Here is a 222,028-nt window from a genome sequence, read left to right as displayed (position 1 = left end):
ACTGACCCTTGAACCGACGGAAGGCAGGGGGAGGACAGATGGACGGCGGACCGGCCATCCCGCACCAGCCGAGCGTCTCCGACGGTCCCGGAGCACCCGGAGCACCCGTCCCCGGAGACAACCGCTTCGCCGTGCTCGGACCCATCCGGGCCTGGCGCGGCGGCGAGACCCTGCCCTCCGGCAGCCCGCAGCAGCGCGCCCTGCTCGCCGCGCTGCTCCTGCGCGACGGCCGCACCGCCACCGCGCCCGAACTGATCGACGCCATCTGGGGCGAGGACCCCCCGCAGCAGGCCCTCGCCACCATCCGCACGTACGCCTCCCGGCTGCGCAAGGTCCTCGACCCCGAGCTGCTCGTCAGCGACGCCGGCGGCTACGCCATCCGGCTGCGCCACCAGGAGGCCCTCGACCTCGGCATCGCCCGCAGCCTCGCCGCCGACGCCGACCGGGCCCGCACCGCCGGGGACCGCGCCCTCGCCCGGACGCTGCTGGCCCGCGCCCTGGACCTGTGGGACGGCGAACCCCTCGCCGGGGTCCCCGGCCCGCACGCCGAGACCGAGCGCACCCGGCTCACCGAATGGCGCTTCCAGCTGCTGGAGACCCGCCTCGACCTGGACCTGGAGGTCGGCCACCACGCCGAGGCCGTCTCCGAGCTCACCGCCCTGACCGCCGCCCACCCGCTGCGCGAGCGGCTGCGCGAGCTGCTGATGCTCGCCCTCTACCGCAGCGGCCGCCAGGCCGAGGCCCTCGCCGTGTACGCGGACACCCGCCGCCTCCTCGCCGAGGAACTCGGCGTGGACCCGCGCCCCGAGCTCTCCGCCCTCCAGCAGCGCATCCTGAACGCGGACGCGGAACTGGCCCGCGCCGAGGACCCGGCCCCCACCGCCTCCGCCGTACCCGTACGGCCCGCCCAGCTGCCCGCCACCGTCCCGGACTTCACCGGCCGGGCCCCCTTCGTCAGCGAGCTCGGGGAGATCCTCTCGGGCTCCGACGGACAGGTCATGGCCGTCTCCGCCCTGGCCGGCATCGGCGGCGTCGGCAAGACCACCCTCGCCGTGCACGTCGCGCACGCCGCCCGCCCGCACTTCCCCGACGGCCAGCTCTACGTCGACCTCCAGGGAACCGAGCCCCGCCCCGTCCTGCCCGAGGCCGTCCTCGGCTCCTTCCTGCGCGCCCTCGGCACCCCCGACACCGCCATCCCCGACTCCCCCGCCGACCGGGCCGCCCTCTACCGCTCCACCCTCGACGGCCGCCGCGTCCTGGTCCTCCTCGACAACGCCCGCGACGCCGCCCAGGTCCGCCCGCTGCTGCCGGGCACCGCGGGCTGCGCCGCCCTGGTCACCAGCCGGGTCCGGATGTCGGGCCTCGCCGGCGCCCATCTCGTCGACCTCGACGTGATGAGCCCCGAGGAGGCCCTGCAGCTGTTCACCCGCATCGTCGGCGGCGAACGCGTCGGCGCCGAACGCCAGGCCGCCCTCGACGTCGTCGGCGCCTGCGGGTTCCTGCCGCTCGCGATCCGCATCGCCGCCTCCCGGCTCGCCTCCCGCCGCACCTGGACCGTCTCCGTCCTCGCCGCCAAGCTCGCCGACGAACGCCGCCGCCTGGACGAGCTCCAGTCCGGCGACCTGGCCGTCAAGGCCACCTTCGAGCTCGGCTACGGCCAGCTGGAGCCCGCCCAGCAGCGCGCCTTCCGCCTGCTGGGCCTCGCCGACGGCCCCGACATCTCGCTGGCCGCGGCGGCCGCCGTCCTCGACCTGCCCGAGCACGACACCGAGGACCTCATGGAGGCCTTAGTCGACTGCTCCCTCCTGGAATCCGCAGCACCCGGCCGCTACCGCTTCCACGACCTCGTACGCCTCTACGCGCGTGCGTGCGCCGAACGCGACGAGCAGCCCGCCGGCGGGCGCGAGGCCGCCCTCGACCGGCTCCTCGACTTCTACCTCGCCACCGCCTCCCGCGTGTACGCCCTGGAGCGGCCCGGCGACCGCCTCCCCGCCCACCTCTCCGGGACCCGCCACCCCGGACTCGTCCTCACCGAGCCCCGCGCCGCCCTGGACTGGCTGTTCGCCGAGGCCGACCCGCTGCTGGCCTGCGTACGGCAGTCCGCCGGGCGGCCGGACGCCCTGCGCCGGGCCGTGGACCTGCTGTGGGCCGCCAAGGACCTCGCCGAGTCCGGCGCCAACTCCAAGCAGTACGAGTCCGCGGCGGAGACCCTGTGCGAGGCCGCGCGCGCCGCCGGCGACCCGCGCGCGGAGGGCCGGGCGCGGACCACCCTCACCATGGTCCACCTCTTCGCGGGCCGGTTCGCCGAGGGCGACGACCAGGCCCGCCAGGCCATGGACCTGGCCCGGCTGGCCGGAGACCCGCTGCCCAGCTGCTGGGCGCCCAACGACCGCGGGATCATCGCCCTCTACCAGGGGCGGCACGCCGACGGCGAGCGCTTCCTGCTGGAGGCCATCGAGAACTTCCGGGCCGACGCCAACTTCATCGGCGAGGCCAGCGCCCTGTGCAACCTCTCCCGGATCCACGTCGTGCTCGGCCGGCTGTCCAGCGCCATCGACCTCGCCCAGCAGGGCATCGCCATATACGACCGGATGGGCCTCACCCTGCGCCTGGCCAACGGCCGCTACGCGCTGGGCATCGCGCTCACCCAGGCCGGCCGGCTCACGGAGGCGCTGGAGCAGCTCGGCGAGGCCCTGTCGCTGTTCCACGACAACCGGCAGCCGCTGTGGGAGGGCGTGACGCACTTCCGGCTCGCCGAGGCCCATCTGGCCGCCCTGCGGCCCACCCTGGCCGCCAAGCACGCCGAACAGGCCATCGCGCTGCGCGGGATCGGCGGGGAGTGGCGCCGGGCGACGGTGCTGACGGTGCTCGGCAAGGCGCTGCGGCGGCTGGGCCAGCCGGACCGGGCGCGGGCGTGCTGGCGGGACGCGGAGACGGTGTTCCGCCAGCTGGGGTCGGCGGAACTGGCCGAAGTGCAGGCGCTGCTGGCGTCGGAGCTGGCCGCCTGACCTGCGATGACCGCCGATGGACGAACACGTTCATCGTTCGTTTATCGCCGCGCGGCAGGATGAGTGCATCGACCCGGGGCGTCGGGGGGCACTCGGGCCGGCTGGTTGAACAACCCGTTCGGCGGTCCACGGGGGAATCGCCGAACGGGCCCGACCACCATCAGGCGCCACACACGATCAGGAGAGAGTCGATGGCGACGAACGAGAACATCCTGCCGCTCGACGGCGACATCAGACCGCTCGACAACCACGCTTCGGGCGCCGACATCAACCCGCTGGGAGACCCGGCGGCCGAACCGCCGGTCGTGGTCAAGCCCGGCGACAAGCCGCAGGACAACCACGCCTCGGACGTCGACATCGTGTCGATGGACAACCACGCGTCCGGTCCGCGCCCGTAAGGGCACGGACCGGCGTACGGGGGAAACGTACGGGGGGCCTTGAGCGGTCGTACGGGGGACGTACGGAGGGACCGCCCGAGGACGTACGGGAAAGACAGCGGGGGAACCACGGGGGAGCACCACGGGGGATGCACCACCGGTAGGGAACACGGGGGACCGTACGGGCGAGCCCACGGGGGATTCGGGGGAATCCGGGCGAGCCGGTACGGGAGAACGGCACGGGGGAGCGGCGGCCGCGGTGGCCGGAGGGGGACCACCGCGGCCGCCGCATGTCCGCATGTCCGCGGAGGGGTCCCGTCCGCTCCCCCGGTCACTAGGCTGGGCCCGTGTTCACCTCCCAGGGCCCGAGCCTGCGCGAACTGGCCGTCCAGGCCCTCTCCTCCGTCGAGCGGGGCTACGACCTCCTCGCGCCGAAGTTCGACCGGACGCCCTTCCGCACCCCGGACCGGATGCTCGACGCCGTCGAGGAGGCCCTGGCCCAGGAGGAGGGCTCCTTCGGCTCCGGGCTGGACGTCTGCTGCGGCACCGGCGCCGGGCTGGGCATGCTGCGCCGCCTCTGCCGCGACCGGGTCACCGGGGTCGACGTCAGCGCCGGCATGCTGGCGCAGGCCCGGCGCGCGCACCCCGAGGGCGTGGAGTTCGTCCGGGCCGACGTGCTGGCCCTGCCCGAAGGGCTCTGGAACGCGTACGACCTCGCCGTCAGCTTCGGCGCCTTCGGCCACTTCCTCCCGGCCGAGCGGCCCGCCCTCTTCGGCGCGGTCCACCGCGCGCTGCGCCCCGGCGGGGTGTTCGCCTTCCCGGTCGGCGCCCCGCTCCCCCCGGCCTCGCCCGTGTGGTGGGCGGCGGCCGGGTTCGACGCGGCGATGCGGGTGCGCAACGCGGTGTGGCGGCCCCCGTTCGTCATGTACTACCGCACCTTCCCCTTCGGCCCGGTCCGCGCGGACCTGAGGGCGGCCGGCTTCACCGTGGAGACGGTCCCGCTGGCCCCCTTCGGCCGGCGCGAGGACGGCAGCCCGCACTGGCGGCTGGTGCTGGCGCGCAAGCCGCGCTCCTAACCCGCGAGGCGGTCCCGGAGGGTGCGGCACAGGTGCTGGACCTCTTCGTCGTGGGCGATGCTCCCGAAGCGGCCGGTGCGGCGGGGCAGTGCCAGTTCCTCCTCGATGCGGGGCAGGGCCGGCGCGGCGGCCGGGCCCATCCGGGACAGGCAGGCCAGGACGTGGTTGGAGGTCGCGCCGTTGCCGGCCCAGGCGGCCAGCAGGACCGGCACGAGTGCCCCGGCCCCGGCCTCGCCGCCGATCTCCCACAGGGCGGCCGCCGCGTGGATGCGCGTCCAGTCGTACGAGGCGGTCAGCATCTCCCTCAGGCGCGGCGCCGCCGCCCCGGCGGGCGGGCCGACCAGGGCGAGCACCTCGGCCGCCTCGCGCAGCCGGTAGCCGTCGAGGAGCGCTACCAGCCTCGGGACGGCGTCGGCGGGGTCGCGCGCGAGCGCCCACAGGGCGGCGGTGGCGGCCGCGCGGAGGTCCACGTCCTGCGCGTCGGCCAGCGGGCGGACCACGTCCAGGGCGCAGGCGCCGGCGGTACCGAAGGAGGCGAGGGCCTCCAGGGCGGAGGCGGCGGGTCTCCACTGCTCGTGCCGCACCGCCGCTGCGACGGCCCGCGCGAGCGCGGGGACGGCGGCGGGGTCGCCCAGTTCGGCCAGGGCACCCACCAGGGCGCCCGCGCTCATGTCGGTCCACTCCTTGGCGAAGTCGACGGCGTCCAGGAGGCGGGTCAGCCGGGGTACCAGCTCACCGGCGGCGGCCGGGCCCAGGTCGCCCGCGACCTGCACCGCGCGCCAGGCGTCGGTGCCGCCGTCCAGGGCCGTGAGCAGGCTCGGCAGGGCGCGCGGGTCGCCGAGGCGGGCCAGGGCCATGACGGCTTCCTGGTGGGCGCGGCGCAGCTGCGGCCGCGGGGACGCCCAGACGTCCGGGCCGTGCGCGTCCCGGTGTCCGGCGACGCAGTCGGCCAGGGCTTCGCGGGCGGGTTCGGCGACGGGGCCCAGGGAGCCGAGGCACTCGGCCGCGGCGGCGGTGGTGTAGGGGTCGCGGGGCAGCAGGCACTGCGCGACGAGGGCGACCAGCGCGGTGTGGTCGCCGCGCCAGGAGCCGATCAGGTCCTTGGCCATGGCGATGGCGTCGTAGCGGGTGGCCGGGTCCGGGCTGCCCAGCTGGGCGGTGAGCAGGGCGGTGCGCTCGGCGACGCGGTCGTCGAGGACCGTGTGGAAGGTGCGCAGGAGGGTGGTGGTGGGGGCGTGGACGCGGCCGTGCCGGTCGAGGTCCTCGAAGGCGGCGGCTATCTGCGGGGGGACGTCCTGGGCCGGGGGCCCGTCGGCGGGGGCGGGCTCGGGGGCGGGGGCGTCCTGGGCCGGGGCGTGGTCGGCCGGGACGTCGCCGGCGGGGGCGTCCTCCTCCGGGGCGGGTGCGGCCTGGGCCTCGTCCGTGGTGGCGGCTTCGGGGGCGGGTGCGGCGCAGGCGCAGGTGGTGGGAGCGCAGCCCTGGGTGTCGGGGGTGTCCGGCGGGGGTGCGAGGGGGCCCAGGAGGGTGATCGCCGTCGGTACGGTGTCGGCCGCGATGTCCTGCGGGGCGCACCGGGCGCGGTGGACGAGGGCGCCGAGCCGGATGTCGGGGTCCGCCGCGGGGTCGTCGGCGAGGGCGGCGAGCCAGGCGGTGGCGGCGGGCCGGGCGGCGGGGAGGCGCAGGGCGAGGCTCGCCATGGTGCGGATGACCAGCAGTCGTTCCTCCGTGCCGGGTTCGGCGGGCAGCCGGTCGCGGAGGATCGCCACGGCCCGGTCGGCGTCGTCGAGGAAGAGGCCCACTCCGCAGATCCCCGCGTGCCGTACGCCCGGGTCCGGGTCTGCGGCGTGGCGGACGAAGGCTTCGGCGCGGGCCCGGAGCAGGGCCATGGCGTCGGCGGGGGCCGTGGACTCGGTGCCGTCCGGTGCGAAGCGGATGCAGTCGTCGTCCCGGTCGGCGGCTTCGCGGCCGATGCTGAGCACGAGTGCGGCGACGGCGGCCCGGTCGGGGGTGGCGGGGTCGTCGGCGAGGCCGAGGAGGAACGGCAGGCTGGCGACCGTACTGGGGTAGATGTCGCCCTGGTGGTGGACCGCGCCGTAGAAGCCGCCGAACGCGTCCCGCCGTACGTCGGGGTCGGGGTCGGCCATGCCCTTCAGCCATCCCGGAATGTCACCGCCGGGGCCGTACGCGTGGCCCATCGAGGTCCAGTCGATGCCGTCGATGCCGTCGAGGTCGTTGATCACGCACGCCACTATGGCAAGGGGTACTGACAACCCGGGGGCCGGTCACCGGATGCCGTCGAAGGGGAGGTGGACGCGTTCCTCGTCGGTGACGTCGTGGCCGTCGCGCAGGCGGGCGATGTCGTTGCGGGACAGGGCGCGGCCGTAGATCCGTACGTCGTCCAGGGCGCCCGCGTAGAAGGCCTTGTAGTCGGGCTGGGTGCCGAGGTGGATGGTGAAGGCGCCGGTGGGGCGGAGGTCGCCGGCCGGGCCGGTGGGAGCGGGGGCGGTCGCGGGCGCCCTGCCGTCCACGGAGAGTTCGAGGCGGCCGCCGCTGCGCTGGAGGACGACGTGGTGCCACTTGTCGTCGTCGGTGCGGGTCGGGGAGGTCACGGTGACGGGGCCGGTCCCGGCGTTGACGGTGGCTTCGAGGCGGCCGGTGGCGGGGTCGGCCTCGATGCGGAACTGCTTGGTCGCGGGGCCTTGTCCGTAGGCCCACAGGAGGGGCTGGCGCAGGCCGCTCTTGCGGTCCTGGCCGCGCGTCTTGTACTGGACCCAGGTGGTGACGGCGAAGTCGTCGGCGCCGACGCGCAGTTCGTCGGGGCAGTCGATCAGGCGGAGGAAGTCGTCCTTGCCGTCGAAGCGCATGCTCTTGCCGCCACCGGGGCGGTTGCCGAGGCGGGGGGCGCCGTGGACGACGGCGTCGTTGCGGTGGGGGGTGGTGTCGGTGGTGGTGCGGGGGGTGAGGTCCTCGGCGGCGGCGTGGAGTTCGCGGGGGCCGAAGGCGGTGAACTTGACGTAGCCGTGGGGGGTTCCGTTGGCGGTCTCGTAGACCAGGCCCACGCGTCCGCCGGGGAGGGCGGCCATGTCGGAGTAGCCGGCGCGTTCGCGCAGGACGACGGCGCCGTCCTCGGACCAGGTGCGGCCCTCGTCGCGGGAGGTGCGCACGGCGAGGGTCCAGCGGTCGTTGGACTCGGCGCCGGGGCGGCTGGGCGCGGACAGCAGCAGGGGGCCGCCGGGGAGCTGGAGGACGGATCCGGAGGCGGGCGGGGCGGGGAGGTGGGCGACGGGGACGAAGCCGGGGGCGGGGACCTCGGGGGCGGCGGCGTCGTCGATGATCGCGGACAGCCGGTGGTCGGTGGTGCCGCAGGCGGCGGTGGAGCGGGCGTTGACGTAGATCCGGCCGTCGGGGAGCTGGGTGAGGGCGGGTTCGCTGGGGGCGGGGGTGCCTTCGGGGGCGCCCCAGCGGGCGCCGGGCCGCCAGGTGAGGCCGGCGTCGTCGCTGTAGAGGAGCTGGGCGCCGGATTCGCCGGAGTCGGTGCGGTAGTCGGCGCCGACGACGAGGCGGCCGGGCCGGTCGGGGCGGGTGGGGGTGAGCTGGACGCCGTGGCCGGGGCCGACGGAGATCCAGGACCAGTCGGCGCGCCCCAGCTGCGGCTGCGGGGCGGGGTCGGTGGTCCAGTCGGCGCCGTCGTCGGTGCTGTGGGCCAGGCGCAGTTCGCGGGGGCCGCGGACGCGGTTGCCGTCGGCGTCGGTGGTCCAGGTGCTGTAGGCGTGGAGGAGGGTGATGCGGCCGGAGGCGGAGTCCACGACGGGGGCGGGGTTGCCGTAGGCGCCGGGGTCGCCGGCGCCGCGGATGACCTGCATCGGGCCCCAGGTGCGGCCCTCGTCGGTGGACCGCTTGAGGACCAGGTCGATGTCGCCGACGTCGCCGCAGCCGGAGGTGCGGGCCTCGGCGATGACCAGCAGGGTGCCGGACCTGGTGGTGGTGAGGGTGGGGGTGCGGTAGCAGTCGTAGCCCTCGGTGAAGGCGTTGAAGGGGGCCGAGACGGCGGCGGTCAGGCCGGGCTTGTGTACGGGTTCGGGGCCGTCGGCGTCCGCCTTGCCGCCGGGTGCGTCGGGCCGCAGGACGAAGGCGAGCGCGAGGGCCACGGCGAGGGTCAGCGCGAAGGCTGCGCCCGCGCGGGCCCCGGCCCGCGCCACCACGCTCTCCCGGCGGATTCGTTCGACTGTTTGACGCACGCTCATCGGTGCAGGCTAACGCGGCCGCCCCCGGCGCCGGTCAGGGGTGCGTCGGGGTCGTCTCGGGGTGTCGGTGGGGGTTGTGCCGGATCCCGCGCGGGGGGCGGGGCGGACAGGATCGGGGGCATGACCAACGAAGCTTCTGCGCAAGGGAATTCGGGTACCGCGGCCAGGGCCGGGCGGGTGCGGGCCGGCGGGCGGCCGTGGGGGCGGCGGCGGAGCGCCTTCGTGCGGGAGGCCTTCGTGGCGGGGCCGCTGTGCATGCTGGCGTACGGGGGGATCCGGCTGGCCGACCCGGGCCACGGGCCGGGCCCCGCCTGGACCGTCGGGCACCTGTTCCTGACCGCCGGGGTGCTCCTGTTCGGGGCGGTGTTCCTGGGGCTGCGGCGGCTGGTGGCACCGGCGGGGCGGGCGGGTCGGGTGGGGGCCTGGATGGCGACCGGGCTCGGGCTGGCCGGGGTGGCGGCCGTCGTGGCCCAGGCGGTGATCGACCTGGCCGTCGGCTTCCGGTCCGCCGACCGGGAGGGCATGAACCGGCTGTTCGAGCAGGTCCAGAGCCGGCCCGGGGTGGAGCCGGTGGTGTACTCGGTGGGGCCGATGCTCTTCTACGTGGGCCTGCTGTGGATCGTGACGCAGCTGGCCGTGCGGCGGCGGACCGGGGTGTGGCGTCCGGTGGCGGTGCTGGCGGGCACGGCGGTGATGGGCGTCAGCCTGGACCTGATCCCGCTCGGCGCGCTCCTGTTCTGCGCGGCCCTGGCCCCGCTGGGCCGCGACCTGGCCGCACGCGAGTGCGCCGCCCGCGCCGACCTGGCGCACTCGGGCGGCGCCCCGCACCCGGCCGGGCTGCGGGCGGTCGCGTGAGGGCGGTCAGCGGCGGGCGCGCAGTTCGGTCTTGAGGACCTTGCCGCTCGCGTTGCGGGGCAGGGAGGCGACGAACTCCACCTCGCGCGGGACCTTGTAGTTGGCCATCTCACGGCGGGACCAGGCGATCAGGTCGTCGGCGGTGAGGGTGGAGCCGGGGCGGCGGACGGCGTAGGCCTTTCCGACCTCGCCGAGCCGGGGGTCGGGGATGCCGACGACGGCGACGTCGGCGACGTCGGGGTGCAGGCCGAGGAGTTGCTCGATCTCGGCGGGGTAGGCGTTGAAGCCGCCGACGATGAACATGTCCTTGATCCGGTCGGTGATGCGCAGGTTGCCGTGCGCGTCGAGGACGCCGACGTCGCCGGTGCGCAGCCAGCCCTCGGGGGTGAGGGTGCGGGCGGTCTCCTCGGGGTCCTCGAAGTAGCCGCGCATCACGTGGTGGCCGCGGACCCAGACCTCGCCGGGGGTGCCGGGGTCCTGTGCGGTGCCGTCGGGGCCGGCGATCCGCAGCTCGGTGCCGGGGATGGCGCGGCCGGAGGTGGCGGCGATGACCTCGGCGGGGTCGCCGCGGCGGCACATGGTGACGATGCCGGCGGCCTCGGAGAGGCCGTAGGCGGTGAGGACGGTGGCGATGCGCAGTTCGGTGCGGAGCCGTTCGACGAGCTGGAGGGGGACGACGGCGGCGCCGGTGACGACCAGGCGCAGCGCGGAGAGGTCGTGGTGGTCGCGCTGGGGGTGGTCGAGGAGGGACTGGTGGAGGGTGGGCGGGCCGGGGAGCACGGAGATCCGCTCGGCGGCGATGTTGGCGAGGGCGGTGTCGACGTCGAAGACGGGCTGGGGGACCATCGTGGCCCCGCGCATCAGGCAGGCGATGATCCCGGCCTTGTAGCCGAAGGTGTGGAAGAAGGGGTTCACGATGAGGTAGCGGTCGCCCTCGCGGAGTCCGGCGAGCTCGCTCCAGACGGCGTAGCAGCGCAGGGTCTGGGCGTGGGTGATGACGGCGCCCTTCGGGCTGCCGGTGGTGCCGGAGGTGAAGACGATGTCGGAGGGGGCGTCGGGGGGTATCGCGTCGGCGCGCGTGCGGACGGCGGCGGCCGGGACCCGGTCGCCTCCGGCGAGGAAGTCCTTCCAGGTGCGGAAGTCGGCGGGGGCGTCGTCGGCGAGGACCACGACCTGTTCCAGGTGGGGCAGTCCGGGCAGCGGTCCGCTGCCGGGCCCTTCGGCGGCGGCGCGGCGCAGGGAGGCGACGTAGGAGGTGCCGAGGAAGGTGCCGGTGACGAAGAGCAGGCGGGCGCGGCTGCGCCGCAGGACGTAGGCGGCCTCGGCGCCCTTGAAGCGGGTGTTGAGGGGGACGAGCACCGCGCCGGCGGTGACGGCGCCGAGGGCGGAGACGATCCAGTCGGCGGTGTTGGGCGCCCAGACGGCGACGCGGTCTCCGGGTTCGACGCCGACGGCGAGGCAGGCGGCGGCGGCCCGTTCGACGCGGTCGCCGAGCTGTGCGTAGTCGAGGCGGGTGCGGCCGTCGACGACGGCCTCCCGGCCGGCGTGGCGGCGGGCGGCGTCCCGCACGAGGGCGGCGACGGTCCCCCACCGCAGGTCCCCGCGCGGGTCCCCCACCCGGCCCGTAACCGTGCCCGCGTCCGCCGCGTCCGCGTCCGGCGCGGCCGGGCCCACCGTGTCCGTTCCCGCTGGTCCGAGCCCGAACGCGCCGGTGCCGCCGTGGTCCTCGTGGTCGCCTCGGTCCATCGCCCGCCCCTCCCCCTGGAAACCAGTAGCTGACTATCCGTCAGATTAGCTGTAGCCTTCGCGGCTGTCAGCAGTACCGGCGCACTGCGGAGGTGGCGATGGCGGCAACGCTCAAGGACGCTACGGCAATCGTCGGCATCGGCCAGACCCCCTTTGCCAAGCGACTACCCGCGCCGGAGAAGGAACTGGCCTGCCGGGCGATCCTGGCGGCACTCGCCGACGCCGGCATCGACCCCGGCGAGGTGGACGCCTTCGCCTCCTACACGATGGAGGAGACCGACGAGGTCGAGGTCGCCAAGGCCATCGGCGCCGGCGACGTCACCTTCTTCTCCAAGGTCGGCTACGGCGGCGGCGGCTCCTGCGCCACCGTCGGACACCTCGCCGCCGCCATAGCCACCGGCCAGGCCACCGTCGGCGTCGCCTGGCGCTCCCGCAAGCGCGGTTCCGGCCCGCGGCCCTGGAAGAACACCGCCGTCCAGCTGCCCACCCCCGGCCAGTGGACCCGCCCCTTCGGGCTGCTGCGGCCCGCCGACGAGATCGGCATGCTGGCCCGCCGCTACATGCACGAGTACGGGGCCACCCGCGACCACCTCTTCAACGTCGCGATGGCCTGCCGCAACCGGGCCAACGAGAACCCCGCCGCGATGATGTACGAGCGGCCGCTGACCCGCGAGATGTACATGACCTCCCGCATGATCAGCGACCCGCTCTGCCTCTTCGACAACTGCCTGGAGACCGACGGCGCGCTGGCCTGCGTGATCGTCTCCGCCGAGCGCGCCCGCGACTGCCGCCAGAAGCCGGTCTACGTGCACTCCGCCGCCCAGGGCCTGCCCGCCCAGCACCACGGGATGGTCAACTACTGGAACGACGACCCGCTGTCGGGGCCGGCCTGGACCGCCGCCCGGCACCTGTGGAAGCAGGCCGACTTCGGACCCGCCGACGTGGACGTCGCCCAGATCTACGACGCCTTCACCCCCCTGATCCCGCTCTCCCTGGAGGGCTACGGCTTCTGCGGGCGCGGCGAGGGCGCCGCCTTCACCGAGGGCGGGGCGCTGGAGATCGGCGGCCGACTCCCGATCAACACCGGGGGCGGCGGGCTGAGCGAGGCGTACGTGCACGGCTTCAACCTGATCAACGAGGGCGTCAAGCAGCTGCGCGGCACCTCCACCGCCCAGGTGCCGGACGCCGCGACCTGCCTGGTGACGGCGGGCGAGGGCGTCCCGACGTCCGCGATCCTGCTGCGCGCCTGAGCCCCCTTCCCCGAGGAGCCGCACGATGACCACCGCCCCCGGCGCCGACGAACTCCAGCTCCTGCTCCCCGTCCCCGACGAGGACGGCGCCCCCTTCTGGGAGTACGCCGCGCGCGGCGAGCTCCGCGTCCAGGCCTGCGCCTCCTGCGGCAGGCTCCGCTTCCCGCCCCGGCCCTGCTGCCCGCACTGCCGGTCCTTCGACTCGCAGTGGCGCCTGATGAGCGGGCGGGGCCGGATCTGGTCCTACGTCCTGCCGCACCCCCCGCTGCTGCCGGCGTACGCGGCGCAGGCGCCGTACAACGTGGTCCTGGTGGAGCTCGCCGACGCCCCGCACATCCGGCTGGCCGGGAACCTGGTCGCCTCCGCCGGCGCCCGGCTCGACTCGGTGGACCCGTCCCGGCTGCGGATCGGCGCGCGGGTGCAGGTGGTGTTCGCCGAGACGGGCGGGACGGCCGTGCCGCGCTGGATCCTGGAGCGGCCGTGACCCTGCGGGTGGAGCGGGAGGAGGACAGCGGGGTCGCGGTCGTCACCCTGGACCGGGAGGCCCGGCACAACGCGGTCGATCTGGACACGGCGGCCGAACTGGCCGCGCTGTGGCGGGAGCTGCGCTTCGACGAGGAGGTGCGGGCGGTGGTGGTGACGGGCGCGGGCACGGCCGCGTTCTGCACCGGCATCGACCGCTCGGCGCAGGTGCCGCAGCCGGCCTCCCCGTACTCGGTGGACGACCCGCTGGTCGCCATCGGGCCGAAGGCGAACGACCTGTGGAAGCCGGTGGTCGCCGCCGTCAACGGCATGGCCTGCGGCGGGGCCTTCTACCTGCTGGGCGAGTCGGAGTTCGTCGTGTCGGCGACGACCGCCACCTACTTCGACCCGCACACCTCCTACGGGATGGTCAGCGCCTACGAGGCCGTGTACATGGCCCAGCGGATGCCCTTCGGGGAGGTCGCCCGGATGTCCCTGATGGGGACGGCGGAGCGGCTGTCGGCGCGGCGGGCGTACGAGATCGGCCTGGTGTCGGAGCTGGCCGAGCCCGGGGAACTGCTCGCGGCGGCGGTGCGGTCGGCGCGGACCCTGGCCTCGTTCCCGACCGAGGGGGTCCAGGGCACCGTACGGGCGCTGTGGTCGGCGAAGCAGGCCGCCCTGCAGCAGGCCCTCGCCCAGGCCCCGGCGCTGATCGCGCTGGGCAACCTGCCGCCCGGCCGCCAGGCGGAGCTGTTCGCGGGCCGCCGGCCGGGCACGGAGTTCCGGCTGCGCTGATCAGGGGGTGGGGGCGGGCGTCCCGGAGGGGCTCGGGGACGCGGTCCCGGTCGCGGTGGTGACGGCCCCGATCCGGCAGTCCTTGACGTCCCCCGCCCGGGCCGTGGCGCGCAAGGGGACCACCGCGGTACGGGTCCGGCGCGGCTCCAGGGTCACGAGGGCGGAGGCCGTCTCGATCAGGGTTCCGCCGACGCCCTCGCGGCGGAGGGTCACGGAGAAGGTGGCCGTGCGGTCGAGCCGCGAGGTGACCTCGACGGTGCTGGAGGGGCGGGAGGCGTCCGCGTCGACGCAGGACACCACGACGGCGGTGGCGGGCCCGGTGCTCGCGGTGGGCGAGGCGGAAGCGGCCGGGCCCGCGTCGGTGTGGATGCCGCTGCCGCGGCCCTTCTTCTTGCTCTTGCTCCTGGAGCCGGAGCAGCCGCCCCCGCCGCCGTCGCCCTTGCCGGTGCCCCCACCGCTCGTGGAGAAGCCGGTGAGCGAGAGCACCGCCGCCACCAGCACCGCGCCGAATCTGATCCGCCGTACCCGCCCAGCCAGCATGGCCCGAGTCCCTCCCCCTGAGACAAACGGCGGTCACGCTACCAGGAACCGGCCGATCCGTGGTTGCATCCCAGCACCGAACCCGGCGGCAGCCGCACACCCCCCGCGTCCCTTCGGTGAGCACCACGTCACCACGAGGAACACGGGCACATGCGACGCAACATCACCACCGAGATCACCATCGACGCGACCCCCGAGGAGGTCTGGGAGGTCCTGACCGACCTGCCCCGCTACTGCGTCTGGAACCCCTTCATCCGACAGGCCGACGGGGAGGTCGCCCCCGGCGAGCGCCTCCGGCTGACGATGTACGCCGAGTCGGGCAAGCCGACCACCTTCCACCCGACGGTACGGGTCTGCGTGCCCGCGGCCGAGCTCCGCTGGACGGGGCACTTCCTCGTCCGCGGGCTCTTCGACGGCGAGCACTTCGTCCGGCTGGCCGAGGGCCCGGGGCGCACCACCCGGGTGGAGCACGGCGAGCGCTTCCGGGGGCTGCTCGTCCCCTTCCTCGGCAGGCTGCTGGAGGGGACGGCCCGCAGCTTCACCGCGATGAACGAGGCCCTGCGCGCCCGCGTCGAATCGACCCGCTCCACCTCCTGACGCCACGGCCGGCGTGCGGGCCCGGGGGTGCCGGGCTAGCGTCGGGATCATGATCCCCACCCCGGAGGGCCGGGCATGATCCGCAACGCAATCGGCTCGCTCCTGGGCCTGGCCGGGGCGGCCGCCGCCGTGTGGAGCCCCTTCCGCGCCTGGTACGACGGCCGGCCCGGCCGCCACTACCGCGTCGAGGAGCTGTTCTCCGGCTCCGGCGTCACCACCGACCCGCCCGCGCTGCTGGGCTCGCTGCTCCTGCCGATGCTCTGCGCCGCGCTCCTCGCGCTCTGCGCGGTCCTGCGGCGGTCGCGGGCGCTCATGGGGCTGGCGGGCCTGGTGGTGCTGGGCGCGGCGGTGCTGTGGATGGTCCGCCAGGGCCAGGCGGCCGGGGGCCTCGCGCTCGGCGTCGACGGGGAGGGCCTGGGCGAGGGCCTCGCCTGCGCCGTCGGGGCGGGCGCGCTGCTGCTCCTGGCGGCCGTGGTCATGCGCGGCCGGCGCCGCCGGCCGCGCGGCCGCGACCTGGACCTCGAACCGCTGCCGCCCCGGCCGACCCCCGAACCCGAGCCGTGGGGGCCGGGCGGCCGGTACTAGGGGCTGTCAGACGATCCTGCCGACCTGGCAGCGCTGGACGTCGTTCACCTTCCCGGGGCTGGCCATGGGGACGGTGACCGTCTGGGTCTCGCGCGGCTTCAGCGTGACGCGGACGGAGGTCCGGTCGACGGTGCCCGCGTTGCCCTCGAAGGTGAGCGGCACCTCGACGGTGCGCTGGGTGTCCAGGTCCGACGTGACCTGGAGGACGGCCCTCGTGCGGCCGGGCGCGGCGCAGGAGACGACCGTGGCGTGCGCGGGCGCGTCGCTCTTCTTGCTCTTGCCGCTGCCGGTGCTGCCGCCGGTGCTGCTGCTGTTGTTGCTGTCGCTGGTGCTGCTGTGGCTGCTCTTGCCGGACGAGCAGCCGTGGCCGCCGCTGCCGCCGCCGTGCCTGCCGTGGGCGGAGAAGCCGGTGAGCGAGAGCACGACGCCCACGAGTACTGCCGTGAACCTGATATGACGACCGGCCACCATGGCCCGATTCCTTCCCCCGAGGACAACGGCCGGTCACGCTACCAGGAGCCACCGACAGCGCGGCCGCCGCGCGCGGCGGCCCGAACGGCGGCGGCCCCGCTCCCCGGGTAGGGGGGCGGGGCCGGCCGGTGTCCGTGGAGACGGATCAGGCGGCGTCGACGACGCCGGAGGCCGCGATCTCGACCTTGCCCTTCGGGGCACCGGACTGGGAGCCCAGGGCCTCGATCTGGTCGACCAGGGCCTGGCCCTCGACGACCTCGCCGAAGACGACGTGCTTGCCGTCGAGCCACGAGGTCACGACGGTGGTGATGAAGAACTGCGAGCCGTTGGTGTTGCGGCCGGCGTTCGCCATCGACAGGAGGTACGGGCGGTCGTGCTTCAGGTCGAAGTTCTCGTCCGCGAACTTCTCGCCGTAGATGCTCTTGCCGCCGGTGCCGTTGTGGTTGGTGAAGTCACCGCCCTGCAGCATGAACTGCGGGATGATGCGGTGGAAGCCGGAGCCGGCGTAGCCGAAGCCGTTCTGGCCGGTGGCCAGCTCGCGGAAGTTGCGCGCGGTCTGCGGGACGACGTCGTCGAAGAGGTTGAAGACGATGCGGCCGGCCGGGGCGCCGTTGATGTTGATGTCGAAGAATACGTTGCTCATGGGTCCCATCCTGTCACTCCCGGTGCGGAACGCGACCCGGCGGGGCCCTGGAGCACGTCGACACACCGCCCGTATGGGGCGTTCCGGGCATGCCTGAGCGGGGCCGGGACGCCGTGCGCCCCGGCCCCGGCCGGTCAGCCCCCCGTGCGGGTGCCCGTGCCCTTGGCGGCGTCCAGGGCGTACACGCAGCGGTCCTTGCTGCACGCGTACACCACGCCCGCCTCCGCCACCGGCGCGCCGGTGATCTCGCCGCCCGTGGCCAGCTTCCAGCGCAGCTGCCCGCCCGCCGCGTCCAGGGTGTACAGGCAGTGGTCGGCCGAGCCGAAGTGGACCCGGCCGTCCGCGACCACCGGGGGACCGGTGATCTCGCCGCCGGCCGCGAACCGCCACTTCGGGGTGCCGGTGACCGCGTCGAGCGTGTACAGGGCGCTGCCCGCGCCCAGGTGGACGTTGCCGCCCGCCACCAGCACCGGGTCCGCGGCCGGGCGCGGCTCGGTGGCGATGCGCCAGCGGTCCTTGCCGGTGGCCGCGTCCAGGGCGTAGACGGTGCCCAGGTAGTCCGCGAGGTACACCCCGCCGCCCGTGACCGCCGGGCCCGGCGCGAACGCGGGCGGGGCCAGGAAGACGGCGGGCGCCTCGAAGTGCCAGCGGACCCGGCCCGAGGCCCGGTCGACGGACAGCACCCGGGTGCCGGCGGCCACGTACACGTTGCCGTCGGGCGCCGGGGTGACGCGGACCGGGACGTTGCCGCAGGAGGCCGCGTCCCCGACCGGGTACGACCAGGCCTCCAGCCCGGAGCGGGCGTCGAGGGCCCGCAGCCGGGCGTCCTGCCAGACGTAGACCGTGCCGTCGTGGAGGACGGGGGCCGCCTCCGGCGTCTCGAAGTCGGACTGGGCGCCGGTCAGCTCCCACAGCCTCTGGCCGGTGGAGGCCTCCCAGCCCTGGACGCCGCCGCCGCGCGTGGCGGTGATGACGGTGCCCCGCTCGGCGCGCAGCGCGTACACCCACGCGTCGGCGTTCAGCCGCCACCGCTCGGAGCCGTCGGTGGCGTCGAGGGCGAAGAGGGAGGGCCCGTCGGAGGCGTGGATGCGGCCGTCGGCGACCGCCATGGACCAGGCGACGTCACGGGTCTTGAACTGGCGCCGCCCGCTGCCCACGTCCAGGGCGTGCACCTCGAAGGAGGTGACGTACAGCAGGTCGCCCGCGACGGTGGGGGTGCCCCAGACCTCGTTCGACATGCGGAAGCGCCACGGCCGCCAGCGGCCGCTGTCCGGGGACGGCCCGGGGGTCGGTACGGACGGGGTCGCCACCGGGGCCGCGGCGGACGCGGCGACTCCGGCCGGCGGGCGCACCCAGCCGGTCGCCGAGTCCGCGGAGGCGTGCCCGGACGGGGCCGAGGCCGTCGCCCGCGGGCCCGGCCCGATCGGCACCGGGGAGCCGCCGAGGCGCACCGGCGCGCCCGGCAGCGAGGACGCGGGGGCCATCGGCGGGCGGTCCGGGCGCGGCGGCAGGGCCTGCCCGGTGCGCGGGTCGGTGAACGGGTCGGCGGTGCCGCGCGGGGGCCTGCGGTGCGTGGCGGGGCCGGAGACGGGCGGCGCGGAGGCGGGCCCGGGGGCGTGCCCGGACGGCGCGGACGCCGATGCGCCCCGCGGGGCCTGGGAGGGGCCGCCCGGCGACGGGACGCCGGGGACGGGCGTGCGGTTGCCGGCGCGCCGGGCCTCGATCATCGCGACGGCCCGCGCCGGGAGCCACGCCGAGGCGGTGCCGCTGTCGTCGCCGCCGTCGAAGAGGTGCGGGGCGAGCTGCGCCTGGAGGTCGGCGGGGGTCGGGCGCTGGGTGGCGTCCATCTGCATGCAGGAGTCGATCAGCGGCCGCAGCTCGTCCGGGAGCCCGTCGAGGTTGGGTCCCTCGCGCAGCAGCATGAACACCGTCTCGACCGGGTTCGCCCCGTGGTACGGCGGGTGCCCGGTCGCGGCGAAGACGAGGGTGGAGCCGAGCGAGAACACGTCGCTGGCGCCCTTGACGCTGCGCGAGTCCTTCGCCTGCTCCGGCGACATGTAGGCGGGGGTGCCGACGGCCACGTTCGTCATCGTCAGCCGCGTGTTGGACACGCCGCTCGCGATGCCGAAGTCGATCACGCGCGGCCCGTCCTCGACGACCAGCACGTTGGACGGCTTCAGGTCGCGGTGGACCAGGCCCGCCCCGTGGATGGACTGCAGCGCCTCCGCGATGCCGGCCGCCAGCCACCGGACGGCCTGCACGGGCATCGGACCGCACTCGTTGACGATCTCCTCCAGCGAGGGCGCCGGCACGTAGGCGGTCGCCAGCCACGGCACGGCCGCGCGCGGGTCGGCGTCGACCACGGCCGCGGTGTAGAACCCGGACACCGCGCGCGCCGCCTCGACCTCGCGCGTGAACCGCACGCGGAACAGCTGGTCCTCCGCGAGCTCGGTGCGCACCGTCTTGATCGCGACCCGCCGACCGGACGCCGACCGCGCGAGATAGACCAGCCCCATGCCGCCGGCGCCGAGCCGTCCCAGCACCTCGAAGGGGCCGATCCGTCTCGGGTCGTGCTGCGTCAGCTGCTCCACCACTCGCCTCCACACCTCCCCGTACGGACCCTCTGCCCGGGCCCGCTCTTGCAAACAGCGCGTCCACCAGCGCGCACCGGCACCGCGGACGGCCGCCCGGCGTCCCGTACGGCACCGCGGGCGGGGACGGCACCCCGTCCCGCCGCGTGCGGCGTCCGACTCCGGGCCCGTGGCCAGGAGTCGCGCAATCCCGATTCTGTCAGGCCCGCGCCTGGTCCGGCCCCGGCTCCCGGTCCCCATTCCCGCGCGACTGCGACAGGAGGGCGAAGACGGCCCCCTGATTGTCGGCGACGACGGCGATCCGGCCGTACGGCGTGTCGAACGGATCGGCCGTGACGCGCCCGCCGAGGCGCCGCACCGTGGCCACGCTCGCGTCGCAGTCGGGGACGGCGAAGTAGGCCAGGAAGTGGGCGGGCATGATCTCCGGGAAGGCGTCGGTGATCAGGCTGCGGCCCAGGACCGCGGTGTCGGCGCCGGGCGCGCTGCCGGGCGGGGACCACAGGCGGTACTCGGCGTCGGAGGCGGCTCCGGTGGTTCCTGTGGTGCCGGTGGTGCTGGTGGTTCCTGTGGTGCCGGTGCCGTCTTCGGTGTCGTACTGGTCCTCGGGGACGTAGCCGAAGACGGTGGCGTAGAACACGTCGACCGCGTCGCGGGCGCGGGTGTAGAGCTCGGCCCAGCAGTACGTGTACGGCTCGTCCTGGGCCTCGAAGCCGTGGTGGGTGCCGGGCTGCCAGAGCCCGAAGACGGCCCCGCCGGGGTCGGCGGCCATGGCGGCGGTGCCGTAGGGGCCGACGGGCTGGGGGTCCATCACCATCTGCCCGCCCGCGGCGCGGATGCGGGCCGCGCAGGCGTAGGCGTCGACGGTGTACAGGTAGACGCCCCAGACCGTGGGCATGCGGCCGTCGGGCTTGGGGGCGAGGGCGGCGACGTTGCGGCCGCGGCTGTAGGCCTGGGTGTAGCCGCCGTACTCGGGTCCCGCGCTGTCCGCGAAGGTCCACCCGAAGAGCTCGCCGTAGAAGCGCTTTCCCGCCTCGACGTCGGGGAGCGAGGCGTCGACCCAGCAGGGGGAGCCTTCCGCGAATGCGACCATGGGGAGGTTCCTTCCGTTGCGCTGGGTCTGGCAGGGTTTTTCACGGACTCGCCGGAGATGGCGGGGGTGGTGGGGTTGGTCGCCCTTCTCGGTTTTCGCCCCTGGTGGACAGGATCCGCCCGAAAGGTTGTCCACACCCTGTTGATAAGACTATTCGGGGGATAAGCGGCGATACGGCGGGGGGTCTCCGCCGGCGCGCCCGCCCCGCGCCCGCGCCCCACCCGCCCTGCGACGGCCGTGCAATTCGGCTGAAATCCGCCGGCGCCCGATGCCCCGAGGCCGCTCCAGGGCTGGTCGGCGGGCCCGTAACCCCATTTGCAGGCGGCCGAATAGCGCGCCGGAGCCCCCTCGGTAAGCTGACGGCATGACAGGACAAGTACGCACCGTCGACGGGCGTGTCGCCGGCCGGCGCGGCCAGGCGACGCGGCAGAAGCTGCTCGACTGCCTCAGCGAGATGCTCAGCTCCTCGCCGTACCGCGACGTCAAGGTGATCGACGTCGCGCGCAAGGCCGGTACCTCCCCCGCGACCTTCTACCAGTACTTCCCGGACGTCGAGGGTGCCGTCCTGGAGATCGCCGAGCACATGGCCACGGAGGGCGCCCAGTTGACGGCGCTCGTCGAGGGCCGCAGCTGGGTCGGCAAGGCCGGCTGGGCCGCCGCCGAGGAACTCGTCGAGGGATTCCTGGACTTCTGGCGGCGCAACGACGCGATCCTGCGCGTCGTGGACCTCGGCGCGGCCGAGGGCGACAAGCGGTTCTACAAGATCCGCATGAAGATCCTGAACTCCGTCACCAACTCCCTTACGGAGTCGATGAAGGAGCTCCAGGCCAAGGGCAGGGTCGACAAGGACCTCAGCCCCGCCGCGATGGCGGGCTCCCTGGTGGCGATGCTGGCCGCGGTCGCCTCGCACCAGAAGGGCTTCCAGACCTGGGGCGTCAAGCAGGCGGAACTCAAGCCGAACCTGGCACTGCTCGTCCACCTGGGCATCACCGGCAAGAAGCCGACCAGGTGACGGCGGACCCCTGCGAGGGGTCCGCCGCCGGCGCTGGTTCCCGTACGCCTGCGGTCAGCGCCGCTCCAGGCGGAAGAGCCTGATCTCCCGCTCGATGCGCGCCTGGTACGTCGCGTAGGGCGGCCAGAACCGCAGGACCGCCTTCCACGCCTCGGCCCGTTCGGCCCCCTCCAGCAGGCGGGCCCGTACCGCGATGTCCCGCCCCCGCCAGTTCACGTCCGCGTCCGGGTTCTTGAGCAGGTTCCCGGTCCAGGCCGGATGGCCGGGGCGGCCGAAGTTGGACCCGATCAGCAGCCAGCTCGCGCCTCCGTCCTCCGGCATGCAGGCGAGCGGGGTGGTGCGCGGCTCGCCGCTCTTCGCCCCCCGGGCGGTGAGGATCACGCCCGGCAGCATCCGGGCGCTGAGCAGCACCTTTCCTCCGGTCAGGCGGTGCACCGCCTTGTCCATGGCGGGGATGAAGTGCGGCGCGATCTTGGCGAAGAGGAGGGTCGAGGAGACCTTCTGCATGAGTTTGACGGGGAGGGTCGCACCGGGAGCCATCAGACGGCCGCCTTCTGTGGAGTCGCGGAGGTGGGCGTGGGCGTAGGCGTGCGCGTGGCCGAGGGGGCGGCCGTGGCCGCGGGCGTCGCAGGGTGCGGGGCGTCGAAGAGGCCGGCCCGCTGCGCGGCGTGCGCGCGGAGCCGGTGGACCGGTCCGAAGAGCAGCTCGTCGGCGGCCGCCCGCTTGAAGTAGAGGTGCGCGTCGTGCTCCCAGGTGAAGCCGATGCCCCCGTGCAGCTGGATGGCCTCGCCCGCGGTGGTCCGCAGGGCCTCCAGGGCCTGGGCGAGGGCGAGGGCGCCCTGTTCGGGGTCCCAGGCGGCGTAGTAGGCGGCGGAGCGGGCCGCCTGGACCTGGACGTAGAGGTCGGCGAGGCGGTGCTTGACCGCCTGGAAGGAGCCGATGGGCCGACCGAACTGCTCGCGCCGGCGGACGTGCTCCACCGTGCGGTCCAGCGCCCGGCCCGCCGCGCCGACGGCCTCGGCGGCGAGGACGGTGGCGGCGTGGCGGCCGGTGGCGGCCAGGGCCGTGAGGGCGGCGGCCCCGCCGTCCGCAGGGTGGGGCTCCCCCAGCAGCCGGGCCTCCACGTTCCGCAGTTGGACGCGACCCTGGGGGCGGGTCTCGTCGAGGGTGGTCTGGCGGGTCCGCACGAGGCCGGGCGCGTCGCCCCGGACGAGGAACAGCAGGGTCCGGGCCCGGGCGAAGCCGCCGGTGTGCGCGGCGACCAGGAGCAGGTCGGCGCTGTGCCCGTCGAGGACCTGGGCCGCCTCCCCGTACAGCCGCCAGCCGTCGGCGTCGGCGCGCGCCTGCACCCCGCCCGCACGGCCCCCGCCGGCCCAGTCGCCGGGGGCGTTGTCGCCGGTCAGGGCGAGGGCGGTGGCGAGGGCGGGGCCGGGGACGGCGAGCGCGGCGGTCAGCTCCCCGGCCGCGAGCGCGGGCAGCAGCTCGGCGCGCTGGGCGGCGGTGCCGAGGGCGCCGATCAGCGGGGCGGCCAGGGCCGCGGTGGCCAGCAGCGGCGAGGGCAGCAGCACGCTCCCGGTCTCCTCGCAGGCCAGCGCCAGGTCGGCCGGGGTGCAGCCGACGCCGCCGTACTCCTCGGCGATGGCGATGCCGGGCAGGCCGAGCTGCCGGGAGAGCAGCTGCCACAGCTCGCGGTCGTGTCCGGCATCGGTCCGGACGGCGGTTTTGACCTCGTCCGGGCCGCAGTGTTTGCCCAGGATCTCGCGCAGGGTACGGCGCATCTCGTCCTGTTCCGCGGTGAAGGCGGCATCCATCGTCGGGCTCCTCCCCGTATCTGACGGGGCGTCATGTTAGGGCGGCGGGATCGAGATGCACAGGGGCGGGACGGGTGTCGTCGCGGGGGCCGGCGGCGTACGGGGGCTGGCATCTGACGCATCGTCAGCTGTACCGTCCCCCCATGCCTGGACCCATGCCTGGACCCCTGTCCGCACCGCCCCTGCCCCCCTCCCCCGCCGCCCCCCGCCGCCGGGTCGCGGTGGTCGGCGTCGCCCTGTCGGACTGCGGCCGGGTGGACGGCCCGACCCCCTACGCCCTGCACGCGCAGGCCGCCCGGCGGGCGCTGGCCGACTCCGGCCTGGACCGCTCCGTCATCGACGGCTTCGCCTCGGCCGGCCTCGGCGTCCTCGCGCCGGTGGAGGTGGCCGAGTACCTCGGGCTGCGGCCCGCCTGGGTCGACTCGACGTCCGTCGGCGGATCGACGTGGGAGGTGATGGCGGCCCACGCCGCCGACGCCGTCGCCGCCGGCCACGCCAACGCCGTCCTGCTCGTCTACGGCTCCACGGCCCGCGCCGACATCAAGGCCCGCCGGCGCACGTCGAACCTGTCGTTCGGCTCGCGGGGGCCGCTCCAGTTCGAGGTGCCGTACGGGCACACGCTGGTGTCGAAGTACGCGATGGCCGCGCGCCGGCACATGCACGCGTACGGGACGACGCTGGAGCAGCTCGCCTCGGTGGCCGTCCAGGCCCGGGCCAACGCGGCGGCCAACCCGGACGCGATGTTCCGCGACCCGATCACGGTCGAGGACGTCCTCGCCTCGGAGCCGATCGCCGACCCGTTCACCAAGCTGCACTGCTGCATCCGCTCCGACGGCGGCTGCGCGGTGCTCCTGGCGGCGGAGGACTACGTCCCGGACAGCGCCAAGGCGCCCGTCTGGATCCTGGGCACGGGTACGTCGGTGTCCCACACGACGATGTCGGAGTGGGAGGACTTCACCGTCTCCCCGGCCGCCGCCTCGGGCCGCCTGGCCTTCGCCCGCGCGGGCCTCACCCCGGCGGACGTGGACCTCGCCGAGATCTACGACGCCTTCACGTACATGACGCTCGTGACGCTGGAGGACCTCGGCTTCTGCGCCAAGGGGGAGGGCGGCGCCTTCGTGGAGAAGGGCCGCCTGCTGCGGGACGGCGAACTCCCGGTCAACACGGACGGCGGCGGCCTCTCGGCCTGCCACCCGGGCATGCGCGGCCTGTTCCTCCTGGTGGAGGCCGTGCGCCAACTCCGCGGCGAGGCGGGCCCCGGCCGGCAGGTCACGAGGCGCGACGGCACCCTCCCGGAGGTCGCCGTGGCCTCGGGCACCGGCGGCTGGTTCTGCTCGTCGGGGACGGTGCTGCTGGGGCGGGGGTGAGGCAGCGGCCGGCCGGCCGGGGCCGCCCGGCCCCGCTCTGCGATGCTGGGCTCCGGTCGACGAGGAGGTACGGGCATGCGGTGGACGGTTCACGGGGAACGGCCGGTCTACGAGAACCCCTGGCTGAACCTGTGGCTCGCCGACGTGCAGACGCCCGACGGCAGCCGGTTCGAGCACCACGTGGTCAAGCTGCGGAACCTGGCGGTGGCCGCCGTGGTCAACGAGCGGCGGGAGGTGCTGATGATGTGGCGGCACCGGTTCATCACGGACACCTGGGCCTGGGAGCTCCCGATGGGGCTGGTCGAGGCGGACGAGACCCCCGGGGAGGCGGCCGCGCGGGAGGTGCTGGAGGAGACCGGGTGGCGGGCGGGCGCGATGAAGCCCCTCGTCTACGCCGAACCGGCCGCCGGGATCACCGACTCGCAGCACCACCTGTTCCGGGCCGATGGCGCGACGTATGCGGGGCCGCCGACCGAGAAGAACGAGTCCGACCGCATCGAGTGGATTCCGCTGAACCGGATCCGGGGGATGATCGACCGCCGCGAGATCGTCAGCAGCGGGACGCTGGTACCCCTTCTGTACGTGTTGATGGACGAGGGGATCCGCTGATCCCGCTCATCCGCCCTGTTGTGCGAAGTGGTTCTCCAGCCAGGTGAGCAGGGCCGCGAACTCCTTCGTCATGGCGATGTCCGACTGCTTGAGGACCGTCGGGCCGCCGCCGTTCTCCACCGTGATCGCGTAGGTCATCGCGTCCGCCGCGCCGCCGGCCCGGTCCTCGTTCGGCGCCGCTCCGGCCGCCGCCACCAACCGGGTCAGCTCTGCCGCGGTGTCCGCGGACAGGGTCGCCGTGTCCACCGCCCGGGGCGGGCGGCGGAGGTCACTCGCCGCCGCCAGCCCGCCGTGTGTCTTCAGGGTCACCTTCACTGGACGCCCTTCAGGGTGGCGAGGTCCTTGGCGAGCCCCGTCACCTTGGTGCTCAGGTCCCCGATCTGCCGGGTCAGGGCCACCATGCCGTCCTCCCGGCCCGCGCGGCCGTTCCCGTTGACCGCGAAGCTCCGCGGGCGGGCGAGACCGACCGGGACACCGCTGATCTGGATCTCCACCTCCGCCCACGCCGCCAGCACGGCCGACTGTTCGGGGCCGCCGGCGCCGAACAGGTCCCCGGCCTTCCGGAAGGTCGTGTCCGCGAATTCCTGGAAGGTGGCGGTGGCACTCGACGCCTTGAGCGACTCGTACCAGATGGATCCCGCGCTCTCCCACGCGAATCCCCCGATGGCCGTGGCCGTCAGGAAGAACGCCTTGTTCGGGATGCCCGAGTTCTCGTGGACCCCGCCGCTGTCCCCTTCCTCGGTGTCGGGCAGGTGCATGAACCTGCTCATGCGGTCGGGCTGGGGGTCCTTCCCGAACGGCACGTTGTCGTAGGCGTGCCCGGGGGCCTTCATCGAACGCAGTGCGTCACCCGCGATCCCCGGGGTCCACACGTCGGCGCCGATGAGCCAGTCCGCCTCCTCGGCCGTCTGTTTCAGCGACCGCTGTTTGACGAGCGAGCCGAAGACGTCCGACATCGATTCGTTCAAGGCTCCGGACTGATTGCGGTATTCGAGTTTCGCGGTGTGGTCGGTGACTCCGTGCGCCAATTCGTGGGCGATCACCTCGAGCGATCCGGTGAGGTCGCTGAACTTCTTTCCGTCCCCGTCACCGAACACCATCTCCCGACCGTCCCAGAATGCGTTCTTGAACTTCACGCCGAAGTGGACGTACCCGTCCAGGCGCATCCCGTGGTCGTCGATCGAATTGCGGTTGAACACTTCCCTGTAGAAATCGCGCGTCAGGCCGAACGCGTCAAAGGCCCGGTTGACGGACGGGTCCGCGGATTCCGGGCCGTCCTCCGTCCGGGCCACGACGGCGAGCTCGGGGAAGCGCCCGTGCTCGCAGTCGAAGATGGTGCGCCGCCCGCTTCCCGGGGCGGCCGCGCCGGCGAAGTCGGCCCGGACCGAACGCTCACCCCGCAGGCGGGCCGTGGTCAGAAGGGTGTCCAGGGCACCCTGGCGCACCTCCCTGTCCTCGCTCTCGAGGAGCTTTTCCAGGATGTACGGGGGAATAATGCAGTGGACTGGTCGGCGGGTCCTGCTCATGAGGCACCTCCTGAGCGAGAGGACCTACGGTTAAGAATTCATCATTTGACGTTTCATCATTTGATGCGAGAATGTTCTCAGACCTGGATTTCAGCGGCCATTTCACGCTGATATCGCCAGTCTCGCAGCCGCCACTGGCGACTGGCAACCTTCCGGACAGCCGTTTGGCGCTGTGATTTCGGCAGTGTGCGGCGGCCTCCGGCGAGGGCATCGCGGACGTCGGGGCCGGCGCGGCGCGCGCCCCGCGTGCGCCGGGGGCGCGTCATGGGGCGCACGGGGGCGGGGAGGGGGCGCGGCCGGGCGTGTCGCGGCGGCGGCGGTCCGTTTCCGGGTCTGTCCCGTCATGGCCCGCCCCGTCGCACCTCGTGCATCATTGAGCCGGCTGGTTCTTCATCTGCGACCGAATTCCTTCTGCTTCAACACCCTTTCTGGCTGCGGAGGTTCGCGATGGCGGTACGGACACGCGTCCACCTCGTGCTGGTGCACGGCCTGTTCTCCTCCGCGAAGGTGTGGGACGCGTTCCACGGGCTCCTGGCCGACGACCCCGAACTCGGCGACTGGCTCAGCGTCCACCGCTTCCAGTACGACTCACCCCTCGTGCGCCTGCGGCCCGACCGGCGTGTCGCCGAGACCGACGACGTCGCCGACCAGTTCGGAACCTTCCTGGAGACCGGACTCGCCGACGCCGAGCGGATCGTCATCGTCACCCACAGCCAGGGCGGTCTGGTCGTCCAGCGGTTCCTCGCACGGAAGCTGTGGAACGGCGAGGGGCGCGACCTGCACCGCATCAGGCACTTCACGATGTTCGCCTGCCCCAACACCGGATCCGGCTTCTTCCTCACCGTCCGCAAGTGGCTCAAGGTGCTGTGGCACAACCCGCAGGAGCAGCAGTTGCGCCCCTTCGACCGGGCGGTGACCGAGGCCCAGCGGACCGTCCTGAGCGCCGTCGTGCACGCCCGCGCGTACGGGGACATGGAGTGCCCGATCCCCGTGCGCGCCTACGGCGGGTCGGCCGACGACGTCGTGCCGCCGGTCGTCGCGCGCGGCGTGTTCCCCAAGGGCGGGGTGGTCACCGCCGACCACTTCTCCATCGTCCAGCCCGCCGACCGCACCGCCGCCGCCTACATGGCCGTGCGCGGCGCCCTGCTGGAGGTGGCCCGGGGGGAGCCCGGGCGGGAGGAGTCCGAGGTGCCCGCGCCCGGCCCGTCCGTCAGCGCGGACGAGTGGGCCGTTCCGCCGGAGGGCCCCGGCGACGAGCTGGACCTGGCGCCGTTCCCGCCGCCGCCCTACGGGCGGCTGGAGGAGGGCCAGCTGAAGGGCCAGGAGCGGCTCGGGCTGGTGGCGCACCTGCTGTCGGAGCAGGCCCGCCAGCAGGTCCACGTGCTCACCGGGCTGGGCGGCTCCGGCAAGAGCCGGCTGGCCCTGGAGACGGCCGACCGCGCGCAGCGGGACGGGCGCCGGGTGTGGTGGGTGTCGATGCCGGAGCTGAGCCTGCGCATGCGGATGATCGCCCGCGACCTCGGGGCCCCGTCGATCACCGTGGAGCGGGCCTGGCTGCTGGGCACGGCCATGGACCTGGTGTGGACGCTGCTCAACGACTGCCCCGACCCCTGGCTGCTGGTCTTCGACAACGCGGACGACCCCGCGCGCCTCGGCCCCCGCGACGGCGACGTCTCCAGCGGGACGGGCTGGCTGCGCCGGCCGCAGAACGCCCGCGGCACGGTGCTGGTCACCAGCCGGGCGCGCCGGCCCCAGACCTGGGGCGACGGGCTGCGCATCCACCGGATACCGCTGCTCGACGAGAACGACGGCGCGTCCATGCTGCTGGAGCGCACCGGCGGCCTGGGCGGCACGAACGAGGACGCGCGCCGCCTCTCGCGGGAGCTGGGCGGGCTGCCGCTCGCGCTGCGCCACGCCGCCGACGTGATCAGGGCGGTCAGCGAGAGCCGGATCTCCCTGGACAGCGACATCCGCGACTTCGAGGCCTTCCGCAGTACGGTCGCCGCCCGCGTCGGCACCGCGGCGGGCCAGGACGGGCCGCACCTCAGCGAGCTGCTGGGGCGGGAGATCGTGGAGAAGTCCTGCGGGATCGCCCTGGACCTGCTGGGCCGGCGGGGGGTGGGGCAGGCGGCGACCCTGCTGAAGGTGTTCGCCTGCCTGAGCATCGCCCCGGTCCCCTACCGCTGCCTGCTCGCCGGTGCGGCCCTCGACCGCTCCCCCCTCTTCCCCGGTGCGAGCCCGGCGCGCACCGGCGCCGCCCTCGCGGGCCTGGAGGAGTTCGGCCTGGTGGACGCGTACGAGCGGGAGGGCGTCGGGGAGCGCGATCTGGCCCACGTCCTGGCCATGCACCCGGTGGTGCACGGGGTGCTGCGCGAGGACGAGGAGGTGCGCGACCGGGCCTCGGACTACTACGGGCTGGCCGTGCGGATGGTGTTGTCGGCCGCCCACCTGCGCAATCCCGACCACCCGGCCAACTGGCCGCTGTGGGCCGCGCTCGCCCCGCACGCGATGGAGGTCTCCCGGGCGTGCCTGCTCGGCGACCTGAAGCTGTCGGACCGCACCGTGCGCGCCGAGGCCCTGGAGCTGGCCCGGCTGACCTCCCGCTACCTGATCGCGACGGGGCTGCTGGGGCCGGCGTACGACCTGGTGCTGCCGATGGTGGAGCGCTGCGCCTCCTTCGGGTTCGACGTCGACGACCGGGAGATCCTGGGCCTGCGGCACGAGCAGGGCCGCATCCACCTGGACCGGGAGCAGCTGCCGCAGGCGGAGCGGGTGCTGGAGCGGGTGGTGGGGGCGCGCACCCGGGTCCTGGGGGAGAACCACGCCGACACCCTGGCCAGCCGGCACAAGCTGGCGCGGTCGATCGTGGAGCAGTCCGGGCGGGAGGAGGAGGCCGAGGCGATGCTGCGCTCGATCGTCGAGGCCGAGAACGAGGTGCGCGGCCGGGAGCACTACGACACGCTGGTGATGCGCAACACCCTGGCCCGGACGATGCTGGCCCTCGGCGCGCACGGGGAGGCGGAGGCGGAGGCCCGGCAGATCCTGGACATCAGCCGGCGCAACCACTGGCCGCCGTCGACGCCGGAGATCCTGCGGGCGCGGGAGACGCTGACGCACGCGCTGCTGGGCCTGGACCGGGCGCACGAGGCGGAGCAGGTGATCGGTGAGGCGCTGCGGGACGCGTCGCAGCCGTCGGACTCGAACATGGTGATGAGGTTCCGGTTCACGTTCGTACTCGTGCTGCTGGGGATCCGCGGGCGTACGAGCGAGGCGGTCGAGCGCCTGAAGGCGCTGGTGCGGGACCTGGACCGGGTGGTGGCCTCGGAGCATCCGCTGTCGGTGCAGGCCAGGGCGCTGCTGGAGAAGACGCTGCGCGAGATGCCCACGTGAGGGGCCGGTGGACGTCCGTCATCCACCCGGATTCGGGGCGAATTCCGGCGCCCGGTGCGGACTTGCGCGTAGCCTGACGGTGCCTCACTCTGTGTGACGCGTCCCACACCGAAATGCGCGGAGGTCCGCCGATGACTGCCGTCCCGGCCGATACGAACGACGACCGGTCCCTCAGGTGGGGTGCGCCGGGGAGCGCTCTGGAGGAGCTCCAGGCGGAGGTCGGCCGACGGATCGCGATGGAGGCGCTGGAGGCCGGACGACAGGCACTCGAACTCGACGCCAAGTCCGCCTTCCGTACGACCAGTGGGACGCATCCCGTGTGAGTGCCGTTGTTCCCTGTTGTCTTTCCGAGTGCCCGGGGGGCCGTCGAATGACGTCAGAACAGGCAGGACGATCCACGCAGAGCGTGTTACCGGCGCCTTCGGCGCCACCGACCCCGTCGCACGACCCGTTCTTCCGCGCCGTCACCGCGCCCGCGTTCACCCACGAGCTGCTCGCCGGCCTCGCCGCCGGCCGGTACGCGGCGGTGCGGGTGCCCGGCTTCCTCGCGCGGGAGCGGTGCGCGGAGGTGCTCGGCGCGCTGGAGGCGCGGCCGTTCGACTCGTACCAGCAGGACCGCATCGATCCGCCGGTGATGCGGTTCGGGGTCGGGGTCAGCGACCACATGGCGGACGGCGGGGTCGCCGACGGCTACTGGAAGGCGCTGGAGGGGCACCGCGAGGCCTGGCGGGGCCTCGGCCTGTCCTTCGACCCGTTCCGTACGAGCCGGGAGGCGCTCGCCGCGGCCTGGCCGGGCGGGGTGGCGGTCGGCCGCCGGGGCGGGCTGGAGATGGGCGACGGGGTGGCCAGGGAGCCGAACGGCGGGTTCCAGGTGCACTTCGACGACGCCCTGCGCGAGTACGCGGGGGACCTGCTGGACGTGCCGCTGATCGGGCAGTTCGCGTTCAACCTGTACCTGAGCGTGCCGCCCGAGGGCGGGGAGACGGTCATCTGGCGCCACCGCTGGCAGCCGGAGGACGAGGCGCACCGGCTGTCCGCGTACTACGGGTACGACGAGGCGGTGGTGCGGGGCGCCGAGTCGGTCGAGCTCGCCCCGCAGGTCGGCGAGGCGCTGCTGCTGGATCCGCGGTTCTTCCACGCGGTGCGGCCGAGCCGGGGGGCCCGGCGGATCGCGCTCGGGTTCGCGGTGGGTGTGGGGACGAACGGGCAGCTGCTCACCTGGGCGTGAACGGATGCACGTCCGTACGTCAACTTCCGCATGCCGTGCGGGTTTTGACGCTCCATGAGGACCCCCGCTACGTTCTGCCCATGGATCTTTTGCGCTACGTGGCCTTCAGCACCGATCCGCTCGGCGGGAACCCGGCGGGTGTGGTGCTGGACGCCACCGGCCTGGACGAGGCGACGATGGCCGCCACGGCGGCGGAAGTCGGCTACTCGGAGACGGCGTTCGCCGTTCCCCGGCGGGACGGGGAGCTCGACGTGCGCTACTTCAGCCCGCGCAACGAGGTGCCGTTCTGCGGGCACGCCACCATCGCCACCGCCGTCGCCCACGCCCAGCGGTACGGGGTGGGCGAACTGCTGCTGCACACCCAGGCCGGCCCGGTCCCGGTGACCACTTCGGCCGGGCCGGACGGGGCGGTGGTCGCCACGCTGGTGAGCGTCGCACCGCGTACGGAGGAGATCTCCGAGGCCGATCTGGCGGAGCTGCTGTCCGCCCTGCGGTGGTCGGCCGCCGACCTGGACCCGGCGCTGCCGCCCCGGGCGGCGTACGCGGGGGCCTGGCATCCGGTGATCGCGGCCGCGAGCCGGGAGCGGCTGGCGGACCTCGACTACGACATGGCGGCGCTGGGCGCGCTGATGGCGCGCCGCGGCTGGACGACGATCACCCTGGTCCGGCGCGAGTCGCCGACCGTCTTCCACACCCGCAACCCCTTCCCTCCGGGGGGCGTGGTGGAGGATCCTGCGACGGGCGCGGCGTCCGCGGCGCTGGGCGGGTACCTGCGGAGCCTGGGGCTGGTGGAGGTGCCGGCGGTCCTCACCGTCCACCAGGGCGTGGACATGGGGCGGCCGAGCCTGATCACGGTGGGCGTGCCGGCGGATCCGGCGGCGGGCATCGAGGTGACGGGGACGGCGGTCCCGATCGCCTGACCGCACGGGCGCGCGGGGCCGGGGCCCGCTACCAGTCCAGCGTGTCCAGGGGCCTGCCGTCCGGGGCGATGCGCAGGTCGTGGTGGATGTGGTCGAGGTCGACCAGGCGGATGTGGGACGGGTCCCGCCATTCGGCCTGGAGGACGCCCCTGGGGTACCGGGAGACGTACGAGGCCACCGGCCAGCGGCGCGCCGTGGGGAAGGAGCCGGCGTCGACGTGGATGCTCCAGACCGGGTCGGTCAGCCCCGGCCCCCGTTCCACCACCAGTCGGCGGGCCGAGCCGTCCGGGGCCCGGACGTCCCACTCAAGGTCGGGGAAGGGGTCGGCCATCACCGCGTACGCCGGAACGGCCAGCACCCCGGCCGCGCCGGCCCCGGCCAGGGCGAGGCCGGCGCCCTTGCGCACCGCCGGGCGGCGGGAGGCGAGCAGGGCGGCCGCGGTGAGGATGAGGACGGCCAGGGCGGCGAGGAGCACGGGGTGGTCGAGCTCGGCCGCGAGGGCCGGGCCGCCGGGCCGGTCGTAGGACGCGGCGACGGCCGCGGTCAGGACCGGCACCGCGGCGAGCGGGACCAGCGTGCGGGCGGCGGCTCTGGGGATGTCCATGGGGGCACCCTAGGGGCTGTCGTCGAACTCCCGTCGTCGCCCGTCGTCGCCCGTCGTCCCCGGCGGGGCGCACGGGCGTCCGACCGCGGCCCCCGGGGCCCGACACGCCGGCGGCCGGACCCGCGGACCGGGTCACTAGCCTGTCGCCATGACCGGTGATTCCGAGTTCCACGAGGTCCTGCACTCCCTGCGCGTCTGGGACACCGCCCTGCCCGCCTTCGACCCGGCATCGGCGCCCGGGCAGCCCCTGGAGCTGTTCCGGGAGTGGTTCGTGCACGCCGCCCGGGCGGGTCAGGCGGAGCCCCACACGATGAGCCTGGCGACGGTGGACGCCGACGGGCGGCCCGACGTGCGGATCCTGATGCTGCACGAGGCGGACGCGCGGGGCTGGCACTTCGCCTCGCACGCCACCAGCGCCAAGGGCCGCCAGCTGGCGGGGCGGCCGGAGGCGGCGCTGGCCTTCTACTGGCCCGCGGTGGGACGGCAGGTCCGCCTGCGGGGCCGGGTGACCGCGTGCGGGCCGCGGGAGAGCCGGGCGGACCTGGCGGTCCGCTCGCGCGGCGCCCTTGCGGCGGCGCTGACGGGCCGGCAGAGCGAGGTGCTGGGCTCCCCGCAGGAGCTGGCCGAGGCCTCGGCCGCCGCCTGGGAGCGGGCCGCGGCCGAGCCGGACGCCCCGGTCCCGACCTGGACCCGGTACGTACTGGACCCGTCGGAGGCGGAGTTCTTCCAGGGCGACGCCGCCCGCCGCCACGTCCGCCTGCGCTACCGCCGCGACGGGCAGGACGGCTGGACCCGCGAGCTCCTCTGGCCGTGAACGCGCGGCTCCCCCTGCGCGCAGACGACGGCGCCCCCCGCGGAGACCGCGGGGGGCGCCGTCGTGGGCCGGGGCCGGTCAGCCCTTGCCGAAGCCGCCGGCGATGCGGCTGGCCGCGCACTGGCGCCACTCGTTCTGGAAGGTGTTGCTCATCTTGCCGATGTTCCCGCCGTGCGAGCGCAGGTAGTCGAAGATGCCGGCGCAGTTCGACGCCGTCGGGACGAACCGCGAGGTGCAGCTGTCACCGGCGCCACCGCCGAAGTCGCAGCTGCCGGCCGCGGCCGGCGTGGCGGTGGCCAGGCCGAGGACCGGCAGGGCGATCGCGGCGGCGACGGTGACGGCGCCCGTCTTCAGCTTGCGCGAAATGCTCATCATTTCCTGAATTTCCCCTCATTGAGCACAAAGGCTTTCCCGCGCCCCGCGACACACCGCGCCGTTTCAGCCGGTGCGGTGGAACATCCCTGGTCAGAGGATGGGCGAGAGCGCTTCGCCTGGCTTGATCCTGTCCGCCGGGCCCTGCCGCGGACAAGAGAGTTGAGGGTTTTCAGAGGTCGACACGCGGACGAACGGCCCTTTCAGGGGCGGAACACCGCGACCCACACCCCTTCGGCCGCCTCCCGGAAGGCGACCCGCAGCGGCATGCCGATGCGCAGGTCCCCCTCCGCGCAGTCGACGACCTCGGTCATCATCCGGGGCCCCTCCTCCAGGTCGACCACGGCGGCCGTGTACGGGACCCGCCCGCCGAACGGCGGCAGGTCGTTGCGGTGGACCACCGACCAGGTGTAGAGGGTGGCGCGCCCGCTCGCCCCCTCCCAGGCCACCCGCTCCTCGCCGGCCCAGCAGAAGGGGCAGAACTCGCGCGGGTAGTGGTGGGCGCGCCCGCAGTCGGCGCAGCGCCGCAGGAGCAGCCTCCCCTCGGCGGCGGCGTCCCAGTAGGGGCGGGTGAACGCGTCGGCCTCGGGCAGGTCGTACCGCGCGGCGCTCACAGCAGGATCCCCGTCGCGGAGTCGAGGGACCAGGTCTGCCAGGAGACGCCGAAGAACGCGACGCCCGAGACGAGCGCCATCATCGAGTTCTGCCCCTGCTCGGCCCAGTCGTGGATCATCAGCACCAGGTAGAGCAGGTTCAGCAGCAGTCCGCCGACCAGCGCCACCGGGGTCAGGAACCCGAGCACCAGGCCCAGTCCCAGTGCGAGCTCCGCGTAGACGACGACGTACGCCATCAGCCGCGGGCGCGGCTCGACGACCGTCGCGAAGCCCGTCTTGACGAAGGACCAGCGGTGCCTGCCCGCCACGTCGGCGGCCCAGGCGATGCCGGTGCCGCGCTCGAACCAGCCCTTCTTGTCCTTGTGCCGCCAGCTCTCCAGCCACCACAGGCCGAGGCCTATGCGCAGCACGGCGAGCCATTCGGCCCCGCTGAGCCAGATGGTCTGCATGGACCGCCACCCTCCACTCGATCTGACGGTACGTCAGTTCAGCGGATCGGGGCGGATCCCGCAAGGCCTCAGACGACCTCCGTGAACAGCCGCCCGTACCCCTCGACCCCGTCCGCCCCCACGCCCGCCGCGCGCAGGGCGGACCACAGCAGGACCTGGTTCGCGGTCAGCACCGGGCGGCCCAGGGTGGCCTCCAGGGCCTCGATCGCACCGACCGCGCGAAAGCCGTTCCCCCCGACCACGACGGCCTCCGCCGCGTCGCCCACCCACCCCGCCACCCAGTCGTGCAGCCCCTGCGGGGTGACCTGCCCCTGCCCGCCGGGCAGGCCGCACGGGGCGGCGTACGGGACCTCGAAGCCGGCCTCCTCGTAGTAGCCGCGGCCCAGCTCGTTCAGGGTCTCGTCGAACCACGGCGGGTCGACGAGCGCGATCCGCCCGGCCCCCAGGGCGCGCAGCGCCTCGACGGCCGCCGCGCAGGTGGCGACCACCGGCAGACCGTGGGCGCGCTCGCGCAGCCGGGCCAGCATGTACGCCTCGCCGCGCGTCCCGATCACGTACGAGGAGCTGGTGAAGGCGTACGCGAGCACCGCCACCGGCGCGGCCGCCAGCAGCCCGGCCGCGTCGTCCACCTGCGGGGGCTCGGCGAAGGCCCGCACGGGGGCCAGCGGGATCGTCGCCTCCATCACGCCGCCGCGCCCCATCCCGCCGAACGGCACCCGGGCGTAGTGCAGGCCCACCCCGGCCGGGGCCATGGCGCGCAGCTCCGACTCGGGGCCGACGTCGGCGTGGGGGGTGAGGACACCGAGCCGGACGCGTACGTCCCACCCGTCGGGCTGCCACATCACGCGCTCCTCTCCACGGCCAGGACGCCCACTTTGTCAGGGTTCGATCCACTCTGCCGCCAGGCCGCGCCGGACCCGGACCGCCACCGCCCGCCCCCGTGACCGATCCGCAATCGATTCCCTCCTCGTCCGAGACCCAACAACGCTGTGTGTCGATACGCTCACTCCCCATGTCCGCGCCCGCACCCGATCTGACCAGCACCCAGCCGCGCCCCGTGTACGTGATCGGCGCGGGCCCCGGCGGCCTCGCCGTCGCCGCCGCGCTGCGCGCCCGCGGGGTGCGCGCCGTGGTCGTCGAGAAGTCGGACGCGGTCGGCGCCTCCTGGCGGAGCCACTACGAGCGGCTGCGGCTGCACACCACCCGGCGCCTGTCGGCCCTGCCCGGGCTGGCGATCCCGCGCCGCTTCGGGCGCTGGGTCGCGCGGGCCGACGTGGTCAGGTACCTGGAGAAGTACGCCGAGCACCACGGGCTGGAGCTGGTCACCGGCGTCGAGGTGACCCGGATCGAGCGCGCCGCCGACGGGGACGGCTGGACCCTGCACGCCTCCGGCGGGCGGCTGCTGGCGGCCCGGGCCGTGGTGGTGGCCACCGGCTTCAACCACACCCCGCACCTGCCGGACTGGCCGGGCGCGGACACGTACACCGGCCGGCTGCTGCACGCCTCCGCCTACCGCGAGCCCTCGCCGTACGCGGGGCGGGACGTGCTGGTCGTCGGCGTCGGCAACACCGGGGCCGAGATAGCCGTGGACCTCGCCGAGGGCGGCGCGGCCCGGGTGCGGCTCGCGGTGCGCACCGCCCCGCACCTGGTGCGCCGCTCGACGCTGGGCTGGCCGGCGCAGCGCACGGGGATCCTCGTCCGCAGGCTGCCGGTGCGGCTCGTGGACCGGCTCGGGGCGCTGGTGGCGAAGGCCTCGATCCCGGACCTGTCCGCACACGGGCTCCCCCGGCCCGCGCCGGGCCTGTACAGCAGGGCGCGGCAGGGGGCCATCCCGGTGCAGGACGTCGGCCTGATCGACGCGGTGCGCGAGGGGCGGGTCGAACCCGTGGCCGCCGTGGCCGCCTTCGACGGCGACCGGGTGGTCCTGGCCGACGGCACGGAGCTCACCCCGGACACGGTGATCGCCGCGACGGGCTACCGCCGGGGCCTCGAAGCCCTGGTCGGGCACCTGGACGTACTGGACGGCCGCGGCCGCCCCCGCGCGCACGGCTCCCGCACCGCCCCGCACGCCCCGGGCCTGCACTTCACCGGCTACACGAACCCGATCAGCGGCATGTTCCGCGAACTGGCCCGGGACGCACGGCGCGTGGCGAAGACCCTGTCCCGCTGATCCCCGCCCGCACGGCGGCCGGGGGCTCGGCCTCGGCCGGATCCGGTCTGGACGGCGCCCGAACACCTCTGCCACGGTTCAGGCACACCACCTCCACCACCTTTCCTGCGCATCCCTGTTCCTGACGGCGCGTCAGTTCAGTAATCTGACAACACGTCAGCTACCGACGACTCCATCGAGGTTCATCGAGCAGGGCGGGCGAAGCGATGCTTGGATCTACTCACGGCACCCTCACCACCGACTTCCGCGCACGGGTCGAGGCCTGCGGGGAGACCCCCAGGACGGCCGTCCACTCCACCGCGGCACCGGCCGCCGGGAGCGCGGCCGAACGGGACGTCAGCGGCCGGCCCCTGCACTCCGACGTACCCGACCTGGACCGGTTCTTCCGGCCGGAGTCCGTGGCCGTCATCGGCGCCTCCGACACCGAGGGCCGGCCCAACACCGGCATCACCCGGCAGCTGATCGCCTGGGCCGAACGCGTCGGCGCCCGCGTGCACCCCGTGCACCCCACCCGGACCTCCGTCTTCGGACTGCCGTGCCACGCCTCCGTGGCCGAGCTGCCCGACCGGGTCGACCTCGCCGTCCTGCTCGTCGCCGACCCCGTCCCGGTCATCGAGGAACTCGCCGACACGAAGATCAGGTTCGCGGTCGCCTTCGCCTCCGGCTTCGCCGAGACCGGCGAGAGCGGCGCCGCCGCCCAGGCCCGGCTGACCGCCGCCGTCCGGCGCTCGGGGCTGCGCCTGCTCGGCCCGAACACCAACCTCAACGCCTTCCAGGAGTTCCGCGAGGACCTCGACGGCCCGGCCATCGCCCTGATCACCCAGTCCGGCCACCAGGGACGGCCCGTCTACACCCTCCAGGAGCTGGGCATCCGCCTCTCCCACTGGGCCCCCACCGGCAACGAGGCCGACCTGGAGACCGCCGACTTCATCTCCTACTTCGCCGAGCGGCCCGAGGTCGGCGCCATCGCCTGCTACGTCGAGGGCCTCAAGGACGGCCGGTCCTTCCTCCTCGCCGCCGACCGGGCCGCCCGCAACGGGGTCCCCGTCGTCGCCGTCAAGGTCGGCCGCACCGAGACCGGCGCCCGCATGGCCGCCTCCCACACCGGCAAGCTGACCGGCGCCGACACCGTCGTGGACGCCGCGATGCGCCAGTTCGGCGTCATCCGCGTCGACGGCCTCGACGAACTCCAGGACACCGCCGCCCTCCTCGCCCGGGCCAGGCCCCCGCAGGCCGAGGGGGTCGTCGTCTACTCCATATCCGGCGGCACCGGCGCCCACTTCTCCGACCTGGCGACCGAGGCCGGCCTCACCCTCCCCACCCTCTCGGAGGCCAAACAGGCCGAGCTCCACCAGTGGATACCCCCCTACCTCAACGTCGCCAACCCCGTCGACAACGGCGGCCACCCGGTGGGCGACTGGCGCGGCCGCAAGATCATCGACGCGATCCTCGCCGACCCCTCCGTCGGCGTCCTGATCTGCCCGATCACCGGCCCCTTCCCCCCGATGAGCGACCGGCTCGCCCAGGACCTGGTCGACGCCGCCGAGGCCACCGACAAACTGGTCTGCGTCATCTGGGGCTCACCCGTCGGCACCGAGGAGGCGTACCGCTCCACCCTCCTCGGCTCCTCCCGCGTGGCCACGTTCCGCACCTTCGGCAACTGCATCACCGCCGTCCGCGCCTACCTCGGCCACCACCGCTTCACCGCCTCCTACCGCTCCCCCTTCGACGAGGCCCCCCGCACCCCCTCCCCCTCGTACCGCAAGGCGGCCGCCCTGATGCGCCCCGGCCAGCAGCTCAGCGAGCACGCGGCGAAGCAGCTGCTGCGGGCCTACGGGATCCGGGTGCCCCGCGAACAGCTGGTCACCAGCGCGGCGGCGGCCGTCCGCGCCGCCGGCCTGGTCGGCTACCCCGTCGTCATGAAGGCCTCGGGGCCGCAGCTCGCCCACAAGACGGAACTCGGCCTGGTCAAGGTGGGCCTCACCTCGGCGAGCCAGATCCGCGACGCCTACCGCGAGCTGACGGACATCGCCCGCTACGAGAACATCCCGCTGGACGGGATCCTGGTCTGCCAGATGGTCGAACGCGGCGTCGAGATGGTCGTCGGCGTCACCCGGGACCCCCTCTTCGGCCCGACCGTCACCGTGGGCCTGGGCGGCGTCCTGGTGGAGGTCCTCCACGACGCGGCGGTCCGCGTACCGCCCTTCGGGGAGGACCAGGCCCGCACGATGCTCCGCGAACTCCGCGGCGCCGCCCTGCTGGACGGCGTACGGGGGGCTCCGCCGGCGGACGTGGACGCGCTGGTGGAGGTGGTGCTGCGGGTCCAGCGGATGGCGCTGGAACTGGGTGACGAGCTGTCCGAGCTGGACATCAACCCGCTGATGGTGCTCCCCCGCGGCCAGGGGGCGGTGGCGCTGGACGCGCTGGCCGTCTGCCACTGACCGGGTGCCGCCGCGCGGGGCGGTGTCCCCTACCCGCCCTTCCCCCGTTCCCCGGGCTCTGCCCGGACCCGTACGGGCGCTGCGCGCCCGTCGCCTCGAACGCCGGCGGGGCTGTTCACCGCCCCGCCGGCGTTCGAGGCGCGGGGTCCGGGGCGGAGCCCCAGTGAGCGGGAGCGGGGCGGGTGGGGGAACTCCGCCCCGCGCAGCGGCACGCCACCCGCAGAGGACGACCCCACCGGACCTCCACTCGACCCCCTCTCCGAACGGAGCCCCCATGCCCCCCGAAACGCCCTCGGACGAGATCCGGCACCGCCTGGAGAACAACGTCTCCTGGATCACCCTCAACCGCCCCGCCGCCATGAACGCCCTCACCTGGGACCAGCGCGAGCGCGTCATCGCGCTGCTCGCCGACGCCTCCGCCGACCCCTCCGTCCGCGCCGTCGTCCTCACCGCGACCGGCAAGGGCTTCTGCGCCGGCGCCGACCTCCGAAGCAACGGCAGCGGCAGCGGCAGCGGCAGCGGCAGCGGCACAGCCGACCGCGTCGCCGGCGACGTGGCCCGCATGATCCGCCTCGGGGCGCAACGCCTCGTCACCGCGGTGCTCGACTGCGAGAAGCCCGTCATCGCCGCCGTCAACGGCACCGCCGCCGGCATCGGCGCCCACCTCGCCCTCGCCTGCGACCTCGTCATCGCCGCCGAAGGGGCCCGCTTCATCGAGGTGTTCGTCCGCCGCGGCCTCGTCCCCGACGGCGCCGGCGCGTACCTGCTGCCCCGCCTCATCGGCCCGCGGAAGGCCAAGGAGCTGATGTTCTTCGGCGACGCCGTGCCCGCCGGGGAGGCCGCCCGCCTCGGCCTCGTCAACAAGGTCGTGCCGGCCGACGTACTGGAGGCGGCCGCCCGGGAGTGGGCCGAGCGCCTCGCCCAGGGCCCCACCCGTGCGCTCGCGCTCACGAAGCAGCTGGTCAACGCCTCCCTGGACAGCGACCGCGCCGCCGCGCTGGCCGCCGAGGCCACCGCCCAGGAGCTCAACATGACCACCGCCGACGCGAACGAGGGCGTGGCCGCCTTCGTGGAGCGCCGCACCCCCAAGTACCTCGGACGGTGAGGGGCGGGGCCCGCCGCCCCGCCGCCCGGCTACATCCGCGGGTCCGGCCTCAGCACCGCGAACACCGCGCCCGCCGGGTCCGCCGCCCAGGCGATCCGCCCGACGTCCGGCACGTTCGCCGCCGGCATCAGCACCACGCCCCCGGCGCCCTCCACCGCCGCCACGGTCGCGTCCGCGTCCGCCACGTGGAAGTACGGCACCCAGCGCGGCAGGACGTTCGACGCCCCGCCCGCCCCCTCCCCCTGCGGCGCGACCCCGCCGAAGGAGGTGCCCTGCTGGTCGCCGTCGGCCGTGCTCAGCACCCGGTACGTCATCCCCGGCGTCTCCATCTCCGCCGACCGCCACCCGAACACCCGGCCGTAGAAGACGAGCGCCGCCGCCGGGTCCGGCACGTGCAGCTCCACCCACACCAGGCTGTTCTCGGCGGAGGCCACCTCCAGCCCGCCCGTCTTCCCGGGCTGCCAGCAGGCGAACCGCGCGCCCTGCGGGTCGGTGAACTGGGCCAGCCAGCCCTCGCCCATCACGTCCATCGGCGCCACCCGGATCTTCCCGCCCGCGCGCAGCACCGTGTCGGCGGTGGCCCGGACGTCGCCGCTCTGGAAGTACACGGTCCACGCCGGGTCCGCCCCCTCCTCCGTCAGGGGGCCGAGCGCGGCCACGGTCCTGCCGTTCTGCTGGAAGAACCCGTACCCGCCCGCCTCGGGACCGGCGGAGGCGAAGTCCCAGCCGAAGACCGCCCGGTAGAAGGCGGCGGCCGCGCCGGTGTCGGGGCTGCCGAGGTCGAGCCAGTTGGGCGATCCGGTACGGAAGTCGGTGCCGAGCATCAGGTCCTCCACAGGTAGGCGCCACGCAGTCGCTCGCCACCCTGCCCACCCCCCACCCGCCGAAGGGCGTACGGGCCGCCGCGGCCGGTCGGATTCACCCGTTCGGCGTCACCGCGCCCTCGGCCGCGCCCCGCCCCCACCCCGGGCTTCCCCGCCCCTTCTCATCTGACGATCCGTCAGGTTCAATCGGAGGGTGATGGGACACGCAGGGATGGCGGCCACCGTCGTCCGATACCTCAGGTCAGTCGGCTCCCCCACCTCCGCGGCCGGGGAGCCCGGTTCCGCGCACGCCGACGCCCTCCCGCGCCCCGACCTGCGGGCCGTCGGCGATGACGAGCGCGCGCCCGTCAGCCCCGCCGAGTTCCGGGCCGTCCTCGGCAACTTCGCCAGCGGGGTCACGGTCATCACCGCCCCGCCCGCCGACGGCGAGGAGGGTCCGGCGGGCTTCGCCTGCCAGTCCTTCGCCTCGCTCTCCCTCGACCCGCCCCTGGTCACCTTCATGGTGGCCCGTACGTCGACCACCTGGCCGCGCATCGCCCGCGCCGGGGTGTTCTGCGTCAACATCCTGGGCGCGGACCAGGGGGAGCTCTGCCGCGCCTTCGCCGTCAGCGGCGCCGACAAGTTCGCCGGCGTCTCCCACCGGCCGGCCCCGGCCACCGGGTCCCCGCAGCTCGACGACGTCCCCGCCTGGATCGACTGCCGGATCCACGCCGTCCACACCGGCGGGGACCACCTGATCGTCGTCGGCCGGGTCGAGGCCATGGGCGCGGAGGGCGAGGGCGATCCCCTCCTCTTCCACCAGGGCCGCTTCGGCCGCCTGGCCGACTGATCCAGGCCCCCGGCCCTCGCCCCGTCCCCAACGGCCCGGCGCGCAGGACGCGCGCCGGGCCGCCGGGCACCCGCCGGGCCCCGTTCAGAACGTGAGCACGCCCCGCGCCACCCGCCCGTGCTGCGCGTCGTCCACGGCCTTCGCGAAGTCCTCCACCGGGTAGACCTCCGTCACCAGCTCGTCCAGCAGCAGCCTCCCCTGCCGGTACAGCTCGGCGTACAGCGCGATGTCGCGCTGGGGGCGCGAGGACCCGTACCGGCACCCCATGATCGTCTTGTCCAGGTACATCGAGGAGACCAGGAACGACGCCTCCTCCTTGAACCCGGGCACGCCCAACAGCACCGCCTGCCCGTGCCGGTCCAGCAGGTCCACGGCCTGCCGGATCAGCTTCACGCTGCCCACGCACTCGAAGGCGTGGTCCGCACCGGTGGGCAGGACCTCCCGGACGGCCGCCGAGGTGTCGGCGGGGGACCCGGCCGCCGAGGCGTCCACGAAGTGCGTCGCGCCGAACCGCCGCGCCACCGCCTCCTTCGCCGGGTTCGCGTCCACGGCCACGATCACCGACGCGCCCGCGATCCGGGCCCCCTGGATGACGTTCAGGCCGATCCCGCCCGTCCCGATGACCACGACGGTCTCCCCGAGCCCCACCTTCGCCCGGTTCAGCACGGCCCCCACTCCGGTGAGCACCCCGCAGCCGATCAGCGCGGCCGAGGTCATCGGGATGTCCTCGGGGATCTTCACCGCCTGCACGGACTTGACCAGGGTCCGCTCCGCGAACGCCGAGTTCGACGCGAACTGGAACAGCGGCTGCCCGCCCCGCGAGAACGGCCGGTCCGGCATCCCGATCGCCCGGCGGCACATCGTCGGCCGGCCGCGGTCGCAGTCCGCGCAGGCCCCGCAGTTGGCGAGGGTCGACAGGGAGACGTGGTCGCCGGGCGCCACGTGCGTCACCCCCGGCCCCACCGCCTCGACCACCCCGGCCCCCTCGTGCCCGAGCACCACCGGCGGCGGGAAGGGGATCGTCCCGTCGATCACCGAAAGGTCGCTGTGGCACAGCCCGGCCGCGGTGATCGCGACCAGCACCTCCCCCGGCCCCGGGTCCCTTATCTCCAGGTCCCCGACCACCTGGGCCTGCTTGCCGTCGAACACGACGCCTCTCACCTGGGCTCCTTAGGCAGGCCGAGCACCCGCTCGGCGATGATGTTCCGCTGGATCTCGTCCGAGCCGCCGTAGATCGTGTCGGCCCGGGTGAACAGGAACAGGCGCTGCTCCTCGTCGAGTCCGAGCTCGTACGGGACCCCGCGCACCCAGGCCCCCGGCCCGGCGGTGGCCCGCGCGCCCCCGACCGCCACCGCCAGCTCGCCGAGCCGCCGGTGCCAGCCGCCCCACAGCAGCTTCGCGACGCTCGGCGCGCCGGCGTCCCCCACCCGTCCCAGGGTCCGCAGGGCGTTCCAGCGCATGGTGCGCAGCTCGGCCCACTGGCGTACGAGCCGCTCCCTCAGCACCGGATCGGGCGCACCCGAAGCCGCGTACGCCGTGACCACCCGCTCCAGTTCCGCCGCGAACCCGATCTGCTGGACCAGGGTGGAGACCCCGCGTTCCAGGGCGAGCAGTCCCATGGCCACGGTCCAGCCGTTGCCCTCGCCGCCGACGACCTCCTCCGCGACGGCCCCGTCGAAGAAGACCTCGTTGAACTCGGCCGTCCCCGACATCTGCCGGATGGGCCGGACCTCCACCCGCCCCGGCTGGTCCATCCGGACGAGGAGGAAGGACAGGCCGCGGTGGCGGCGCGAGCCGGGCTCGGTGCGGGCGAGGACGAAGCACCAGTCGGCCTCGCGGGCGAGGGAGGTCCAGATCTTCTGGCCGGTGACGCGCAGCAGCCCGTCCGCCGGGTCCCGGACGGCCGCGGTGCGCAGCCCGGCGAGGTCGGACCCGGCGTCGGGTTCGCTGTAGCCCTGGCACCACAGCTCCTCGCCGCGGGCGATGCCGGGCAGGAAGCGGGCCCGCTGCTCGGGGGTGCCGTGGGCGAGGAGGGTGGGGGCGAGGAGGTTCTCGCCGATGTGGCCGACCCGGCCGGGGGCGCGCTGCGCGGCGTACTCCTCCGCCCAGACCACCTGCCCGGTGAGGGAGAGCCGCTGCTGTCCGTAGGCGCCGGCCGGGGCGTCCCAGCCGGTGCCGATCCAGCCGCCGCGGCCGAGCTCCCGCTCCCATGCGCGGCGGGCGCCGACGCCCTCGTGCTCGCTGCCGGGCCCGCCGAGGCCGATGGCCTCCTCGTACGGGCCGACGAGGTGTCCGGCGAGCCAGGCGCGGGCGCGGGCGCGCAGTTCCCCGGCCTCCGGCCCGAAGCTGAAGTCCACGCTGCTTCCCCTTCTGCCTTCCCCCTCTCCACCGACCCTCAGGCGTTCGGGCGGTCCTTGGCGGCGGCCGCCTTGGCCATGGCCTCCAGCTGGGCGAGCATCGGCATCGGGTCGGTGCCGACGGTGCCGGGGAGGAAGTCGGCGATCTTCTCGGGGGTCCAGGCCCCTTCGGCGTACCCGGCGCGCAGTTCGCGGGGCTGGGCCCAGACGGCGATCTTCGGTCCGGCGACCGTGTAGACCTGCCCGGTGATCCCCTCGGCCTTGGCGCGGTCGCTGAGCAGGTACGTCACGAGCGCGGCGACGTCCTCGGGCTCGCCGATCTCCTTGAGCTCCATGGGCACGTTGGCGGACATCCGGGTCCGGGCGACGGGGGCGACGGCGTTGGCGGTGACCCCGTACTTGCTGAGCCCGAGGGCGGCGCTGCGGACGAGGGAGATGATCCCGCCCTTGGCGGCGCTGTAGTTGGCCTGGGCGACGGAGCCCTGGTGGTTGCCGCTGGTGAAGCCGATGAGCGTGCCGGAGCCCTGCCGGCGCATGACGGCGGAGGCGGCCCGGAAGACGGTGAAGGTACCTTTCAGATGCGTGGCGACGACGGGGTCCCACTCCTCCTCGGACATGTTGAAGAGCATCCGCTCGCGCAGGATGCCCGCGACGCACACCACCCCGTCGATGCGCCCGTACTCGGCGAGGGCGGTGTCGACGATGCGCTGGCCGCCGGCCATGGTGGAGATGTCGTCGGCGACGGCGACGGCCTGCCCGCCGGCCGCGAGGACCTCCTTGACGACGTCCTCCGCCACCTCGCTGGTGGGCGCGTTCCCCTCGATCCCGACGCCGTAGTCGTTGACGACGACCCTGGCGCCCTCGGCGGCGGCGGCGAGCGCCACGGCCCGGCCGATGCCCCGGCCCGCGCCGGTGACGGCGACGACCTTGCCTGCCAAGAAGTTCCCCACGTCCGGCCCCTTCCCGCTTTTTCTGACGGTCCGTTAGATTCTATGACCAGTCAGATCCCTTCCCACAAGCCCCTGTTCGTCCAAGGAGTGGATGGCGGCCATGACCTTGCCCCCCGAGTTCCACGAGATCGCCAAGCGCGTCAACAACTGGGGACGCTGGGGAGCCGACGACGAGATCGGCACCCTGAACCTGATCACCGAGGAGGTCGTCCGGGCGGCGGCCGCCGAGGTCCGCACGGGGCGCCGCGTCCCGCTGGCCCTCCCGCTGGAGGAGGACGGGGTGCAGGCCGGCCTGATCCCGGGGCGGATCAACCCGCTCCACACCATGGTCCAGATCAACCAGGAGCTCTTCGGCCCGGGCACCGTGGCCTGCAGCGACGACGCCGTGACGATGGGCCTCCAGGCGGCCACCCACTGGGACGCCCTGACCCACGTCTCCCACTCGGGCAGGATCTACAACGGCCGCCCCGCCTCCACGATCACCGCGCACGCCCGGGCCCAGTTCAGCGGCATCGACAAGGCCACGCCGATCGTCTCGCGCGGGGTCCTGCTGGACGTCGCCCGCGCCAAGGGCCTGGACCGGCTCCCGGGGGGCCACGCCGTCACCCCCGGGGACCTGGCCGAGGCGGAGGAGTTCGGCGGGGTCACCGTCCGCGCGGGGGACGTCGTCCTCGTCCGCACCGGCCAGATGCAGGTCTACCTGGCGGGCGACAAGCACGGCTACGGCTTCCCGTCACCGGGCCTCTCGGTCCGCACCCCGCAGTGGTTCCACGCCCGCGACGTGGCGGCCGTCGCGAACGACACCCTCACTTTCGAGATCTTCCCGCCGGAAATCGAGAACCTCTGGCTCCCGGTACACGCCCTCGACCTCGTCGAGATGGGCATGCACCAGGGCCAGAACTGGAACCTGGAGGCCCTGTCCACGGCCTGTGCGGAAGCGTCCCGCTACACCTTCCTCCTGTCCGCCATGCCGGAACCCTTCACGGGCGGCACGGGGACGCCGGTCGCGCCGGTGGCGGTCCTGTAGCCGGTCAGCCTCCTCCGCACTGCCAGGACGGCCTGTCGTCGTCGGCCCGGGCGACGGGCTCGCCGCGCATCCATGTGCCCCGGGCACGACCACGGAACACATGCCTCCGTCAGGGCGGCCGCGGCCGGGACCCGTTACTCCGAAGGCGGCATGTCCGCGCGTCGATCCGGGCCCGCACCGATGAGTTCCGTCCTCCCCGGCAGTCTCACCTCCATCGGCCGACGAAGACGGGAGCACCCCATGCCCACCCAGCAACTCCTCCGGGCCCACAACATCAACGTCACCCGGGACGGCTACGGCGCCGGCGAGAACCAATGCCTGGAACGCCCCTTCGGCGACGGGATCGACCCCGCGACCCTGTTCGCCTGGGCCGGCGCCACGGCGAGCTGGCCCAACCGCACCGAGCCGGGCGGCAGCCGCGGCCTGGACGACTACTTCACCCGCGACTGGGGGCGCAACATCGGGGCCGAGATCATGGGCGCCCACAAGTTCAGCCCCCACCGGGGCCCCTGGCAGGACCTCGACTGGCAGGGCTGGTGGGGCGACGAACCGCCGTTCCGCACGCCGGTGTTCGTGATGACCCACCACCTGCGCCCCTCCTTCACCCTCTCCGACACCAGCTTCCACTTCACCGACGCCGACCCGGCCACGGTCCTGGCCCGGGCCTTCGAGGCGGCCGCGGGCAAGGACGTCCGCCTCGGCGGCGGCCCGTCCACGATCCGCGAGTTCCTCGACGCTGACCTGGTCGACACCCTCCACGTCGCGGTCTCCCCGGTGGACCTCGGCGCGGGCTCCCGCCTGTGGAAGTCCCCGGACGAACTCCTCGACCGCTTCCACATGGACGTGGCCCCGAGCCCGAGCGGCGTCACCCACCACATCTTCTGGCGCCGCTGACCGCTCCGGAAGCCGCGGTTCGCCGGTCGCGGGGTAGGCGCAGCCAGTGATCACGTCCGACCCGGTGGGCGAATGGTTCCGGAAGCCTTCCCCCGTGTCCGGTCCCGTCGATTCCGCCGCCGTGGCGGAGGCCTTCCGCCTGCTGTCGGACGTCAGGAACGCCGCCTCCGCCCGCAGCCGGAGGGGGCCGCGGAGAACGCGCCGCGTCTCGCCGCCGCGCTGAAGCGGATCTCCGAACTGACGGGTTCGGTGGTCGACCCGGGAGACGCCGCCAAGCCCGCCCGACCGACCGCGGACGGCTTCGCCGACCTGCGGGTGGAGGGGGCGGAGCACGACGACTCGTGGGGCACGTTCGAGATCCCCGCACGCTGGAAGCGGCTCATGAAACCGGTCCCTGACGAGCCGGCGGGCGAGGACTACGAAAGCAGCACGGAACACCCGGTCCGGTACGCGCGCGTACTGCGCGGCGAGCAGGTCCTGGGCTTACTCTGCGCCTCGGCGGGCGACCCGGACGCCGGCTACGAGCCGCGCAACGCGGCGGGCGACGGGCCCTGCGGGGCGCACAGCGGGACGAACTGTTCGGCCGCGACCCGCGCCGGGAGCCGACGGACCCGATCCCGTCGGGCGGGACGGAGCTGAGGGAGGCGGGCCTGAGCCAACTCGACGAGCTCAAGGCGGCCGGACTCGTCGGCGCGATCGCGGCCCCCTCCCCCACCCCCGGAAACCGACCGCGACCACCGGCCCCGCACCGCCGCACCAAGACCCTGCTGGCCCCTCAGCCGACACCGACCCCGGCACCGGCCGCGTACGGGGCGAGGCCCTCCGCCGTCGGGCCGGCCCAGCCCACGTAGCCGTCGGGGCGGACGAGGAACACCCCGTCGCCGTAGGCCCCGTACGACGGGATCCGTACCGTCCGTACGCCCGGCAGCTGCGCCGCGGGGGCTTCTCCCACCACCAGCAGGGTCCAGTGCGGCCCCCGGAAGGCGTCGAAGAGCCGCGCTTCCCCCCACGCCCCGTCCGGGGCCCGGTCGCCGGCGCGCAGGGCCTCGGCGGGCAGGGCCGTGCGGGTCTCCACCGCCAGGGAGGAGCCGCGGTAGCCGAGGCCCAGCTGCCGCGTGGCCGCGCCGCGGCGGGCCTCGCCGCGGTGGATCCGGGTGGACAGGCCGAGCACCTCGGCGGCGACGGGACGCCGCTCCTCCTCGTACGTGCCGAGCAGCGCCTCCGGCGCGGCGCCGCTCAGCACCGCGGCCAGCTTCCAGCCCAGGTTGTACGCGTCCTGCACGCCGGTGTTGAGCCCCTGCCCGCCGGCGGGCGAGTGGACGTGCGCGGCGTCCCCGGCGATGAGGACCCGCCCCGCCCGGAACCGGTCGGCCAGCGCCGCCCGCGGCCGGAAGTCGGAGGCCCAGCGGACCTCCGTCAGATCACCCGGGTCCAGGTGCGACCGGGTGGCGATCAGGGACCGCAGCCCCTCCAGGGAGAGGTCGATCGCCGGGCCGCCCTGCGTCGTCTGGGCGCTGAGCTGGAAGTCCTCGGTCCCGGCGAGCGGGCAGAGGGCGAGGAAGCCCTCGCCGCCCGCGGGCGGGAAGACGTGCCAGTGGTCGCGGTCGAGGCCGGTGATGCGCACGTCGGCCACCAGGACCGGGTCCGGGTCGACGGTCTCGCCGGTCATCCCGATCCCGAGCAGCCGCCGCACCGTGGACCGCCCGCCGTCGGCGGCGACCGCGTACCGGGCCCGGACGGGGGCGCCGTCGGCGAACCCGGCCGTCACCCCCTCCCCGTCCTGCGTGATCCCGACCAGCTCCCGCCCGAAGGCGACCCGCCCGCCCAGCTCGGTGAGGCGGGCGAAGAGGACCTCCTGGGTCCGCCACTGCGGCACCATCCAGGGCTCGTGGAACGGCGAGCCCTCCTGCGGCCGCGTCTCGTCCCACATCGCCTGCTCGCCGAGCCGCTTCCCGTCCTGCCAGATCATCCGGGCCGGGTACGGGCCGCCCGCGGCCCGTACGGCCCCGGCGACGCCCAGATCGTCGAAGACCTCCATCGTCCGCGGCTGGATCCCCTTGCCGCGCGACCCGGGGAACAGCCCGTCGGCCCGCTCCACGACCAGGGCCCGTACGCCCCGCCGCGCGAGGTCGACCCCGAGCGCCAGCCCGGCGGCCCCGGCCCCGACGACCAGTACGTCGACGTCCACGTCCACGTTCGCTCCCATGACGGCCACTCTCCTTAACGGTGTTAAGTTCCGACTGCCGAACCATGCACTTAACGCTGTTAAACTGTCAAGCGTGGCTATGCGCAGATCTCCGAAACTGGACAAGGAGCAGGCGGTCGACACCTCCCTGCGCCTCCTGAACGAGGTCGGCCTCGACGGCCTGAGCCTGCGCGCGATCGCCAAGGAGCTGGACGTCCAGGCGCCCGCCCTCTACTGGCACTTCAAGAACAAGCAGGAACTGCTCGACGAGATGGCCACGGAGATGTACCGGCGGATGACGGCGGACTCCCCGCTCGCCCCCGGCCTCTCCTGGCAGGACCGCCTCCTGACCGCCAACCGCGGCCTGCGCGCCGCCCTGCTCCGCTACCGCGACGGCGCGAAGGTCTTCAGCGGCTCCCGCTTCACCGGCACCGAGCACGCGGCCGGGATGGAGGCGAACCTCCGCGCCCTCACCGAAGCCGGCTTCACGCTCCCGCAGGCCGTCCGCGCCACGACCACGGCGTACTTCTTCACCCTCGGCTTCGTCACGGAGGAACAGGGCGTCGAACCCCTCCCCGGCGAGCGCCGCGAAGGCTTCGACGTCGCCGAGCGGGCCGAACGCCTCGCCGACTACCCCCTCGCCGCCGGCGCCGGAGCCGACCTCTTCCAGGACTACGACGCGGGCTTCGAGGAGGGCCTCGCCCTGGTCGTCGCGGGCATCGAAAACCGGTACGGGCCGGCGCCCCGAGGCTGACACCCTGGACGGATGACGACGGAGCGGCGGCGATGAACGGGACGGCGTACGGGTTCCTCACGGCCGCGGCACCCGACGCGGACACCCTCACCCGGGCCCTCGCCCAGGGGTTCGGGGTGCCCGCGGCGCGGGTGGACGTGGCCCCGGACGGGACGGTCGACGGCCGGAACTGGGACACCGCCCTGGTCACCTGCGAGTACGAGATCCTCCGCGCCGGCGACCTGCGCGGGATGCTGAACGTCTACGCCACCCCGGCCGTCACCGCACCCCCCGCCCCCGAGGAGCTCGCCGCCGCCCTGGCACGGGAATCGGGGACGCCGGTGCTGGTCGAGTGGGGCAGGGAGCCGTGGATCCGCAAGGTGCTCCTTCCACAGGGCCGGGCCACCTACGCGGCCATCGAGGACCTCGACGTCGCGAAGGACCAGCCCTGGTTCCGCGTGTACGCCGTCCAGGCCGGGCTTCCCGCCTTCCCCGAGGCCGAGGTGGAAGGACTGCCCGCCGTCGTCCACGGCCTGCCGCCCCGCACCCCCCTCGCGGACGCCCTCGGCGCGCACCGCGCACTCCTGCACCCCTGGGAGGCGCTGGTCTCCCGCATGGCCGCCGGCTGGCCCCCCACACGCTGGTACGGCGCCGACATGTACCTCGAGGACCTGGAGGCCCGCGACCGCCTGGAAGCCGCCCTGCCCGCCCTCCCCGGACCCGTGCGCAGCGCCCTCGCCACCCTCGACGCCCGCTTCCGCGAGCTGACGGTCGACGACGCCGGCGAGGAACTCGGCGCCGACCCGTCGGCCACCTCCTGGTACCGCCACCGCCGCCCGGCCGTCCTGCCCTGGCGCGTACTGCTGCCCGTCGACCCGGAGGCGGCGCACTGGCTGTGGAAGTGGGTCGAGGAGGGCGCCGAGGGCAGGCCCGGCGGAGTCGACCTCTCCTCCCTCGACCTCAGCGGCGCCGACGTGGCCGGGGCGGACTTCTCCGGCTCCCTCTTCTGCGGCACCCGCCTGACCGGCGCCCGCCTCACCGGCACCGACTTCCACCGCAGCCACCTCCAGGGCGCCGACCTCACCGGCGCCGACGCCACGGGCGCCTGCTTCGTACGGGCCGACCTGGACGGGGCCGTCCTGCGCGGCACGGCCCTGGACGGCGCCGACTTCACCCGGGCGGACCTCTACGGCGCCGACGCACGCGGAGCCACCCTGCGCGGCGCCGGCCTCCTGGGCGCGACCCTCCTGCACGCCGACTTCCGCGGCGCGGACCTCACCGGCGCACGACTCGGCGAGAACACCTTCGAAGTGGCCCTGGACGACACCACGCTCGTCGCGGGCCTGACCGGCACCCTCACCGGCCCCGCCACCCTGACCACGCCCTCCGGCCCCCACCCCCTGTCCGGCGCCGCCCTGGAATCCTGGCTCCGCTCCCGCGGCGCCACCGTGCGCGTCATCGCACCGCGCCGGATCCGGTCGTCCCCCGCTTCCTGAGGACGCGCCCCCGCGCATGGCGCCGCGGGCGGGTTCCAGGGCCGGCAGGTCGGCCGTGGTGGTGATGTGGCGGACCGACCTGCGGGTGGCGGCATGCGGTCGTGCACGCCCCGAGCGCGGCACGGCAGCCGCCACCCCACGACCCGCACTCGTCAAGGCACAGGACCCTTGGCGTCCCCTCGCGACGAATCGCTCACCACCAGGGTGATCAACCCGTGACGAACCGTCAACACCTCGTTAGAGGTACACGCGTGGTTCCCGCTTCAGCACCACTTTTTTCGGAGAACCCGCCGGGGCCGCCGGATCCTGCTCCGCCGCGCGGTCGATCTCGCACCAGATGCGCTTGCCCGCTCCCTCGCGCTGCCAGCCCCACCGGTCCGCGAGGCCGTCCACCAGCTCCAGGCCGCGCCCGCCCGTGTCGTCGCCCCCGGCCTGCCGGCGGGCCGGGGCGCGGTCGCTCGCGTCGGCGACCTCCACCCGTACGCCCGGCCCCCCGAGGAGCATCCGCAGCACGGCCGGACAGCCCGTGTGCACGACCGCGTTCGTGACCAGCTCGGAGATCAGCAGGATCAGCGTCTCCGCGAGCGGTTCGTCGTCCCCTATCCCCGACCCCGCCAGCCGGGAACGCGCCCACCGGCGCGCCCGGCCGACCTCGGCGGGGTCCGGTCCTACCTCCAGCTGTACCTGAAGCACCTGCACCGCTCACACCATCCGAACCGGCGGACACTTCGCCTCGCGACAGGGCGGGATCACCGACCGTGATCCCCTTGTCGAGCAGCATGGTTGACATACAGTCACCACAACAAGCGCTTCGGGCATATTCCATCGCGAAGGAGTAGGCGTGGTGCATACTGTGCGACGCCCATGCCGCTCGTGCCGCTCAACCACTCGCATCGTGGGAGCGTACCGTGGCACGCCCCCGCCTCCGGGCCGTATCGGGGAGGGCGCAGGACACAAACCGATATCAACTCTCTGTAATCGGACATGAGTCCCGCGTCGTTCGTCCCGTGCCCCTTCCGTAACAGCCTGCTATGCCCTCGGCCCCCGGGGATCCTCCTCCGCCTCCTCCCCCAGGCGGGACGCCAGGAGCTCCTCGGCCTCCGCCGCCGTGCGCCACTGCTCCGCCCGCACCCAGGCCCGCTTCAGGTGCAGGTGCACGTCCGCCTCCCAGGTGAAGCCCATCCCGCCGTGGACCTGGAGGCAGTCCCGCGCGCCGCGCACCGCCGCCTCGTCGGCGAGGAGCTTCGCCGCCGCGATCTCGGCCGCGTCACCCGTCACCGCCGCCGCGTACACCGCCGTACGGGCCACCTCGGCGCGCACCAGCATCCCCGCGCACAGGTGCTTGACCGCCTGGAAGCCCCCGATCGGCCGCCCGAACTGCTCGCGCTCCCCGGCGTACCGCACCGCGAGCTCCACCGTCCGCAGCGCGCTGCCCAGTTGGAGCGCCGCCGTCAGCAGCGCCCCCTCCTCCCGGAACCCGGCGGGCGGCACCCCGGCGGACCGCCACAGCGGGGTCAGCGGGTCCACCGAGCGGACCGCCTCGCCGGCGGGCGGCGGCCCCTCCAGCCCGAGCACCGCGTCCGCCTCCCCCAGGTGCGCCACCAGCGGCCCGCCCAGGTCGAACGCCGTCACCACCGCCGAGCCCGAAGCCGCCCCCGGGACCGCGCCGGCCGCCAGGTGCGTCGCCACCAGCGGCCCGGGCAGCAGGGCCCGCCCGGCCTCCTCGAAGACGAGCACCGCCTCCGGCAGGCCCAGCCCGACCCCTCCCTCGGACTCGGGGAGCCGCAGCGCGAAGAACCCCGCCCCGCCCAGCTCCCGCCACAGCCCCCGGTCCACGGACGTGCCGCCGGACACCGACTCCCGCAGCGCCTCCCGGCCGTACCGCCCCGCGAGCAGGTCGCGGACGCCCGCCCGCAGGGCCCGCTGGTCCTCCGTCAGCCGGAAGTCCACGACCGCTCACCGCCCCTTCGGCAGGCCGAGGATCCGCTCGGCGACGATGTTCCGCTGGATCTGCGAGGTCCCCGCCGCGATCGTGTACGAGAGCGACGAGAGCCGCTCCGCCGTCCACTCCTCCTCCAGGGACAGGGCGCCGGCCCCCAGCACCTCCGCCGCCGCGTCGTACAGCTCCTGGCGCGCGTGCGAGTACGCCAGCTTGAAGACGCTGCCCCCGACGCCGGGGACCCCGCCCGGGCCCTGAGCCTCGCTGACGTTCCACTGCGTGAGCCGCCACAGCGCGCCGAACTCCCCGTGGAGGCGGCCCAGCCGGCGCCGCAGCACGGGGTCGTCCCAGCGGCCGTTGGCCTTCGCCGCCCGCGCCAGCGCGCGCAGCGTCCGCCGGCAGGCGACGACCTCGCCGACGAAGGCGGTGCCCCGCTCGAAGGAGAGGGTCACCATCGTGACCCGCCAGCCGTCGTTCTCGGCGCCGACCCGGTTCGCCACCGGAACCCGCACCTCGTCCAGGAACACCTCCGCGAACTCGGCCGATCCGGCGAGGGTGCGCAGCGGCCGGACCGTGACCCCGGGCGCGTCCATCGGCATGGCCAGCCAGGAGATCCCCCGGTGCCGGGGCGCGGCCGGGTCGGTGCGCACCAGCAGCTCGCACCAGTCGGCGACCTCCGCGTGCGAGGTCCAGATCTTGGAGCCGGTGACCACGTACGCGTCACCGTCGCGCACCGCCCGCGTGCGCAGCGCCGCCAGGTCGGAGCCGGCGCCGGGCTCGCTGAATCCCTGGCACCACACCTCGTCCCCGCGCAGCACGGGCGGCAGCCAGCGCGCCCGCTGCTCCGCGGTGCCTTCGGCGGCGATCGTCGGTCCGGCGTGCAGCAGGCCGACGAAGTTCGCGCCGACGTAAGGGGCGCCGGCGCGCTCGGTCTCCTCCAGGAAGACCAGGTGCTGGGTCGGGGTGGCGCCGCGCCCGCCGGCGTCCACGGGCCAGTGCAGGCCCGCGTACCCGGCGTCGTACAGCCGGCGCTGCCAGCCCAGGTCGTAGGCGCGGCGGCCGGGCCAGTCGTCCGGCGAGGGCCTGGGCGGCAGTTCGGGCAGCGCCTTGGCGAGCCATTCCCGCAGCCGGGCCCGGAACTCCCGTTCCTCCTCCGAGTGGGCCAGGTCCATCAGCGGGCCTCGTCGGGGGTCAGGCCGAGCATGCGGATGGCGTTGCCGCGCATCAGCTTGTACACGGTCTCGTCGTCCAGGCCCGCCACGTGGTCGAGGGCGACCTCCTTGGTGTGCGGGAAGGTCGAGTCCACGTGCGGGTAGTCGGTCTCGAAGGTGGCGTTGTCGCGGCCGACGACGTCCAGCGAGGCGATGCCGTGCTTGTCGCGGAAGAAGCAGCAGTAGATCTGCCGGTAGTAGTACGTGGACGGCGGCTCGGGGATCAGGCCGCGGACCCCGCCCCAGGCGCGGTGCTCCCGCCAGACGTCGTCGGCGCGTTCCAGGGCGTACGGGATCCAGCCCATCTGCCCCTCGCTGTAGGCGAGCTTCAGCGCCGGGAACCTCACCAGGACCCCGCTGAAGAGGAAGTCCATCATCGAGGCCATGGCGTTGTTGAAGCTCAGCGAGGCCTGGACGGCGGGCGGGGCGTCGGGGGAGGCGGCGGGCATCTGCGACGAGGACCCGATGTGCATGTTGACGACCGTGCCGGTCTCCTGGCAGACGGCGAAGAAGGGGTCCCAGTAGCCGGAGTGGATGGACGGCAGACCCAGGTGTGTGGGGATCTCGGAGAAGGTCACGGCGCGCACGCCGCGGGCGGCGTTGCGGCGGATCTCGGCGACGGCGAGGTCGATGTCCCACAGCGGGATGATGCACAGCGGGATCAGCCGGCCGCCGCTGTCGCCGCACCACTCCTCGACCATCCAGTCGTTGTAGGCGCGCACGCAGGCGAGGGCGACTTCCTTGTCGTGGGCCTCGGCGAAGGTCTGCCCGCAGAAGCGGGGGAAGGTGGGGAAGCAGAGGGAGGCCTCGACGTGGTTGAGGTCCATGTCGAGGAGCCGGGCCTTGGGGTCCCAGCAGCCGCGGCGCATCTCCTCGCGGGTGATGCCCTCCAGCGTCATGTCGTCGCGGTCGAAGCCGACGGCGGCGATGTTGCGCTTGTACGGGAACTTCAGGTCCTCGTAGATCCACCAGTCGGTCGGCGGGCCGTCGGGGTCCATGGAGATCACGTACTTGCCGCCGGTGTACTCCAGCTCGCCGATGCCGGCGGTGAGGGACTTGGGACCGCGGTCGCGGTACTTCGCGGGCAGCCACACGTCGAACAGGTGGGCGGGCTCGATCACGTGGTCGTCGACGCTGATGATCCGAGGCAGTTCCAGTGCCATGTGCGCGCTCCCCAATCTGATGGATCGTCAGAAACAAGCTAGCCCCGCCACCCCTGGACCGACAAGCGCCGGCGCCTTACGCTCTGCCCTTGATCTGACTAACCGTCAGCTGGCCTCGGGCCGGCACGCCCAGGGGAGGTCCGCGATGACGACGACGGACGGCACGGCGACGGACGGCACGGCGACGCACGACGCGGCGAAGGCGGCCGCCACCGCACTGGGCCGCTCCCGCACCCTCTGGGAGCTGATCGCCCGCCGCGCCGCCCTCACCCCCGACGCCCCGGTGCTCATCGAGGCCGCCGAGGACCCCGCCGCCGACCGCACCCTCACCTTCGGCGCCCTGCGCGACCGCGCCGAACGCGTCGCCGCCGGCCTGTACGGCAGGGGCGTGCGCCCCGGCACCGTCGTCGCCTGGCAGCTCCCGACCCGCATCGAGACCGTCCTGCTGTCGGCCGCCCTCGCCCGCCTCGGGGCCGTCCAGTCGCCCGTGATCCCCTTCTACCGCGACCGCGAGGTCGCCTTCGCCCTGCGCGAGTCCGGGGCCGAGCACTTCGCCGTCCCCGGCACCTGGCGCGGCTTCGACCACACCGCGATGGCCGCCCGCCTCGGCGCGCGCGGCGTGTTCGAGGCGTACGCGGACCTCCCCGACGGCGACCCGGCCGTCCTGCCCCCGCCGCCCTCCGACGGGACCTCCGTCCGCTGGATCTACTGGACCTCCGGCACCACCTCCGACCCCAAGGGCGTCCTGCACACCGACCGCTCCCTGATCGCGGGCGGCTCCTGCCTCGCCCACGCCCTGTGCCTGACCCCGTCCGACGTCGGCTCGATGGCCTTCCCGTACGCCCACATAGCCGGCCCCGACTACACGGTGATGCTGCTGCTGTACGGGTTCCCCGCCGTCCTCTTCGAGAAGTTCGCGATGCCCGGCGCCCTGGACGGCTACCGCCGCCACGGGGTCACCATCGCCGGCGGCTCCACCGCGTTCTACTCCATGTTCCTCGCCGAACAGCGCAAGGACCCCGCCGAGCCCCTCATCCCGAGCCTGCGCCTGCTCGCGGGCGGCGGCGCCCCCAAGCCGCCGGAGGTCTACCACGCGGTGGTGCGCGAGCTGGGCTGCCAGCTCACCCACGGGTACGGCATGACCGAGGTACCGATGATCACCATGGGCTCCCCGGACGACACCCCCGAGAACCTCGCCACCACCGAGGGCCGCCCCCCGCAGGGCATGTCCATCCGCATCACCGCCCCCGACGGCACCCCGCTGCCCGCCGGCACGGACGGCGAGGTCCGGCTGCGCGGCGAGGCGGTCTGCCAGGGCTACCTCGGCCGGAAGGACACCGCGGGGGTCTTCGACGCCGACGGCTACCTGATCACCGGCGACCTCGGCCACCTCACCCCCTCCGGCCACCTGGTCCTCACCGGACGCAGCAAGGACGTGATCATCCGCAAGGGGGAGAACATCTCGGCGAAGGAGATCGAGGACCTCCTCCACCAGCTCCCCGCGGTCGGCGACGTCGCCGTCATCGGCCTCCCGGACGAGGAGCGCGGCGAACGCGTCTGCGCCGTGGTCGAGCAGCCGGCGGGCGCGGCCCCGCTGACCCTCCCCCAGGTGACGGCCTACCTCCGCTCCCAGGGCCTGTCCCCGTACAAGCTCCCCGAACAGCTGGAGCTGGTCGACGCCCTGCCGCGCAACGACGCCCTGCGCAAGGTCCTCAAGTACCGCCTGCGCGAGCGCTATTCCTGACCCCGCGGGGCCGCTGTCACCAAGGTGACTGACCTCTTGGTGCCGGGCGGATCCCCTTCCGCGCGGCTTGCGCGGGCAGCAGGATGGTGATCACCGGAACGGCGGCGGGAAAGGAACCCGAAGCCGGGGCCGCAGGGGCGGGACTCGCCCCCGACGCCCGGACGTCCGTCTTCCGGGTCCACCAGCACCAGCCGTCAGGGGGCACCGCCATGCCGAAAACCGCTCCGCTCCACCGCATCCACGCCTGCGCCGCCCGCGCTGGCGTCATCAGCTGGGACTGACCGTCATGCTCCTCGTCCGGCTGCCCCTCCTCAGCCACACCGGGGCACCGGGTACGGAGAACGGGGCGAGCCTCCTCCAGGACGCCCTGTGGGCCCACGCGGGCCCGGAGCACGCCCTCGAACACGTCCGGGTGCGCCCGCTGCCCACGGGCCTGAGCGTGGCCCTCTTCGTCCGCGCCGAGAACGAGGACCGGGCCCACGAGAAGGCGTACGACCTCCTCGTCTCCGTGCTCGGCACCGGCGCGGGCCGCGCCTACCGCCTGAGCCCGCAACTCGCCGGCTGATCCACCGCACCACCCCTTCCGCCGCCGTCCGCCGACCGCTGTTCCTGCAGGGCAGCCGTCCCACCGGCACCACGGTGCGCAGCCCCACCCCTTCCGGCCCCCGAACGGGCCCGCCCGCGGCTCTCCGCGGCGCCACCACACGTCCGCGCGCCCGACGCCCCGGGCCACCGCGCCCTCCTGGAGATCCCGCATGTCCTCGCGCCGCAACTCCCGCCTGCTCGCTTCCGCCCTGACCGCCTCCGTCGCCGCGCCGCTGCTGGCCACGGCGCTGCCCGCGGTCACGGCGCACGCCGAGTCCCAGACCGTCGCCTCGATCGCCCGCGGCCAGGTCGGGGGCACCTGCGGCGACTACAACTGCCAGTACCCCGGCGCCTGGTGCGCCGAGTTCACCCGCTGGGTGTGGAACAAGGCCGGCGCGAACACCTCCGGCATCAGCGCGGCAGCCGTCAGCATCTACCAGTACGGCAAGAACAAGGGCACCCTGCACGGCACGCCGCAGGTCGGCGACGCGGTCCTCTACGACAGGGACGGCAGCCTGAACGACGGGGACGCCGACCACGTCAACATCGTCGTCGCGGTCAGCGGCGACAGCATCCAGACCGTCGGCGGCAACGAGAGCGGCGGCGTGCGCTTCCGCGAGTGGTTCAACTGGAAGACGAACTCCAGCCCCGTCGGCGCGGGCCGCGCCCTGGCCTTCGTCGGCCCGGCCGGTCTGAGCGAGACCCCCACCGTCCCTGTGAGCCAGGGCGGCGACCTGTACCACGCCATCCGTGACGCCTCCGGCGGCTGGGCCTCCTTCCAGCCCCTGAACGGCGCCGACGGCGCGGCCTTCTTCAACGCCTCCGAGGAGTCCATCACGTCCACGCCGGACGGCTCGACCCAGACGCTGGCCACCGGCAAGGACGGCAACCTGTACCACACGGCCCGCTACCCGGACGGCACCTGGCAGGGCTGGAACCGCGTGGACGGGGCCAACGGCGCGCCGGCCTTCGCCGCGCAGGGCATGTCGATCGCCGGCATGCCGAACGGCGACGCCCAGACCATGGCCATCGGCAACAACGGCGGGATCTACCACAACGTCCGCTTCAAGGACGGCAGCTGGCAGGGCTGGAGCCGGCTCGGGGACTGGCAGGCCAAGAAGGTCGCCGCGACCGGCATGCCCGACGGATCCGTGCAGTCGCTGATCGTCGGCATGGACGGGAACGTCTACCACAACGTCCGCAAGACCGACGGCACCTGGCAGGGCTGGTACGCCACGGACGGCGCGAACGGCGCGCCCACCTTCGCCGCGAGCAGCATCGCCATCGCCGCCCTGCCCAACGGCGACGCCCAGCTCCTGGCCGTCGGCACCGACGGCAACACCTGGCACAACATCCGCAAGGCCGACGGCACCTGGCAGGGCTGGAGCCGCATGGACGGGGCCAACGGCGCCCCGACCTTCTCCGCGAGCAGCCTCGCCATCACCGGTCTGCCCAACGGCGACGCCCAGCTCCTCGCGGTCGGCACCGACGGCAAGGCCTGGCACGACATCCGCAAGGCCGACGGCACCTGGCAGGGCTGGAGGTCCACCGGCCAGGGCGCCCGCAAGGTCAGCCTGACCGGCACGCCCGACGGTGCCGCCCAGATGCTGGTCACCCGCGACTGAGCGGCCCCCACGGCCCTCCCGCACCCGTGCGCGGCTCCGGACCCCCGGAGCCGCGCACGGGTGCGCGCGTCCCTACAGCCGGCTCAGCGAGGCCGCCGCGAACAGGACGTCGCGGATCGCCTCGCGGTCGCCGGTCTGGCCGACCGCCGCCTCCTCCGGGGAGATGTGGCCGGCGGCCAGCTGGCAGAACTCCAGGCCGTCCAGCGCGACCTCCGCCACCGTGTGCTCCCGCGAGGGTTTCGCCGCCGGGGAGTCCAGGGCGATGTCCCAGCCGCCCCCGCCCGCGCCCTCGATCTCCAGGTGCAGGGTGCGCCCCGGAGCCCCCGCCGCGACCAGCCCGCGGGCCGGGGCCGCCAGGCCCGCGCGGCGGCGGCCGGCCAGGGCTTCGGGCAGCAGCCGGGCCGCGAGGTCGATCATGCGGTGCAGGTGCGGGCCGGACGGCGGCTCGTACGGGTAGTCCACCGCCTCCGCGATGTCCCAGGCGTGCACCCAGCACTCGAAGGCCCGCTCCAGGAACGCGTCGCCGAGCGGCAGCGCGAAGCCCCCGTAGTCCACGGCCAGCTCGGCCACGCCCCGGCCCGCGAAGGAGACGGTGCGGACCAGGGTGTGCCCCTGCTCCCGCCAGGGTTCGCGGACCTTCCGGCCCGCCGGGGCGGCGGAGTTCCAGAAGTGCTCGGTGCGGCCCGTGGGACCGGCCGCCGGTGCCTGCGGGCCGAGCGGGTCGTCCAGGCCCAGCGCGGTGGCCACCAGCCCGTCGACCGTGAGCAGGTGTCCGATCACGCCCGCCACCGTGGTGCGGTGGCTGCGCCGGCGCTCCTCCTCGAACCACTTGAGCCGCACCGGGGTGTCCCACTCCGACTCCCCGAAGTCCCGCAGCAGGGCGTCGAGCCGTGCGGTCTCGGTGTCGTACGGGGTCGCCCACACGGGTACGGGGATGCGCGCCGGGCGCTTGCCCAGGCAGTCCTCCAGCACCCGCGAGCGCAGCAGCGGCTTGAGGTCGAGGCTCTCCTCCGGGTGCAGCAGCCCGACCGCGTCGCGCAGCCGCAGGGCCTCCTCGGCGCAGGGCGCGCACTCGGTGAGGTGGTCCTCGACGGCCTGGGTCTCCTCGGCGGAGCAGGCGGCCAGCGCCCAGGCCCCGAGCAGGGACTTCAGTACGGCGTGCGTGGGCGGCGCGGCCGGCAGGACTTCGGGCGGTTCGAGGTCGTCACCGGCCGCGCGGGGACCCGGTATCCGCGTGGAAGCGCCCGCCGGGGGCTCGTACGCGTCGTCGGGGGTGTCATCGGTGGGTCCGGTCATCGGGTGGTTCCGTATCCGCGTGGGCCGTATCCGGGCGGGGCGGTGTCCTCCCTCGGGAGGACGTTGGCGGTCGACAGCAGCTGGAGCCCGAGCCGCAGCCGGCGCCGCGCCTCGTCCTCGCTGATCTGCAGGTCGGCGGCGGCCTGCCGGTAGTCGCGGCGCTTGAAGTACGCGAGTTCCAGGGCGGCCCGCAGCGGCGCGGGCATGGAGGTGACGATGTAGTCGGCGCGGGCGGCGGCGTTGGCGCTGCGCACCTTCTGTTCGAGTTCCTCGCGCGAGCCCCGGCCCAGTTCGGCCTGGCGCAGCCGGGCGACGGCCTGGCCCTGGGTGATCCGGGCGACCCAGGAGCGCATGGAGCCCTGCTTGGGGTCGTAGGCGTCGGGGTTCTCCCAGATGTAGCCGAAGACCTCGCGGGTGATGCGGTCCGCGGCCTTCTCGTCCCCGAGCACCCGGTGGGCGAGGCTGTGCACGAGCGAGGCGAAACGGTCGTAGAGCTCGCCGAGGGCAGCGGCCTCACCGCGGGCGAGACGCTGCTGCATGCGGCGGTCCCAGCGCGGTGGAACGTCCTTCGCCATGGTGCCTCCAGCCGTGTGTCGACCCGTCAAATGTAGTCGCCACCGGCTGGAGCGCGCCTGTTTTGGGGGAACCTCCCCCGCGAGCGCGACCCGCGTGCTACCCGGATCCGCCGTCCCCGCTGCGCACACGCGTACGCGCCCCGCCGCGCTCCCCGTGCGCGGGTTCGATGCGGCCACCTCGTCGACCGCTCCGCTTAACGCGCAGGCCATCGAGGGCTTACGCTCCTGCCTGTCTTGATCTGCACCTCAAGTGCACCCCATCGCACATGTGAAGGCGGAACGCCGCATATGGACAGCGCAGAGTACGAGCGCAAGATCGCCTCCCGATTCGCCACCTTCGACCAGGACGGATCCGGCTACATCGATCGCGAGGACTTCAGTACGGCCGCCCGGGCCGTACTGGCCGAATTCGGTGTGACCGCACGCTCGGACCGCGGCCAGGCCCTGTTCGCCGGCGCCGAGGCCTTCTGGCAGGGCATGGCCGGCATCGCGGACGTGGACGGGGACCAGCGGGTGTCCCGCGAGGAGTTCGTCACCGGGGCGGCGAAGCGGCTGCGGGACAACCCGCAGCGGTTCGCGGAGATCGCCCGGCCGTTCCTGGCGGCGGTGGTCGCGGTGGCGGACGAGGACGGCTCGGGCGCGACCCCGCGGACGGCGGCCCGCGTCCTGCGCGTCCTGGGCACCGCCCCGGACCTGGCGGCCCAGGTGGCCGCGGCCCTGGACGCGGACGGCGACGGCCGCATCGAGGAGCCCGAGATCCTCACCGCCTTCGCCGCCTACTGCGGCGTCGACCCGGACGCGTAGCGCCCGTGCCGGAAGGGCGGGGCGGGGCCGTGCGGCGCCGCCCCGCCCGGCCCGGCTACGCGAAGACGACGGTGCGGGAGCCGTTCAGCAGCACCCGGTGCTCGCTGTGCCACTTCACGGCACGCGCCAGCGCCTGGCACTCCACGTCGCGCCCGACCGCGACGAGCTGGTCCGGCGTGACCTCGTGCCCGACGCGCTCGACCTCCTGCTCGATGATCGGCCCCTCGTCGAGGTCGGCCGTCACGTAGTGCGCGGTCGCGCCGATCAGCTTCACACCGCGCGCGTGGGCCTGGTGGTAGGGCTTCGCGCCCTTGAAGCTCGGCAGGAAGGAGTGGTGGATGTTGATGATGCGCCCGCTCAGCTCCTTGCACAGGGTGTCCGACAGCACCTGCATGTAGCGGGCCAGGACGACGAGCTCGACGTTCTCCGCGCGCACCAGCTCCAGCAGCTGCGCCTCGGCGGCCGCCTTGGTGTCCTTCGTCACCGGGATGTGCACGAAGGGGATGTCGTACGAGCCGACCAGCTCGGCGAAGTCGGTGTGGTTCGAGACCACGGCCGCGATCTCCACCGGCAGCGCGCCGATGCTCGCCCGGAACAGCAGGTCGTTCAGGCAGTGGCCGAACTTCGAGACCATCAGCACGATCCGCATGCGCTCGTCGGAGCGGTGGATCTGCCAGTCCATCCGGAAGCTGTCGCCGATCGCCGCGAAGCTGGCGCGCAGCTTGTCCAGCGTGACCTCCGGCTCCGCCTCGAAGTGCACCCGCATGAAGAAGAGCCCGGTCTCCCGGTCTCCGAACTGCTGGCTGTCCACGATGTTGCAGCCGGTCATGAAGAGGTAACTCGACACGGCGTGGACGATGCCCTGCTTGTCGGGGCAGGAGACGGTCAGGACGTACTGGGGCAGGGGCCGGGCCCCGGGCTGCGGGTCGCTCATGACCCCATAGCCTTTCACACCGCGCGCGTGAGGATTTTCAGCACTTCCACCGAGGTGGGCGGCTCGTCGGGGTCCTCCCCGTCGGCGGTCGACATCCGTACGTGCGCCTCGCGCGACGCCCGCACGGCTTCGGGCCAGGCGGGGTCGTGGAGGTAGGCGGTCACGGGGGCGTCGGGGCCGACCTGGTGCAGGATCCGCAGGACCCGCAGCACCGCGAGGTCGACCAGGGCGGCCTCCTGCGCGTCGCGGAAGATCGTGCCTATGTACTTGTCGGCGGACCAGCTGTCGAGCCAGGTGTCCTCGACGAGGCGGTACACGGCGTCGGTGACGTCCCCGTACCCTTCGACGCCGGCGAGCCAGACCTCCTCCTGGAACGCGGGGTCGGAGAGCATGTGCAGCGCGGAGCGCACGTTGCTGCGCCAGCGCCACCACGGCATGTCGTTGAGGGGCATGCCGCCCATGGTGGAGGAGCGGCCGCCGCGGCGGGAAGAGTTCTTCGAACCTTGGGCGAATGTCACGCTTTCGATCGTACGTTCCCCACAAATGCGATCTTGACGCACCTATCCCCACCCCGCCCCCGGGCGTTCACCCGGGCGTCACCGGATGTTGTGTACACCTCAGCACCCAGTTACCCCTGTGGCGGAATGGTCGTGGGACATGACCAAAAACCGACGCGCTACCGCCCTGTCCCGCCTGCTCCTTGCCGCAGCGACGGGTGCGTGTCTCACCACGGCGTGTGGGGTGATCCCCGGGAGCTCGGGGGGCTCCGGGGACACCCTCACGGTCATGACCTTCGCTCCCATGGGAACCAAGGCCACCAACATGCCCGGCATGCCCGGCATGGCCAAGGCGTACGAACGCTGGATCAACGCCAACGGTGGCATCAAGGGCCGCAAGCTGCGCGTCCTGACCTGCAACGAGAAGAACACCGCGACCGGCGCGGCCGACTGCGCCCGCGAGGCCATCACGAAGAAGGTGGTGGCCGTCGTCGGCTCGTACAGCCAGTACGGGCGCGCCTTCATGGCCCCGCTGGAGGCCGAGGGCATCCCCTTCATCGGCGGCTACGGGGTCTCCCCGGAGGAGTTCCAGAGCACCCTGTCCTATCCCGTCAACGGCGGCCAGCCCGCGCTGCTCGCCGGCGCCGGCCACCAGCTCGGCAAGGCCTGCTCCCAGGTGTCCCTGGTCCGCCCGGACACCCTCGCCGGGGACACCCTGCCGGTGCTGCTGAACGCGGGGCTGAAGGCCAGTGGCACGCCGGAGGCCTCCGACATCCGGGCCGCCGAGGACGCCGCGGACCTGATGCCCCAGGCCCGCGAGGCCCTGGCCGACGCCGGTCCGGGCGGGGGCGGCACGGGCGGGGGCGGCACGGGCGGGGGCGGTGGCGGTACGAAGGAGACGGCGAGCCCGGCGCCCGCCGCCAAGGGCGACGGCACGTCCAAGGCCACCGCGAGCCCCGGCACCCCGGCTGCCGCCGGCACCACCGCCGCCCGGGGTACGTCGTCCAAGAGCTGCGTCACGGCCGTGCTCGGCGAGCGCACCGAGACCTTCTTCGACGCCTTCCGCCGCGCCGACTCCACCCTCCACCGCAACCCGCAGATCTCCTCCGTCCTCGGCAGCGTCAGCCAGGCCCTGGTCGACCGCACCGGCGGCAAGGAGAGCCCCTTCGAGGGCGCCTACGTCACCAGCTGGTACCCGGTGTCGACGGACCCGCTGTGGGCGCCGATGCGCAAGGTGATCAGCGACCAGGCCTTCGGCGACGACACCGTCGAGGCCGACGACAGCGGGGCCCAGACCACCTGGATCGCGTACACGGTCCTCAACCAGGTCGTCCAGAAGTTCAAGGCCGACGAGGAGGTCACGCCCCGCAAGCTGGCCCGGATGCTCAACCAGACCTCGGGCATCTCGACCGGCAACCTCACCCCGGAACTGAGCTGGCGCTACCAGGACATGCGGGCGGTGGCCGGCTTCCCGCGGCTGGTGAACGGCCGGGTCAGCTTCCAGGTCGTCCAGCAGGGCCGACTCGTCGCACAGCTCGGCGAGCAGGACGTGGACATGACCGCGACCCTGGAATCGGCCCCGCGCTCGGCCTGACCCCGCTACAGCTGGGTCTTGTCGCGCCGGGTGAGCCCGTACTTGGCGGCGATCGTGTTCCACATGATCGCCGCCGACTCCTTCGCCTTGGTGGCCTCGGCGCTCGACTTGTTGCCGTCGGCGGCGTCGTCGGTCGGCTTGGCCTTGCCGTCCTTGCAGCCGCCCTTGTCGTGGCCCGCGTCGTCCGCCCAGGCCGCGTAGCTGTTGTCCGCGTCCCCCGAGGCCTTCCACGCCTTGGTGAGCGCGGCCGTGAGGCGGGCGTGGTTGGGGAGCAGGTCCGTCTTGAGGTCCTGGAGGCGGGTGACCAGCTCCTCGCGCTGCCGGGCCGCGTCGCGCAGGTCCTGGGCCGCCTGGCCGAGGTTCTTGCAGTCCTTGATGTCGTCCACGGCCTTGATCACCGCGGTGCGGCTGTCGTTGGCGTCGGCGAGCAGGTTGTCGAGCTGGACGGCCTGCGGGCGCGCCGGGTCCACCGGCGCGGACCCGCCCGGGGCGTCGGCGGCCGCGGAGCCGCCGGCCGCCGGGGGCACCGAGACGGGGTCGTTGTTCTGCGCCTTGCCGTCGCTGAGCAGGGCGCCCACCCCGAGCCCGGCCACGGCCAGCCCGAAGACCGCGGCGGCGATCACCGCGGGCGGGATCCGGCGCGCGGGCGCGGGCGCCGGCGGGGGTGGGGGCGGGGCCTGGAACTGCTGCTGCGGGGCGGCGGCCTGCGCCGGGGGCCGGCGCGGACCGCGCCGCTGCGGCGGCGCGGGCGGCGGCGTCCGCCGCGCCACCGGCTCCGCGACGGGCGGCAGCTGCTGGGTGTGCCCGGCCCCCGGGTCGGCGCCGCCGTCCCGGAAGAGCCCGTCGAACCCCTCGGCCCCGCCGGCCGGACCGGCCGGGCCGGGCCCCGCGGGGACGGGCGGTATGTACTGCGTCGCGGCCTCGTCCACACCCCCGGCCGGACCGGCCGGCACCGGCGGGATGTACTGCGTCGCCGCGTCCGCCACACCGCCCGCCGGAACGGGAGGGATGTACTGCGTGGCGTCCTCACCCGTCCCACCGCCCGGCACCGGCGGGACGTACTGCGCGGCCGCGTCCGCCGCGCCGCCCGCCGGAACGGGAGGGATGTACTGCGTCGCCGCATCCGCCGCACCACCGGCCGGCACCGGCGGGATGTACTGCGTCGCCGCATCCGCCGCACCACCCGCGGGAACGGGAGGGATGTACTGGGTGGCGGCATCGGTGCCCGGCGCGGGCGCCAGTGACGGGACGACCTGTGTCTCGGCCCCGGCCATCATCACGCCGGGCACGACGGCCGGGGCGAACGGAGCCGCGGGGCCGCCGGCGCCCACCTGCGGCACGTACTGCGTGGCCGCGTCCGCCATCTGCGCGGCCGGGCCCGCCTGCACCGGCGGCACGTACGGCGGCGCGCCGCCGCCCACCTGCGGCACGGCCTGCGTCTCGGCCCCGGCCATCATGGCGCCGGGCCCGCCCGGACCCCCCGGAACCGGAGGGGCGAACGGAGCCGCGGGACCGCCGCCGCCCACCTGCGGCATGTACTGGGTGGCCTCGTACGGCGCGGCCGCGTCCGCCGCCTGCCCCGCCGGAGCGCCCGGCAGCGGCGGGTAGCCGTAGCCGTGCGGGGCGCCCGGCCCCTCGTATCCGGGGCCGGCGACATGACCCGCCTGCGGGTAGCCGTACGCCGGGCCGCCGGGCTCCGGCGGCGGGACGTAGGCGGGCTGCACCGGCCCGCCCTGCTGCCCGTACACCTGCTGCTGCGCCGCGCCCTGCGGGTCCTGCGCGGGCGGGAACCCGTACGCGGGCGCGGCCCACGCCTGCCCGGCCTGCGGCGTCCCGGGCTGGGGGACGCCCCCTTGTCCGTTCTCCGTCACCGGGACTCCCTCTCGCCTTCTCCGACGTCCGCGCTCCGTGGGGGAACCCGCGCAGCCGTCGGGTCACGCTACCCGGTCCCGGCGTGTCGACGTCAGGCCACCTGGACCTCCAGCCTCGCTCCGAACTCCCTCACCGCCGCTTCGTCCCGGTACGGTTCCAGCCGCGTCCGGAAGTCCTCCAGGTACTCCGCGCCCCGCCGCGAGCGCAGGGATCCCAGCAGGTCAGCGGCCTTCGCGGCGGTCTGGCAGGCCTGCTCCACCTCCCGCTGCTGCACCTGCGCCGCGGCCAGCAGCAGCAGGCCGATCGCCCGTCGGCGGGCCTTCGTCACAGGGAGCCCCCGCAGCGCCTCCTCCGCCCGCCGGCCCGCCGCATCGGCCTGGCCGAGGTCGCGGTGGCAGTGCGCGAGCTCGTCCGCCAGGTAGGCCTGGTCGAAGTGGCGGATCCACACCGGGTCGTCGCCCGACTCCGGCTCGGCCCGCTCCAGCGCCGTGACCGCCCGGCCCGACAGCACCGCCGCGGAGCGGGCGTCGCCGAGCAGCGCGTGCCCGCGCGCCTCGGCCGCGTAGAACATCGCCTCGACCCTCGGGGTGACCTGTCCGCGCGTGCCCTCCTGCGCGGCCCGCGCCAGCTGCGCGATCTCTCTCGGGTTGCCCAGTTCGGCCGCGAGGTGGCTCATCGACGCGGCCAGGACGTAGCCCCCGTAGGCGCGGTCGCCCGCCGCCTGTGCCAGGCGCAGCGCCTGGATGTAGTAGCGCTGGGCGAGGCCCGGCTGGCCCGTGTCCACCGCCATGTACCCGGCGAGTTCGGTGAGCCGCGCCACCGCCGCGAACAGGGCCCGCCCGACCGGTTCCCGGTACGAGCCGCCGATCAGCCCGGAGACCACGGAGTTGAGGTAGTGCACGACGACGGGACGGACGTGCCCGCTGCCGAAGCGGTGGTCGAGGTCGGTCAGCGCCCCGGTGGTGGCCCGGACGGCCTCCACGTCGGACATCCCGACGCGCGAGCCGCCGTTGCGCGCCACCTGCGGGTCGGCCCCGGTGATCAGCCAGTCGCGGCTGGGCTCGACGAGCGCGGAGGCGGCCACGCTCGACCCGGAGAGGAAGTCGCGGCGGCCGACGTCGCTGCGCCACAGCTCGCAGACCTGCTCGATGGCGCCGACGACGGTCGGGGAGAACTGCAGGCCGACCCCGGAGGCGAGGTTCTTGCCGTTGGCCATGCCGATCTCGTCGATGGTGACGGTCCGGCCGAGTTTGCGCCCCAGCGCCTCGGCGATGATGCCGGGCGCCCGGCCGCGCGGCTGCTGGCCGCGCAGCCAGCGGGCCACGGAGGTCTTGTCGTAGCGGAGATCGAGGCCGTGCTCGGCCCCGCACATGTTGACGCGCCGGGCGAGCCCGGCATTGGAGCACCCGGCTTCCTGGATGAGCGCCTGCAGCCGTTCGTTGGGCTGGCGGGCGACGAGAGGCCTGGCTGCCATGAAAACCCCCTGAGACGCGGGTGATCGTTGGAATGATCACTTCCCGCCTGAAGTGCGGAGAATCTTCCTCTCTGCGACGTGTCGTTACCCATCGGCCGCGCCCCGGCCTCCCGCGCGCCCCCGCGCATGCACCCGTGCGCCCCGCGTGCAGGATCGATGCAGCGCCGACCGGCGCGTTTATCCCCGTAACCCCCTGTGACCCCGGGAGTTGTGCTGGGCGTGGAAGAGACCATCGGAGTCACGGAGACCGCACCCATCCCCCAGCAGCGCGGCGAGCTGCTGCTCGACCATGCCGTGCGGTACGTGGAAGAGCGGCACTGGGACGTCTTCGCCGGTACGTGGCTGGAGTTCGGCGACGGCCGGGAACTGTGCTCCTGCGGGGTCGCCGACTGCCCGGCGCCCGGGGCCCACCCGGCCGTGAAGGACTGGCGCTCCCTGGCCTCGGGCAGCGCCGTCGGTGTGCGGCGGATCTGGGGCAAGCACCCGGGCGCGTCGATCCTGTTGCCCACGGGCCGCACCTTCGACGTCCTGGACGTGCCGGACTCCGCCGGCTTCCTCGCGCTGGCCCGGCTGGAGCGGATGCAGCGCACGCTCGGCCCGGTCACCCTCACCCCCGACCACCGGATGCTGTTCTTCGTGCTGCCGGGTGCCGGCACGAAGGTCCCGGACCTGGTGCGCAAGCTCGGCTGGCTGCCGCACGCCATCGACCTGACCACGCGCGGCGAGGGCGAGTACGTGGCGGCGCCGCCGACCCGCTACGGCGGCAGGGGCCCGGTGCAGTGGGCCCGCAAGCCCACCCCGGCGAACCGGTGGCTGCCGGACGCCGAGGAGCTGATCGACGCCCTCGCCTACGCCTGCGGCAGCGAGGCGGCCGCGGCCCGGGGCCGCCGCCCGGCGTAGCGCGGACCCGCCCCTCTGATCTGACATACGTGTCCGGAGGTTCATGACATTCGTAACTGCTGCGGCCTCTCCCCTTCCTCCTATGGTGAGGAAAGTACGACCACGGGGATGAGAACGAGAGGCAGGCGCATGCCGGACCAGGGTTATGCGGCAGCAGGCGGTAGCGGTGACGGCGGGACGGGTGGCGCGCGACCCGCGTCGGCAGTGGCGGCCGTACGGATAGAAGGACTGTGGAAGCGCTTCGGCGACCAGGTGGCCGTCGGGGGGATCGACCTGGAGCTGCCGGCCGGCCGCTTCATCGGCCTCGTCGGCCCGAACGGCGCCGGCAAGACCACCACGCTGTCGATGGTGACCGGGCTGCTGCGCCCGGACATGGGCCGGGTCACGGTCGCCGGCCACGACGTGTGGGCCGACCCGGTCGAGGTGAAGAAGCGCATCGGCGTGCTGCCCGAGGGCCTGCGCATGTTCGAGCGCCTCTCGGGCCGTGAGCTCCTCGGGTACATGGGCCGCATGCGCGGGCTGCCGGGCGAGGAGACCGACAAGCGGGCCACGCAGCTGCTGGACGTCCTCGACCTCGCGGGCTCGCAGCACAAGCTGGTCGTCGACTACTCGACGGGCATGCGCAAGAAGATCGGCCTGGCGGCCGCGCTGCTGCACAACCCCGAGGTCCTCTTCCTGGACGAGCCGTTCGAGGGCGTCGACCCGGTGTCGGCGCAGACCATCCGCGGGGTGCTGGAACGTTACACCGCGTCCGGCGCCACCGTCGTCTTCTCCTCCCACGTGATGGAGCTCGTCGAGTCGCTGTGCGACTGGGTGGCCGTCATGGCGGGCGGGCAGATCCGCGCCGCCGGCCCGCTGGCCGCCGTACGGGGCTCCGCGCCCTCCCTGCAGAACGCCTTCCTCGAACTCGTCGGCGCCCGCGACCACGCCGCCGGCGACTCCCTCGACTGGCTCGGCGGCGCCCGATGAGCACCGCCACCGCACCCGGCACCGCGGCCGCAACCGGCACTACGGCCGCGCCCGCCGTACCGCTCGCCGCGCTCTTCGTCCGCCTCAAGCTCTCGCTGATGCGCAACGGCCTGAAGGGCTCCTCGAAGCGCAAGGCCGCCTGGATCTCCAGCCTGGTCCTCTCGCTGCTCGTCTCCGCCTTCGCCACCCTCGGCCTGGCGATGCTGCGCGGCCACACCCACGCGGGCACGGTCGTCGTCCTGATGGGCGCGATCCTCGCGCTGTCCTGGACCGTGATGCCGCTGTTCTTCCCCACCGGCGACGAGACCCTCGACCCGAGCCGGCTGGTGATGCTGCCGCTGCGCCCGCGTCCGCTCGTACGGGCCCTGCTGGCCTCCTCGCTGGTCGGCATGGGCCCGCTGTTCACGCTCTGCCTGGCCATCGGCTCGGTGGCCGCGGTGGCGCACGGCGCGGCGGGCGTCGTGGCGGCCGTACTGGGCGCCCCGCTGCTGCTCCTGGGCTGCGTGGCGCTCGCCCGGGCCGTGGCCACGGCGAACGTCCGGCTGCTGACCAGCCGCAAGGGCCGCGACCTCGCCGTCCTCAGCGGACTCCTGATCGCGATCGGCGCCCAGGTGGCCAACTTCGCCGGCCAGCGCCTGTTCCAGCAGGGCGGGCTGTCGGCGCTGGAGCCGGTCGAGGCCGTCGTGCGCTGGCTGCCGCCGGCGACGGCGGTCGGCATGGTGGACTCGGCGGGCAGGGGCGCCTACGCCGAGGCCGCGGCCCAGCTGGCCCTCACCCTGGCCGCCCTCGCCGGCGTCCTGTGGTTCTGGGAGCGCAGCCTGACCAAGCTGATGGTCAGCCCCGACGGCTCGACCCTCGCGGCCGCCGCGCCGGAGAAGGACCGCGGCACCGGCGGCGCCTGGTCCTTCCTCCCCGACGGCCGCACGGGCGCGGCGGTGCAGCGCGCCCTGCGCTACGCCGTGCGCGACCCGAAGACCAAGTCGGCCTGGGTGTCGGCGCTGGCGATCGGCCTGATCATCCCCGTCTTCAACGCCCTCCAGGGCTCGGGCTCCGTCTACCTCGCCTGCTTCGGCGCGGGCATGCTCGGCATGCAGACGTACAACCAGTTCGGGCAGGACACCTCCGCCTTCTGGATGGTCGCCCAGACCATCTCCTCCCCGCGCGACGCGTACGTGGAACTGCGCGCCCGTGCCGGTGCGCTGGCCCTGGTCACCGTCCCGTACACCGTGCTCGTCACGAGCGTGACGGCCGCGCTGGTCGGCGACTGGGCGCAGTTCCCGGCCGCCCTGGGCCTGGGTCTGGGCCTGCTGGGCGCGATGCTGTGCACGGGTGCGCTGGCCTCGGCGCGCTTCCCGTACTCCATCCCGACGGACGGCGCCTTCAAGAACGTGGCCCCGGGGCAGGCGGGCCTGGCCTGGATGGGCATCTTCGGCGGCATGTTCGCCTCGGCGGTGATCTCCGCCCCGGTGATCGTCATGGCGGTCTTCGTCAGCCTGTCGGACGACCCCGGCTCCCTGGCCTGGCTGACCCTGCCGGTCGGCGTCGTCTGGGGCGCCCTGGCCGCCTGGGCGGGGCTGCGCCTGGCGGCCCCGATGGTCTCCCGCAAGCTCCCGGAGATCCTGGCGGCGGTCAGCAAGGGCTGACCCCCGCCCCTCCTCCCGCAGGGGGCGGCAGGCCACCGGCCCGCCGCCCCCTGCGGCGTTCCCGGGCGGCCCCGGTGTCAGTGGGGGGCGTTAGCTTCGGGTCATGTCGATCAACGCACGACTGCGCGACTCGGCGTTCCTGCCGGGTGGGAACGCACTGGTCAACGGATTCGCCTTCGAGAGCCGCAGCGGCGGCGCGCGGCGGGCGCTAATGAGGAACGGGCAGGAGCTGGAGGTCTTCGACCTCGAAGAGCTGTTCGCCGGGGAGCGGGCGCCGGGCGCCGTCTTCCCGCTGCCGTGGCCGGGCTGGGAGTGGGGGGTCCATTCCGTGAGCCCCGACGGGTCGTTCGCGGTGTTCTCCGGGCAGCGCGCCGTCCGGGCCGTGGGCGCGGGCGGGGAGCCGCTCTGGGAGTACCGGCACGCCTGCTGGGGTCCGGAGCTGGGCCATCCGCACAGCGGGGACGAGCAGGAGGTGTGCCGGGGGTCGGAGCACGGTTCCTGCCGGGTCTCGGACGACGGCCGGCTGGTCTGGGCGCATGTGGTGACCGGGGACGGGGAGGACGACTGGCAGGAGCTCTGGGTCGTCCTGGACGCGAAGGACGGGCGGGAGCTGGCCCGGCTGCCGCTGGACAGCGCGGCGGAGGGCTCGCACCACCTCTCCCACCCGGACGGGATCCACATGGGCCTGTCGATCGGGATGGGCCAGGACGGCATCCTGCTGCACTGGGCGCGCTGGGACGGCGAGCGGCTGACCGAGTGGGACCTCAACGAGAACCTGGACCGGATCCTGATCGACGTCCACCCGGGGCACGCGGGCTACCTCACCGTCGAGCACTACGGATCGGACCTGGAGCTGCACGCCCTGGACGGCGACGTCCTCGCCTCGGCGGAACCGGAGGACGCCGCCGCCGAGGCTCCGGCGAGCTGGGACTACGGCTGCGGCTTCGTCGACGCCGGCACGGTCATCGCCTCGGTCCCGGACGACGAGGAGTTCCCCGACCTGGCCGGCCACTGGCTCCTCGACGCCCGGACCCTGCGGAAGCGGGGGCGCGTCTCCTATCCCGCCGGCGCCCCGGCCCCGCGGCACCTGCTGCCGCTCGGCGACGGCACCTGGCTGACCTGGGACGGCGGTGCGCAGACCCTCAACCGATGGGCCGAGTCCGCGGGTTGAGCGCGGGTGGGTAGGGTGGGGAGCTTCGGGCGGCGGTGGCCCCCGGAGTCCTGAAGGTGGGCGGCCGTGGCTGCTGCTGTTGAGCCGGACGTCGTGTGGACCCTGCCCGGCGAGGACGTACGGGCCGGGTGGCGGGCCCTGCTGTGGACCGCCCGGGCGGAGGGCGGGATCGCCGTCCTGCTGGTGCAGGAACGTTTCCTGGAGCGCTACTACGGCGTGTGGCGCGCGCGGGAGCGGTTCGACGGCGAGGTGGTGTTCGTGTCCGGGGACGGGCGGGTGCAGCGGCGGGTGCCGCTGTCCGGCGCGGACCCGGGGGCCGGCCACTTCGCCCTGCTGCCGGGCGACCGGTTCCTGCTGGTGCGCGGCCGCTCGCTGGAGGGCGCGGGAGGCCGCTGGGAGCCCAACGCGGTCGTCCACGACGCCGACGGCCAGGGCGTCGAGCGCGCGTTCTGCGTCGGGGACGACATCCCCGCGCTGGTCACGGACCGGCGCGGGGGCATCTGGGCCGCCTACGGCGACGAGGGGGTCCACGGGCACCACCCGCAGTCCACGGCCGGGCTGGCCGGCTGGAACACCAAGGGGGTGGCCACGTGGGGGCCGCAGCGGCGCCTCCCCTCCGACCCCCTCCAGGGCCTCACCGCCGCCACGGAACGGGACGCCGTGTGGCTGGCCTGGTACAGCCACGAGGGGAACTACCTGAGCCGCGTCACCCCGGCGACCGGGGAGGTCACCACCTTCCGCAGCCCCGAGAGGGGCGTCGACGGCCTCGCGGTGCGCGGCGGCCGGGCCGTCCTCAGCCGCCGCGACCACGGCAAGGCCTCCGCCACCCTGACCCGCGCCGAACTCGTCGACGGGACGTGGACCGCCGCCGCCGGAATCCGGCTGCGCCTGCCGGGGCCGGTCCGGATGCGGTGCGGCCAGGGCCGCGACGGAGTCCTGTGGCTGCGGGCCGGGGACTCCTGGGTGCGGATCGAGGCCTGAGGCGCGGCCGGGGCGGAGCAGTGGCCGGTCAGGGGCAGCTGATGCGGGTGTCGCCGGGGTCGGTGGTGCAGGTGTCGGTGTTGTAGCCGCCGTTGGCGGTGTCGTTGCCGGAGACCCCGTCGACGGTGTCGAGGCGGTCGCTGCCGTAGTTGCCGGTCAGGACGTCGTTGCCCGGGCCGCCGATGAGGGTGTCGTTGCCGAAGCCGCCGTCGACGTTGTCGTTGCCGGGGCCGGCGTAGACCGTGTCGTTGCCGTAGCCGGCCTGGACGGTGTCGTTGCCGCTGAGGGCGCAGATGACGTCGTTGCCGAAGCCGCCGTTGAGGGTGTCGGCGCCGCTGGTGCCGATGATCGTGCAGCCGTGGGCGTTGTTGACGGTGCCGGCGGCCGTCGCCGTGTTGTTGGCGGTCGCCGGGTCGCTCTGGGCGGCGGAGACGGTGGCCTTGTCGGAGAGGGCGCCGGTGGCGCGGGGTTCGGCGACGAGCCTGACCGTGGTCTGCGCACCGGGGGCGAGGGTGCCGAGGGCGCAGGTGGCCGTGGTGGCGGTGAGGGTGCAGGTGCCCTGGGCGGGGGTGGCGCTCAGGAGGGAGCCGGGGCCGGTGAGGGTGTCGGCCAGGGTGACGCCGGTGGCCGCGGTGGTGGTGCTCGTGTTGGTCACCGTCACGGTGTACGCGGCCTGGTCGCCGATGCTGACGGAGGCGGGGCCGGTCTTGGTGACGGCCAAATCCACGCCGGGCGGGGGCGGGGGCGTCGTCACCTGGTAGCGGACGAGGCCCCGGTCGTCGCCCGTGTTGCCGGAGACGACGATCTTCCCGTCGGACTGGAGGGCGACCGCGTAGGCGGTGTCGAAGTACCCGGAGGAGACGTCGGTGTGGACCTTGCCGCCGGTGCCGAACCCGGTGTCGAGGGAGCCGTTGGTGTTGTAGCGGGCCACCCCGAAGTCGGCCTGGCTGATGCCGGCGGCGACGATCCTTCCGTCGGACTGGAGGGCCAGGTCGGCTGCCCCGTCGAGGGTGTTGGTGCCGAAGTCGGTGGTCACCTTTCCGTCGCCGTCGAAGGTGGTGTCGAGGCTGCCGTCGGCGGGGTTGTAGCGGGCCAGGGCGACGTCGAAGCCGGCGCTGCCCGCCGTGACGATCTTCCCGTCGGCCTGGACCTTGACCCCGTTGGCCACGTCGGGCCCGGTGAAGCCGGTGGTGACCCTGCCGTCGCCGTCGAAGGTGGTGTCCAGGCTGCCGTCGGGGTTGTAGCGGGCGAGGGCGAAGTCGGAGTCGTTCGAGGGGTAGTTGTACCCGGAGCGGCCCGCGATGACGATCTTGTTGTCGGACTGGAGCGCCACGTCGTACGCGCTCGCGGAGCCCCCGGCGAAGGCGGTGGTCACCCTGCCGTCTCCGTCGAAGCTCGGGTCGAGGCTGCCGTCGGCGGCGTTGTAGCGGGCGACGGCGACGCTGGTGCCGCTCTCCCCCGCGGCCACGATGGCGCCGCCGGCCTGGATCACGACCCCGTAGGCCCCCTGGGGGCCCGTGGTGCCGAAGTCGGTGACGGTGAAGCCGTCGCCGTCGAAGGTGGTGTCGAGACTGCCGTCCGGATTGAAGCGGGCGACGGTGAACGACCCGTTGGCGTCCGGTTCCGAGCTGTAGCCGGCCACCACGAGCTTCCCGTCCGGCTGGACCGCCACCGCCTCGGCCGCGTCGTCGCCGCCGCGCAGGTCGGTCTGGATCCTGCCGTCGTTGTCACCGTCCCCGTTGAAGGTGGGGTCGAGGCTGCCGTCGGGGTTGTAGCGGGCCAGGGCGAAGTCGGAGTGGCCGCCGGCCGCGGGGACGGTGGAACCGACGGTGACGATCTTGCCGTCCGCCTGGATCACCATGCCGCGGCTCTCGTCGTAGCCGCCGCCGCCGAAGTCGGTGACGACCCTGCCGTCCCCGTCGAAGGTCGGATCGAGGTCCCCCGGTGCGCCGAGCGCGGTCGCCGGCAGGGCCAGGACGAGAGCCAGACCGGCGGCGACGGCCGCGGCCGCGTTGCGGCGCGGGGCTCTCCTGCGGCCGGAGGCCGACCCGGCGAGGAACGCGGCCAAAGGCGCGTAGAGGGAGGTGGAGGATGTGGACGGGGACGTGGACATGGAGACCCTTCGTCTGCTCGCCGCCGCCGCGCAGCGGTCCGGCGGCTCCCACGGGACAGGCCACAGACTGTTCGGGCCGTCGCGGCCCGGCACGTGCGGCGGGCCGCGCTGGGCCCACTGGAGGGCCGCGATCCACCCCATCGGGTGAGCGCCGCACCGGCGAAGGGTCCGCCGGGTCAGCGGGGCGCCAGGTCCGAGACCTCGTCGAGGAAGGGTTCCAGCGCCGCGCGCAGGGCGGCCGGCCGGTCGAAGTGGACGTAGTGGCCGGCGTCCGGGATCTCGGCGTACTGGCCGGCCGGGAGGACGCGGACCATCTCCTGCGCCTCCGCGCGGCCCAGTTCGCCGTCCAGCCCGCGGACGACGAGGGTGGGACAGCGGACCTGGGCCAGCTCCTCCCAGTGCGCGTCGTGCACCCAGGTCTCGCGGGCCGTCAGCATCTGGCGGCGGGAGAAGAGGGGGCGCCAGCCGTCCGGGGCCCGGTGCATCACCTCGGCGAAGAAGGCGCCGCGTCCGGGATCGGGGCGCTCCACCCGGGGATCGTCCTCGCCGAACCAGCGGCGGGCGGCGTCCTGGGTGGGGAAGGGCAGCGGCCAGCGGCGGAACCATTCCTCCCACTCCTGCTGCGAGGCCTCGCCGAGCGCGGAGGCCCGCATGTCGCAGATCACCAGGGCCTGGACGAGGTCGGGGCGGCGGGCGGCGAGCTGCCAGCCGGTCAGCGCTCCCATGGAGTGGCCGACGACGACGGCCGGGCCGAGGCCGAGCTGTTCGATGGCCGCCTCGGCGTCGGCCACGAAGGCCTCGCGCCCGAGGGAGGGGGCGGGGGCCCCGGGGGCGGGCGGAGGGGCGCCGAACCCGGTCGGGCCGCTCAGGCCCCTGAGTCCGCCCGGCCCGCCCGGCCCGTTGATCGCGGGGTGCTCGCTCTGGCCGTGCCCGCGCTGGTCCAGGGCGACCACGCGGCGGTGCTCGCCCAGCCAGCTCGCGGTGCCGGCCCAGTGGAGGGCCCGGCCCATGAGGCCGTGCAGTAACAGGACCGCCGGCTGCCGGGGCTCGGCGGGCGGATCGCGGAACTCCCAGGCGGCCAATCGGACGCCGTCGGCTGCAGTGACATCGATGCGCTGAACCACCGAGGATGCACCCCCTTCGCTCCCGGCCAGACTATCGAACCCGCATTCGAAAACGGGCGTCTCGCCGACAACACCGCTCTTTCGAGTGACCTTGCTCAAGGATTGGCGGCCCCTGCCGATGGAGATCCTTTGAACAGGGAGGCGGGCCGCTCGGGGAAGACGGTCCGAAGGGGATGACCTTGAGAGCTCGGGGCTCCAGGTCAGCCAGGGGAGGACGGGTCCCGGCGCCGCGAGGCGCCGGGACCGCTCGTCTTCACGGGGACTGCTTCAGCCGGATCGGGATGCGCGCCGCGGCGTCAACGGACGCCGCGGCCGCCGCGCGGGCTCCGTCCGCGTCAGCGCTTGGCGACGAACACGTGCGAGGCGATGTCCGCGTCCAGCTCGGCGGCCTCGCCGCCGCTGCCGACCAGCACCCCGCCCGGGGACTCGGTCACGCTCACGACCGAGCCGGGCTGCACGCCCGCGCGCCGCAGCGTGTACATCAGCTGGGCGTCGGTCTGGATCGGCTCGCCGATCCGGCGGACGACCACGGTCTTGCCCTCGCTGCCCGGGTCCAGGTCCGACAGGCTGACCATGCCGTCCTCGATGAACGGGTCGGCCTCGGCCTTCTCACCCAGCTCCTCCAGGCCCGGGATGGGGTTCCCGTACGGGGACTCGGTCGGGTGGCGCAGCAGTTCCAGCACGCGCCGCTCCACCGCCTCGCTCATCACGTGCTCCCAGCGGCAGGCCTCGGCGTGCACCTGCTCCCACTCCAGGCCGATGACGTCGACGAGCAGGCATTCCGCGAGGCGGTGCTTGCGCATCACGCGGGTCGCGAGCTTGCGGCCCTCGTCGGTCAGCTCCAGGTGCCGGTCGCTGGCGACCGCCACCAGCCCGTCGCGCTCCATGCGCGCCACCGTCTGGCTCACCGTCGGGCCGCTCTGGTCCAGCCGCTCGGCGATCCGGGCGCGCATGGGGACCACGCCTTCCTCTTCCAGCTCGAGGATGGTGCGGAGATACATCTCCGTGGTATCGATCAGTCCGGACATTCGTGCCCCTCGGATTGCGTGCGCTGGCCCTGCCCCCAATTCTGACGCATCGGGCCGACAACCGTCCCGCGCCTGACGTCAAGGCATGTACGGGACATCCGCCCTGAGCGCCGGGCCGGCGCCCGGGACGCGCGGTGGGCGGGGGTCCGGCCCCGGATTGACGCCCGTATTGACACGTCCTTGGTCCAGACCGCACGGTGAGCGGCGGACCATCGACGACGCATCCACCGCACCCCACCCTGGAAGGGCCTTCGGCGTATGAGCGAGAGCAAGCTGGCCGGGCAGTTCTTCGACGCGGCCATCGGCCTGCTGGAGCGGGTGCGCGACGAGGAGGGCGCGCGGATCGCCGAGGCCGGGACCGCCATCGCCGAGGCCGTCGCGGCGGGCAACCGGCTGTTCGCCTTCGGCGCCGGGCACTCCTCGCTGCCGGCCCAGGACGTGGTCTACCGGGCCGGCGGACTGGCCCTGATGAACTTCCTCGCGGTACCGGGCACGGCCGGGGTGGACGTCATGCCGGCCACGCTGGGCAGCGCGCTGGAGCGGGTCGACGGGCTCGCCGGGGCGGTCCTGGACAGCAGCCCTGCCTCCGCCGGGGACGTACTGGTGGTCATCTCGCTCTCCGGGCGCAATGCACTGCCGGTCGAGATGGCGATGAACGCGCGGGCGCTCGGGCTGAGGGTGATCGGCGTGACCTCGGTGGCGTACGCGACGGAGACGAAGTCGCGGCACGTGTCGGGCACCTTCCTGAAGGACCACTGCGACATCGTCCTGGACAGCAAGATCGCGGTCGGCGACGCGGAGCTGACGGCGGACGGCATCGACGCCCCGTTCGCCCCCGCGTCGACGGTGGTGACGAGCGCGATCATGCAGGCGGTGATGGCGGCCGCCGCCGGGGAGCTGGCCGCCCGCGGAGTGGAGCCGCCGCTGCTGCGCTCGGGGAACGTCGACGGCGGGCACGAGTGGAACGGCCGCGTGATGCGCGAGTACGGGGACCGGATCTTCTTCCGGCACTAGGCCGCCCGCGGGGCCCCTCAGCGGGCGGCGAGGTCCAGGTCGGCGGCCACCCGGGCGCCCACCTCCTCCGCGTACGCCGCGTCCGCCCGGTCGAAGGCCGGGCGGGAGGGGCCGCGGACGAAGGTCAGGACGCCCAGGGTTCGCCCGCGGCTGCGCAGCACCGTGCACAGGGCGTGGGCGGCGCCCGCCGGCCACTGGCGGGCCCGCGCCCACCCCTCCGCGGCCCCGCTGCCCGGGGCCCCGGGCGCGCTGGCGCGGACCGGGCCGATCCGGTCCAGCGCCTGGAGCGCCGGGTGCGCGGCCTCGTAGCGCACCGGGATGGCGCCCGGGCCCGGCAGGACGAGGGCCAGCCCCGACGGGGAGACCGCCGAGCGGACCAGCCGCCGCCCGTCCCCCGCCACCACGTCGACCAGGGCGTGCTCCGCGAACCCGGCCAGCGCGAAGTCCAGCCGTACCGCGGCCGCCTCCGCCGGGTCCGCGCACTCGGCGGCGGCCCGCCCCGCCCGGTACAGCTGGTTGGACCGGAACCGCACCTGCCCGGTGTCCAGCTCCGCCCGCCGGGCCTCGGTGACGTCCTGGAAGAGCCACCCCACCCCCAGCGGCACCGGCTCCTCCGCGAGCGGCGAGGCCAGCCGCAGGAACCCGCAGCGCCAGCAGCGCCGCCGCTCGCCCTCCGGGGTCCGCAGCGACACCCAGAGCTCCACCGGTCCCGGCGGCGCCCCCTCGGCCAGTACGTGCTGGAGCGCCCCCTCCAGCTCCTCGACGCCCTGGGACAGCAGCTCGCCGAGCGGCCGCCCGAGCAGCGTCGTGCGCCCGGACCCGAAGGCGCGCGCGGCGTGGGCGTTGACCACGGCCGGGCGCAGGTCCACGTCGACCAGGACGACCCCCCAGGAGGCGTCGTCCATCAGGGCCTCGCTGAGCGCGATGGAGCGCTCCAGGTCGATCTGGGCGTGGACCTCGCTGAAGGCGCAGTAGACCCCGGCGGGCTTCCCGTCGGCGCCCGGCACCGCGGCGGACTGGGTCCGTACGAGGATCCGGCCGCCCTCCTTGGTCAGTAAGGGGAACTCGTGCACCTGCCGGCCCGGCGCCTCCTGCACCGACATCAGCCGTTCCTGCACGTCGTCCGCGTCGGCGGCGCGCACCGCCCAGCCCGCGAAGCCGCGCCGGCCCACCGCCTCGGCGGCGCTCCAGCCGAGGATCCGCTCGGCCTCGCGGTTCCAGTGCGTGATCACGCCGTCGGAGTCGAACGCGCACAGGGCGGCGTCCATCCCGTCGAGCAGCGCTGCGAGCAGATCGTCGGTGGTCTCACCACGTCCGGAAGCCCTCACCTGGCACCCCCTGCAGGTGTTCGCGTGTGCGGCACGTCAGATCATTGAACTGGAACGTGACCCAGACCACACCCGCTTCCCGGAATCCTCCCGGAATGTCCGGTGCGGGGGTGGGCGGGAGGGGAAGCGCTCAGGTGCTCGCGACCATCACGATCATCGCGATGACGAAGAGCACGAAGAAGATCCCGCACCCCCAGAAGGCGGCCTTCAGCATCCGCCCCTCGCGCACCTCCTGCCGCTCCATGCGCGCGTGCGCCTGCGGGTTCGGCGCCCAGCCGGGACCCCGGAGCTCCTCCCAGGCGGCCCGCATCACGGCCACCTCGCGCGCGACGTCCACGTGGTTGTCGTCCACGTACATGAGCTGGACCCGGCGCCCCTCGCCGTCGTAGGCGTAGGAGATGAGGCCGGGCTGGTTCTGCCCCATGCCCGCGCTCGGGTTGCGGACGGCCCGGATCTCCTGGATGTCCTCCCAGGCCAGCCGCCTGCTCCCGGTGAACCGGCGGACCCGGATGCCCTTGAGGTCGGCGGAGGTCGCGCAACGCCTGGAGGCCCAGACCAGCCAGCCGAAGAGGACGAGGACGGCGGCCATGACCGCCAGCTTCACGGAGCCGGGGACGTCGTCCAGGTTCAGCACGGACAGGGCGATGCCCGGCAGACCGACGCCCACGGCGACGTAGACGGCGGTCATCTGCTGGGACCGGATCCGGTAGTCGCGCGGCAGCAGCTCGGCGCTCATGGCACCCCTCCCCCGATGGCGGAGGGCCAGTGTAGGGAGGAACGGCCTTACCCAGTAGGGAAGTTGCGGGCATCCGTGCGGAACCCGATAAATAAGTTGAGGCCCTCCGGGAGGGGGCCTAGGCTCAGCCGTACACGAGAAGGGAGGTGGTTCCCGAAATGTACGGAAACCGGACGCGTGAGGTGGCTGCGGGCTAAGGGCCCGTCGTCAGCAACGCACCCAGTGCGGTGCCCGGCGGATTCCGCCCGGTGCCAATCCCGAGCAGTCACCCGACCCGCGGGCTCGCCGGCACGTCCGGCCGGCTCCTCTCACTGCAGGAGAGGAACCCGAGCCCGCGGGTCGTCTGCGTTCTCCCCGCCCTCACGGGCAGGGGCGCCCTCACGGGCAGAGGCGCTCGATCCGCCACTTCCCCCCGTCGAGGACGTACCGCAGCCGGTCGTGCAGCCGGTTCTCGTGCCCCTGCCAGAACTCCAGCGCGTCGGGCACCACCCGCAGCCCGCCCCACTCCGGCGGCACCGGCACCCGCTCGCCCTCCGGGTAGCGCTCCGCGAGCTCCGCGTAGCGGCGGTCCAGCTCGGCCCGCGAGGCGATCACCCGGGACTGCTCGCTGGCCCACGCACCCAGCTGGGAGCCGTGCGGCCGGGACCGGAAGTAGGCGGCCGTCTCGTCGCGGCCGACCCGCGCCGCCCGGCCCGTCACGATCACCTGGCGGGCGATCGGATGCCAGGGGAAGAGCAGCGAGACGTACGGGTTCTCGTCGATCTCCCGCACCTTGCGGGAGCCGTAGTTGGTGAAGAAGACGAAGCCCCGCGTGTCGAACTGCTTCAGCAGCACGGTGCGGGAGCTGGGCCGGCCGTCGGCGGTCGCGGTCGAGACGACCATCGCGTTCGGCTCGAAGAGGTCCGAGTCGGCGGCCTGCTGGAACCACCGGGCGAACTGCGCCATCGGATCCCCGTCGAGACCCGCCTCCTCGACGATCTCGGAGCGGTACTGCGTGCGCATGGCGGCGGGGTCAATGTCCTGATCGGTCACACGGCCATCCTGCCGCAGCAACCCGACGGCGGGTGTGCCGTATGTCACGCTTCCGAAGGTCCGGTGGAACGGACAAAATCTTGGGGCCGGTCCGAGGGTCCCCGCACGGATGACCATCGGCCGTGCCGGGCATCAACGGTGATGACCGCGCCGGACCGCGAATCACGCCGGGAGCCGCGCGTGTTCGCACTATCTGAGGGAGCCGCCGCATGTCCGACTTCGTACCCGGACTCGAAGGGGTCGTCGCGTTCGAGACGGAGATCGCCGAGCCCGACAAGGAAGGCGGAGCGCTCCGCTACCGGGGGGTGGACATCGAAGACCTCGTCGGCCACGTCTCCTTCGGGAACGTCTGGGGCCTGCTGGTCGACGGTGCCTTCAACCCGGGCCTGCCGGCCGCCGAGCCCTTCCCGATCCCGGTCCACTCCGGTGACATCCGCGTCGACGTGCAGTCCGCGCTCGCCATGCTCGCGCCCGTGTGGGGCCTGAAACCGCTCCTCGACATCGACGAGCGGACCGCCCGCGACGACCTCGCGCGGGCCGCCGTCATGGCGCTCTCCTACGTCGCCCAGTCCGCCCGCGGCCAGGGCCTGCCCATGGTGCCGCAGCGGGAGATCGACAAGGCCGAGTCCGTGGTCGAGCGGTTCATGATCCGCTGGCGCGGCGAGCCCGACCCCAAGCACGTCAAGGCCGTCGACGCCTACTGGACCTCGGCCGCCGAGCACGGCATGAACGCCTCCACCTTCACGGCCCGCGTCATCGCCTCCACCGGTGCCGACGTGGCCGCGGCCCTGTCGGGCGCCGTCGGCGCCATGTCCGGTCCGCTGCACGGCGGCGCGCCCTCGCGCGTCCTCGGCATGATCGAGGAGATCGAGCGCACCGGCGACGCCGTGGCGTACGTGAAGAAGGCCCTGGACAAGGGCGAGCGGCTCATGGGCTTCGGGCACCGCGTCTACCGCGCCGAGGACCCGCGCGCCCGCGTCCTGCGGCGCACCGCCAAGGAGCTGGACGCCCCCCGCTACGAGGTGGCCGCCGCGCTGGAGAAGGCCGCGCTGGAGGAGCTGCACGCGCGCCGCCCCGACCGGGTGCTCGCGACGAACGTGGAGTTCTGGGCCGCGATCATGCTGGACTTCGCGGAGGTCCCGGCGCACATGTTCACCTCCATGTTCAGCTGCGCCCGCACCGCCGGCTGGTCCGCCCACATCCTGGAGCAGAAGCGCACCGGCCGCCTGGTCCGCCCCTCGGCCCGCTACATCGGCCCGGGCCGGCGCGACCCGCGCGACATCGAGGGCTACGCGGACATCGCCTCCACGGCCTGACCGCTCCGCCTTCCGGGCGCCGCACCCCCTCGCGGGGGCGCGGCGCCCTCGCGCATGTCAGCCCAGCGCGGCGTCGAGGATCCGGGACCACTGGGCGACGACCCGGTCCCGGCGGGCCGTGTCGTCGGTCAGGACGTTCGCCAGGCCCAGGCCCCGGGCCATGTCGAGGAGGCCCTGCACGGTCTCCCGCACGCCCGCCACCGACTCGTCCGCACCGAGCAGCTCGACGGCGATGCGGTGCGTCTCGCGGCCGACCCGGGCCTCCAGCTCCGTCACCTGGGGGCGCAGCTGCTCCTCGTTGGAGGCGGCGACCCACAGCTGGAGCGCGGCCCGGAACAGGGCTCCGGTGTAGAGGTCGACCAGGGCCTCGACGACCGCCGGCCGGGGGGCCGGCGCGGACTGGAAGAGCTCCCGCAGGGCGGTGGAGCGCTCCTCGGCGACGTACTCGACGGCGGCCGTGAAGAGCGACTCCCGGGTCGGGAAGTGGTGCTGGGCCGCGCCGCGCGAGACCCCGGCGCGTTCGGCGACGACGGCGACCGTGGAGCCGGCCCAGCCGTGCTCGGCGAGGCAGGAGACGGCCGCCTCCAGCAGGTGGCGGCGGGTGACCCTGCTGCGGGCCTGCTTGGGGACGGCGCCGGCGCCCGGGCGGGTGCCGGGGCGCGTGCCGGTGGCGTCGGTGCCGGTCAGCGGACCCATGACGGGTCCCGGCGCTCGAAGCGGGCGGTGATGCCCTCGCGGGCCTCGGCGGAGGCGAAGAGCCGCGCGGAGAGCTCCGTCAGGCGGTCGCCGTCCCGCTCCAGGGCCTCCCGTACGCCGGCGGCCACCATCGCCTTGGTCTCCGCCAGGGCCTGCGGGGAGGCCTTGCGCAGTCCGTCGAGTACGGGCGCCAGGGCCGTGTCCGGGTCCCCGTCGGCGTGGAGGGTCAGCAGCCCTATGCGGGCGGCTTCGGCCGCGTCGAAGGGTTCGGCGGTCAGGAAGTAGCGGGAGGCCGCGCGGGGGTCGAGGCGGGGCAGCAGGGTCATCGAGATCACGGCGGGGGCCAGGCCCAGGTGGGTCTCGGTGAAGGCGTACGTGGACTCCGGCCCGGCGGCGGCGATGTCGCAGGCGCCGAGCAGGCCGAGGCCGCCGGCGCGGACGTGCCCGGTGACGCGGGCGACGACCGGCTTGGGGAGCGTGGTGAGCTCGCGCAGCAGGGCGAGGAAGTCGGCCGGGTCGCAGGGGGACTTCAGGTCGGCGCCGGCGCAGAAGGTGTTGCCGGTGTGGGTGAGGAGCACCGCGCGGGTGCCCGTGTCCGCTGCGGCCTCGGCGAGCGCGGCCCGCAGCTCGCCGACGAGCTGCGCGGAGAGCGCGTTGCGGTTGGCCGGGGAGTCGAGGGTGAGCGTGGTGATGCCGGCCGCCTGGGCGGCGTGCACGAGTGGGGCCATGTCTCCTCCGGAGGGGGTCTGCTGACGGGGCGCCATCCTCCCGGCCGGCCCCCAACGGGGAGGGTACGCGGCACGGCCCGAGGGGCTCGGCCCCGCCCGTGGCCCGCCCCTGCGGGGCGGGCCCGTCGGCGGTCCGACGTTCACCCGGTCGGGTCCACCGCCGCACCGGCCGGGCGGGGTGCGCGGTCGGGGGCGGGGACGGGGGCGGGGGCGGTCAGTAGGACTTCGGGAGGCGCAGGGTCTGGTGGGAGACGAAGTTCAGGATCATCTCCCGGCTGACCGGGGCGATCCGGGCGACCCGGGCCGCCGTGATCAGGGAGGCCAGCCCGTACTCACGGGTGAGCCCGTTCCCGCCCAGGGTGTGGACGGCCTGGTCCACCGCCTTCACGCAGGCCTCCCCCGCCGCGTACTTCGCCATGTTCGCCGCCTCGCCGGCCCCCATGTCGTCCCCCGCGTCGTACAGCCGCGCGGCCTTCTGCATCATCAGCCGGGCCAGCTCCAGGTCGATGTGGGCCGCCGCGAGGGGGTGGGCGACGGCCTGGTGGGCGCCGATCGGCTCCTTCCAGACCTGCCGCGTGCGGGCGTAGTCGACCGCCTTGGCGAGCGCGTACCGCCCCATCCCGATGGCGAAGGCAGCCGTCATGATCCGCTCGGGGTTCAGGCCCGCGAACAGCTGGAGCAGACCCGCGTCCTCGTCCCCGACCAGCGCCCCGGCGGGGAGCCGGACCTCGTCCAGGACCAGCTCGAACTGCTTCTCCGCCGCATGGAGTTCCATGTCGATCACCGAGCGGGAGAAACCGGGTGCGTCACGGGGGACAATGAACAGGCACGGCTTCAGCCGGCCCGTGCGGGAGTCCTCCGTGCGGCCGACGATCAGCGTGGCGTCGGCGATGTCCACACCGGAGATGAAGACCTTGCGGCCCGTGAGGACCCACTCGTCGCCGTCGCGCCGGGCGGTGGTGGTGATGCGGTGGGAGTTGGAGCCGGCGTCGGGTTCGGTGATCCCGAAGGCCATCGTCCGGCTGCCGTCCGCGAGGCCGGGGAGCCAGGCCCGCTTCTGGGCCTCGGTGCCGAAGCGGGCGATGACCGTGCCGCAGATGGCCGGGGAGACCACCATCATCAGGAGCGGGCAGCCCGCCGCGCCCAGCTCCTCCAGGACGATGGAGAGTTCGGCGATCCCGCCGCCCCCGCCGCCGTACTCCTCGGGGAGGTTGACCCCGAGGTAGCCGAGCTTGGCGGCGTCGGCCCACAGTTCGTCGGGGTGGCCGCCCTCGCGGGCGAGCCGGGCGAGGTAGTCGCGGCCGTAGCGCTGCCCGAGGGCGGCGACGGCGGCGCGCAGGGCCTGATGCTCTTCGGTTTCGGTGGCGGGGCTCATGACGGCGATTCCTCCTGGACTACGGCGAGCAGGGCGCCGAACTCGACCTGTTGGCCGGTGGCGGCGTGGAGCGCGGTGAGCGTGCCGGAGGCGGGGGCGAGGATGCGGTGCTCCATCTTCATGGCCTCCAGCCAGAGCAGGGGCTGCCCGGCGGTGACGGCGCGGCCGGGGGCGAGGCCCTCGGCGACGCGGACGACGGTGCCGGGCATGGGGGCGAGCAGGGAGCCCGGTTCGGTGCGGTCCCGGGGATCGGGGAACCGGGGGACGGGGGTCAGGGCGTGGGAGCCGGCAGCGGAGTCCACGTAGACGGTGTTCGATTTTTGTTTCACGTGGAACGTGCGTCGTACACCGTCGACTTCGAGGGTGACGCGGGTGGGTGCGGCGGCCAGGACGCGGACGCCCGGGTGGTCCACGGGGTGGTATTGGACCTCGTGCTCGGTGCCGGCGACGGTGTAGCGGCGCGTCTGCGGCTGGGAGCGGAGGTTGCGCCAGCCGCCGAGGCGGGACGCGAGCGGGGCGCCGGGGGCCGGGGCGGCCTCGGCGAGGGCGGCGGCGAGGCAGGCGAGGGCGGGGTCCGGGGCGCCGTCGGTGAGGGCGTCGAGGTGGCGGTCGTAGAAGCCGGTGTCGAGCCGGGCGGCGGTGAAGTCCGGGTGGCGCAGCGAGCGTACGAGGAGCTCGCGGTTGGTGACCGGGCCGTGGATCCGGGCCCGGGCGAGGGCGTCGGCGAGGACGCGGACGGCTTCGGCGCGGGTGGGCGCGTGGGCGATCACCTTGGCGAGCATGGCGTCGTAGTGGACGCAGACGCTGTCCCCGTCGGCGAACCCGGTGTCGACGCGGACGTGTTCCGGGACGTCGAGGGTGTGCAGCACACCGGTCTGCGGGCGCCAGTCCCGGGCGGGGTCCTCCGCGTAGAGGCGCGCCTCGACGGCATGGCCCGCCGGCTCGGGCGGGGCGGGCGCAAGAGCCTCCCCCTCGGCGATGCGGAGCTGGAGCGCCACGAGGTCGAGGCCGAAGACGGCCTCGGTGACGGGGTGTTCCACCTGGAGGCGGGTGTTCATCTCCAGGAAGTACGGGCGGCCGTCGCCGCCGACGAGGAACTCGACCGTGCCGGCGCCCCGGTACGAGACGGCCCGGGCCGCGGCCACGGCGGCGGCGTGCAGGCGGGTGCGGAGCTCCTCGGGCAGGGCGGGGGCCGGGGCCTCCTCGATGACCTTCTGGTGGCGGCGCTGGAGGGAGCAGTCGCGGGTGCCCAGCGCCCAGACGGTGCCGTGGGCGTCGGCGAGGACCTGCACCTCGACGTGGCGGCCGCGCTCCACGTACGGCTCGGCGAAGACCTCGCCGTCGCCGAACGCGGACAGGGCCTCGGCCGCGGCCGCGTCCAGGGACTCCTTGAGCGAGTCGAGGTCGCGTACGACGCGCATCCCGCGGCCGCCGCCCCCCGCCGCCGCCTTCAGCAGCAGGGGCAGGTCCGCGGCGGTGGCGGTCGCGGGGTCGACGGGCTCCAGCAGCGGCACCCCGGCGGCCCGCATGAGGTCCTTGGCCCGGGTCTTGGAGGCCATGGCCTCGATCGCCGCGGGCGGCGGGCCGATCCAGGCCAGGCCGGCGGCCTCGACCCGGCGGGCGAAGTCCGCGTTCTCGGAAAGGAAGCCGTACCCGGGGTGCACGGCGTCCGCCCCCGCCGCGCGGGCCGCCCCGATCAGCAGGTCGGCGCGCAGGTAGGTGTCCGCGGGGGCGGCCCCCGGGAGCCGGACGGCCGTGTCGGCGGAGCGGACGTGCAGGGCGTCGGCGTCGGGGTCGGAGTGGACGGCGACCGTGGCCAGGCCCAGGGCGCGGGCCGTGCGGAAGATCCGCACGGCGATCTCGCCCCGGTTGGCGACGAGCAGGGAGGTGATCGGGTTCGTCATGGCGGGCTCACATCCGGAAGACGCCGAAGCCGCCACGGGCGCCCTCGACGGGGGCGTTGTGGACGGCCGACAGGCACAGGCCGAGGACGGTACGGGTGTCGCGCGGGTCGATGACGCCGTCGTCGTACAGCCGCCCGGACAGGAACAGGGGGAGGGACTCGGACTCGATCTGCGCCTCGACGAAGGCGCGCATCCCGGCGTCGGCCTCCTCGTCGTACGGCTGCCCCTTGGCGGCGGCGGACTGCCGCGCCACGATCGAGAGCACGCCGGCCAGCTGCTGCGGCCCCATGACGGCGGACTTGGCGCTGGGCCAGGCGAAGAGGAACCGGGGCTCGTAGGCGCGGCCGCACATGCCGTAGTGGCCGGCGCCGTAGCTGGCACCGATGAGGACGGACAGGTGCGGGACCCGCGAGTTGGACACCGCGTTGATCATCATCGAGCCGTGTTTGACGATGCCGCCCTGCTCGTACTCCTTGCCGACCATGTAGCCGGTGGTGTTGTGGAGGAAGAGGAGCGGGATGTCCCGCTGGTTGGCGAGCTGGATGAACTGGGCGGCCTTCTGCGACTCGGCGCTGAACAGCACGCCCTGGGCGTTGGCGAGGATGCCGACCGGGTAGCCGTGGAGGGAGGCCCAGCCGGTGACGAGGCTGGTGCCGTAGAGGGGCTTGAACTCGTCGAAGTCGGAGGCGTCGACGATGCGGGCGATGACCTCGCGGGGGTCGAAGGGGGTCTTCAGGTCCGCCGGCACGATCCCGAGGAGCTCCTCCGGGTCGTACAGCGGCTCCTCGGCGCGGGGTGGTTCGGGGTACGGCTTGCGGTGGTTGAGCCGGGCCACGATGCGGCGGGCCTGGCGGATGGCGTCGTACTCGTCGACGGCGTAGTGGTCGGCGAGGCCGGAGACGCGGGCGTGCATGTCGGCGCCGCCGAGGGACTCGTCGTCGCTCTCCTCGCCGGTGGCCATCTTGACGAGGGGCGGACCGCCCAGGAACACCTTGGACCGGTCCTTGATCATGACGGTGTGGTCGGACATCCCGGGGATGTACGCCCCGCCCGCGGTGGAGTTGCCGAAGACGACGGCGACGGTGGGGATGCCGGCGGCGGAGAGCCGGGTGAGGTCGCGGAAGACCGCCCCGCCGGGGATGAAGATCTCCTTCTGGGAGGGCAGGTCGGCGCCGCCGGACTCGACGAGGCTGATGCAGGGGAGCCGGTTGCGGAGGGCGATCTCGTTGGCCCGCAGGGCCTTCTTCAGGGTCCAGGGGTTGCTGGCACCGCCGCGGACGGTGGGGTCGTTGGCGGTGATCAGGCACTCGACGCCCTCGACGGTGCCGATGCCGGTGACCATCGAGGCGCCGACGGGGTGGTCGCTGCCCCAGGCGGCGAGCGGGGACAGTTCGAGGAACGGGGTGTCGGGGTCGAGCAGCAGCTCGATCCGCTCGCGCGGGAGCAGCTTGCCGCGGCCCCGGTGGCGGGCGGTGTACTTCTCGCCGCCGCCGGCGAGGGCCTTGGCGTGCTCGGCGTGCAGGGCGTCCAGCCGTTCGAGGGCGGCGGTACGGGCCTGCGCGTGCTCGGGGGCGAGGGGGTCGACTGCGGTACCGAGACGGCTCATGGGCGGATCCCCTCCGGGGCGTGTGACGTACGGTCGACCGCCCCGGCGGGGGCGGGGGCGGCACCGGGGGCGGGAGTGCCCTCGGGGGACGCGGGCACCTCGGGGGACGCGGGCACCTCGGGGGCCGCGGGCACCTCGGGGGCCGGGGGCACCTCGGAGGACGCGGGCACCTCGGAGGACGCGGGCACCTCGGAGGACGCGGGCACCTCGGAGGACGCGGGCACCTCGGAGGACGCGGGCACCTCGGGGGCCGCGGGCACCTCGGGGGGCGGGGGCAGGAGGTGCGTCGGGATGTCCACGTGGCGGGCGCGGAGCCATTCGCCGAGGGCCTTGGCCTGGGGGTCGAACCGGTGTCCGGAGGCGACCCCGTCGCCGAGGATCCCGGCGACGGTGAAGTTCAGCGCCCGCAGGCCGGGCAGCTCGTGGCGGGTCACCGCGAGGGGGGCGGTCTCGGGGAGCAGGGTGCGCAGGGCCCCGACGGTGAGCGTGTCGCGGAGCCACTCCCAGGCCGCGTCCGTCTCGACCCAGACCCCGATGTTGGCGTCACCCCCCTTGTCCCCGGACCGGGCCCCGGCCAGCACCCCGAGGGGGGCGCGGACCGTGGTCCCGTGGGCCGTCGCCCCGCTCGGCGCCGCCCCGGCGTCAGGTTCCACGGCGGGAGGGGGCGGGGCGGGAGGGTCCGCGGCGGCGGAGTCCCCGCACACGGCCCCGACCGGCACCCCGGAGCCGTCCGGGACCGCGCCGGAGTGCGGGACCGGGGCGGCCGGGTCCCCCGCGACGGCCCCGGCCCCGACCGGGAGGCGGGTGCCGTCCGGGAGGACCGCCACGTGCGCGACGGAGTCCGCCGGGACCAGGGCCGACGTGAACACCCCGTACGGCTGGGCCGGTCCCGGCGGGGCCGTGACGTGGAAGCCCGGGTAGCTCGCCAGGGCCAGTTCGACCGCCGCGCCCGTCAGGCCCCGGCCCACCCGGTCCGGCGACGGGTCGCGGACCACCAGGCGCAGCAGGGCGCTCGCCGCCTCCTGCGTGTCGGCGTCCGCGTGGTCGGTGCGGGCCAGGGTCCAGCTCACCCCCGCCACCCCCGCCAGCGCCTCCGCCAGCTGCTCGCGGACCAGCGCCGCCTTCGCCTCGACGTCCAGGCCCGTCAGGACGAAGACGACCTCGTTGCGCCAGCCCCCGACCCGGGTGACCCCGACCTTCAGGGTGTCCGGCGGCGGCTCCCCCACGGTGCCGCTGATCCGGACCCGGTCCTCACCGTCCGGGGTCAGGCGGACCGTGTCCAGGCGGGCCGTCACGTCGGGGCCCAGGTAGCGCGCGCCCTGGGTCTCGTACAGGAGTTGCGCCGTGACCGTGCCCGGGGAGACGAGCCCACCGGTGCCGGGGTGTTTGGTGACGACCGCCGAGCCGTCCTCGGAGACCTCCGCCAGCGGGAAGCCGGGCCGGCGCACGTCGTGGGCGGTGAAGAAGGCGTAGTTGCCGCCGGTGGCCTGCGTTCCGCACTCCAGGACGTGTCCCGCGACCACCGCCCCCGCCAGCCGGTCGTACTCCTCGGGCCCCCAGTCGAACCACCAGGCGGCCGGCCCGCTCACCAGCGCCGCGTCGGTGACCCGGCCGGTGACGACCACGTCCGCGCCCGCCCGCAGACAGGCCGTGATCCCGGCACCGCCGAGGTAGGCGTTGGCGGTCAGCGCCCCCTCCCACGCACCCGCACCCGCGCCCGTCACCGCGTCCCCGTACGGCATCAGGTCGTCGCCCTCGACGTGCGCGACGCGGACGGGCACCCCCACCTTGGCCGCCAGCGCGCGCACCGCGTCCGCCAGCCCGGCCGGGTTCAGCCCGCCGGCGTTGGCGACGATCCGTACGCCCCGCTCGTGCGCGAGCCCGAGCCCCTCCTCCAGCTGCCGCAGGAAGGTCTTGGCGTAGCCGAGGTCCGGTTCCTTCAGCCGGTCGCGGCCGAGGATCAGCATGGTCAGCTCGGCGAGGTAGTCGCCGGTGAGGACGTCCAGCGGGCCGCCGGTCAGCATCTCGCGGACCGCTCCCAGCCGGTCTCCGTAGAAGCCCGAGGCGTTGCCGATGCGCAGCGGGCGGCGGGCCGTCACCGGTGCCCCTGCGGCTCGCGCCCCGGGCCGGCCGGGCCGGCGAAGGCCTGGGCGATGTCCAGCCAGCGGTCGGCGTCGGGGCCCTCGGCGGTGAGGGCGAGGTCGGCGCGGTGGGCGCGCTGGGTGACCAGCAGGCAGAAGTCCAGCGCGGGCCCGGTGACCCGCTGCCCGGCCTCCTCGGGGCCGTACGCCCACACCCGCGCCCCGTCCGGGGCGGTCAGCTCCACCCGGAACTCCCCGTCCGGCAAGGCCATTCCGCGCACGGCGTACGCGTAGTCGCGCGCCCGCACCCCGATCCGCGCGACGTGCCGCAGCCGGTCCGTCGGTGCCCGGCGCACGCCGAGCGCGTCGGCGACGTCCTGGCCGTGGGCCCAGGTCTCCATCAGCCGGGCACTGGCCATCGAGGCGGCCTTCATCGGGGGCCCGTACCAGGGGAACCGGGCGTCGGGCGAGGCCTCGGCCAAGGCCCGGTCCAGCGCCTCACGTCCGGCCCGCCACCGCGCCAGCAGCTCGGCGGGGGCCAGCCGGGCGCCCTCCTGGGCCCCCTCGTCGACGAAGGTGTCCGGCGCCTTCAGGGCCGCCTCCACCTCCCGCGCGAACCCCTCGGCGTCGGTGAGGGCGAGGAGCGCGGCCCGGTCGGTCCAGTGCAGGTGGGCGATCTGGTGGGCGATGCCCCACCCCTCGGCAGGTGTCGGCCGGGCCCATTCGGGCTCGGCCAACCCCCCTACGAGGGAGTCGAGTTCACGGCCCTCCTCGCGGAGATCGGCGAAGACGGCGACGACGGACGGCTCGGGCACGGCGTGCTCCCCTCTCGGCGTGAGGGGAAGCCTGGCAGCCGGCCCAGAAACAATCAAGCATGCTTGCATGATTTTCATCCGAACCCGACGGGTTCCCGCCACCGGCCAACCCGCCCGCGCCCATGGGGACTTGAGCCCACCCGCCGCTCCCCCGGGGCCCACGGGGCCGCCCGCGCCCCCCACCCCCACGGGCGATTCCGGCCGTACGCCGCAAGCCCCCCGAGCACGCCCCGCGCACCACCCCGATACTGAGTGCTCCGCTCACGCCGCCGGAGCAGAAGCAGCGCACCCGCCCCCGCATCCGCACCCGTCCATGCCACTCGACGACGAGACGACGAGGATGATCCGACGTGCACCCAGCTGCCCACTCCCTCTACCCCGAACTGGACGCCACCGCCCTCGGCACCTTCACCGCCGCCCTCGAAAGCGGTGCGACCGCCGGCCTCCCGCCCGCGCGCGCCGCCGAGGCCGAGGCCGTACGGGCCGTCGCCGTCTTCAGCCGCGGCAAGGTGACCGGCGCCGACGGGGACCTCCTCGACGCCGCGCTCTGGCGGCACACCGGGTCGGGGCCGCGGCCCGTGGTCGTGATGCCCGCGCCGTGGACGGACCTGGGCTGGCCCGTGTACGCCGTCCAGGCCGCCCGGTTCGCGGTGCGCGGCTACGACGTCCTCGCCTACAGCCCGCGCGGGTTCGCCGCCTCCGAGGGCCACGCCGACTTCGCCGGACCGCTCGACGTCACCGACGGCCGCCACGCCCTGGACCACCTCCTGGAGCGCGCCGCCGGCCCCGTCACCCGCATCGGCTTCCTCGGCGTCTCCTACGGCGCCGGCATCGCCCAGCTCGTCGCCGCGCACGACCCCCGGGTGGACGCGGTCGCGGCCCTCAGCGGCTGGGGCGACCTCGGGGAGGTGTTCCGGGAGAACTCCACGCGCCGCACCGCCGCCGCCCACGCCCTGCTCACCGCCTCCCCGCGGGCCCGGCTGAGCGGGCCGACGCAGCGCGCCCTGGAGAACGTCCTCGCCCACCGGGACGTCCACGAGACCCTGGCCTGGGCGGAGCAGCGCTCACCGTCCACGCACGTCAAGGAGCTCGGCCGGCGCCGGGTGCCGGTCTTCTACGCCCACGCCTGGCACGAGACCCTCTTCCCCGCCAACCAGGTGCTGCGGATGTTCCAGGAGCTGGACGGCCCCAAGCGCATCGACCTCTCCATCGGCGACCACGGCGGCCCCGAGATGACCGGCCTGCCGGGACTGCCGAACCGGATCTGGACGGACGCCCACCGCTGGTTCGACCACCACCTCTGCGGCGCCGACAACGGCATCGACGGGGAGGGGCAGGTGCTGTCCGAGGTGATGTGGAGCCGCGCCCTCGAACCCGCCCCCACCTGGCCCGCCCCCGCCGGCCGCGTCCGCCGCCTGCACCTGACGGGCACCGGCGAACTGGCCGGCGCCCCCGACCCCGGCTGGGCGGCGGGCGTGCTGTGCGGGGTCGCCACACCGGTGACCGTCGCCGACGCGATCGCCCGCTCCGGGTACGCGGAACTGGCGGGCCGGCCCAGGCCGTACCCGGACGCCGCCGCCATGGACCGCACGGCCACCGCCGTGTGGACCGCGGCCCCGACGTCGGCGACCACCCGCCTGCGCGGGACCCCGCGCCTGCGCGTCACGTACCGCGCGGCGAACTCCGGCTCCACCTTCGTGGCCTACCTGCTGGACCTCGCCCCCGACGGCTCGGCCCGTCTGATCACCCACGCCCCGTCCAGCGACCTGGACGCCCCGCCGGACAGCCTGATCACCGCGGACATCGACCTCCAGGCGACGGCGTACGACCTCCCGCCGGGCCACCGCACGATGCTGGCCCTGACGGCCCGCGACCCCTTCTACGCGGACGCCAACCTCCCCCGGGCCACCCTGTCCTTCACCTCACCGGAGCCGACACCGTCGTACGTGGAGCTGCCGCTGGGGTGAGCACCCTCCACGAGAACACGCCGCGTGCCGACTCCGCCCCCTGCGGGGAGTAGCCCCCGGGCGGGGGGCGGTGCCGGCCGGCCATTCGCCTCCGCCCGGCCCCCGGGCGTCAGTTCCGCTTCTGGGCGCGTACCGCGCCCATGCTGGCCGCGATGACCAGGGCTATCGCCAGGGCGTCCAGCGGGGACATGGCCTGGTGGAGGACCAGGAAGCCGGCCGTGGCGGCGATCGCCGGTTCCAGGCTCATCAGGATCGCGAACGTCGGGGCCGGGAGGCGGCGGAGTGCGAGGAGTTCCAGGGTGTAGGGGAGCACCGAGGAGAGGACCGCCACGCCGAGCCCCAGGGCCAGGGTGCTCGGGACCAGGAGGTCGGAGCCCGCCTCCACCACGCCCAGCGGGAGCGAGATGACCGCGGCCACCGCCATCGCCAGGGCCAGGCCGTCGGCCTGCGGGAAGCGGCGGCCGGTGCGGGCGCTGAAGACGATGTACGCCGCCCACATCGCGCCCGCGCCGACCGCGAAGGCCGCGCCGAGCGGGTCCAGGGCGCCGAAGCCGAAGCCTCCGCCGCCGTGGCCGGACAGGAGGACCACGCCCCCCAGAGCCAGGCCGGCCCACAGGAGGTTCACGAGGCGGCGGGAGACGAGGACCGAGAGGGCCAGGGGGCCCAGGACCTCCAGGGTGACCGCCGGGCCGAGGGGGATGCGGTCGATGGCCTGGTAGAAGAGGCCGTTCATGCCCGCCATGGCCACGCCGAAGGCGACGACCGTGCCCCAGTCGGCGCGCGTGTAGCCCCGCACCTTGGGCCGGCAGACGGCCAGGAGTACCAGCGCGGCGGCCGCGAGGCGCAGCGTGACCACGCCGGCCGCACCCGCCCTCGGCATGATCATGACCGCGAGGGCGGCACCGAACTGCACCGAGACCCCGGCCGCGACGACGAGTGCCACCGGGCCGAAGCGGCCGCCGCCCTTGGGTACGGGGGTGGATCCGGAGGCGGCGGGCCGGGACGGGGCGGGGGTGGTCGCGGGGGACGGGGAGGGTGCGGGCATTTATCCAGATTAAGGGGTGGGTAAGGGTCGTGCGCGCGTGTTCTGGCTTACATGGAACCCCGGCCCGGGTCCTGCTCCGGGGGGAGGGCCTCGGCGAGGAGTTCCACCAGGTGGCGGGCGCGGTGGTCGGAGAGCTGGGCGATCTGGGTGCGGCAGGAGAAGCCGTCCGCCAGCACGGCGGTTCCCGGGCCGGCGGCGCGCAGGGACGGCAGGAGCTGTTCCTCCGCGCAGGCGACGGAGACGGCGTGGTGGCCGGGTTCGAAGCCGAAGTTGCCCGCGAGGCCGCAGCAGCCGCCGCTGAGCTCGCCGGTGAGGCCGGCGCGGTCGCGGAGCCGCCGGTCGGCGGCGTCGCCGAGGACGGCGTGCTGGTGGCAGTGGGTCTGGCCCGCGACCGGCCGGTCCAGGCGGGGCGGGGTCCAGTGGGGTGCGTACTCCTCCAGGGTCTCGGCGAAGGTGCGGACCGCTGCCGCGAGGCGGTGGGCGCGGGGGTCGTCGGGGAGGAGGGCGGGGAGGTCGCCGCGCAGGGCCGCGGCGCAGCTGGGTTCCAGGACGAGGACGGGGCCCTCCGCCTCCCCCAGGGCGTCCAGGGTGCGGCGCAGGACCTTGCGGGCGCGGGTGAGGCGGCCGGTGGAGACGTAGGTCAGGGCGCAGCACACGGAGCCGTCGGGCACGGTGACGGGAAGCCCGGCGGCCGCCAGCACGCGCAGGGCCGCGCGGGCGGTGTCGGGGGACAGGTGGTTCGTGAAGGTGTCCGGCCACAGGGTCACCCGGGGCGGCGCCGCCCCCGGCGCCGCCGGGCAGGCGGCGGGCGGCGCGACCGGGGCCGTGGCCGGCGCCGGCCACGGCGCCGGCGGGGGCACGGCCTCGGCCGGGGGCGGAACCGCAGCCCCCTCCGGGGCCGGGGGCGGCGTCGGCGCCGGGGACGGGGCCTGAGCCGGCGGCACAGCCGGTGAGGTTGACGGCGCCCGAGCCGCAGCCCCCGCCGAGCCCGAGCCCGGCGCCCGGTCCCGGGCCCCGGCCGCCGACCGGCGGCCGACGCGGTCGGGTGGGCCCGGGCGGAGCCGGCGGCGGCCGGTGAACGGGGTCGGGGCCACCTCCGGGAGGGCTCGCTCCCGGGCCAGCCCCGGTACCCGCAGGAGCCGTCCCGCCGCGTTGACCAGCCGGGCGGCCCGCAGGGCGGCGATCAGGCGGAGCCAGGCCGGGAGGCCGCCCAGGAGGTAGTGGGACAGGGGGCGCGGGCGGCCCTTCCAGTGGCGGTGCAGGAACTCGGACTTGTAGGCGGCCATGTCCACGCCCACCGGGCAGTCGCTGAGGCAGCCCTTGCAGCCGAGGCAGAGGTCGAGCGCCTCGGCCACCTCCGCGGAGCGCCACCCGTCGCGGACGACCTCGCCGGCGAGCATCTCGTGCAGCAGCCGCGCGCGCCCCCGCGTGGAGTGCCGTTCCTCGCCCGTGGCCCGGTACGACGGGCACATCACCCCCGCCCCGCCGGTCTCCCGCGACCGGCACTTGGCGACGCCGACGCAGCGGGCCACCTCCCGGGCCAGCGGGGCGGAGGGCGGCAGGACGGCGAAGCGGAGGTTGTCGTCCAGGCGGGCCGGGCGGACGAGTACGCCGGGGTTCATGCCGCCCGCCGGGTCCCAGACGTCCCTGACGGCGCCGAAGAGCCCGATCACCTCGGGGGCGTACATGCGCGGCAGCAGTTCGGCGCGGGCCTGGCCGTCGCCGTGCTCGCCCGACAGGGAGCCCCCGTGGGCGACGACCAGGTCGGCCAGTTCGGAGGAGAAGGAGCGGAAGCGGGCGATCCCGGGCCGTGACACCAGGTCGAAGTCGATCCGGACGTGGACGCAGCCCTCCCCGAAGTGCCCGTACGGGGTCCCGCTCAGCCCGTGCCGGGCCAGCAGGGCGCGGAACTCGCGCAGGTACGCGCCCAGCCGGGCCGGGGGCACGGCGCAGTCCTCCCAGCCGGGCCAGGCCATCCGGCCGTCGGGCAGCCGGGTCGCGGTGCCGGCGGCGTCCTCGCGGATCCGCCACAGCGCCCGCTGCCCGGCCGGGTCCGCGACGACCACCGCGTCGAGGGCGTCGGCGGCCCGTACGAGGTCGCGTGCCGCCCCCTCGTCCCAGGTCTCGACGAAGAGCCAGGCCCCTCCCGCGGGCAGCCCGGCGGCGCCCCGGACCAGGTCCTGGGCCATGCCCTCCACGGTCAGCGGCCGGTACGGGAGCAGCCCGGCCGCGGCGTCGGCGGCGGCGCTCTCGTCGGGGTAGCCGAGCACCGCGAGGGCGGGTGCGGGCGGGAGTTCCACGAGGCGGACGACCGCCTCGGTGACCACGCCGAGGGTGCCCTCGCTGCCGCAGAAGGCCTGGGCGACGCGCGTGCCCCGTTCGGGGAGCAGCCGGTCGAGGCCGCCGTAGCCGGAGATCCGGCGCGAGAACCCCCCGTCCGGCCCTGCGCCCGGCCCCCCTCCCAGTCCGGTGCGCAGGACCGCGAGGTTCCCCGCGACGAGGTCCCGCAGCCCGGGCGGGGCGCCGGTCCAGCCCTCCCCGAGCCGGTACCCGGCGCCCCCGTACGCGGTCACCGACAGCTCGGCGACGTTGTCGGCGGTGGTCCCCCAGGCGACGGAGTGGGCTCCGCAGGCGTTGTTGCCGATCATGCCGCCGAGGGTGCAGCGGGAGTGCGTGGAGGGGTCCGGGCCGAAGGTCAGCCCGTACGGGCGCACCGCTTCGCGGAGCCGGTCGAGGACCAGTCCGGGCTGGACGACGGCGGTGCGGGCGTCCGGGTCCACCGCGACGAGGGCGTCCATGTGCCGGGTGAGGTCGAGGACCACGCCGGTGCCGGTGGCCTGCCCGGCGATGGAGGTGCCGCCGCCGCGGGGCACGACGGGGACGCCGGCGGCGGCGCACACGCGCAGCGCGGCCGCCACGTCCTCGGCGTCGCGCGGGGCGACGACGCCGACCGGCACGCGCCGGTAGTTGGAGGCGTCCATGGTCGCCAGGGCCCGTGCGGCGGCCCCGAAATCCACCTCCCCGCGCACCTCGGCCCGCAATGTCCGCTCGAGATCCCCTGGAGACGTCACGGACACACCCTCCCATCACCCGCGTATCACCCGCCCGTGTCTCACCGGGTGGACGCGGCTCCAACGGCCGGTCCGGGACCCGATACGCTCCGCTCGTGGCTGAGATCCAGATTCCCGCTGACATCAAGCCCGCCGACGGACGCTTCGGCGCGGGCCCCTCCAAGGTGCGGACCGAGGCGCTGGACGCCCTCGCCGCCACCGGTAACTCCCTGCTCGGTACCTCGCACCGCCAGGCCCCGGTCAAGAACCTGGTCGGCTCGGTGCGCCAGGGCCTCCGGGACCTCTTCTCCCTCCCCGAGGGCTACGAGGTGATCCTGGGCAACGGCGGCTCCACCGCCTTCTGGGACATCGCGACCGCCGGTCTCATCGAGCGGAAGTCCCAGCACCTGACCTTCGGCGAGTTCTCGTCCAAGTTCGCCAAGGCCGCGAAGCTCGCGCCGTGGCTGGACGAGCCGTCCGTCATCTCCTCCGAGCCGGGCACGCACCCCGAGCCGGTGGCGGAGGCGGGCGTGGACGTGTACGCGTACACGCACAACGAGACCTCGACGGGTGTCGCGGCGCCGATCAAGCGCGTCGCGGGCGCCGACGCCGGGTCGCTGGTCCTGGTGGACGCGACCTCGGGTGCGGGCGGTCTGCCGGTGGACATCACCGAGACCGACGTCTACTACTTCGCCCCGCAGAAGTCCTTCGCCTCGGACGGCGGCCTGTGGCTGGCCGCGTTCTCCCCGGCCGCCCTGGAGCGCGCCGCCCGCGTGCACGCGTCGGGCCGGCACATCCCGGAGTTCTTCTCCCTGCCGACGGCGATCGACAACTCGCTGAAGAACCAGACGTACAACACCCCGGCGCTGGCCACCCTCTTCCTGCTGGACCAGCAGCTGGAGTGGATGAACGGCCAGGGCGGCCTGGAGTTCACGACCTCGCGTACGGCGGCCAGCGCGCGCAACCTGTACGGCTGGGCGGAGGCGTCGAAGTACGCGAGCCCGTTCGTGCAGGACGCCGACAAGCGCTCGGCGGTCATCGGCACGATCGACTTCGACGACGAGATCGACGCGGCGGCCGTGGCGAAGGTGCTGCGCGCCAACGGCATCGTGGACACCGAGCCGTACCGCAAGCTGGGCCGCAACCAGCTGCGCATCGCGATGTTCCCGGCGATCGACCCGGCGGACGTGCAGGCGCTGACGGCGTGCGTCGACTACGTGATCGAGCACCTCTGATCCCCGTCGCCGCCCGCTGATGCGCGTGGAGCCCCCGGTGCCGTCCCGGCGCCGGGGGCTCCTCCCGTTCGGCGGCGAGTGCGTCCGCCCGGGTGCCGGGACCTTGGTCCTGAAAATGCGGGCGAAGAGCATGCGAACCGGCCCCCCGTGGAGGGGGTGCGGCCTGCGGGTTCCCGGCCCGGGACCTTCGGCAGGGGGGCTGTCCGGGGTTCGGAGCCCTCGCAACCAAGGCGGCAGAATGTCCCTCATGTCTGGTGTGTCGGGAAAACCCCGGCAGTCCGTCCAGGAGGAGACCCCATGCGCAACGCACGCACCGTACGCACCCTCGCGTCGATAGCCCTCGTCTCGACGCTGGCCGTCGCCGGCGGAACCGCCACCACCGCCTTCGCCGCCGAGGCCGCGTCCCCCTCCGCGAGCGCCCCCGCCGCCAGGGCGTCCGTGGCGGTCCCCAGCTCGCCCGTGAAGCCCGGGGACGCGGTCAGCGTCACCGTCAGGGCCCCCGCCGGCTCGAAGCACCTGACCGTGTCCTCGGCCGCCCTCGGCGCCGTCACCCTCACCCCCGGCCGGGACGGCACCACCTGGACCGGCACCGCCACCGTCGCGCGGGTCGGGGACGGAGCCCACGGCGTCGTCCTCACCGGATCCGGCCCCGACGCTGCCAGGCTCCGGGCCACCGCGCGGCTGACCGTCAGGGACGCCGCCCCCGCGCCCAAGGCGACCCCCGCCCCCTCGGCCCTCCGGCCGTCCACCGACTCCGGCAGCCCGGGCGACGAGGTCGTCATCACCGTGAGCACCGGCCGGGCCCCCGCCGGAGCCTGAGTCCACCCCGCCGACGTCGTCCTGTTCGCCCACCTCACGGGCGAGGCACGGTCGGCCACGCGATACCTTCACAGCAGGACGTGGAGGCAGCACAGCGTGGAGGCAGCGGCGTGAACGTGCGAGTGACGGCGGCCCAGAGCGGCATGGACCCCTTCAGTACCGCCCGGCTGCGGCGCGCGGTACTCGACGCGTGGGCGGCCGGGCCCGCCCGGTTCCGCGAGGACGCCAACGCCGAGGAGGACCTGGCGCTCGGCGGCTACCGCGACCGGCTCGTCGTCGAGCTGGCGCAGAACGCCTCCGACGCCGCCGCCCGCGGCCGCGTGCCCGGCCGGCTGCGGCTCACGCTGCACCCCGCCGCCCCCGGCGAGGGCGGCCACGGCGTCCTGGCCGTCGCCAACACCGGTGCCCCGCTGGACGCGACGGGCGTGGAGTCGCTCAGCACCCTGCGCGCCTCCGCCAAGCGGGAGGGCGCCTCCTCCGCCGACACCGTCGGGCGGTTCGGCGTCGGCTTCGCGGCCGTCCTGGCCGTCTCCGACGAGCCGGCGGTGCTCGGCCGGCACGGCGGCGTCCGCTGGTCCCTCGCCGAGGCCCGCGAAATGGCCCGGGAGGCCGCCCACTTCAGCCCCGGACTCGGCGACGAACTGCGCCGCCGCGACGGCCACGTGCCGCTGCTGCGCCTGCCGCTGCCCGCCGAGGGCACCGCCCCCGACGGGTACGACACCGTCGTCGTCCTCCCGCTGCGCGACGCCGCCGCCCAAGACCTCGCCGAACGCCTCCTGCACGGCGTCGACGACGCCCTCCTGCTCACCCTCCCCGGGCTGACCGAGGTGGTCGTGGACACCCCGTCCAGCGGCACCCGCACCCTCTACCGGCACACCGACGGCCCGTACACCGTCATCGAGGACTCCGCCTCGGGCACCCACCGCTGGCGCACCGTCCGCCACAACGGCCCCATCGCGCGCGAACTCCTCGCCGACCGGCCCGTCGAGGAGCGGCTGCGGCCCACCTGGAGCGTCACCTGGGCCGCCCCCGTCGACGCCGACGGCGCCCCCGAACGCCCCCGCACCGCGCCCTTCGTCCACGCGCCCACCCCCACCGACGAGCCCCTCGGCATCCCGGCCCTGCTCATCGCCTCCCTGCCGATGGACACCTCCCGCCGCCACCACGCGCCCGGCCCGCTGGCCGACTTCCTGGTGGAGCGCGCCGCCGACGCCTACGCCGAACTCCTCGCCGCCTGGGACCCGGTGACCCCCGCCCTGGTGGACCTCGTCCCCGGCCCGCTCGGCAAGGGCGAGCTCGACGGCGCCCTGCGCGCCGCCGTCCTGCGGCGGCTGCCCCGCACCGGCTTCCTCGCCCCGGCCGTCCCCTCCGAGGAGCTGGCCCGGCTGCGCCCCTTCGAGGCCGAGGTCGTCGAGGGCGCCGGCGCCGACACCGTACGGGTCCTCGCGGAGGTCCTCCCGACCCTGCTGCCCGCCGGGCTGGAGCGGCGGCCCGAACTGCGCACCCTGGGCGTGGGCCGGCTCCCGCTGGGCGAGGCCATCGAGCGGATCGCGGGCATCGAGCACACCCCGCAGTGGTGGCACAGCCTCTACGACACCCTCGCCGGGGTGGACCCGGACCGGCTGTCGGGGCTGCCCGTGCCCCTCGCCGACGGCCGTACCGCGATCGGCCCGCGCCACCTCCTGCTGCCGGGCCCGGACACCCCGGCCGACCTGGCCCGGCTGGGGCTGAAGGTGGCCCACCCGGACGCCGCGCACCCGCTGCTGGAGAAGCTGGGCGCCCTGCCCGCCACCGCCCGCGCCGTCCTGACGACCCCGCAGATCCGGGCCGCGGTGGCCGGCTCGCTGGACGCGGGCGAGGTCTGGGACGAGGACTCCGACGCCCCCGACGCCGAAGAGCTCGCCGAGATCGTGCTGGCCCTGGTCCGCGACGCCGGCCTGGCCCCGGGCGACGAGCCCTGGCTGGGCGCGCTGGCGCTGCCGGACGAGGACGGTGAACCGACCCCGGCCGGGGAGCTGCTCCTCGCCGGGAGCCCCCTCGCGTCCGTGGTCCGCGAGGACGAGATCGCCTGCCTGGACGCCGAGCTGGCCGCCCGCTGGGACGCGGACACGCTGGCCGCCTGCGGGGTGCTGACCACCTTCCAGCTGGTCCGCGCCACCGACGTGGTCCTCGACCCGGACGAGCTGGAGCCCCGCGAGGGCGACTACGCCGAGCCGGACGACGCGGGGCTGCTGGACGCCGTCGACGTGTGGTGCGAGGACCTCCTCGACCAGTTCCCCGACTCCCCCGTGCCGCCGGTGGCCACCGAGCTGATCGCCGTGCGGGACCTCGACCTCGTCGACGACGACCGCTGGCCCCAGGCCCTGGCGATGCTCGCGCAGCCCCCGCTGCGGGACGCGCTGACCCAGCCGGTGCGGGTGCTGCTCCCGGACGGCACCACCCGGTCGGTGCGCCCGTACACCGCGTGGTGGCTGCGCGACCACCCGGTGCTCGACGGCCGCCGCCCGGCGGGGCTGCGCGCGGCGGGCGGGGACCCGCTGCTGGCGGGCCTTTACACCCCGGCGGACGCGACGGGCTTCGAAGACGAGCAGGTCCTGCGGGCGCTGGGCGTGCGCACCTCGGTGCGCGCCCTGCTGGAGGAGCCGGGCGGCGCGGCCGAGCTGCTGGGCCGCCTGGCGGACCCGGACCGCGAGGTGTCGGGCCGGCAGCTGCACGGGCTGTACGGGGCCCTGGCGGACCTGGACCCGGAGCAGGTGACGCTCCCGGACGAGCTGCGGGCGGTGGTGGACGGGGAGGTCGTCGTGGTGGACGCGGCCGACGCGGTCGTCTGCGACGCCCCCGACCTGCTGCCGTTGACGGAGGGCCTGCCACTGCTGCCGGTGGCGCCGTCGCGGGCGGCGGACCTGGCGGAGCTGTTCCAGGTGCGGAGGCTGTCGGAGTCGGTCCCGGCGGAGGTGACCACGCCTGGAGAGGTGCACGAGGTGCCGGAGTCCGTACGGGTGCTGCTGGGCCCCGCGACCCCGGAGACGTACGTGGAGCACGGGGACCTGGTGGCGGGCGGCACGGAGCTGGACTGGCGGCTGACCCCGGACGGCGTCCTGCACGCGGCGACGCTGGAGGGCGTGGCGGCGGGCCTGGCCTGGGCGGCGTCCCAGTGGCCGCGCCGCTTCGAGGTCGCGGCCCTCCTGGAGGACCCGTCCCGCACGGCGGAGCTCGCGCGGGACAGGTGGTTCGACTAGGAAGCCCCCCCCTCCGGGGGGCGGCCCCGTCGCCGGCCGGGCGGTCCGGCCGGCGCGACGGGGCGCGGCCCCGGGTTACGCCGCCGGGGCCAGTTCGCGCGGCGGGGTCGCCGGGACGAAGGTGAGGCCGTGGCGGCCGAGGCGCAGGCGGAGGTTGCCGACGCGGCGCAGGATCAGGCCCACGGCCACCGCCGCCGCCAGGGAGACCGCGCCGCCCGCGGCCATGCCGAGGCGGGCTCCGTAGGTGTCGGTGATCCAGCCGACCAGCGGGGCGCCCACGGGGGTGCCGCCGGTGAAGACCATCATGTAGAGGGCCATCACCCGGCCCCGCATCTCGGGGTCGGTGGCCATCTGCACGCTGGAGTTGGCCACGACGTTGACGGTCAGGCCGAACATGCCCACCGGCACCAGCAGGGCCGCGAACAGCCAGTAGCCGGGCGCGAAGGCCGTCACCAGCAGGAGGACGGAGAACAGGACCGCCGCCGTCACCAGCAGCCGCAGGCGGGTGCTGCCGCGGCGGGCGGCGAGCAGGGCGCCCGCCAGGGAGCCGGCCGCGATCAGGGTGTTGAACACGCCGTAGGTGCCCGCGTCCCCGTGGAAGACGTCGTCGACGAAGGCCGACAGCCAGATCGGGAAGTTGAAGCCGAAGGTGCCGATGAAGCCGACCAGGACGATCGGCCAGACCAGCTCGGGACGGCCCGCGACGTAGCGCAGGCCCTCGCGCAGCTGCCCCTTGGCACGCGGCTGCGGCTCGACCCGGTACAGCTCGCGGGTGCGCATCAGCAGCAGCGCGGCGATCGGCGCCGCGAAGGACAGCCCGTTCAGCAGGAAGGCCCAGCCGGAGCCGACGGCGGTGATGAGCACGCCGGCGATCGCCGGGCCGACCAGCCGCGCGGACTGGAAGTTCGCGGAGTTCAGGCTGACGGCGTTGGCCACCTGCGCGGGGCCGACCATCTCGGAGACGAAGGTCTGCCGGGCCGGGTTGTCCACGACGGTGACGAGGCCGAGCAGGAACGCGGCGAGGTAGACGTGCCACACCTGGACGTTCCCGGCCAGGGTGAGCGCGGCGAGCGCGACGCCGGTGAGGCCCATCGCGACCTGGGTGGCGATCAGCAGCGGCCGCTTGGGCAGCCGGTCCGCGAGGACGCCTCCGTAGAGGCCGAACAGCAGCATCGGCAGGAACTGCAGGGCGATGGTCACGCCGACGGCGGACGCCGAGCCGGTCAGGGAGAGGACCAGCCAGTCCTGCGCGATGCGCTGCATCCAGGTGCCCGTGTTCGAGACGACCTGGCCCGCGGCGAAGAGCCGGTAGTTCCGGATCTTCAGTGAGCTGAACATCGAGTTCGAGCGGGTGCCCGGTCCTCTGTTCCCGCTCGGGGTCTGGGGGGTGGGTATGTGGCCGGGTGCGGAGTTCCCTCCGGTTCCCGTACTCAAAAGCGTTCGCCTCCTGGCGTCGTTCCTAGAGGTGCGCGAGCTTCTCCAGGACGGGTGCGGCCGCGCGGAGCTTGGCCCATTCGTCCTCGGTGAGCTCGGCGGCGAGCCCGGCCAGGAAGGCGTTGCGCTTGCGGCGGCTCTCTTCGAGCATCGCCTCGGCCTCCTCCGTCTGGCTGACCACCTTCTGGCGGCGGTCGTCGGGGTGCGGTTCCAGCCTGACCAGTCCCTTGGCCTCCAGCAACGCGACGATGCGGGTCATCGACGGCGGCTGGACGTGCTCCTTGCGGGCGAGCTCACCGGGCGTGGCCTGGCCACAGCGGGCGAGGGTGCCGAGCACCGACATCTCGGTCGGGCTCAGCGATTCGTCGACGCGCTGGTGCTTCAGGCGCCGGCCCAGCCGCATCACGGCGGAGCGGAGGTCGTTCACGGCGGCAGCGTCGTCGCCATGGGAGAGGTCTGGCATGTACTTAGAATAACTCATTACTCTGGCTAACGAACACAGGGGGTGACGGACGGGGCGGTGGAGGGGCCCGGAGAACCGATCCGGCCGCATCACTCGTACGGGTGAGTCCGGCGGGGAAAGGGGCGCACGCGCGCACCCTGTGGCCCGACCCTTTCGGCATGGGGACTCATGTGCTGAGCATGCGCATAGACGGGGAGCTGCTGGAGCGGCTGAGGCACCACGCCGCCAAACGCGGAATGAGCGTCCAGGACTATGTCGTCCGGACGCTCATTCGCGATGACTTCGACGAGCGGTTCAAGGCCGCCGTCGACGAGACGGAGAAGTTCTACGGGCTTACGTGAGGCCCAGGGCCGGCATCGCGTAGTAGAAGACGAAGACCGCCGAGACGGCGTACATGGCCGCCGGCACCTCGCGGCCCCGGCCCGTCGCCAGGCGCAGCACGCAGAAGCTGATGAAGCCGATGCCGATGCCGTTGGTGATCGAGTAGGTGAACGGCATCATCACCATGGCCATGAAGGCCGGGACGGCGACGGTGAAGTCGCTCCAGTCGATGTCCTTGATCGAGCCGGCCAGGATCAGGAAGCCGACCACCACGAGCGCGGGGGTGGCCGCCTGCGAGGGGACCATGGTGGCGAGCGGGGTCAGGAAGAGGGAGACCGCGAAGAGGCCGCCGGTGACGATGTTGGCCAGGCCCGTCCGGGCGCCCTCGCCGACGCCCGCGGTGGACTCGACGAAGCAGGTGGTGGCGGAGGACGAGGTGGCGCCGCCCGCGGCGACGGCGAGGCCGTCGACGAGCAGGACCCGGTTGATGCCGGGGAAGGTGCCGTCCGGCTTCGTCAGCTTGGCCTCGTCGCCGACGCCGAGGATGGTGCCCATCGCGTCGAAGAAGCAGGACAGCAGCACGGTGAAGACGAACAGGACGCCGGTGAGCACCCCGACCTTGCCGAAGCCGCCGAAGAGGCTGACCTGACCGACGAGCCCGAAGTCGGGCGCGGCCACCGGGTTGCCCGGCCAGGCCGGCACGGTCAGGCCCCAGGCGGTGTCCGGCAGGTCCGTGGCGAGCTGCACCGCGACCGCGACGACGGTCATGGTCACGATGGAGATCAGGATCGCGCCGGGCACCTTGCGGATCAGCAGCACGAAGGTGAGGAGCACGCCGGCGATGAAGACCAGGACCGGCCAGCCGTGCAGGTGGCCGTTGCCGCCCAGCTGGAGCGGGACGGTGGTGTGCGCGAGGTCCGGGATGCGGGTGACGAAGCCGGAGTCCACCAGGCCGATCAGCATGATGAACAGGCCGATGCCGATCGCGATGCCCTTGCGCAGGCTCAGCGGGACGGCGTTCATGACCCGCTCGCGCAGACCCGTGGCGACCAGCAGCATCACGACGAAGCCGGCCAGGACCACCATGCCCATGGCGTCGGGCCAGCTCATGCGCGGGGCCAGCTGGAGGGCGACGACGGTGTTGACGCCGAGGCCGGCGGCCAGCGCGATCGGGACGTTGCCGATGACACCCATGAGGAGGGTGGTGAAGGCCGCGGTCAGGACGGTGGCGGTGACGAGCTGGCCGCCGTCGAGCTGGTGCCCGTACATGTCCTTGGCGCTGCCGAGGATGATCGGGTTCAGCACGATGATGTAGGCCATCGCGAAGAAGGTCGCCAGGCCGCCCCGGACCTCGCGGCCCACGGTCGAGCCGCGTTCCGAGATCTTGAAGAAGCGGTCCAGGCCGCTGGTAGGGGCCGCGGCGGGTGCCGAGGTGCTCATGCGGTCCTCAAACTGGTCGAATTAGTGGTTCCTACGAAGGAATCCGGCCGTAGGCAAACCGTTTCAGTATGAACACACCAGCCGGGGCCAGTCCATCTCCGCGCGTAGACCCCGAAATCGGCCACCTAGACTGGTTCCCATGGCGAAGTGGACACCTACGCACGAGGCGCCCGAGCCCCTGGAGGGGCCGGTTGTCGCCACCATCACCGGCGGCACGATCCTCTGGTTCGCCATGTTCCTCGTCCAGCTGCCCTTCTACGGCTGGTTCGCGGACCGGGACCTGCTGTGGTGGGTGTGGACCTGCGCGGCCGGCGGCGGGCTCGGACTGATCGGCGTCTGGTACGTCCGCGGCCGCGACGCCGCCCTCAAGCGCCACGCCGCAGAGCAGGCTGAGCAGGCGGAGCAGGCCGCGGGGGGCGAGCAGCCGCGGTAGCGGCCGCGACCGGGGGCCGTACGGAGGACCGGGCGCGGGGAGCGGGGGCGACCGGGGGACGATCCCGCTCATCCTGAAGTCGGATCTTCCCGCCGCTCGGCGGGTGAAGCGCGGGAACGCCCTTTACCGTCGAAAACATGACCCAGTGGGCGAGGATCGACCAGGACGGGCCCGAGCGGCCCGCAGCCGCCATCGACGCGGGGGCCGAGCTGGACCCCGTGCACCCCGTGAAGCCCCCCGCCCCCCGCTTCAAGCCGGGCGGTCTGACCACCCCCGAGGTCGCCGAGCGGGTCGCCCGCGGCGACGTCAACGACGTGCCGCTGCGCTCCTCGCGCTCCACCGCCGAGATCGTCCGCGCCAACGTCTTCACCCGCTTCAACGCCATCATCGGCGTCCTCTGGGTGATCATGCTGATCGTCGCGCCCATCCAGGACAGCCTCTTCGGCTTCGTGATCGTCGCCAACACCGGCATCGGCATCATCCAGGAGATGCGCGCCAAGAAGACCCTCGACGGGCTGGCCGTCATCGGCGAGGTCAAACCGAGCGTGCGCCGCGACGGCGCCACCGCCGAGATCTCCACCTCCGAGATCGTCCTCTCCGACGTCATCGAGCTCGGCCCCGGCGACAAGGTCGTCGTCGACGGGATCGTCGGCGAGGCCGACGGGCTGGAGATCGACGAGTCCCTCCTGACCGGCGAGGCCGACCCCGTCCTGAAGAAGCCCGGCGACCCGGTCATGTCCGGCTCCTTCGTCGTCGCCGGCGGGGGCGCCTTCACCGCCACCAAGGTCGGCCGCGAGGCCTACGCCGCCCAGCTCGCCGAAGAGGCCTCCCGCTTCACCCTCGTCCACTCCGAGCTGCGCACCGGCATCTCCACCATCCTCAAGTACGTCACCTGGATGATGATCCCGACCTCCATCGGCCTGATCATCAGCCAGCTCGTCGTCAAGGAGGACAACCTCAAGGACGCCATCGCCCGCACCGTCGGCGGCATCGTCCCGATGATCCCCGAGGGCCTCGTCCTCCTCACCTCCGTCGCCTTCGCCGTCGGCGTCATCCGGCTGGGCCGCAAGCAGTGCCTCGTCCAGGAGCTGCCGGCCATCGAGGGCCTCGCGCGCGTCGACGTCGTCTGCCTCGACAAGACCGGCACCCTCACCGAGGGCGGCATGGACGTCACCGAGCTCCGCCCGCTGGGCGGCGCGGACCCCGCCTACGTCGAGAAGGTCCTCGGCGCCCTCGGCGAGTCCGACCCCCGCCCCAACGCCAGCCTCCAGGCGATCGTCGACGCCTACCCCGACAGCGCCGAGTGGCGCTGCACCGAGTCGCTGCCCTTCTCCTCCGCCCGCAAGTACAGCGGCGCCAGCTTCAGCGAGGGCGACGGCGAGAACAACACCTGGCTGCTCGGCGCCCCCGACGTGCTCCTGCCCAGCGGGGACCCCGCGCTGGACGAGGTCGCCGGCCTCAACGAGGAGGGGCTGCGGGTCCTGCTGCTGGCCCGCTCGGCCCGCGAGCTCGACGACCCGGCCGTGGCCAGCGGGGTCCGGCCGACCGCCCTCGTCGTCCTCGAACAGCGGCTGCGGCCCGACGCCGCCGACACCCTGCGCTACTTCGGCGACCAGGAGGTCAAGGCCAAGGTCATCTCCGGCGACAACGCCGTCTCGGTCGGCGCGGTCGCCGGCAAGCTGGGCCTGCCCGGCGCCGCCGACACCGTGGACGCCCGGCACCTGCCCGCCGAACGGGACGCGATGGCCGAGGTCCTCGACGGCAACACCGTCTTCGGCCGGGTCACCCCGCAGCAGAAGCGCGACATGGTCGCCGCCCTCCAGTCCCGCGGCCACACGGTCGCCATGACCGGCGACGGCGTCAACGACGTGCTCGCCCTCAAGGACGCCGACATCGGCGTCTCCATGGGCTCGGGCTCCGAGGCCACCCGCGCCGTCGCCCAGATCGTCCTCCTCGACAACAGCTTCTCCACCCTTCCGTCGGTGGTGGCCGAGGGCCGGCGGGTCATCGGCAACATCACCCGCGTGGCGACCCTCTTCCTCGTCAAGACGGTCTACTCGGTGCTGCTGGCGATCCTGGTGGTCTGCTCCCAGGTCGAGTACCCCTTCCTCCCCCGCCACCTCACCCTCCTGTCCACGCTCACCATCGGCGTCCCGGCGTTCTTCCTGGCGCTGGCCCCCAACACGGAACGGGCGCGGCCGCACTTCGTGCGGCGGGTCATGCGCTACGCCATCCCCGGCGGGGCCGTCGCGGCGGTGGCCACCTTCGTCTCGTACCTGATCGCCCGCGTCCACTACACCGGCCCGGACGCCCTGACGTCCGAGACCAGCGCGGCGACGCTGACGCTGTTCCTGACCTCGCTGTGGGTGCTGGCGATCATCGCCCGGCCGTACACCTGGTGGCGGGTGGTGCTCGTGGCCGCGATGGGGGCGGCGTTCCTGCTCGTCCTGGCGGTGCCCTGGCTCCAGCACTTCTTCCAGCTGAAGCTGGAGGGGGTGACGATGCCGTGGATCGCGGTCGCGATCGCGGCAGCGGCGGCGGCCCTGATCGAGGTCGCCTTCCGCTGGGTGGACCACCGCTTCCCGGCGTAGGGACGGCGGGGCGCGAAGTCGCCCCGCCCAGCGGCTATCGTCGGGGACATGAGGCTGTTCGCCGCCGTTGTGCCGAGCGCCGGGGCCGTCGCCGAGCTGCGGGAGGCCGTCGCCGCGGCGCCGCAGGGCCACGGGCTGCGCTGGACCGGCGAAGCCGGCTGGCACTTCACCCTCGCCTTCATGGGCGAGGTGGCGGACCCCCTCCTCCCGGAGCTGCACGCCCGCCTCGGCCGGGCGGCCGCCCGCACCGCGCCCTTCCCGCTCCGCCTCCGCGGCGCCGGACACTTCGGCCGCCGCGCCCTGTGGATCGGCGCCGCGGGCGGGCTCGACGCGCTGCGGCTGCTCGCGGAGCGGGCCGACGCCGCCGCCCGCCGGGCCGGGGTCCCCATGGAGCAGCACCGCCGCTACACCCCGCACCTCACCCTGGCCCGGGCCCGCCACGACCACGCCGACCTGCGGCCCTCCCTCGACGCCCTCGCCGGCTTCGAGGGCACGGCCTGGCAGGTCGACGCCCTGCGGCTCGTCCGCAGCAGCCTGCCCGTCTCCGGCGTTCCCGGCGAGCAGCCGCGCTACGAGGTCGTCGGGGAATGGCCCCTGACCGGCCATTAGCACTATTCGGGCACTCGTGCAGGGTTTTCGAAAAAGATTTCACATCCGGAAGCAAAGGATCCGCTGAACCCTTGCCCCACCGGCGGCGGCCCGATGTGATGCGCGAGTCCTGTCGCTGAACCGGACGCGCCGCGCTCCCCCGCGCGGGCCGGGGGACGGCCGGGGGCACGGCCGGCCGGAACCAGCAGTGCATCCGAACAACGAGGTCGAACCACACCGTGCGTCAGATATCTCCCGTCGCCACCCTCTTCGCCGTCGCGGTCCTCCCGCTCGCGCTCACGGCCTGCTCCGCCACCCCGAAGGCCGCCCCGAAGGCCGCCCCGACGACCGCCGCGTCGAAGGCACCCGCCGCCGCGGCGCCCTCCGCCGCGACGGCGGCCGTCGACGGCCCCAACAAGGGCCTCCTGACGGGTACGCAGCTCAAGGCCGCGCTGGCCCCCGCCTCCTTCTTCGCCGCCGGCTTCACCGCCGACCCCGCCGACCAGCGCGACACCGGCCCCGCCTACCGGGCCCCGGCCACCGCCGAGGTCCCCACCCCCGACTGCACCAAGCTCGGCGGGACCGCGTGGACCGAGATCACCGGCATCACCGGCGTCTCGTTCGCGCAGAACGCGTACGTCAACAAGAACACCTCCGAGGAGTTCGCCCAGGAGGTCGACGTCTACCAGGGCACCACCGCCACGACGGTCCTCGGCGCGCTCGGCATGCTCTCCAAGGCCTGCCCGAGCTACCCCGACGAGCCGACCCACAGCACGGTGACCGTCACCGAGAAGCCCCTGGCCGGCGTCGGCGACGGCGCCTGGGCCATCACCGAGACCAGCCCCGCCTGGCAGGGCGGCACCACCCTCGTCGCCGCCCGGGTCGGCCACTCCGTGGTGACCGTCCTCGTCAGCAGCAGCACCGACAAGGGCCTGGCGGGCGCGACCAAGCTGACGAACCAGCTGGTCGGGAACCTCAAGGGCAAGGCCTGACCCAGGGCGCGCGGCGGTGCCCCCGCGGGGGCACCGCCGCGCGCCCTCAGGACCCCTGATGGGTGATGGTCACGTACAGGTACTCGTCCAGCAGCTTGGCCAGCGGCAGCCCCGGCCGGCCCAGCTCCGCGGCCAGCGCGGCCTCGTCCAGGCCGCCGCCCTCCGCGAGCGCGGCACGCGCCCAGGCCCGGCCGGTCGCCAGGTGCCGGGCGAAGGCCGCCTCGTCCCGGGCGCCCCACAGCCGCTGCGCGATCGCCGCGTCCCAGGGCATCACCGTGTCGGGCCGCAGCGCGAACAGCGCCTTCGCCGCGGCCGTCGGACCCAGGGTCCGGCGCCCGACGGGCAGCGCCGCCAGCTCCCCGTACGCGGCGGCGAGCCGGGCGATCTCCCGGTCGCCCAGGGCCGCCAGCCGGGTCGCCGGCAGGTCCCCGTGCCGGGACCACCAGTGGGCCAGCCCCTCCCCGAACACGTCCGGCTCGCCCTCCCGCGGGTAGCGGATCCGGCAGCCCCAGGCGTTGAGCCAGCGGTGCAGGGCGGTGCGGTGCCCGGTGCCCGACAGGTCGAGCCCGGGCGCGGTGTCCGCGCGCAGCGCCAGCCAGCTCCGGTCGACCCCGGGGAACGCCCCGAACACCTCGGCCGCCGCCCGCAGCCGGGCCAGCCCGGGCGCGGGCGGCAGGTCGCCCTCCAGGTGCGCGCGGGCCACCTTGGCCGGCACGCACATCCGCCAGGCGTCGGTGACCAGCTCCTCCAGCTCCGCCACGTCGAGGGCGGCCATCCGCGCCTCGACCCAGTGGTAGCGCATGTCGCCGGTGCCCGGCAGGAAGAACTTCTCCGGCTCGGCGGCGACGAGCGCGGCCCGCTCCTCCTTGGGGAAGGCGAAGCCGAGCCCGGTCTCGTCCCGCGAGAGGGCGAGGTAGACGATCCGGCCTATCCGGAACTTCACCCGGTCGCGGACGAGGTGTTCCTCGGTGCGCGGCAGCGCGAGCGCCAGCCGCCGTACGTCGTCGACTGTGACCATGACGGAAGTCTCGCAGCCCCTGGCACGGGGGCCGGGAGCTGCCGCGTTAGTCTCGACGGGTGGATCCGAAGACCAGAAACCGTGTCATGGCCGGTGTGCTCGTGCTGATGTTCGTCGTCGTCGCCGTGGCGGCCGCGGTGGGCCAGTAGCCCCGGGGCCGCCCCCGCGCTACCAGGCGAAGGCCTCCGGCGACGGGCCCGGTCCGGGGAAGATCCCGTCCAGCCCGGCCAGCACCTCCGGCGACAGCTCCAGCTCCACCGCCCTCAGCGCGGACGCGAGCTGCTCCTGCGTACGCGGGCCGACGATCGGTCCGGTGACCCCGGGCCGGGTCAGCAGCCAGGCCAGGGCCGTGTCGCCGGGCTCCAGGCCGTGCTTGTCGAGCAGGTCCTCGTACGCCTGCACCTGCGCCCGCACCGTGCTGTCGGCGAGCGCGTCCGCCGTCCGCCCGGAGGCACTGCGCCCCTCGGACGCGCCGGCGGCCTGCTTGCGGATCGCCCCGCCGAGCAGGCCCCCGTGCAGCGGCGACCACGGGATGACGCCGAGCCCGTACTCCTGCGCGGCCGGGATCACCTCCATCTCGGCGCGCCGCTCGGCGAGGTTGTAGAGGCACTGCTCGCTGACGAGCCCGAGCCGGCCGCTGCGCGCGGCGGCCTCGTTGGCCTGGGCGATCTTCCAGCCGGGGAAGTTGGAGGAGCCGGCGTAGAGGATCTTGCCCTGCTGGATCAGGACCTCGACGGCCTGCCAGATCTCCTCGAAGGGGGTCCGGCGGTCGACGTGGTGGAACTGGTAGACGTCGATGTGGTCGGTCTGCAGCCGCTTGAGGCTGGCGTCGACGGCGCGGCGGATGTTGAGGGCGGAGAGCCGGTCGAAGTTGGGCCAGGTCTCCCCCTCGCGGGACATCGAGCCGTAGACCTTGGTGGCGAGGACCGTCTTCTCGCGGCGGCCGCCGCCCTGGGCGAACCAGGTGCCGATGATCTCCTCGGTGCGGCCCTTGTTCTCACCCCAGCCGTAGACGTTGGCGGTGTCGAAGAAGTTGACGCCCGCGTCGAGCGCCGCGTCCATGAGGGCGTGGCTGGTGGGTTCGTCGGTCTGGGGGCCGAAGTTCATGGTGCCGAGTACGAGTCGGCTGACCTTGAGGCCGGTACGTCCGAGCTGCGTGTACTTCATGGGGCCCAAGCCAACTGCCTGGAGTGCGCTCGAAGCAAGACCCCCGTGGTCGCGGCGCGTTACGCGTCGGCCGCGGGGCGGTAGGGGCCGCCGATGCCCCAGGCCTGGTGGAGGACGGCCGCGAACTCGCCGGCCAGGCGGTGTTCGCCGGAGGCGTTGGGGTGCGTGCCGTCGTAGGTGTCGCGGTGGATGTCGTACGCGTGCGGGCGCGCGGCCAGCTGGATCGGGGAGGCGGCGTCGGCGAGGTCGGCGACCGTCTTCGCGAGCAGCTCGTTGAAGCGGACGACCTCCTCGGCGAAGGGGGCGTCCTCCTCGGCGCGGACGTTGGGTATGACCGGCAGGAGGACCATCCGGATCCCGGGGCGGGCCTCGCGGGCGGCCTCGACGAAGGCGCGGGCGTTGGCGGCGGTCTGGTCGGCCTTGGTGTAGAAGCCGAGGTCGATCAGGCCGAGGGAGACGAGCAGGACGTCGGCCCGGGCCTCGCGGACGGCCGGTCCGATGAGCGGTGCCATGTGCTGCCAGCCCTCGCCCCAGCCTGCCAGGTGGCGGCGGGCCGGCCCGGGGAAGGCGGGGTCGGCGTAGGCGTCGCTGGAGGGGGCGTCGCAGGCGGTGTCGTAGAGCGTGCCGCGCGGGCCGACGATCTCGAAGGAGCCGTCGCCGAGGGTGGCGCCGAGGTGCTGCCACATCCGGTAGCGCCAGGTGTAGTCGCCGGCGCGTCCGATGGTCATGGAGTCGCCGACGAACATGAAACGCATCCGGTCATCATCGCGGATCATGCGGCGGGAGCCCCTGTGATGCCGGACACGCCGGGGTCCGGACGGGCCGTGCCGCCCGGCCGGGCCGGTCCTGGCAGGCTGGGGGGATGCGCCTGCTGACCGTGCCGACGACCGCCGTTCCCGCCGCTCTCGTCCTGGGCCTGCTGCTGCCGGGTGCCGCCGCGGCCTCCGGCGCCGCCCCGGCCACCGGGAGTCCGTCCCCCACCGCGTCCGGGTTCACGATCACCGATCCGCGGATCACGGAGTCGAGCGGGCTGGCGGCCAGCCGGATCCATCCGGGCGTGTACTGGACGCACAACGACAGCGACGACGGCCCGTACGTGTACGCGGTGGACTCGGCGACGGGCAGGACGGTGGCCCGGATCACGATGGCCGGCATCGGCACCCCGCGCGACGTGGAGGCCATCTCGCTCGGCCCCGACGGGAACCTCTACGTCGGGGACATCGGCGACAACCGGGACGGCACCTGGGAGCACGTGTGGATCTACCGCTTCCCGGAGCCGAAGGAGCTGGCCGACGCCACCGTGAAGGCCGAGCAGTTCACGGCCGTGTACGCGGACGGGCCGCGCAACGCCGAGGCGCTGATGGTGCATCCGGTGACGGGCCGGGTGTACATCGCGAGCAAGAACGAGCAGGGCGGCGGCCTGTACGAGGGCCCGGAGAAGCTGTCGGCGGACGGGCGCAACGTCTTCCGGCGGGTGGCGGAGGTGCCGTGGGTGACGGACGGGGCGTTCTCCCCGGACGGCACCCGGCTGACGCTGCGCGGCTACTTCACGGCGCGGACGTACCCGTGGAAGGACGGGCGGCCGCAGGGCGAGGGCGAGCGGGTGGACGCGCCCTGGCAGGGGCAGGCGGAGTCGGTGACGTACTCCCCCGACGGGCGGACGCTGCTGTTCGGGGCGGAGGGGGCGGGCAGCCGGGTGGTGGCCGTCCCGGTGGCGCCCGCGGCCACCCCGGCCCCCTCCGGTCCGGCGCGCCCCGCTCCGGCGGCGGGGTCGTCGGGCGAGAAGGGCGCGGACGGGGCGGAGGGCGGCGGCTTCACGAAGGGCGCCCTGGTCCTCGCGGCGGGCACGGCCCTGGTCCTGGCGGCCAAGCGGCTGCTGCGGCGGCGTCCGAAGGGCTGAGCGCGGCCCCGGCATGCCCGGCGCCCCCGCCGGAACCGCCGGGGAGCGGGGGCGCGTCCCTGCCCACGGACAAGGACCTGGCATGACCATGCCGGAGATGACGGGGGCGGGGATGGGAGTGGTGACGGTCGTGCCCTGCGGGGCGGCGGCACGGGACGACCGGCCCGAGCGCGCGCCCCTCCAGGACCTCGACCTGGGCCCCGTCCGGGTGTCCACCTTCAGCCGGGTCCCCGCGCTCCCCCGCACCACCGACCCCGAGCGCTACCAGCTGGCCCTGGTCACCGGAGGCCTGGTGCTCTGCGACACGTCCCACCCGTACGAGGGGGGCGCCGCCCCCGCGGCGGACCGCACGGTGGTGCTCCAACTCCCGCGCACCTCGCTGCCGTTCCGGCCGGAGCGGGTGGACCGGCTGCTCTCCCAGCGGATCCCCGCCACGCGGGGCACGGGCGCGGCCCTGGCCCAGTTCCTCGGCAGCGTCGGCGCCCACGCCGACGGCTGCGGGGAACGGGAACTGGCCCGGCTGGGTTCGGCCGCGCTGGGCCTGGCGACCGCCTGCCTCGCCGAACGCCTCGACGTGTACGACGACCTCCCCGCCGAGGCGCGCGAGGAGGCGCTGCTGCGGCAGATCGACGCCTACATCGAGCACAACCTCGCGGATCCGGAGCTGACTCCGGGCGCGGTGGCCGCCCGCCACCACATCTCCCTGCGCCGCCTGCACCTCCTCTTCGAGGGCCGGCCCGCGGGCGTCGCCGCCACCATCCGCGGCCGCCGGCTGGCGGCCGCCCGCGCCGACCTGCTCCGGCCGGACCTGAGGCGCCGGCCGGTGCACTCGATCGCCGCCCGCTGGGGTTTCAGCAGCGCCGCCGTCTTCAGCCGGGCGTTCCGCCAGGCGTACGGCACGAGCCCGACGGAACTGCGCCGCAAACGCGTTGCGCGCAAGGTCAACGATCCTTGCGCGCAACGCACATGCACCGGAGCGGCACCGGCCTAGGATCGCCTTCCGGCCACCCGGCGGTGCCCGCCGCCGGTCAGGCGCGGTCCTCGTCGATCGGGATCTGCGTCCTGCCGGGGCCTCTGCCGTTCACGGGGGTGACGGCAGGGGCCGGACCCTCCTCGGGCCCCTTCTGCTGGGCGGCCATCGAGGCCAGCAGCTGACGGGCCACGCCGAGCCCGGTACCGCCCATCGTCAGGGCCTTGGCGAACATCTCCGACATCCCCTCGGCCCCGTTGAGCAGCACCATGTGCTCGACGCTGCCGAAGGCGCCCGCGCCCGCCTGGACGATCGCCGGCCAGTTCTCGGCGAGCTGCTGGGCGACCACGGCCTCCTGGTTCTCGGCGAGGGCCGCGGCCCTCGCCTTGATCGCCTCGGCCTCGGCCAGGCCCTTGGCCTTCGCCGCCTCCGCCGCGGCGAGGCCGTTCGCCCGCGCCGACTCGGCCGCCGCGAGGCCCTTGGCCTGGGTGGCGGCCGCCTCCGCCTCACCGCTGACCCGGGTCGCGGTGGCCGCCGCGTGTCCGCGCGCCTCCGTGGCCTGTGCCTCGGCCGCCGCGGCCGTCTTGACCCGCGTCGCCTCGGCGGCCGCCGCCAGCTCGGTCTCCTTCGCCTTGGCCTGCGCCGCCGAGATGCGCGCGTCGCGCTCCGCCTCGGCGAGCGTCCTCGTCTGGTAAGCGGCCGCGTCCGCGGGCTTGCGCACGTCGGCCTGGAGCTGCTGCTCCCTGCGGTGCGCCTCCAGCTCGGCGACCCGGGTCTCCTGGACGACGACCTCCTGGCGGGCGGCGGCCTCGGACAGCGGGCCCGCCTGCCGGGCGGTGGCCGCGGCCTTGTCCCGTTCGGCCTGGTAGCCGGCCTGGAGGATCTCGCTGTCCCGGGTGGCCTCGGCCATCCGGGCGAAGGCGGTCTGCTCCGCCTCGGTCGCGAGGCGGTTCGCCTCGGCCTGCGCGATGCGGGCGTCGCGCTGGACGGCGGCGGCGTGCGGCATCGCGAGGTTCTTGATGTACCCGGTCGGGTCCTCGATCTCGTGGATCTGCAGCGAGTCCACGATCAGCCCGAGCTTCTCCATCTCGGTCCCGCAGGCCGCCCGGGTCTGGCCGGTCAGCTTCTCCCGGTCGCGGATCATGTCCTCGACCGTCAGACCGCCGACGATGGAGCGCAGATGGCCGGCGAAGACGATGTGCACCCGCTCGGGCATCATCTTCTGCTGGTCGAGGAAGCGGCGCGCGGCATTGGCGATGGACACGTAGTCATCGCCGATCTTGAAGATCACGACCCCCTTGACCCGCAGCGGGATGCCCTGGTGGGTCACGCAGTCCACGTTCAGCTGGGTCTCGTTGAGGTCCAGCGAGAGCTTGCGCACCGCCTGCACGCCGGGCAGGACGAGCGTGCCGCGGCCGGTGACGATCCGGAAGCCCATGCCCTCGCCGATGCCCTCGGTCTTGTGCGTGGAGCCTGAGATGACGAGCGCCTCGTTCGGTTCGGCCACCCGCCACATGAGCTTGAACAGGCCGATCAAGGCAATGATTGCGGCGAGAACGACTCCCGCCACGACGCCGACAGCCATCGGCAACGCCCCCTTAGAACGGTGCCGTTCGGCACCGACGGGGTGAGTCTGCGCCCGTGCGGGGGTGGTGGAGAAGTGGCCGGATCGTTCTTGTCGCCATCTTGATACGCGGGAGGGCGTCAGCCCTCGTACACCGGCATCACGTACACGGTGCGCGGGGGTTGGTACTCGACGACGGCGACCACGGTCCCGACGGCGATCCGGGCGCTCTCGCCGGGGGCGGGGTACGCGAGGAAGTGCTCGGCGCCGCCGCGGACGCGGACGATGACCTCGCCCACCAGCCCCGGCCCCACGGTCCCGGTCACCCGCCCGGTCATCCCCACCATGTCCATGCCGCCGAGCGTACGGTGCCGCCGCCGCGCGGGGCAGGCCCCGGCCGGCGGCGGCACCCCGCGCCCGCAGACGGCGGCGCGGCGGCTACGAGTGGCCGAGGTCCTCGGAGGGGACGTCCGACTCCGGGACCGAACCCGTGTCGGCGGCCGGCCGCAGGGGGAACTCGTCCAGGGCCGTGGAGTCCAGCACCGGCTCCGCGGGCCTCGGCGGCTTCGGCATCACCGCGGCCTCCGAATGGCCGCCGCACCCGTACGACAGCGACACCAGCCGCCCGTCCGCCGGGCCGAACTCGTTCGCGCACACCCCGAAGGCCTGCCCCAGCGAGCCGCCGATGGCCACCAGGAAGCCGCAGGACACGCACGAGGCCGGCGCGGCCTGCGCCATGGGGGTCTTCGCCCCGAAGGACTCGTCCCAGCGGTCGGCGGCCGTGTGCAGCCCGTACCGGGACAGCACCCGCGCGCGCCGCATGCCCAGCTCTTCCGCCACGGCCGTGATCGAGCCGCGCGCCGGGACGACCACCCGGTCGGTGACGTCGGCGTCCTCCGCCTCCACCAGCTCGGCCATCTCCGCCGAGACCACCGAGTTCGGCGGGGCCGCGTCCTCGCCGCTGTACCCGGGCTCCAGCCTCAGGTCGTCCGCGTCCGTCGGGAGCAGGTCGCCCGGGCCCATGTCGCCAGGCCGCAGCCGCTCGCTCCACGGCACCCACTCCGGCGCGAGCAGGGCGTCGTCACCCGGCAGCAGCACCGTTTCGTCCAGGGTGACGTTCTTGGCCCGCGACGCGCGGGTGACGGTGACGGCCCAGCGCCAGCCGCGGTATCCCGCTTCCTTGCACTCGAAGAAGTGAGTGACGACCCGGTCGCCCTCCGCCACGACCGAGACGTGCTCGCCCACCACACCGGGGTAGGCGGCCTCCTCGGCCGCCTCGCGGGCGAGCTCCACGGCCTCGACACACAGGCGGTCGGGGGCGGGGGTACGCGGGGTACGGCTTCGCGTCGTCGCAGCACTCACAGGTCTCGTTCTCTCCTACGCCGTCTCACGAGTGCGCCGTCCGTACTGTCGTCCACAACGACCCGTCGGTCTCGTCCGTACGTAGCGCGGGCGGAGCGGACCAGAGGGCCGCGTCGACGTCCGCGCCCCGATCGGCCTCGGGCGCACCCCATGTGATCCATTCTGCGGGATCGCGAAGAGGCGCGCGGCCAAGAGCAACCGCCGGTGGCGCGCTACGCACGCTACCTCCTCCGAAGCCTTCGGCCCACATGCGAGGTCCGATTCGCGGACATCGGAGGCACCCGGACCACCCCCCGGCGGCGGCCCGACGCGCCGGGACGGGTCCCGGCGGGCCGTCTGGGGCACTATGGCACGGTGGCTCCCGCACGGTCGTCCGCAGACGGCTCGGGACCGGCCAGGCGGGCCGGCCGGGCGGTCGGGCGCGCCCTGCACCTCCCGTTCACCGGTACGGCGCGCGGGATCCGGCGCGTCACGCACGCCCACGGGGCGGGGGAATCGGGGCTCGGGCGGCTGATCGAACTCCACGCCATCAACGGGGCCGGCGACGTCATGATCACCGTCGCGCTCGCGTCGACGGTGTTCTTCTCCGTTCCCACGGACGAGGCACGCGGACGGGTGGCCCTGTACCTCGCGATCACCATGGCCCCCTTCACCCTGCTGGCCCCCGTGATCGGCCCGCTGCTGGACCGGCTGCCGCACGGACGGCGGGCGGCGATGGCGTGCGCGATGCTGGCGCGGGCGCTCCTCGCGGTGCTGATGTCGGGCACGGTCGCGACCGGCGGCCTGGCGCTCTACCCGGCGGCGCTGGGCGTCCTGGTCGCCTCCAAGGCGTACGGCGTCGTGCGCAGCGCCGTGGTCCCGCGCCTGCTGCCGCCGGCGTTCTCGCTGGTCAAGGCGAACTCCCGGGTCACGCTGGCGGGCCTCCTCGCGACCGGCGCGGCGGCGCCGGCGGCGGCCGGCCTGCACGCGGTCGGGCCGCCGTGGCCGCTGTACGGGGCCTGCGCGATCTTCGTGTGGGGGACCTTCGCGGCGTTCCAGCTGCCGCACAAGGTGGACGAGGCCAAGGGCGAGCGCCGGGCCCGCCTGTCCACGCACGAGGCGCACTCGAAACGGCCCGGCCTGCGGACGGTCAGCCGCCCGGTGCTGTGCGGGCTGCTGGCGAACGCCTCGATGCGGGCCCTGTCCGGGTTCCTGATCTTCTTCCTGGCGTTCCTGCTGCGCGAGCACCCGCTGGGCGGCCGGAGCGCGGCGGTGTCCCTCGGCATCGTGGGCGTCGCGGCGGGCGTGGGCAACGCCTGCGGCACGGCGGTGGGGGCGTGGCTGCGGGCGCGGGCCCCGGAGGCCATCGTGGCCTCCGTGCTGTCCGCCACCCTGGTGGTGGCGATCGTGGCCGCGGCCTTCTTCAGCGGCCCGCTCGTGGCCGTCCTGGCCTGCACGGCCGGCTTCTGCCAGGCCCTGGCGAAGCTGTCGCTGGACGCGATGATCCAGCGCGACGTCCCGGAGGCCGTCCGCACCTCGGCCTTCGCCCGCTCGGAGACCCTGCTCCAGATGGCGTGGGTCCTGGGCGGCGGCATAGGCATCGCCCTGCCGCTGAACGGCGTCCTGGGCATGGCGGTGGCGGCCGCTCTGGTGGCCCTGGGCACCGTGATGGCCCTGCGGGGGCTCCTCACCGCCCCCCACCGCCACCGGAGCTCCCCCCACGCCCGCGCGGCCTGAGGCCCCCGTCGGCGCAGGGGCGCGCCGCCGTGGGACCCCCGTGCGGCGGCGCAGCCCAGCGGCCCGATAGCCTTCGGCTCATGACCGCACCGCTTTTCCCGGGTAGGGCCCGCCGCAGCGTCGCGGCCCTCGGAGCCGTGTCCGCCGGCCTCCTCCTCCTGTCCGCCTGCGACAAGCCGACGCCGCTCGCGACCGTGACCGTCGGCAGCTCGTCGGTGTCCGCCGAGTCCGAGTGCCGCGCCGACAACGGCGAGAACGGCAAGGAGCTCTCCATGGACAAGGTCCAGGAGTGCCTCACCGCCCGCAAGGACGCCAAGACCATCGAGTACGGCCGCGGCGACACGCTGCGCCTCGGCGTCGAGCCGGCGGTCGTCGAGGACGGCAAGAAGTGGCAGGCGGTCCTCGACGGCCAGCCGATCACCGAGCCGTCCTCGAACACCTACCGCAGCTTCGCCGGCGCCGACGTCTTCGCGACCGGCGGCCAGGGCGAGGCGCCCCAGTCGAAGATGCTGAGCTTCGTCCAGGTCGGCGAGGACGGCAAGCCCCTCGCCGTCTGGTCCTTCAAGCTCAAGCTGAAGAACAGCTAGCGGCGGCGCGGCGTGCGCGTGCTGGTCGTGACCGCCGTGGCCGCGGAGGCAGACTCCGCGGCCTCCGGTCTCACCCCTCATCAGGACCCGGTCACGCCCGAGCCGCGCACCCTGCCCGGCAACTACTCCGTCATCCGCCGGGACCTGCCCGGCCTCGCCGTCGACGTGCTCGTCGGCGGTGTCGGCCCGGCCTCCGCCGCGGCCGCGACGGCCACCGCGCTCGCGCTGGCCGAGTACTCCCTCGTCATCTCCGCCGGCATCGGCGGCGGGTTCGCCCCCGCCGCCCCGCTCGGCTCGCTCGTGGTCGCCGACGCGCTCGTCGCCGCCGACCTGGGCGCGGAGACCCCCGAGGGCTTCGTCCCCGTGCAGGAGCTGGGCTTCGGCCGCAGCGTGCACCTTCCGCCCGCCGGGCTCGCCGCACGGGCCGCGGAGGCCACCGGGGCGCTCCTCGCGCCCGTCCTGACCGTCTCCACCGTCACCGGCAGCGCCGCCCGCGCCGCCGAGCTCGCCGCCCGCCACCCGCTCGCCGGGGCCGAGGCGATGGAGGGCTTCGGGGTCGCGGAGGCGGCCGCCGCGCACGGGCTCCCGGTGCTGGAGATCCGCGCCGTGTCCAACGCCGTCGGCCCGCGCGACCGGGCCGCCTGGCGGATCGGGGACGCCCTGGCCGCCCTCGCGGACGGATTCCGCGCGCTGGGCCCCGTACTCGTCACCTGGGGAGAACGCCATGACCGCGACCGCTGACCGCACCCCGCCGATCACCCTGGACATCGCCTACTCGCCCTGCCCGAACGACACCTTCGTCTTCGACGCGTGGGCGCACGGCCGCGTCCCGGGCGCACCCGCCCTCGACGTGACCTTCGCCGACATCGACGTCACCAACGGCATGGCCGAGCGCGGCGAGCTGGACGTGCTGAAGGTGTCGTACGCCGTGCTGCCGTGGGTGCTGGAGGAGTACGCGCTGCTGCCCTGCGGCGGGGCGCTGGGGCGCGGCTGCGGCCCGCTCGTCCTCACCCGCGAGCCGGGGCTGGACCTGACCGGCAGGACGGTCGCGGTGCCGAGCGAGCGCTCCACCGCCTACCTGCTGTTCCGGCTGTGGGCGGCGGACGTGCTCCCCGGCGGGGTCGGCGAGGTCGTCGTCCTCCCGTTCAACGAGATCATGCCGGCGGTGCGCGACGGCCGCGTGGACGCCGGACTGGTCATCCACGAGGCCCGGTTCACCTATCAGGAGTACGGGCTGCACCGCCTGGCCGACATGGGCGAGCACTGGGAGTCCACCACCGGCCTGCCGATCCCGCTGGGCGCGATCATCGCCAGGCGCTCGCTGGGCGCGGACACGCTGCGCGCGCTGGCCGAGGCGGCCCGCACGTCGGTGCGGATGGCCTGGGACGACCCCGAGGCCTCCCGGCCCTACGTCCGGGCGCACGCGCAGGAGCTGGACCCGAAGGTCGCCGACCAGCACATCGGGCTGTACGTCAACGAGTTCACCGCCGACCTGGGCGACGCCGGCTACGCGGCCGTCCGCGGGCTGCTGACCCGGGCCGCCGCCGAGGGCCTCGTTCCGGCCATCGGGCCGGACGCGCTGGCCTTCCCGTAGCCGCGCCCCGCACGCGCCGGTGCCCCGCCGCTCGGAGGAGCGGCGGGGCACCGGCGTGCGCGCGGGGGAACGCTCAGACGTCGAGCTGGTCGGCCACCGCGCGCAGCAGGCCGGCGATCTTCGCGCCGTGCGCCTTGTCGGGGTAGCGGCCGCGTTCGAGCATCGGGGTGATGTTCTCCAGCAGGGTCGTCAGGTCCTGCACGATCGAGGCGAGCTCGTCGGGCTTGCGCCGCTGGGCGGCGGCCACCGACGGCGTCGGCTCCAGCACGACTACCGAAAGCGCCTGGTCACCGCGCTGCCCCGCGACGACGCCGAACTCGACGCGCTGCCCGGGCTTGAGCGCGTCGACCCCATCGGGGAGCACCGACGAGTGCACGAAGACGTCTCCGCCGTCGTCACGGGAGAGAAAGCCGAAGCCCTTCTCGCTGTTGAACCACTTGACCTTGCCGGTAGGCACGTCCGTCCTCTGTCCTTGTGCTCGTCGGGTCCGGTTCGCCGAGGTGAACGGCTCCGGATAGCAGTACAGCGGGTCCAGCGACCCGCCTCCTCCAGGCTAATGGTCCTGATACGGGTGACAAGACGTTCCCCGGTCCTTCCCGCTCCACCGCTTCGGCCAGGGAACTACCCTGGTGGGGTGACTGTTACTCCTCACCCCGACGACGCACGGCCCGGCGACGGACTGGTCAAGGCCGGCGGCATCGTGTTCATCGTCGGCGCCGTGGCGACGCTCGTGACGATGGCGCCGCTGTTCCTGGGCACCGACCCGTTCCCGTCGTACGCGTGGGCGGTGTGCATGCTGATGGGCGTGGGCTTCGCGATCTCCGCGGCGGGCGTGTTCCGCTCGGCCGCCGCACAGCGCAGGGCGGCCCGGGAGTCCCAGGCCGCCTGACGCGCGTGCGGTTCGTTCCGGCCGTTGCTCCTCAGGCCGCGCGGCTGCGGGCGAACGCCTCCAGCCACTGCGGCAGGGCGGTGAGGTCGTCCAGCACCACGTCGGCGCCGGCCTCGCGCAGCTCGGAGGCCGCGCACGGGCCGGTCGTCACCGCCACCGACAGGGCGCCGGCCGTCCGGGCGCCGCGCACGTCGCCGACGTGGTCGCCGACGTACACCTGCGCCCCGTACTCGCGCAGCGCCTTGGCCTTGCCCTCGGCCCAGAGCCAGCCGATGACGGCGTCGGCCCCTATCCCGAGGTGGTCGAGGTGCCGGCGGGCGTCCGGCTCGTTCTTCGCCGTGACCACGATCGCCCGGCCGCCGAGCGCCTGGACGGCCTCGACCGCCTCGCGGGCGCCGGGCAGGGCCGGCGTCGGCTCGATGGCGCAGCTCGGGTACATCTCCCGGTAGAGGTCCCGCATCGCGGGGATCTGCTCCTCCGGGAACCAGTAGGCGAGCTCCTCCTCGAGCGGGGGTCCGAGGCGGGTGATGGCCAGGTCGGCGTCGATGTGCGCCCCGGTCTTCGCCGAGAGCGCCTGCCAGGCGGCCCTGATGCCGGGGCGGGAGTCGATGAGCGTCATGTCGAGGTCGAATCCGACGGTGAGCTGTGGGGGGGTGGAGGTCATAGCGCCATTGTGCCGAGACTCCAGCGGCCCGAGGGAAGCTAAGCGGACGTTGGCTTATCGGATAGCGGTATTTGGCGAGATGTCAGCCGTTGCCCCTTTTGAGGGCACTTCCATGCCTTTTTCCTCACTCCGAACACCCGGTGGCGCCTACCCCTCCCTCCGCCGGCTGCGCCAGGCCAGGTACGCCGCCAGGACGGCGCCCGCCGCGCGGGCCAGGGCGGGCCACATCGACTGGAAGGCCGGCCCCAGCTGCGCGTCCGTCAGCGGCTCGCCCCACCGTCCCGTGGTCCGGCCCCACAGCCACAGCACCGCCACCGTGAACACCCCGGCGGGCACGCCCAGGACCACCCACTTGCGCTCCAGCGGCCCCAGCACCCGGGAGGCGTACGCCACCAGCGCGCCCGCGCCGAGCAGCAGCCAGTAGCCCGTGAGCGCCCCGACGGCCAGCAGCACCGCCGCCAGCAGCAGGAAGCCGTGCGGGCGGGGGCGCGGCGCCTTCGCCGCCCGCGCCTCCCCGGCGGCCCGCGCCGACGCCTCCTCCCGCCGCTCGCGGCGCTGCCGGAGGTGGTGCAGCAGCCCGCCGCCGACCGGCGGCGCCGCGGGCGGCGCGGCGGGCGCGGTCTCCTCCTCAGGCGGCCCGAACAGGTCGGGGATCTCGATGCCGCCGGCGAACCCCTCGACCTGCGGCCCGCGCCCGGCGGCGGGCAGCCGCCACCAGTCGGGCTCGCCGCCGTCCGCGGACGACGCGCCGAGCTCGTCCAGCCCGGCCAGGTGCGGCGGCACGTTCCGCGGCTCCGGCACCGGCGCCGGCTTCGCGCCCGCGCGGCGCCGGTTGCCGCGCTGCTCCGGCACCGAGACCGGCACCGCGGCGGCGCCCGCGGCCGTCGGCCGGCCCACCGCGTCCAGGACCTCCTCCGGCGTGCCGAGCCGCTCCAGGACGGCCCGTACCGCCTCCGGCGTCTCCGGCTCGAACCGCGCGCGCCGCCGGTCGATCTCGTCGCGCAGCCCCGACACGAGCCGCATCCGGTCGCCCGACGACAACTGCCGCTGCTGCGCCAAGTCCCCGACCCGGCTCAGGTATTCGTAGACCAGATGGTCGCTCTCGATCCCCACGCCCCAGAAGGTAGCGCGTGCGGGCGTGGAGCGGCCGTCGGCGCAACGGATACCGTTGCCCGGATGGGGACCGGCCGACGACCGGCCGACGTGACCAGGAGGCGACCACCGTGCCCGAGGGAAGTCCGAAGGGAAGCACTCCGGGAAGCGCAGCGGGGCGTACGGCCGCGAGCGGCGGGAGCGGCTCCGCGAGCGGCGCCGCGGGCGCCGGCGCGCCCGCCCCGCGCTCCCTCGCCGAGGCCCTGCGCGCCCGCGACGACGCGGCGCTCGCCGCCCTGCTGCACGCCCGCCCCGACCTGCTGAACCCGGTGCCCGCCGACATCACCCAGCTGGCCACCCGCGCCGGCACCCGGGCCTCGGTGGTGCGCGCCCTGGACCGCCTGGACCGGTTCGCGCTCCAGACGGCCGAGGCCCTCGCGGTGGCCCCGGACCCCTGCCCGTACGCCGTGCTGGAGGAGCTGCTCACCGGCAGCGGCGGCGAGGACGCGCGGGACGCCGCGGCCCGGGACGCCCTCCCCCGGGCCCTGGGAACCCTGCGCGACCAGGCCCTGGTGTGGGGGGACGACGACCGGCTGCGCCTGGTCCGCACCGCGCGGGAGCTGCTCGCCCCCTCCGCGCAGCGGCCCTCCCCGACCGGGCTCGGCCCCACCGTCGCCGAGGCCACGTCCGGGATGTCGCCGACCCGGGTCCAGGAGATCGTCGCGGCCGCCGGGCTGCCCGCCACCCACGACCCGGTGTCCGCGGTGGCCGCCCTGACCGGGCTGTTCACCGACCCGGAGCGGATGTCGGCCCTGCTGGACCAGGCCCCGGCGGAGGCGCACCAGGTGCTGGGGCGGCTCGTGTGGGGGCCGCCGTACGGGGAGGTGACCCCGGATCCGGCGCCGCCGGTGCGCTGGCTGCGCGACCGGGGGCTGCTGCTGCCGGCCTCGGCGCGCACCGTCGTACTGCCCCGCGAGGTGGCCCTGCACCTGCGCGGCGGGCTCGCGCACCGGGCGACGGCGCCGGTCGCGCCGCCGGTGGACGCGCACCGCGAGCACCGTCCACAGCTTGTGGACGCCAATGCCGCCGGGCAGGCGCTGGCCGCGCTGTCCACCGTCGAGGAGCTGGTGAAGTCCTGGGAGCACACCGGGCCGCTGGTGCTGCGGGCGGGCGGGCTCGCCGTGCGCGACCTGAAGCGGACGGCGGCCTCCCTGGACACCACCGAGCAGGCGGCCGCGTTCTGGATCGAACTCGCCTACGCGGCCGGGCTGCTGGCCAGCGACGGCGAGGCCGACGAGCGGTACGCGCCCACCCCGGCCTTCGACGACTGGTGCGAACGGCCGCCCGCCGAGAGGTGGTCGGCGCTGGCCCGGGCCTGGCTTGCGGCGACCCGCACCGCCGGGATGGTCGGCGAGCAGGACGCCAAGGGCCGCACCCTCGCGGCGCTCGGCCCCGAGCTGGACCGCTCGCCAGCGCCGGAGGTGCGCCGCCGGGTCCTCGAACTCCTCGCCGTCCTGCCCGAGGGCGGCTCGCCCGACCCCGACGCCCTCCTCGAACGGCTCGCGTGGGAGCGCCCGGAGCGCGGTACCGGCGACCTGCGCGCCCGCCTCGCGCACTGGACCCTGCACGACGCCGAGGTGCTGGGCGTCACCGGCCGGGGCGCGCTCAGCGCCTTCGGGCGGGCCCTGCTGGAGGGCCGCGACCCGGCGGCGCCGCTGGCCCCGCTGCTGCCGGAGCCGGTGGACCACGTCCTGCTCCAGGCCGATCTGACGGCGGTGGCCCCGGGGCCGCTGCGCCGGCCGCTCGGTGACGTGCTGGCGGTGCTCGCGGACGTGGAGTCCAAGGGCGGGGCGACCGTGTACCGGTTCACCCCGGGCTCGGTGCGCCGGGCGCTGGACTCCGGTCAGACCGCCTCCGACCTGCACGCCTTCCTCGCCGAGCACAGCCGTACCCCGGTGCCGCAGCCGCTGGCGTACCTGATCGACGACGTGGCGCGGCGGCACGGGCACCTGCGCGTCGGGGCGGCCTCCTCGTACGTACGGTGCGACGACGACGCCATGCTGGGCGAGATCCTGGCCGACAAGCGCTCGGCGGGCCTGGGGCTGCGCAGGCTGGCGCCGACGGTGCTGGCGGCGCAGGCGGAGCCGGGCGCGCTGCTCGACGGGCTGCGGGCGATGGGCTACGCCCCGGCCGCGGAGTCCCGTACGGGGGACGTGCTGGTGGCGCGGGCCGCCGCGTACCGCACCCCGGAGCGCTCGGCCCCGGTGCCGGTCCCGGACGGGCCGCCGGTGCCGGACGCGACGCTGCTGGGCGCGGCGGTACGGGCGGTGCGCGCGGGCGACCTGGCGGCGACGGCCGTCCGCAAGGAGCCGGCCGGGCCGTCGGCCGCGCCGGCGGCGGGCGAGCTGCCGCGCACGAGCGCGGCGGAGACCCTGGCCACGGTGCAGGCGGCGGCGCTGACCGGGTCGGCGGTGTGGATCGGGTACGTCAACGCCGAGGGGGCGGCGAGCCAGCGGGTCATCGCCCCGGTGCGGGTGGAGGGCGGCTTCGTCACCGGCTACGACCACACGGCGGACGAGGTGCGCACGTACGCCCTGCACCGGATCACGGGGGTGGCGGAACTGGCGGAGGACCAGGTCTGAGGACCGGGTCCGGGAACCGGGTCCGGGAACCGGGTCCGAGGGCGGGTCCGAGGGCGGGTCCCGGGCCGCGCGGGAAGGGAAAACCGCTGGCGGGCAGGGGTGCGGGGGCCGCACCCTGGCCGCATGTCGGAAACACCCCAGCAGATCCCCCGGCCCCGGATCCCCGAGCGCCAGGTCCGCGCCGCCCACACCGCCGCCACCGTGACGGTGTACCAGGCGTACTCCCCGGCCCTCGGCCTGCCGGCGGCCCGCGACGGCCGTTTCCCGGCGGCGTGGAAGCGGGAGCGGATGACGTGGATCAAGCCGTCGTTCCTGTGGATGATGTACCGCTGCGGCTGGGCCACGAAGGCCGAAGGCCGACCAGGAGACCGTGCTGGCCGTCGAGATCAGCCGCGAGGGCTTCGACGGGGCCCTCGCGCAGGCCTGCCTCTCCCACTACGTGCCGGACGTGCACGCGGACCGCGGGGCCTGGAAGGAGACCCTGTCCCGGTCCCCGGTCCGCGTCCAGTGGGACCCCGAGCGCGACCCGCACCTGAACCCGCTGCCCCACCGGTCCCTCCAGCTGGGCCTGTCGGGCCCGGCGTCGCGGGCCTACGCCGACGAGTGGACGGTCTCCATCCGCGACGTCACCCCGCTGGCCCGCGAGATCCACGGCCTGCTCCGCGCCGGCGACACCGCCGCGGCCCGCGCCCTCCTGCCGGTGGAGACCCCGTACCCGACGGGCCCGCTGCCCCACCTCGGCGCGTAGCCGCCCGCGCGGGACCCGCGGATCCCCGGCCGTACGGCAGACTGGAGGTTTGGCCGCCCGCGCCCGGGCGGCCGCCACCCGCCGGAAAGGGACATGCGTGAACGGGCCCCTCATCGTCCAGAGCGACAAAACCCTCCTCCTGGAGGTCGACCACGAGCTCGCCGGAGCCGCGCGCCGGGCCATCGCCCCCTTCGCCGAGCTGGAGCGGGCGCCCGAGCACATCCACACGTACCGGATCACCCCGCTGGGCCTGTGGAACGCGCGGGCCGCCGGGCACGACGCCGAGCAGGTCGTCGACGCCCTCGTGGAGTTCTCCCGCTATCCCGTCCCGCACGCGCTGCTCGTCGACGTGGCCGAGACGATGGCCCGCTACGGGCGGCTCACGCTCTCCAAGCACCCCGTCCACGGGCTGGTGCTGACCAGCACGGACCGGCCCGTGCTGGAGGAGATCCTGCGGTCGAAGCGGATCACCCCGCTGGTCGGGGCCCGGCTCGACGCCGACACGGTGGCCGTGCACCCCTCGGAGCGGGGGCAGATCAAGCAGACGCTGCTCAAGCTGGGCTGGCCGGCCGAGGACCTCGCCGGGTACGTGGACGGCGAGGCGCACCCGATCGAGCTGGAGGAGAACGGCTGGGCGCTGCGCCCGTACCAGGCGCAGGCCGTCGAGGGGTTCTGGCACGGCGGGTCGGGCGTGGTCGTGCTGCCCTGCGGCGCGGGCAAGACGCTGGTCGGCGCCGGGGCGATGGCGAAGGCCAAGGCGACCACGCTGATCCTGGTGACGAACACGGTCTCCGCGCGGCAGTGGAAGCACGAGCTGGTGAAGCGGACCTCGCTGACGGAGGAGGAGATCGGCGAGTACTCGGGCACGCGCAAGGAGATCCGGCCCGTCACGATCGCCACCTACCAGGTCCTCACCACCAAGCGGAAGGGCGTCTATCCGCACCTGGAGCTGTTCGACTCGCGTGACTGGGGGCTGATCCTCTACGACGAGGTGCACCTGCTGCCGGCGCCCGTCTTCAAGTTCACCGCGGACCTCCAGGCCCGCCGCCGCCTGGGGCTGACGGCGACTCTGGTGCGCGAGGACGGCCGGGAGTCGGACGTGTTCTCCCTGATCGGGCCGAAGCGCTTCGACGCCCCGTGGAAGGAGATCGAGGCGCAGGGCTACATCGCGCCCGCGGACTGCGTCGAGGTCCGGGTCAACCTGACCGAGTCGGAGCGGCTGGCGTACGCGACGGCCGAGACGGAGGAGAAGTACCGCTTCTGCGCGACGACCGCGACGAAGCGGAAGGTCACCGAGGCGCTGGTGCGCAAGCACCAGGGCGAGCAGACGCTGGTGATCGGGCAGTACATCGACCAGCTGGACGAGCTGGGCGAGCACCTGGACGCGCCCGTCATCAAGGGCGAGACGTCCAACGCGCAGCGCGAGAAGCTCTTCGACGCCTTCCGCGAGGGCGAGATCAGCGTGCTGGTCGTGTCGAAGGTCGCGAACTTCTCCATCGACCTGCCCGAGGCCACGGTCGCCATCCAGGTGTCGGGCACCTTCGGGTCCCGGCAGGAGGAGGCGCAGCGCCTGGGCCGGGTGCTGCGGCCGAAGGCGGACGGGCACGAGGCGCGGTTCTACTCGGTCGTGGCGCGCGACACGATCGACCAGGACTTCGCCGCCCACCGCCAGCGCTTCCTGGCGGAGCAGGGCTACGCCTACCGGATCATGGACGCCGACGAGCTGCTGGCGGACGGCTGACCCTGGCGGCTTCCTCCCGTCCCAGGGGCGGCCTCGGGGCGGGAATGCGGGCCGCCGCCGGGCGGTGGGGGCGGGGGCGCCGGAGGGCGCCGGCCGCTCTCGCCGCCAGGAGGGTGAGCGGGGGCACGGCCCACACCCACAGGTGCTGCCAGTGCAGCAGCGGGACCCCGCCGGCCGCCGGCGGGTGGTGGGTCCAGAAGTCGGCGGAGGCCTCGGGGAGGACGAGGGCGCCGAGCAGGGCGGTACCGGCGAAGCCGGCCAGGGCCGTCAGGCCGGCCCGGACCTGCCCGGTGAGCAGCAGGTACGGGATGAACACCGCCGGGGTCAGGGTGATCCCGGCGGCGGTGCCCAGGGCGAAGCCCCGGCCGAGCCCGGCGCGCGGCCGGCCCAGGTCCCACAGGGTCAGGCAGGCCAGGGCGAGGTTGATCTGTCCGGGCAGCGGGCTCTGGAACAGCGGCTCCAGCCACAGCCCGGCGATGGTGGCGGCGAGGACGGGGCCCGGCCGGGCCCGTACGCCCGCGAGGCGGCAGGAGAGCAGGACCAGCAGGGCGAGCAGGCCGCCGTTCCCGAGGACGAGGACGGCCTTGAGCACGCCGGCGGGCAGCCAGGCGGCGGGGGTGAGGAGGATCGCGGCGAACGGCGGGTAGCCGGCGGGCGGGTGCCAGTCGGCGGCGCAGAAGCCGCTGAGCAGGGCGTCGACGGCCGGGACGCGCAGGGCGACGCAGAGGACGCCGAGGGTGAGGAGCGCCCCGGTGACCAGCATGCCGGCGAGGGGCGACGGCGAGCGGTCGGGATCGGGGCTGCGGGTCACGCGCGTGACCCTAGTGGATCACCGGAGGGCCTCCGCCGGGATCAGGCCACCTGCCGCGTCCGCAGGTCAGCGCCGTGCGCGTCCGCCGATCGGCGGTACCCGCCGCGGCGGGGCGGCGGCCCGCGCGGCGGGCCGGTCAGCGGCGTATGACACCCGCGTCGGAGGAGTACTCGCCGAGGACGACGACCCGTACGGCGGCCGTCACGTAGACCTTGACGGCGCGCAGGGCGTCGCCGACGCGGTGGCGGGAGTGGTGGGAAGAGGTGGCGGTGGCGCCGCCGGGGCGGCCGCCCCGGGTCGGGGTGAAGGTTGCGGTGCTCATGTCTCCATGGTGCGCGCCCGGCGCGTTCCGCACATCGGCCCGGAGAGCCAACCTCAGGGGCCCGCGGCTCCTCCTCACGTCCCATGGCTTCCCCTAGGGCTCTGCCGAAGGTCTGACACTCCCGGGTATGACACCCGTCCGGAGGTACGGGCCGCCGGGAACCCGCGCCCCGCAAATCCATTCGCGCCGGTCCCGTCCGCTGACTACAATCTCCGCTCTTGCCGCCTCCCGCCGCCATACCGGGGAGAGCCGCCCACCGGACGGAAACCGGTGGGCTTCTGTTCCGCACCGAGCCGCTGGAGGCAGTCCCGTGCCCGCGCACGCCCCCGACACCACGCCCGAAGACACCGCGCCCGGCACGGCCGCCGCATCCGACTCCGCCGGCCTCCTCGGCCGCGAGCGGGCCCACCTGGCCGCCTCCCGGGCCGCGCTGCGCGCGATGCGCGAGGACGTGGAGGCGCTCGACATCCGCGACGTCACCGCGAACTGGGTCAACGCCGTCGTCCTCCAGGCGCAGATCGACGACCGCATCAAGGCCCTGGCCGACCTCGCCCACACGCCGCTGTTCTTCGGCCGCCTCGACTACCTCCACGCCCCGGGCGCCGACCTCGCCGAGGGCGCGGGCGGCGAGCAGTTCTACATCGGCCGCCGCCACGTCCACGACGCCGACGGCGACCCGATGGTGATCGACTGGCGCGCGCCCGTCTCCCAGCCGTTCTACCGCGCCTCCAAGGCCGACCCGCAGGACGTCGGACTGCGCCGCCGCTTCGGGTACACCGGCGGCGACCTCACCGCGTACGAGGACGAGCACCTCTCCGACCCCGCCGAGGCGGCGGCCGTCAGCAAACTGCTCCAGCAGGAGATCGAGCGCCCCCGCGTCGGCCCGATGCGCGACATCGTCGCCACGATCCAGCCGGAGCAGGACGAGATCGTCCGCTCCGGGCTGTCCGGCTCGGTCTGCGTGCAGGGCGGCCCCGGGACCGGGAAGACGGCCGTCGGCCTGCACCGGGTCGCGTACCTGCTGTACGCGCACCGCGAGCGGCTCGCCCGCACCGGCACGCTCGTCATCGGGCCGAACCGTTCCTTCCTCCACTACATCGAGCAGGTGCTGCCGGCGCTGGGCGAGCTGGAGGTGCAGCAGGCCACCGTCGACGACCTCGTCGCCCGCCCGGGCCTGGAGGTCCGCGGCGCCGACGCGGCCGCGACCGCCGTGGTCAAGGGCGACGCCCGGATGGCGGAGGTGCTGCGCCGCGCGGTCCGCTCGCACGTCACCGCGCCCGCCGAGCCGCTGATGGTGGTCCGCGGCTCGCGCCGCTGGCGGGTTCCGGCGTACGAGCTGGAGGAGATCGTCGGCGAGCTCCAGAACCGCGACATCCGCTACGGCGCCGCGCGCGAGGCGCTGCCGCAGCGCATCGCGCACGCCGTCCTCGTCCGCATGGAGCAGGCGGGCGAGGCGCCGGACGACCGGGTGCAGGACGCGGTGGCCCGCAACGCGGCGGTGAAGGCGACGGTCAAGGCGGTCTGGCCGCTGGTCGAGCCGGCGAAGCTGGTGCTGCGGTTGCTGTCGGACCCGGAGTTCCTGGCGCTGCACGCCGAGGGGGTGCTCACGGAGGAGGAGCAGAAACTGCTGCTGTGGCCGAAGCCGTTCCGGAGCGTGAAGTCGGCGAAGTGGTCGGCGGCGGACCTGGTGCTGATCGACGAGGCCGCGGACCTGGTGGAGCGGACGCACTCGCTCGGGCACGTCGTCGTCGACGAGGCGCAGGACCTGTCCCCGATGCAGTACCGGGCGGTGGGCCGGCGCTGCACGACGGGCTCGGCGACGGTCCTGGGCGACCTCGCGCAGGGCACCACCCCGTGGGCGACGCGCAGCTGGGCCGAGGCGCTGGCGCACCTGGGGAAGCCGGAGGCGGTGCTGGAGGAGCTGACGGCGGGCTTCCGCGTGCCGCGCGAGGTGATCGCGTACGCGTCGCGGCTGCTGCCGGAGATCTCGCCGGGGCTGGCCGCCGTGTCGTCGGTGCGTGAGACGCCGGGGTCGCTGACGGTGTCCCCGTCGTCCCCGGACGGGCTGGTGGCGGACGTGATCGGCGCGTGCCGTGCCTTCCTCGCGCACGAGGGGTCGGTCGGGCTGATCGCGGCCGACGCCCGGATCCCGGTGCTGGCGGAGGCGCTGCTGGCGGAGGGGCTGGCGTACCTGTCGCCGGGCGAGGAGACGACCGCCGAGTCCCGGCTGACGCTGGTGCCGGCGTCCCTCGCGAAGGGTCTGGAGTACGACTACGTGGTGCTGGACGAGCCGGCGGCGATCGTGGACGGCGAGCCGGACGAGCGGACGGGGCTGCGCCGCCTGTACGTCTGCCTCACCCGAGCCGTCTCGGGCCTCACGGCCCTCCACGCCGCCCCTCTGCCGGCGGCCCTGGCTTAGCCGGCGGACCGCGCCGCGCCGCTGCGCGGGGCGGTCTCGCCGCCCCACCCTCCGCCCGTTCCCCGGGGCTCCGCCCCCAGACCCCCGCGCCTCAAACGCCGGCGGGGCCGTCCATAGCCCGCGCGGCGTTTGAGGGCACCGGGACCCGCCCCGCGCAGCGGCCCCCGCCCGCAGCGGCAACGGCAACGGCCCGCCCCCTACCCCACCGCCGCCCGCCACTCCGCGACGGCCGCCGCGGAGACCGGGTGGTCCCACCCGGAGGGACGGGCCGCGCCGCCGATGTGGAAGCCGTCGATGCCGGCCTCCCGCAGCACCGGCACGTGCGTCAGCGTCAGCCCGCCGCCGACCAGGATCCGCGGCCCGTACCCCGGCTCGCCGCTCCGCGCGGCCTCCGCCAGCAGGACCGGGAGCCCCTCGGGGACCCCGGCCGCGGAGCCCGCCGTCAGGTACGTGTCCAGCCCGGGCAGGTCGGCCAGGGCCTTGCGCAGCCCGTCCCGGTCGGCCGCGCGGTCGATCGCGCGGTGGAAGGTCCAGCGGCAGCCGTCCAGCTCCGCCAGGACCGCCTCGACCGCCGCCAGGTCGGGGCTGCCGTCCGGGTGCAGGAACCCGAGGACGAACTCCTGCGCGCCCTCCGCCCGCAGCTCCCGCGCCGCCCCGGCCAGCGCGGCGACGTCGCCCGCCGCGAACCCGTCCGTCCCGCGGAGCATCACGCGCAGCGGGATGTCGACCGAGGAGCGGATCGCCGCGAAGGTCTCGCGCGACGGGGTGAGCCCGTCGGCGGCCATGTCGGTGACCAGTTCGAGTCGGTCCGCCCCACCCGCCTGGGCGGCGACCGCGTCCTCCACGTCGAGGGCGATCACCTCCAGGAGCGCACGGTTGCTCATGTGATCCCATCCTTCGGAACATAGGGAAAATAGGTCTAGTCCAATATCAAGGGTACGGGCCCCGGGCCGCGCTCCACCAGCACCATCACGCCACCCGCACAATGTCCGCATGGACACCGACAAGGACACGGACACCGGCACGAACACGGACACCGGCACCGGTGCCAGCGCCGGCACCGACGCCGACGCCGCGCTGCGCCGCCGCTGGGCGGCCACCGCCGCGGCCGCGGGTGCCGACCGCGACCCCGCCCCCTACGCCGACCGCCTCCTCGCCGCCTGGGCCGAGCCCCAGCGCCGGTACCACACCACCGCGCACCTGGCCGACGTCCTCGCCCGCGTCGACGTCCTCGCCGCGCACGCCGCCGACCCCGCCGCCGTCGAGCTCGCCGCCTGGTTCCACGACGCCGTCTACCGCCCCGACCGCTCCGAGAACGAGGAGCGCAGCGCCGCCCTCGCCGAGCGCGCCCTCCCCGAGCTCGGCATCGGCCCCGACCGCACCGCCGAGGTCGCCCGCCTCGTCCGGCTGACCGTCACCCACGACCCCGCCCCCGCCGACACCAACGGCGAGGCCCTGTGCGACGCCGACCTCGCCGTCCTCGCGGGCCACCCCGACGACCCCGGCGCGTACGCCGCCTACGCCGCCGCCGTCCGCGCCGAGTACGCCTTCGTCCCCGACGAGGCCTTCCGCACCGGCCGCGCCGCCGTCCTGCGCCAGCTCCTCGGCCTGCCCCGCCTCTTCCGCACCCCGTACGGCACCGCCCACTGGGAGGCCCCCGCCCGCCGCAACCTCGCCGCCGAGCTGGCCGCCCTGACCTGACACACGGGCGCCGCCGGCGGGAATGCGCCCGTCTCCCGTCCGGTTCGTGAGAGGCATGCCCCCCGCTTCAGCGAACACCCGTTCCCGCATGCCCGTCGCCGTCTACGTCCTCGGCCTGTCCGTCTTCGCGCTCGGCACCAGCGAATTCATGCTGTCCGGGCTCCTGCCGCCCATCGCCGAGGACATGGGGGTCTCCATCCCGCGGGCGGGCCTGCTCATATCCGCCTTCGCGATCGGCATGGTCGTCGGGGCCCCGCTGCTGGCCGTCGCCACCCTGCGCCTCCCCCGCCGCACCACCCTCGTCGCCCTCATCAGCCTCTTCGGGCTCGGCCAGGTCGCGGGCGCGCTGGCCCCCTCGTACGGGTTCCTCTTCGCCTCCCGCGTGGTCTCCGCCTTCGCCTGCGCCGGCTTCTGGGCCGTCGGCGCGGCCGTCGCCATCGCCATGGTCGGCAAGGACCAGCGCGCCCGCGCCATGTCCGTCATGATCGGCGGCCTCTCCATCGCCAACGTCCTCGGCGTGCCCGCCGGAGCCTTCCTCGGCGAGCAGTTCGGCTGGCGCTCCGCGTTCTGGTCGGTCGGCGCGGCCTCGGCCGTCGCCCTCGCCGGCATCCTGGCGCTCATCCCGAAGATCCCGCTGCCCGCCGAGAAGCCCCGCCTGCGCCGCGAGCTCTCCATCTACGGCGACCGCCAGGTGTGGCTCGCCGTCGCCGTCACCGCCCTCGCGGCGGGCGGTGTGTTCTGCGCCTTCAGCTACCTGTCACCGCTGCTCACGGACGTGGCCGGACTGGACTCGGCCTGGGTTCCGTGGGTCCTCGCCCTCTTCGGCGTCGGCGCGCTCGTCGGCACCACCGTGGGCGGGCGGATCGCCGACGGCCGCCTCTTCGCGGTGATGACCGGCGGCATCACCGCCTCCACCGCCTTCCTCGCCGCCCTGGCCCTGCTGGCCTCCGTCCAGGCGGCGGCCGTCGCGCTCGCCTTCCTGCTCGGCGTCTCGGCGTTCTTCACCGCACCGGCCCTCAACGCCCGCGCCTTCAACGTCGCCGGAGCCGCCCCCACCCTCGCCGGAGCCACCACCACCGCCGCCTTCAACCTCGGCAACACCGGCGGCCCCTGGCTGGGCGGCGCCGTCATCGACGCCGGCCACGGCTACGCCGCCACCGCCTGGGCCGGCGCCGCCATGACCGTCACCGCGATCGCCCTGACCCTCCTGGCCCTGCGCATCGACCGCCGTACGGGTGCCGGTGCGACCCGCGTCGTCGCCGCTTCGGCGGACACACCGGCGGAACGGTCCCCCGCCCGCGCATAAGAGGCCGCCCGGCCCCCGCGCCGTGGCCCCCGCGCCGGAGGCCTGCGCGCCTACGCCGCCGGGGCCGGGCGGCCCTTCGGCCGGCGCAGGCCCGCCCGCGTCAGCCGGCGGACGAGCTCCTTGCTTCCGATCTCCACCGCCCCCGCCCCGACCGCGTCCGCGTACCGGTGCTCGGGCACGTCGTAGTGGTCCCGCTCGAAGGCCCGCGGCGGGCAGCCGATGCCCGCCGCGAAGGCGTGCAGCTCCTCGTACGAGACGTCGCTGACCATGTGCGACCACATGCGGCCGTGCCCCGGCCAGTCCGGCGGGTCGATGTACACCGTCACCGGCGGCTCACCGGCCCGGGTGGAAGACGGGGCCGAGACCGCCCACCGCCGCCACCTTCACACCGGCCTCCGAGCACACCCAGTGCGGATCGGGGCCCAGCTCCGGCTCCACGTCCAGCGCGTGCGGCTCCCCGTGCTCGCACACCGGGCACAGCGGCCAGCGCCCGTACTTCTCCAGCAGGGCGTCCTTCACGTCCTGGGCGACGAGTCCGGCGAGGTAGTCGACTCCCTCCGGCCACTGCTCCACCCACCACCGGCGGTGCGTGACCGAGTCCTCGACGAGAGAGACGACATCGGCGTCGGCGACCTCACCCGCGGCGAGGTCGGCGAGAACCAGAGCACGGGCGACATGCAGCGCCTGTTCCAGGGGGGTCGCGTGGTCCATGGGCTCATTCTGACCCCTCACCGCCCCAAAAGGGGAGGCCGTGCCACCGCCCCCGGCCCGGTGCACCGCCCCCCGGCCGCCACCGGTGCACCATGGCTCCCACACCGGGAAGCCGCCCCGGCGTCCGCCGAGCCACCGCCCGCAGGAGCCGCCATGACCGCGCACGCCGACCTCCGCGCCCAGCTCGACACCCTCACGACCGAGGCCTTCCGCCCCGACCTGGCCGAGATCGACCGGCTCCCCACCCTGGAGATCGTCCGGCTGATGAACGCCGAGGACGCCACCGTCCCGGCCGCCGTCGCCGCACGGCTGGAGCAGATCGCCGCCGCCGTCGACGCCATCGCCGCGCGCATGGCCCGCGGCGGCCGCCTCGTCTACGCGGGCGCGGGCACCGCCGGCCGGCTCGGCGTCCTGGACGCCAGCGAGTGCCCGCCCACCTTCAACACCGACCCCGCCCAGGTCGTCGGCCTGATCGCGGGCGGCCCCGGCGCCCTGGTCACGGCCGTCGAGGGCGCCGAGGACTCCCGCGAACTGGCCGCCGAGGACCTCACCGCCCTCGCCCTGACCGCCGACGACACCGTCGTCGGCGTCTCCGCCTCCGGCCGCACCCCCTACGCGATCGGCGCCGTCGAGTTCGCCCGCGCCCGCGGCGCGCTGACCGTCGGACTGTCCTGCAACGCCGGCTCCGCCCTCGCCGCCGCCGCCGCACACGGCATCGAGGTCGTCGTCGGCCCCGAGCTGCTCACCGGATCCACCCGGCTGAAGGCCGGCACCGCCCAGAAGCTCGTCCTGAACCTCATCTCGACGGTGGTGATGATCCGCCTCGGCAAGACGTACGGGAACCTCATGGTCGACGTACGCGCCACCAACGAGAAGCTGCGCGCCCGCTCGCGCCGCATCGTCGCCCTGGCCACCGGCGCGCCCGACGCGGAGATCGAGGCCGCGCTCACCGCCACCGGCGGCGAGGTCAAGGACGCCGTCCTCGTCCTCCTCGGCGGAGTCGACGGCCCCACCGCCGCCCGCCTGCTCACCGCCTCCCGGGGCCACCTCCGCGAGGCCCTCGCCGCCGTCCGCTGACCTCCGCCCGCGCACGCACAGCAAGGCCACCGCATGCCCACTGACACCCACCGCGCCACCGCCGCCGCGATCCTGCCCCTGGTCGGCGGCCCGGACAACATCGGCTCCGTCGCGCACTGCATGACCCGCCTGCGGATCGGCCTGCACGACCGCTCCCGCGTCGACGGCGCCGGGCTCAGGGCCCTGCCCGGCGTCCTCGGCGTGGTGGAGGACGACACCTGCCAGATCGTGCTGGGGCCCGGCGCCGTCGCCCGCGTCACCGCCGCCTTCGAGGCCCTGCTCGCCGAGGCGCGTGCGGCGGCGCCCGCGCGGCCCGTCACGGCGCAGGAGCTGGCCGCCCGCGGCGCGGCCCTGAAGGACGCCCGCGCGGCCCGCAACGCCACCCCGTTCAAAGTGTTCCTGCGCCGGATCGCGGCCGTCTTCGTCCCGCTGATCCCCGCCCTCATCGGCTGCGGGATCGTCGCGGGCCTGGGCGGGCTGCTCGCCAACCTCGGCTGGGTCCCCGCCCTGGTCCCGGCGCTGACCGCGATCGGCTCGGCGTTCATGGCCCTGATCGCCGTGTTCGTCGGGCACAACACCGCCAGGGAGTTCGGCGGCACCCCGGTCCTCGGCGGGGCGGTCGCGGCCGTCATCGTCTTCCCCGGCGTCGCGAAGATCGAGGCGTTCGGGCGGCACCTCTCCCCCGGCCAGGGCGGGGTCCTCGGCGCCCTCGCCGCCGCCCTGCTCGCGGTCCAGGTCGAACGGTGGTGCCGTCGGCGGGTCCCGCAGGCCCTGGACGTGCTGGTCACCCCCACCCTCACCGTGCTGGTCCCCGGCCTGGTCACCCTCTACGGCCTGATGTTCCTCGCGGGTGCGGTCTCCGCCGGCATCGGCACCTTCGCCGACCGGCTGCTCGCCACCGGCGGCGCCGTCGCCGGGCTGGTCCTGGGCGGGCTCTTCCTCCCCCTGGTGATGCTCGGCCTGCACCAGGCCCTGATCCCCCTCCACACCACCCTCATCGAGCGGTCGGGCTACACCGTCCTGCTGCCCATCCTCGCCATGGCGGGCGCGGGCCAGGTCGGCGCGGCCCTCGCCGTCTACTGCCGCCTCCCGCACAACGGCTCGCTGCGCGCCACCATCCGCTCCGCGCTCCCGGCCGGCCTGCTGGGCGTCGGCGAACCGCTGATCTACGGCGTCTCGCTGCCGCTGGGCCGCCCGTTCGTCACCGCCTGCGTCGGCGGCGCGGCGGGCGGGGCGTTCATCGGCCTGTTCAACCAGCTGGGCATCGCCTTCGGCTCCACCGCCATCGGCCCCTCGGGCTGGGCCCTGTTCCCCCTGCTGGAGGGCACCCGGGGGATGGGCGCGGCCCTCGCCGTCTATGCGGGAGGCCTGCTGACCGGCTACCTGACCGGGTTCCTGGCCACGTACTTCTTCGGCTTCACGCGCCGGATGCTGGCGGACCTCGACACCGGGCCCGCCTCACCGCAGCCCCCGGCCTCCGGTCCCGGGGCGGCGCAGGAACCGGCGCTCGCCTGAACCCGCCGCCGCCCCGGCCGCAGGTCAGAGGCCGCCGGTGAACAGGAGGCTGTTGGGCGAGCCCGGGCTCAGGTTGCCCAGCACGTCCTTGGTGCTGGTCTGGTACAGCCACGTGCCGACCTGCTGGGCGGTCTCCGTCGGGTGCGCGGCCTTGTAGAGCGCCGCGACCCCGGCCACGTGCGGGGCCGCCATGGACGTGCCGTTCAGGGCGACGCTCCCGCCGCCGAGCCGGGCGGAGACGATGTCCTTGCCGGGGGCGTAGCCCGACAGGCAGCGCCCGTAGTTGGAGAAGTCGGTCTCCTGGTCGTACCGGTCGGTCGCGCCGACGGTGTACACGCGGGACGCGGAGGCCGGCGAGACGGTGCAGGCGTCCTTCGCGCTGTTGCCGGCCGCGACGACCGGCAGGACCCCGCTGTCGGACAGGGCGGTGGCCGCGTCGTTCACGGCCGGGGTGAAGTCCCCGCCCAGGGAGGCGTTGGCGACCGCGGGCTGGCGGGCGTTGCGGGCCACCCAGTCGAACCCTGCGATGATCCCCGACCAGGCGCCCCTGCTCTCGCAGTTCAGGACCCGGACGCTGACGAGGTTCACCTTCCGCGCCACGCCGTACGTGCTGCCGCCGACCGTGCCCGCGACGTGCGTGCCGTGGCCGTTGCAGTCCTGGCCGGCCCGCCCGTCGCCGATGGCGTCGAAGCCGGCGGTGGCCCGGCCGCCGAACTCGGCGTGGGCGGTCTCGATCCCCGTGTCGATGATGTAGGCGGTGACGCCCGCACCGTTGCCCTGCGTGGTGAAGTCGTTGTCGAGGGGCAGGCGCCGCTGGTCGATGCGGTCCAGGCCCCAGGAGTAGGCCGGCGCCCGCGTCCCGGGGGAGCCGACGGGCGTGGGCGGGGCGGACGCCGTCGCGTCCTCCTCCACCGCCTTCACCCCCGGGCTCAGGCGCACGAGGTCCAGCTGGAACCTGGTCAGCGGCGCCGCGAACCCGTTCAGCACCGTCTGGTAGACGAAGGTCGGCTTCAGGCCCAGGTCCTTCGCCCGCTTCGCCGCGTCGTACCCCTTCTCCAGCGTCACGATGTACCGGCCGGGAATGGCGGCGGCCGAGGTGTGCAGCGGCACCGGGGTCGGTTCCGGACCGGCGGCGGAGGCCGTGCCGGCCGCGACCGGGGGGACGGCGAGGAGCGCGGCGGCGGCCACGCGTGCGAGCAGGCGCATGGGGAGGACTCCCTGAGGGGGTGGAGGGCGGATGTCGGCCGGCCGGCGCCCGCGTGCGGTCGTCGTCCCCGCGGCGGGGCGGCCTCCGCCTGCATCGGCGCCGCCCCGGCCCTGCCTGAACCACCCCCTCCCCGGCCGGCCGACCCCCGCGCACCCCGTCCCGCGCCCGGTGCGGAAACGTCCCTCCCCCTGCCGGGCCCGACCCCCGCACGGCCCGCGCGGCGGCCTGCGGCCCCGCCGAAGTCCACCCGTACGGCCCGCCCCCACCCCGGGGAGCGCGCGGCCGGTGCGCTCCCCGTGCCCCCGCCACGCGCCCGGAGGTCGTTGACCGGCCCCGCCGCACGTGGTGGCCTCGGGCCATGCGCATCCCCCTCCGCCTGGCCCTGCCCGCGGCGGCCGCCGCCCTCGCCGCCCTGGCCCCGTCGGCGGCCGCCGCCCCCGCGGCCGTACGCGAACCCGTACCGCACACGGCGCCGGCCGACGCGTCCTCGTACATCGTCACCGTGCACCGGGGCTTCGACCCGGCCGCCGTCGCCGCCCTGGCCGGCGTCACCCCGGACCACGTCTACCGGCACGCCCTGAACGGCTTCTCGGCCCGCCTCACCCCCGGACAGCTCGCCGCCCTCACGGCGCAGCCGGGCGTGGCCTCCGTCGCCGCGGACGGCACGGCGTCGGGGACGGGAGCCCTTTGACCCGGACGGATCAGACCCGCGCGGCCACCAGGCGGCCGTGTTCGGCGGTGAGCAGCCCGATGTCCTCCACATCGGAGGTCAGCACCGTCACGCGTCCCGGCGGCGCCAAGGCCGTCGCGCACAGCACGGCGTCGATCGCGTACTTGTGACCGTGCAGGCCCGCGCCCCTCAACAAGGCGGCCGCCGACTGTGCGACGGCCTGCCTGACCGGTTCCACGCGCAGGCGCGACAGCGTCCACCTCAGCGCCGCGTCGTTCACCTTCGGATGGATCACCTCGACCAGGACCGCGGCCGACGTGACCACCGGAAGGTCCTCGGCGCGCGCCGCGGTGAGCCACTCGTGCACCTCGGCGTCCCGGCGCACGGCCTTCGCGAGACCCTCGCTGTCCAGCACCAGGGCACCGCTCACGCGGCGGCGCCCGACTCCGGCTCCCGACCCGTGAGCCGGGCGCGCTTGGCGGCCACGCCCCGCGGTTCGGCCGGCCCGTTCACCTCGTCGAAGGCGGCGATCAGCTCGTCCAGGCCGTCCCGCTCGATCTGCCGCTGCGCGGCCCGCTCCAGATAGGCGGAGACCCCGCGCTTGCCCACCCGGTCACGGACGGCCTGCAGAGTGCCGGCCGTGAGCGAAACCGAGGTGCCGCTGCTGGGCCCCTCGCCGGGGAGGAAGCCGCCGTGGTCAGCCATGCCCACTATGGCATTCGGAATGCCGATCGCCCACGGCCCTCACCGCTCCGCCCCGGCGGCCACCCGCAGGAACCCGGCCAGGTCCTCCACGGAGTACCCCAGCTTCGGCCCCCGCTCGGCCGCCATCAGCAGCAGCTGGCCCACGGCCTCCGCACCCCAGCCGTCGCTCCCGTCCGCCGACCACTCCTCCGGCCGCGCGAGGGCCAGGTCCGCCATCAGCAGCCCGTACCCGTCCCGGATCTCCGCACAGGTCGCGGCGACCGCGTCCAGCAGCCGCGCCCCCGGCCGCTCGCACCGCAGCGCGAAGCACCCGTCGGCCTCCTCCGGCACGCACCCCCCGGGTGGCCGCGCCCGCAGCGCCGCGTAGCAAGGGTCGTCCGGCGCCGGGTAGTCGTCCACAGGCCTGTGGACCAGCGTGAACCGGTGCCACCCCGCCGGCGGGGGCGGCTGCGGCCGCCAGGCGGTGAGCCCGAAGGCCTCGTGCACGAGCGCGGTCGCCTCGTCCGCCGACCCGGCCGTCCGCGCCTCGCGCCGCTCCCCGTCGTCCCCGACGGCGGTCCACAGGCCGACATCCGGGTCGAGCCACGCCCGTACGGAGAGCCCCGCGCCCTTGCGCCGCCGGCCGCCGCCGCCCACGGCCGCGTCCAGCCCGCGCAGCCGCCACCCGAGCTCGAACGCGAACTGCGCCGCGTCCACCGGGTCGCTCACGCGCCCGCCCGCTCGTGCAGTACGGCGGCCAGCCGCAGGGCGGTGTCCAGGTTGCAGCGGCCGAGGTCCAGCAGCGGCAGCCCGTACGTCCCGGCCGCCGAGACCCCGTCCACGTCCAGCGAGGGGAACGTGACCCCGACCCCGGCGAGGGACTCCTTCAACTCCCGCACGGCCTCCTCGGCCGCCTGCATCCGCTCCTGGGGCGTGAGCACCATGACATGCCACCTTTCCACTCTGAGTATTCAGCTCCTCTACACAGCGTGGCGATGCCGCGGCTAGCCTTCAAGGTGGGCCACCGCATCAACCGCAGATGTTGGACCGGGAGTTGTCATGCCAGGAAAGAACCTCGACCCCGCCTCACCCCGCGCCCTCCTGGGCGCCGAACTCCGCGTAGCCCGCGAACGCGCCGACATGAGCCAGGCGGGACTGGGCGAGAAGCTGTTCGTCAGCGGCTCGTACGTCGGCCAGATGGAGGCGGGCACGCGCCGCATCACCCCCGAACTCGCCGCGTCGATAGACGGGATCCTCGGGACGAACGGCTTCTTCGCCCGCAACTGCGCGAAGCAGGGGAAGTCCAAGTACCCCGAGCACTTCGTGGAGGCGGCCGAGGCGGAGGCGGAGGCCTTGGCGATCCGGGAGTACGCGCCCCAGCTGATCCCCGGGCTGCTCCAGACGGAGGCCTACGCGCGCGAGATGTTCCGGGCAGGCCATCCGACGGCGCCGGAGTCGGACATCGACGAGCTGGTGGCCAATCGATTGGACCGGGCTGCAGTACTCGCCGACCCAACGAAGCCTCTGTTGTGGTGCGTTCTCGACGAGACCGTCCTACGGCGGGCAGGCGACAGCAAAGCGATGGTGGCCGAGGTCCTGCACCACATCGCCGTTCTGATCCGGCGGCGGCGGATCATCGTTCAGGTGCTCCCATTCAGCGCGGGCATGCACGCAAGCATGGGCGGCTCCCTCAAGCTGATGTCATTCGAGGACGCGCCCCCACTCGCCTACCTTCAAGGCAGCGGAACGGGACAACTGCTGGACGATCCGGCAACGGTCGCCAACTACACCCTGACCTACGATCTGCTCACGGCCAACGCGCTCCCACCGCATAAGTCCCTGGCCTTGATCGAGTCGGTCGCGGAGGATTACGAACATGACCAGCATGCCTGAGTACGACCTCACGACGGCCGTCTGGCACAAGTCCAGCTACAGCGATGCCAGCGGCGGCGACTGCCTGGAGATGGCCACCTGGCGCAAGTCCACCCACAGCAGCGGCGACGGCGGCAACTGCGTCGAGGTCAGTGACGAACACGCCGACGTCGTCCCCGTCCGGGACTCCAAGGTCCCGGACGGTCCTCACCTCGTGTTCCGCGCGCCGGCCTGGGGCGCCTTCGTCGCGACGCTCTGACGGCCCGGCCCCGCACGCTACTGCGGGGCCGCGCTGTTCGGCGGGGCGATGTTGAACGCGCCGTGCCCGGCCCACGCGCCACCCGCACCGCCCGCGTCCCACCACTGCGACCGCACCGACCCGTCGGAGCCGATCCAGAACACGTCCAGGTGACCGTTGTGCTGCACGACGGCGGCGACGGCGGAACTCACGGCCGCGGCACCGGGGGACGCGATGTTGAACGCGCCGTGCCCGGCCCACGCGCCACCCGCACCGCCGCCGTCCCACCACTGCGACCGCACCGACCCGTCGGGCCCGACCCAGAACACGTCCAGATGACCGTCCCGCTGCGAGACGGCGGCTACGGCGGAGCCCTGTGCGGCGATCCCGGGAGGTGCGATGTTGAACGAGCCGTGCGCAGCCCACGCACCACCCGCACCGCCCGCGTCCCACCACTGCGACCGCACCGACCCGTCGGGCCCGGTCCAGAACACGTCCAGATGGCCGTTGTGCTGCACGACGGCGGCGACACCCGAACTCACGCCCGCGGCACCGGGCGAGGCGATGTTGAACGCGCCGTGCGCGGCCCACGCGCCACCCGCACCGCCGCCGTCCCACCACTGCGACCGCACCGAACCGTCGGGCCCGACCCAGAACACGTCCAGATGACCGTCCCGCTGCGAGACGGCGGCTACGGCGGAGCCCTGTGCGGCGATCCCGGGAGGTGCGATGTTGAACGAGCCGTGCGCAGCCCACGCACCACCCGCACTGCCACCGTCCCACCACTGCGACCGCACCGACCCGTCGGGCCCGGTCCAGAACACGTCCAAGTGACCGTTGTGCTGCGAGACGGCCGCGATCCCCGAGCCGAGCGCCGCAGCGCCGGGTGAGGCGATGTTGAAGGAGCTGTGCGCGGCCCACGCGCCACTCGCGCCGACGCCGTCCCACCACTGCGACCGGACCGAGCCGTCAGGGCCGATCCAGAACACGTCGAGATGGCCGTCCCGCTGCGAGACCGCCGTAACGGCCGAACTGACGACGGCACTTCCCGCAGGGGCGATGTTGAACGCGCTGTGCGCGGCCCACGCACCACCCGCACCGCCGCCGTCCCACCACTGCGACCGGACCGAGCCGTCAGGTCCGACCCAGAACACGTCCAGGTGGCCGTCGCGCTGGACGACGGCACTGGTGCCCCGGAAGGGCTGGGTGGGCGCCGGGGGCGGCGGGAGCGGGGGAACCGGGTTGCCGGACGGGATCGCCCGCTGCCCGACGATGTTGCCCCCGGCGGCGTACCGGCACACCAGGATCCACCCGGTGCCGCCGCCCACGGGCACGCCCTCCTTCACGCCGCAACCGATCTGGGTGGTGGGCGACTGGGGGGACATCCACACGATCTGGGAGTAGTGGCCCCAGGCCTTGTAGTTGTTGTCGTCGACGACCGCGTTGTTGTCATGGTCGAACGCGGTCTTCTCGGCCATCCAGCTGTAGTTCACCGAGGGGTCCATCGCCAGCATCGGGCGCGCCGGACCGGGCGAGGAGTTGAGGAGGTTCTCGCCCTCGTTGCCGTTCGTGGCACGGCTGCTGTGGTGGAGCCCGCCGCCCTGGCTGGACGCCGGGTCGTCCGCCCAGGCCTGCGCGTCGCAGGCCAGCTTGGGGCTCCACATGACGGAGGTCGCGGTGAGGCCGGGGTTGTACTTCTGGGCGGCGGCCAGGCGGGCGTCGTTGTGGGCGCGGACGAGGGCGTCGCGGTCGGCCTCACCGATCTGCGAGCCCGTACCGGGCGGAGGCTCGGTCGTGGGGCAGGTGGCGGCCTTGGCCGCGGTCGCCGGGGCGAGGGGGGCGTAGGCGAAGGCGGTCGGCGTGGAGCCCGTCAGGACGAGGCCGCACAGGAGGGCCGCCGAAACTGCGAAGGAGTTCGGTTTCATCGCGCACCTCGATGTGATGCACCGAAGGTCGGAGAGCCGGGATCCCGGGATGCGTTCCGCACGCGTGCGCGCCGGGCATCGACCGGAGTAGGCGATGACCCCATCATCACCCATGTGGGCCAACACCGCCCGTTCAGGCGGGCGGAGGGCCCCTCAGGCGCCCGTGTCCGGCGGCAGCAGGGCGAGCAGGGCCGCCCTGGCGACGGCGCCGCCCGACATGATGCCCGTGTAGCGGCCGGCGTCCGTGAAGGCGATGTAGTCGCCCTCGTCGAGGAGGGCCGCCCGGAGCCAGGCCGCGTCGTCGTCGGTGTGCTCCAGCGCCCGCGTGTGCAGGACGGGGGTGAACAGCGCCAGCAGCCGCGGGACGTCGATCTCCTCGGGCGCGGTGTCGAACCGGTCCAGGCCGCGGGCCAGGAGCTGTTCCTCCAGGAACGGGTTGAGGGCGTCGCGCGGCGGCGGGTGGGTCAGACGGCGCATGCCCTCCAGGCCGAGCTCCTTCATCAGCCGCGCCGACGGCGCCGGCCCCGACGCCTCGGCGAGCCGGACCCCGGTGGCCTGGCCGGCGGCCTCCAGGTACGCCTTGCGCAGGCCCGGGTCGCCGTCCTGGAGGCGCTGGAGGAGGTCGGCCGGGCTCGCCCAGCCGACGAACTGCCCCGGCCTGCCCTGCCGCTGGGCGGTGAAGACGACCACCGCGGGCCGGCCGAGCCGGGCGGCCGCGGAGCACAGGAGCAGCAGCCGGTGCTCCCACCAGGCGTGGCCGTCCTCCAGGTCGACGATGACGACCTCGGTGCCGCGCAGGCCCCGCAGCGAGGTGACGGCCTCGCCCCCGCCGGGGCCGGCCAGGGAGACGCCCTGCTCGGGGACCACGTTCCGGGGGACGGCCAGGCCCCGCCGGGAGCCGGCCGCCGCCGTGAGGGCGATCTTGACGGTGCCCAGTTCGACGGTCCCGCCGCTGGAGGCGACCCCGCTGAGCACCACCAGCAGGACGGGCAGCAGGCTCAGGGCGACGATGGCCAGCAGGACCCACCCGGCCGACACGGTCTCCAGGCCCAGACCGGTCCGCGCGGCGCCCCAGGCGACGGCCAGGACGACCAGCAGGAGGGGGACCAGGAGCACGGCCGCCCGTACGCCGAACGGCCAGAACGCCAGGCCGGACCCCTTGGGCCGGACCGTGGCCTTCGCCCGGGTCGTGCTGCGCGGCGGGTCCACGGCACCCATTATCGGCGGCCCCGCCGACCGCCGCCCGGGGAGCGGGGGAGGGCCCGGGCGGGAAAGGGCCCGGGCGGGGAAGGTCCTACGGCCTGTACACGCGCAGCGCGGAGACCTCGTACGACATCTCCGTCTGGGCGGGGCCCGGCGCCGGGTGGTACCGGCCGGCGGAGACCGACAGGTTGACGATGAGGTACGCCCGCCAGCCGCGGCCCACGCCCCGCCCGTCGGAGAAGACGCGGGCGCCGTTGACCCACCAGACGACGGACCGCCTGCCGAACTCGGTCCTCAGGTCGATCCAGCCCCCGGGGCGGACCGAGGCGTCACGGTAGTAGCGGTGGGCCTCGCGGACGTGGTTGGAGAGTTCCAGCAGGTCGGGGTTGTCGGGGTGGTACTCGAAGACGTCGATCTCCTGGCCGCCGTCGCGCCAGGTCCAGATCGCGGGCCAGGCGCCCGTCTCGGCGGGCAGCCTGACGCGGGCTTCCAGGACGTCACCGGTGCGGACCATGAAGTCCTGGTCACTGCCCTCGGTGGTGAGCAGGCCGGTGTTCCAGTTGCCGTCGGTGCGGCGGGTCGCCCGGAAGGTGCCGCCGCGGCTGTAGGAGGGGTCCTCGACGAGGTGGTCGAGCTTGTTGTCGCCCGGGTTGACCGGGCCGCCGTCGGGATAGGCCCAGGAGCGGCCGGCGACCCATTGGGCGGGGGAGGCGAAGTCGGCGGTGAAGACGGGGGTGCTGCGCGGCGTGAACACCGGCAGGCCCCCGCCGCCGGCTGCGGGGAGGAGGCGGGCGGTCAGGCGCCGCAGCCATCCGGAGTTGTCCGATTCCATGGGGATGTCCTGCCCGCCGTACGGCCCGGCACCCCCGTGTTCTCACACAGAGTAATCATATGATTGCGCGGCGCCGATGAACGCCCGGATGAGGTCGGGGGACTTCACCCCGCGCTCCCGCTCGACCCCGCTGGAGACGTCCACTCCCCAGGCGCCGGTGGCCCCGAGGGCCTCGCGGACGTTGGCCGGATTGAGCCCGCCGGCCAGCAGCCAGCGGCCCTCGGGCGCCGCGAAATCCGCGGAACCCCAGTTCCAGGGCTTGCCGGAGCCGGGGTCGGGGGCGTCGATCAGCAGCAGGTCCTCGCCGTACTCGCCGCAGCGCGCGACGTGCTCGGCGGTGGCGCGCAGGAGGGTGCGGCCGGGCGCGCGGAGCTCCTGGTAGTACGCGGGCGGCTCGTCGCCGTGCAGCTGCACCCCGCGTACGCCGCTCTCCTCCGCGAGCCGGCGCACCTCCTCCAGCGGCTGCCCGCGGAACACCCCGACGGTGAGCACCTCCGCCGGCACCCGCGCGGCCAGCTCGCGCGCCAGGTCGGCCCCGACGGTGCGGGGGCTGTTCGGCGCGAGCACGAACCCGACGGCGCCGGCCCCCGCCTCCACCGCCACGTCGACGTCCTCGGGCGTCTTCAGCCCGCAGATCTTGATGAAGAGCTCGCTCATACCCACAGTCAACCAAAGCCCCCCCTGACGGTGTTGCTCCGTCTCGCAACCCGGGCATGGCGCGCACCCCGCCACTGGACGAGGCACACCACGTTCTGGGGCGGTACGCCACCCGGAGGACCACGGTGACGATCACGGCCGAGCGGGCCACACCCATGGAGACGTCGTCGGCGCCACCGACGTTCGAGTTTCCGAGGACCCCGGAAACGCCCGAGGGCGGCACCCCCTCCGTCCGGAAGGGGTGCCGCCCTCGTTCGAGAACAGCCGATCAGCCAGGGGCCGATCAGAAGTCCATGTCACCGCCCGGCATGCCGCCCGGAGCGGCGGCGGCCTTCTCCGGCTTGTCGGCGATGACGGCCTCGGTGGTCAGGAAGAGCGCGGCGATGGACGCGGCGTTCTGCAGCGCGGAGCGCGTCACCTTCGCCGGGTCGATGATGCCCTCGGCGATCATGTCGACGTACTCGCCCGTGGCGGCGTTCAGACCGTGGCCGACGGCCAGGTTGCGCACCTTCTCCACGACGACGCCGCCCTCGAGACCACCGTTGACGGCGATCTGCTTCAGCGGGGCCTCCAGCGCGAGCTTCACGGCGTTGGCGCCGGTCGCCTCGTCACCCGAGAGCTCCAGCTTCTCGAAGACCGAGGAGGCCTGGAGCAGGGCCACGCCACCGCCGGCGACGATGCCCTCTTCGACGGCCGCCTTGGCGTTGCGGACGGCGTCCTCGATGCGGTGCTTGCGCTCCTTGAGCTCGACCTCGGTCGCGGCACCGGCCTTGATGACGGCCACGCCGCCGGCCAGCTTCGCGAGGCGCTCCTGGAGCTTCTCGCGGTCGTAGTCCGAGTCGGAGTTCTCGATCTCGGCGCGGATCTGGTTGACGCGGCCCTGGACCTGGTCGCTGTCACCGGCACCGTCGACGATGGTGGTCTCGTCCTTGGTGATGACGACCTTGCGGGCGCGGCCGAGCAGGTCGAGACCGGCGTTCTCCAGCTTGAGGCCGACCTCCTCGGAGATGACGGTGCCGCCCGTGAGGATGGCGATGTCGCCGAGCATGGCCTTGCGGCGGTCGCCGAAGCCCGGGGCCTTGACGGCGACGGACTTGAAGGTGCCGCGGATCTTGTTGACGACCAGGGTCGACAGGGCCTCGCCCTCGACGTCCTCGGCGATGATCAGCAGCGGCTTGCCGGACTGCATGACCTTCTCCAGGAGCGGCAGCAGGTCCTTGACCGAGCCGATCTTGGAGTTGACGATCAGGATGTACGGGTCGTCGAGCGACGCCTCCATACGCTCCATGTCGGTGGCGAAGTACGCCGAGATGTAGCCCTTGTCGAAGCGCATGCCCTCGGTGAGCTCCAGCTCCAGACCGAAGGTCTGGGACTCCTCGACGGTGATGACGCCTTCCTTGCCGACCTTGTCCATGGCCTCGGCGATGAGCTCGCCGATCTGGGTGTCGGCGGCCGAGATGGAGGCCGTGGAAGCGATCTGCTCCTTGGTCTCGACATCCTTGGCCTGGGCGAGCAGGGCGGCGGAGACGGCCTCGACGGCCTTCTCGATACCACGCTTGAGGGCCATCGGGTTGGCACCGGCGGCCACGTTGCGCAGACCCTCGCGGACGAGCGCCTGGGCGAGGACGGTGGCGGTGGTCGTACCGTCGCCGGCGACGTCGTCCGTCTTCTTGGCGACTTCCTTGACCAGCTCGGCGCCGATCTTCTCGTACGGGTCCTCGAGCTCGATCTCCTTGGCGATGGAGACGCCGTCGTTGGTGATCGTGGGCGCACCCCACTTCTTCTCAAGGACGACGTTGCGACCCTTGGGGCCAAGGGTGACCTTGACGGCATCGGCGAGCTGGTTCATGCCACGCTCGAGACCGCGCCGGGCCTCCTCGTTGAACGAAATGATCTTGGCCATCTGAAGTGGTCCTCCAGGACTGGGGTTCCCCCCACGCCGCCAGGCGTCAGGGGAGGGTGGATTGCTCCGGACCGCGCCCGCGCCCGCGACGGACGGCCTGCCGACCCGGCGGTTCCTTCCCGCCGGACCCTGCGGGCCTCACCGGCCCGGTCCTCGTCTTGTAGCACTCTCACCCGGAGAGTGCTAACGCCAATGATTAGCACTCGGCCCCCACGAGTGCAAGCGGCTTCGAGCCATGCCGTCCCGGGGCGCCCGTACCGGGACATACGTGAGGGGCCCGCATCCCGTCCGGGATGGGGCCCCTCACGTGTTGGTGCGTGCGTCGGTGGCCGATCGCGCTTCGACTCAGCCGGCCGCGAGCTTGACCATGTCCGCCTGCGGACCCTTCTGGCCCTGCGAGATCTCGAACTCGACCCGCTGACCCTCTTCAAGGGTGCGGTACCCGTCCATCTGGATGGCGCTGTAGTGGACGAACACATCCGCACCACCGTCGACCGCGATGAAGCCGTAGCCCTTCTCCGCGTTGAACCACTTGACGGTGCCCTGAGCCATGCCTAACTCCCCTATTACTGGCCCTTGCGCAGGTCCGCACTTCGCGGACCCGGGTCAGAACTTGCGCCGGAACGCCTCGACCGGGGCTGAATGTATCTGCACCGCTGCTGTCTGCAACAGGTCATTCCGACGAGAAATCTGGACACGCACAAAAGGGGAAATGGGCTGAAAAGTTGGCCTATTCCTGGGCAAGTCGGGCCAGACAACCCGCACCAATGCCCCAAAAGCCACACGCATGTTGACTCAATGTCAACCCTCTCGCAGCCCGTTCATATGCGGCGGGCAAGAACAGCGGAGGGGACTTCCCCAACTCTACCGCGCCCAATCAAGCAGAATTGCCCCCTCCGCTTTTAGCGGAGGGGGCAATTCAGATTCCCGGGGTCAGCAGCCGCCCGCCACGGCGGGGATGATCGAGACGCCGGCGCCGTCCGGCGTCGCCGCCTGCAGGCCGCCCTCGAAGCGCACGTCGTCGTCGTTGACGTAGACGTTCACGAAGCGGCGCAGCTTGCCCTGGTCGTCCAGGACGCGCGCGGCGATGCCCGGGTGGTTCGCCTCAAGCGAGTCGATGACCTCGGCGAGGGTCGCCCCCTCGGCCGGGACCTCGGCGGCGCCGCCGGTGTAGGTGCGCAGGATGGTGGGGATGCGGACGTTGACGCTCATGGCGCTACCGCCTTTCCGTGGAGTGCTGGGGAAGGGTCAGGCCAGGCCGGCGGCGCGGAACGCGTCCAGGCTCGGGCGGATGGTGGCGGTCTGGCCGGAGCCGGCCACCGCCTCCAGGGTCTTGAGGCCGTCACCGGTGTTCAGGACCACGGTGGTCAGCGAGGGGTCGAGCTGCCCGTTCTCGATCAGCTTCTTCGTCACGCCGACGGTCACGCCGCCGGCGGTCTCGGCGAAGATGCCCTCGGTCTGCGCCAGGATCCTGATGGCCTCGACGACCTGCTCGTCGGTGACGTCCTCGACGAAGCCGCCGGTGCGGCGCGCGATGTCGAGCACGTACGGGCCGTCCGCCGGGTTGCCGATGGCCAGGGACTTGGCGATCGTGTTCGGCTTCTGCGGGCGGACCACGTCGTGGCCGGCCTTGAAGGCGGTCGACACCGGGGAGCAGCCCTCGGCCTGGGCGCCGAAGATCTTGTAGGGCTTGTCCTCGACCAGACCGAGCTTGATCAGCTCCTGCAGACCCTTGTCGATCTTGGTGAGCTGCGAGCCGGAGGCGATCGGGATGACGATCTGGTCGGGCAGCCGCCAGCCGAGCTGCTCGCAGATCTCGTACGCCAGGGTCTTGGAGCCCTCGCCGTAGTAGGGGCGCAGGTTGACGTTGACGAAGCCCCAGCCCTCGCCCAGCGGGTCGCCGATGAGCTCGGAGCAGAAGCGGTTGACGTCGTCGTAGTTGCCCTCGATGCCGACCAGGTCGCCGCCGTAGACACCGGCCATGACGACCTTGCCCTGCTCCAGGTCGTGCGGGATGAACACGCAGGAGCGGAAGCCGGCGCGGGCGGCCGCGGCGCCGACGGCGCCGGCCAGGTTGCCGGTGGAGGAGCAGGAGAGGGTGGTGTAGCCGAAGGCGCGGGCGGCCTCGACGGCGATCGCCACGACGCGGTCCTTGAAGGAGTGCGTCGGGTTGCCGGAGTCGTCCTTGACGTACAGCTTGCCGGTGACGCCCAGCTCCTTGGCCAGGTTCGCCGCGTCCACCAGCTTGGTGAAACCGGGGTTCAGGCTGGGCTTGGACGCCACGTCCGCGGGGACGGGCAGCAGCGGCGCGTAGCGCCAGATGTTGTTCGGGCCGGCCTCGATCGCCGCGCGAAGGGCCTCCGGGTCACCGGCCGGCAGCTCGTAGGCGACCTCCAGCGGACCGAAACACTCGACGCAGGCGAAGATGGGGCCGAGCTCGAAGCGGTTACCGCACTCACGACAGGAAAGGCCGGTGGCGGGGCCGAGATCGACGGATCCGGGAGTGGCGGAAGTGGCGACAGTCTGTGCAGCCATGATGGCGAGGCCCTTTCTCCTCATCTTCCCCATGGCGCACTTCGCCATGAGACGGAATTGGCACCTTCCCTAGCCGGGGCCCCGCGCGAGCGAGAACCGACTGGAGGGTTGCCGGGGCTTCAACGGGCCGTGTCCCTCTGCCCCTCTGGATGAGCGGTATGGCACCGGCACACGCGCTCGATGGCGCGCCGGTGCGTTTGTCCGCGAGGACCCCCGGCATGCGGTGGACCTTCGCGTTGTTCAAGACTGTAACCGAAGGGACAGCCGCTTGAGACGGCTGTCCGAACCGCGAGATGGATCACAATTCGGCCCAAATCCGCCGGGTGTGACGCCGCCGCCGAGTGACCAGGGAGTACTGAGGGTGCTGGATGAGGTGGAGCGCTGGCTGGCCGACCGCTCCTGGTCCGCCGCCGACCGACCGCTCGACCAGCTGCTGGAGCGGAAACGGGCGGCCGGGACCACGGTGAGCGTGGTGCTGCCGGCACTCGACGAGGAGGCCACGGTCGGGGAGATCGTCGAGGTGATCCGGCGCGACCTGATCGAGGGCCTGCCGTTCCCCCTGGTGGACGAGCTGGTCGTCGTCGACTCCGGGTCGGGCGACCGTACGGCCGAGGTCGCCGCGAAGGCCGGCGCCCGCGTGGTGCACCGGGACGGGATCCTCCCCCGCATCCCCGCCGTGCGCGGCAAGGGCGAGGTGCTCTGGCGCTCCCTGCTCGCCACCACCGGGGACGTCGTCTGCTTCGTCGACGCCGACCTGCGGGACTTCTCGTCCGCCTTCGTCTCCGGCATCGTCGGCCCGCTGCTGACCGACCCGCAGGTGCAGTTCGTCAAGGCGATGTACGACCGCCCGCTGGGGGACGCCCCCGGCCAGGGCGGACGCGTCACGGAACTGGTGGCCCGCCCCCTCCTCAACCTCCACTGGCCGCAGCTGGCCGGCTTCGTCCAGCCCCTCGGCGGCGAGTACGCCGTACGCCGCTCCCTGCTGGAGCGCCTGCCGTTCCCCGTCGGCTACGGGGTCGAGCTCGGCCTGCTGGTCGACGCCCTGCACACCGTCGGGCTGGACGCGCTGGCCCAGGTCGACGTCGGCGTCCGGCTGCACCGGCACCAGAGCGGGCAGGCACTGGGCCGGATGGCCGCCGCGATCTACCGCACCGCACAGCTGCGGCTCTCGCGCGCCCACCTCGTACGGCCGGAGCTCACCCAGTTCGAGAGGGGGCCGGACGGGTTCGTTCCGCACACCTACCCCGTGGACACCGAGGAGCGGCCGCCGATGCTGGAGATCGAGGAGTACGCGGTCCGGCGCGTGGCGTGAGGCGGAAAGCGGGTCCCCCGTGACCGGTACGTGACGAACCGGTCATTTCCCGGACGTTTGAGCGAGGAGACCCCGGGCTAGGTTCGCGGCATGGCTTCTCAGGTACTCGTCGCCGCCAACCGCGGCCCGCTCTCGTACGCCCTCGCCGCCGACGGCACGCTCAGCGCCCGGCGCGGCGGGGGCGGTCTGGTCTCCGGCCTGTCCGCGGCCCTCGCGGCGCAGCCCGGGGCCCTGTGGATCTGCGCGCCCCTCTCCGACGCCGACCGCGAGGCCGTCCGGCGCGGGGTGTCCGAGCCCGGCGTGCGGATGCTGGACATCGATCCCGCGGTCTACCACGACGCGTACAACGGCATCGCGAACTCGGTGCTCTGGTTCACCCACCACCACCTCTACGACGTCCCGCGCGAACCCGTCTTCGACGCCGAGTTCCGGCGCCGCTGGGACGCGTACACCGCCTACAACCAGGCCTTCGCCGAAGCGCTCGCGCAGGAGGCGGCGGAGGGCGCCCGCGTCCTGGTCCAGGACTACCACCTGGCCCTGGTCCCGGGGGCCCTGCGGGAGCTGCGCCCGGACCTGCGGATCGCGCACTTCACGCACACGCCCTGGGCCTCGGCCGACTTCCTGCACATGCTCCCGGACGACATCCGCAGCCGGCTGGTGTGGGGGATGCTCGGCGCGGACCAGCTGGGCTTCCACACCGCGGCCTGGGCCGCCGCCTTCATCAGCGGCGCCACCTTCGACGACGTCCACGGCGTCGCGGACGGGTTCGTCCCCCGGGAGGACCACCCGGGCGGGGTGCACCACCGCAGGCTGGCGGAGGACGGCCGGTACGGGGAGACCCGCTTCACCGGCGTGGGCCAGTACCCCCTGGGCGTGGACGGGGACGACCTGCGGGCGCTCGCCCACCGCCCGGAGGTCGACGCGAAGCTGGCCGCGCTCCGCGCCGAGGTCGGCGACCGGCGGACCATCGTCCGCGTGGACCGCACGGAACTGTCCAAGAACATCCTGCGCGGCCTGCTCGCCTACCGGGAACTGCTGACCGCCCACCCCGAGTGGCGGGGCCGGGTGGTCCAGCTGGCCTCGGCCTACCCCTCCCGCCAGGACCTGGAGGTCTACCGCAGCTACACGGCCGCCGTCGCGGACCTGGCGGCGGAGATCAACGCGGAGTTCGGGACGGCGGACTGGGAGCCGGTGCTGGTGTCGGTGCAGGACGACTTCGACCGGTCGCTGGCGGCGTACCGGATGGCGGACGTGGCCCTGATCAACCCGGTGCGCGACGGCATGAACCTGGTCGCGAAGGAGATCCCGGTGGTCTCGGAGGCGGGGTGCGTGCTGGTCCTGTCGACGGGGGCGGGGGCGTACGAGGAGCTCCACCAGGACGCGCTGACGGTGAACCCGTACGACGTCACGGCCACGGCCGAAGCCCTGCACGCGGCCCTCTCGATGCCGCAGGAGGAACGCACGGCCCGCACGAAGCGCCTCGCGGCGGCCGCCACGGCCCTCCCCCCGGCGGCCTGGTTCACGGCGCAGCTGGAGGCCCTGGGCGACTGAGGCCGGGCGGGCCGGCCTCAGTCGCCCTCCAGGGGGCGCCGGCCGGCCCGCACCGCGAGCCCCGTACCGCCTACTCCCGCAGCTCGGCCGCCAGCCGGGACAGGAACGCCGCCACCGCGGCCGGGCCCGGGAGGACCAGGTCGGCCCGGGCCGCGAGTTCGGGGACCTCCGCCGAGCCGCTGCACACCAGGAGGCCCGGGAGGCCCTCCGCCCGGCGCTTCTCGACCGCCGCGTACGCCGCGAGGTCGCCCAGGTCGTCCCCCGCGTACAGCACCGGTCCCGCGTCGCGCTCGCGCAGGAACTCCGTCAGGGCGACGCCCTTGTCCATCCCCGGCGGCCGCAGTTCCAGGACGGCCCGGCCCGGCTCGACGATCAGCCCGTGGCGGGCGGCGAGCTCCGCGAGGGGTTTCCGCAGCGCCTCGAACGCGGCCTCGGGGTCCTCCGCCCGCCGGGTGTGGACGGCCAGCGCCTGGCCCTTCTCCTCGATCCAGGTCCCGCGCCACGCCCCGATCGCGTCGAGGAAGCCGGGCAGCTCGGCCCGTACGGCCGCCACCCCGGGGTGTTCGGCGGGGGCGTGCACGACGCCCGTGACGGCGTCCCAGCGTTCGGCCCCGTAGTGGCCGAGGACCACCAGGTGCTCCAGCCCCGGCACGCCGGCGAAGCCGCCGTAGCGGACGGCGACCCCGGCGGGGCGGCCGGTGACCACGGCGACGGCCGCCACCTCGGGGGCCAGCGCGGAGATCGCGGGCACGGCGTCCGGGTGGGCGCGGGCCTGGTCGGGGTCGGGGACGATGTCGGCGAGGGTGCCGTCGAAGTCGAGGGCGACCACGGCTCTGCGGGGTGCGCGGAGGAGGGCCTCGAGTCCCTCGCGTCCGGCGGCGGTGACGGGCACGGGCATCGGCGGGTCGTGCGGATGGCTCCCCATGCGGACGACCCTACCGGCGCGGCCGGGACCCCGCCCAGACCCTCCGGGAACGATCCGGTGCGGACCCGTGGCCCGGTCCTACCGCCGGGCCCGCTGGGCCTCGCGGATGCGGCGGAGCCGGTTGACGGTGCCGGGGGCGTGGGCGAGGGCCCGGGGGTCGTCCATCAGCGCGTTGAGCAGCTGGTAGTACCGCACGGGGCTCAGCCCGAGCCCCTCCCGTATCGCCCGCTCCTTGGCACCGGGCCCGGGCCAGCTGCGGCCCTCGTACGCGAGCACCGCGACCTCGGCGGCGCTCAGCCGGCCCTCCGCGGCGTCGGCGGAACCCTCTGCGGCCTCGGCGGCGCTCAGCCGGTCGCCGGCCGGCTCCGCCGCCGTGCCCGTCTCACCCGCCTGGCCGCCGTCTGTCATACCGCCACACTAACGCCGCCCACGGACAGCGCCCCCGGCGGCCGCGCCCGGCCGCCGGTCCCGGCGGGGCCTACTTCTCGCCGTCCGCCTTGCGGGCCGAGTCCGCGATCTGCTGCAGGACCTTCGCCGGCTGGCCGCCCGGCTGGACCGCCTTGCCGATGTTCTGCTTCACGTCCTCGCTGACCCCGGCCCAGGACTTCTTGCCCACCGGGTACAGGCGGGCGTTGGGCAGGGCGGTCAGGAAGGTGCGCAGCTGGGTCGCGGAGCCGCCGCTCGCGGCCTCCATCGCGCGGTAGCCGCTGGTGGTGACCGGCAGCAGGTCGTAGGTGCTGGTGAAGGTGGTCACGTTCTTCGCCGAGTACAGCTGGTCGAGGAACTTGCCGGCCTCCTTCCTGTGGCCGTTCTTGAAGGCCATCACCCAGTCCGCGACGCCCATCGTGGAGTGGTCGGCGCCGTCCGCCGTGGGCATGGCGACCATGCCGAACTTCACGCCCTTGCCGGCGGCCTGCTTCAGCAGCGTCGGGTGGCCGTTGAGCATGCCGACCTCGCCCCGGGTGAAGCCGTCGAAGGCGGCCTGCCGGTCGAGCTTGCCGGGCTCGACGGGGCCGGTGAGGCCCTGGCCGACCATCCTGTCGCGCAGGAACTCGAAGGTCTTGACGTTCTCGGGGGCGTCGATCGCGTACGCCTCCTCGTTGTCGGTGTAGCCGCCGCCGCCGGAGAGCATCCACATCATCGTCTCGGCCTGGGCCTCCTCGCGGCCCAGGGGCAGGGCGAAGGGGGTGGGGACGTTCGCGGCCTTGAGCTTCTTGGCGGCCGCCTCGACGTCGGCCCAGCTCTTGGGCTGCCAGGGGGTGGAGCCGTCCTTGGGGATGACCCCGGCGTCGCCGAGGAGCTTGGTGTTGTAGAAGAGCAGCCGGGTGCTGGCCACGAACGGCATGCCGTACTGGACGCGCCGGACCTTGCCCGCGTCGGCGAGCGGGGCGAGGAAGTCGGCCTCGGTCTTCACGGAGAGCAGCTCGTCGGCGGTGTAGAGCTTGCCGGCCTCGGCGTAGTCGGCGTAGGCGCCGATCTGGGCGATGTCGGGGGCCTTGCCGGCCTTGACCATCGCGGCGACCTTGGCGTCGACCTCCGACCAGGAGTAGACGCTGACCTCGACCTTGACGCCCGGGTTGTCCTTCTCGAAGGCGGCGGCGAGGTTCTTCCAGTAGCCGGTCGAGGAGTTCTGCGGATTGTCGCCGTAGTCGGCCGCCACGACCCGCAGGGTCACCTCGTTGTTCCCGGCGAGGCCCGACACGGTCCCACAGCCCGTCAGCGCCACGCCGGTCAGCCACAGTGCGGCGCCGGACGCGGCCAGCCTCAGGTAACGGCCCTTCACAGTTCTCGATCCATCCCAGGTTGTACGTACGATCCGACGTAAGGTCTACACCACTTTGGCGGCTCTTCCACATCTGGCAGCGGGGTCACGCGCGGACTGTTTCGAAACTGTCTCCGAACGCGCCGGAACAGGGCTCCCGGATTTGTATGGCCGCTCAACAATCCCGTCCAATGGACTAGACCTTTCCCCTTCGAGCACGCGAGACTGTCCTCTGTGAAACCCGTGAAACACGTCATCGCCCTCGATGTGGGCGGCACCGGGATGAAGGCCGCCCTCATCGCCGGAGACGGCACCCTGCTGCACGAGGCGCGCCGCGCCACCAGCCGCGAGCGGGGCGCCGAAGCCGTCGTCGAGACGATCCTGGACTTCGCCGCCGAGCTCCTCGGCCTCGGCCGGGAGCGCTTCGGCACGGCCGCCTCGGCCGCCGGGGTCGCCGTCCCGGGCATCGTGGACGCCGAGCGCGGCATCGCCGTGTACGCGGCGAACCTGGGCTGGCGCGACGTGCCGATGCGCGAGCTGCTCAGCGCGCGCCTCGGCGGCATCCCGGTGGCTCTGGGCCACGACGTCCGCACGGGCGGGCTCGCCGAGGGCCGCATCGGCGCCGGCCGCGGCGCCGACCGCTTCCTGTTCGTCCCCCTCGGCACCGGCATCGCCGGCGCCATCGGCATCGCCGGCCGTATCGAGGCCGGGGCCCACGGCTACGCCGGCGAGATCGGCCACATCGTGGTCCGCCCCGGCGGACCCGCCTGCGGCTGCGGCCAGCACGGCTGCCTGGAGACCCTGGCCTCCGCCTCCGCCGTCTCGCGGGCCTGGGAGGCCGCCTCCGGCGCCCCCGGGGCGGACGCGGCCGACTGCGCCAAGGCCGTGGAGTCGGGCGACGTACGCGCCGAGGAGGTCTGGCTGGGCGCCATCGCCGCGCTCGCCGACGGGCTGGTCACCGCGATCACCCTGCTGGACCCGAGCACGCTGATCATCGGTGGCGGGCTCGCCGAGGCGGGGGAAACCTTGTTCACACCACTGCGGACGGCCGTCGGGGAACGCGTGACGTTCCAGCGGCTGCCCGAGATCGTTCCGGCCGCCCTCGGGGACACCGCCGGATGCCTGGGCGCAGGGCTGCTCGCCTGGGACCTACTCGCCACGGAGGTACCTGCCTGATGTCCGGACGCGCACAGAGCACCGTTCTCTCCGGCGCCAGGGTGGTGCTGCCCACCGGGATCGTGGCGGGCGGCCGCGTCATCGTCGAGGGCGAGCGGATCGCGGGCAGCGCCCACGAGGACGCCCGCCCCGTCGACCTGTCCGGGCACTGGATCGTCCCCGGCTTCGTGGACATGCACAACCACGGCGGCGGCGGCGCCTCCTTCACCTCCGGCACCGCCGAGGAGGTCCTGACCGGCGTCCGGACCCACCGCGAGCACGGCACGACCACCCTCGTCGCCTCCACCGTCACCGGCGACCTCGACGAGCTGGCCCGCCGCGCCGCGCTGCTCGCCGAGCTCACGCAGCAGGGAGAGATCGCCGGCATCCACTTCGAGGGCCCGTTCATCAACCCCTGCCGCAAGGGCGCGCACAAGGAGGACCTGCTGCGCGACCCCGACCCCGCCGAGGTCCGCAAGCTGGTCGACGCCGCGCACGGCGCCGCCCGCATGGTCACCCTCGCCACCGAGCTGCCCGGCGGGCTGGACTCCGTACGCCTGCTCGCCGAGCACGGGGTGATCGCGGCGATCGGCCACACGGACTCCACGTACGACCAGACGCGCCAGGCCATCGACGCGGGCGCGACGGTCGCCACCCACCTGTACAACGCGATGCCCGGCCTGGAGCACCGCGCCCCCGGCCCCATCGCGGCGCTGCTGGAGGACGAGCGGGTCACCGTCGAGCTGATCAACGACGGCACCCACCTGCACCCGGCCATGCTGGAGCTGGCCTTCCACCACGCGGGCGCCCACCGCGTCGCGCTGATCACCGACGCGATGGACGCGGCCGGCTTCGGCGACGGCACCTACCACCTGGGCCCGCTGGAGGTGGAGGTGCGGGACGGGGTCGCCCGGCTCGTGGAGGGCGGCTCCATCGCGGGCTCCACCCTCACCCTGGACACGGCCTTCAAGCGGTCGGTGACGGTCGACCGGCTGCCCGTCGAGTCCGTGGTGCAGGCGATCTCCGCGAACCCGGCCAAGCTGCTGGGCCTCTACGGCGAGGTCGGCTCGCTGGAGCCGGGCAAGTACGCCGACCTGGTGGTCCTGGACGCGGAGTTCGACGTCAAGGGCGTCATGCGGCGGGGCGAATGGATCGTCAGCCCGTTGGGCTGAACCGGCCCTTCGCCGCCGCGGAAGCGGGGCGACCGGCCCGGAGGGCTGGGCTGGCCGCCCGCCATTTGGCATGATCCCGGCACACACCAAGACCGGGACTGGCCATGATCCTCACCGTGACGCTCAACACCGCGCTCGACGTCACCCACCGGGTGCCGCGACTGCTGCCGCACACCTCCCACCGGGTCACCGCCGTCACCGAACGGGCGGGCGGCAAAGGCCTGAACGTGGCCCGCGTGCTCGCCGCGCTCGGCCACGAGGTGACGGCGACGGGCTTCGCGGGCGGCCCGGCCGGCGCGGTCGTACGGGACCTGCTCGCCGGCTCCCCCGGCGTGGTGGACGCCCTCGTCCCCTGCGCCGGCACCACCCGCCGCACCCTGGCGGTCGTCGACGAAAGCTCGGGCGACACCACCCAGTTCAACGAGCCGGGCCCGCAGATCACGGCCGCCGAATGGTCGGCCTTCCTCGCCCGCTACACCGAACTCGCCGCCGGGGCCCGCGCGGTGGCCCTGTGCGGGAGCCTGCCGCCCGGCGTGCCGGTCGGCGCGTACGCGGTCCTGGTACGGGCCGCCCGCGCGGCCGGCGCCCCCGTGCTCCTGGACACCAGCGGCGAGGCGCTGCGCCGCGGGGTCGCCGCCCGGCCGGAGATCATCAAGCCCAACGCGGCCGAACTCGCCGAGCTGACGGGCTCGCGCGACCCGCTCCCCGCCACCCGTGACGCCCGCCGCCGCGGCGCCCACGCGGTGGTCACCTCCCTGGGCCCCGAGGGCCTCCTGGCCGCCACCCCCGAGGGCACCTGGCAGGCCACCCCGCCCCGCACCCTGAAGGGGAACCCGACGGGCGCGGGCGACTCGGCGGTGGCGGGCCTCCTGTCGGCCCTGGCGGAGGACCTCCCCTGGCCCGACCGCCTCACCCGCGCGGTGGCCCTCTCCACGGCCACGGTCCACGCCCCGGCGGCGGGAGAGTTCGACCCCCGCACCTACGCGGAGGTACGGGGGTCGGTGGAGGTCACGCCCTGTCAGCCGGGCTAGGGGCCGGCTACAGCGGCTCCAGCCAGAGCTGATCGATGATGATCTCGCACTGGTTGCCGGTCTCGCAGGAGATCTTGACGGTGTTCGTACCCTTCTTCAGGTCCACGTTGGAGTGGGTGTACGTCCACTTGTCCCACTCGCCCGGCTTGGCGTTGGAGAAGTTGTTCATGTTTATCGGGCGGCTCTGCTGGTCGCCGTTGACCGTCAGCGTGGTGCTCGCGGCCTTGCCCGGCACCGCATAACTGATCTTCAGCTTGTACTGGGCCGCCGTCGGCACGTCCAGCGTCCAGGTCAGCGCCGCGCCGACCTGGTTGAAGTTGCCGACGTACTGGCCGCCCGAGCTCTTGGCGCCCTGCACCGTGTTCTGCAGGGCGGCGCCGCCGGTGAGGGCCATGCCGGCACCGGCGGCCTCCCCCTTGGGCAGCGGGGTCTTCGAGGGCTCCGGGGAGGCGCTCGGGCCGTCCGAGCCCTGGTTGCCCTTCGGGGGGACCGGCTGCTGGGACTGGGAGGCCTGGTTCTTGCCCTTCTTGTCGTCGCCCTTGTCGCCGAAGGTCAGGGCCGCGCCGATGCCGATCGCGACCGCGCCCACCACGGCGACCGCCGCGATGAGCAGGCCCTTGCGGCTGGAGCCGGCGCCGCTGCCGCCGCGGCCGCGGCCGCCCGGCGGGGGCACCTGCTGGGTCTGGGACTGGGGGGACGGCTGCTGCGGGACCCCGTAGCCGTTGGCCTGGAGGGCCTCGGGGGCCTGGTACTGGGCCTGGTAGGCCTGCGGGGGCTGCTGCTGGGGGACGGCGCCGCGCTGGCCGCCGTACGTCCGCTCGCCGACCGTGCGCACCTGGTTGTACGAGGTGCGGGGGACCCCGGGCTGAGCACCGGGCTGCCCTCCGACCGCGGGACCGGGGTAGCCGTATCCGCCGCCCTGACCGGGCGGGGTGGCTCCGGCGGCCTGGCCGTCCGCGTAGAGGTAGCCGAACGGGTCGTCGTCCTCGGGCTGGTTCGCCCCACCGTGCGGGCCGTTGTTCGCGGGCGTCGTCATCGCAGGTCACTCCTTTCGACCCACGGGAGCCTACCCCGAACACGTGCGCCCACGGGTGGCCGATCCGGTCAACCGGCCCGGTGGTGGGCCTTGGAGCGGGACCGCTTCTCGATGTACATGCGCTGGTCGGCGGAGCGCAGCACCTCGTCGGCGGACATTCCGCAGCTGGCCCAGCCGATGCCGAAACTCGCGCCGACGCGCACGGCCCGGCCGTCCACGCGGATCGGCGGGATGATCGCGTTGCGCAGCCGCACGGCGAGGTCGGCGGCGTCGGCGGCGCCGAGGCCGTCGGCGAGGACGACGAACTCGTCACCGCCGAGCCGGGCGACGGTGTCGCCGTCCCGGACGCCCGTGGTCAGCCGCCGGGCCACCTCGATGAGGACGGCGTCGCCGGTGTGGTGCCCGAACCGGTCGTTGATCGACTTGAACCCGTCGAGGTCGCAGAAGAGCACGGCGAGCCCCTTGGTCCCGTCGTCGACCTCCGAGGCGGGCGCCACCGTGTGCACGTGGTGGTCGTACGGGCCCTCGGGCTGCCCGGGGAACCCGGCGGGGAAGTCGAACCCGTCGGGGCCCGGCGGCGCGCCGCCCGCGCCCACGGCGGGGAAGCCGTCGTACCCGTGCTCGCCGGCGCCGACGCCGACGCCCTCCGCACGGCCCTCGAAGGCCGCGTCCAACGCCTCCACCGCGCCGGCCCGCACCGACTGGGGCCGCCGGCACAGCCGGGCGCCGAGCCGGGCGCGCAGCTCGGCGCTGTTGGGCAGGCCGGTGAGGGAGTCGTGGCTGGCGCGGTGGGCGAGCTGGAGCTCGTGCCGCTTGCGCTCCTCGATGTCCTCGACGTGCGTGAGGAGGAACCTCGGCCCGTCGGCGGCGTCCGCGACGACGGAGTTGCGCAGGCTCACCCAGACGTACGTGCCGTCGCGCCGCCCCAGCCGCAGTTCGGCCCGGCCCCCTTCGGCGGAGGTGCGCAGCAGCGTCCCGATGTCCTCGGGGTGGACGAGGTCGGAGAAGGAGTACCGCCGCAGCACGGACGCGGGCCGGCCGAGCAGCCGGCAGAGGGCGTCGTTGGTCCGCAGCAGCCGGCCGTGCTGGTCGCCGCCCATCTCGGCGATGGCCATGCCGCTGGGCGCGTACTCGAAGGCCTGCCGGAACGACTCCTCGCTGGCCCGCAGCGCCTGCTGCTCGCGCTCCAGCCGCACCAGGGCCCGCTGCATGTTCGCGCGCAGGCGCGCGTTGCTGATCGCAATGGCCGCCTGGAAGGCGTACATCTGGAGCGCCTCGCGGCCCCACGCGCCGGGGCGCCGGCCGTTGCGCGGTCTGTCCACCGAGATGACACCCAGAAGTTCCCCGCCCGTCGCGTACATGGGGGCGTAGAGCCGGTCCTCGGGGTGCCACTCGTCCTCGAAGCGCGGATCGGGTCCTTCCGTATGCCACTGGGGCACGTCGTCCTCCAGCAGCACCCAGCCCTCGGTGTGCGGGATGAAGCGCAGGCCGTCCCAGTCCTCACCCATGGTCAGGCGGCGCTCCCAGGCGGCGCGGGAGCCGACGCGGCCGGTGATGAGGGCCTCGGCGGCGGGGTCCCCGGCGAAGGCGGCGACGACGAGATCGCCGTCAGGGCGTACGAGGTTGACGCAGGCGAGCTCGTAGCCGAGGCCGCGCACGATGCCGTCCACGACGGTCTGCAGAGTGTCCGCCAGGCTCCGGGCCGTGTTGAGCTCGGCCACCACCTGGTGCAGCTGCCGCAGGGTCGCAAGACGGACGTACGGCTCCGACTCGGTCTCCATTGCTCGCTCTCCCCGAGACCTCGACAGCAACTCCAGGTTTGTCATCGGCGTTTCGTTGCGGTGTCCCGTCCACTGAATCACAGTGAGCTGTGCGGCAGGTACACAGGGTCAACAAATCTTGCCCTCTGTGACTCAAGTCACATGAGATGAATACTGCTGTGGTACAGGCCTGTTGAGGACGAGGGGCACTCCTCCGCCTTCCCGTGAGCAAACGATACGCCCGGGCCTAGTCCCTGCGGCGGGGACGCGGCTCGGACCAGCGCCCGATGTGCGCCCCAGGGCGACCGTACTAGCGTGCGGTACGTGCCGAAGACGACCCCCGCACCCCAGCCCTACGCCCCCGCGTCCCCCGTCTCCCCCCATCCTGGAGGGGTGAGCAACGACGAGTTCCGCGCCGCCATGTCCCGGATGGCGGCGGGCGTGTGCCTGATCACCGCCCACGAGCCGCCCCTGACCGCCGACGGGCCGCGCGGCGAGGACGTCGGCATGACGGCCACCGCGTTCATGTCGGTGTCCCTGGACCCGCCGCTGGTCCTGGTGAGCGTGCGCGAGGGGTCCCGGATGGACGACCTGCTCGCGGAACAGCCGCTGTGGGCGGTGTCCCTGCTCGCGGACAGCCAGGTCCAGGTGGCGAGCCGGTTCTCCATGAAGGGCCGGATCAGCGACCGGCTCCTCTTCGCGGACCTCCCCCACGAGCGGGGCGCCGTCTCGGGGGCCCCGCTGCTCTCGGGGGCCCTGGCCACCCTGGAGTGCCGCACCCGCTCCCGGATCCCGGCGGGCGACCACACCCTGGTCGTCGGCCACGTCCTGACGACCGGCCTCCCGGCGCCGGACGCCCCGCCCCTGACGTACTTCCGCGGCCGCTACCGCCACCTGCAGCCGTAGCCCGCGGCGGCGGGGCGCGCGGGGGCGACGGGGCGGGCCGGAAACGCGGCGGCGGGCCGGGCCGGGGCGGCGGAGGCCGCGGGAGCTACCAGTCCCGCGAGGTGCGCCCGCGCTTGGTCTCGCCCCGCGCCTTCTTCTCCCGCAGCCGCCGCTCGTTGATCCCGCGCGGGATCTTCGTCGGCCGCCGGACCTTCGGCGGGGCCGCCGTCGCCTCCGCCAGTACCGCGGCCATCCGGACCAGCGCCATCTCCCGGTTGCGGTACTGCGACCGGTGCTCGGACGCCCGTACCGTCAGCACCCCGTCCACCAGCCGGGCGGCGAGCCGCTCCAGCGCGCGCTCCTTCCACACCGCCGGCAGCGCCTTCGTCGCGGCGACGTCGAACAGCAGCTCCACCCGCGAGTCCGAGGTGTTGACGTGCTGTCCGCCCGGCCCGGAGGAACGCGAGAACCGCCAGGCGAGCTCCGCCTCGGGGAGCACGACCGCACCGCGGATGACATAGGGACCAGGCATGCCCCTATGATCCGCTCCCGCCCCTCCCCCGTCACCCCCATTTACCGCCCCGGGAACACCCCGGGGAACACCTCCGGCGACACCCGCGGGGACACCTCCGGCGCCGCTTCGGAAACTCCCCCCGGAAACCCCCTGGAACCTCCGCGCCCCCTCCCCGCGTTATGAAGGGCAGCGGTAGCTTGACCCCATATCGGGGTCACGCACCCGGAATGACGAGGAAGGACACCAGTCACATGGCAGTAAGCCTGTCCAAGGGCGGCAACATCTCGCTCTCGAAGGAGGCCCCCGGCCTCAGCGCCGTCACGGTCGGCCTCGGCTGGGACGTCCGTACGACGACCGGTGTCGACTTCGACCTCGACGCCTCCGCCATCGCGGTCGACGCGACGGGCAAGGTCGTCTCCGACGGCCACTTCGTCTTCTTCAACAACAAGTCCACCCCGGACCAGACCATCGTCCACACCGGCGACAACCGCACCGGCGAGGGCTCCGGCGACGACGAGTCCATCAAGGTCAACCTCGCGGGCCTGCCCGCCAGCGTCGACAAGATCGTCTTCCCGGTCTCCATCTACGACGCCGACTCCCGCAGCCAGAACTTCGGCCAGGTCCGCAACGCGTACATCCGCGTCGTCAACCAGGCCGGCGGCGCCGAGATCGCCCGCTACGACCTCTCCGAGGACGCCGCCACCGAGACCGCCATGGTCTTCGGCGAGCTCTACCGCAACGGCGCCGAGTGGAAGTTCCGCGCGGTCGGCCAGGGCTACGCCTCCGGCCTCACCGGCATCGCCCAGGACTTCGGCGTCAACGTCTGACCCCGACCCGCGACGGAGCCCCCTTCCCCACCGTCCCGGGGAAGGGGCCCCGCCCGGTCCCGCCGCCCTCCGACGCCCTAGGGAGCCTTCGGGCGCCCCTCCCCGTACAGCCACACGTCCCAGACCTTCTTCAGGTCGACGCCCGTGCGCCGCTCCGCGTACGCGGTGAAATCGGCCGTGCTCGCGTTCCCGTACCGGTGGTCGGCGGCCCAGCCGCGCAGCAGGTCGAAGAACTTCGCGTCCCCCACCTCCTGCCGGATCCGGTGCAGCACCATCGCACCCCGGTAGTAGACCGGGTCGTCGGAGATGTGCCCGGCCCCCGGCGGCGCGGCCGGCGGAAAGGCCGCCCAGCCACCCCCGGCCTGCGCGTCGACCGAGGCGTCACCGGCCAGGAAGGCCTCGAACCGCCGCTGCGCGGAGACGCCCCCGTGGGACTCCGCCCACAGCCACTCCGCGTACGTGGCGAACCCCTCGTTCAGCCACATGTCCTTCCAGGACTTCGGCGACACCGAGTCCCCGAACCACTGGTGGGCCAGCTCGTGCAGCACCAGCCCCTCGTCGGGCGCACCCGAGTAGACGGGCTTGGTCTGCGCCTCCAGCGCGTACCCGAGGGTCCCCGCCGGCATCACGATCGAACCGACCGTGCCGAACGGATAGGGACCGAAGGTCGCGCTCCCCCACTCCACCATCTCCGGCACCCGCGCCAGCGCAGCGCGTGCCGCCTCGTCCTCGGAGGGCGCCACGGCCTGGTACACGGACACCCCGGAGGGGGTCTTCCCCGTGGTCACCTTGAACTTCCCCACGGCCACGGTCGCCAGATAGCTCGCCATCGGCTCCGCACTGTGCCACGCGAACGCGGTCCGCCCCCCGCCCACGTCGCGCCGGGACCGCAACTCCCCGTTGGACACCGCCTCGTACCCCCGGGGAACGGTCACCGTGATGTCGTACGCGGCCTTGTCACTGGGATGGTGGTTGCCGGGGAACCAGCCCATCGACCCCACCGGCTCGCCGACGGCGACCGCGTCACCGCCCCCGGCGGTGATCCAGCCCTCCTTCGACCCGTCCGGATCGACCAGCGCCTTGGGCCGCCCGCTGTAGTCCACCCTCGTACGGAAGACCTCGCCCTTGCGCAGGTCCTTGGCCGGCCGCACGGTCAGCTCGTTGCCGGTCCGGTTGAACCGCGCCCCCGCGCCCTGCACCTCCACGCCCTCGACCTTCAGCCCGCTGAGGTCGAGGTTGAACGAGCTGAGCCCCTGCTCGGCCCGCGCGGTGATCACGGCCGTCCCGTGCAGCTCCCCGTCGGCCGGGTCGTACGCCAGGTCCAGCGCGTAGTGGTCGACCTGGTAGCCCCCGTTGCCCGCCCGCGGGAAGTACGGGTCCCGCAGCCCGGACGCGCCCGGCCGCCCCTGCACCGTCGCGCCCGTACAGCCCGAGGTGAGGGCGACCAGGACGGCGAGGGCGGGGGCGGCGAGACGGGTGAGCGTGCGGTGTTCCACACGTTCGATCCTAGAGGGGACTACTTGCCCAGGGCCTCGACGCCGGCCTTGGCGAACTTCTCGTCCAGGTCACCGCTGGGCGCACCGGCCACACCGATACCGGCGACCGGCGCACCGCCGGCCTGGACCGGGGCGGCGCCGGCGAGGAAGAGGGTGCCGGGGATGTCCTTCAGGTTCGGGGTCTGCGCGAGCCGGCCGGCGAGCACCGAGGTCGGGGCGTTCCAGGACACGGCGGTGTACGCCTTGCGCTGCGCGGACTCGTAGGACTGCGGGCCGGCGCCGTCGCCGCGCAGCGTGACGATGGTGTTGCCGTTGCGGTCCACCACCGCGACGGTGACCTTCTGGTTCTCCTTCTCGGCGGCCTGGAGCGCGGCCTGGGCGGCACGGGTGGCGGCGTCGACGGTCAGGTGGGTCGAGGTGGTGAAGTTGTTCTTCGCCTCGTCCTTCTTGGCAGGGGTGGCGCTCGCGCTGACGGCCCCGAAGGTCCCGGCGCCGAGGACGACGGCGAGGGCGGTACCGGTGAGGACGCGGGTACGGGTGTTCATCTCTGCTCCTGGTGGTCTCGACTGGCTCCCTCCCACCATCGCCGCCGACCCCTCCCCCGCCCGTCCCCGTACCGGCTCGCCCCGGCGACCGCACCGGCTGACCCGGGGGTCATCCGATCGGCCGATGCGGTGCGGCCGGCGGCCCGCTTTCCTGAGGCCCTGGGCTCCGCCCCGGACCCCGCGCCGCAGACCGCCCGCCTGCGGACCGCGCCCCGGGGCTCCGCCCCGGGCCCATGCGCAGACCGCCCGCCTGCGGACCGTGTCCCGGGGCTCCGCCCTGGGCCCCGCGCCTCAAACGCCGGCGAGGCTGGACATGGCCGCCCCGGTCTGAACGCACCCGGCCCCGGCCCACCCTCGAACCCAGGCACCACCCCGCACCACCCTCCCTCGAACCCAGGCACCACCCCGCACCACCCAGCCCCACCACCCGGCCCCACCCCGCACCACCCGACCCCGCCCTCCCGCGCCCCGCCCGAGACCGCGCGCCCACGCCCGGCCCGCGCCCCGAACCGCCCGGCCAGGGCAGGCGCACAATGGACCCGTCCCCACCCCCCAGGAGCCCCGCCGTGAGCCACCCCCCGCGGAAAGCCGACACCCGCGCCCTGGCCACCGTCATGCACACGGCGTTCTTCCTCCTCCTCAGCGCCTCCGTGGCCCGCTTCCTCCTCCGCCACCCCGGCGAACCCCGCACCCCCTGGGTCATCGCCCTCAGCATCACCCTGGCCCTGCTCTACGTCCTCGGCCCCGCCGTGGGCGGAACCACCACCGACGCGCCCCCCGAACGCGCCGCCCCCCGCACCCCCACCCTCCGCCGGAGGCTCTGGCTCGGCCTCGTCGTCGCCACCTGGGTGGTCCTCGTCGTCCTCGCACCGAGCTTCGCCTGGTGCGCCGTCCCCCTCTTCTTCACCGCCCTGCGCACCCTCCCCCCACGCGCGGCGGTCGCCCTCGTCACCGTCCTCACCGTCTTCGTCGTCGCGGCCCAGCTCAAGCTCTCCACCGCCTTCGACCCCAACCTCCTCCTCGCCCCGCCCGCCGTCGCCGCCCTCGCGACGGCCGTCTTCATCCACATGGAACGCCAGGCACAGGCCCAGCGCGCACTCATCGACGACCTGATCCGCACCCGCCGGGAGCTCGCCGCCACCGAACGCCGCGAAGGCACCCTGGCCGAGCGCCAGCGCCTGTCCATGGAGATCCACGACACCCTCGCCCAGCACCTCTCCAGCCAGCAGATGCTGCTCCAGGCCGCGGACCGCACCTGGGACACCGACCCCGCCACCGCCCGCGCCCACGTCCGCACCGCCACCGGCATCGCCGCCCGCGGCCTCGCCGAGGCCCGCCGCCTCGTCCACGACCTGGCCCCGCCCGAGCTGGAGAACGGCGCCGGCCTCGCCGACGCCCTGCGCGCCCTGGACGCCGGCCCGGACCTCGAGGTCCGCTTCCACCTGGAGGGCACCCCCGCCCCGCTCCCCGACCGCGCCGAGTCCGCCCTGCTGCGCATCGCCCAGGGAGCCCTCGCCAACATCCGCGAGCACTCCGGCGCCCGCACCGCCGCCCTCACCCTCAGCTTCCTCGGCGACCAGGTCGTCCTGGACATCGCCGACGACGGCACGGGCTTCACCGCCGCGGCCCCCGCCGGCCCCGCCCCCGCCGACCGCGGCCACGGCCTCCCGGCGATGCGCGCCCGCGTGCGCCAGCTCGGCGGAACCCTGACCATCGAATCCACCCCGGGCGAGGGAACCGTCCTCTCCGCCTCGATCCCCCTGGAGACCACGGGATGACGACGATCCTCCTCTGCGACGACCACGTCGTCGTCCGCGCCGGACTGCTGGCCCTGCTCGGCAGCGAACCGGACATCGAGGTCCTCGGAGAGGCCGGCAGCGGCGAGGAGGCGGTCGCCCTCGCCGCCAAGCTCCACCCCGACGTGGTCCTCATGGACCTCCAGCTCGGCGAGGGCATCGACGGGGTCGAAGCCACCCGCCGCATCACCGCGCTCCCCCGCCCCCCGCACGTCCTCGTCCTCACCACCTACGACACGGACGCCGACATCACCCGGGCCATCGGCGCGGGCGCCACCGGCTACCTCCTCAAGGCGGAACGCCCCGAGGAGCTCTTCGCCGCCATCCACTCGGCCGCCGCGGGCCGCACCACCCTCTCCGCACCGGTCGCCAGCCGCGTCATGGCCCACATGCGCGGCACCCGCCCCACCCTCACCGACCGCGAACTCGACATCCTCGGCCAGCTCGCCCGCGGCCTCGGCAACCGCGACATCGCCCGCGCCCTGTTCATCAGCGAGGCCACCGTCAAGACCCACCTCGGTCGCATCTACGACAAGCTCGGCGTCGACACCCGCGCCGGCGCCGTGGCCGTGGCCAAGGAACAACGCCTCCTGCCGTCCTGACCCCACCGGCCGCAGGCGGCCCACAGCCCGCGACCCCCGCCGCCCACCACCCCGTACGGAAGCGGCCCGACCGGCCACCGCACGCCGACCCGTGACACCATCGGCTACGTGCTCGACATCGGCTACTCCCTCTCCCGGCGCTTCCCGGACCCCCCGCAGACCGACTACCGCTCGGCGGACGTCCACACCCTGCGCCACGACCTCTTCTGCGGCGACGTCTACCTCGCGGACACCGACAAGGACACGGAAGTGTCCACAGCCTGGGGATGGGTGCCCGTACTCGACTTCGCCTGGGCCCTCTGCGACATCGTCGAGCAACTCGACCAGGACCCCCGCGGCAGCCGCTCCTCCCACAGCCAGTACGCCGAACTCGACTTCACCGAATCCGCCGACCGCATGCTCTTCGCGCGCCGCTTCGGCTGGGTCGACATCGAGGCCGACTGGATGCCCCCCGAAGAGGAAGCCCTGACCTTCAGCCACCGCCTCCTGCGCCGCGAGGCCCGCGACTTCCTCCACGACCTCATCGCGGACCTCGTCGACATGCACGAGGGCCTCGCCGACAACCCGGTCATCTGGACGCTCCAGTCCCGCTTCCCCCGCGTCCCCGCCTGACCCGACCCACCCCGGCACCGACGCCCGCCGCACCCCGAGGAGAGGCCCATGCTGCTGCGCGATGTCACCCCGGACGACGTCGACGCCTACGTCCGGATGCGGTGCGACCCGGTCATGATGGCCGACCTCGGCGGCCCCCAGCCGCCCGAGGACATGCCCGCCAAGGTCCGGCGGGACGCCGAACAGGCCGCGTCCGACCTGGCCTGGATCAAGATGATCGTCCCCGACCCGGCCGCTCCCGGCGTGGTGGCCGGAACCGTGACCCTCTGGTCCCACGACACCGCCGACGGACCCGTCTCCGAGATCGGCTGGATGGTCCTGCCCGAACACCAGGGCCGCGGACTGGGCAAACGCGCCGTCCGCACCCTCCTGGAGCAGGCCCGCGACGCCCACCGCTGGGGAGTCGTACACGCCTACCCCGCCACGGACAACGCCGCCTCGAACGGCATCTGCCGCTCGGTCGGCTTCCGCTTCGTCGCACGGACCCAGGTGCCGTTCGCCGGACGGATGTTCACCACCAACCACTGGTCCCTGAACCCCGCGACGGACCTCCTCTGACGAGCCGCCCCGCCCCTACCCCACCACCCGCACCCCCAGCTGCGCCGCCAGCGCCGGGGCCAGGTCGAACAGCTGCGCCGGACTGATCACCGCCCCGGCCAGCGACTCCACCCCGCGCGCCACCCCCAGCTCCACGGCACCCCGCAGGTCCACGTCCGTCAGCCGGGCCCCCGCCACGTCCACCCCCCGCAGCACGCAGTCCCGGAACTCCACCCGCTCCAGCACCGCACCCCCGAAGTCCGGCTCCACCAGCACGCACCCCTCGAACACCACGTCCCGCAGCCGCGCCTGCCGCAGGTTCAAGTAGTCGATCTTCCCCCCGCGCACCAGCACCCGCTCCAGCACCGCCCCGTGCAGCTGCACCCCGCCCAACCGGGCCTCCGCCACCTCCACGTCCCGCAACGAAGCCCCCGACAGGTCCACACCCACCCCCCGGACGCCCTCCAGCACCGAATCCAGGACCCGCGCCTTCGCCAGCCCGGCCCCGTCCAGCCCGCACCGCCGCAGCGCGCAGTCCATGAACCGCGCCCCCACCGCCTCCTGCCCGGCCAGATCCAGATCGGCGAACTCCAGCCCGTCGTAGTCCCCGTCCGGCTCCAGCCCACCGCCCTCCCACGCCACCAGCCCCGGCAGCCGCACCTCCGCCCGCCGCGCCGCCTTCACCGTCTGCCCACCACTCCGACCGCTGCGCACCATGCCCCCATCGTGACCCACGGCACCGACAGCCGCCCCGCCCTTGACCTCAACCCCGCTTGAGGTCAGAGGCTCTCCCCATGACCGCCCCCGGCACCCCCGCGACCATGAAGGCCGTCCGCCTCCACGCCTTCGGCCCCGCGAGAACCTCACCTACGAGACGGCACCCCGCCCCACCCCCGCCCCCGGCCAGGTCCGCATCAAGGTCGCCGCCGCCGGCGTCCACCTCCTCGACACCATGCTCCGCCGCGGCGTCCAGGGCCCGCCCGCACCCCTACCCGACCTCCCCACCATCCCCGGCCGCGAAGTCGCCGGAACCGCCCGCGCCCACCACGACCTCGAAACCCGCGCCACCACCGGCAAGGTCGTCCTCGAACCCTGGGAAACCGACGCCGCCACCCGCCGTCCCCGCATCAGACAACCAGCCTGCAACCCACCCCGGAAACCCGACACCCGGCACCTGGACACCCCTCCGGCACCCCGTGTACCAACTCCCCCATGACGATCAACGGCGGTATCTCCTTCTGGTACGCGACCGACACCACCGCCCACCAGCCACCCCGCGCCCCCCTCACCACCGACGCCACCGCCGACGTGGTCATCGTCGGCGGCGGCTACACCGGCCTGTGGACCGCCTACTACCTCAAGCGCACCGCCCCCGACCTCCGCGTCACCGTCCTGGAGCAGAAGTTCTGCGGCTACGGCGCCTCCGGCCGCAACGGCGGCTGGCTCTACAACGGCATCGCCGGCCGCGACCGCTACGCCGAACTCCACGGCCACGAGGCCGCCCTGCGCCTCCAGCACGCCATGAACGACACCGTCACCGAAATCATCGACGTCGCCGCCGAGGAGGGCATCGACGCCGACATCCACCGCGGCGGCGTCCTCGAAGTCGCCCGCACCCCCGCCCAGCTCAGCCGCCTCAAGGCCTTCCACACCGCCGAACTCTCCTTCGGCGAAACCGACCGCGCGCTCTACGACGCCACCGAAACCCGCAACCGCATCGACATCGCCGACGCCGTCGGCTCCAGCTGGACCCCCCACGGCGCCCGCATCCACCCCCTCAGACTCCTCCGCGGCCTCGCCGCCGCCTGCGAACGCCTCGGCGTCGTCATCCACGAGTCCACCCCCGTCACGGAACTCGCCCCCCGCCGCGCCGTCACCCCCTACGGCACCGTCCGCGCCCCGTACGTCCTGCGCTGTACCGAGGGCTTCACCGCCGCCCTCAAGGGCCACAAGCGCACCTGGCTCCCCATGAACTCCTCGATGATCGTCACGGCGCCCCTCCCGCCCTCGGTCTGGTCCCAGCTCAACTGGAACGACGCCCCGCTCCTCGGCGACATGGCCCACGCCTACATGTACGCCCAGCGCACCGCCGACGACCGCATCGCCATCGGCGGCCGCGGCGTCCCCTACCGCTTCGGCTCCCGCACGGACAACGACGGCCGCACCCAGCCGACCACCGTCAACGCCCTGCGCGACCTCCTCTTCACCTTCTTCCCGCTCCTCACCGGCACCGAGATCACCCACGCCTGGTCGGGCGTCCTCGGCGTCCCCCGCGACTGGTGCGCGACGGTCACCCTGGACGCCACGACGGGCCTCGGCTGGGCCGGCGGCTACGTCGGCTCGGGCGTGGCCACCGCCAACCTCGCCGCCCGCACCCTGCGCGACCTGGTCCTGGGCCAATCCACCCCGCTGACCGCCCTCCCCTGGGTCCACCACCGCGTCCGCCGCTGGGAACCGGAACCCTTCCGCTGGCTCGGCGTCCACGCCCTGTACGCCGCCTATCGCGAAGCGGACCGCCGTGAAACGACCACCCACACCCCCACGACAACCCCCCTGGCCCGCCTGGCCAACCGCATCTCGGGCCGCAGCTGAGACACGCAAAAGGCCCCGGACCAGGGCGGTCCGGGGCCTTCGGAAGCAGAGCCCCCTGTCGGATTCGAACCGACGACCTACGCTTTACAAGAGCGGTGCTCTGGCCAGCTGAGCTAAGGAGGCAGGGCCGCCATCACTCTACACAGCGCCCTCTCCCCCGGGCCATCGCGTTGTCCCGGCCGGGCCCCTTCGCGGCGGCCCGCCCCCCCCCCTGCGCAATCCGCCCCGTCAGATTGCTGACAGAACCCCGCGCACCGGGTAGCGTCGGGCGGAGTCCTGAATATTGGACTAGACCTTCCACTCGGATCGTCCGGCACGTTCCTGCCGGTAGAAGGGATGCATCACCATGGCTTCTGTCACCTTCGACAAGGCGACCCGCCTCTACCCCGGCGGCGACAAGCCCGCCGTCGACCAGCTGGAGCTGGAGATCGAGGACGGCGAGTTCCTCGTCCTCGTCGGGCCCTCCGGCTGCGGCAAGTCCACCTCGCTGCGCATGCTCGCCGGCCTGGAGGACGTCAACGGCGGCGCCATCCGCATCGGGGACCGCGACGTCACGCACCTGCCGCCCAAGGACCGGGACATCGCGATGGTGTTCCAGAACTACGCGCTCTACCCGCACATGACCGTCGCCGACAACATGGGCTTCGCGCTCAAGATCGCCGGCGAGGACAAGGCCACCATCCGCCGCAAGGTGGAGGAGGCGGCGAAGATGCTGGACCTCACCCAGTACCTCGACCGCAAGCCGAAGGCGCTCTCCGGCGGCCAGCGCCAGCGCGTCGCCATGGGTCGGGCCATCGTGCGCAAGCCGCAGGTGTTCCTCATGGACGAGCCGCTGTCGAACCTCGACGCCAAGCTCCGCGTGTCCACCCGTACGCAGATCGCCGCCCTCCAGCGCGACCTCGGCATCACCACCGTGTACGTCACCCACGACCAGGTCGAGGCCATGACCATGGGCGACCGCGTGGCGGTGCTCAAGGACGGCCTGCTCCAGCAGGTGGACACCCCGCGCAACATGTACGACCGGCCGGCGAACCTCTTCGTCGCCGGGTTCATCGGCTCGCCCGCCATGAACCTGGTCGAGGTGCCGATCACCGACGGCGGCGTGAAGTTCGGGGACGGCGTGGTGCCGGTGTCGCGCGAGGCGCTGTCGGCCGCCGCCGACGCGGGGGACAAGACCGTCACCGTAGGCGTGCGCCCCGAGCACTTCGACATCGGCGAGAGCGGCGGTCTGACGATCACCGTGAACGTCGTCGAGGAGCTGGGTGCCGACGGCTACGTCTACGGCAGCCGCGACGGGCAGGACATCGTGGTCCGCGTGGGCGGCCGCCAGGTGCCCGAGAAGGGTTCCTCGCTGCACGTCGTACCGCGCGCCGGCGAGATCCACGTGTTCTCCACGTCGACCGGGGAACGCCTCTCCGGCTGAGGCCCGGCAGGCACCCGCCGGAGGGGCGTTCCGTCAAGGGGCGCCCCTCCGGCGGCAGTTGCGGGTGGCGTTTGCCACGAAGCCCTGCAGACCGGGCCATTCGGCCGCACGCGTCAACCCGTAATTCGAAAAGCCACGTCGAACCATCCCCCGACCGGGTGACTAAATGTCGCCAATTCCTCACCGAGCGCTACTCTCGCCCTCGTGACCCACACTGCCCGCCGAATCGGCCGTTCCCTCGCCCTGGTCCTGCCCGTCGTCCTGGTCCTGTCCGGGACCCTCGCGGTCACCATGGTCCCCTGGGCGGACAACTCCCCGTCCCAGATCCTGACCGCCTCCGCCGAGGACGTGTCCGTCCCCGCGAAGCCGCGCGCCGCCCAGGACGTGCTGCGCGACAAGCTGCTGAGCGAGCTGCAGCAGGGCGAGAACCCGGGCGTCGTCCTCGGGCACCTGCAGGAGCAGGTGAACGGGCGGCCGTCGCTCGCCGAGCACTGCATGGGCATCGCCCGCGCGCTCGGCCGGGCCGCCGTCGAGGCGTACGGGCCGACGAAGGCTCAGTCCTACTCCCGTCCGGTGTGCGACACCTCGTACGCGTCCGGGGTCGCCTCGATGGGCTGACGCCCGTCGTGCCGTCCCGGCCGGGGCGGTGGCCGTCCCTACGCTGGCGGCCATGACCGACGCCCCTCCTCCCGCTGCACCCTCCACCGACCGCGCGGCCGCGTTCCCGGCCCCGCCCGTCCAGGCCGTCGTCCTGGCGGGCGGCCAGGGTTCGCGGCTGCGGCCGTATACGGACGACCGGCCCAAGCCGATGGTCGAGATCCCCGGGACGGGACTGCCGATCATCGGGCACCAGTTGGCCTGGCTGGCGGCGGAGGGGGTCACCGACGCCGTCGTCTCCTGCGGGCACCTCGCGGAGGTGCTCCAGGAGTGGCTGGCGGGGGCGGAGCTGCCGTTGCGGGTGACGACGGTGGTGGAGCCGGAGCCGCTGGGGCGCGGGGGCGGGCTGAAGTACGCGGCCCGGCGGCTGCCCTACCCGGGCCGGGCCTGGTACGCGACCAACGGGGACGTGTGGACGCGGTTCCCGCTGCGGGAGATGGCGGCGTTCCATGCCGAGCGGGGGGCGACGGCGACTTTGGCGCTGGCGCGGCCGCGGATTCCGTGGGGGGTGGTGGAGACGAACGAGTTCGGGCAGGTCCTGGACTTCGTCGAGGCGCCGCCGTCGCCTTATCCGATCAACGCCGGGGTGTACGTGTTCGCGCCCGAATTCGCGGCGCTGCTGCCGGACTTGGGGGACCACGAGCGGACGACGTTCCCGCGTCTGGCACGGGAGCGGCGGCTGGCGGGGTTCCCGCTGCCGCAGGGGGCCTACTGGCGGGCGATCGACACGGCGAAGGACCTGGCGGAGGCGGCGCGGGAGTTGGCGGCCCACAGCGCCGTCTGACGCTTCCCGCGCCGCCCGTGAACGAGGCGGGTGCCCTCTTCGGGCCGGGCCGTGGCGCCGGGGCGGGCCGTGGCGCCGGGGCGGGCCGTGGCGCCGGGGCGCCGCGCGCCGCGCGCCGCAGCGGGAAGGGCCCGGCGCGCGGTTCGCGCGCCGGGCCCTTCCGGTCGGTCCGTACGGTCCGGGTCAGCCGAGGAGGCCGCCGACGAGGCCGGGCTTCTTGGCGGTGGTGTCGCCGCCGCCGGCCCGGCTGCCGGAGGAGCTGGCCGGGGACTTCTGCGGGCTGGACTGCCGGGGGGCGGTGCTGCGCGGGCTCTGGCCGCTGCTGCCCTTGGTGGCGCTGGGGGCGCCGGAGCCGGTGCCGGTGCTCTGGGTGGGGGCTCCGCTGCCGGTGCGGCCGGACTTGGCGGCGGGGGTGGAGGGGGAGGCCGACGCGGAGGGCGAGGGCTGCTTGGAGGGCTGCTGCTGCTTGGCCGGCCCGGTCCGCTGGGCGGGGGTCTGGGGCAGCGGGCTGCCGGGGAGGTAGTTGCTCGGGGCCTGGCCGGGGCCGGGCACGGTGACGACGGTGCTGGAGCGGACGGCGCCGCCGAGGACGGAGCCGATGATGAGGGTGAGTCCGCAGACGACGGTGGCCATGACGGTTCCGCGGCGCAGGACGCGGCGGCGGAGCTGCCACATCTCGGAGCGGGGGCCGAGGGTGCGCCAGGCCTCGCCGGCGAGGCGTCCGTCGAGGGAGTAGACGGGGGCGCCGGCGATGATGAGCGGGCTCCAGGCGGCCAGGTAGATGATGTCGGGGGCGTCGTAGGCGGGGACGGTCTTCCAGCTGACGGTCATCAGCAGGGCGGCGGAGAGCAGGGCGCCGATGCAGGCGGCGAAGCGCTGCCAGAGGCCGAAGACGGTGAGGACGCCGACGATCACCTGGAGGAAGGCGACGCTGAGTCCGGCGCCGACCGGGTGGGCGAGGGCGAAGTCGCGGAGGGGTTCTGCCAGGGCCCAGGGGTGCAGGGTGCGCAGCCAGGTGACCATGGAGCCGCGTTCGCCGCCGTCGAAGTAGACGGGGTCGCAGAGTTTGCCCATGCCGGCGTAGATGGAGATGAAGCCGAGGAAGACGCGCAGCGGGAGCAGCACGACGCCGAGGTTCATCCGGCGGCCGGGGTAGTAGGAGGCCTGGGCGCGGTTGTCGGCGGGGCGCCGGGGCTCGGTGCCGGGGCCGCCGGGGTACGGGGGCTGGTGGTCGTAGGGCTCGTACGGCTCGTAGGCCTGGCGCGGCTGGTCGGGTACCGCGCCCAGCGGGCGGGTCTCGTCGGCGTGGCTGCGCTGGCCGATGACGGTGGGGGTGGCGAGGGTGTCCTCGGTGAGGTCGCGCGCGAGGTCCATCCGGGGGATGGTCTGGGTGGTGCCGCCGTCGTAGTCGTCGTGGCCGCGTCCGGCTTCCCTTACGGCCTGGAGGAGTCCGCCCGTGGCCGCGGCGTCGCCGCCGGGGGCGGTCTTGCCGCTCCAGACGACGGGGGCGCGGCGGCGGGTGGCTCCGACGGCCGCGACGGCTCCGGCGGCCAGGACCGGTGCTCGGCCGGGGCCGGGGGCATTCGCGGGCTTGGAACGCGCGCTCGGGCTCGGTGCGAGCCGCACGCGGAAGCTGGCGTGGTTGACGATGACCTGTGCGGGGTCGCACGGCACCTTGACCATGCTCAGCGCGGGCTGGTCGTCGAACCCTGACGTTCTGGTGTCCACACTCATCTAACCGAGTGATCAGTGTTTAGGACACTGCCTTGACAGGAGGGATCTGTCCGAGACCCGTCAAGATCAAGTCGCCCCGCCCGGAAGGGGCGGGGCGACACGCTCACGGGTCATGTTCCGTGGGCCGAGTGGATCAAGGCCGGGCCGGGTGCGGGACCCGTACGGCCGACGGCTCAGATGCGGCCGCGGGTGGCGCGGCGGCGGGCGGCCTCGTAGAGGACGACGCCCGCGGCGACACCGGCGTTGAGGGACTCGGCGCCGCCGGGCATGGGGATGCGGACGAGGTAGTCGCAGTTCTCGCCGACGAGGCGGCCGAGGCCCTTGCCCTCGGAGCCGACGACGATGACGACGGGGCCGGCGAGGGCTTCGAGGTCCTGGACCTCGTGCGTGCCCTCGGCGGCCAGGCCGACGACGGCGATGCCGGCCTTCTTGTACTCCTGCAGGGCGCGGGTCAGGTTGGTGACGCGGGAGACCGGGGTGCGGGCGGCGGTGCCGGCGGAGGTCTTCCAGGCACCGGCGGTCATGCCGGCGGCGCGGCGCTCGGGGATGACCACGCCGTGGCCGCCGAAGGCGGAGACGGAGCGGACGATGGCGCCGAGGTTGCGCGGGTCGGTGACGCCGTCGAGGGCGACGATGAGGGGGTCCTCGCCGTTGTCGTAGGCGGCGTCGGTGAGGTCCTCGGGGTGCGCGTACTCGTACGGCGGGACCTGCAGGACGAGGCCCTGGTGGTTGAGCCCGTTGGTCATGCGGTCGAGCTCGGGGCGCGGGGCTTCCATCAGGTTGATGTTGCCGCGCTCGCCGGCGAGCTTGAGGGCTTCGCGGACGCGCTCGTCGTTGTCGATGAACTGCTGGACGTAGAGGGTGGTGGCGGGGACGCCGTCGCGCAGGGCCTCGAAGACGGGGTTGCGGCCGACGACCATCTCGCTGGTGCCCTTGGGGCCGCCGCGGCGGGGGGCGGGGCGTCGCTTGGCGGCCTGGCGGGCCATGGCGTTGGCGATGCGGTTCGCCTTGTGCTTCTTGCGGTCCTCGGCCTTGGGCGTGGGGCCCTTGCCTTCCAGGCCCTTGCGCCGCTGGCCACCGCTGCCGACCGTCGCGCCCTTCTTGTTGGACGTGCGGCGGTTCCTGCGCTGGCTGTTCCCGGCCATGACCTCTACCTGTTTTCGTTCGTGCTGCGATATGTACGTATGAAGAGTGTGCCGCCCGGAAGGCCGGGCGGCACAATGGCGCTGGTCCGAGCGGGTCCGGACCGGCTGCGGACCGGGCCCGATCGGGTCGGATCAGCGCGCGCCGAGCGTCCAGCGGGGGCCGGTCGGGCTGTCCTCGATGACCAGGCCGGACTGCTGGAGCTGGTCGCGGATGGCGTCGGCGGTCGCCCAGTCCTTGCGGGCCCGGGCGGACTCGCGCTGGTCGAGGACGAGGCGTACGAGGGTGTCGACGGCGCCGTGCAGTTCCTCGCCGCGGTCGGTCTCGCCGGCCCACTGGGGGTCGAGCGGGTCCAGACCGAGGACGCCGAGCATGGCCCGCACCTCGGCCAGGCGGGCGATGGCCGCGTCCTTGTCGTCCGCGGCGAGGGCACTGTTGCCCTGGCGGACGGTGGTGTGGACGATGGCGAGGGCCTGCGGGACGCCCAGGTCGTCGTCCATGGCCTCGGCGAAGGCCGGCGGCACCTCGGCGGCGGCCTCGACGGCCCCGCCCGCCTTCTCGACGACGCGCTGGCAGAAGCCCTCGATGCGCGCGAAGGCGGACTCGGCCTCGCGCAGCGCCTCCTCGCTGTACTCGATCATCGAGCGGTAGTGCGGGGTGCCGAGGTAGTAGCGCAGGACGATCGGGCGCCACTGCTTGACCATCTCGGAGACGAGCACCGAGTTGCCGAGGGACTTGGACATCTTCTCGCCGGACATGGTGACCCAGGCGTTGTGCACCCAGAAGTTCGCGAACTCGTCGCCGAAGGCCTTGGCCTGGGCGATCTCGTTCTCGTGGTGCGGGAAGATCAGGTCCAGGCCGCCGCCGTGGATGTCGAAGGCCGACCCGAGGTACTTGTGGGCCATGGCGGAGCATTCGAGGTGCCAGCCGGGGCGGCCGCGGCCCCAGGGGGTCTCCCAGGAGGGCTCGCCGGGCTTGGCGGCCTTCCACATGGCGAAGTCGCGGGAGTCGCGCTTGCCGGTCTCGCCCTCGCCGGAGGGCTGGAGGAGGTTGTCGAGCTCCTGGTTCGACAGCTCCAGGTAGCCGGGGAAGGAGCGGACGTCGAAGTAGACGTTGCCGTCGGCCTCGTAGGCGTGGCCGCGCTCGATGAGGCCGCGCATCATCTCGACCATCTCGGTGACGTGGCCGGTGGCGCGGGGCTCGTAGGTGGGCGGCAGGCAGCCGAGGGCGGTGTAGCCGTCGTTGAAGGCGCGCTCGTTCTCGTAGCCGATGGACCACCAGGGGCGGCCCTGGTCGGCCGACTTGGTGATGATCTTGTCGTCGATGTCCGTGACGTTGCGGATGAAGGTCACGTCGTAGCCGCGGTAGGCGAACCAGCGGCGCATCATGTCGAAGTTGAGGCCGGAGCGGATGTGCCCGATGTGCGGAGCCGCCTGAACGGTGGCACCACACAGGTAGATCGAGACGCAGCCCGGGACGAGCGGGGTGAAGTCGCGGATCTGCCGGGCGCTGGTGTCGTACAGGCGAATAGTCACGGCATCCAGGGTAGTGCGCCTGCGGCAGTGCCCCGCGACTGTTTGAGGTCGCGGGGGCGCTTTGTTGCCGAAGAGGTGACATCCGTCATCGGCGGCCTGACTTCCGTAACGCCCGGCTTGCGGGCGTACCTCGCGCTCAGTCCTGGTTCGTGCGGTACACGAGTGCCGTGGCGATGGCCGCGAGGCCTTCGGCGCGGCCGGTGAGGCCGAGTCCGTCGGTCGTCGTGCCGGAGACGGAGACGGGGGCGCCCGCCGCCGCCGCGAGCGCCTTCTGCGCTTCTTCGCGCCGCTTTCCGATCTTCGGGCGTACGCCGATCACCTGGATCGCGATGTTGCCGATCTCGAAGCCCTCGGCGCGGACGATGCGGGCGGCCTCGGCCAGCAGGGTGGCGCCGGCGGCGCCGGACCACTCGGGGCGGGAGGTGCCGAAGTGCGCGCCGAGGTCGCCGACGCCCGCGGCGGAGAAGAGGGCGTCGCAGGCGGCGTGGGCGGCGACGTCGCCGTCGGAGTGCCCGGCGAGGCCGTCCTCCCCCTCCCACAGCAGGCCGGCGCACCACAGTTCGCGGCCGGTCTCGAAGGCGTGCACGTCGGTGCCGATGCCGACGAGCGGCATCGGCGGGACGACGGCGGGAGCGGCGGGGGCCGCGGCGGCGGGATCAGTAGGCATCGGTGGCCCTCCTGCGGGCGAGTACGGCCTCGGCGAGGACCAGGTCGAGGGGGCGGGTGACCTTGAAGGCCTCCTCGTGGCCGGGGACGACCACGACGGTGACCCCGGTGCGCTCCACCATCCCGGCGTCGTCGGTGGCGCCCTCGCCGGCGACGGCGACGGTGTCGTGCGCGTGGAGGAGGGTCTTGAGGTCGAAGCCCTGCGGGGTCTGCACGGCGCGCAGCCGGGCGCGCTCGGGGGTGCCGAGGACGGGTTCGGGCTCGCCGGGCGCGCCGGGCTCGACCTCCTTGACGGTGTCGGCCAGCGGCAGGGCGGGAACGACGGCGGGGGCGCCGTCGCGGACGGCCTCCACGACGGAGTCCACGGTCTCGACGGGGACCAGGGGGCGGGCCGCGTCGTGGATGAGGACGGAGGTGATGTCGGCCGGGAGGGCGTCCAGGCCGGCCCGCACGGACTCCTGGCGGGTGTCGCCGCCGGGCACGACGAGGACGTCGGTCCGGTCGGGCAGCGGGTGCTCGTCGAGGAGGTGGCGGACCTCGGTGGCCTCGGCGGGCGGGGCGACGACCACGACGAGGGACACCGCGCGGGAGCGGGCCATGGCGCGGACGGCGTGGACCAGCATGGGCGTCCCGCCGAGGGCCCGCAGGGCCTTGGGGGCGCCGGGGCCGAGGCGTACCCCGCGGCCGGCGGCCGGGATCACCGCGGCGGTGCGGTGGGGGCGGGATTCGTCAGACATCAGTAGCTCCGAGCCAGGTTTGTGACTTCGGCCGACATGGGTATGGCCTGAAGGGTGCCGGGTGCGACGCCCTCGCCCCTTCCGTGACGACCGGTCGAGCCGGCTGCCCGGACCCGGCACGCCAGGTGCAGGACGTGGAGGGGGATGCGGTGGACGCGGAAGCGGGCGCGGACGACGCGGATGCGGACGCAGACATGCCGCAGCGCCCGGCAACGGCCCCCTCGCGAGCGAGAGGGCCTGTCATCGGGCACCGCGGCACACTGTGATCGGTTCGAGCGTCAGGACGCGAGAACCTCGTCGAGGAGGGCCTCGGCCTTGTCCTCGTTCGTGTTTTCAGCGAGCGCGAGCTCGCTCACCAGAATCTGACGCGCCTTCGCGAGCATCCGCTTCTCACCGGCGGAAAGCCCACGCTCACGCTCACGACGCCACAGGTCGCGCACCACTTCGGCGACCTTGATGACATCGCCCGAAGCGAGCTTCTCCAGATTTGCCTTGTAGCGACGGGACCAGTTCGTGGGCTCTTCTGCGTACGGTGCGCGGAGCACCTCGAAGACCCGGTCCAGCCCGTCCTGGCCGACTACGTCGCGAACGCCGACGAACTCCGCATTGTCCGCAGGCACACGAACCGTCAGGTCGCCCTGGGCGACCTTGAGCACCAAGTAGGTCTTGTCCACGCCTTTGATCTGGCGAGTTTCGATGGCCTCGATCAGCGCGGCCCCGTGATGGGGATAGACCACGGTGTCGCCAACCTTGAACGTCATGTGACAGGTACCCCTTCCGTGGCTATCCAGGGTAACACGAGAACTGAGTGTTATGAATGGCGTTTTCGCAGGTCAGGGCACATCTCGGGGCTTGACAACAACGACACGAACGTGCTGCGAAAGGCTTCCGGAGGGGGGTATTCGCAGGTCGGAGGCGCTGTGCGGACCGGGCGAAACGACCACGTTACACCTGGCGGGTGCACCCACCAGTGTGACGTACGTCCCGTTTTGCCGGGTTCAGTGGCAGGAAACCGAAGTACTCCGTTCGACTGGCGGCCGCCCGTACGGTGCGGGTTCCGGCCCAATCCGGAATTGATCACGGACCGGTGTTCGGGGGAATGCCTGAATTCGATCACCGCGGGACCCTCCGGAGCGATACCGGAATGCAAGATCGCGCACGCGCGCGGCGCGGTGCGCGCACAGCGGAGGGTCGGGTGCGGGGGCGGGGTGGCGGCTCGGTAACCTAAGCCCGCTGACACACCCTTAGGGCGGCTTTACCTCGGCCGCTCCGAGAGCCCACCGTCCCGTCCGTACGTCCAAGGAGTTGCCGCCGCCGTGAGCCGCAGCCTTCGACGCGGCGCCCTCGCCGCTTCCGCCGTAGTGTTCTCGCTCGCCTCGCTTGCCGCGTGCGGCGCGGGCAACGACGCGCAGACTCTCCAGATCAAGCCGGACAACGCCGCCGTCACCAAGGGCGACATCAAGATCCAGAACGCCCTGGTGCTGACCAAGGGCGACAAGGAGAAGAAGGGCCCGGCGTCCGTCTCGGCGACCGTCTTCAACGCCGGCACCAAGGACCAGACCCTGGACGCGATCACCCTTGAGGGTGCCAAGTCCAAGGTGACCCTGAAGGGCGCCGAGGGTTCCGGCAAGATCACCGTGCCCGCCGGCGGCTCCGTGGTGATCGGCGGCAAGGGCAACGCCTCCGCCGTCGTCGACGGCGGCCGCGAGGCCGTCCAGAACGGCAACGTCCAGTCCGTCACCTTCCAGCTCAGCGACGCCGGTGACGTGAAGCTGGACGCCTACGTGGTCCCGGCCGCCGGCATGTACGCGGGCTACGGCCCGACGGAGGCCCCGGCCGCCGGCGCCGCCCCGGCCCCCTCGGGCTCGGCCACCGCCCCGTCCGGCAGCCCGTCCGGCACCCCCTCCGGCTCGCCGTCCACCGGCGCCACCCCGTCGGGCGCCGCGTCCGGCAGCCCGTCGGGCGCCGCCTCGCCGTCGCACAGCGCCGGCCACTGACGCGGCAGGACGCCGCCAGGCAGCGCCGCCAGGCACGAAGAAGGGGCCCCAGCCGCATCGCGGCCGGGGCCCCTTCCCCGTTTTCCGTCCGGCGGGACTACGGCCTGCGGCTTACGGCTCGAACTTGTAGCCCAGGCCGCGGACCGTGACCAGGTAGCGCGGGGCGCCCGGGTCCGGCTCGATCTTGGCGCGCAGGCGCTTGACGTGGACGTCGAGGGTCTTGGTGTCGCCGACGTAGTCGGCGCCCCAGACCCGGTCGATCAGCTGCATGCGGGTCAGCACGCGGCCCGCGTTGCGCAGCAGCATCTCCAGCAGGTCGAACTCCTTGAGCGGGAGGTCCACCTTGGCCCCGCCGACGGTGACCACGTGCCGGTCCACGTCCATCCGTACCGGGCCGGCCTCCAGGGCCGCCGGGGTGACCTCCTCCGGCTCGCCGCGGCGGCGCAGGACCGCGCGGATGCGGGCGACCAGCTCCCGGGAGGAGAAGGGCTTCGTGACGTAGTCGTCGGCTCCTATCTCCAGCCCGACGACCTTGTCGATCTCGCTGTCCTTGGCGGTCACCATGATCACGGGGACGTTGGAGCGGCCGCGCAGCTGCCGGCAGACCTCGGTGCCCGGCAGGCCGGGCAGCATCAGGTCCAGGAGGACGAGGTCGGCGCCGTTGCGCTCGAACTCGTCGAGCCCGTCGGGCCCCGTCGCGGCGATCGCGACCTCGAAGCCTTCCTTGCGGAGCATGTAGGACAGGGCGTCGCTGAAGGATTCCTCATCCTCGACGACGAGCACTCGGGTCACGGAAGGACCTCCGGGGAGGGGATGACTGGTTCTGGGTCGAGCAGGGGCCGGGCGGGTTCGGGGGCCGTGGCCGGAGCCGCCCCGCCGGTGTCCGGGGCGGGCGCCGGGGCGGCCGCCTCGGGGAGCTTCAGGGTGAACGTGGAGCCCTGGCCCTCGGAGCTCCACACCGACACCTCGCCGCCGTGCGAGGCCGCCACGTGCTTCACGATCGCGAGGCCCAGGCCGGTTCCGCCGGTCGCGCGGGAGCGGGCGGGGTCCACCCGGTAGAACCGTTCGAAGATCCGTTCGCGGTCCTTCTCCGGGATGCCGATGCCCTGGTCGGTCACGGCTATCTCGATCAGGTCCCCGCCCGGCGCGGTCACCCGGCGTGCGGCGATGCCGACGCGGGTGCGGGCCGGGCTGTAGTTGACGGCGTTCTCCACCAGGTTGCCGAGGGCGGCGGCCAGCTGCCCCCGGTTGCCCCAGACGCGCAGGTCGGCGGTGCCGCCGGCGGCCATGGTGATCTGCTTGGAGGTGGCCGTGTGGCGGCAGCGGTCGATGGCCTCGGCCACCAGCGTGTCCACCCGGACGGGCTCGGCGTCCTCCAGCGGGTCGTCGTTCTGCACCCGGGAGAGGTCGATGAGCTCCTGTACGAGGTTGATCAGGCGGGTGGCCTCGATCTGCATGCGGCCCGCGAAGCGGCTGACCGCCTCGGGGTCGTCCGCGGCGTCCATCACCGCCTCGGAGAGCAGGGAGATCGCTCCGACCGGGGTCTTCAGCTCGTGCGAGACGTTCGCGACGAAGTCGCGGCGCACCGCTTCGATGCGCCGGGCCTCGGTGAGGTCCTCGACGAGCAGGAGCACCAGCCGGGAGCCCAGCGGGGCGACGCGGGCGGAGACCGCGAGGGCCTCGCCGCGGCCGGTCCCGCGCCGGGGCAGGTCGAGCTCGATCTGGCGTATCTCACCGTCCCGGCGGGTGTCACGGGCCATGTGGAGCATGGGCTCCACGGCGAGCTTCCCGCCGCGGACCAGGCCCAGGGCGTAAGCCGCCGAGCTGGCCTTGACCACCGCGTCGCCCTCGTCGAGGACGACGGCGGAGGAGCGGAGTACGGAGAGCACCGTGTCCACGCCGGGCGGGAGCACCGCGTTGATGTCGGGGCGCATGGAGCTCCTCGTGGGGCGGGCTTGGTCGCGCTCGCTCCAGCGGAACGCCAGCATGGCGATGACACCGGTGCAGAGACCGGCGATCGCCGCAGCTGCGGCGACCGCCGCGTTCACGTCCATGTGTCCAGGTTAAGCAGCCGCCACGACACTTCCACAGCCGTTCGGGTGGCACCTCGAACAGTCGTCGCCCAGAGTTCACCCCGACGACGGTGTTGATTCATTTGTGATGCCGGAGTCGGACGCGTTGGCGGCGGAACCTGTCACCGTGGGGCACGAGAGTCCACGGCAGTAGAAGCAGCAGAAGCAGCGAGCAGTAGGCAAGCAGGCAGGAGAAGGACACATGCGCGACGCGTACCACGAGGAACTGGACTCGATCGGAGAGAGCCTGGTCGAGATGGCCCGGCTCGTCGGTTCCGCGATCGGGCGGGCCACGACCTCCATGCTGGACGCCGACCTGAAGCTCGCCGAGAGCGTCATCGCCGCCGACCAGAAGGTCGACGACCTCCAGCACGACCTGGAGGCGCGCGCCATCGCCCTGCTGGCCCGCCAGCAGCCCGTCGCCACCGACCTGCGCATAGTCGTCACCTCGCTGCGCATGAGCGCGGACCTGGAGCGCTCCGGCGACCTGGCGCAGCACGTGGCGAAGCTGGCCCGGCTGCGCTTCCCGGACCGCGCGGTGCCGCGCGACCTGCACGCCACGATCCTGGAGATGGGGCAGCTGGCGCAGCGCCTGATGGCGAAGGCGGCCGAGGTCATCATCACGAAGGACGTCGACCTGGCCCTCCAGCTGGAGCAGGACGACGACGAGATGGACCAGCTGCACCGCACCCTCTTCCAGCACCTGATGGACGACCGCTGGAAGCACGGCATCGAGACGGCCGTCGACGTGACCCTGCTGGGCCGCTACTACGAGCGGTTCGCCGACCACGCGGTGTCGGTGGCCAAGCGCGTCGTGTACCTGGTGACGGGTGAGCACGCGGACGAGCTCCAGCAGCCGACGCAGGTGGACGGCGTCTGAGGGAAGACGTCCGGGGTCCCGGGCGGGGGCCGTTCCGCGCCCCAATGCGCCGTTGACGCGCCGGTGTGGCTGGGCATGAATGAGGCGAAGGCACTACGACGTCCCGTACGCCGCCTGCGAGGAGGATCCATGCCCGATTCCCCCGTTCCCATCACCCCGGAGCAGGAGCAGCCGCCCCGTCCGGAGCCCCTGCGCCTGCCCCTGCTCGCGGCCTGCGGCTGCGGCTCCGGCTGCGGCTGCGGCTGCCAGTCCGGCGCCCCCTGCCAGTGCGGGGGCTGACGGCCACCGCCGCCGCCCGCGAAGCCCGGAGGGCCCCGTCCGAAACACCGGACGGGGCCCTCTCGCGTACCGCGTCACACGCCGGGTCCGGACCCGGCACCGGCCGGGGCGGCCTGGAACGCCTTGATGAGGTCGTTGATGAAGTGCCGCGTGTCCTCGGGGTTGAGCGCCTGTGCCTGGAGGTGGTCGTACATGATGTGGTACGGGTACCGGTCGGCGTACTTCTCCAGGTAGAGGTCGCTGGTGAAGCGTTCCAGGTAGACGACTCCCGCGTCGGAGTCGGGGAACCCGAGGATGGAGAACTGCCCCAGGAGCCCGGCGTGGGCTCCGGCGGTGTGGGGGAGGACCTGCACGGTGATGTGCGGCTGGGCGCCTAGGGTGTTCAGGTGCTCCAGCTGTTCGCGCATGGTCTCGCGGTCTCCGACCGTGCGGTGCAGTGCGGATTCGTCCAGGACCGCCCATAAGCGGAAGGGGCGGGCGGGGTGGTGCGCCCGGTGCTGGCGCCGCAGCCGGACCTCCAGGCTGACGGCGGCCTGTTCCTCCGTGATGCGAGGGACCGTTTCGGCGATGAGGGCGGCCGCGTAGGCCCGGGTCTGCAGCAGGCCGGGGAGCACCAGCGGCTCGTAGGTGTGGATGGAGGAGGCGCCCGTCTCCAGTCCGATGTAGACGCCGTAGGGGACGTCGCCGCAGGAGACCCACCAGCCCTGCTGGCCCGATTCCCTCGCCGCCCGCATCAGCGCGTCGACGATGTCCTGGTCGGTGACCCCGTAGAGCCGGCAGAGGTCGCGCACGTCCCGCGGGTTGATGGGGCGGCGGCCGGTCTCGATGAGGCTGATCTTGGACTGCGACACGAGCAGACGGCCCGCGGCCTGCGTCGACGTCATACCCGCGGCCTTGCGGAGCTGCCGGAGCTCAGCACCCAGACGGCGCCTCCTGACCGTCGGTTGTCCGTTCGCCGCCATGGGCGGTCTACCTCCAGCTCAAGAACACGCGCAGGCTACTCACCCCACGGTCGACATCGACAAAACGCATTGTGCATACGCGGCCGAACAGGCCGGGCACCCGCGAGGCGAGCACCACCTGTTCGGCCCAATGCGGAGTTGACCGGACGTCCGCTTGCGGCCCGTAATGGCCGATCAGGCCGTGGATGCGCATATTCGTGCCGCACTGTCGGAGACGCACGGTGGGGACGGACGGCGGGCACGGGGCGGGGACGCGGGGCGGGTACGCGGGGCGGATCGGGGCCCGGTCAGGAGGTACCGGTGATCCATCGCAGGAGGGCCGCGTGGGTGGTGTCGTCGACCAGGGAGAGCACCTCGATGGCGTGCAGGTCGCCGGCGCGCGGCGGGATGCCCGCGACGGTCAGGCACGCGTGCAGGTCGAGGCGCCGGCGCCGGCGCTCTGCGGTTTCCGGCACGCCCGGAGCGTCCGGCCGGCGGTCCGGGGCGTCCGGCCGGCGGTCCGGGGCGGGGAGGGGGACGGACAGGGGGGTCGGGGGGAGCCGGGCGCCGGCTTCCCCCTCGTTCGGTAAGCCCCGTAAGCCGGGGAAGCGGTAGGGGTCGGTCTGCCACGCGTTCATGCGGCCTCCTCCGTACCGGTCACCTGCCCGACGCCTCCGGTCCGACCGCGCGGCTCACGGCTGTCCCCCTTCCAGGGCGCGGGCGCCCGCGGCGATGACCTCGGCCAGCCGGTTGGCGAGGGTGACGCTGCACCCTCCGAGCCGGACGAAGCCCCGGCAGCCCAGGGGCCCGTCGTTGCACAGCGACGGAAGGACCAGCCCGGCGAGCGCGAGTGCGGCCTGGAGGTTCGCGACGGCTTCCTCGCCGGCCTGGTAGGCGGCGTCCTGGCGCCGCTTGTACCGGATGCGTTCGGCATGGGTGAGCTCGTGGATCATGGTGTCGCCCTCTCGGTCTGCGTGGAGTGGATGGAGCGCGTCGCGCCGCGGACACGGCGGGCCGGGGGCCCCGGTGGTGGCAGGGGTCCCTGTGGGCCCGGGTCGCGGCAGGTCAGCGCGGGAGACCCGTAGGGCTGAGACTGTGCACAGCCCGTGACCTATGGGTTTCGATCTTCGTTCCTGAGATGCACGTGATCACGTTCGTTGGAGTCCGGGAAGGCCCGCGGTGTCCGAGAAGTTAGCGACGCTCGACCTCGTTGCGTCGAGTGCCGGCGACGCCGCGCCCCGCAGGGCTGCCGTCGCGGACCCCCCTGGAGCGGCCCCGCCCCCGCGGCGCACCGGCCGGCCGCAGGACCTCTCCCCCGCCCGGCGCTTATGCGTCCCGCCGGGCCCGCGCGTCGCGCCCCGCTCGTTCGTCCCGCCGCGCCCCCCGGTTCCCGGCGCCGGCGGCCCCGGCCGGCGCGGTGTCCGGCCGGCCGGTCCCCCAGTCGTACGCTCCTGGCTCCGCCGGCCACCGGACGCGGCTTCCCGCGTCGCCCCGGGAGGGCCGGGGCACCCGGTCGCCGCCGGACAGGAGCGCGCGACCCTCATGACCCGTAGCGGAACCGGTAGCCGGTGGAGGCGCGGAGGGATTCCCTCCGGTCCCGTACCGAGTAGTCGGGGAGCGCGGCGGCCGGGCTGCCCGCCGGGGCCGGCGGCCGCAGCGGCGCGGACCGGCTGGTGCGGTGCCGGGGGGCGATCTGCCGGGGCGGGCGCGTCAGGGTGATCTGCCGGACGAGTTGCTGGAAGCAGGCCAGCGCGGCGATGGGCGGAAGGGTGGCAGCCGCCTGCGCGGCGAGGGTCCTCGGCGCCTGGGCCACGCACAGCAGGGTGGCCAGGGTGGAGAACAGCAGGACGATCGACCAGGAGTGCACGGCCCGGCGCTGGTGCAGCGCGGCCCGCAGGATGGACAGGGAGGCGACCATCCATGGCCCGTAGATCAGCAGGGGCCACCAGCTGGCCACGTCGTGCGCGGTGCGCGGTCCGGCGCTGTGGCGCAGGGCCTCGCAGATGGCCAGGCCGCTGAAGATGCTGACCACGGCGGCGATGACGGCGACCAGTACGGCGGTGCAGAGGCTGCCGGTCCGCAGGAGGGCCACCACCGACGTCTTCGCCCGGCTCCCCCGGCGGTGCCCGCCCGGGGCCGAGGCGCGGGGCCGTTGCCCGGTCCCCGACGAGAAGCCACCGCCGGTCGGTCCGGACGAAAGGCCCGGGCTCAGACCGGAGGTGAGGCCGGAGGACAGGCCCGTCGTGAGACCCGAGCCGAGACCCGAGCCGAGACCCGAGCCGAGACCCGAGGTCAGACCCGAGGTCAGACCCGAGGTCAGACCCGAGGTCAGACCCGACGTGAGGGTCGAGGTGAAGCCGGCGGACAGCCCGGAGGCGAGGCCGGCTCCGCTGACCGTCTCACCGGTCTCGCCGAAGGCGACCTGGTGGACCTGGTGGACCTGGTCGAGCGGCTCGGTCCGACCCGGCGCCATGGCCTCCCGGCAGAGATAGGCCAGCTCTTCCGACGGGTCCCAGGAGGCGGCCGCCTCGCCCAGGCCGAAGAGCGGCCGGCCGTATGCGGTGTGCTGCTCCTGGTCCGGCTCCTGCCAGAACGTGGTGGGCTCCGGCTGCGGGGCGTAATGGCCGTACTGCTCATTCACGGAACATCTGCCCGGAGCACTCGCCGGCCGGCGTCCTGAACGGTGCGGCCTCCTGCGACCTGCGGTTGAACTCGTTCTGGATCCGGCGCACCACGTCCAGGAAGTCCTCCAGGACCGAGGACGAGTAGTGGAGGTCGACCTCCAGCCCCTCGCACCGGAGGGTCGCGCCCTTCTCCGGGGCCGAGCCCGCCGGGACGGGCGTGTACGTCCACTTCCCCACCCTTGCGGCCCGGGTGTGACCGTCGCGCACGTCGCTCTGTGCGCCCCACGGGAACATTGCTGTGTGCTGTGCTGTTGTCATAGTCCACCCAACGCTCCGGATACCGGCGAGGGTGTGCTCCGTCCAGGTGATGGTGGCGAAGTAAAGGAGTGTTGACCAGTGTCTTTTATCGGTTCTACGCTCACCGGCCACCCGTCCGGACGCCGTTGCGCACCCGGTTGGCGCAGCGATCCTGCCAGCTCGAAGCGGGGAAGGCGGAGCCCGATCGGTTCGATCGGGCTCGATCGGTTTACGCGCCCGCGACCCTCCTCTCCGCCCGCTGCGGTCACATGATCGGGCCGCCGGAGGCCGCCGCGCACTGAGCCGCACCACGGCGCTCACTCCCGCACGCGCGCCCCCGGGCTCCGCCGTCGAACGCCGCTCCACCCCGAGGGCGCGCGGGGGCAAACGGCTGACGCACCGCAACCCGGCATATGCCGACGCGTTATGACGAGGTGTCGCCGGGGGGCCGGAGCGAGGCCCCCTCATCACCTCCACCGGAGAGGAGCCGCAGTGACAGACACCCTCGTGTGGTTCGCACTGATCTGCTCGGTCCTGGGCACGGGTGTCACCGCCTGGACCTCGTCGGGCGTTGGCCGCCTGCACCACCTGGACGCCCGCGAACTGCGGCGCCAGCAACGCTTCGAGGACATCCTGTCCCTGCACGTCGAGGCGACCAGACCACCCCGGATGAGCCTGCCCGCCGTCGCGCCCGAGGCAGTCGGCACCGCCGCCTGCGACGCGTGCGGCTCCTCGTCCGTCCACCTCTGAACGGACGGGAGCCGCACGGCGGTTCGATCGGCGGCGGCTCCTAGGATCAGCGGCATGACCACACGACTCGTACAGATCAACATGAAGGCCCGGGACGACTCCGCGCTCGGCCGGTTCTGGGCGCAGGCCCTGGGCTGGGGCGTGGACAGCGAGGGCCCCGGCGTGACCAACCTCGAACCCGTGGGCTTCTCCTACCCCGATCCCGCGGCCGTCTGCATCGACCTCATCGCCCGCCCGGAGCCCAAGACCTCGAAGAACCGGGTGCACCTCGACCTGGCGACCACCTCGGCCGCACACCAGGCCGAGCTGGTCGCGCGCCTGAAGGACCTCGGCGCGACGCTCGCCGACGTGGGCCAGGGCGACGTCCCCTGGACGGTCATGGCCGACCCGGAGGGCAACGAGTTCTGCGTCCTGGAACCCCGCCCGGTCTACCGGGACACCGGGCCGATCGCCGCGGTGGTGGTCGACTGCGCCGACCCGCGGGAGATGGCCCGGTTCTGGGGCGGGGCGATGGACTGGACGGTGCACGAGGTCACCGACGACCGGGCGACCATGCGCTCCGGCAAGGGCGTCGGCCCCTACCTGGAGTTCCTGCGCACCCCCGACACCAAGAGCGGATGGAACCGCGTCCACCTCGACGTCGCCCCCTACCTCGGCGACGACGCAGCCGCGGAGGCGGACCGGCTGCGCGCCCTGGGCGCAACCGACCCGGGCATCGACCAGTCGTCCATCCACTGGACGATCCTGTCCGACCCGGAGGGCAACGAGTTCTGCCTCCTCACCCCGCGCTGAGGCCCCGGAGCGGGCCCAGGGCATGAAAATGCCTCCCGCCCGCGCCGTACGCGCAGGTGGGAGGCATGATCGCAAAACCTACTTCTTCTTGCCCTGGTTCTTGACGGCCTCGATGGCGGCCGCGGCGGCGTCCGGGTCGAGGTAGGTGCCGCCCGGGGTGAGGGGCTTGAAGTCGGCGTCGAGCTCGTAGGAGAGCGGGATGCCGGTCGGGATGTTCAGGCCCGCGATGTCGGCGTCGGAGATGCCGTCCAGGTGCTTGACCAGGGCGCGCAGGGAGTTGCCGTGCGCCGCGACCAGGACGGTGTGGCCGTCGAGGAGGTCCGGGACGATCGAGTCGTACCAGTACGGGAGCATGCGGACGACGACGTCCTTGAGGCACTCGGTGCGCGGGCGCAGCTCCGGCGGGATGGAGGCGTAGCGCGGGTCCGCGGACTGGGAGAACTCGGTGCCGTCCTCGAGGGCCGGCGGCGGGGTGTCGTACGAGCGGCGCCACAGCATGAACTGCTCCTCGCCGAACTCGGCGAGGGTCTGGGCCTTGTCCTTGCCCTGGAGGGCGCCGTAGTGGCGCTCGTTCAGGCGCCAGGAGCGGTGGACGGGGATCCAGTGGCGGTCGGCGGACTCCAGGGCCAGCTGCGCGGTGCGGATGGCGCGCTTCTGGAGGGAGGTGTGCACGACGTCGGGGAGCAGGCCGGCGTCCTTGAGCAGCTCACCGCCGCGGACCGCCTCCTTCTCGCCCTTCTCGTTGAGGTTGACGTCCACCCAGCCGGTGAACAGGTTCTTCGCGTTCCATTCGCTCTCGCCGTGGCGGAGGAGGATCAGCTTGTACGGTGCGTCGGCCATGCGTACGAGCCTAGTGGACGCTCCGGGGCGCTCGCGCGCGCTCAGGACACGGTCCGATTGACGCCCGGCGTCAATTGAGTGGCGGGCGGCGGGGGCCTCTCGTAACGTGCCGGGCGGATCTGTGACGCTTACATCGCCCGGGGGAACCTTCATGTCCTTTGCCCGTCTGAGTCGGTCCGCCCGGGAGAGCGTCTCGGGTCTGCCGCGCGCGTTCTGGTGGTTGTGGGCGAGCACGCTCGTCAACCGGCTCGGAGCCTTCGTCGCCACGTTCATGACCTTGTACCTGACCCTGGAGCGGGGCTACTCGGCCTCGTTCGCGGGGCTCGTGGCGGCGCTGCACGGGCTGGGCGGGGTGGTCTCCTCGCTGGGGGCGGGGGTGATGGCCGACCGGCTGGGGCGGCGGCCGACGATGCTGGTGGCGCAGGTCTCGACGGCCGGCGCGGTGGCCCTGCTGGGGTTCATGGAGCACCCGGCGGCGATCGCGGCGGTGGCGATGCTGGTCGGGATGACCTCGAACGCCTCGCGGCCCGCGGTGCAGGCGATGATGGCGGACATCGTCCGGCCGGAGGACCGGGTCCGGGCCTTCGCGCTGAACTACTGGGCGATCAACCTGGGCTTCGCGGTCAGCTCGATGGCGGCGGGGCTGATCGCCGAGTACAGCTATCTGGCCGGGTTCCTGGGCGAGGCGGCGCTGACGCTGCTGTGCGCGGTACTGGTGTTCGTGAAGCTGCCGGAGTCGCGGCCGGAGTCCGCCGCGGGGGCCGGGGGCGCCGAGGGCGCCGGGCCGGAGGTCGGGCTGGGCGGCGTGCTGCGCGACGGGCGGTTCATGGGGGTCGTCGGGCTGTCGTTCCTGATCTCGCTGATCTACACCCAGGGGTCGGTGGGGCTGCCGGTGGCGATGGGCTCGGCCGGGTTCTCGCCCGGGGAGTACGGGCTGGTCATCGCGGTGAACGGGGTGCTGATCGTGGCGCTCCAGCTGCCGGTGACGCGGTTCATCGAGCACCGCGATCCGCGCCGGCTGCTGGTGGTCTCGGCGCTGCTGGTCGGGTACGGGTTCGCGCTGACGGCGTTCGCGGGGCCGCTGTGGGCGTACGCGCTGACGGTGTGCGTGTGGACGCTGGCGGAGATCGTGAATTCGCCGACGCAGATGGAGCTGGTGGTGCGGCTGTCGCCGGTGCAGGGGCGCGGGCGCTACCAGGGGATGTACACGATGTCCTGGGCGGTGGCCTCGCTGGTGGCTCCGCTGATGTCGGGGTTCGTGATCGACCGGTACGGGGCGGGGTGGCTCTGGGCCGCGACGGGTGCCCTGGGGACGGTGGCGGGGGCCGGGTACTGGTTCCTGATGCGCGGGCTTCCCGGTCGGGCGGAGGGCCGGGGGGCCTCCGGCGGCGCCCCCGCCACCGGTACCGCCCCGGCTCCGGGGGCGGCCGCTCCCGCCGCTCCGGCACCCGCCGAGGCGTAGACCGGCGGGACGAGACGGGCAGGGCCGGGCCGGGACGAGACGGGCCGGGCCGAGACGGGCAGGGCAGGGCCGGGCCGGACGCGCCGGGCCGTCCGAGCCGTCCGATCCGTCCGATCCGTCCGAGCCGTCCGATCCGTCCGATCCGTCCGAGCCGTCCGAGCCGTCCGAGCCGTCCGAGCCGTCCGAGCCGTCCGAGCCGTCCGGGCCGTCCGGGCCGTCCGGGCCGTCCGGGCCGTCCGGGCCGTCCGGGACAGAGTGCCCGGCGGGGGCTACTCCCCCTGGGCGGACGGGCGGGTCAGGTGTTTGAAGGCGTCCAGGTTGCGGGTGGACTCGCCGCGCTCCGTGCGCCATGCGTACTCGCGGCGGATCGCGCTCGCGAAGCCCAGTTCCAGAAGGGTGTTGAAGGCCCCGTCCGCCGCCTCCAGCACCGTGCCCAGGAGGCGGTCCAGGTCCTCCGGGGTGACCACGGACAGCGGGAGCCGCGCCGTGAGGTAGACGTCGCCGAGCGGGTCGACCGCGTACGCCATCCCGTACAGCTTGAGGTTGCGCTCCAGCAGCCAGCGGTGGACGCCGGCCTCGTTCTCGTCGGGGTGGCGGATCACGAAGGCGTTCACCGACAGCGAGTGGCGGCCGATCCGCAGGGAGCAGGTGGTGCTCAGCTTCCGGGTGCCGGGGAGCTGGACGACGTACGTGCCGGGCCGGGGGCTCTCCCAGCCCAGCTCGGCGCCGGCCAGCGTGGACTCGATGATCGCGGCGGTGTCAGCCATGGTGGGAGCGTACGCGACGGCGGTGATCATGCATCGCCGCGGTGTACACGTCGGCGGTTCCGCTGGCGGCGGTGTCCCAGCCGAAGTGCTGCGCGTGCCGTGCGGCGGCGGCGCCCATGCGGTCCGTCAGGCCGGGGTCGTCGACGAAGCGGCGCAGCGCGCGGGCGTAGTCCACGGGGTCGTGGCCGGGGACGAGGACGCCCGTGACCCCGTCGTCGACGGCGACGGGGAGTCCGCCGACGGCGGCGGCGAGGACCGGGGTGCCGGTGGCCTGGGCCTCGATGGCGACCAACCCGAAGGACTCGTTGTACGAGGGCATGACCAGCACGGACGCGGCCCGGAACCAGTCGGCGAGCTGGTCCTGGTCCACCGGCGGGTGGAAGTGCACGAGGTCGGTGATGCCGAGCTTCGCGGCGAGCTTCTGCAGCCCCTCCGGCTTGGCGAGGCCGCTGCCGCTGGGCCCGCCGACGACGGGGACGAAGAGGCGGCCGCGCAGCGCGGGGTCGCGGTCGACGAGCTCGGCGACGGCGCGGAGCAGGATGTCGGGGGCCTTGAGCGGCTGGATGCGGCCGGCGAAGAGGGGGATGACGGCGTCCTGGGGCAGGCCGAGCCGGGCGCGGGCGGCGGCGCGGCCGTCTCCGGCGGTGAAGCGGTCGAGGTTCACGCCGGGGTGGACGACGGCCACCTTGCCGGGGTCGGCCTCGTAGTGCCGGACGAGTTCGTCGGCCTCTTCGGCGGTGTTCGCGATCAGCCGGTCGGCGGCGGCGACGATCTGGGTCTCGCCGATGACGCGGGCGGCCGGCTCGGGGGTGTCGCCCTCGGCGAGCGCGGCGTTCTTGACCTTGGCCATGGTGTGCATGGCGTGGACGAGGGGGACGCCCCAGCGTTCGGCGGCGAGCCAGCCCACGTGGCCCGAGAGCCAGTAGTGGGAGTGCACGAGGTCGTAGTAGCCGGGGCGGTGGCCGGCCCAGGCCTGCATGACGCCGTGGGTGAAGGCGCACAGCTGGGCGGGCAGCTCCTCCTTGGCGAGGCCTTCGTAGGGGCCGGCGTCCACGTGCCGGACGAGGACGCCGGGGGCGAGCTCGACGACCGGCGGCAGGCCGCCGGTGGTGGCCCGGGTGAAGATCTCCACCTCGATGTTGATCGCGGCGAGGCGGCGGGCCAGCTCGACGATGTAGACGTTCATGCCGCCGGCGTCGCCGGTGCCCGGCTGGTGCAGCGGTGAGGTGTGCACGCTGAGCATGGCCACACGGCGGGGCTTGCGGTGGTGGCCCACGGCCGGGAGGCGCAGGCGGGGCGCGTCCTGGCGGGCACCGCGGGCGGCGGCGATGCGGCCGCTGATGCTGCCGCCGAGGCGGGACACGTACTGGCTCAAAGGAGCAGTTCCTCTCGCTCGGATCGCGCGGACGGCGGACGGGTGGTGCCGGTGGGGCGGCACGTCTTGCGGCATGGCTGCGGGAGCGCGCGCGGCGCCCTGCAAGGAGTGCAACCCGGATGGCCGTCCCCCGCATTCCGGGGCCGGGGAACTTCCTGCTCGTCGGGACGGATTTTTTTGCGGGCCGGGCGCTCCGCTTACGCTCGGCGCATGGTCTCCCGCAGCACTCCGCCACCCCCGAAGCGCCCCGTGGGCACCGTGACGCGGGGGACGACGAACCCGAACCGGCTGCGGCGCATGGACCGCTGGATCGCCGCCGCGCACGGAGCGGCGCTGCGCCGCGCGGACGCGCCGGTGGCGGTGGACCTGGGGTACGGGGCGGCGCCCTGGACGGCGGTGGAGCTGCTGGCGCGGCTGCGGGAGGCGGCTCCCGGGGTGCGGGTGGTCGGGATCGAGATCGAGCCGGCGCGGGTGGCGGGGGCGAAGCCGTACGAGCGGGAGGGGCTGAGTTTCCGGCACGGCGGGTTCGAGGTGCCGCTGGACGGAGGGGAGCGGCCGGCGCTGATCCGCGCGGCGAACGTGCTGCGGCAGTACGAGGAGGAGCGGGTCGAGGAGGTCTGGCGCGGGCTGTGCGCGCGGCTGGCCCCGGAGGGGCTGCTGGTGGAGGGGACCTGCGACGAGATCGGGCGGCGGCACGTGTGGGTGGCGCTGGGGCCGGAGGGGCCGCGGACGGTGACCTTCGCGACGCGGCTGGGCTCGCTGGAGCGGCCGTCGGACCTGGCGGAGCGGCTGCCGAAGGCGCTGATCCACCGGAACGTGCCGGGGGAGCCGGTGCACGCGTTCCTGCGGGACTTCGACCGGGCGTGGGCGGCGGCGGCCCCGTACGCCTCGTACGGGGCGCGCCAACGCTGGATCCGGACGGCGCGGGCGCTGGCCGGCGACTGGCCGCTGGCGGACGGGCCGGTGCGCTGGAGGCAGGGGGAGCTGACGGTGCGCTGGGAGGCCCTGCGGCCGGCGGGGTGAACCTCGTGGGGAGGGGGAACCGGGGGTGGGGGCGGCCCGTTGAGTCGACTGGGATGGACGGTGCGTGTCCGTTCATGATCGGAGCGGAATCCGGAGGGTGTTGGAATTCGCCGGTTCGTGGCACCATCCCGGGGACAGCGCAAAGTTACTGACGAATAGTCAGATCTGATGTCGGGTGATGTCGGCTCTGACTCGGGGCGCCTGGGGGAGCCATGGGGACCGTGAAGCGAGCGTCGTCGCGCCGGAGGGGGGCGTCCGCCCTGACGCTGCTGTGCGCGATGGCGGTACTGACGGCCCCCGGCCTCGCGGCGGGCACGGCGTACGCGGCCCCGTCCGCACCCGCCGCCCCTTCCGCACCCGCCGCCCCGGCCGCACCCCTGCCGGAGCCGGGGAGCAAGTCCCTGGAACAGGTCCGCAAGGAGATAGAGGACCTCTACCGCCAGGCCGGCAGCGCGACGGACGCCTACAACCTCGCGGAGAGCGAGACCAAGGCGCAGTCCGAGCGGATCGTCGAGATCGCCAAGCTGGTGGTGGCGGGCCAGGACCGGATCTCCACCCTGAAGGACCGCGCGGGCGCCGCGGCCCGCGCCCAGTACCGCTCGGGCGGCCTGCCCCCGGGCGCGCGGCTCGCGTTGAGCAACAGCCCCTCCGACTTCCTGGACGGGACGGACCGGCTGCGGCAGGGCGAGAAGGCCACCACGGACCTGCTCGCCGAACTGAACCGCACCCAGGGCGACTTGGAGCGGTACGCGAAGGACGCGGGCGCCCTCTGGCAGAAGATGGAGGACAACCGGGCCAAGAAGGAGACCGCCAAGAAGGAGATCGAGGAGAAGATCAAGACGGCGGAGGCCCTGGAGAGCAGGCTCGCGGCCGAGGAGAAGGCCCGGCTGATCCAGCTGGAGCAGGACGCCCAGTACCAGGCGCAGACGGCGTGGCTGTCGTCGGGCGCGATGAAGGACGTCAAGGGCCTGGCCTCGGACGCCGGCAAGAGGGCCGTGCAGTTCGCCACCGCCCAGATCGGGAAGCCGTACGTCTGGGGTGCGGTGGGTCCGGCCTCCTACGACTGCTCGGGGCTGACCTCGCAGGCGTGGCTGGCGGCGGGGCGGCCGATTCCGCGCACCTCGCAGGAGCAGCTGCGGCTGCTGCCGAAGGTCGCGCTGAAGGACATGCGCCCGGGCGACCTGATCATCTACTTCGACGACGCGAGCCACGTCGGGATGTACGTCGGGGACGGGGCGATCGTGCACGCGCCGCGGCCGGGACGGAACGTGACGATGGCCGGTGCGGGCTCGATGCCGATCAAGGCCGTGGTCCGGCCCGACGCGTAGGCCCCGGCCGGGCGGAGGCCGGGGGCGGAGGCCGGGGCGGGGAGAACGCAGCCGGATCGGTACGCACGGTGACCGGAGCCTCGGGCGGTGGTCGACGGGCCGTGACGTTGGTCATTCGCGGTGGGCGGGTTTCCACCGGGTTGGGGGCATATGGCGGCGGACCTCGTACGCTTTGGCATTCCGCTGCCCCGCCCCCGCCCGCTAGGGTCCCGGCATGAGCGCACTTCCGGGGGGAGGCAAGGAACCGGAGACGATGCCCGTACCCGTACCGCGGCAGAGGGAGACCCCCGCCACGGAGATCACCGCCCCCGCCCCCCAGGCGGCGCCCTCGCTGACCCTGCTGGTCATCGAGGACGACCCCGCGGGCGGTCTCACCGTCCCCGAGATCCTCGACGCCGACGGCCAGCGCATCCGGCTCCGCACCGCCCGCAACCTCACCGAGGCCGCCCGGCTGCTCACCCCCGACGTGCACTGCGTCCTCCTCGATCTGGCCCTGCCCGGCCCCGGCGAGGACGGCTTCGGCGCCCTGCGCGAGGTGCTGCGCATCGCGCCCCGCCACGCCGTGCTCGTCCTGACCGCCGAGGCCGACGCCGAGCGCGCCGCCGAGGCCGTCCGCGTCGGCGCCCAGGACTTCCTCTTCCGCGACGAGCTCGACGGGCGGCTCCTCAGCCGCGCCATCCGCTACGCCGTGGAGAGAAAGCGGGCCGACATCGCGCAGTACAAGCTCGCAGAATCGAAACTTCGGGCCCAGGAGAACGCCCGCCTGGAGCGCGGCCTGCTCCCGACCCCCCTCCTCGACGGCTCGGGCCTCCGTTTCGCCGCCCGCTACCGCCCCGGCCGCAGCCGGGCCCTCCTCGGCGGCGACTTCTACGACGCCGTCCGCACCCCCGACGGCACCGTCCACGCGATGATCGGCGACGTCTGCGGCCACGGCCCCGACGAGGCGGCCCTCGGCGTCGAGCTGCGCATCGCCTGGCGCGCCCTGACCCTGGCCGGACTGTGCGGGGACGACCTGCTCGCCACCCTCCAGGAGGTCCTGGAAGTGGAGCGGCCCTGCGAGGAGATCTTCGCGACGCTGTGCACGGTGGACATCTCCCCCGACGGCCGCCGCGCCGGCCTGTGCCTGGCCGGCCATCCGGCCCCGCTGGTCTCCCGCCCCGGCCGCGCCGCGCGGCTGCTGCCGTACGAGAACAGCGGACCGGCCCTCGGGCTGCTCCCCCGGGCCCGCTGGCCGCGCCGCCAGGTGGACCTGGGCGGCACCTGGAGCCTGATGCTCTACACGGACGGCCTCATCGAGGGCCGGATCGGCGAGGGCCGCGAACGCCTCGGCCAGGACGGCATGGTCGAGATGATCAACCGCCACCTGGAGGACGGGCTGACGGGCGAGGCGCTGCTGGAGGCGTCCGTCACCGAGGCCCGGCGCCTCAACGGCGGCGAGCTCACCGACGACGTCGCCGTCGTCCTGCTCTCCCGGGCCGGCGGCTGACCGGCCGCTGGCGGCCGGCGTTGTACGGGCGCTGCTAGCGGCCGCCGTTGTACGGGCCGTACGGGCCGTCGCTGCTGCTCCCGCCGCGGCGCCGGTTCCCGCCGCCCGAGACCTGCTTGAGGGCGGGGCGCACGTCGACGAAGAACACGATGGACGCCACCAGGCCCGCGATCTCCAGGAACAGCATCCCCAGGAAGAAGTCCACCAGGACCGTGACGCCGAGGATGACCAGCCAGAAGGTCTTGGTCTGCTTGTCGGCGGCCCGGTACGCGTCCTCGCGCGCGAGCAGCGCGAGGACGAAGGCCACGACGGCGAGCGCCAGCATGGCGTAGCCGAGCAACGGAAGGACCCCGTTATCGAACCCCTGCATCAGCATCGTCTCGACCGCCTTCTCGCTTCCGGCTCTTCTGACTCCACGCTACCGCCCGAGCGGCCTTCCGAAACGAGAACGAACCGGACACCCCGCGGGTGCCCGGTCCATCCCCCTCGCGGTCAGCTCTCGACGGCGGCCTCGGCGGCCGGCTCGGCGGCGGCCTTCTTGGCCGCGGCGCGGCGCGCGGCGGGCTTCTTCGCGGAGGCCTTCTCCTCGCCCGCCGCCCCGGCGGGGCCGTCCTGGGCGGGCACCTCGGCCTGCACCGGCTCCGGCTCCACGGCCCCGGCGATGTCCACGATCTCGTCGGCGACCTCGCCGCGCCAGGAGCGCACGGCCTGCTCGCCGTGCTCGGCGACCCTGTCGTAGGTCTCCTTGGCCCGGACGGCGTACTCGGCGGCCACGCCGACGCCGCGCAGCGCCAGGTCCTGGGCGGTCTCGCCCAGCTTCTTCGGGTCGATCGCCCCGAAGACCTCGACGACCTTGGCCGTGACGGCGTCCTGGGCCACCTTGGCCTTGTCCTGGACGACCTTGGGGTCGGTGTCGAGCACGGCCTCGATGCGGGCCGGGGCCTCGGCGCGCAGCTGCTCCAGCAGGCCGGGCACCTTCTTGGCCTGCTGGAGGGCGAGGTCCGCGGTGCCGGCGGCGAAGTAGAGGGGGGTGGGGTCGGTGAGGGTCTTCTTCAGGTCATCGGCGATGGCCATGTGCGGGTCCTCCCGGATCCGGTCAGTTCGTAGGGGGCACCGCGCCGTCGGCACGGGTGCCGGCGGCCGCAGCCACGTCGGCGTCGACAGCGGCGTCGGCAGCGGCGTCGGCCTCTGCTCCGGCCGCTGCCGCGGGGTCCGCGCCGGGGGCCTGGTCGGCCTCCGCCGCGTTCTCCTTGCGGAACGCGTCGTAGATCTGGAGCAGCACCTGCTTCTGCCGCTCGTTGATCGACGGGTCGGAGAGGATGACGGCCCGCGTCTCCACCTCGTCCCGGTCCCGCTCGTCGAGGATCCCGGCCTGTACGTAGAGCGTCTCGGCGGAGATCCGCAGCGCCTTGGCCAGCTGCTGGAGGATGTCCGCGCTCGGCTTGCGCAGCCCGCGCTCGATCTGGCTCAGGTACGGGTTCGACACCCCCGCCGCGTCGGCGAGCTGCCGCAGCGACAGCTGGGCCTGCCGCCGCTGCTCGCGGAGGTATTCGCCGAGGTTTCCGACGTTGAGCGATGCCATGCTCCGCATCCTGCCGGACCCTGCTAACTATTGCAAGCGCTTGCTTGCAGGAGTACCCACTCGGCCGCACCGGAGAAGAATTTCCCGCCGGCTGTCACATCCGTGCGCGGCCCCGGGTCAGAGGGGTGCCGGACGCGCGAGAGCGCCGGCGCCACCGACCGCCCCGAAGGAGCCCCCGATGTCCACCACCGCCACCGTCGTCACCCTGGTCGCCGCCTTCATGGCCGGGTTCTCCGGCGTCTCGGTCCTCCGCGGGGCGAAGTTCGTCACCGAGCCGCTGGTCGAGTACGGCGTCCCGAAGGGGATGTGGACCTTCCTCGGCACCGTCAAGATCGCCGGGGCCCTGGGCCTCCTCGCCGGCTTCGTCGTCCCCGCCGTCGGCATCGCCGCCGCGATCGGCCTGGTCCTCTACTTCACCGGCGCCGTCGTCACCGTCCTGCGCGCCCGCTCGTACGCGCACGTCGCCTTCCCGCTGATCTACGCCGCCCCCGCCGCCGCCGTCCTCGCCCTGATCTGAGACCGGGGCCGGGGCCGGAGCCGGAGCCGGAGGCGGCCCGGCCCCGGCCCCGGCCCCGGCCGGCGGAGAAGCTCAGTCCGCCAGGGCCGACAGGTCCAGCGCCGCCAGGCGCTCCGGGTCGGACAGCACGTCGATCGCGACGATCCGCCCCTCCACGACCGTGAAGGCCATGACCGACACGGCCCGGTCCTTGCGGACCACCACCACGCCCGCGGCGCCGTTGACCAGCGCCGGGCGGACGAACGGGGCCAGCGAGCCGTACGTGACCGCCTGGCCCGCCACCGTCCGCGCACCCGTGAGCACCACGGTGAGCGCACCGCCGACCCCGCCGTCCGAGCGCAGCACCACGTCCGGGTCGAGCACGGTCAGCAGCGCCTCGAACTCCCCGTCCCGCGCGGCCGCGAAGAAGGCGTCCACCGCCTCCCGCTGGCGCGCCAGGTCCTTGTCGGGAGCCGGGGCCTGGCCCTGCACCTTGCGGCGGGCCCGGCTGGCCAGCTGCCGGGTCGCCGCCGAGGACTTCTCGACCAGCGGGGCGATCTCCTCGAACGGCACCGCGAACATGTCGTGCAGGACGAACGCCAGCCGCTCCGCCGGCGAGAGCGACTCCATCACCACCATCAGCGCCAGCCCCACCGAGTCGGCCAGCAGCACCTCCTGCTCCGGGTCGACCCGGCGCTCGGAGCCGATGAGCGGATCAGGGATCCGCGTCTCCAGCCGCTCCACGGGGTCCTCGCGCCGCTGCTCGCGCGAACGCAGCATGTTGAGGCAGATCCGCGAGACCACGGTCGTCAGCCATCCGCCGAGGTTCTCCACCTCGCTCACATCGGTGCGGTCCAGCCGCAGCCACGCCTCCTGGACGGCGTCGTCCGCCTCGCCCAGCGAGCCGAGCATCCGGTAGGACACCGCCCTCAGATGACTGCGGTGCTCCTCGAAACGCTCCGTCAACGAAGAACTCTCGTCCACCTGTCCCCTTCCTTCCTCATTCACGCCGCCGGCGCCCGGCCGATCACCAGGGTCGCGTGCAGCTCCTCCGAGGCGGCCGCCCGCACCGCGAGGCCCCCCGCCGTCAGGGCGGACGCCGTCAGCGGCGCCTGCCGGGCACTGGTCTCGATCAGCAGGTGGCCGCCCGGGGCCAGCCACCGCCCGGCCTCCGCCGCGACCCGGCGGTGCACGTCCAGCCCGTCCTCGCCCCCGTCGAGGGAGACCAGCGGCTCGTGCTCCCGGGCCTCCGGCGGCATCAGCCCGATCTCCCCGGTCGGCACGTAAGGGGCGTTCACCACGAGGACGTCCACCCGCCCGCGCAGCTCCGCGGGGAGCGCCGCGTACAGGTCGCCCTCCCAGACGGCTCCCCCGTACGGGGCCACGTTGCGCCGGGCGTACGCCAGCGCGGCCGGGTCGATGTCGGCCGCGTGCAGCTCGACGCCGCCCGGCACCTGCGAGGCCACCGCCGCGCCGAGGGCGCCCACCCCGCAGCACAGGTCCAGCACGACCGCGCCGGGCCGGGCCAGCGCCACCGCCTCCCCGGCCAGGAACTCGCTGCGCCGGCGCGGCACGAAGGCCCCCGCGCCCACCTCCACGCGCAGCCCGCAGAACTCCGCCCAGCCGACGACGTGCTCCAGCGGCTCCCCCGCCACCCGGCGCGCGACCAGCCCCGCCAGCCGCCCGCCCTCGGAGGCCGCCGCGATCAGCAGCTCGGCCTCCTCCTCCGCGAAGACGCAGCCCGCCGCGCGCAACTGCTCAACGATCGATGTCACGTACCCCATCCTCGGATCCCCGGAACGACAACGGCGACGGCGGGGTCAGAAGACGTCCGGGCACCACGGACGCCGTGCCGTGCGGAACACCGCGTCGGCCAGCGCGACCGCCCCCGGCCGCTCCTGCGCCACCCGGCCCAGCGCCGCCAGCCGCGCCGCCGACTCGTCGCCGAGGTAGAGGGAGCCGAGCGCGGACACGTCCAGGCGCAGGTCGGCCGGGTCCTGCGTACGGGTGCACGCGCCGGTCGCCGCGTCCAGCCGGTAGCGGCCGTCCGCGAGCCCGGCCGCGTCCTCCACCTCCAGGACGAGGACCCCGGGGGCGGCGTACGTCCGTGCGGCCAGGGCCCGTTCGACGTCGAGCAGGCGCAGCCACAGGAAGTCGGCCGAGGTCACCTGCCGGGCGGCGCGCGGGTCGGGCAGCAGCAGCGGGGCGATGTCGTCGGGCGCGCGGTAGCCGGTGCGGACCTTCAGCACCCAGTCGACGGAGCACAGGAACCGCCACAGGGCGCGCTCCGCGGCCGGGGTCACCGCGATCAGGTCCTTGACCCGCAGGGTGTTCTGCGGGAGCTTCTCGTCGGTCCAGTGGTCGTCGGCGGCGTACACCGCGAAACCGGCCGGCTCGCCCGACGCGTCCCGGTACACGGCGTGGAACGCGTCCTTGTAGGGGCGCGCCTGGCTCTGCTCCAGGCCGGTGGCCAGGTTCCACCAGCGGGTGTCGCGGCTGACCACGCCGTGCACGGACGCCCGCAGCCGGTCGTGCAGCGCGGGGCCGGTCTCCCGGAGCTCGGAGACGTCGACCAGGTCGATGCGGCCGCCGTCACCGGGCCCGGAGCTGCGGGGGTCGAGGCCGCTGCGGGCGATGTCGACCTCCCACTCGGCGGCGGTGGCGGCGGGACCGTACCCGTACCGCCCGTAGATCGGGTACTCGGCGGCGATCAGCGTGGAGACGACGTCGCCGCGCTCCTTCGCCGCCGTCAGCTCGGCCGCCATCATCCGGCTCAGCAGGCCCTGGCGGCGGTGGGTGGAGGTCACGCTGACGTTGGTGACGGCGCTGGAGGGCACGGTCTTGCCGCCGGGAACGGTCAGTTCCTGCGCGAAGGAGCGGAAGGTGGCCACGCAGCGGCCGGTGTCGGGGTCGAAGGCGCCCAGGGCCCGGGAGAGGTCCCAGTACTTGGACCGCAGGGCCACGTCGGCCTCGGGGACCGGCTCGGGCCGCAGGAAGCCCGTGTTGACGGCCCGCAGCCAGTGGGGGAGTTCGGATGCGGCGATCGGCCGGATGTCAGCACTCATGTGCGGTCACGCTAACGGCCGTACCGGTCCCGGTCGCCCGAATTTCCGTCCGGCCGTCAGCGCCCGTCCGGGCGGCGCCCGTCCCGGCGGTGGCGGGCCCGGTGCGCCGCCGTCACGCCAGCAGGTCGTCCACCTGCGCCTCGCCCTCCCGGTAGCGGCGGGTGATCTCCGCGCTGGAGTCGTCCGCCGTCCGCTGGAGCTGCTGGCGGCGCCGCGAGACCTGCTGCTCGTAGCGGACCAGCCGGGCCATCGCCTCGTGGAGTTCGGCGTCCGTGCGCGCGTCCAGGTCCGACAGCTCCACGTCCGACAGCATCTCGGCCGCCAGCAGCCGGAACTCCTCGTTGTGCGGGGTCCCGAGGGTGACGTGCCGGGCGGAGGCGCTGCGGCTGGACGGGGCGTCGGCGAGGATCTCCGAGAGCCGGTCCACCACCGGCGCCTCGGGGTCCGTCCGGCGGGCCAGCTCGGCGCGCAGGATGTCGATGCGGCCCTGGAGGAGCCTGCGGACGTAGCTGAGGTCGGCCTCGTCGCGCTGGGCGTCGCGGCGCAGGGCGCGCAGCTCGGGCAGGCCGAGCGCGGCGGCGGGGGTGGTCAGTCCCTCGGGGCCGCCCGTGCGCTGTGCGGGCGGCCGTACCGGGGCCGCCGTGGCGGTCGCGGTCGCGTCGCCGGGTTCTGCGAGTGCTGCGAGCGCTGCGAGTGACGCGGGTGCTGCGGGTGCAGGTGCGGAGGTACCAGAGGTGTTCATCGTTTCGTGTCCGTCCCCTCGACCGGTGCTGGGGGCACCGCCTGCGTGCATGGTGCCACTCTCCGTGGTGCGGACGCAGTCCCGCGCCACCCGATCGGCCCCGGACGGGTGCACGCCTGGTACACAGGTGGTATGCGAGCAGTGGTGCAGAGGGTGGACGGCGCGAGCGTCGTCGTGGCCGGCGAGACGGTCGGCGAGATCGTCGGCGAGGGACTGTGCGTGCTGGTGGGGGTGACCCACGACGACACCCCGGAGAAGGCGGCGGTGCTGGCCCGCAAGCTGTGGTCGGTGCGGATCCTGGAGGCGGAGAAGTCCTGCAGCGACGTGGACGCGCCGCTGCTGGTGATCTCCCAGTTCACGCTCTACGGGGACGCCCGCAAGGGCCGGCGCCCCACCTGGAACGCGGCCGCGCCCGGGCCGGTGGCCGAGCCGCTGGTGGACGAGGTCGTGGCGCAGCTGCGGGCGCTGGGCGCGACGGTGGCGACGGGCCGGTTCGGCGCGGACATGCGGGTCTCGCTGACGAACCACGGCCCGTTCACCCTCGTCATCGACGTGTAGGCGGCGCGGCCCTACGGGGCCACGACGACCTCCTGCGAGGCCGGGGTGCTCCCGGCCAGCAGCGGGGCGTCCACCGGAACGTTCCGCTTCACCAGCGCGAGGGCGATCGGCCCGAGCTCGTGGTGGCGCACGGCCGTGGTGACGAAACCGAGCTGGCGGCCGTCCTCCCCGTCGGCGGCGAGCCGTACGGGCGCGCCGTGCGCCGGGAGCAGCACCTCGGAGCCGTCGAGGTGGAGGAAGACCAGCCGGCGCGGCGGCTTCCCCAGGTTGTGGACGCGGGCGACGGTCTCCTGGCCGCGGTAGCAGCCCTTCTGGAGGTGCACGGCGGTGCCGATGAGGCCGATCTCGTGCGGGATGGTGCGGTGGTCGGTCTCCAGGCCCAGGCGCGGGCGGTGGTCCTCGACGCGCAGGGCCTCGTACGCGAGGAGTCCGGCGGCGGGGCCGTGGGCGGCGGCGAAGGCCTCCAGCTGCCCGCGCGGGACGAACACGTCGCGGCCGTAGGGGGTCTCGCGGACCACGAGCTCCTTGTCGACCTCGGCGATGGAGCCGGCCGGCAGGTGGACGACGGCGAAGTCGGCGGTGCGGTCGGCGACTTCGACGCGGTAGAAGAACTTCATGGACTCCAGGTAGGCGATCAGCGCCTCCTGGGTGCCGGGTTCGACGTGCGCCCAGGTGGTCCCGCCGTCGTCGACGAGGTGCAGCTGGTGCTCGATGTGGCCGTTGGCGGAGAGGATCAGCGCCTCGGTGGCCTGCCCGGGCGGGAGTTCCGTGACGTGCTGGGTGATCAGCAGGTGCAGCCAGGCGAGCCGGTCCTGGCCGGTGACGGTGACGACCCCGCGGTGGGAGAGGTCGACGAACCCTCGGCCGTCGGCGAGGGCGCGCTGTTCGCCGTAGAGCTCTCCGTAGTGGGCGGCGACGCCCTCGTCACGGCCTTCGGCCGCTACGGCGCCGGGAAGATGGAGCAAGGGGCTGCTGGTCATGGCACCAAGCCTACGACCCCGCGGGGAGGGCCCCAGGGCGCACCGGGGGCGCTAGGGGCTGTCGTCAAAGTCCCGTCGCCGCCCGCGGGGCAGACGGGAGTTTGACGACAGCCCCTAGGCGTCGCCCTGTGCGGGCCGGGGGCTCTCGGTGTGGTCGGTGCGGTCGTCGCGGCGCCGGGCGGCGCAGCCCTCGCACAGGCCGAAGATCGCGAAGTGCTTCATGTCGGTCTCGAAGCCGAAGGTGGTGCGCAGTTTCGCCGTGAAGTCGGCGGCGATGTCGAGGTCGGCCTCGATCACCTCGGTGCAGTCGCGGCAGACGAGGTGGATGTGGTGGTGCCGGTCGGCGAGGTGGTAGGTGGGCGCCCCGTGCCCGAGGTGGGCGTGCGAGACGAGGCCGAGCTCCTCCAGGAGCTCCAGCGTGCGGTAGACGGTGGAGATGTTGACGCCGGAGGCCGTCCTGCGCACCTCGACGAGGATCTCGTCCGGGGTGGCGTGCTCCAGGGCGTCGACCGCTTCCAGCACGAGCTGGCGCTGCGGGGTCAGCCGGTATCCGCGCTGCCGCAGATCGCTCTTCCAGTCGGTGGTCACCACCCGGCCAGTGTAAGCGCGCGAAGGGGACCGCGGCCCTGCCGCGGTCCCCTTCATCGCTGCCGGTACGTCGCCGCCGGCGGGCTCAGCGGAAGAAGGCGATGCCGTCGTCCGGGAGCTCGGGGAGGTTGCGCGCCATGTCGGCGATCTCCTCCGGGGTGACGACCTTCTTGAGCTGGGCCGACATGTAGGGGCGCAGCTCGACCTCGGGGGTCGCCTTCTCGCCGACCCACATCAGGTCGCTCTTCACGTACCCGTAGAGGCGCTTCCCGCCGCTGTACGGGCCCGAGGCCGCCGTGCGGGCGACCGCGTCGGTGATCAGGTCGATCTGCGGCTTCTGGTCGGCGAGCTCGCCGTACCAGACCTCGACCACGCCCTGGTCGCGGACCATGACGATCTCGACCTTGCGGTCCTGGTCGATGCGCCAGTAGCCCGACTCGGACTCCAGCGGGCGCACCTTGTTGCCCTCGGCGTCGAGCACCCACGAGCGGGAGGTGTACTCCAGGAAGTCCCGGCCGTCGTGGCTGAAGACGACCTCCTGGCCGAAGTTGCACTTCTCCTCGCCGGGGAAGTCGAACACGCCGGCGCCTTCCCAGGTGCCGAGGAGGAAGGCGAGGGGGACGAGACCCGGGTTCAGGTCGGACGGGATCTGGATCATGGTTGGCTGCTCAGGCGATCTGTGGGAGGGGTTCCGGGGCGGTCGGCCGGTCGGCTGCTAGCGCTGACCCTGGTACAGCTTCTTGACGGCCAGGCCGGTGAAGGCGAGGACGCCGACGCAGACCAGGACCAGCAGGGAGGTGAAGACTGCCTCAAGCACGGGGTGCTCCTCGGAGGATTCGGTGCGGGTGGACGGGGCCGGTCCCCAAGCCTACTGGCCCGGGGACCGGCGCACGGTGTGAGGTAGGCCGAACCGGCCCTGCCGGTTCAGCTCAGCAGCTGCCGCTGCAGGATCACCGCCTGGTGGAGGGGGACGGCCTCGGCCCCGCCCTCGCGGTTCTGCAGGATCAGGGCCTGGACGTCGCCCGACTGGACGCACCCCACGCGGGTCTGCTCGTCGCCGAAGGGGACGGATTCCCGGAACACGGAGATGCCGGCGGGGTCGGGGGCGGGCTGGGAGCGGGCCTGCTCCCAGACGCTGTCCGGCTCCATGCCCTTGACCCCGTTGAGGTCCGTGCCGCAGCCCGTGAAGGTGTCCGCGAACCCCGAGGCGTGGAAGCGCAGCAGGTAGACCCGGGTACGGGTGCCGTCCGGGGTGGTCCAGCCCCGGGCGACGATCTGGCGCAGCCCGTTGTCGGCGAACCCCTGCTTCATCTTCTCGCGCGCGGAGGGGTCGTACTCCTCCAGGAAGGTGTCGACGGTGACCGCCGAGTCCTTCTCCAGCTTCAGCCCGCGGTCCGGGGCGGAGCCGACGGGGGCGGGCAGGGTCAGCTGGGTGAGGTCCGCGTAGTGGATGCCGTCCAGGTTGTCCACGGCGAAGGGCACCGGCGCGCCGGGCGGCGGGGTGGGCTTGGCCAGGACCGGATAGGTCCAGCGGCCGTCGCTCTTCGTGGACAGGCCGGGGACGTCGGTGCGCTTCGCCTGGGTGATCCCGTACGCGGTCCCCGCGCCGGCGGCGGCGAAGACGAGGACGGCGGCGCTCCAGCGCAGGGCCGCGCGCAGCACGCGGCGGTCCTTCGGCGCGGCGGGTGCCTCGGGGGCTGCGGGGGCTGCAGGGGCCTCGGGGGCTGCGGGGGCCTGGGGGACCTCCGGCGCCGCCGCTTCCGCCGGAGCGGGGTCGACGGTGGTGTTCTGCTCGGTCACACGGACTCCCCGGGGGACTTCAGGCGGGACAGCTGGTTCTTGAGGAAGCCGGTGGCCTCCAGCTTCGAGAGCCCCTGCTCCTTGGGCCCGTAGGCGCGGAGGCTGACCAGCACGTCGCCCTGGACGGCCACGCAGTAGAGGGAGTCGATCTTCTCCTTCTTCTTCTCGCCCACGGCCATCAGCGAGCACTTGGCCTCCGGGTAGCCGTCCACCTTCGGGGCGTCGCGGTCGTCGCCGGTGACGTCCAGCAGCTTCTTGGTGACGTCCGAGAACGCCCCCACCGCCTTCGGGTCGGCCTGCATGAGGCGGATCTCGACGACCATGCTGCCGCCGGTGGCGGCGTAGGTCCGGGCGGCCAGGCCCTTGAGCTTGAGGTCGGCCAGCATGTCGTCGCGCTGCTTGCGCTCCGAGCCGGACAGCCCCTTGCGGGCCTCCTTGAAGGTCTCGGCCGCCTTCTCGCCGGAGGCGAAGAAGTCGTTTCCGTCGCCCCCGAGGTCGGGGCCGGGCTCGAAACCGGACGGGATCTGCAGGAGCTTGCCGGTGAGGTCGTTGGCCGGCACCGGCGGGGCGTTCTCGGCCGAGGGCACCTTGCCCCCGGCTTCGATCCAGTAGGCGGTCGGCGCGGTCCGGTCGGCGTCGGCGAGGGCGGAGGCCGCCCAGGCGCCGCCGCCGACGAGGAGTGCGCAGGCCACGGCCGCGGCGATGACGGCGACCCGCTTGCGGCGGTTCGCGGTGGGAGCGGGGGCCTCGGCGGCCGGGTCCGCCTCGGTCTGGGCCTCGGTCTGGGCCTCGGTCTGCGGCTCGGTCTGCGGCTCGGTCACAGTCGCTCCAGCTGTCGCTTGGCCAGGTCGAGGACGTCACCCTCGGCGATCTTGCCGCCGCGCGTGTCGGTGTAGAAGACGTCCAGGACGATGTCGCCCCGGCGCACGAGGGCGCGGGCTTGGCGTATCGGGAGGTACCCGGGCTCCTGGTTGGTCTCCGAGTAGACCCAGACGTGGCCCAGCCCCGCCGAGACGCCGGGGACGACGGCGCCGGCATTGCCCGCGAACTCCTTGTCGGGCATGTACACGCTCTGGTCCCGGTAGTACCCGTCCGCGCCCGAGAAGTCGCGGAACTGCACGAGCCGGACCTGGACGAAAACGTCGCCCTGCGTCCACGCGCGCGTGGCGAGGCGCCGGAGATCGGCCTTGAGGAAGTCGCGCAGCACCCCGTCCGGCTCGTTGAACGTCGTCGAGAAGGAGTCGGGCGTCTCGTAGCCGTCGGCCTCGACCTTCGCCCCCGACGGGGCGTCGACGAGGAGTTTCGTGAGGTCGTCGTCCGTCTTGTGCCAGCGGTTGGCGTTGATCGTCTTGACCGTCGTGGCGCCGTTCGGCGCCTGCGCCTTCGGCGTGTCCAGCTTCTGCTGGGCCAGCGGCGGCAGCGGCGTGGGCTCGCGGTCGTACTGGACCGCGTAGCCGGTGACCGTGCCGGCGAGGGCGCCGAGGACGAGGGCGCCCGCGATCAGGGCGGTGGTGCGGCCGCGGCGGCGCCGGGCGCGCGGCGGCGGCTGTTCGTGTTCCAAAGGGGTCCCCCCACAGACCTGGAGGCGCGGGAGCGTTCGCCCGCGCACATCCAAGACACCCTGCTGGGGAAAGCCGTTGTACGCATCCTTATTACGCTTTTATCTCGAACGCGTTCAATCCTCGGGCGGGCGCCGCTTCCCGTCCAGTTCGTCCCACCACTCGTCGGACTTCGGATCCCCCGAAGGGTCGTCCCACCAGCGGTCGTCCGGCCCGCGCCGGTTCGCGACCATCGCCGCGACCGGCGGGATGACCATGGCGACCACGCACAGCGCGACCGCCGCCGGGACCGAGAAGAGGCGTACGAAGGACCAGGCGGAGACGAACAGGAACAGGCATCCGCCCATGAGCAGGAAGTAGGCGCGCCGACGCCGGGCGTACATGCCTCCAGCGTAGGACGGGCACCCCGGAACACAAGCGTGCGGACGGCACGGAGGGCCGCACCCCGATCCAGTGGCGTCCAACCCCCTGGGGTGCGGCCCTCCGGCCGGTACGGCGGTGCGGTCCTCGGACCGCTGCGGCGTCAGACCGCGATGGCGACGTCCGTCACGCCGCCGGCCTCGGCGACCACGACGGCGCGGTCGGCCTGGCCGCCGGGCACCAGCGCCCGCAGCGTCCAGGTGCCGGTGGCCGCGTAGAAGCGGAACTGGCCGGTCGCGGAGGTGGGGACCTCGGCGGTGAACTCGCCGGTCGAGTCGAGCAGCCGCACGTAGCCGCTGACGGGCTCGCCGTCCTTGGTCACCTGGCCCTGGATCGCGGTCTCACCGGGCTTGAGCGTCGCGAGGTCGGGCCCGCCGATCTGAGCTCCACACATGTTCTCTGTCCTGTCCTAGAGAGGTTCTGCTGCTACGAGGGGCGGGCGTCGCGTGCCCGGCCGCCGGGATTACTTGTTCGGGCCGAGCTCGATCGGCACGCCGACGAGCGAGCCGTACTCGGTCCAGGAGCCGTCGTAGTTCTTGACGTTCTCCTGGCCCAGGAGCTCGTGCAGCACGAACCACGTGAGCGCGGAGCGCTCACCGATGCGGCAGTAGGCGATGGTGTCCTTCGCGAGGTCGACCTGCTCGGCCTCGTAGAGGGCGGTCAGCTCCTCGTCGGACTTGAAGGTGCCGTCGTCGTTGGCATTCTTCGACCACGGGATGTTGCGGGCGCTCGGCACGTGGCCGGGGCGCTGCGACTGCTCCTGCGGAAGGTGCGCCGGGGCGAGCAGCTTGCCGGAGAACTCGTCGGGCGAGCGGACGTCGACCAGGTTCAGGGAGCCGATCGCGGCGACGACGTCGTCGCGGAAGGCGCGGATGGAGGTGTCCTGGGCCTTGGCCTTGTACGCGGTGGCCGGGCGCTGCGGGACGTCCTTGCCGTCGACCAGGTCGCGGGAGTCGAGCTCCCACTTCTTGCGGCCGCCGTCGAGGAGCTTGACGTCCTGGTGGCCGTAGAGCTTGAAGTACCAGTAGGCGTACGAGGCGAACCAGTTGTTGTTGCCGCCGTAGAGGACGACGGTGTCGTCGTTCGAGATGCCCTTGGCGGAGAGGAGCTTCTCGAAGCCCTCCTGGTCCACGAAGTCGCGGCGCACCGGGTCCTGGAGGTCCTGCTTCCAGTCGATCCGGACGGCGTTCTTGATGTGGTTCTTGTCGTAGGCGGACGTGTCCTCGTCCACCTCGACGACGACGACGTTCGCGTCGTTCAGGTGGGCCTCGACCCAGTCGGCGTCTACGAGGACGTCGCTGCGGCTCATGGTGATCTCCTCCGGGGCAGTGTGCGGCGGGGCTGTGCTGGTGCTGCGGTGGGGCTGGCGTTGCTGTGCGTACGACGTTTCCGGCTGTCGCTCGTCGGCCCTGCGCGGGGAGGCGTCAGGGGCAGGAGGCAGGGCGGTGCGGTCACGCGGGATGAAGGGCCGTCGGTCCGGCCGGCGGAGCGGGAAGGCTCACGCCTCACATGGAGCGACAGAGCATGGCGGCGACGCGACACAGGTCTACTGCCCGCCGCTTCGTGAGGTCCGCCTGCTGATGCTTCATAGCCAGGATCGTAGGGACGAACCGGCCGCCCTGTCACCGGCGTGTCATATGTCGAGACGGGATCGTCCGAATACCGGGACGAGAAAGCCCCGGGAGGCCTTCTTCCGGCCTTCCGGGGCTGTGCGCGCGGCCCGTCCTTCTGCGGATCGGACCAGGCCGTCTCACGATCCGGCCAGGCTCACGTCCGTCCCCGTCAGCGTGAGGTGCACGCCCGCCTCGTCCGAGGTCAGCGCGGTGAGCTTGAGACCGGCCGGGAGGCCGTCGTCGATGCCGCGGTCGAAGTCCGTCCGCCTGCGGATCGCGCTCTCGATCCCCGGTATGCCCTCGCCCGGCACCGAGTCCGCGTGCACCCGGACGGTCTTGCCGGCCGCGCCCCCCTTGCCGTCGACCAGCGCGACGGTGGAGATCACGCTGCGGGTGATCGGCCGGCCCAGCACCTCCACCGTCGCGGTGACCTTCAGCTTGCCGGGCTGGCCGCCGTAGGTCAGCGTGGCGCCGGTCTGGGAGGCCTTGGTGAGGTCCGCGTACGAGATCAGCGCGGTGCCCTCGGCGCGCTTGGCGGAGCCGCCGGTGTAGTTCCCGTTCAGCTTCACGTCGTGGAAGCTGGCATCGAGCTGCGCGAGCCGCGTCCGGCGGCCGTCGGCGCCGACGTCGATGTCCTTCAGCTTCAGGTCGACCTGCTCCAGCTGGTGGCTGAGGGCCTGGGTGAGGAAGGGGAAGCCGTGGATGTCGACCTCGGCGCTGCCGACCAGCCCCTGGTGGGACTGGATGCGCTCGGCGAGCCGGTCCTCGGCGTAGCCGACCGCCCACCGGTCCGCGCCCACGAACAGGCCGCCCAGCACCACCGCGACGATCACCACGAAACGCAGGAAACGCACGTGCCCTCCCCCAACTCCTCATCGGTACGTGCGTTCTAGTGGACCATGATCGAGGTCGGAGGACCGTGAGCGGGCCTGTGAGCGCCGTCTCCCACGACGCCCACGGGCCCGCCCCGGTCCGTCAGCCCACCACCCGGCCGATCAGGTAGACGACGGGGGCGGCGGCCGCCAGCGGCAGCGCGACACCGGCCGTCATGTGGACGAACTTCGACGGGTAGTCGTACGCCGCCACGCGCAGCCCCACCAGCGCGCACACGCCGGCCGCGAGGCCGACCAGCGCACCGCCCGCGCCGAGCCCGACCAGTCCGCCGACCGCGATGCCCGCACCGGCCGCGGCAGCCAGCGAGACGCCCACGGAGGGCGCGGTCGGCAGCGGCAGGGCCCGCGCGAAGACGGCGACGGCCACGGCGGCCGCCCCGGTGCTCACCGCGGCCCAGTCGGCCGCGAGGAACCCGGCGCAGGCGATCGCCAGGGCGGCCGAGGCCACCGAGGCCATCAGCCCGTACATCCGCTCGTCCGGATCGGCGTGGCTGCGCAGCTGGAGGACCAGGGTGAGCAGCACCCACACCCCGAGGGTGCCGATGATCGCGCCGGGGCCGTAGGTGCCGTCCACCGCGAGCACCGCGCCGTCGGCGACGAGCGCCCCTGCGAAGGCGAGCGCGATGCCCTGGCGGGCCGGCCACATGCCGTTGAGGCGGAACCAGCCGGCGGCGGTGAGGCCCTGGAGGGCGATCAGCGGCAGCACCAGGGCGTACGGGCCCAGCGCGGCGGCGCCGGCCAGCAGCAGCCCGAGGGCGGCGGTCAGTATGGCCGACTGCGGCCCCGGGTCGATGATCGGCGACCGCCCCTCGGCCCGCGCCTGGGCGGGGTCGACGGCGCGCACGGTGTTCCCGCCGAGCGTGGGCGGAGACCACTCCGCCCCGGGCCCGCCCGCCGCCTGCGGCGCCGCTTCCCGGGCCTCGGCGGCACCCGCGCCGGCCACGGACCGCGGGTCCCGCACGGGCGGCAGGTACGCCGTCTCCGCGGCCGCCACGTCCACCGCAGGCTGCGCGTCCCGCACGGGCGGCAGGTACGCCGTCTCCGCGGCCGCCACGTCCACCGCAGGCTGCGGATCCCGCACCGGAGGCAGGTACGCCGTCTCCGCGGCCGCCACGTCCACCGCAGGCTGCGCGTCCCGCACCGGAGGCAGGTACGCCGTCTCCGCGGCCGCCACGTCCACCGCAGGCTGCGGATCCCGCACCGGAGGCAGGTACGCCGTCTCCGCGGCCGCCACGTCCACC

211 protein-coding genes, 1 tRNA gene, 2 pseudogenes and 1 riboswitch are annotated in these 222,028 nt (G+C 74.0%); of the genes and pseudogenes, 92 read left to right on the top strand and 122 right to left on the bottom strand.

What is annotated here, in order from left to right; genetic code table 11:
• The first annotated feature begins 38 nt into the window (after positions 1–38).
• The 3 genes from ACIRBY_RS22485 (at position 39) to ACIRBY_RS22475 (ending at position 4,461) form a co-directional block, all read left to right on the top strand.
• Positions 39–3,008: a BTAD domain-containing putative transcriptional regulator gene (locus ACIRBY_RS22485; protein ID WP_403902858.1), complete on the top strand. Its 2,970-nt coding sequence runs from the start codon at positions 39–41 to the stop codon at positions 3,006–3,008.
• A gap of 191 nt (positions 3,009–3,199) precedes the next feature.
• Positions 3,200–3,406, top strand: a complete 207-nt coding sequence (locus ACIRBY_RS22480; RefSeq protein ID WP_042809668.1) for a hypothetical protein — start codon at positions 3,200–3,202, stop codon at positions 3,404–3,406.
• Positions 3,407–3,732: 326 nt separating this feature from the next.
• Positions 3,733–4,461 (top strand): methyltransferase domain-containing protein, encoded by a 729-nt coding sequence (locus ACIRBY_RS22475; protein WP_403902855.1) that lies wholly within the window; start codon positions 3,733–3,735, stop codon positions 4,459–4,461.
• Here ACIRBY_RS22475 and ACIRBY_RS22470 read toward each other — a convergent pair.
• Positions 4,458–6,701, bottom strand: coding sequence for a HEAT repeat domain-containing protein (locus tag ACIRBY_RS22470; RefSeq protein ID WP_403902852.1), 2,244 nt, complete (start codon positions 6,699–6,701; stop codon positions 4,458–4,460). The two genes, ACIRBY_RS22475 and ACIRBY_RS22470, sit on opposite strands and share 4 nt — an antisense overlap.
• Positions 6,702–6,743: 42 nt before the next feature.
• Complete coding sequence (locus ACIRBY_RS22465) at positions 6,744–8,705, bottom strand: LamG-like jellyroll fold domain-containing protein (RefSeq protein ID WP_403902849.1); 1,962 nt, start codon at positions 8,703–8,705, stop codon at positions 6,744–6,746.
• Positions 8,706–8,825: 120 nt separating this feature from the next.
• On the opposite strand from ACIRBY_RS22465, the gene ACIRBY_RS22460 reads away from it, so the two are divergent.
• On the top strand, positions 8,826–9,560 hold the full coding sequence (locus ACIRBY_RS22460; RefSeq protein ID WP_403902846.1) for a hypothetical protein: 735 nt from the start codon (positions 8,826–8,828) through the stop codon (positions 9,558–9,560).
• Between the two features lie 6 nt (positions 9,561–9,566).
• Here ACIRBY_RS22460 and ACIRBY_RS22455 read toward each other — a convergent pair whose 3' ends face one another.
• Entirely contained in the window at positions 9,567–11,306 is a 1,740-nt protein-coding gene (locus ACIRBY_RS22455; protein WP_403902843.1) for a FadD3 family acyl-CoA ligase, read from the bottom strand.
• A 98-nt stretch (positions 11,307–11,404) separates the two neighbouring features.
• On the opposite strand from ACIRBY_RS22455, the gene ACIRBY_RS22450 reads away from it, so the two are divergent.
• The 3 genes from ACIRBY_RS22450 to ACIRBY_RS22440 are packed head-to-tail and all read left to right on the top strand — an operon-like array spanning position 11,405 to position 13,813.
• Positions 11,405–12,556: a lipid-transfer protein gene (locus tag ACIRBY_RS22450; RefSeq protein ID WP_403902840.1), complete on the top strand. Its 1,152-nt coding sequence runs from the start codon at positions 11,405–11,407 to the stop codon at positions 12,554–12,556.
• Between the two features lie 25 nt (positions 12,557–12,581).
• Positions 12,582–13,040, top strand: a complete 459-nt coding sequence (locus tag ACIRBY_RS22445; protein WP_403902837.1) for a Zn-ribbon domain-containing OB-fold protein — start codon at positions 12,582–12,584, stop codon at positions 13,038–13,040.
• Positions 13,037–13,813, top strand: coding sequence for an enoyl-CoA hydratase/isomerase family protein (locus ACIRBY_RS22440; protein WP_403902834.1), 777 nt, complete (start codon positions 13,037–13,039; stop codon positions 13,811–13,813). Before ACIRBY_RS22445 ends, ACIRBY_RS22440 begins: the two co-directional genes overlap by 4 nt.
• Here ACIRBY_RS22440 and ACIRBY_RS22435 read toward each other — a convergent pair whose 3' ends face one another.
• Positions 13,814–14,353 (bottom strand): hypothetical protein, encoded by a 540-nt coding sequence (locus tag ACIRBY_RS22435; protein WP_403902831.1) that lies wholly within the window; start codon positions 14,351–14,353, stop codon positions 13,814–13,816.
• A 150-nt stretch (positions 14,354–14,503) separates the two neighbouring features.
• Here ACIRBY_RS22435 and ACIRBY_RS22430 point away from each other — a divergent pair, with 150 nt between their 5' ends.
• Positions 14,504–14,950, top strand: coding sequence for an SRPBCC family protein (locus tag ACIRBY_RS22430; protein WP_403902828.1), 447 nt, complete (start codon positions 14,504–14,506; stop codon positions 14,948–14,950).
• Between the two features lie 75 nt (positions 14,951–15,025).
• Positions 15,026–15,535 carry a hypothetical protein gene (locus ACIRBY_RS22425; RefSeq protein ID WP_403902825.1) on the top strand — a complete coding sequence of 170 codons (510 nt, stop codon included), beginning with the start codon at positions 15,026–15,028 and terminating at the stop codon, positions 15,533–15,535.
• Between the two features lie 6 nt (positions 15,536–15,541).
• On the opposite strand, the gene ACIRBY_RS22420 is transcribed toward ACIRBY_RS22425, so the two are convergent.
• The 4 genes from ACIRBY_RS22420 to ACIRBY_RS22405 form a co-directional block, all read right to left on the bottom strand.
• On the bottom strand, positions 15,542–16,006 hold the full coding sequence (locus ACIRBY_RS22420) for a hypothetical protein (protein WP_403902822.1): 465 nt from the start codon (positions 16,004–16,006) through the stop codon (positions 15,542–15,544).
• A 145-nt stretch (positions 16,007–16,151) separates the two neighbouring features.
• Complete coding sequence (locus ACIRBY_RS22415; RefSeq protein ID WP_403902819.1) at positions 16,152–16,649, bottom strand: peptidylprolyl isomerase; 498 nt, start codon at positions 16,647–16,649, stop codon at positions 16,152–16,154.
• A 134-nt stretch (positions 16,650–16,783) separates the two neighbouring features.
• On the bottom strand, positions 16,784–19,243 hold the full coding sequence (locus tag ACIRBY_RS22410; RefSeq protein ID WP_403902816.1) for a PQQ-binding-like beta-propeller repeat protein: 2,460 nt from the start codon (positions 19,241–19,243) through the stop codon (positions 16,784–16,786).
• A 196-nt stretch (positions 19,244–19,439) separates the two neighbouring features.
• Positions 19,440–20,330, bottom strand: coding sequence for a VOC family protein (locus tag ACIRBY_RS22405; protein WP_403902813.1), 891 nt, complete (start codon positions 20,328–20,330; stop codon positions 19,440–19,442).
• A gap of 364 nt (positions 20,331–20,694) precedes the next feature.
• Between ACIRBY_RS22405 and ACIRBY_RS22400 the strand changes: the two genes are divergently transcribed.
• On the top strand, positions 20,695–21,342 hold the full coding sequence (locus ACIRBY_RS22400) for a TetR family transcriptional regulator (RefSeq protein ID WP_042812962.1): 648 nt from the start codon (positions 20,695–20,697) through the stop codon (positions 21,340–21,342).
• A 54-nt stretch (positions 21,343–21,396) separates the two neighbouring features.
• On the opposite strand, the gene ACIRBY_RS22395 is transcribed toward ACIRBY_RS22400, so the two are convergent.
• Both ACIRBY_RS22395 and ACIRBY_RS22390 read right to left on the bottom strand, forming a co-directional pair.
• Positions 21,397–21,882 carry a nitroreductase family deazaflavin-dependent oxidoreductase gene (locus tag ACIRBY_RS22395; protein WP_403902810.1) on the bottom strand — a complete coding sequence of 162 codons (486 nt, stop codon included), beginning with the start codon at positions 21,880–21,882 and terminating at the stop codon, positions 21,397–21,399.
• Positions 21,882–23,153, bottom strand: coding sequence for an acyl-CoA dehydrogenase family protein (locus ACIRBY_RS22390; RefSeq protein WP_403902807.1), 1,272 nt, complete (start codon positions 23,151–23,153; stop codon positions 21,882–21,884). The genes ACIRBY_RS22395 and ACIRBY_RS22390 overlap by 1 nt, the downstream gene beginning before the upstream one ends.
• A gap of 155 nt (positions 23,154–23,308) precedes the next feature.
• On the opposite strand from ACIRBY_RS22390, the gene ACIRBY_RS22385 reads away from it, so the two are divergent.
• On the top strand, positions 23,309–24,520 hold the full coding sequence (locus tag ACIRBY_RS22385; RefSeq protein WP_403902919.1) for a thiolase C-terminal domain-containing protein: 1,212 nt from the start codon (positions 23,309–23,311) through the stop codon (positions 24,518–24,520).
• Positions 24,521–24,595: 75 nt separating this feature from the next.
• Positions 24,596–25,129, top strand: coding sequence for an NUDIX hydrolase (locus tag ACIRBY_RS22380; RefSeq protein WP_403902804.1), 534 nt, complete (start codon positions 24,596–24,598; stop codon positions 25,127–25,129).
• A 6-nt stretch (positions 25,130–25,135) separates the two neighbouring features.
• On the opposite strand, the gene ACIRBY_RS22375 is transcribed toward ACIRBY_RS22380, so the two are convergent.
• Together ACIRBY_RS22375 and ACIRBY_RS22370 are read right to left on the bottom strand one after the other, a co-directional pair.
• Complete coding sequence (locus tag ACIRBY_RS22375) at positions 25,136–25,438, bottom strand: protealysin inhibitor emfourin (RefSeq protein ID WP_403902801.1); 303 nt, start codon at positions 25,436–25,438, stop codon at positions 25,136–25,138.
• A gap of 2 nt (positions 25,439–25,440) precedes the next feature.
• Positions 25,441–26,655: a M4 family metallopeptidase gene (locus ACIRBY_RS22370; RefSeq protein ID WP_403902798.1), complete on the bottom strand. Its 1,215-nt coding sequence runs from the start codon at positions 26,653–26,655 to the stop codon at positions 25,441–25,443.
• A gap of 447 nt (positions 26,656–27,102) precedes the next feature.
• Between ACIRBY_RS22370 and ACIRBY_RS22365 the strand changes: the two genes are divergently transcribed.
• From ACIRBY_RS22365 to ACIRBY_RS22350, 4 genes are all read left to right on the top strand, one after another.
• On the top strand, positions 27,103–30,045 hold the full coding sequence (locus tag ACIRBY_RS22365) for an alpha/beta fold hydrolase (RefSeq protein WP_403902795.1): 2,943 nt from the start codon (positions 27,103–27,105) through the stop codon (positions 30,043–30,045).
• Positions 30,046–30,176: 131 nt separating this feature from the next.
• A complete protein-coding gene (locus ACIRBY_RS22360) occupies positions 30,177–30,368 on the top strand; it encodes a hypothetical protein (protein WP_366451618.1) in 192 nt (63 codons plus the stop codon).
• Between the two features lie 83 nt (positions 30,369–30,451).
• A complete protein-coding gene (locus ACIRBY_RS22355; protein WP_403902792.1) occupies positions 30,452–31,273 on the top strand; it encodes a proline hydroxylase in 822 nt (273 codons plus the stop codon).
• 80 nt (positions 31,274–31,353) lie between these two features.
• Complete coding sequence (locus ACIRBY_RS22350) at positions 31,354–32,193, top strand: PhzF family phenazine biosynthesis protein (protein WP_403902789.1); 840 nt, start codon at positions 31,354–31,356, stop codon at positions 32,191–32,193.
• A 28-nt stretch (positions 32,194–32,221) separates the two neighbouring features.
• Here ACIRBY_RS22350 and ACIRBY_RS22345 read toward each other — a convergent pair whose 3' ends face one another.
• Positions 32,222–32,797 carry a hypothetical protein gene (locus ACIRBY_RS22345; RefSeq protein ID WP_403902787.1) on the bottom strand — a complete coding sequence of 192 codons (576 nt, stop codon included), beginning with the start codon at positions 32,795–32,797 and terminating at the stop codon, positions 32,222–32,224.
• Between the two features lie 148 nt (positions 32,798–32,945).
• Here ACIRBY_RS22345 and ACIRBY_RS22340 point away from each other — a divergent pair, with 148 nt between their 5' ends.
• Positions 32,946–33,611 (top strand): pyridoxal 5'-phosphate synthase, encoded by a 666-nt coding sequence (locus ACIRBY_RS22340; RefSeq protein ID WP_403902784.1) that lies wholly within the window; start codon positions 32,946–32,948, stop codon positions 33,609–33,611.
• A gap of 78 nt (positions 33,612–33,689) precedes the next feature.
• Here the strand turns inward: ACIRBY_RS22340 and ACIRBY_RS22335 are convergent, their stop codons facing one another.
• The 4 genes from ACIRBY_RS22335 to ACIRBY_RS22320 form a co-directional block, all read right to left on the bottom strand.
• Positions 33,690–33,986: a hypothetical protein gene (locus ACIRBY_RS22335; protein ID WP_403902781.1), complete on the bottom strand. Its 297-nt coding sequence runs from the start codon at positions 33,984–33,986 to the stop codon at positions 33,690–33,692.
• A gap of 200 nt (positions 33,987–34,186) precedes the next feature.
• Positions 34,187–34,597, bottom strand: coding sequence for a Zn-ribbon domain-containing OB-fold protein (locus ACIRBY_RS22330; RefSeq protein ID WP_403902779.1), 411 nt, complete (start codon positions 34,595–34,597; stop codon positions 34,187–34,189).
• Positions 34,594–35,046: a DoxX family protein gene (locus tag ACIRBY_RS22325; RefSeq protein ID WP_403902776.1), complete on the bottom strand. Its 453-nt coding sequence runs from the start codon at positions 35,044–35,046 to the stop codon at positions 34,594–34,596. The genes ACIRBY_RS22330 and ACIRBY_RS22325 overlap by 4 nt, the downstream gene beginning before the upstream one ends.
• A gap of 68 nt (positions 35,047–35,114) precedes the next feature.
• Positions 35,115–35,888, bottom strand: coding sequence for a maleate cis-trans isomerase (locus ACIRBY_RS22320; RefSeq protein WP_403902774.1), 774 nt, complete (start codon positions 35,886–35,888; stop codon positions 35,115–35,117).
• Between the two features lie 170 nt (positions 35,889–36,058).
• Here ACIRBY_RS22320 and ACIRBY_RS22315 point away from each other — a divergent pair, with 170 nt between their 5' ends.
• The 3 genes from ACIRBY_RS22315 to ACIRBY_RS22305 all read left to right on the top strand — a co-directional run bounded on the left by ACIRBY_RS22315 (position 36,059) and on the right by ACIRBY_RS22305 (position 40,762).
• On the top strand, positions 36,059–37,216 hold the full coding sequence (locus ACIRBY_RS22315) for a flavin-containing monooxygenase (RefSeq protein ID WP_403902771.1): 1,158 nt from the start codon (positions 36,059–36,061) through the stop codon (positions 37,214–37,216).
• 206 nt (positions 37,217–37,422) lie between these two features.
• On the top strand, positions 37,423–39,657 hold the full coding sequence (locus ACIRBY_RS22310; protein ID WP_403902768.1) for an acetate--CoA ligase family protein: 2,235 nt from the start codon (positions 37,423–37,425) through the stop codon (positions 39,655–39,657).
• Positions 39,658–39,931: 274 nt separating this feature from the next.
• Positions 39,932–40,762, top strand: a complete 831-nt coding sequence (locus ACIRBY_RS22305) for an enoyl-CoA hydratase/isomerase family protein (RefSeq protein ID WP_403902765.1) — start codon at positions 39,932–39,934, stop codon at positions 40,760–40,762.
• A 29-nt stretch (positions 40,763–40,791) separates the two neighbouring features.
• On the opposite strand, the gene ACIRBY_RS22300 is transcribed toward ACIRBY_RS22305, so the two are convergent.
• Positions 40,792–41,586, bottom strand: coding sequence for a VOC family protein (locus ACIRBY_RS22300; RefSeq protein WP_403902762.1), 795 nt, complete (start codon positions 41,584–41,586; stop codon positions 40,792–40,794).
• 211 nt (positions 41,587–41,797) lie between these two features.
• Here ACIRBY_RS22300 and ACIRBY_RS22295 point away from each other — a divergent pair, with 211 nt between their 5' ends.
• Positions 41,798–42,415 (top strand): flavin reductase family protein, encoded by a 618-nt coding sequence (locus tag ACIRBY_RS22295; RefSeq protein ID WP_403902916.1) that lies wholly within the window; start codon positions 41,798–41,800, stop codon positions 42,413–42,415.
• Between the two features lie 84 nt (positions 42,416–42,499).
• Here the strand turns inward: ACIRBY_RS22295 and ACIRBY_RS22290 are convergent, their stop codons facing one another.
• From ACIRBY_RS22290 to ACIRBY_RS22280, 3 genes are read right to left on the bottom strand one after another with little or no spacing between them, the layout of a single operon-like run.
• Positions 42,500–43,576 (bottom strand): Zn-dependent alcohol dehydrogenase, encoded by a 1,077-nt coding sequence (locus ACIRBY_RS22290; RefSeq protein ID WP_403902759.1) that lies wholly within the window; start codon positions 43,574–43,576, stop codon positions 42,500–42,502.
• Positions 43,573–44,772: an acyl-CoA dehydrogenase family protein gene (locus tag ACIRBY_RS22285; RefSeq protein ID WP_403902757.1), complete on the bottom strand. Its 1,200-nt coding sequence runs from the start codon at positions 44,770–44,772 to the stop codon at positions 43,573–43,575. The genes ACIRBY_RS22290 and ACIRBY_RS22285 overlap by 4 nt, the downstream gene beginning before the upstream one ends.
• A gap of 38 nt (positions 44,773–44,810) precedes the next feature.
• Positions 44,811–45,722, bottom strand: a complete 912-nt coding sequence (locus ACIRBY_RS22280) for an SDR family oxidoreductase (RefSeq protein WP_403902754.1) — start codon at positions 45,720–45,722, stop codon at positions 44,811–44,813.
• Positions 45,723–45,822: 100 nt separating this feature from the next.
• Here ACIRBY_RS22280 and ACIRBY_RS22275 point away from each other — a divergent pair, with 100 nt between their 5' ends.
• The 3 genes from ACIRBY_RS22275 (at position 45,823) to ACIRBY_RS22265 (ending at position 48,282) form a co-directional block, all read left to right on the top strand.
• Positions 45,823–46,749, top strand: coding sequence for a cyclase family protein (locus ACIRBY_RS22275; protein WP_403902752.1), 927 nt, complete (start codon positions 45,823–45,825; stop codon positions 46,747–46,749).
• Positions 46,750–46,989: 240 nt separating this feature from the next.
• A complete protein-coding gene (locus ACIRBY_RS22270; RefSeq protein ID WP_403902750.1) occupies positions 46,990–47,643 on the top strand; it encodes a dihydrofolate reductase family protein in 654 nt (217 codons plus the stop codon).
• Positions 47,644–47,892: 249 nt separating this feature from the next.
• Entirely contained in the window at positions 47,893–48,282 is a 390-nt protein-coding gene (locus tag ACIRBY_RS22265) for a hypothetical protein (RefSeq protein WP_403902748.1), read from the top strand.
• A 136-nt stretch (positions 48,283–48,418) separates the two neighbouring features.
• Here ACIRBY_RS22265 and ACIRBY_RS22260 read toward each other — a convergent pair whose 3' ends face one another.
• Entirely contained in the window at positions 48,419–49,849 is a 1,431-nt protein-coding gene (locus ACIRBY_RS22260) for an FAD-dependent monooxygenase (RefSeq protein ID WP_403902745.1), read from the bottom strand.
• 79 nt (positions 49,850–49,928) lie between these two features.
• Here ACIRBY_RS22260 and ACIRBY_RS22255 point away from each other — a divergent pair, with 79 nt between their 5' ends.
• Together ACIRBY_RS22255 and ACIRBY_RS22250 are read left to right on the top strand one after the other, a co-directional pair.
• The gene (locus tag ACIRBY_RS22255) at positions 49,929–50,582 is read left to right on the top strand and encodes a TetR/AcrR family transcriptional regulator C-terminal domain-containing protein (RefSeq protein ID WP_403902913.1); all 654 of its coding nucleotides are present in this window, start codon (positions 49,929–49,931) and stop codon (positions 50,580–50,582) included.
• A 32-nt stretch (positions 50,583–50,614) separates the two neighbouring features.
• On the top strand, positions 50,615–52,057 hold the full coding sequence (locus ACIRBY_RS22250) for a pentapeptide repeat-containing protein (protein ID WP_403902742.1): 1,443 nt from the start codon (positions 50,615–50,617) through the stop codon (positions 52,055–52,057).
• A gap of 237 nt (positions 52,058–52,294) precedes the next feature.
• Here ACIRBY_RS22250 and ACIRBY_RS22245 read toward each other — a convergent pair whose 3' ends face one another.
• The 4 genes from ACIRBY_RS22245 to ACIRBY_RS22230 all read right to left on the bottom strand — a co-directional run bounded on the left by ACIRBY_RS22245 (position 52,295) and on the right by ACIRBY_RS22230 (position 56,370).
• Entirely contained in the window at positions 52,295–52,756 is a 462-nt protein-coding gene (locus ACIRBY_RS22245) for an ATP-binding protein (protein ID WP_403902740.1), read from the bottom strand.
• Between the two features lie 330 nt (positions 52,757–53,086).
• Positions 53,087–54,007 (bottom strand): acyl-CoA dehydrogenase family protein, encoded by a 921-nt coding sequence (locus tag ACIRBY_RS22240; RefSeq protein WP_403902738.1) that lies wholly within the window; start codon positions 54,005–54,007, stop codon positions 53,087–53,089.
• Between the two features lie 6 nt (positions 54,008–54,013).
• A complete protein-coding gene (locus ACIRBY_RS22235) occupies positions 54,014–55,168 on the bottom strand; it encodes an acyl-CoA dehydrogenase family protein (RefSeq protein ID WP_403902736.1) in 1,155 nt (384 codons plus the stop codon).
• Complete coding sequence (locus tag ACIRBY_RS22230; protein ID WP_403902733.1) at positions 55,168–56,370, bottom strand: amidohydrolase family protein; 1,203 nt, start codon at positions 56,368–56,370, stop codon at positions 55,168–55,170. Before ACIRBY_RS22230 ends, ACIRBY_RS22235 begins: the two co-directional genes overlap by 1 nt.
• Before the next feature lie 145 nt (positions 56,371–56,515).
• On the opposite strand from ACIRBY_RS22230, the gene ACIRBY_RS22225 reads away from it, so the two are divergent.
• From ACIRBY_RS22225 to ACIRBY_RS22215, 3 genes are all read left to right on the top strand, one after another.
• The gene (locus tag ACIRBY_RS22225; protein WP_403902730.1) at positions 56,516–58,114 is read left to right on the top strand and encodes an AMP-binding protein; all 1,599 of its coding nucleotides are present in this window, start codon (positions 56,516–56,518) and stop codon (positions 58,112–58,114) included.
• Between the two features lie 286 nt (positions 58,115–58,400).
• A complete protein-coding gene (locus ACIRBY_RS22220; RefSeq protein ID WP_403902727.1) occupies positions 58,401–58,679 on the top strand; it encodes a hypothetical protein in 279 nt (92 codons plus the stop codon).
• Positions 58,680–58,869: 190 nt separating this feature from the next.
• Positions 58,870–60,324, top strand: a complete 1,455-nt coding sequence (locus tag ACIRBY_RS22215; protein WP_403902725.1) for a CHAP domain-containing protein — start codon at positions 58,870–58,872, stop codon at positions 60,322–60,324.
• A 72-nt stretch (positions 60,325–60,396) separates the two neighbouring features.
• On the opposite strand, the gene ACIRBY_RS22210 is transcribed toward ACIRBY_RS22215, so the two are convergent.
• The gene (locus tag ACIRBY_RS22210) at positions 60,397–61,620 is read right to left on the bottom strand and encodes a maleylpyruvate isomerase N-terminal domain-containing protein (protein ID WP_403902723.1); all 1,224 of its coding nucleotides are present in this window, start codon (positions 61,618–61,620) and stop codon (positions 60,397–60,399) included.
• On the bottom strand, positions 61,617–62,195 hold the full coding sequence (locus ACIRBY_RS22205) for a sigma-70 family RNA polymerase sigma factor (protein ID WP_042816979.1): 579 nt from the start codon (positions 62,193–62,195) through the stop codon (positions 61,617–61,619). The genes ACIRBY_RS22210 and ACIRBY_RS22205 overlap by 4 nt, the downstream gene beginning before the upstream one ends.
• Before the next feature lie 288 nt (positions 62,196–62,483).
• On the opposite strand from ACIRBY_RS22205, the gene ACIRBY_RS22200 reads away from it, so the two are divergent.
• The gene (locus tag ACIRBY_RS22200; RefSeq protein ID WP_403902720.1) at positions 62,484–62,999 is read left to right on the top strand and encodes an EF-hand domain-containing protein; all 516 of its coding nucleotides are present in this window, start codon (positions 62,484–62,486) and stop codon (positions 62,997–62,999) included.
• A 55-nt stretch (positions 63,000–63,054) separates the two neighbouring features.
• Here ACIRBY_RS22200 and purU read toward each other — a convergent pair whose 3' ends face one another.
• Complete coding sequence (purU, locus tag ACIRBY_RS22195) at positions 63,055–63,933, bottom strand: formyltetrahydrofolate deformylase (RefSeq protein WP_403902718.1); 879 nt, start codon at positions 63,931–63,933, stop codon at positions 63,055–63,057.
• Positions 63,934–63,947: 14 nt separating this feature from the next.
• Complete coding sequence (locus ACIRBY_RS22190) at positions 63,948–64,394, bottom strand: hypothetical protein (RefSeq protein WP_403902910.1); 447 nt, start codon at positions 64,392–64,394, stop codon at positions 63,948–63,950.
• Between the two features lie 196 nt (positions 64,395–64,590).
• On the opposite strand from ACIRBY_RS22190, the gene ACIRBY_RS22185 reads away from it, so the two are divergent.
• Positions 64,591–66,024 (top strand): ABC transporter substrate-binding protein, encoded by a 1,434-nt coding sequence (locus ACIRBY_RS22185; RefSeq protein WP_403902715.1) that lies wholly within the window; start codon positions 64,591–64,593, stop codon positions 66,022–66,024.
• Between the two features lie 5 nt (positions 66,025–66,029).
• Here ACIRBY_RS22185 and ACIRBY_RS22180 read toward each other — a convergent pair whose 3' ends face one another.
• Positions 66,030–67,895, bottom strand: coding sequence for a hypothetical protein (locus tag ACIRBY_RS22180; RefSeq protein ID WP_403902713.1), 1,866 nt, complete (start codon positions 67,893–67,895; stop codon positions 66,030–66,032).
• A gap of 92 nt (positions 67,896–67,987) precedes the next feature.
• The gene (locus ACIRBY_RS22175) at positions 67,988–69,370 is read right to left on the bottom strand and encodes a transcriptional regulator (protein ID WP_403902711.1); all 1,383 of its coding nucleotides are present in this window, start codon (positions 69,368–69,370) and stop codon (positions 67,988–67,990) included.
• 219 nt (positions 69,371–69,589) lie between these two features.
• On the opposite strand from ACIRBY_RS22175, the gene ACIRBY_RS22170 reads away from it, so the two are divergent.
• The 5 genes from ACIRBY_RS22170 to ACIRBY_RS22150 all read left to right on the top strand — a co-directional run bounded on the left by ACIRBY_RS22170 (position 69,590) and on the right by ACIRBY_RS22150 (position 75,034).
• Positions 69,590–70,270 carry a bifunctional DNA primase/polymerase gene (locus ACIRBY_RS22170; protein WP_403902709.1) on the top strand — a complete coding sequence of 227 codons (681 nt, stop codon included), beginning with the start codon at positions 69,590–69,592 and terminating at the stop codon, positions 70,268–70,270.
• Positions 70,271–70,399: 129 nt separating this feature from the next.
• The gene (locus ACIRBY_RS22165) at positions 70,400–71,239 is read left to right on the top strand and encodes an ABC transporter ATP-binding protein (protein ID WP_403902706.1); all 840 of its coding nucleotides are present in this window, start codon (positions 70,400–70,402) and stop codon (positions 71,237–71,239) included.
• Complete coding sequence (locus ACIRBY_RS22160; protein ID WP_403902704.1) at positions 71,236–72,882, top strand: transporter; 1,647 nt, start codon at positions 71,236–71,238, stop codon at positions 72,880–72,882. The genes ACIRBY_RS22165 and ACIRBY_RS22160 overlap by 4 nt, the downstream gene beginning before the upstream one ends.
• Before the next feature lie 103 nt (positions 72,883–72,985).
• Positions 72,986–74,053 carry a hypothetical protein gene (locus ACIRBY_RS22155; RefSeq protein ID WP_403902701.1) on the top strand — a complete coding sequence of 356 codons (1,068 nt, stop codon included), beginning with the start codon at positions 72,986–72,988 and terminating at the stop codon, positions 74,051–74,053.
• Positions 74,054–74,119: 66 nt separating this feature from the next.
• Positions 74,120–75,034, top strand: coding sequence for a hypothetical protein (locus ACIRBY_RS22150; protein WP_403902698.1), 915 nt, complete (start codon positions 74,120–74,122; stop codon positions 75,032–75,034).
• A gap of 28 nt (positions 75,035–75,062) precedes the next feature.
• Here ACIRBY_RS22150 and ACIRBY_RS22145 read toward each other — a convergent pair whose 3' ends face one another.
• The 3 genes from ACIRBY_RS22145 to ACIRBY_RS22135 form a co-directional block, all read right to left on the bottom strand.
• Complete coding sequence (locus tag ACIRBY_RS22145) at positions 75,063–77,147, bottom strand: calcium-binding protein (protein WP_403902695.1); 2,085 nt, start codon at positions 77,145–77,147, stop codon at positions 75,063–75,065.
• Between the two features lie 176 nt (positions 77,148–77,323).
• Positions 77,324–78,271, bottom strand: a complete 948-nt coding sequence (locus ACIRBY_RS22140; RefSeq protein WP_403902692.1) for an alpha/beta fold hydrolase — start codon at positions 78,269–78,271, stop codon at positions 77,324–77,326.
• Positions 78,272–78,606: 335 nt separating this feature from the next.
• A complete protein-coding gene (locus tag ACIRBY_RS22135) occupies positions 78,607–79,299 on the bottom strand; it encodes a metal-dependent transcriptional regulator (RefSeq protein WP_042820656.1) in 693 nt (230 codons plus the stop codon).
• A 258-nt stretch (positions 79,300–79,557) separates the two neighbouring features.
• Here ACIRBY_RS22135 and ACIRBY_RS22130 point away from each other — a divergent pair, with 258 nt between their 5' ends.
• Positions 79,558–80,313 carry an SIS domain-containing protein gene (locus ACIRBY_RS22130; RefSeq protein WP_403902689.1) on the top strand — a complete coding sequence of 252 codons (756 nt, stop codon included), beginning with the start codon at positions 79,558–79,560 and terminating at the stop codon, positions 80,311–80,313.
• A gap of 17 nt (positions 80,314–80,330) precedes the next feature.
• Here ACIRBY_RS22130 and ACIRBY_RS22125 read toward each other — a convergent pair whose 3' ends face one another.
• From ACIRBY_RS22125 to pdxH, 3 genes are all read right to left on the bottom strand, one after another.
• On the bottom strand, positions 80,331–81,641 hold the full coding sequence (locus tag ACIRBY_RS22125; RefSeq protein WP_403902686.1) for a PAS domain-containing protein: 1,311 nt from the start codon (positions 81,639–81,641) through the stop codon (positions 80,331–80,333).
• Positions 81,642–81,771: 130 nt separating this feature from the next.
• On the bottom strand, positions 81,772–82,377 hold the full coding sequence (locus tag ACIRBY_RS22120) for a PH domain-containing protein (RefSeq protein ID WP_403902683.1): 606 nt from the start codon (positions 82,375–82,377) through the stop codon (positions 81,772–81,774).
• A 378-nt stretch (positions 82,378–82,755) separates the two neighbouring features.
• Positions 82,756–83,379, bottom strand: coding sequence for a pyridoxamine 5'-phosphate oxidase (pdxH, locus tag ACIRBY_RS22115; protein WP_403902906.1), 624 nt, complete (start codon positions 83,377–83,379; stop codon positions 82,756–82,758).
• Between the two features lie 239 nt (positions 83,380–83,618).
• Here pdxH and ACIRBY_RS22110 point away from each other — a divergent pair, with 239 nt between their 5' ends.
• On the top strand, positions 83,619–84,725 hold the full coding sequence (locus ACIRBY_RS22110; RefSeq protein WP_351891174.1) for a citrate synthase 2: 1,107 nt from the start codon (positions 83,619–83,621) through the stop codon (positions 84,723–84,725).
• 57 nt (positions 84,726–84,782) lie between these two features.
• Here the strand turns inward: ACIRBY_RS22110 and ACIRBY_RS22105 are convergent, their stop codons facing one another.
• The 7 genes from ACIRBY_RS22105 to ACIRBY_RS22075 form a co-directional block, all read right to left on the bottom strand.
• On the bottom strand, positions 84,783–85,421 hold the full coding sequence (locus ACIRBY_RS22105; RefSeq protein WP_403902680.1) for a TetR/AcrR family transcriptional regulator: 639 nt from the start codon (positions 85,419–85,421) through the stop codon (positions 84,783–84,785).
• Positions 85,409–86,149, bottom strand: coding sequence for an enoyl-CoA hydratase family protein (locus ACIRBY_RS22100; RefSeq protein WP_403902678.1), 741 nt, complete (start codon positions 86,147–86,149; stop codon positions 85,409–85,411). The genes ACIRBY_RS22105 and ACIRBY_RS22100 overlap by 13 nt, the downstream gene beginning before the upstream one ends.
• A 214-nt stretch (positions 86,150–86,363) precedes the next feature.
• The gene (locus ACIRBY_RS22095) at positions 86,364–87,524 is read right to left on the bottom strand and encodes an acyl-CoA dehydrogenase family protein (protein WP_403902675.1); all 1,161 of its coding nucleotides are present in this window, start codon (positions 87,522–87,524) and stop codon (positions 86,364–86,366) included.
• The gene (locus tag ACIRBY_RS22090; RefSeq protein ID WP_403902672.1) at positions 87,521–89,428 is read right to left on the bottom strand and encodes a biotin carboxylase N-terminal domain-containing protein; all 1,908 of its coding nucleotides are present in this window, start codon (positions 89,426–89,428) and stop codon (positions 87,521–87,523) included. Before ACIRBY_RS22090 ends, ACIRBY_RS22095 begins: the two co-directional genes overlap by 4 nt.
• A gap of 7 nt (positions 89,429–89,435) precedes the next feature.
• Positions 89,436–91,034: an acyl-CoA carboxylase subunit beta gene (locus ACIRBY_RS22085; protein ID WP_403902669.1), complete on the bottom strand. Its 1,599-nt coding sequence runs from the start codon at positions 91,032–91,034 to the stop codon at positions 89,436–89,438.
• Complete coding sequence (locus tag ACIRBY_RS22080) at positions 91,031–93,058, bottom strand: acyclic terpene utilization AtuA family protein (protein ID WP_403902903.1); 2,028 nt, start codon at positions 93,056–93,058, stop codon at positions 91,031–91,033. The genes ACIRBY_RS22085 and ACIRBY_RS22080 overlap by 4 nt, the downstream gene beginning before the upstream one ends.
• 71 nt (positions 93,059–93,129) lie before the next feature.
• Positions 93,130–93,930, bottom strand: a complete 801-nt coding sequence (locus ACIRBY_RS22075) for a TIGR03084 family metal-binding protein (protein ID WP_403902667.1) — start codon at positions 93,928–93,930, stop codon at positions 93,130–93,132.
• 350 nt (positions 93,931–94,280) lie between these two features.
• Between ACIRBY_RS22075 and ACIRBY_RS22070 the strand changes: the two genes are divergently transcribed.
• On the top strand, positions 94,281–95,897 hold the full coding sequence (locus ACIRBY_RS22070) for a CocE/NonD family hydrolase (RefSeq protein WP_403902664.1): 1,617 nt from the start codon (positions 94,281–94,283) through the stop codon (positions 95,895–95,897).
• 109 nt (positions 95,898–96,006) lie between these two features.
• On the opposite strand, the gene ACIRBY_RS22065 is transcribed toward ACIRBY_RS22070, so the two are convergent.
• Positions 96,007–96,942: an EamA family transporter gene (locus ACIRBY_RS22065; protein WP_403902661.1), complete on the bottom strand. Its 936-nt coding sequence runs from the start codon at positions 96,940–96,942 to the stop codon at positions 96,007–96,009.
• Positions 96,943–96,989: 47 nt separating this feature from the next.
• Entirely contained in the window at positions 96,990–99,959 is a 2,970-nt protein-coding gene (locus tag ACIRBY_RS22060) for an FAD-binding and (Fe-S)-binding domain-containing protein (RefSeq protein WP_403902658.1), read from the bottom strand.
• A 149-nt stretch (positions 99,960–100,108) separates the two neighbouring features.
• Here ACIRBY_RS22060 and serC point away from each other — a divergent pair, with 149 nt between their 5' ends.
• The 3 genes from serC (at position 100,109) to ACIRBY_RS22045 (ending at position 105,285) form a co-directional block, all read left to right on the top strand.
• Positions 100,109–101,227, top strand: a complete 1,119-nt coding sequence (gene serC / locus ACIRBY_RS22055; RefSeq protein WP_403902655.1) for a phosphoserine transaminase — start codon at positions 100,109–100,111, stop codon at positions 101,225–101,227.
• Between the two features lie 297 nt (positions 101,228–101,524).
• A complete protein-coding gene (locus ACIRBY_RS22050) occupies positions 101,525–102,046 on the top strand; it encodes a hypothetical protein (RefSeq protein ID WP_403902652.1) in 522 nt (173 codons plus the stop codon).
• A 143-nt stretch (positions 102,047–102,189) separates the two neighbouring features.
• Positions 102,190–105,285 (top strand): sacsin N-terminal ATP-binding-like domain-containing protein, encoded by a 3,096-nt coding sequence (locus ACIRBY_RS22045; RefSeq protein WP_403902900.1) that lies wholly within the window; start codon positions 102,190–102,192, stop codon positions 105,283–105,285.
• Between the two features lie 75 nt (positions 105,286–105,360).
• Here ACIRBY_RS22045 and ACIRBY_RS22040 read toward each other — a convergent pair whose 3' ends face one another.
• Together ACIRBY_RS22040 and ACIRBY_RS22035 are read right to left on the bottom strand one after the other, a co-directional pair.
• Positions 105,361–106,719, bottom strand: a complete 1,359-nt coding sequence (locus tag ACIRBY_RS22040; protein ID WP_403902649.1) for an MFS transporter — start codon at positions 106,717–106,719, stop codon at positions 105,361–105,363.
• 25 nt (positions 106,720–106,744) lie between these two features.
• A complete protein-coding gene (locus ACIRBY_RS22035) occupies positions 106,745–107,182 on the bottom strand; it encodes a MarR family winged helix-turn-helix transcriptional regulator (RefSeq protein ID WP_042820695.1) in 438 nt (145 codons plus the stop codon).
• Between the two features lie 158 nt (positions 107,183–107,340).
• On the opposite strand from ACIRBY_RS22035, the gene ACIRBY_RS22030 reads away from it, so the two are divergent.
• Positions 107,341–107,523, top strand: a complete 183-nt coding sequence (locus tag ACIRBY_RS22030; protein ID WP_007265601.1) for a hypothetical protein — start codon at positions 107,341–107,343, stop codon at positions 107,521–107,523.
• Here ACIRBY_RS22030 and ACIRBY_RS22025 read toward each other — a convergent pair.
• On the bottom strand, positions 107,516–108,943 hold the full coding sequence (locus tag ACIRBY_RS22025) for an NCS2 family permease (protein ID WP_403902645.1): 1,428 nt from the start codon (positions 108,941–108,943) through the stop codon (positions 107,516–107,518). The two genes, ACIRBY_RS22030 and ACIRBY_RS22025, sit on opposite strands and share 8 nt — an antisense overlap.
• A 139-nt stretch (positions 108,944–109,082) precedes the next feature.
• On the opposite strand from ACIRBY_RS22025, the gene ACIRBY_RS22020 reads away from it, so the two are divergent.
• The 4 genes from ACIRBY_RS22020 to ACIRBY_RS22005 all read left to right on the top strand — a co-directional run bounded on the left by ACIRBY_RS22020 (position 109,083) and on the right by ACIRBY_RS22005 (position 113,547).
• Positions 109,083–109,376 carry a DUF2530 domain-containing protein gene (locus ACIRBY_RS22020; RefSeq protein WP_403902642.1) on the top strand — a complete coding sequence of 98 codons (294 nt, stop codon included), beginning with the start codon at positions 109,083–109,085 and terminating at the stop codon, positions 109,374–109,376.
• A 137-nt stretch (positions 109,377–109,513) separates the two neighbouring features.
• Positions 109,514–111,967: an HAD-IC family P-type ATPase gene (locus tag ACIRBY_RS22015; RefSeq protein ID WP_403902639.1), complete on the top strand. Its 2,454-nt coding sequence runs from the start codon at positions 109,514–109,516 to the stop codon at positions 111,965–111,967.
• A 48-nt stretch (positions 111,968–112,015) separates the two neighbouring features.
• Positions 112,016–112,576, top strand: coding sequence for an RNA 2',3'-cyclic phosphodiesterase (gene thpR / locus ACIRBY_RS22010; protein WP_403902636.1), 561 nt, complete (start codon positions 112,016–112,018; stop codon positions 112,574–112,576).
• A 218-nt stretch (positions 112,577–112,794) separates the two neighbouring features.
• Positions 112,795–113,547 carry a hypothetical protein gene (locus ACIRBY_RS22005; protein ID WP_403902634.1) on the top strand — a complete coding sequence of 251 codons (753 nt, stop codon included), beginning with the start codon at positions 112,795–112,797 and terminating at the stop codon, positions 113,545–113,547.
• A 46-nt stretch (positions 113,548–113,593) separates the two neighbouring features.
• Here ACIRBY_RS22005 and ACIRBY_RS22000 read toward each other — a convergent pair whose 3' ends face one another.
• From ACIRBY_RS22000 to ACIRBY_RS21990, 3 genes are all read right to left on the bottom strand, one after another.
• On the bottom strand, positions 113,594–114,565 hold the full coding sequence (locus ACIRBY_RS22000; RefSeq protein ID WP_403902632.1) for an MmcQ/YjbR family DNA-binding protein: 972 nt from the start codon (positions 114,563–114,565) through the stop codon (positions 113,594–113,596).
• Positions 114,566–114,733: 168 nt separating this feature from the next.
• Positions 114,734–115,732 (bottom strand): aldo/keto reductase, encoded by a 999-nt coding sequence (locus ACIRBY_RS21995; RefSeq protein WP_403902629.1) that lies wholly within the window; start codon positions 115,730–115,732, stop codon positions 114,734–114,736.
• 59 nt (positions 115,733–115,791) lie between these two features.
• Positions 115,792–116,487 carry a GDSL-type esterase/lipase family protein gene (locus ACIRBY_RS21990; protein ID WP_403902626.1) on the bottom strand — a complete coding sequence of 232 codons (696 nt, stop codon included), beginning with the start codon at positions 116,485–116,487 and terminating at the stop codon, positions 115,792–115,794.
• Between the two features lie 107 nt (positions 116,488–116,594).
• Here ACIRBY_RS21990 and ACIRBY_RS21985 point away from each other — a divergent pair, with 107 nt between their 5' ends.
• Both ACIRBY_RS21985 and ACIRBY_RS21980 read left to right on the top strand, forming a co-directional pair.
• The gene (locus ACIRBY_RS21985) at positions 116,595–117,632 is read left to right on the top strand and encodes a WD40 repeat domain-containing protein (protein ID WP_403902623.1); all 1,038 of its coding nucleotides are present in this window, start codon (positions 116,595–116,597) and stop codon (positions 117,630–117,632) included.
• An 82-nt stretch (positions 117,633–117,714) separates the two neighbouring features.
• Complete coding sequence (locus tag ACIRBY_RS21980) at positions 117,715–118,623, top strand: helix-turn-helix domain-containing protein (RefSeq protein ID WP_403902621.1); 909 nt, start codon at positions 117,715–117,717, stop codon at positions 118,621–118,623.
• A 37-nt stretch (positions 118,624–118,660) separates the two neighbouring features.
• On the opposite strand, the gene ACIRBY_RS21975 is transcribed toward ACIRBY_RS21980, so the two are convergent.
• From ACIRBY_RS21975 to ACIRBY_RS21965, 3 genes are all read right to left on the bottom strand, one after another.
• Positions 118,661–120,187, bottom strand: a complete 1,527-nt coding sequence (locus ACIRBY_RS21975; RefSeq protein ID WP_403902618.1) for an SPFH domain-containing protein — start codon at positions 120,185–120,187, stop codon at positions 118,661–118,663.
• A gap of 119 nt (positions 120,188–120,306) precedes the next feature.
• A complete protein-coding gene (locus tag ACIRBY_RS21970; protein WP_403902897.1) occupies positions 120,307–120,513 on the bottom strand; it encodes a hypothetical protein in 207 nt (68 codons plus the stop codon).
• Positions 120,514–120,604: 91 nt separating this feature from the next.
• On the bottom strand, positions 120,605–121,528 hold the full coding sequence (locus tag ACIRBY_RS21965; protein ID WP_403902615.1) for a DUF3027 domain-containing protein: 924 nt from the start codon (positions 121,526–121,528) through the stop codon (positions 120,605–120,607).
• Between the two features lie 336 nt (positions 121,529–121,864).
• Between ACIRBY_RS21965 and ACIRBY_RS21960 the strand changes: the two genes are divergently transcribed.
• The 4 genes from ACIRBY_RS21960 (at position 121,865) to ACIRBY_RS21945 (ending at position 125,425) form a co-directional block, all read left to right on the top strand.
• Entirely contained in the window at positions 121,865–123,244 is a 1,380-nt protein-coding gene (locus tag ACIRBY_RS21960) for an MFS transporter (protein WP_403902894.1), read from the top strand.
• Between the two features lie 80 nt (positions 123,245–123,324).
• Complete coding sequence (locus tag ACIRBY_RS21955; protein WP_390687888.1) at positions 123,325–123,831, top strand: DUF2771 domain-containing protein; 507 nt, start codon at positions 123,325–123,327, stop codon at positions 123,829–123,831.
• Between the two features lie 12 nt (positions 123,832–123,843).
• A complete protein-coding gene (locus ACIRBY_RS21950) occupies positions 123,844–124,572 on the top strand; it encodes a futalosine hydrolase (RefSeq protein ID WP_403902612.1) in 729 nt (242 codons plus the stop codon).
• Positions 124,556–125,425, top strand: coding sequence for a 1,4-dihydroxy-6-naphthoate synthase (locus tag ACIRBY_RS21945; protein WP_403902610.1), 870 nt, complete (start codon positions 124,556–124,558; stop codon positions 125,423–125,425). Before ACIRBY_RS21950 ends, ACIRBY_RS21945 begins: the two co-directional genes overlap by 17 nt.
• 73 nt (positions 125,426–125,498) lie before the next feature.
• On the opposite strand, the gene ACIRBY_RS21940 is transcribed toward ACIRBY_RS21945, so the two are convergent.
• On the bottom strand, positions 125,499–125,882 hold the full coding sequence (locus ACIRBY_RS21940; protein ID WP_042811480.1) for a cold-shock protein: 384 nt from the start codon (positions 125,880–125,882) through the stop codon (positions 125,499–125,501).
• Positions 125,883–126,059: 177 nt separating this feature from the next.
• On the opposite strand from ACIRBY_RS21940, the gene ACIRBY_RS21935 reads away from it, so the two are divergent.
• A complete protein-coding gene (locus tag ACIRBY_RS21935; RefSeq protein ID WP_403902607.1) occupies positions 126,060–126,314 on the top strand; it encodes a hypothetical protein in 255 nt (84 codons plus the stop codon).
• Between the two features lie 31 nt (positions 126,315–126,345).
• Here ACIRBY_RS21935 and ACIRBY_RS21930 read toward each other — a convergent pair whose 3' ends face one another.
• Together ACIRBY_RS21930 and ACIRBY_RS21925 are read right to left on the bottom strand one after the other, a co-directional pair.
• Positions 126,346–126,978 carry an HAD family hydrolase gene (locus ACIRBY_RS21930; RefSeq protein ID WP_403902604.1) on the bottom strand — a complete coding sequence of 211 codons (633 nt, stop codon included), beginning with the start codon at positions 126,976–126,978 and terminating at the stop codon, positions 126,346–126,348.
• A gap of 147 nt (positions 126,979–127,125) precedes the next feature.
• Positions 127,126–128,091: a hypothetical protein gene (locus ACIRBY_RS21925; protein ID WP_403902602.1), complete on the bottom strand. Its 966-nt coding sequence runs from the start codon at positions 128,089–128,091 to the stop codon at positions 127,126–127,128.
• Between the two features lie 242 nt (positions 128,092–128,333).
• On the opposite strand from ACIRBY_RS21925, the gene ACIRBY_RS21920 reads away from it, so the two are divergent.
• The 3 genes and pseudogenes from ACIRBY_RS21920 (at position 128,334) to ACIRBY_RS21910 (ending at position 133,201) form a co-directional block, all read left to right on the top strand.
• Positions 128,334–130,712: a helicase C-terminal domain-containing protein gene (locus tag ACIRBY_RS21920; protein ID WP_403902891.1), complete on the top strand. Its 2,379-nt coding sequence runs from the start codon at positions 128,334–128,336 to the stop codon at positions 130,710–130,712.
• Between the two features lie 123 nt (positions 130,713–130,835).
• Positions 130,836–131,460: pseudogene (locus ACIRBY_RS21915) on the top strand (DUF4291 domain-containing protein).
• 97 nt (positions 131,461–131,557) lie between these two features.
• Positions 131,558–133,201, top strand: a complete 1,644-nt coding sequence (locus ACIRBY_RS21910; RefSeq protein WP_403902599.1) for a DNA repair helicase XPB — start codon at positions 131,558–131,560, stop codon at positions 133,199–133,201.
• Here the strand turns inward: ACIRBY_RS21910 and ACIRBY_RS21905 are convergent.
• Positions 133,167–134,012 carry a glycosyltransferase family 87 protein gene (locus ACIRBY_RS21905; RefSeq protein ID WP_403902596.1) on the bottom strand — a complete coding sequence of 282 codons (846 nt, stop codon included), beginning with the start codon at positions 134,010–134,012 and terminating at the stop codon, positions 133,167–133,169. The two genes, ACIRBY_RS21910 and ACIRBY_RS21905, sit on opposite strands and share 35 nt — an antisense overlap.
• Positions 134,013–134,148: 136 nt before the next feature.
• Entirely contained in the window at positions 134,149–134,334 is a 186-nt protein-coding gene (locus tag ACIRBY_RS21900) for a hypothetical protein (protein WP_403902594.1), read from the bottom strand.
• 310 nt (positions 134,335–134,644) lie between these two features.
• Here ACIRBY_RS21900 and ACIRBY_RS21895 point away from each other — a divergent pair, with 310 nt between their 5' ends.
• Positions 134,645–136,753 (top strand): HelD family protein, encoded by a 2,109-nt coding sequence (locus ACIRBY_RS21895; protein WP_403902591.1) that lies wholly within the window; start codon positions 134,645–134,647, stop codon positions 136,751–136,753.
• Positions 136,754–136,950: 197 nt separating this feature from the next.
• Here ACIRBY_RS21895 and ACIRBY_RS21890 read toward each other — a convergent pair whose 3' ends face one another.
• A complete protein-coding gene (locus tag ACIRBY_RS21890; protein ID WP_403902589.1) occupies positions 136,951–137,637 on the bottom strand; it encodes a copper homeostasis protein CutC in 687 nt (228 codons plus the stop codon).
• 109 nt (positions 137,638–137,746) lie between these two features.
• On the opposite strand from ACIRBY_RS21890, the gene ACIRBY_RS21885 reads away from it, so the two are divergent.
• Together ACIRBY_RS21885 and ACIRBY_RS21880 are read left to right on the top strand one after the other, a co-directional pair.
• Positions 137,747–138,454, top strand: a complete 708-nt coding sequence (locus tag ACIRBY_RS21885) for a hypothetical protein (RefSeq protein ID WP_403902587.1) — start codon at positions 137,747–137,749, stop codon at positions 138,452–138,454.
• Between the two features lie 88 nt (positions 138,455–138,542).
• Positions 138,543–139,760: a Cmx/CmrA family chloramphenicol efflux MFS transporter gene (locus ACIRBY_RS21880; RefSeq protein ID WP_403902888.1), complete on the top strand. Its 1,218-nt coding sequence runs from the start codon at positions 138,543–138,545 to the stop codon at positions 139,758–139,760.
• Positions 139,761–139,810: 50 nt separating this feature from the next.
• On the opposite strand, the gene ACIRBY_RS21875 is transcribed toward ACIRBY_RS21880, so the two are convergent.
• Complete coding sequence (locus ACIRBY_RS21875) at positions 139,811–140,086, bottom strand: DUF4031 domain-containing protein (protein WP_403902585.1); 276 nt, start codon at positions 140,084–140,086, stop codon at positions 139,811–139,813.
• A gap of 7 nt (positions 140,087–140,093) precedes the next feature.
• The gene (locus tag ACIRBY_RS21870) at positions 140,094–140,471 is read right to left on the bottom strand and encodes a hypothetical protein (protein ID WP_365153730.1); all 378 of its coding nucleotides are present in this window, start codon (positions 140,469–140,471) and stop codon (positions 140,094–140,096) included.
• 153 nt (positions 140,472–140,624) lie between these two features.
• On the opposite strand from ACIRBY_RS21870, the gene murQ reads away from it, so the two are divergent.
• Positions 140,625–141,548 (top strand): N-acetylmuramic acid 6-phosphate etherase, encoded by a 924-nt coding sequence (gene murQ, locus ACIRBY_RS21865; RefSeq protein ID WP_403902583.1) that lies wholly within the window; start codon positions 140,625–140,627, stop codon positions 141,546–141,548.
• Positions 141,549–141,581: 33 nt separating this feature from the next.
• Entirely contained in the window at positions 141,582–143,063 is a 1,482-nt protein-coding gene (locus tag ACIRBY_RS21860; RefSeq protein ID WP_403902580.1) for a PTS transporter subunit EIIC, read from the top strand.
• Between the two features lie 24 nt (positions 143,064–143,087).
• Here ACIRBY_RS21860 and ACIRBY_RS21855 read toward each other — a convergent pair whose 3' ends face one another.
• Complete coding sequence (locus tag ACIRBY_RS21855; protein ID WP_403902578.1) at positions 143,088–144,269, bottom strand: S8 family peptidase; 1,182 nt, start codon at positions 144,267–144,269, stop codon at positions 143,088–143,090.
• Between the two features lie 359 nt (positions 144,270–144,628).
• Here ACIRBY_RS21855 and ACIRBY_RS21850 point away from each other — a divergent pair, with 359 nt between their 5' ends.
• A complete protein-coding gene (locus tag ACIRBY_RS21850; RefSeq protein WP_403902576.1) occupies positions 144,629–144,961 on the top strand; it encodes a protease inhibitor I9 family protein in 333 nt (110 codons plus the stop codon).
• 10 nt (positions 144,962–144,971) lie between these two features.
• Here the strand turns inward: ACIRBY_RS21850 and ACIRBY_RS21845 are convergent, their stop codons facing one another.
• The 4 genes from ACIRBY_RS21845 to ACIRBY_RS21830 are packed head-to-tail and all read right to left on the bottom strand — an operon-like array spanning position 144,972 to position 146,568.
• Positions 144,972–145,370, bottom strand: coding sequence for a DNA-binding protein (locus ACIRBY_RS21845; RefSeq protein ID WP_403902574.1), 399 nt, complete (start codon positions 145,368–145,370; stop codon positions 144,972–144,974).
• Positions 145,367–145,645, bottom strand: coding sequence for a hypothetical protein (locus ACIRBY_RS21840; RefSeq protein WP_403902572.1), 279 nt, complete (start codon positions 145,643–145,645; stop codon positions 145,367–145,369). Before ACIRBY_RS21840 ends, ACIRBY_RS21845 begins: the two co-directional genes overlap by 4 nt.
• A 39-nt stretch (positions 145,646–145,684) precedes the next feature.
• On the bottom strand, positions 145,685–146,353 hold the full coding sequence (locus ACIRBY_RS21835; RefSeq protein ID WP_403902569.1) for a hypothetical protein: 669 nt from the start codon (positions 146,351–146,353) through the stop codon (positions 145,685–145,687).
• Complete coding sequence (locus ACIRBY_RS21830) at positions 146,350–146,568, bottom strand: hypothetical protein (RefSeq protein ID WP_403902566.1); 219 nt, start codon at positions 146,566–146,568, stop codon at positions 146,350–146,352. Before ACIRBY_RS21830 ends, ACIRBY_RS21835 begins: the two co-directional genes overlap by 4 nt.
• A 115-nt stretch (positions 146,569–146,683) precedes the next feature.
• On the opposite strand from ACIRBY_RS21830, the gene ACIRBY_RS21825 reads away from it, so the two are divergent.
• Both ACIRBY_RS21825 and ACIRBY_RS21820 read left to right on the top strand, forming a co-directional pair.
• Positions 146,684–147,517: a Scr1 family TA system antitoxin-like transcriptional regulator gene (locus ACIRBY_RS21825; protein WP_403902563.1), complete on the top strand. Its 834-nt coding sequence runs from the start codon at positions 146,684–146,686 to the stop codon at positions 147,515–147,517.
• Complete coding sequence (locus ACIRBY_RS21820; protein ID WP_403902560.1) at positions 147,501–147,755, top strand: DUF397 domain-containing protein; 255 nt, start codon at positions 147,501–147,503, stop codon at positions 147,753–147,755. Before ACIRBY_RS21825 ends, ACIRBY_RS21820 begins: the two co-directional genes overlap by 17 nt.
• Positions 147,756–147,772: 17 nt before the next feature.
• On the opposite strand, the gene ACIRBY_RS21815 is transcribed toward ACIRBY_RS21820, so the two are convergent.
• The 8 genes from ACIRBY_RS21815 to thrC all read right to left on the bottom strand — a co-directional run bounded on the left by ACIRBY_RS21815 (position 147,773) and on the right by thrC (position 156,813).
• Positions 147,773–149,659, bottom strand: coding sequence for a CAP domain-containing protein (locus tag ACIRBY_RS21815; RefSeq protein WP_403902557.1), 1,887 nt, complete (start codon positions 149,657–149,659; stop codon positions 147,773–147,775).
• A 153-nt stretch (positions 149,660–149,812) separates the two neighbouring features.
• Positions 149,813–150,868 (bottom strand): hypothetical protein, encoded by a 1,056-nt coding sequence (locus ACIRBY_RS21810; protein ID WP_403902554.1) that lies wholly within the window; start codon positions 150,866–150,868, stop codon positions 149,813–149,815.
• A gap of 85 nt (positions 150,869–150,953) precedes the next feature.
• Entirely contained in the window at positions 150,954–151,694 is a 741-nt protein-coding gene (locus ACIRBY_RS21805; protein ID WP_403902552.1) for a beta-glucanase, read from the bottom strand.
• 42 nt (positions 151,695–151,736) lie between these two features.
• Positions 151,737–152,351 (bottom strand): phosphoribosylanthranilate isomerase, encoded by a 615-nt coding sequence (locus ACIRBY_RS21800; protein ID WP_403902550.1) that lies wholly within the window; start codon positions 152,349–152,351, stop codon positions 151,737–151,739.
• Between the two features lie 283 nt (positions 152,352–152,634).
• Entirely contained in the window at positions 152,635–154,254 is a 1,620-nt protein-coding gene (groL, locus tag ACIRBY_RS21795) for a chaperonin GroEL (RefSeq protein WP_042817001.1), read from the bottom strand.
• Positions 154,255–154,599: 345 nt separating this feature from the next.
• Positions 154,600–154,806, bottom strand: a complete 207-nt coding sequence (locus ACIRBY_RS21790; protein ID WP_008743607.1) for a cold-shock protein — start codon at positions 154,804–154,806, stop codon at positions 154,600–154,602.
• Between the two features lie 381 nt (positions 154,807–155,187).
• Positions 155,188–155,466, bottom strand: coding sequence for a MoaD/ThiS family protein (locus ACIRBY_RS21785; RefSeq protein ID WP_042816999.1), 279 nt, complete (start codon positions 155,464–155,466; stop codon positions 155,188–155,190).
• Positions 155,467–155,502: 36 nt separating this feature from the next.
• Positions 155,503–156,813, bottom strand: coding sequence for a threonine synthase (thrC, locus tag ACIRBY_RS21780; protein ID WP_403902547.1), 1,311 nt, complete (start codon positions 156,811–156,813; stop codon positions 155,503–155,505).
• Positions 156,807–156,945: riboswitch (SAM riboswitch) on the bottom strand. Its footprint overlaps the gene before it by 7 nt.
• A gap of 205 nt (positions 156,946–157,150) precedes the next feature.
• Between thrC and ACIRBY_RS21775 the strand changes: the two genes are divergently transcribed.
• Entirely contained in the window at positions 157,151–158,101 is a 951-nt protein-coding gene (locus tag ACIRBY_RS21775) for a glucosyl-3-phosphoglycerate synthase (protein ID WP_403902545.1), read from the top strand.
• 90 nt (positions 158,102–158,191) lie between these two features.
• Positions 158,192–159,652: a trehalose-6-phosphate synthase gene (locus ACIRBY_RS21770; RefSeq protein WP_403902543.1), complete on the top strand. Its 1,461-nt coding sequence runs from the start codon at positions 158,192–158,194 to the stop codon at positions 159,650–159,652.
• A gap of 70 nt (positions 159,653–159,722) precedes the next feature.
• Here the strand turns inward: ACIRBY_RS21770 and otsB are convergent, their stop codons facing one another.
• The 3 genes from otsB to ACIRBY_RS21755 all read right to left on the bottom strand — a co-directional run bounded on the left by otsB (position 159,723) and on the right by ACIRBY_RS21755 (position 162,345).
• Positions 159,723–160,577, bottom strand: a complete 855-nt coding sequence (gene otsB / locus ACIRBY_RS21765; RefSeq protein ID WP_403902541.1) for a trehalose-phosphatase — start codon at positions 160,575–160,577, stop codon at positions 159,723–159,725.
• Between the two features lie 78 nt (positions 160,578–160,655).
• Entirely contained in the window at positions 160,656–160,985 is a 330-nt protein-coding gene (locus ACIRBY_RS21760; protein WP_403902539.1) for a DUF3263 domain-containing protein, read from the bottom strand.
• Between the two features lie 70 nt (positions 160,986–161,055).
• Positions 161,056–162,345, bottom strand: coding sequence for an extracellular solute-binding protein (locus ACIRBY_RS21755; RefSeq protein ID WP_403902885.1), 1,290 nt, complete (start codon positions 162,343–162,345; stop codon positions 161,056–161,058).
• Between the two features lie 237 nt (positions 162,346–162,582).
• Here ACIRBY_RS21755 and ACIRBY_RS21750 point away from each other — a divergent pair, with 237 nt between their 5' ends.
• The 3 genes from ACIRBY_RS21750 to ACIRBY_RS21740 all read left to right on the top strand — a co-directional run bounded on the left by ACIRBY_RS21750 (position 162,583) and on the right by ACIRBY_RS21740 (position 165,697).
• Positions 162,583–163,515, top strand: a complete 933-nt coding sequence (locus tag ACIRBY_RS21750) for an ROK family protein (protein ID WP_403902882.1) — start codon at positions 162,583–162,585, stop codon at positions 163,513–163,515.
• Positions 163,515–164,666 (top strand): N-acetylglucosamine-6-phosphate deacetylase, encoded by a 1,152-nt coding sequence (gene nagA, locus ACIRBY_RS21745; protein ID WP_403902537.1) that lies wholly within the window; start codon positions 163,515–163,517, stop codon positions 164,664–164,666. The genes ACIRBY_RS21750 and nagA overlap by 1 nt, the downstream gene beginning before the upstream one ends.
• A gap of 104 nt (positions 164,667–164,770) precedes the next feature.
• Positions 164,771–165,697 carry a 1-phosphofructokinase family hexose kinase gene (locus ACIRBY_RS21740; RefSeq protein ID WP_403902535.1) on the top strand — a complete coding sequence of 309 codons (927 nt, stop codon included), beginning with the start codon at positions 164,771–164,773 and terminating at the stop codon, positions 165,695–165,697.
• 7 nt (positions 165,698–165,704) lie between these two features.
• Here the strand turns inward: ACIRBY_RS21740 and ACIRBY_RS21735 are convergent, their stop codons facing one another.
• Together ACIRBY_RS21735 and cdgB are read right to left on the bottom strand one after the other, a co-directional pair.
• The gene (locus tag ACIRBY_RS21735) at positions 165,705–166,733 is read right to left on the bottom strand and encodes a CBM35 domain-containing protein (RefSeq protein WP_403902532.1); all 1,029 of its coding nucleotides are present in this window, start codon (positions 166,731–166,733) and stop codon (positions 165,705–165,707) included.
• A 68-nt stretch (positions 166,734–166,801) separates the two neighbouring features.
• Positions 166,802–168,514 carry a diguanylate cyclase CdgB gene (cdgB, locus tag ACIRBY_RS21730; protein WP_403902530.1) on the bottom strand — a complete coding sequence of 571 codons (1,713 nt, stop codon included), beginning with the start codon at positions 168,512–168,514 and terminating at the stop codon, positions 166,802–166,804.
• A 303-nt stretch (positions 168,515–168,817) separates the two neighbouring features.
• On the opposite strand from cdgB, the gene ACIRBY_RS21725 reads away from it, so the two are divergent.
• Positions 168,818–169,399, top strand: coding sequence for a flavin reductase family protein (locus ACIRBY_RS21725; protein ID WP_403902527.1), 582 nt, complete (start codon positions 168,818–168,820; stop codon positions 169,397–169,399).
• 85 nt (positions 169,400–169,484) lie between these two features.
• Here the strand turns inward: ACIRBY_RS21725 and arfB are convergent, their stop codons facing one another.
• Complete coding sequence (gene arfB / locus ACIRBY_RS21720) at positions 169,485–169,910, bottom strand: alternative ribosome rescue aminoacyl-tRNA hydrolase ArfB (RefSeq protein WP_042816468.1); 426 nt, start codon at positions 169,908–169,910, stop codon at positions 169,485–169,487.
• Between the two features lie 233 nt (positions 169,911–170,143).
• Here arfB and ACIRBY_RS21715 point away from each other — a divergent pair, with 233 nt between their 5' ends.
• Positions 170,144–170,719: a TerD family protein gene (locus ACIRBY_RS21715; protein ID WP_045952052.1), complete on the top strand. Its 576-nt coding sequence runs from the start codon at positions 170,144–170,146 to the stop codon at positions 170,717–170,719.
• Between the two features lie 77 nt (positions 170,720–170,796).
• Here ACIRBY_RS21715 and ACIRBY_RS21710 read toward each other — a convergent pair whose 3' ends face one another.
• Positions 170,797–172,215: a M1 family metallopeptidase gene (locus ACIRBY_RS21710; protein ID WP_403902523.1), complete on the bottom strand. Its 1,419-nt coding sequence runs from the start codon at positions 172,213–172,215 to the stop codon at positions 170,797–170,799.
• Between the two features lie 20 nt (positions 172,216–172,235).
• Positions 172,236–172,760, bottom strand: coding sequence for a heme-binding protein (locus ACIRBY_RS21705; RefSeq protein ID WP_403902520.1), 525 nt, complete (start codon positions 172,758–172,760; stop codon positions 172,236–172,238).
• A 533-nt stretch (positions 172,761–173,293) separates the two neighbouring features.
• Between ACIRBY_RS21705 and ACIRBY_RS21700 the strand changes: the two genes are divergently transcribed.
• The 4 genes from ACIRBY_RS21700 (at position 173,294) to ACIRBY_RS21685 (ending at position 176,328) form a co-directional block, all read left to right on the top strand.
• Positions 173,294–174,538, top strand: a complete 1,245-nt coding sequence (locus ACIRBY_RS21700; RefSeq protein WP_403902518.1) for a sensor histidine kinase — start codon at positions 173,294–173,296, stop codon at positions 174,536–174,538.
• Entirely contained in the window at positions 174,535–175,158 is a 624-nt protein-coding gene (locus ACIRBY_RS21695) for a response regulator transcription factor (RefSeq protein WP_365149665.1), read from the top strand. Before ACIRBY_RS21700 ends, ACIRBY_RS21695 begins: the two co-directional genes overlap by 4 nt.
• A gap of 108 nt (positions 175,159–175,266) precedes the next feature.
• Positions 175,267–175,770, top strand: coding sequence for a hypothetical protein (locus tag ACIRBY_RS21690; protein ID WP_403902516.1), 504 nt, complete (start codon positions 175,267–175,269; stop codon positions 175,768–175,770).
• 48 nt (positions 175,771–175,818) lie between these two features.
• Positions 175,819–176,328, top strand: a complete 510-nt coding sequence (locus ACIRBY_RS21685; protein ID WP_403902513.1) for a GNAT family N-acetyltransferase — start codon at positions 175,819–175,821, stop codon at positions 176,326–176,328.
• A gap of 15 nt (positions 176,329–176,343) precedes the next feature.
• Here the strand turns inward: ACIRBY_RS21685 and ACIRBY_RS21680 are convergent, their stop codons facing one another.
• Complete coding sequence (locus ACIRBY_RS21680; RefSeq protein WP_403902511.1) at positions 176,344–177,024, bottom strand: pentapeptide repeat-containing protein; 681 nt, start codon at positions 177,022–177,024, stop codon at positions 176,344–176,346.
• Between the two features lie 104 nt (positions 177,025–177,128).
• On the opposite strand from ACIRBY_RS21680, the pseudogene ACIRBY_RS21675 reads away from it, so the two are divergent.
• Positions 177,129–177,349: pseudogene (locus ACIRBY_RS21675) on the top strand (alcohol dehydrogenase catalytic domain-containing protein); the annotation flags it as partial.
• A 170-nt stretch (positions 177,350–177,519) separates the two neighbouring features.
• Positions 177,520–178,899: an NAD(P)/FAD-dependent oxidoreductase gene (locus ACIRBY_RS21670; protein WP_403902509.1), complete on the top strand. Its 1,380-nt coding sequence runs from the start codon at positions 177,520–177,522 to the stop codon at positions 178,897–178,899.
• Positions 178,900–178,948: 49 nt separating this feature from the next.
• Here ACIRBY_RS21670 and ACIRBY_RS21665 read toward each other — a convergent pair.
• Positions 178,949–179,022: transfer RNA gene (locus tag ACIRBY_RS21665), tRNA-Thr, on the bottom strand.
• 223 nt (positions 179,023–179,245) lie between these two features.
• On the opposite strand from ACIRBY_RS21665, the gene ACIRBY_RS21660 reads away from it, so the two are divergent.
• The 3 genes from ACIRBY_RS21660 to ACIRBY_RS21650 all read left to right on the top strand — a co-directional run bounded on the left by ACIRBY_RS21660 (position 179,246) and on the right by ACIRBY_RS21650 (position 181,763).
• Positions 179,246–180,322 (top strand): ABC transporter ATP-binding protein, encoded by a 1,077-nt coding sequence (locus tag ACIRBY_RS21660; RefSeq protein ID WP_403902506.1) that lies wholly within the window; start codon positions 179,246–179,248, stop codon positions 180,320–180,322.
• Positions 180,323–180,526: 204 nt separating this feature from the next.
• Positions 180,527–180,940 (top strand): hypothetical protein, encoded by a 414-nt coding sequence (locus tag ACIRBY_RS21655; protein ID WP_042816721.1) that lies wholly within the window; start codon positions 180,527–180,529, stop codon positions 180,938–180,940.
• 52 nt (positions 180,941–180,992) lie between these two features.
• The gene (locus tag ACIRBY_RS21650) at positions 180,993–181,763 is read left to right on the top strand and encodes an NDP-sugar synthase (protein WP_403902504.1); all 771 of its coding nucleotides are present in this window, start codon (positions 180,993–180,995) and stop codon (positions 181,761–181,763) included.
• 183 nt (positions 181,764–181,946) lie between these two features.
• On the opposite strand, the gene ACIRBY_RS21645 is transcribed toward ACIRBY_RS21650, so the two are convergent.
• The 6 genes from ACIRBY_RS21645 to ACIRBY_RS21620 all read right to left on the bottom strand — a co-directional run bounded on the left by ACIRBY_RS21645 (position 181,947) and on the right by ACIRBY_RS21620 (position 188,339).
• On the bottom strand, positions 181,947–183,497 hold the full coding sequence (locus tag ACIRBY_RS21645) for a DoxX family protein (RefSeq protein ID WP_403902502.1): 1,551 nt from the start codon (positions 183,495–183,497) through the stop codon (positions 181,947–181,949).
• Between the two features lie 173 nt (positions 183,498–183,670).
• Positions 183,671–184,642 (bottom strand): 23S rRNA (guanosine(2251)-2'-O)-methyltransferase RlmB, encoded by a 972-nt coding sequence (gene rlmB, locus ACIRBY_RS21640; RefSeq protein ID WP_403902500.1) that lies wholly within the window; start codon positions 184,640–184,642, stop codon positions 183,671–183,673.
• A gap of 132 nt (positions 184,643–184,774) precedes the next feature.
• Positions 184,775–186,175: a cysteine--tRNA ligase gene (gene cysS / locus ACIRBY_RS21635; RefSeq protein ID WP_403902497.1), complete on the bottom strand. Its 1,401-nt coding sequence runs from the start codon at positions 186,173–186,175 to the stop codon at positions 184,775–184,777.
• A gap of 136 nt (positions 186,176–186,311) precedes the next feature.
• Positions 186,312–186,842 (bottom strand): 2-C-methyl-D-erythritol 2,4-cyclodiphosphate synthase, encoded by a 531-nt coding sequence (gene ispF, locus ACIRBY_RS21630; RefSeq protein WP_403902495.1) that lies wholly within the window; start codon positions 186,840–186,842, stop codon positions 186,312–186,314.
• A complete protein-coding gene (gene ispD, locus ACIRBY_RS21625) occupies positions 186,832–187,578 on the bottom strand; it encodes a 2-C-methyl-D-erythritol 4-phosphate cytidylyltransferase (RefSeq protein ID WP_403902492.1) in 747 nt (248 codons plus the stop codon). Before ispD ends, ispF begins: the two co-directional genes overlap by 11 nt.
• Positions 187,579–187,856: 278 nt before the next feature.
• Positions 187,857–188,339 carry a CarD family transcriptional regulator gene (locus tag ACIRBY_RS21620; protein ID WP_003953493.1) on the bottom strand — a complete coding sequence of 161 codons (483 nt, stop codon included), beginning with the start codon at positions 188,337–188,339 and terminating at the stop codon, positions 187,857–187,859.
• Between the two features lie 555 nt (positions 188,340–188,894).
• Between ACIRBY_RS21620 and ACIRBY_RS21615 the strand changes: the two genes are divergently transcribed.
• Positions 188,895–189,575: a DUF461 domain-containing protein gene (locus ACIRBY_RS21615; RefSeq protein ID WP_403902490.1), complete on the top strand. Its 681-nt coding sequence runs from the start codon at positions 188,895–188,897 to the stop codon at positions 189,573–189,575.
• Positions 189,576–189,686: 111 nt separating this feature from the next.
• On the opposite strand, the gene ACIRBY_RS21610 is transcribed toward ACIRBY_RS21615, so the two are convergent.
• Both ACIRBY_RS21610 and ACIRBY_RS21605 read right to left on the bottom strand, forming a co-directional pair.
• Positions 189,687–190,367 carry a response regulator transcription factor gene (locus tag ACIRBY_RS21610; protein WP_042813788.1) on the bottom strand — a complete coding sequence of 227 codons (681 nt, stop codon included), beginning with the start codon at positions 190,365–190,367 and terminating at the stop codon, positions 189,687–189,689.
• Positions 190,364–191,629 carry a sensor histidine kinase gene (locus ACIRBY_RS21605; protein ID WP_403902488.1) on the bottom strand — a complete coding sequence of 422 codons (1,266 nt, stop codon included), beginning with the start codon at positions 191,627–191,629 and terminating at the stop codon, positions 190,364–190,366. Before ACIRBY_RS21605 ends, ACIRBY_RS21610 begins: the two co-directional genes overlap by 4 nt.
• A gap of 220 nt (positions 191,630–191,849) precedes the next feature.
• Here ACIRBY_RS21605 and phoU point away from each other — a divergent pair, with 220 nt between their 5' ends.
• Complete coding sequence (gene phoU, locus ACIRBY_RS21600) at positions 191,850–192,527, top strand: phosphate signaling complex protein PhoU (RefSeq protein ID WP_042813786.1); 678 nt, start codon at positions 191,850–191,852, stop codon at positions 192,525–192,527.
• A gap of 129 nt (positions 192,528–192,656) precedes the next feature.
• Positions 192,657–192,806 carry a hypothetical protein gene (locus ACIRBY_RS21595; protein WP_167344738.1) on the top strand — a complete coding sequence of 50 codons (150 nt, stop codon included), beginning with the start codon at positions 192,657–192,659 and terminating at the stop codon, positions 192,804–192,806.
• Positions 192,807–192,880: 74 nt separating this feature from the next.
• Here ACIRBY_RS21595 and ACIRBY_RS21590 read toward each other — a convergent pair whose 3' ends face one another.
• The 5 genes from ACIRBY_RS21590 to ACIRBY_RS21570 all read right to left on the bottom strand — a co-directional run bounded on the left by ACIRBY_RS21590 (position 192,881) and on the right by ACIRBY_RS21570 (position 196,608).
• Positions 192,881–193,768, bottom strand: a complete 888-nt coding sequence (locus ACIRBY_RS21590; protein ID WP_403902484.1) for a helix-turn-helix domain-containing protein — start codon at positions 193,766–193,768, stop codon at positions 192,881–192,883.
• 287 nt (positions 193,769–194,055) lie between these two features.
• Positions 194,056–194,223: a hypothetical protein gene (locus ACIRBY_RS21585; protein WP_403902481.1), complete on the bottom strand. Its 168-nt coding sequence runs from the start codon at positions 194,221–194,223 to the stop codon at positions 194,056–194,058.
• A 216-nt stretch (positions 194,224–194,439) separates the two neighbouring features.
• On the bottom strand, positions 194,440–194,700 hold the full coding sequence (locus ACIRBY_RS21580) for a hypothetical protein (RefSeq protein WP_403902479.1): 261 nt from the start codon (positions 194,698–194,700) through the stop codon (positions 194,440–194,442).
• 587 nt (positions 194,701–195,287) lie between these two features.
• Positions 195,288–196,388, bottom strand: coding sequence for a hypothetical protein (locus tag ACIRBY_RS21575; RefSeq protein WP_403902476.1), 1,101 nt, complete (start codon positions 196,386–196,388; stop codon positions 195,288–195,290).
• Positions 196,381–196,608: a hypothetical protein gene (locus ACIRBY_RS21570; RefSeq protein WP_403902475.1), complete on the bottom strand. Its 228-nt coding sequence runs from the start codon at positions 196,606–196,608 to the stop codon at positions 196,381–196,383. Before ACIRBY_RS21570 ends, ACIRBY_RS21575 begins: the two co-directional genes overlap by 8 nt.
• Positions 196,609–197,160: 552 nt before the next feature.
• On the opposite strand from ACIRBY_RS21570, the gene ACIRBY_RS21565 reads away from it, so the two are divergent.
• Both ACIRBY_RS21565 and ACIRBY_RS21560 read left to right on the top strand, forming a co-directional pair.
• Complete coding sequence (locus ACIRBY_RS21565; RefSeq protein ID WP_403902472.1) at positions 197,161–197,418, top strand: hypothetical protein; 258 nt, start codon at positions 197,161–197,163, stop codon at positions 197,416–197,418.
• A gap of 54 nt (positions 197,419–197,472) precedes the next feature.
• Positions 197,473–198,210, top strand: a complete 738-nt coding sequence (locus ACIRBY_RS21560) for a VOC family protein (RefSeq protein WP_403902469.1) — start codon at positions 197,473–197,475, stop codon at positions 198,208–198,210.
• 78 nt (positions 198,211–198,288) lie between these two features.
• On the opposite strand, the gene ACIRBY_RS21555 is transcribed toward ACIRBY_RS21560, so the two are convergent.
• The gene (locus ACIRBY_RS21555) at positions 198,289–199,050 is read right to left on the bottom strand and encodes a phosphoglyceromutase (RefSeq protein WP_403902466.1); all 762 of its coding nucleotides are present in this window, start codon (positions 199,048–199,050) and stop codon (positions 198,289–198,291) included.
• Positions 199,051–199,201: 151 nt separating this feature from the next.
• Here ACIRBY_RS21555 and ACIRBY_RS21550 point away from each other — a divergent pair, with 151 nt between their 5' ends.
• Complete coding sequence (locus ACIRBY_RS21550; protein WP_403902463.1) at positions 199,202–200,512, top strand: MDR family MFS transporter; 1,311 nt, start codon at positions 199,202–199,204, stop codon at positions 200,510–200,512.
• Between the two features lie 269 nt (positions 200,513–200,781).
• Here the strand turns inward: ACIRBY_RS21550 and ACIRBY_RS21545 are convergent, their stop codons facing one another.
• Positions 200,782–201,279, bottom strand: coding sequence for a YbjN domain-containing protein (locus ACIRBY_RS21545; protein ID WP_403902459.1), 498 nt, complete (start codon positions 201,277–201,279; stop codon positions 200,782–200,784).
• Positions 201,272–202,654 (bottom strand): D-inositol-3-phosphate glycosyltransferase, encoded by a 1,383-nt coding sequence (mshA, locus tag ACIRBY_RS21540; protein WP_403902456.1) that lies wholly within the window; start codon positions 202,652–202,654, stop codon positions 201,272–201,274. Before mshA ends, ACIRBY_RS21545 begins: the two co-directional genes overlap by 8 nt.
• A 210-nt stretch (positions 202,655–202,864) precedes the next feature.
• Between mshA and ACIRBY_RS21535 the strand changes: the two genes are divergently transcribed.
• From ACIRBY_RS21535 to ACIRBY_RS21525, 3 genes are all read left to right on the top strand, one after another.
• Positions 202,865–203,677: a class I SAM-dependent methyltransferase gene (locus ACIRBY_RS21535; RefSeq protein ID WP_403902453.1), complete on the top strand. Its 813-nt coding sequence runs from the start codon at positions 202,865–202,867 to the stop codon at positions 203,675–203,677.
• A gap of 212 nt (positions 203,678–203,889) precedes the next feature.
• Positions 203,890–205,005: an NlpC/P60 family protein gene (locus tag ACIRBY_RS21530; protein WP_403902451.1), complete on the top strand. Its 1,116-nt coding sequence runs from the start codon at positions 203,890–203,892 to the stop codon at positions 205,003–205,005.
• Between the two features lie 214 nt (positions 205,006–205,219).
• Positions 205,220–206,491 carry a PP2C family protein-serine/threonine phosphatase gene (locus tag ACIRBY_RS21525; RefSeq protein ID WP_403902448.1) on the top strand — a complete coding sequence of 424 codons (1,272 nt, stop codon included), beginning with the start codon at positions 205,220–205,222 and terminating at the stop codon, positions 206,489–206,491.
• A 34-nt stretch (positions 206,492–206,525) separates the two neighbouring features.
• Here ACIRBY_RS21525 and ACIRBY_RS21520 read toward each other — a convergent pair whose 3' ends face one another.
• From ACIRBY_RS21520 to ACIRBY_RS21510, 3 genes are all read right to left on the bottom strand, one after another.
• Positions 206,526–206,867, bottom strand: coding sequence for a DUF2516 family protein (locus ACIRBY_RS21520; protein WP_366451459.1), 342 nt, complete (start codon positions 206,865–206,867; stop codon positions 206,526–206,528).
• Between the two features lie 116 nt (positions 206,868–206,983).
• Complete coding sequence (locus ACIRBY_RS21515; RefSeq protein ID WP_403902445.1) at positions 206,984–207,565, bottom strand: hypothetical protein; 582 nt, start codon at positions 207,563–207,565, stop codon at positions 206,984–206,986.
• A 22-nt stretch (positions 207,566–207,587) separates the two neighbouring features.
• Positions 207,588–208,073 carry a helix-turn-helix domain-containing protein gene (locus ACIRBY_RS21510; RefSeq protein WP_403902443.1) on the bottom strand — a complete coding sequence of 162 codons (486 nt, stop codon included), beginning with the start codon at positions 208,071–208,073 and terminating at the stop codon, positions 207,588–207,590.
• A gap of 178 nt (positions 208,074–208,251) precedes the next feature.
• Between ACIRBY_RS21510 and ACIRBY_RS21505 the strand changes: the two genes are divergently transcribed.
• Complete coding sequence (locus ACIRBY_RS21505; RefSeq protein ID WP_403902442.1) at positions 208,252–208,590, top strand: DoxX family protein; 339 nt, start codon at positions 208,252–208,254, stop codon at positions 208,588–208,590.
• A gap of 72 nt (positions 208,591–208,662) precedes the next feature.
• On the opposite strand, the gene ACIRBY_RS21500 is transcribed toward ACIRBY_RS21505, so the two are convergent.
• The 4 genes from ACIRBY_RS21500 to ACIRBY_RS21485 all read right to left on the bottom strand — a co-directional run bounded on the left by ACIRBY_RS21500 (position 208,663) and on the right by ACIRBY_RS21485 (position 212,376).
• A complete protein-coding gene (locus tag ACIRBY_RS21500) occupies positions 208,663–209,553 on the bottom strand; it encodes a sigma-70 family RNA polymerase sigma factor (protein ID WP_403902440.1) in 891 nt (296 codons plus the stop codon).
• Positions 209,554–209,573: 20 nt separating this feature from the next.
• The gene (locus ACIRBY_RS21495; RefSeq protein WP_403902437.1) at positions 209,574–210,353 is read right to left on the bottom strand and encodes a putative protein N(5)-glutamine methyltransferase; all 780 of its coding nucleotides are present in this window, start codon (positions 210,351–210,353) and stop codon (positions 209,574–209,576) included.
• 36 nt (positions 210,354–210,389) lie between these two features.
• Complete coding sequence (locus ACIRBY_RS21490) at positions 210,390–211,634, bottom strand: GNAT family N-acetyltransferase (protein ID WP_403902435.1); 1,245 nt, start codon at positions 211,632–211,634, stop codon at positions 210,390–210,392.
• 112 nt (positions 211,635–211,746) lie between these two features.
• The gene (locus tag ACIRBY_RS21485; protein ID WP_403902433.1) at positions 211,747–212,376 is read right to left on the bottom strand and encodes an AmfC protein; all 630 of its coding nucleotides are present in this window, start codon (positions 212,374–212,376) and stop codon (positions 211,747–211,749) included.
• Positions 212,377–212,508: 132 nt separating this feature from the next.
• On the opposite strand from ACIRBY_RS21485, the gene dtd reads away from it, so the two are divergent.
• Complete coding sequence (gene dtd / locus ACIRBY_RS21480; RefSeq protein ID WP_042813065.1) at positions 212,509–212,934, top strand: D-aminoacyl-tRNA deacylase; 426 nt, start codon at positions 212,509–212,511, stop codon at positions 212,932–212,934.
• 11 nt (positions 212,935–212,945) lie between these two features.
• Here the strand turns inward: dtd and ACIRBY_RS21475 are convergent, their stop codons facing one another.
• The 12 genes from ACIRBY_RS21475 to ACIRBY_RS21420 form a co-directional block, all read right to left on the bottom strand.
• The gene (locus ACIRBY_RS21475; protein WP_403902430.1) at positions 212,946–213,914 is read right to left on the bottom strand and encodes a YgfZ/GcvT domain-containing protein; all 969 of its coding nucleotides are present in this window, start codon (positions 213,912–213,914) and stop codon (positions 212,946–212,948) included.
• Between the two features lie 114 nt (positions 213,915–214,028).
• Positions 214,029–214,505 (bottom strand): Fur family transcriptional regulator, encoded by a 477-nt coding sequence (locus tag ACIRBY_RS21470; RefSeq protein WP_403902428.1) that lies wholly within the window; start codon positions 214,503–214,505, stop codon positions 214,029–214,031.
• A gap of 82 nt (positions 214,506–214,587) precedes the next feature.
• The gene (locus tag ACIRBY_RS21465; protein ID WP_403902425.1) at positions 214,588–215,160 is read right to left on the bottom strand and encodes an FABP family protein; all 573 of its coding nucleotides are present in this window, start codon (positions 215,158–215,160) and stop codon (positions 214,588–214,590) included.
• Positions 215,161–215,426: 266 nt separating this feature from the next.
• A complete protein-coding gene (locus tag ACIRBY_RS21460) occupies positions 215,427–216,302 on the bottom strand; it encodes a hypothetical protein (protein WP_403902423.1) in 876 nt (291 codons plus the stop codon).
• Positions 216,299–217,123 carry a hypothetical protein gene (locus tag ACIRBY_RS21455; RefSeq protein WP_403902422.1) on the bottom strand — a complete coding sequence of 275 codons (825 nt, stop codon included), beginning with the start codon at positions 217,121–217,123 and terminating at the stop codon, positions 216,299–216,301. The genes ACIRBY_RS21460 and ACIRBY_RS21455 overlap by 4 nt, the downstream gene beginning before the upstream one ends.
• Positions 217,120–217,863 (bottom strand): hypothetical protein, encoded by a 744-nt coding sequence (locus ACIRBY_RS21450; RefSeq protein WP_403902420.1) that lies wholly within the window; start codon positions 217,861–217,863, stop codon positions 217,120–217,122. Before ACIRBY_RS21450 ends, ACIRBY_RS21455 begins: the two co-directional genes overlap by 4 nt.
• A 114-nt stretch (positions 217,864–217,977) precedes the next feature.
• The gene (locus ACIRBY_RS21445) at positions 217,978–218,244 is read right to left on the bottom strand and encodes a DUF3099 domain-containing protein (RefSeq protein WP_042813060.1); all 267 of its coding nucleotides are present in this window, start codon (positions 218,242–218,244) and stop codon (positions 217,978–217,980) included.
• 140 nt (positions 218,245–218,384) lie between these two features.
• Positions 218,385–218,675 carry a DUF1416 domain-containing protein gene (locus tag ACIRBY_RS21440; protein ID WP_042813059.1) on the bottom strand — a complete coding sequence of 97 codons (291 nt, stop codon included), beginning with the start codon at positions 218,673–218,675 and terminating at the stop codon, positions 218,385–218,387.
• A 69-nt stretch (positions 218,676–218,744) separates the two neighbouring features.
• On the bottom strand, positions 218,745–219,590 hold the full coding sequence (locus tag ACIRBY_RS21435; RefSeq protein WP_042813058.1) for a sulfurtransferase: 846 nt from the start codon (positions 219,588–219,590) through the stop codon (positions 218,745–218,747).
• A gap of 196 nt (positions 219,591–219,786) precedes the next feature.
• On the bottom strand, positions 219,787–219,870 hold the full coding sequence (locus ACIRBY_RS21430; protein WP_350206375.1) for a putative leader peptide: 84 nt from the start codon (positions 219,868–219,870) through the stop codon (positions 219,787–219,789).
• A 161-nt stretch (positions 219,871–220,031) separates the two neighbouring features.
• Positions 220,032–220,748, bottom strand: a complete 717-nt coding sequence (locus ACIRBY_RS21425) for a DUF2993 domain-containing protein (RefSeq protein WP_403902418.1) — start codon at positions 220,746–220,748, stop codon at positions 220,032–220,034.
• A 121-nt stretch (positions 220,749–220,869) separates the two neighbouring features.
• Positions 220,870–222,027 (bottom strand): hypothetical protein, encoded by a 1,158-nt coding sequence (locus ACIRBY_RS21420; RefSeq protein WP_403902416.1) that lies wholly within the window; start codon positions 222,025–222,027, stop codon positions 220,870–220,872.
• Position 222,028: the final 1 nt, after the last annotated feature.

This window comes from Streptomyces sp. NPDC096136 (assembly GCF_044763325.1).
In the GTDB taxonomy this organism is placed as follows: Bacteria; Actinomycetota; Actinomycetes; order Streptomycetales; family Streptomycetaceae; genus Streptomyces.
The sequence above is the reverse complement of the archived record's forward strand: the minus strand, read 5'-3'. Positions and strand labels throughout refer to the sequence as shown.

Bases quoted from the DNA above. Each gene is read 5' to 3' on its own strand.
- ACIRBY_RS21705 (WP_403902520.1), bottom strand. From the start codon at position 172,760: ATGAACACCCGTACCCGCGTCCTCACCGGTACCGCCCTCGCCGTCGTC.
- ACIRBY_RS21990 (WP_403902626.1), bottom strand. From the start codon at position 116,487: ATGCGTTTCATGTTCGTCGGCGACTCCATGACCATCGGACGCGCCGGC.
- ACIRBY_RS21850 (WP_403902576.1), top strand. From the start codon at position 144,629: ATGCGCATCCCCCTCCGCCTGGCCCTGCCCGCGGCGGCCGCCGCCCTC.
- ACIRBY_RS22090 (WP_403902672.1), bottom strand. From the start codon at position 89,428: ATGACGAACCCGATCACCTCCCTGCTCGTCGCCAACCGGGGCGAGATC.
- ACIRBY_RS21485 (WP_403902433.1), bottom strand. From the start codon at position 212,376: ATGAACACCTCTGGTACCTCCGCACCTGCACCCGCAGCACCCGCGTCA.
- phoU (WP_042813786.1), top strand. From the start codon at position 191,850: ATGCGCGACGCGTACCACGAGGAACTGGACTCGATCGGAGAGAGCCTG.
- ACIRBY_RS22020 (WP_403902642.1), top strand. From the start codon at position 109,083: ATGGCGAAGTGGACACCTACGCACGAGGCGCCCGAGCCCCTGGAGGGG.
- ACIRBY_RS22225 (WP_403902730.1), top strand. From the start codon at position 56,516: ATGACGACGACGGACGGCACGGCGACGGACGGCACGGCGACGCACGAC.
- ACIRBY_RS21805 (WP_403902552.1), bottom strand. From the start codon at position 151,694: ATGGAATCGGACAACTCCGGATGGCTGCGGCGCCTGACCGCCCGCCTC.
- ACIRBY_RS22165 (WP_403902706.1), top strand. From the start codon at position 70,400: ATGCCGGACCAGGGTTATGCGGCAGCAGGCGGTAGCGGTGACGGCGGG.
- ACIRBY_RS21870 (WP_365153730.1), bottom strand. From the start codon at position 140,471: ATGGACCACGCGACCCCCCTGGAACAGGCGCTGCATGTCGCCCGTGCT.
- ACIRBY_RS22270 (WP_403902750.1), top strand. From the start codon at position 46,990: ATGCCCACCCAGCAACTCCTCCGGGCCCACAACATCAACGTCACCCGG.
- ACIRBY_RS22445 (WP_403902837.1), top strand. From the start codon at position 12,582: ATGACCACCGCCCCCGGCGCCGACGAACTCCAGCTCCTGCTCCCCGTC.
- ACIRBY_RS22455 (WP_403902843.1), bottom strand. From the start codon at position 11,306: ATGGACCGAGGCGACCACGAGGACCACGGCGGCACCGGCGCGTTCGGG.
- ACIRBY_RS22050 (WP_403902652.1), top strand. From the start codon at position 101,525: ATGCGCAACGCACGCACCGTACGCACCCTCGCGTCGATAGCCCTCGTC.
- ACIRBY_RS22450 (WP_403902840.1), top strand. From the start codon at position 11,405: ATGGCGGCAACGCTCAAGGACGCTACGGCAATCGTCGGCATCGGCCAG.
- ispF (WP_403902495.1), bottom strand. From the start codon at position 186,842: ATGCCTACTGATCCCGCCGCCGCGGCCCCCGCCGCTCCCGCCGTCGTC.
- ACIRBY_RS21945 (WP_403902610.1), top strand. From the start codon at position 124,556: ATGACCGCGACCGCTGACCGCACCCCGCCGATCACCCTGGACATCGCC.
- ACIRBY_RS21605 (WP_403902488.1), bottom strand. From the start codon at position 191,629: ATGGACGTGAACGCGGCGGTCGCCGCAGCTGCGGCGATCGCCGGTCTC.
- ACIRBY_RS21985 (WP_403902623.1), top strand. From the start codon at position 116,595: ATGCGCCTGCTGACCGTGCCGACGACCGCCGTTCCCGCCGCTCTCGTC.
- ACIRBY_RS21860 (WP_403902580.1), top strand. From the start codon at position 141,582: ATGCCCACTGACACCCACCGCGCCACCGCCGCCGCGATCCTGCCCCTG.
- ACIRBY_RS21560 (WP_403902469.1), top strand. From the start codon at position 197,473: ATGACCACACGACTCGTACAGATCAACATGAAGGCCCGGGACGACTCC.
- ACIRBY_RS21955 (WP_390687888.1), top strand. From the start codon at position 123,325: ATGACCGCACCGCTTTTCCCGGGTAGGGCCCGCCGCAGCGTCGCGGCC.
- ACIRBY_RS21880 (WP_403902888.1), top strand. From the start codon at position 138,543: ATGCCCGTCGCCGTCTACGTCCTCGGCCTGTCCGTCTTCGCGCTCGGC.
- ACIRBY_RS22080 (WP_403902903.1), bottom strand. From the start codon at position 93,058: ATGCTGACCGGCGGCCCGCTGGACGTCCTCACCGGCGACTACCTCGCC.
- ACIRBY_RS22360 (WP_366451618.1), top strand. From the start codon at position 30,177: ATGACTGCCGTCCCGGCCGATACGAACGACGACCGGTCCCTCAGGTGG.
- ACIRBY_RS21515 (WP_403902445.1), bottom strand. From the start codon at position 207,565: ATGGCCATCGCCGATGACCTGAAGAAGACCCTCACCGACCCCACCCCC.
- thrC (WP_403902547.1), bottom strand. From the start codon at position 156,813: ATGAGGAGAAAGGGCCTCGCCATCATGGCTGCACAGACTGTCGCCACT.
- dtd (WP_042813065.1), top strand. From the start codon at position 212,509: ATGCGAGCAGTGGTGCAGAGGGTGGACGGCGCGAGCGTCGTCGTGGCC.
- ACIRBY_RS22200 (WP_403902720.1), top strand. From the start codon at position 62,484: ATGGACAGCGCAGAGTACGAGCGCAAGATCGCCTCCCGATTCGCCACC.
- ACIRBY_RS22325 (WP_403902776.1), bottom strand. From the start codon at position 35,046: ATGCAGACCATCTGGCTCAGCGGGGCCGAATGGCTCGCCGTGCTGCGC.
- ACIRBY_RS22335 (WP_403902781.1), bottom strand. From the start codon at position 33,986: ATGATGAGCATTTCGCGCAAGCTGAAGACGGGCGCCGTCACCGTCGCC.
- ACIRBY_RS22215 (WP_403902725.1), top strand. From the start codon at position 58,870: ATGTCCTCGCGCCGCAACTCCCGCCTGCTCGCTTCCGCCCTGACCGCC.
- ACIRBY_RS22305 (WP_403902765.1), top strand. From the start codon at position 39,932: ATGCCCCCCGAAACGCCCTCGGACGAGATCCGGCACCGCCTGGAGAAC.
- ACIRBY_RS22190 (WP_403902910.1), bottom strand. From the start codon at position 64,394: ATGGGCGGCATGCCCCTCAACGACATGCCGTGGTGGCGCTGGCGCAGC.
- ACIRBY_RS21535 (WP_403902453.1), top strand. From the start codon at position 202,865: ATGGTCTCCCGCAGCACTCCGCCACCCCCGAAGCGCCCCGTGGGCACC.
- ACIRBY_RS21645 (WP_403902502.1), bottom strand. From the start codon at position 183,497: ATGAGTGTGGACACCAGAACGTCAGGGTTCGACGACCAGCCCGCGCTG.
- ACIRBY_RS21800 (WP_403902550.1), bottom strand. From the start codon at position 152,351: ATGAGCGAGCTCTTCATCAAGATCTGCGGGCTGAAGACGCCCGAGGAC.
- ACIRBY_RS22250 (WP_403902742.1), top strand. From the start codon at position 50,615: ATGAACGGGACGGCGTACGGGTTCCTCACGGCCGCGGCACCCGACGCG.
- ACIRBY_RS22385 (WP_403902919.1), top strand. From the start codon at position 23,309: ATGCCTGGACCCCTGTCCGCACCGCCCCTGCCCCCCTCCCCCGCCGCC.
- ACIRBY_RS21555 (WP_403902466.1), bottom strand. From the start codon at position 199,050: ATGGCCGACGCACCGTACAAGCTGATCCTCCTCCGCCACGGCGAGAGC.
- ACIRBY_RS22425 (WP_403902825.1), top strand. From the start codon at position 15,026: ATGATCCGCAACGCAATCGGCTCGCTCCTGGGCCTGGCCGGGGCGGCC.
- ACIRBY_RS21740 (WP_403902535.1), top strand. From the start codon at position 164,771: ATGATCCTCACCGTGACGCTCAACACCGCGCTCGACGTCACCCACCGG.
- ACIRBY_RS22030 (WP_007265601.1), top strand. From the start codon at position 107,341: ATGGGGACTCATGTGCTGAGCATGCGCATAGACGGGGAGCTGCTGGAG.
- ispD (WP_403902492.1), bottom strand. From the start codon at position 187,578: ATGTCTGACGAATCCCGCCCCCACCGCACCGCCGCGGTGATCCCGGCC.
- ACIRBY_RS22315 (WP_403902771.1), top strand. From the start codon at position 36,059: ATGTCCGCGCCCGCACCCGATCTGACCAGCACCCAGCCGCGCCCCGTG.
- ACIRBY_RS21545 (WP_403902459.1), bottom strand. From the start codon at position 201,279: ATGGCTGACACCGCCGCGATCATCGAGTCCACGCTGGCCGGCGCCGAG.
- ACIRBY_RS21760 (WP_403902539.1), bottom strand. From the start codon at position 160,985: ATGACAGACGGCGGCCAGGCGGGTGAGACGGGCACGGCGGCGGAGCCG.
- ACIRBY_RS22300 (WP_403902762.1), bottom strand. From the start codon at position 41,586: ATGCTCGGCACCGACTTCCGTACCGGATCGCCCAACTGGCTCGACCTC.
- ACIRBY_RS21595 (WP_167344738.1), top strand. From the start codon at position 192,657: ATGCCCGATTCCCCCGTTCCCATCACCCCGGAGCAGGAGCAGCCGCCC.
- ACIRBY_RS22210 (WP_403902723.1), bottom strand. From the start codon at position 61,620: ATGACCGGACCCACCGATGACACCCCCGACGACGCGTACGAGCCCCCG.
- ACIRBY_RS22110 (WP_351891174.1), top strand. From the start codon at position 83,619: ATGTCCGACTTCGTACCCGGACTCGAAGGGGTCGTCGCGTTCGAGACG.
- ACIRBY_RS21520 (WP_366451459.1), bottom strand. From the start codon at position 206,867: ATGCTGATGCAGGGGTTCGATAACGGGGTCCTTCCGTTGCTCGGCTAC.
- ACIRBY_RS21660 (WP_403902506.1), top strand. From the start codon at position 179,246: ATGGCTTCTGTCACCTTCGACAAGGCGACCCGCCTCTACCCCGGCGGC.
- ACIRBY_RS21785 (WP_042816999.1), bottom strand. From the start codon at position 155,466: ATGAGCGTCAACGTCCGCATCCCCACCATCCTGCGCACCTACACCGGC.
- ACIRBY_RS22045 (WP_403902900.1), top strand. From the start codon at position 102,190: ATGGACCCCTTCAGTACCGCCCGGCTGCGGCGCGCGGTACTCGACGCG.
- ACIRBY_RS22025 (WP_403902645.1), bottom strand. From the start codon at position 108,943: ATGAGCACCTCGGCACCCGCCGCGGCCCCTACCAGCGGCCTGGACCGC.
- ACIRBY_RS22230 (WP_403902733.1), bottom strand. From the start codon at position 56,370: ATGGCACTGGAACTGCCTCGGATCATCAGCGTCGACGACCACGTGATC.
- ACIRBY_RS22000 (WP_403902632.1), bottom strand. From the start codon at position 114,565: ATGGTCACAGTCGACGACGTACGGCGGCTGGCGCTCGCGCTGCCGCGC.
- ACIRBY_RS21680 (WP_403902511.1), bottom strand. From the start codon at position 177,024: ATGGTGCGCAGCGGTCGGAGTGGTGGGCAGACGGTGAAGGCGGCGCGG.
- ACIRBY_RS21685 (WP_403902513.1), top strand. From the start codon at position 175,819: ATGCTGCTGCGCGATGTCACCCCGGACGACGTCGACGCCTACGTCCGG.
- ACIRBY_RS22480 (WP_042809668.1), top strand. From the start codon at position 3,200: ATGGCGACGAACGAGAACATCCTGCCGCTCGACGGCGACATCAGACCG.
- ACIRBY_RS22365 (WP_403902795.1), top strand. From the start codon at position 27,103: ATGGCGGTACGGACACGCGTCCACCTCGTGCTGGTGCACGGCCTGTTC.
- ACIRBY_RS21670 (WP_403902509.1), top strand. From the start codon at position 177,520: ATGACGATCAACGGCGGTATCTCCTTCTGGTACGCGACCGACACCACC.
- ACIRBY_RS21715 (WP_045952052.1), top strand. From the start codon at position 170,144: ATGGCAGTAAGCCTGTCCAAGGGCGGCAACATCTCGCTCTCGAAGGAG.
- ACIRBY_RS21475 (WP_403902430.1), bottom strand. From the start codon at position 213,914: ATGACCAGCAGCCCCTTGCTCCATCTTCCCGGCGCCGTAGCGGCCGAA.
- ACIRBY_RS22155 (WP_403902701.1), top strand. From the start codon at position 72,986: ATGTCGATCAACGCACGACTGCGCGACTCGGCGTTCCTGCCGGGTGGG.
- ACIRBY_RS22415 (WP_403902819.1), bottom strand. From the start codon at position 16,649: ATGAGCAACGTATTCTTCGACATCAACATCAACGGCGCCCCGGCCGGC.
- nagA (WP_403902537.1), top strand. From the start codon at position 163,515: ATGTCCGGACGCGCACAGAGCACCGTTCTCTCCGGCGCCAGGGTGGTG.
- ACIRBY_RS21815 (WP_403902557.1), bottom strand. From the start codon at position 149,659: ATGAAACCGAACTCCTTCGCAGTTTCGGCGGCCCTCCTGTGCGGCCTC.
- ACIRBY_RS22405 (WP_403902813.1), bottom strand. From the start codon at position 20,330: ATGGTCGCATTCGCGGAAGGCTCCCCCTGCTGGGTCGACGCCTCGCTC.
- ACIRBY_RS22130 (WP_403902689.1), top strand. From the start codon at position 79,558: ATGAGCGAGAGCAAGCTGGCCGGGCAGTTCTTCGACGCGGCCATCGGC.
- ACIRBY_RS21525 (WP_403902448.1), top strand. From the start codon at position 205,220: ATGAGCGCACTTCCGGGGGGAGGCAAGGAACCGGAGACGATGCCCGTA.
- cdgB (WP_403902530.1), bottom strand. From the start codon at position 168,514: ATGGAGACCGAGTCGGAGCCGTACGTCCGTCTTGCGACCCTGCGGCAG.
- ACIRBY_RS22100 (WP_403902678.1), bottom strand. From the start codon at position 86,149: ATGGCCCCACTCGTGCACGCCGCCCAGGCGGCCGGCATCACCACGCTC.
- groL (WP_042817001.1), bottom strand. From the start codon at position 154,254: ATGGCCAAGATCATTTCGTTCAACGAGGAGGCCCGGCGCGGTCTCGAG.
- ACIRBY_RS21620 (WP_003953493.1), bottom strand. From the start codon at position 188,339: ATGACGTTCAAGGTTGGCGACACCGTGGTCTATCCCCATCACGGGGCC.
- ACIRBY_RS21590 (WP_403902484.1), bottom strand. From the start codon at position 193,768: ATGGCGGCGAACGGACAACCGACGGTCAGGAGGCGCCGTCTGGGTGCT.
- ACIRBY_RS22015 (WP_403902639.1), top strand. From the start codon at position 109,514: ATGACCCAGTGGGCGAGGATCGACCAGGACGGGCCCGAGCGGCCCGCA.
- ACIRBY_RS21830 (WP_403902566.1), bottom strand. From the start codon at position 146,568: ATGGTGCTCACGCCCCAGGAGCGGATGCAGGCGGCCGAGGAGGCCGTG.
- pdxH (WP_403902906.1), bottom strand. From the start codon at position 83,379: ATGCGCACGCAGTACCGCTCCGAGATCGTCGAGGAGGCGGGTCTCGAC.
- ACIRBY_RS22350 (WP_403902789.1), top strand. From the start codon at position 31,354: ATGGATCTTTTGCGCTACGTGGCCTTCAGCACCGATCCGCTCGGCGGG.
- ACIRBY_RS21495 (WP_403902437.1), bottom strand. From the start codon at position 210,353: ATGGGGTACGTGACATCGATCGTTGAGCAGTTGCGCGCGGCGGGCTGC.
- ACIRBY_RS22135 (WP_042820656.1), bottom strand. From the start codon at position 79,299: ATGTCCGGACTGATCGATACCACGGAGATGTATCTCCGCACCATCCTC.
- ACIRBY_RS22175 (WP_403902711.1), bottom strand. From the start codon at position 69,370: ATGGCAGCCAGGCCTCTCGTCGCCCGCCAGCCCAACGAACGGCTGCAG.
- ACIRBY_RS21930 (WP_403902604.1), bottom strand. From the start codon at position 126,978: ATGACCTCCACCCCCCCACAGCTCACCGTCGGATTCGACCTCGACATG.
- ACIRBY_RS21970 (WP_403902897.1), bottom strand. From the start codon at position 120,513: ATGGTGGGGATGACCGGGCGGGTGACCGGGACCGTGGGGCCGGGGCTG.
- ACIRBY_RS21435 (WP_042813058.1), bottom strand. From the start codon at position 219,590: ATGAGCCGCAGCGACGTCCTCGTAGACGCCGACTGGGTCGAGGCCCAC.
- ACIRBY_RS22395 (WP_403902810.1), bottom strand. From the start codon at position 21,882: ATGGCTCCCGGTGCGACCCTCCCCGTCAAACTCATGCAGAAGGTCTCC.
- ACIRBY_RS21890 (WP_403902589.1), bottom strand. From the start codon at position 137,637: ATGAGCAACCGTGCGCTCCTGGAGGTGATCGCCCTCGACGTGGAGGAC.
- ACIRBY_RS22185 (WP_403902715.1), top strand. From the start codon at position 64,591: ATGACCAAAAACCGACGCGCTACCGCCCTGTCCCGCCTGCTCCTTGCC.
- ACIRBY_RS22380 (WP_403902804.1), top strand. From the start codon at position 24,596: ATGCGGTGGACGGTTCACGGGGAACGGCCGGTCTACGAGAACCCCTGG.
- ACIRBY_RS21445 (WP_042813060.1), bottom strand. From the start codon at position 218,244: ATGTACGCCCGGCGTCGGCGCGCCTACTTCCTGCTCATGGGCGGATGC.
- ACIRBY_RS21580 (WP_403902479.1), bottom strand. From the start codon at position 194,700: ATGATCCACGAGCTCACCCATGCCGAACGCATCCGGTACAAGCGGCGC.
- ACIRBY_RS22235 (WP_403902736.1), bottom strand. From the start codon at position 55,168: ATGGACCTGGCCCACTCGGAGGAGGAACGGGAGTTCCGGGCCCGGCTG.
- ACIRBY_RS22220 (WP_403902727.1), top strand. From the start codon at position 58,401: ATGCTCCTCGTCCGGCTGCCCCTCCTCAGCCACACCGGGGCACCGGGT.
- ACIRBY_RS21900 (WP_403902594.1), bottom strand. From the start codon at position 134,334: ATGAGCACCGCAACCTTCACCCCGACCCGGGGCGGCCGCCCCGGCGGC.
- ACIRBY_RS22255 (WP_403902913.1), top strand. From the start codon at position 49,929: ATGCGCAGATCTCCGAAACTGGACAAGGAGCAGGCGGTCGACACCTCC.
- ACIRBY_RS22345 (WP_403902787.1), bottom strand. From the start codon at position 32,797: ATGGACATCCCCAGAGCCGCCGCCCGCACGCTGGTCCCGCTCGCCGCG.
- arfB (WP_042816468.1), bottom strand. From the start codon at position 169,910: ATGCCTGGTCCCTATGTCATCCGCGGTGCGGTCGTGCTCCCCGAGGCG.
- ACIRBY_RS21975 (WP_403902618.1), bottom strand. From the start codon at position 120,187: ATGGCTGTCGGCGTCGTGGCGGGAGTCGTTCTCGCCGCAATCATTGCC.
- ACIRBY_RS22430 (WP_403902828.1), top strand. From the start codon at position 14,504: ATGCGACGCAACATCACCACCGAGATCACCATCGACGCGACCCCCGAG.
- ACIRBY_RS21550 (WP_403902463.1), top strand. From the start codon at position 199,202: ATGTCCTTTGCCCGTCTGAGTCGGTCCGCCCGGGAGAGCGTCTCGGGT.
- ACIRBY_RS22160 (WP_403902704.1), top strand. From the start codon at position 71,236: ATGAGCACCGCCACCGCACCCGGCACCGCGGCCGCAACCGGCACTACG.
- ACIRBY_RS21735 (WP_403902532.1), bottom strand. From the start codon at position 166,733: ATGACGACGCCCGCGAACAACGGCCCGCACGGTGGGGCGAACCAGCCC.
- otsB (WP_403902541.1), bottom strand. From the start codon at position 160,577: ATGGGGAGCCATCCGCACGACCCGCCGATGCCCGTGCCCGTCACCGCC.
- ACIRBY_RS22085 (WP_403902669.1), bottom strand. From the start codon at position 91,034: ATGAGCCGTCTCGGTACCGCAGTCGACCCCCTCGCCCCCGAGCACGCG.
- ACIRBY_RS21770 (WP_403902543.1), top strand. From the start codon at position 158,192: ATGGCTTCTCAGGTACTCGTCGCCGCCAACCGCGGCCCGCTCTCGTAC.
- ACIRBY_RS22420 (WP_403902822.1), bottom strand. From the start codon at position 16,006: ATGGTGGCCGGTCGTCATATCAGGTTCACGGCAGTACTCGTGGGCGTC.
- purU (WP_403902718.1), bottom strand. From the start codon at position 63,933: ATGAGCGACCCGCAGCCCGGGGCCCGGCCCCTGCCCCAGTACGTCCTG.
- ACIRBY_RS21995 (WP_403902629.1), bottom strand. From the start codon at position 115,732: ATGAAGTACACGCAGCTCGGACGTACCGGCCTCAAGGTCAGCCGACTC.
- ACIRBY_RS22400 (WP_042812962.1), top strand. From the start codon at position 20,695: ATGACAGGACAAGTACGCACCGTCGACGGGCGTGTCGCCGGCCGGCGC.
- ACIRBY_RS22460 (WP_403902846.1), top strand. From the start codon at position 8,826: ATGACCAACGAAGCTTCTGCGCAAGGGAATTCGGGTACCGCGGCCAGG.
- ACIRBY_RS21885 (WP_403902587.1), top strand. From the start codon at position 137,747: ATGGACACCGACAAGGACACGGACACCGGCACGAACACGGACACCGGC.
- ACIRBY_RS22035 (WP_042820695.1), bottom strand. From the start codon at position 107,182: ATGCCAGACCTCTCCCATGGCGACGACGCTGCCGCCGTGAACGACCTC.
- ACIRBY_RS21695 (WP_365149665.1), top strand. From the start codon at position 174,535: ATGACGACGATCCTCCTCTGCGACGACCACGTCGTCGTCCGCGCCGGA.
- ACIRBY_RS22065 (WP_403902661.1), bottom strand. From the start codon at position 96,942: ATGCCCGCACCCTCCCCGTCCCCCGCGACCACCCCCGCCCCGTCCCGG.
- ACIRBY_RS22105 (WP_403902680.1), bottom strand. From the start codon at position 85,421: ATGGGTCCGCTGACCGGCACCGACGCCACCGGCACGCGCCCCGGCACC.
- ACIRBY_RS22095 (WP_403902675.1), bottom strand. From the start codon at position 87,524: ATGAGCCCCGCCACCGAAACCGAAGAGCATCAGGCCCTGCGCGCCGCC.
- rlmB (WP_403902500.1), bottom strand. From the start codon at position 184,642: ATGGCCGGGAACAGCCAGCGCAGGAACCGCCGCACGTCCAACAAGAAG.
- ACIRBY_RS22390 (WP_403902807.1), bottom strand. From the start codon at position 23,153: ATGGATGCCGCCTTCACCGCGGAACAGGACGAGATGCGCCGTACCCTG.
- ACIRBY_RS21440 (WP_042813059.1), bottom strand. From the start codon at position 218,675: ATGTGTGGAGCTCAGATCGGCGGGCCCGACCTCGCGACGCTCAAGCCC.
- thpR (WP_403902636.1), top strand. From the start codon at position 112,016: ATGAGGCTGTTCGCCGCCGTTGTGCCGAGCGCCGGGGCCGTCGCCGAG.
- ACIRBY_RS22370 (WP_403902798.1), bottom strand. From the start codon at position 26,655: ATGAGCAGGACCCGCCGACCAGTCCACTGCATTATTCCCCCGTACATC.
- ACIRBY_RS21855 (WP_403902578.1), bottom strand. From the start codon at position 144,269: ATGCGCCTGCTCGCACGCGTGGCCGCCGCCGCGCTCCTCGCCGTCCCC.
- ACIRBY_RS22320 (WP_403902774.1), bottom strand. From the start codon at position 35,888: ATGTGGCAGCCCGACGGGTGGGACGTACGCGTCCGGCTCGGTGTCCTC.
- ACIRBY_RS21510 (WP_403902443.1), bottom strand. From the start codon at position 208,073: ATGGCATCGCTCAACGTCGGAAACCTCGGCGAATACCTCCGCGAGCAG.
- ACIRBY_RS21700 (WP_403902518.1), top strand. From the start codon at position 173,294: ATGGACCCGTCCCCACCCCCCAGGAGCCCCGCCGTGAGCCACCCCCCG.
- ACIRBY_RS22120 (WP_403902683.1), bottom strand. From the start codon at position 82,377: ATGAGCGCCGAGCTGCTGCCGCGCGACTACCGGATCCGGTCCCAGCAG.
- ACIRBY_RS22205 (WP_042816979.1), bottom strand. From the start codon at position 62,195: ATGGCGAAGGACGTTCCACCGCGCTGGGACCGCCGCATGCAGCAGCGT.
- ACIRBY_RS22295 (WP_403902916.1), top strand. From the start codon at position 41,798: ATGGCGGCCACCGTCGTCCGATACCTCAGGTCAGTCGGCTCCCCCACC.
- ACIRBY_RS21980 (WP_403902621.1), top strand. From the start codon at position 117,715: ATGACCATGCCGGAGATGACGGGGGCGGGGATGGGAGTGGTGACGGTC.
- ACIRBY_RS21465 (WP_403902425.1), bottom strand. From the start codon at position 215,160: ATGATCCAGATCCCGTCCGACCTGAACCCGGGTCTCGTCCCCCTCGCC.
- ACIRBY_RS21490 (WP_403902435.1), bottom strand. From the start codon at position 211,634: ATGAGTGCTGACATCCGGCCGATCGCCGCATCCGAACTCCCCCACTGG.
- ACIRBY_RS21825 (WP_403902563.1), top strand. From the start codon at position 146,684: ATGCCAGGAAAGAACCTCGACCCCGCCTCACCCCGCGCCCTCCTGGGC.
- ACIRBY_RS22275 (WP_403902752.1), top strand. From the start codon at position 45,823: ATGACCTTGCCCCCCGAGTTCCACGAGATCGCCAAGCGCGTCAACAAC.
- ACIRBY_RS22310 (WP_403902768.1), top strand. From the start codon at position 37,423: ATGCTTGGATCTACTCACGGCACCCTCACCACCGACTTCCGCGCACGG.
- ACIRBY_RS21820 (WP_403902560.1), top strand. From the start codon at position 147,501: ATGACCAGCATGCCTGAGTACGACCTCACGACGGCCGTCTGGCACAAG.
- ACIRBY_RS22145 (WP_403902695.1), bottom strand. From the start codon at position 77,147: ATGTCCACGTCCCCGTCCACATCCTCCACCTCCCTCTACGCGCCTTTG.
- ACIRBY_RS22260 (WP_403902745.1), bottom strand. From the start codon at position 49,849: ATGGGAGCGAACGTGGACGTGGACGTCGACGTACTGGTCGTCGGGGCC.
- ACIRBY_RS21530 (WP_403902451.1), top strand. From the start codon at position 203,890: ATGGGGACCGTGAAGCGAGCGTCGTCGCGCCGGAGGGGGGCGTCCGCC.
- ACIRBY_RS21790 (WP_008743607.1), bottom strand. From the start codon at position 154,806: ATGGCTCAGGGCACCGTCAAGTGGTTCAACGCGGAGAAGGGCTACGGC.
- ACIRBY_RS22465 (WP_403902849.1), bottom strand. From the start codon at position 8,705: ATGAGCGTGCGTCAAACAGTCGAACGAATCCGCCGGGAGAGCGTGGTG.
- ACIRBY_RS22485 (WP_403902858.1), top strand. From the start codon at position 39: ATGGACGGCGGACCGGCCATCCCGCACCAGCCGAGCGTCTCCGACGGT.
- ACIRBY_RS21505 (WP_403902442.1), top strand. From the start codon at position 208,252: ATGTCCACCACCGCCACCGTCGTCACCCTGGTCGCCGCCTTCATGGCC.
- ACIRBY_RS21650 (WP_403902504.1), top strand. From the start codon at position 180,993: ATGACCGACGCCCCTCCTCCCGCTGCACCCTCCACCGACCGCGCGGCC.
- ACIRBY_RS22340 (WP_403902784.1), top strand. From the start codon at position 32,946: ATGACCGGTGATTCCGAGTTCCACGAGGTCCTGCACTCCCTGCGCGTC.
- ACIRBY_RS21430 (WP_350206375.1), bottom strand. From the start codon at position 219,870: ATGAAGCATCAGCAGGCGGACCTCACGAAGCGGCGGGCAGTAGACCTG.
- ACIRBY_RS22435 (WP_403902831.1), bottom strand. From the start codon at position 14,353: ATGCTGGCTGGGCGGGTACGGCGGATCAGATTCGGCGCGGTGCTGGTG.
- murQ (WP_403902583.1), top strand. From the start codon at position 140,625: ATGACCGCGCACGCCGACCTCCGCGCCCAGCTCGACACCCTCACGACC.
- ACIRBY_RS21840 (WP_403902572.1), bottom strand. From the start codon at position 145,645: ATGGCTGACCACGGCGGCTTCCTCCCCGGCGAGGGGCCCAGCAGCGGC.